This is a genomic window from Sphingomonas trueperi (genome assembly GCF_040545665.1).
GTDB lineage: Bacteria > Pseudomonadota > Alphaproteobacteria > Sphingomonadales > Sphingomonadaceae > Sphingomonas > Sphingomonas trueperi_B.
In genome coordinates, this window is the sequence record NZ_JBEPMH010000002.1 from 496,674 (window position 1) to 720,073 (window position 223,400).

Annotated in this window: 216 protein-coding genes and 2 tRNA genes (2 of these 218 cut by a window edge); 96 read left to right on the top strand and 122 right to left on the bottom strand. The window is 67.9% G+C overall.

Going from position 1 to position 223,400, the window contains the following annotated elements; all coding sequences use genetic code 11:
- The 7 genes from uvrC to ABIC65_RS09740 all read right to left on the bottom strand — a co-directional run.
- On the bottom strand, positions 1 to 784 hold the beginning of the coding sequence (gene uvrC, locus ABIC65_RS09710) for an excinuclease ABC subunit UvrC (protein WP_354308315.1). Its footprint begins 1,139 nt before the window's first position; the window shows 784 of its 1,923 coding nt (coding positions 1-784); the start codon lies at positions 782 to 784; its stop codon lies beyond the left edge, outside the window.
- Positions 785 to 1,004: 220 nt separating this feature from the next.
- The gene (locus tag ABIC65_RS09715; RefSeq protein ID WP_354308316.1) at positions 1,005 to 1,208 is read right to left on the bottom strand and encodes a hypothetical protein; all 204 of its coding nucleotides are present in this window, start codon (positions 1,206 to 1,208) and stop codon (positions 1,005 to 1,007) included.
- Positions 1,209 to 1,244: 36 nt separating this feature from the next.
- Positions 1,245 to 1,796: a F0F1 ATP synthase subunit B family protein gene (locus ABIC65_RS09720; RefSeq protein ID WP_354308318.1), complete on the bottom strand. Its 552-nt coding sequence runs from the start codon at positions 1,794 to 1,796 to the stop codon at positions 1,245 to 1,247.
- Positions 1,789 to 2,283: a F0F1 ATP synthase subunit B family protein gene (locus ABIC65_RS09725; protein WP_354308319.1), complete on the bottom strand. Its 495-nt coding sequence runs from the start codon at positions 2,281 to 2,283 to the stop codon at positions 1,789 to 1,791. The genes ABIC65_RS09720 and ABIC65_RS09725 overlap by 8 nt, the downstream gene beginning before the upstream one ends.
- A 21-nt stretch (positions 2,284 to 2,304) precedes the next feature.
- Positions 2,305 to 2,517, bottom strand: a complete 213-nt coding sequence (locus tag ABIC65_RS09730) for a F0F1 ATP synthase subunit C (protein ID WP_010544368.1) — start codon at positions 2,515 to 2,517, stop codon at positions 2,305 to 2,307.
- 69 nt (positions 2,518 to 2,586) lie between these two features.
- On the bottom strand, positions 2,587 to 3,369 hold the full coding sequence (locus ABIC65_RS09735; RefSeq protein WP_354308320.1) for a F0F1 ATP synthase subunit A: 783 nt from the start codon (positions 3,367 to 3,369) through the stop codon (positions 2,587 to 2,589).
- Complete coding sequence (locus ABIC65_RS09740; protein ID WP_409530247.1) at positions 3,366 to 3,659, bottom strand: AtpZ/AtpI family protein; 294 nt, start codon at positions 3,657 to 3,659, stop codon at positions 3,366 to 3,368. Before ABIC65_RS09740 ends, ABIC65_RS09735 begins: the two co-directional genes overlap by 4 nt.
- A gap of 287 nt (positions 3,660 to 3,946) precedes the next feature.
- On the opposite strand from ABIC65_RS09740, the gene radC reads away from it, so the two are divergent.
- Positions 3,947 to 4,630: a RadC family protein gene (radC, locus tag ABIC65_RS09745; protein ID WP_354308322.1), complete on the top strand. Its 684-nt coding sequence runs from the start codon at positions 3,947 to 3,949 to the stop codon at positions 4,628 to 4,630.
- Positions 4,631 to 4,811: 181 nt separating this feature from the next.
- On the opposite strand, the gene ABIC65_RS09750 is transcribed toward radC, so the two are convergent.
- Positions 4,812 to 5,306 (bottom strand): SspB family protein, encoded by a 495-nt coding sequence (locus ABIC65_RS09750; protein WP_121074169.1) that lies wholly within the window; start codon positions 5,304 to 5,306, stop codon positions 4,812 to 4,814.
- Positions 5,307 to 5,378: 72 nt separating this feature from the next.
- Here ABIC65_RS09750 and hisB point away from each other — a divergent pair, with 72 nt between their 5' ends.
- The 5 genes from hisB to hisF are packed head-to-tail and all read left to right on the top strand — an operon-like array spanning position 5,379 to position 8,343.
- Entirely contained in the window at positions 5,379 to 5,966 is a 588-nt protein-coding gene (hisB, locus tag ABIC65_RS09755) for an imidazoleglycerol-phosphate dehydratase HisB (RefSeq protein ID WP_354308323.1), read from the top strand.
- On the top strand, positions 5,966 to 6,250 hold the full coding sequence (locus tag ABIC65_RS09760; RefSeq protein WP_354308324.1) for a YciI family protein: 285 nt from the start codon (positions 5,966 to 5,968) through the stop codon (positions 6,248 to 6,250). Before hisB ends, ABIC65_RS09760 begins: the two co-directional genes overlap by 1 nt.
- On the top strand, positions 6,247 to 6,849 hold the full coding sequence (gene hisH / locus ABIC65_RS09765; protein WP_354308325.1) for an imidazole glycerol phosphate synthase subunit HisH: 603 nt from the start codon (positions 6,247 to 6,249) through the stop codon (positions 6,847 to 6,849). The genes ABIC65_RS09760 and hisH overlap by 4 nt, the downstream gene beginning before the upstream one ends.
- Positions 6,850 to 6,856: 7 nt before the next feature.
- Positions 6,857 to 7,585 (top strand): 1-(5-phosphoribosyl)-5-[(5-phosphoribosylamino)methylideneamino]imidazole-4-carboxamide isomerase, encoded by a 729-nt coding sequence (gene hisA / locus ABIC65_RS09770; protein ID WP_354308326.1) that lies wholly within the window; start codon positions 6,857 to 6,859, stop codon positions 7,583 to 7,585.
- Positions 7,582 to 8,343: an imidazole glycerol phosphate synthase subunit HisF gene (gene hisF, locus ABIC65_RS09775; protein WP_354308328.1), complete on the top strand. Its 762-nt coding sequence runs from the start codon at positions 7,582 to 7,584 to the stop codon at positions 8,341 to 8,343. Before hisA ends, hisF begins: the two co-directional genes overlap by 4 nt.
- Before the next feature lie 495 nt (positions 8,344 to 8,838).
- Here the strand turns inward: hisF and ABIC65_RS09780 are convergent, their stop codons facing one another.
- Positions 8,839 to 9,240, bottom strand: a complete 402-nt coding sequence (locus tag ABIC65_RS09780) for a YbaN family protein (protein WP_354308611.1) — start codon at positions 9,238 to 9,240, stop codon at positions 8,839 to 8,841.
- A 108-nt stretch (positions 9,241 to 9,348) separates the two neighbouring features.
- On the opposite strand from ABIC65_RS09780, the gene ABIC65_RS09785 reads away from it, so the two are divergent.
- From ABIC65_RS09785 to ABIC65_RS09795, 3 genes are all read left to right on the top strand, one after another.
- Entirely contained in the window at positions 9,349 to 9,666 is a 318-nt protein-coding gene (locus tag ABIC65_RS09785) for a phosphoribosyl-ATP diphosphatase (RefSeq protein WP_354308329.1), read from the top strand.
- Positions 9,667 to 9,866: 200 nt separating this feature from the next.
- On the top strand, positions 9,867 to 10,244 hold the full coding sequence (locus tag ABIC65_RS09790) for an HIT domain-containing protein (RefSeq protein WP_354308330.1): 378 nt from the start codon (positions 9,867 to 9,869) through the stop codon (positions 10,242 to 10,244).
- Positions 10,245 to 10,373: 129 nt separating this feature from the next.
- Positions 10,374 to 11,927 (top strand): amino acid permease, encoded by a 1,554-nt coding sequence (locus tag ABIC65_RS09795; RefSeq protein ID WP_354308331.1) that lies wholly within the window; start codon positions 10,374 to 10,376, stop codon positions 11,925 to 11,927.
- A gap of 80 nt (positions 11,928 to 12,007) precedes the next feature.
- Here the strand turns inward: ABIC65_RS09795 and ABIC65_RS09800 are convergent, their stop codons facing one another.
- Positions 12,008 to 13,006, bottom strand: coding sequence for an adenosine kinase (locus ABIC65_RS09800; RefSeq protein WP_354308333.1), 999 nt, complete (start codon positions 13,004 to 13,006; stop codon positions 12,008 to 12,010).
- Between the two features lie 73 nt (positions 13,007 to 13,079).
- Here ABIC65_RS09800 and ABIC65_RS09805 point away from each other — a divergent pair, with 73 nt between their 5' ends.
- Complete coding sequence (locus tag ABIC65_RS09805; protein ID WP_354308334.1) at positions 13,080 to 13,466, top strand: hypothetical protein; 387 nt, start codon at positions 13,080 to 13,082, stop codon at positions 13,464 to 13,466.
- 41 nt (positions 13,467 to 13,507) lie between these two features.
- On the opposite strand, the gene ABIC65_RS09810 is transcribed toward ABIC65_RS09805, so the two are convergent.
- The 3 genes from ABIC65_RS09810 to ABIC65_RS09820 all read right to left on the bottom strand — a co-directional run bounded on the left by ABIC65_RS09810 (position 13,508) and on the right by ABIC65_RS09820 (position 16,704).
- On the bottom strand, positions 13,508 to 14,485 hold the full coding sequence (locus tag ABIC65_RS09810) for a quinone oxidoreductase family protein (RefSeq protein ID WP_354308335.1): 978 nt from the start codon (positions 14,483 to 14,485) through the stop codon (positions 13,508 to 13,510).
- Between the two features lie 17 nt (positions 14,486 to 14,502).
- Positions 14,503 to 16,275: an SLC13 family permease gene (locus tag ABIC65_RS09815; RefSeq protein WP_354308336.1), complete on the bottom strand. Its 1,773-nt coding sequence runs from the start codon at positions 16,273 to 16,275 to the stop codon at positions 14,503 to 14,505.
- A gap of 216 nt (positions 16,276 to 16,491) precedes the next feature.
- Positions 16,492 to 16,704 (bottom strand): hypothetical protein, encoded by a 213-nt coding sequence (locus tag ABIC65_RS09820; RefSeq protein WP_125974100.1) that lies wholly within the window; start codon positions 16,702 to 16,704, stop codon positions 16,492 to 16,494.
- A gap of 75 nt (positions 16,705 to 16,779) precedes the next feature.
- Here ABIC65_RS09820 and ABIC65_RS09825 point away from each other — a divergent pair, with 75 nt between their 5' ends.
- Entirely contained in the window at positions 16,780 to 17,028 is a 249-nt protein-coding gene (locus ABIC65_RS09825) for a hypothetical protein (protein ID WP_354308337.1), read from the top strand.
- Between the two features lie 68 nt (positions 17,029 to 17,096).
- Positions 17,097 to 18,815 (top strand): DEAD/DEAH box helicase, encoded by a 1,719-nt coding sequence (locus ABIC65_RS09830; protein ID WP_354308338.1) that lies wholly within the window; start codon positions 17,097 to 17,099, stop codon positions 18,813 to 18,815.
- 189 nt (positions 18,816 to 19,004) lie between these two features.
- On the opposite strand, the gene ABIC65_RS09835 is transcribed toward ABIC65_RS09830, so the two are convergent.
- From ABIC65_RS09835 to rpiB, 4 genes are all read right to left on the bottom strand, one after another.
- Entirely contained in the window at positions 19,005 to 19,727 is a 723-nt protein-coding gene (locus ABIC65_RS09835; RefSeq protein ID WP_436286722.1) for an RNA methyltransferase, read from the bottom strand.
- The gene (gene nrdR / locus ABIC65_RS09840; protein ID WP_064311935.1) at positions 19,724 to 20,185 is read right to left on the bottom strand and encodes a transcriptional regulator NrdR; all 462 of its coding nucleotides are present in this window, start codon (positions 20,183 to 20,185) and stop codon (positions 19,724 to 19,726) included. The genes ABIC65_RS09835 and nrdR overlap by 4 nt, the downstream gene beginning before the upstream one ends.
- 128 nt (positions 20,186 to 20,313) lie before the next feature.
- On the bottom strand, positions 20,314 to 21,621 hold the full coding sequence (gene glyA / locus ABIC65_RS09845; protein ID WP_354308341.1) for a serine hydroxymethyltransferase: 1,308 nt from the start codon (positions 21,619 to 21,621) through the stop codon (positions 20,314 to 20,316).
- The gene (gene rpiB, locus ABIC65_RS09850) at positions 21,618 to 22,070 is read right to left on the bottom strand and encodes a ribose 5-phosphate isomerase B (RefSeq protein ID WP_354308342.1); all 453 of its coding nucleotides are present in this window, start codon (positions 22,068 to 22,070) and stop codon (positions 21,618 to 21,620) included. Before rpiB ends, glyA begins: the two co-directional genes overlap by 4 nt.
- A 53-nt stretch (positions 22,071 to 22,123) precedes the next feature.
- Between rpiB and ABIC65_RS09855 the strand changes: the two genes are divergently transcribed.
- Entirely contained in the window at positions 22,124 to 22,387 is a 264-nt protein-coding gene (locus ABIC65_RS09855) for a hypothetical protein (protein WP_354308343.1), read from the top strand.
- 308 nt (positions 22,388 to 22,695) lie between these two features.
- On the opposite strand, the gene ABIC65_RS09860 is transcribed toward ABIC65_RS09855, so the two are convergent.
- Both ABIC65_RS09860 and ABIC65_RS09865 read right to left on the bottom strand, forming a co-directional pair.
- The gene (locus tag ABIC65_RS09860) at positions 22,696 to 23,916 is read right to left on the bottom strand and encodes an ABC transporter permease (protein ID WP_354308344.1); all 1,221 of its coding nucleotides are present in this window, start codon (positions 23,914 to 23,916) and stop codon (positions 22,696 to 22,698) included.
- Entirely contained in the window at positions 23,913 to 24,839 is a 927-nt protein-coding gene (locus tag ABIC65_RS09865) for an ABC transporter ATP-binding protein (protein ID WP_354308345.1), read from the bottom strand. Before ABIC65_RS09865 ends, ABIC65_RS09860 begins: the two co-directional genes overlap by 4 nt.
- A 42-nt stretch (positions 24,840 to 24,881) precedes the next feature.
- On the opposite strand from ABIC65_RS09865, the gene queG reads away from it, so the two are divergent.
- From queG to rpsD, 3 genes are all read left to right on the top strand, one after another.
- Positions 24,882 to 26,060, top strand: coding sequence for a tRNA epoxyqueuosine(34) reductase QueG (gene queG / locus ABIC65_RS09870; protein WP_354308346.1), 1,179 nt, complete (start codon positions 24,882 to 24,884; stop codon positions 26,058 to 26,060).
- 79 nt (positions 26,061 to 26,139) lie between these two features.
- A complete protein-coding gene (locus ABIC65_RS09875; RefSeq protein ID WP_354308348.1) occupies positions 26,140 to 26,376 on the top strand; it encodes a hypothetical protein in 237 nt (78 codons plus the stop codon).
- A gap of 192 nt (positions 26,377 to 26,568) precedes the next feature.
- Positions 26,569 to 27,183 (top strand): 30S ribosomal protein S4, encoded by a 615-nt coding sequence (gene rpsD / locus ABIC65_RS09880; RefSeq protein WP_066720121.1) that lies wholly within the window; start codon positions 26,569 to 26,571, stop codon positions 27,181 to 27,183.
- A gap of 66 nt (positions 27,184 to 27,249) precedes the next feature.
- Here the strand turns inward: rpsD and ABIC65_RS09885 are convergent, their stop codons facing one another.
- Positions 27,250 to 29,232, bottom strand: a complete 1,983-nt coding sequence (locus ABIC65_RS09885; RefSeq protein ID WP_354308349.1) for an alpha/beta hydrolase family protein — start codon at positions 29,230 to 29,232, stop codon at positions 27,250 to 27,252.
- A gap of 124 nt (positions 29,233 to 29,356) precedes the next feature.
- On the opposite strand from ABIC65_RS09885, the gene ABIC65_RS09890 reads away from it, so the two are divergent.
- The 3 genes from ABIC65_RS09890 to ABIC65_RS09900 all read left to right on the top strand — a co-directional run bounded on the left by ABIC65_RS09890 (position 29,357) and on the right by ABIC65_RS09900 (position 32,499).
- The gene (locus ABIC65_RS09890; RefSeq protein WP_354308350.1) at positions 29,357 to 30,988 is read left to right on the top strand and encodes a M28 family metallopeptidase; all 1,632 of its coding nucleotides are present in this window, start codon (positions 29,357 to 29,359) and stop codon (positions 30,986 to 30,988) included.
- 186 nt (positions 30,989 to 31,174) lie between these two features.
- Complete coding sequence (locus ABIC65_RS09895; RefSeq protein WP_354308352.1) at positions 31,175 to 32,152, top strand: agmatine deiminase family protein; 978 nt, start codon at positions 31,175 to 31,177, stop codon at positions 32,150 to 32,152.
- Complete coding sequence (locus ABIC65_RS09900; RefSeq protein ID WP_354308354.1) at positions 32,149 to 32,499, top strand: DUF3147 family protein; 351 nt, start codon at positions 32,149 to 32,151, stop codon at positions 32,497 to 32,499. The genes ABIC65_RS09895 and ABIC65_RS09900 overlap by 4 nt, the downstream gene beginning before the upstream one ends.
- Before the next feature lie 14 nt (positions 32,500 to 32,513).
- On the opposite strand, the gene ABIC65_RS09905 is transcribed toward ABIC65_RS09900, so the two are convergent.
- Entirely contained in the window at positions 32,514 to 34,343 is a 1,830-nt protein-coding gene (locus tag ABIC65_RS09905) for a methyl-accepting chemotaxis protein (RefSeq protein WP_354308356.1), read from the bottom strand.
- Positions 34,344 to 34,553: 210 nt separating this feature from the next.
- Here ABIC65_RS09905 and aguB point away from each other — a divergent pair, with 210 nt between their 5' ends.
- Positions 34,554 to 35,402: an N-carbamoylputrescine amidase gene (gene aguB / locus ABIC65_RS09910; RefSeq protein ID WP_354308357.1), complete on the top strand. Its 849-nt coding sequence runs from the start codon at positions 34,554 to 34,556 to the stop codon at positions 35,400 to 35,402.
- Positions 35,403 to 35,420: 18 nt separating this feature from the next.
- Here the strand turns inward: aguB and ABIC65_RS09915 are convergent, their stop codons facing one another.
- Positions 35,421 to 36,671, bottom strand: a complete 1,251-nt coding sequence (locus tag ABIC65_RS09915; RefSeq protein ID WP_354308359.1) for a DUF418 domain-containing protein — start codon at positions 36,669 to 36,671, stop codon at positions 35,421 to 35,423.
- A gap of 47 nt (positions 36,672 to 36,718) precedes the next feature.
- Between ABIC65_RS09915 and ABIC65_RS09920 the strand changes: the two genes are divergently transcribed.
- The 3 genes from ABIC65_RS09920 (at position 36,719) to ABIC65_RS09930 (ending at position 40,461) form a co-directional block, all read left to right on the top strand.
- On the top strand, positions 36,719 to 38,401 hold the full coding sequence (locus tag ABIC65_RS09920) for a GGDEF domain-containing protein (protein ID WP_354308361.1): 1,683 nt from the start codon (positions 36,719 to 36,721) through the stop codon (positions 38,399 to 38,401).
- 53 nt (positions 38,402 to 38,454) lie between these two features.
- Positions 38,455 to 38,661 carry a hypothetical protein gene (locus ABIC65_RS09925; protein ID WP_121074081.1) on the top strand — a complete coding sequence of 69 codons (207 nt, stop codon included), beginning with the start codon at positions 38,455 to 38,457 and terminating at the stop codon, positions 38,659 to 38,661.
- A gap of 120 nt (positions 38,662 to 38,781) precedes the next feature.
- Complete coding sequence (locus ABIC65_RS09930) at positions 38,782 to 40,461, top strand: AMP-binding protein (RefSeq protein ID WP_354308363.1); 1,680 nt, start codon at positions 38,782 to 38,784, stop codon at positions 40,459 to 40,461.
- Between the two features lie 160 nt (positions 40,462 to 40,621).
- On the opposite strand, the gene ABIC65_RS09935 is transcribed toward ABIC65_RS09930, so the two are convergent.
- On the bottom strand, positions 40,622 to 42,001 hold the full coding sequence (locus ABIC65_RS09935) for an NAD-dependent succinate-semialdehyde dehydrogenase (RefSeq protein WP_354308364.1): 1,380 nt from the start codon (positions 41,999 to 42,001) through the stop codon (positions 40,622 to 40,624).
- 147 nt (positions 42,002 to 42,148) lie between these two features.
- On the opposite strand from ABIC65_RS09935, the gene ABIC65_RS09940 reads away from it, so the two are divergent.
- The 9 genes from ABIC65_RS09940 (at position 42,149) to ABIC65_RS09980 (ending at position 50,322) form a co-directional block, all read left to right on the top strand.
- A complete protein-coding gene (locus tag ABIC65_RS09940; protein ID WP_354308366.1) occupies positions 42,149 to 44,191 on the top strand; it encodes a S9 family peptidase in 2,043 nt (680 codons plus the stop codon).
- Positions 44,192 to 44,417: 226 nt separating this feature from the next.
- Complete coding sequence (locus ABIC65_RS09945; protein ID WP_121074070.1) at positions 44,418 to 44,663, top strand: exodeoxyribonuclease VII small subunit; 246 nt, start codon at positions 44,418 to 44,420, stop codon at positions 44,661 to 44,663.
- 3 nt (positions 44,664 to 44,666) lie between these two features.
- A complete protein-coding gene (locus ABIC65_RS09950; RefSeq protein WP_436286723.1) occupies positions 44,667 to 45,575 on the top strand; it encodes a polyprenyl synthetase family protein in 909 nt (302 codons plus the stop codon).
- Positions 45,576 to 45,594: 19 nt separating this feature from the next.
- A complete protein-coding gene (gene coaD, locus ABIC65_RS09955) occupies positions 45,595 to 46,104 on the top strand; it encodes a pantetheine-phosphate adenylyltransferase (protein WP_354308369.1) in 510 nt (169 codons plus the stop codon).
- An 85-nt stretch (positions 46,105 to 46,189) separates the two neighbouring features.
- A complete protein-coding gene (locus tag ABIC65_RS09960; protein ID WP_354308370.1) occupies positions 46,190 to 46,975 on the top strand; it encodes a peptidylprolyl isomerase in 786 nt (261 codons plus the stop codon).
- A gap of 13 nt (positions 46,976 to 46,988) precedes the next feature.
- Positions 46,989 to 48,020: a tRNA preQ1(34) S-adenosylmethionine ribosyltransferase-isomerase QueA gene (gene queA, locus ABIC65_RS09965; RefSeq protein WP_354308371.1), complete on the top strand. Its 1,032-nt coding sequence runs from the start codon at positions 46,989 to 46,991 to the stop codon at positions 48,018 to 48,020.
- 10 nt (positions 48,021 to 48,030) lie between these two features.
- Positions 48,031 to 48,525 (top strand): EF-hand domain-containing protein, encoded by a 495-nt coding sequence (locus ABIC65_RS09970; RefSeq protein ID WP_354308372.1) that lies wholly within the window; start codon positions 48,031 to 48,033, stop codon positions 48,523 to 48,525.
- Positions 48,526 to 48,698: 173 nt separating this feature from the next.
- Positions 48,699 to 49,664 carry a cation diffusion facilitator family transporter gene (locus tag ABIC65_RS09975; RefSeq protein ID WP_354308374.1) on the top strand — a complete coding sequence of 322 codons (966 nt, stop codon included), beginning with the start codon at positions 48,699 to 48,701 and terminating at the stop codon, positions 49,662 to 49,664.
- The gene (locus ABIC65_RS09980) at positions 49,639 to 50,322 is read left to right on the top strand and encodes an HAD hydrolase-like protein (protein WP_354308375.1); all 684 of its coding nucleotides are present in this window, start codon (positions 49,639 to 49,641) and stop codon (positions 50,320 to 50,322) included. The genes ABIC65_RS09975 and ABIC65_RS09980 overlap by 26 nt, the downstream gene beginning before the upstream one ends.
- 137 nt (positions 50,323 to 50,459) lie before the next feature.
- Here ABIC65_RS09980 and ABIC65_RS09985 read toward each other — a convergent pair whose 3' ends face one another.
- The 5 genes from ABIC65_RS09985 to ABIC65_RS10005 are packed head-to-tail and all read right to left on the bottom strand — an operon-like array spanning position 50,460 to position 55,586.
- Positions 50,460 to 51,401 carry a 50S ribosomal protein L11 methyltransferase gene (locus tag ABIC65_RS09985; protein ID WP_354308377.1) on the bottom strand — a complete coding sequence of 314 codons (942 nt, stop codon included), beginning with the start codon at positions 51,399 to 51,401 and terminating at the stop codon, positions 50,460 to 50,462.
- Positions 51,391 to 52,095 carry an SDR family NAD(P)-dependent oxidoreductase gene (locus tag ABIC65_RS09990; RefSeq protein ID WP_354308378.1) on the bottom strand — a complete coding sequence of 235 codons (705 nt, stop codon included), beginning with the start codon at positions 52,093 to 52,095 and terminating at the stop codon, positions 51,391 to 51,393. Before ABIC65_RS09990 ends, ABIC65_RS09985 begins: the two co-directional genes overlap by 11 nt.
- Positions 52,096 to 52,145: 50 nt before the next feature.
- Positions 52,146 to 52,835 (bottom strand): DUF2490 domain-containing protein, encoded by a 690-nt coding sequence (locus ABIC65_RS09995; protein WP_354308379.1) that lies wholly within the window; start codon positions 52,833 to 52,835, stop codon positions 52,146 to 52,148.
- A gap of 58 nt (positions 52,836 to 52,893) precedes the next feature.
- On the bottom strand, positions 52,894 to 54,249 hold the full coding sequence (locus ABIC65_RS10000; protein WP_354308381.1) for a methyl-accepting chemotaxis protein: 1,356 nt from the start codon (positions 54,247 to 54,249) through the stop codon (positions 52,894 to 52,896).
- Between the two features lie 11 nt (positions 54,250 to 54,260).
- Entirely contained in the window at positions 54,261 to 55,586 is a 1,326-nt protein-coding gene (locus tag ABIC65_RS10005) for a methyl-accepting chemotaxis protein (protein ID WP_354308613.1), read from the bottom strand.
- A 254-nt stretch (positions 55,587 to 55,840) separates the two neighbouring features.
- Between ABIC65_RS10005 and sdhC the strand changes: the two genes are divergently transcribed.
- The 3 genes from sdhC to sdhA are packed head-to-tail and all read left to right on the top strand — an operon-like array spanning position 55,841 to position 58,450.
- Positions 55,841 to 56,263 (top strand): succinate dehydrogenase, cytochrome b556 subunit, encoded by a 423-nt coding sequence (sdhC, locus tag ABIC65_RS10010; RefSeq protein WP_354308382.1) that lies wholly within the window; start codon positions 55,841 to 55,843, stop codon positions 56,261 to 56,263.
- Entirely contained in the window at positions 56,256 to 56,648 is a 393-nt protein-coding gene (sdhD, locus tag ABIC65_RS10015; RefSeq protein WP_354308384.1) for a succinate dehydrogenase, hydrophobic membrane anchor protein, read from the top strand. The genes sdhC and sdhD overlap by 8 nt, the downstream gene beginning before the upstream one ends.
- The gene (sdhA, locus tag ABIC65_RS10020) at positions 56,648 to 58,450 is read left to right on the top strand and encodes a succinate dehydrogenase flavoprotein subunit (RefSeq protein ID WP_354308386.1); all 1,803 of its coding nucleotides are present in this window, start codon (positions 56,648 to 56,650) and stop codon (positions 58,448 to 58,450) included. The genes sdhD and sdhA overlap by 1 nt, the downstream gene beginning before the upstream one ends.
- 200 nt (positions 58,451 to 58,650) lie before the next feature.
- On the opposite strand, the gene ruvC is transcribed toward sdhA, so the two are convergent.
- From ruvC to ABIC65_RS10045, 5 genes are all read right to left on the bottom strand, one after another.
- Positions 58,651 to 59,142 carry a crossover junction endodeoxyribonuclease RuvC gene (gene ruvC / locus ABIC65_RS10025; RefSeq protein WP_354308387.1) on the bottom strand — a complete coding sequence of 164 codons (492 nt, stop codon included), beginning with the start codon at positions 59,140 to 59,142 and terminating at the stop codon, positions 58,651 to 58,653.
- A gap of 139 nt (positions 59,143 to 59,281) precedes the next feature.
- Entirely contained in the window at positions 59,282 to 60,025 is a 744-nt protein-coding gene (locus tag ABIC65_RS10030) for a YebC/PmpR family DNA-binding transcriptional regulator (protein WP_010543234.1), read from the bottom strand.
- A gap of 83 nt (positions 60,026 to 60,108) precedes the next feature.
- Entirely contained in the window at positions 60,109 to 60,345 is a 237-nt protein-coding gene (locus tag ABIC65_RS10035) for a DUF2312 domain-containing protein (protein ID WP_010543233.1), read from the bottom strand.
- Between the two features lie 124 nt (positions 60,346 to 60,469).
- Complete coding sequence (locus ABIC65_RS10040) at positions 60,470 to 61,795, bottom strand: metal-dependent hydrolase family protein (protein WP_354308389.1); 1,326 nt, start codon at positions 61,793 to 61,795, stop codon at positions 60,470 to 60,472.
- A gap of 37 nt (positions 61,796 to 61,832) precedes the next feature.
- Positions 61,833 to 62,207, bottom strand: coding sequence for a DUF1244 domain-containing protein (locus ABIC65_RS10045; RefSeq protein ID WP_354308391.1), 375 nt, complete (start codon positions 62,205 to 62,207; stop codon positions 61,833 to 61,835).
- 72 nt (positions 62,208 to 62,279) lie between these two features.
- On the opposite strand from ABIC65_RS10045, the gene pyk reads away from it, so the two are divergent.
- The gene (gene pyk / locus ABIC65_RS10050) at positions 62,280 to 63,749 is read left to right on the top strand and encodes a pyruvate kinase (protein ID WP_354308393.1); all 1,470 of its coding nucleotides are present in this window, start codon (positions 62,280 to 62,282) and stop codon (positions 63,747 to 63,749) included.
- A gap of 191 nt (positions 63,750 to 63,940) precedes the next feature.
- On the opposite strand, the gene ABIC65_RS10055 is transcribed toward pyk, so the two are convergent.
- From ABIC65_RS10055 to ABIC65_RS10065, 3 genes are read right to left on the bottom strand one after another with little or no spacing between them, the layout of a single operon-like run.
- Positions 63,941 to 64,576, bottom strand: coding sequence for a heme exporter protein CcmB (locus ABIC65_RS10055; RefSeq protein ID WP_354308395.1), 636 nt, complete (start codon positions 64,574 to 64,576; stop codon positions 63,941 to 63,943).
- The gene (gene ccmA / locus ABIC65_RS10060) at positions 64,573 to 65,142 is read right to left on the bottom strand and encodes a heme ABC exporter ATP-binding protein CcmA (RefSeq protein ID WP_354308396.1); all 570 of its coding nucleotides are present in this window, start codon (positions 65,140 to 65,142) and stop codon (positions 64,573 to 64,575) included. Before ccmA ends, ABIC65_RS10055 begins: the two co-directional genes overlap by 4 nt.
- Positions 65,139 to 65,543 carry a metallopeptidase family protein gene (locus tag ABIC65_RS10065; protein WP_354308397.1) on the bottom strand — a complete coding sequence of 135 codons (405 nt, stop codon included), beginning with the start codon at positions 65,541 to 65,543 and terminating at the stop codon, positions 65,139 to 65,141. Before ABIC65_RS10065 ends, ccmA begins: the two co-directional genes overlap by 4 nt.
- A 49-nt stretch (positions 65,544 to 65,592) precedes the next feature.
- Here ABIC65_RS10065 and ABIC65_RS10070 point away from each other — a divergent pair, with 49 nt between their 5' ends.
- Positions 65,593 to 65,886 carry a 4a-hydroxytetrahydrobiopterin dehydratase gene (locus tag ABIC65_RS10070; protein WP_354308398.1) on the top strand — a complete coding sequence of 98 codons (294 nt, stop codon included), beginning with the start codon at positions 65,593 to 65,595 and terminating at the stop codon, positions 65,884 to 65,886.
- Positions 65,887 to 66,099: 213 nt separating this feature from the next.
- Here ABIC65_RS10070 and ABIC65_RS10075 read toward each other — a convergent pair whose 3' ends face one another.
- Positions 66,100 to 66,834, bottom strand: a complete 735-nt coding sequence (locus ABIC65_RS10075) for an energy transducer TonB (protein ID WP_354308400.1) — start codon at positions 66,832 to 66,834, stop codon at positions 66,100 to 66,102.
- A gap of 93 nt (positions 66,835 to 66,927) precedes the next feature.
- Here ABIC65_RS10075 and ABIC65_RS10080 point away from each other — a divergent pair, with 93 nt between their 5' ends.
- The gene (locus ABIC65_RS10080) at positions 66,928 to 67,254 is read left to right on the top strand and encodes a hypothetical protein (RefSeq protein ID WP_354308401.1); all 327 of its coding nucleotides are present in this window, start codon (positions 66,928 to 66,930) and stop codon (positions 67,252 to 67,254) included.
- A gap of 117 nt (positions 67,255 to 67,371) precedes the next feature.
- Positions 67,372 to 69,168 (top strand): aminopeptidase P family protein, encoded by a 1,797-nt coding sequence (locus ABIC65_RS10085; RefSeq protein ID WP_354308403.1) that lies wholly within the window; start codon positions 67,372 to 67,374, stop codon positions 69,166 to 69,168.
- A 144-nt stretch (positions 69,169 to 69,312) separates the two neighbouring features.
- Here the strand turns inward: ABIC65_RS10085 and ABIC65_RS10090 are convergent, their stop codons facing one another.
- On the bottom strand, positions 69,313 to 69,450 hold the full coding sequence (locus ABIC65_RS10090) for a hypothetical protein (RefSeq protein ID WP_354308404.1): 138 nt from the start codon (positions 69,448 to 69,450) through the stop codon (positions 69,313 to 69,315).
- A gap of 101 nt (positions 69,451 to 69,551) precedes the next feature.
- Between ABIC65_RS10090 and ABIC65_RS10095 the strand changes: the two genes are divergently transcribed.
- A tRNA-Thr gene (locus ABIC65_RS10095) sits at positions 69,552 to 69,626 on the top strand.
- A gap of 126 nt (positions 69,627 to 69,752) precedes the next feature.
- Here ABIC65_RS10095 and ABIC65_RS10100 read toward each other — a convergent pair.
- Positions 69,753 to 70,901 carry a hypothetical protein gene (locus ABIC65_RS10100; protein WP_354308406.1) on the bottom strand — a complete coding sequence of 383 codons (1,149 nt, stop codon included), beginning with the start codon at positions 70,899 to 70,901 and terminating at the stop codon, positions 69,753 to 69,755.
- A gap of 92 nt (positions 70,902 to 70,993) precedes the next feature.
- Here ABIC65_RS10100 and ABIC65_RS10105 point away from each other — a divergent pair, with 92 nt between their 5' ends.
- Positions 70,994 to 71,572 carry an aspartyl/asparaginyl beta-hydroxylase domain-containing protein gene (locus ABIC65_RS10105; RefSeq protein WP_354308407.1) on the top strand — a complete coding sequence of 193 codons (579 nt, stop codon included), beginning with the start codon at positions 70,994 to 70,996 and terminating at the stop codon, positions 71,570 to 71,572.
- Here the strand turns inward: ABIC65_RS10105 and ABIC65_RS10110 are convergent.
- Positions 71,555 to 72,115, bottom strand: a complete 561-nt coding sequence (locus ABIC65_RS10110; RefSeq protein ID WP_354308408.1) for a GNAT family N-acetyltransferase — start codon at positions 72,113 to 72,115, stop codon at positions 71,555 to 71,557. The genes ABIC65_RS10105 and ABIC65_RS10110 overlap by 18 nt on opposite strands.
- 119 nt (positions 72,116 to 72,234) lie before the next feature.
- Here ABIC65_RS10110 and ABIC65_RS10115 point away from each other — a divergent pair, with 119 nt between their 5' ends.
- Positions 72,235 to 72,522 (top strand): DUF6916 family protein, encoded by a 288-nt coding sequence (locus ABIC65_RS10115; RefSeq protein ID WP_354308409.1) that lies wholly within the window; start codon positions 72,235 to 72,237, stop codon positions 72,520 to 72,522.
- Positions 72,523 to 72,583: 61 nt separating this feature from the next.
- Here the strand turns inward: ABIC65_RS10115 and ABIC65_RS10120 are convergent, their stop codons facing one another.
- The 3 genes from ABIC65_RS10120 to ABIC65_RS10130 form a co-directional block, all read right to left on the bottom strand.
- On the bottom strand, positions 72,584 to 73,222 hold the full coding sequence (locus ABIC65_RS10120) for a phage tail protein (RefSeq protein ID WP_354308410.1): 639 nt from the start codon (positions 73,220 to 73,222) through the stop codon (positions 72,584 to 72,586).
- A gap of 835 nt (positions 73,223 to 74,057) precedes the next feature.
- Entirely contained in the window at positions 74,058 to 74,282 is a 225-nt protein-coding gene (locus ABIC65_RS10125; RefSeq protein WP_354308412.1) for a hypothetical protein, read from the bottom strand.
- A gap of 3 nt (positions 74,283 to 74,285) precedes the next feature.
- A complete protein-coding gene (locus ABIC65_RS10130; protein ID WP_354308414.1) occupies positions 74,286 to 74,573 on the bottom strand; it encodes a hypothetical protein in 288 nt (95 codons plus the stop codon).
- Here ABIC65_RS10130 and ABIC65_RS10135 point away from each other — a divergent pair.
- Positions 74,566 to 79,386, top strand: a complete 4,821-nt coding sequence (locus ABIC65_RS10135) for an Ig-like domain-containing protein (protein ID WP_354308417.1) — start codon at positions 74,566 to 74,568, stop codon at positions 79,384 to 79,386. The two genes, ABIC65_RS10130 and ABIC65_RS10135, sit on opposite strands and share 8 nt — an antisense overlap.
- Before the next feature lie 93 nt (positions 79,387 to 79,479).
- Here ABIC65_RS10135 and ABIC65_RS10140 read toward each other — a convergent pair whose 3' ends face one another.
- Together ABIC65_RS10140 and ABIC65_RS10145 are read right to left on the bottom strand one after the other, a co-directional pair.
- Entirely contained in the window at positions 79,480 to 81,090 is a 1,611-nt protein-coding gene (locus tag ABIC65_RS10140; protein WP_354308419.1) for an alpha-L-fucosidase, read from the bottom strand.
- A 2-nt stretch (positions 81,091 to 81,092) separates the two neighbouring features.
- The gene (locus ABIC65_RS10145; protein ID WP_354308420.1) at positions 81,093 to 83,963 is read right to left on the bottom strand and encodes a TIM-barrel domain-containing protein; all 2,871 of its coding nucleotides are present in this window, start codon (positions 83,961 to 83,963) and stop codon (positions 81,093 to 81,095) included.
- Between the two features lie 274 nt (positions 83,964 to 84,237).
- On the opposite strand from ABIC65_RS10145, the gene ABIC65_RS10150 reads away from it, so the two are divergent.
- Together ABIC65_RS10150 and ABIC65_RS10155 are read left to right on the top strand one after the other, a co-directional pair.
- The gene (locus tag ABIC65_RS10150; protein WP_354308615.1) at positions 84,238 to 85,167 is read left to right on the top strand and encodes an alpha/beta hydrolase; all 930 of its coding nucleotides are present in this window, start codon (positions 84,238 to 84,240) and stop codon (positions 85,165 to 85,167) included.
- Between the two features lie 60 nt (positions 85,168 to 85,227).
- Positions 85,228 to 85,359: a hypothetical protein gene (locus ABIC65_RS10155; RefSeq protein ID WP_354308422.1), complete on the top strand. Its 132-nt coding sequence runs from the start codon at positions 85,228 to 85,230 to the stop codon at positions 85,357 to 85,359.
- 133 nt (positions 85,360 to 85,492) lie between these two features.
- Here the strand turns inward: ABIC65_RS10155 and ABIC65_RS10160 are convergent, their stop codons facing one another.
- Positions 85,493 to 86,344 carry an IclR family transcriptional regulator gene (locus tag ABIC65_RS10160; RefSeq protein WP_354308424.1) on the bottom strand — a complete coding sequence of 284 codons (852 nt, stop codon included), beginning with the start codon at positions 86,342 to 86,344 and terminating at the stop codon, positions 85,493 to 85,495.
- A 122-nt stretch (positions 86,345 to 86,466) separates the two neighbouring features.
- Between ABIC65_RS10160 and ABIC65_RS10165 the strand changes: the two genes are divergently transcribed.
- From ABIC65_RS10165 to fucP, 4 genes are read left to right on the top strand one after another with little or no spacing between them, the layout of a single operon-like run.
- Positions 86,467 to 87,207, top strand: a complete 741-nt coding sequence (locus ABIC65_RS10165; RefSeq protein WP_354308425.1) for an SDR family oxidoreductase — start codon at positions 86,467 to 86,469, stop codon at positions 87,205 to 87,207.
- Positions 87,207 to 88,493, top strand: a complete 1,287-nt coding sequence (locus ABIC65_RS10170) for an L-fuconate dehydratase (protein ID WP_354308426.1) — start codon at positions 87,207 to 87,209, stop codon at positions 88,491 to 88,493. Before ABIC65_RS10165 ends, ABIC65_RS10170 begins: the two co-directional genes overlap by 1 nt.
- Positions 88,490 to 89,257 (top strand): SDR family oxidoreductase, encoded by a 768-nt coding sequence (locus tag ABIC65_RS10175; protein WP_354308428.1) that lies wholly within the window; start codon positions 88,490 to 88,492, stop codon positions 89,255 to 89,257. Before ABIC65_RS10170 ends, ABIC65_RS10175 begins: the two co-directional genes overlap by 4 nt.
- 34 nt (positions 89,258 to 89,291) lie before the next feature.
- Positions 89,292 to 90,572: an L-fucose:H+ symporter permease gene (gene fucP, locus ABIC65_RS10180; protein ID WP_354308429.1), complete on the top strand. Its 1,281-nt coding sequence runs from the start codon at positions 89,292 to 89,294 to the stop codon at positions 90,570 to 90,572.
- An 810-nt stretch (positions 90,573 to 91,382) separates the two neighbouring features.
- Here the strand turns inward: fucP and ABIC65_RS10185 are convergent.
- The 4 genes from ABIC65_RS10185 to ABIC65_RS10200 are packed head-to-tail and all read right to left on the bottom strand — an operon-like array spanning position 91,383 to position 94,831.
- Entirely contained in the window at positions 91,383 to 92,003 is a 621-nt protein-coding gene (locus tag ABIC65_RS10185; RefSeq protein ID WP_354308430.1) for a LutC/YkgG family protein, read from the bottom strand.
- The gene (locus tag ABIC65_RS10190; protein WP_354308431.1) at positions 92,000 to 93,391 is read right to left on the bottom strand and encodes a lactate utilization protein B; all 1,392 of its coding nucleotides are present in this window, start codon (positions 93,389 to 93,391) and stop codon (positions 92,000 to 92,002) included. The genes ABIC65_RS10185 and ABIC65_RS10190 overlap by 4 nt, the downstream gene beginning before the upstream one ends.
- Entirely contained in the window at positions 93,388 to 94,152 is a 765-nt protein-coding gene (locus tag ABIC65_RS10195) for a (Fe-S)-binding protein (protein WP_354308432.1), read from the bottom strand. Before ABIC65_RS10195 ends, ABIC65_RS10190 begins: the two co-directional genes overlap by 4 nt.
- Before the next feature lie 46 nt (positions 94,153 to 94,198).
- Complete coding sequence (locus ABIC65_RS10200; RefSeq protein WP_354308434.1) at positions 94,199 to 94,831, bottom strand: TetR/AcrR family transcriptional regulator; 633 nt, start codon at positions 94,829 to 94,831, stop codon at positions 94,199 to 94,201.
- Between the two features lie 102 nt (positions 94,832 to 94,933).
- Here ABIC65_RS10200 and ABIC65_RS10205 point away from each other — a divergent pair, with 102 nt between their 5' ends.
- From ABIC65_RS10205 to ABIC65_RS10220, 4 genes are all read left to right on the top strand, one after another.
- Entirely contained in the window at positions 94,934 to 96,136 is a 1,203-nt protein-coding gene (locus tag ABIC65_RS10205) for an efflux RND transporter periplasmic adaptor subunit (RefSeq protein WP_354308435.1), read from the top strand.
- A gap of 6 nt (positions 96,137 to 96,142) precedes the next feature.
- A complete protein-coding gene (locus tag ABIC65_RS10210; protein WP_354308436.1) occupies positions 96,143 to 99,316 on the top strand; it encodes an efflux RND transporter permease subunit in 3,174 nt (1,057 codons plus the stop codon).
- 5 nt (positions 99,317 to 99,321) lie between these two features.
- A complete protein-coding gene (locus ABIC65_RS10215; protein ID WP_354308437.1) occupies positions 99,322 to 100,752 on the top strand; it encodes an efflux transporter outer membrane subunit in 1,431 nt (476 codons plus the stop codon).
- A 61-nt stretch (positions 100,753 to 100,813) separates the two neighbouring features.
- The gene (locus ABIC65_RS10220; RefSeq protein ID WP_354278439.1) at positions 100,814 to 101,116 is read left to right on the top strand and encodes a hypothetical protein; all 303 of its coding nucleotides are present in this window, start codon (positions 100,814 to 100,816) and stop codon (positions 101,114 to 101,116) included.
- A gap of 129 nt (positions 101,117 to 101,245) precedes the next feature.
- On the opposite strand, the gene ABIC65_RS10225 is transcribed toward ABIC65_RS10220, so the two are convergent.
- Complete coding sequence (locus ABIC65_RS10225) at positions 101,246 to 102,124, bottom strand: SPFH domain-containing protein (protein ID WP_354308438.1); 879 nt, start codon at positions 102,122 to 102,124, stop codon at positions 101,246 to 101,248.
- A gap of 11 nt (positions 102,125 to 102,135) precedes the next feature.
- On the opposite strand from ABIC65_RS10225, the gene ABIC65_RS10230 reads away from it, so the two are divergent.
- Positions 102,136 to 102,387 carry a hypothetical protein gene (locus ABIC65_RS10230; protein ID WP_354308439.1) on the top strand — a complete coding sequence of 84 codons (252 nt, stop codon included), beginning with the start codon at positions 102,136 to 102,138 and terminating at the stop codon, positions 102,385 to 102,387.
- A 106-nt stretch (positions 102,388 to 102,493) separates the two neighbouring features.
- On the opposite strand, the gene ABIC65_RS10235 is transcribed toward ABIC65_RS10230, so the two are convergent.
- From ABIC65_RS10235 to ABIC65_RS10250, 4 genes are all read right to left on the bottom strand, one after another.
- A complete protein-coding gene (locus ABIC65_RS10235; protein WP_354308441.1) occupies positions 102,494 to 103,387 on the bottom strand; it encodes an FAD:protein FMN transferase in 894 nt (297 codons plus the stop codon).
- A gap of 98 nt (positions 103,388 to 103,485) precedes the next feature.
- Positions 103,486 to 104,373: a DUF4198 domain-containing protein gene (locus ABIC65_RS10240; RefSeq protein WP_354308443.1), complete on the bottom strand. Its 888-nt coding sequence runs from the start codon at positions 104,371 to 104,373 to the stop codon at positions 103,486 to 103,488.
- Between the two features lie 18 nt (positions 104,374 to 104,391).
- Positions 104,392 to 104,916, bottom strand: a complete 525-nt coding sequence (locus tag ABIC65_RS10245) for a DUF2271 domain-containing protein (protein WP_354308445.1) — start codon at positions 104,914 to 104,916, stop codon at positions 104,392 to 104,394.
- A gap of 10 nt (positions 104,917 to 104,926) precedes the next feature.
- Positions 104,927 to 105,571 (bottom strand): PepSY-associated TM helix domain-containing protein, encoded by a 645-nt coding sequence (locus ABIC65_RS10250; protein ID WP_354308446.1) that lies wholly within the window; start codon positions 105,569 to 105,571, stop codon positions 104,927 to 104,929.
- 192 nt (positions 105,572 to 105,763) lie between these two features.
- Between ABIC65_RS10250 and ABIC65_RS10255 the strand changes: the two genes are divergently transcribed.
- Positions 105,764 to 106,663: a pirin family protein gene (locus ABIC65_RS10255; RefSeq protein WP_354308447.1), complete on the top strand. Its 900-nt coding sequence runs from the start codon at positions 105,764 to 105,766 to the stop codon at positions 106,661 to 106,663.
- 101 nt (positions 106,664 to 106,764) lie between these two features.
- Entirely contained in the window at positions 106,765 to 107,664 is a 900-nt protein-coding gene (locus ABIC65_RS10260; RefSeq protein ID WP_354308448.1) for an alpha/beta fold hydrolase, read from the top strand.
- 54 nt (positions 107,665 to 107,718) lie between these two features.
- Here the strand turns inward: ABIC65_RS10260 and ABIC65_RS10265 are convergent, their stop codons facing one another.
- Together ABIC65_RS10265 and ABIC65_RS10270 are read right to left on the bottom strand one after the other, a co-directional pair.
- Positions 107,719 to 110,523: a TonB-dependent receptor gene (locus ABIC65_RS10265; protein ID WP_354308449.1), complete on the bottom strand. Its 2,805-nt coding sequence runs from the start codon at positions 110,521 to 110,523 to the stop codon at positions 107,719 to 107,721.
- A gap of 236 nt (positions 110,524 to 110,759) precedes the next feature.
- A complete protein-coding gene (locus tag ABIC65_RS10270; RefSeq protein ID WP_354308450.1) occupies positions 110,760 to 111,842 on the bottom strand; it encodes a DUF2332 domain-containing protein in 1,083 nt (360 codons plus the stop codon).
- 61 nt (positions 111,843 to 111,903) lie between these two features.
- On the opposite strand from ABIC65_RS10270, the gene hisG reads away from it, so the two are divergent.
- From hisG to thiL, 4 genes are read left to right on the top strand one after another with little or no spacing between them, the layout of a single operon-like run.
- Positions 111,904 to 112,554 (top strand): ATP phosphoribosyltransferase, encoded by a 651-nt coding sequence (hisG, locus tag ABIC65_RS10275; RefSeq protein ID WP_354308452.1) that lies wholly within the window; start codon positions 111,904 to 111,906, stop codon positions 112,552 to 112,554.
- Complete coding sequence (gene hisD / locus ABIC65_RS10280) at positions 112,551 to 113,837, top strand: histidinol dehydrogenase (protein WP_354308453.1); 1,287 nt, start codon at positions 112,551 to 112,553, stop codon at positions 113,835 to 113,837. The genes hisG and hisD overlap by 4 nt, the downstream gene beginning before the upstream one ends.
- 12 nt (positions 113,838 to 113,849) lie before the next feature.
- The gene (nusB, locus tag ABIC65_RS10285; protein WP_121073911.1) at positions 113,850 to 114,311 is read left to right on the top strand and encodes a transcription antitermination factor NusB; all 462 of its coding nucleotides are present in this window, start codon (positions 113,850 to 113,852) and stop codon (positions 114,309 to 114,311) included.
- 28 nt (positions 114,312 to 114,339) lie between these two features.
- Positions 114,340 to 115,239: a thiamine-phosphate kinase gene (gene thiL / locus ABIC65_RS10290; protein WP_354308455.1), complete on the top strand. Its 900-nt coding sequence runs from the start codon at positions 114,340 to 114,342 to the stop codon at positions 115,237 to 115,239.
- Here the strand turns inward: thiL and ruvB are convergent.
- A complete protein-coding gene (gene ruvB / locus ABIC65_RS10295; protein WP_354308457.1) occupies positions 115,236 to 116,258 on the bottom strand; it encodes a Holliday junction branch migration DNA helicase RuvB in 1,023 nt (340 codons plus the stop codon). The two genes, thiL and ruvB, sit on opposite strands and share 4 nt — an antisense overlap.
- Before the next feature lie 89 nt (positions 116,259 to 116,347).
- Between ruvB and ABIC65_RS10300 the strand changes: the two genes are divergently transcribed.
- Positions 116,348 to 117,238 (top strand): 2-hydroxyacid dehydrogenase, encoded by an 891-nt coding sequence (locus ABIC65_RS10300; RefSeq protein ID WP_354308459.1) that lies wholly within the window; start codon positions 116,348 to 116,350, stop codon positions 117,236 to 117,238.
- A gap of 158 nt (positions 117,239 to 117,396) precedes the next feature.
- Here the strand turns inward: ABIC65_RS10300 and ABIC65_RS10305 are convergent, their stop codons facing one another.
- Both ABIC65_RS10305 and ruvA read right to left on the bottom strand, forming a co-directional pair.
- Positions 117,397 to 117,954 (bottom strand): DUF4337 domain-containing protein, encoded by a 558-nt coding sequence (locus tag ABIC65_RS10305; RefSeq protein ID WP_354308460.1) that lies wholly within the window; start codon positions 117,952 to 117,954, stop codon positions 117,397 to 117,399.
- A 176-nt stretch (positions 117,955 to 118,130) separates the two neighbouring features.
- The gene (gene ruvA, locus ABIC65_RS10310) at positions 118,131 to 118,727 is read right to left on the bottom strand and encodes a Holliday junction branch migration protein RuvA (protein WP_093298129.1); all 597 of its coding nucleotides are present in this window, start codon (positions 118,725 to 118,727) and stop codon (positions 118,131 to 118,133) included.
- Positions 118,728 to 118,892: 165 nt separating this feature from the next.
- Between ruvA and ABIC65_RS10315 the strand changes: the two genes are divergently transcribed.
- Complete coding sequence (locus ABIC65_RS10315) at positions 118,893 to 119,336, top strand: hypothetical protein (protein ID WP_354308462.1); 444 nt, start codon at positions 118,893 to 118,895, stop codon at positions 119,334 to 119,336.
- A 3-nt stretch (positions 119,337 to 119,339) separates the two neighbouring features.
- On the opposite strand, the gene ABIC65_RS10320 is transcribed toward ABIC65_RS10315, so the two are convergent.
- The 13 genes from ABIC65_RS10320 to ABIC65_RS10380 form a co-directional block, all read right to left on the bottom strand.
- Positions 119,340 to 119,582: a hypothetical protein gene (locus ABIC65_RS10320; RefSeq protein WP_354308464.1), complete on the bottom strand. Its 243-nt coding sequence runs from the start codon at positions 119,580 to 119,582 to the stop codon at positions 119,340 to 119,342.
- Positions 119,579 to 119,797, bottom strand: coding sequence for a toxin-antitoxin system HicB family antitoxin (locus ABIC65_RS10325; RefSeq protein WP_185743056.1), 219 nt, complete (start codon positions 119,795 to 119,797; stop codon positions 119,579 to 119,581). The genes ABIC65_RS10320 and ABIC65_RS10325 overlap by 4 nt, the downstream gene beginning before the upstream one ends.
- A gap of 9 nt (positions 119,798 to 119,806) precedes the next feature.
- The gene (locus ABIC65_RS10330; protein ID WP_354308465.1) at positions 119,807 to 120,712 is read right to left on the bottom strand and encodes an SPFH domain-containing protein; all 906 of its coding nucleotides are present in this window, start codon (positions 120,710 to 120,712) and stop codon (positions 119,807 to 119,809) included.
- A 131-nt stretch (positions 120,713 to 120,843) separates the two neighbouring features.
- On the bottom strand, positions 120,844 to 121,356 hold the full coding sequence (gene pal / locus ABIC65_RS10335) for a peptidoglycan-associated lipoprotein Pal (protein WP_354308467.1): 513 nt from the start codon (positions 121,354 to 121,356) through the stop codon (positions 120,844 to 120,846).
- 66 nt (positions 121,357 to 121,422) lie between these two features.
- Positions 121,423 to 122,820, bottom strand: coding sequence for a Tol-Pal system beta propeller repeat protein TolB (tolB, locus tag ABIC65_RS10340; protein WP_354308469.1), 1,398 nt, complete (start codon positions 122,818 to 122,820; stop codon positions 121,423 to 121,425).
- Between the two features lie 10 nt (positions 122,821 to 122,830).
- Positions 122,831 to 123,763 (bottom strand): cell envelope biogenesis protein TolA, encoded by a 933-nt coding sequence (locus ABIC65_RS10345; protein ID WP_354308470.1) that lies wholly within the window; start codon positions 123,761 to 123,763, stop codon positions 122,831 to 122,833.
- Between the two features lie 13 nt (positions 123,764 to 123,776).
- Entirely contained in the window at positions 123,777 to 124,217 is a 441-nt protein-coding gene (gene tolR / locus ABIC65_RS10350) for a protein TolR (RefSeq protein ID WP_354308471.1), read from the bottom strand.
- 4 nt (positions 124,218 to 124,221) lie between these two features.
- On the bottom strand, positions 124,222 to 124,908 hold the full coding sequence (gene tolQ / locus ABIC65_RS10355) for a protein TolQ (RefSeq protein WP_354308472.1): 687 nt from the start codon (positions 124,906 to 124,908) through the stop codon (positions 124,222 to 124,224).
- Between the two features lie 6 nt (positions 124,909 to 124,914).
- Positions 124,915 to 125,367, bottom strand: coding sequence for a YbgC/FadM family acyl-CoA thioesterase (locus tag ABIC65_RS10360; RefSeq protein WP_354308473.1), 453 nt, complete (start codon positions 125,365 to 125,367; stop codon positions 124,915 to 124,917).
- 225 nt (positions 125,368 to 125,592) lie between these two features.
- The gene (locus ABIC65_RS10365; RefSeq protein ID WP_064310968.1) at positions 125,593 to 126,357 is read right to left on the bottom strand and encodes an exonuclease domain-containing protein; all 765 of its coding nucleotides are present in this window, start codon (positions 126,355 to 126,357) and stop codon (positions 125,593 to 125,595) included.
- A gap of 125 nt (positions 126,358 to 126,482) precedes the next feature.
- Complete coding sequence (gene topA / locus ABIC65_RS10370) at positions 126,483 to 129,080, bottom strand: type I DNA topoisomerase (RefSeq protein ID WP_354308475.1); 2,598 nt, start codon at positions 129,078 to 129,080, stop codon at positions 126,483 to 126,485.
- A gap of 92 nt (positions 129,081 to 129,172) precedes the next feature.
- Positions 129,173 to 130,072, bottom strand: a complete 900-nt coding sequence (yghU, locus tag ABIC65_RS10375; RefSeq protein ID WP_354308477.1) for a glutathione-dependent disulfide-bond oxidoreductase — start codon at positions 130,070 to 130,072, stop codon at positions 129,173 to 129,175.
- Positions 130,073 to 130,204: 132 nt separating this feature from the next.
- Complete coding sequence (locus tag ABIC65_RS10380) at positions 130,205 to 130,822, bottom strand: outer membrane protein (protein ID WP_354308478.1); 618 nt, start codon at positions 130,820 to 130,822, stop codon at positions 130,205 to 130,207.
- Positions 130,823 to 130,941: 119 nt separating this feature from the next.
- On the opposite strand from ABIC65_RS10380, the gene ABIC65_RS10385 reads away from it, so the two are divergent.
- Entirely contained in the window at positions 130,942 to 132,396 is a 1,455-nt protein-coding gene (locus tag ABIC65_RS10385; RefSeq protein WP_354308480.1) for a hypothetical protein, read from the top strand.
- A 4-nt stretch (positions 132,397 to 132,400) separates the two neighbouring features.
- On the opposite strand, the gene dprA is transcribed toward ABIC65_RS10385, so the two are convergent.
- Complete coding sequence (gene dprA, locus ABIC65_RS10390; protein WP_354308481.1) at positions 132,401 to 133,480, bottom strand: DNA-processing protein DprA; 1,080 nt, start codon at positions 133,478 to 133,480, stop codon at positions 132,401 to 132,403.
- Positions 133,473 to 134,057: a glycerol-3-phosphate 1-O-acyltransferase PlsY gene (gene plsY, locus ABIC65_RS10395; protein ID WP_121073856.1), complete on the bottom strand. Its 585-nt coding sequence runs from the start codon at positions 134,055 to 134,057 to the stop codon at positions 133,473 to 133,475. Before plsY ends, dprA begins: the two co-directional genes overlap by 8 nt.
- A 139-nt stretch (positions 134,058 to 134,196) precedes the next feature.
- Between plsY and murI the strand changes: the two genes are divergently transcribed.
- Complete coding sequence (murI, locus tag ABIC65_RS10400) at positions 134,197 to 134,994, top strand: glutamate racemase (RefSeq protein ID WP_354308483.1); 798 nt, start codon at positions 134,197 to 134,199, stop codon at positions 134,992 to 134,994.
- A 3-nt stretch (positions 134,995 to 134,997) separates the two neighbouring features.
- Here murI and ABIC65_RS10405 read toward each other — a convergent pair whose 3' ends face one another.
- Complete coding sequence (locus ABIC65_RS10405) at positions 134,998 to 135,168, bottom strand: hypothetical protein (protein ID WP_354308485.1); 171 nt, start codon at positions 135,166 to 135,168, stop codon at positions 134,998 to 135,000.
- A gap of 297 nt (positions 135,169 to 135,465) precedes the next feature.
- Between ABIC65_RS10405 and hemA the strand changes: the two genes are divergently transcribed.
- A complete protein-coding gene (gene hemA / locus ABIC65_RS10410) occupies positions 135,466 to 136,710 on the top strand; it encodes a 5-aminolevulinate synthase (protein ID WP_354308486.1) in 1,245 nt (414 codons plus the stop codon).
- A gap of 68 nt (positions 136,711 to 136,778) precedes the next feature.
- On the top strand, positions 136,779 to 137,936 hold the full coding sequence (locus ABIC65_RS10415; protein WP_354308488.1) for an endonuclease/exonuclease/phosphatase family protein: 1,158 nt from the start codon (positions 136,779 to 136,781) through the stop codon (positions 137,934 to 137,936).
- On the opposite strand, the gene ABIC65_RS10420 is transcribed toward ABIC65_RS10415, so the two are convergent.
- Complete coding sequence (locus tag ABIC65_RS10420; protein ID WP_354308489.1) at positions 137,933 to 138,595, bottom strand: class I SAM-dependent methyltransferase; 663 nt, start codon at positions 138,593 to 138,595, stop codon at positions 137,933 to 137,935. The genes ABIC65_RS10415 and ABIC65_RS10420 overlap by 4 nt on opposite strands.
- The gene (locus ABIC65_RS10425; protein WP_354308491.1) at positions 138,592 to 139,836 is read right to left on the bottom strand and encodes a DUF3419 family protein; all 1,245 of its coding nucleotides are present in this window, start codon (positions 139,834 to 139,836) and stop codon (positions 138,592 to 138,594) included. The genes ABIC65_RS10420 and ABIC65_RS10425 overlap by 4 nt, the downstream gene beginning before the upstream one ends.
- Positions 139,837 to 140,063: 227 nt before the next feature.
- On the opposite strand from ABIC65_RS10425, the gene msrB reads away from it, so the two are divergent.
- Positions 140,064 to 140,555, top strand: a complete 492-nt coding sequence (msrB, locus tag ABIC65_RS10430; protein ID WP_354308492.1) for a peptide-methionine (R)-S-oxide reductase MsrB — start codon at positions 140,064 to 140,066, stop codon at positions 140,553 to 140,555.
- Here msrB and ABIC65_RS10435 read toward each other — a convergent pair whose 3' ends face one another.
- Positions 140,556 to 141,041: a CHAP domain-containing protein gene (locus ABIC65_RS10435; protein ID WP_354308494.1), complete on the bottom strand. Its 486-nt coding sequence runs from the start codon at positions 141,039 to 141,041 to the stop codon at positions 140,556 to 140,558.
- A gap of 466 nt (positions 141,042 to 141,507) precedes the next feature.
- Between ABIC65_RS10435 and ABIC65_RS10440 the strand changes: the two genes are divergently transcribed.
- A complete protein-coding gene (locus tag ABIC65_RS10440; protein ID WP_093298095.1) occupies positions 141,508 to 142,059 on the top strand; it encodes a hypothetical protein in 552 nt (183 codons plus the stop codon).
- A gap of 4 nt (positions 142,060 to 142,063) precedes the next feature.
- Here ABIC65_RS10440 and ABIC65_RS10445 read toward each other — a convergent pair whose 3' ends face one another.
- From ABIC65_RS10445 to ABIC65_RS10490, 10 genes are all read right to left on the bottom strand, one after another.
- Positions 142,064 to 142,795 (bottom strand): extensin-like domain-containing protein, encoded by a 732-nt coding sequence (locus ABIC65_RS10445; RefSeq protein ID WP_436286724.1) that lies wholly within the window; start codon positions 142,793 to 142,795, stop codon positions 142,064 to 142,066.
- Positions 142,792 to 143,526, bottom strand: a complete 735-nt coding sequence (locus ABIC65_RS10450) for an NUDIX hydrolase (RefSeq protein ID WP_354308496.1) — start codon at positions 143,524 to 143,526, stop codon at positions 142,792 to 142,794. Before ABIC65_RS10450 ends, ABIC65_RS10445 begins: the two co-directional genes overlap by 4 nt.
- A gap of 30 nt (positions 143,527 to 143,556) precedes the next feature.
- A complete protein-coding gene (locus tag ABIC65_RS10455; RefSeq protein ID WP_354308498.1) occupies positions 143,557 to 144,609 on the bottom strand; it encodes an SMP-30/gluconolactonase/LRE family protein in 1,053 nt (350 codons plus the stop codon).
- Between the two features lie 13 nt (positions 144,610 to 144,622).
- Entirely contained in the window at positions 144,623 to 145,966 is a 1,344-nt protein-coding gene (locus ABIC65_RS10460) for a GntT/GntP/DsdX family permease (protein ID WP_354308499.1), read from the bottom strand.
- A complete protein-coding gene (locus ABIC65_RS10465) occupies positions 145,966 to 148,200 on the bottom strand; it encodes a glycoside hydrolase family 3 N-terminal domain-containing protein (RefSeq protein ID WP_354308501.1) in 2,235 nt (744 codons plus the stop codon). Before ABIC65_RS10465 ends, ABIC65_RS10460 begins: the two co-directional genes overlap by 1 nt.
- Before the next feature lie 11 nt (positions 148,201 to 148,211).
- Complete coding sequence (locus ABIC65_RS10470) at positions 148,212 to 149,306, bottom strand: Gfo/Idh/MocA family protein (RefSeq protein ID WP_354308503.1); 1,095 nt, start codon at positions 149,304 to 149,306, stop codon at positions 148,212 to 148,214.
- 109 nt (positions 149,307 to 149,415) lie between these two features.
- Entirely contained in the window at positions 149,416 to 150,750 is a 1,335-nt protein-coding gene (locus tag ABIC65_RS10475) for an ATP-binding protein (protein ID WP_354308505.1), read from the bottom strand.
- Entirely contained in the window at positions 150,747 to 151,469 is a 723-nt protein-coding gene (locus ABIC65_RS10480) for a response regulator (RefSeq protein ID WP_121073814.1), read from the bottom strand. Before ABIC65_RS10480 ends, ABIC65_RS10475 begins: the two co-directional genes overlap by 4 nt.
- Positions 151,470 to 151,537: 68 nt before the next feature.
- Positions 151,538 to 152,839: a M28 family metallopeptidase gene (locus ABIC65_RS10485; protein WP_354308506.1), complete on the bottom strand. Its 1,302-nt coding sequence runs from the start codon at positions 152,837 to 152,839 to the stop codon at positions 151,538 to 151,540.
- A gap of 40 nt (positions 152,840 to 152,879) precedes the next feature.
- Entirely contained in the window at positions 152,880 to 153,335 is a 456-nt protein-coding gene (locus ABIC65_RS10490) for a universal stress protein (protein WP_093298081.1), read from the bottom strand.
- A gap of 130 nt (positions 153,336 to 153,465) precedes the next feature.
- Between ABIC65_RS10490 and ABIC65_RS10495 the strand changes: the two genes are divergently transcribed.
- The 4 genes from ABIC65_RS10495 to lpdA all read left to right on the top strand — a co-directional run bounded on the left by ABIC65_RS10495 (position 153,466) and on the right by lpdA (position 156,899).
- Positions 153,466 to 154,770: a pyruvate dehydrogenase complex dihydrolipoamide acetyltransferase gene (locus ABIC65_RS10495; RefSeq protein ID WP_354308508.1), complete on the top strand. Its 1,305-nt coding sequence runs from the start codon at positions 153,466 to 153,468 to the stop codon at positions 154,768 to 154,770.
- 13 nt (positions 154,771 to 154,783) lie between these two features.
- Complete coding sequence (locus ABIC65_RS10500) at positions 154,784 to 155,011, top strand: hypothetical protein (RefSeq protein ID WP_354308510.1); 228 nt, start codon at positions 154,784 to 154,786, stop codon at positions 155,009 to 155,011.
- Positions 155,004 to 155,399, top strand: a complete 396-nt coding sequence (locus tag ABIC65_RS10505) for an acyl-CoA thioesterase (protein WP_354308511.1) — start codon at positions 155,004 to 155,006, stop codon at positions 155,397 to 155,399. Before ABIC65_RS10500 ends, ABIC65_RS10505 begins: the two co-directional genes overlap by 8 nt.
- 102 nt (positions 155,400 to 155,501) lie before the next feature.
- The gene (gene lpdA / locus ABIC65_RS10510) at positions 155,502 to 156,899 is read left to right on the top strand and encodes a dihydrolipoyl dehydrogenase (protein ID WP_354308512.1); all 1,398 of its coding nucleotides are present in this window, start codon (positions 155,502 to 155,504) and stop codon (positions 156,897 to 156,899) included.
- Between the two features lie 168 nt (positions 156,900 to 157,067).
- Here the strand turns inward: lpdA and ABIC65_RS10515 are convergent, their stop codons facing one another.
- Positions 157,068 to 157,889, bottom strand: a complete 822-nt coding sequence (locus ABIC65_RS10515; protein ID WP_354308514.1) for a lectin OAA family protein — start codon at positions 157,887 to 157,889, stop codon at positions 157,068 to 157,070.
- Between the two features lie 363 nt (positions 157,890 to 158,252).
- Between ABIC65_RS10515 and ABIC65_RS10520 the strand changes: the two genes are divergently transcribed.
- Positions 158,253 to 159,740 carry a hypothetical protein gene (locus ABIC65_RS10520; RefSeq protein WP_354308515.1) on the top strand — a complete coding sequence of 496 codons (1,488 nt, stop codon included), beginning with the start codon at positions 158,253 to 158,255 and terminating at the stop codon, positions 159,738 to 159,740.
- Positions 159,741 to 159,806: 66 nt separating this feature from the next.
- Complete coding sequence (locus ABIC65_RS10525) at positions 159,807 to 161,384, top strand: alpha-N-arabinofuranosidase (RefSeq protein WP_354308516.1); 1,578 nt, start codon at positions 159,807 to 159,809, stop codon at positions 161,382 to 161,384.
- A gap of 150 nt (positions 161,385 to 161,534) precedes the next feature.
- Here ABIC65_RS10525 and araD1 read toward each other — a convergent pair whose 3' ends face one another.
- Positions 161,535 to 162,530 (bottom strand): AraD1 family protein, encoded by a 996-nt coding sequence (araD1, locus tag ABIC65_RS10530; RefSeq protein WP_354308517.1) that lies wholly within the window; start codon positions 162,528 to 162,530, stop codon positions 161,535 to 161,537.
- A gap of 123 nt (positions 162,531 to 162,653) precedes the next feature.
- Here araD1 and ABIC65_RS10535 point away from each other — a divergent pair, with 123 nt between their 5' ends.
- The gene (locus tag ABIC65_RS10535; protein ID WP_354308518.1) at positions 162,654 to 163,412 is read left to right on the top strand and encodes a FadR/GntR family transcriptional regulator; all 759 of its coding nucleotides are present in this window, start codon (positions 162,654 to 162,656) and stop codon (positions 163,410 to 163,412) included.
- Between the two features lie 263 nt (positions 163,413 to 163,675).
- On the opposite strand, the gene ABIC65_RS10540 is transcribed toward ABIC65_RS10535, so the two are convergent.
- Positions 163,676 to 164,977, bottom strand: coding sequence for a sugar MFS transporter (locus ABIC65_RS10540; protein ID WP_436286725.1), 1,302 nt, complete (start codon positions 164,975 to 164,977; stop codon positions 163,676 to 163,678).
- Positions 164,978 to 165,121: 144 nt separating this feature from the next.
- Here ABIC65_RS10540 and ABIC65_RS10545 point away from each other — a divergent pair, with 144 nt between their 5' ends.
- The 5 genes from ABIC65_RS10545 to ABIC65_RS10565 all read left to right on the top strand — a co-directional run bounded on the left by ABIC65_RS10545 (position 165,122) and on the right by ABIC65_RS10565 (position 171,466).
- A complete protein-coding gene (locus ABIC65_RS10545; RefSeq protein WP_354308519.1) occupies positions 165,122 to 166,255 on the top strand; it encodes an aldose epimerase family protein in 1,134 nt (377 codons plus the stop codon).
- A gap of 26 nt (positions 166,256 to 166,281) precedes the next feature.
- Positions 166,282 to 168,075, top strand: coding sequence for an IlvD/Edd family dehydratase (locus ABIC65_RS10550; protein WP_354308520.1), 1,794 nt, complete (start codon positions 166,282 to 166,284; stop codon positions 168,073 to 168,075).
- Positions 168,076 to 168,126: 51 nt separating this feature from the next.
- On the top strand, positions 168,127 to 168,666 hold the full coding sequence (locus ABIC65_RS10555) for a GNAT family N-acetyltransferase (RefSeq protein ID WP_354308521.1): 540 nt from the start codon (positions 168,127 to 168,129) through the stop codon (positions 168,664 to 168,666).
- Between the two features lie 305 nt (positions 168,667 to 168,971).
- Positions 168,972 to 170,471, top strand: coding sequence for an OprO/OprP family phosphate-selective porin (locus tag ABIC65_RS10560; protein WP_354308522.1), 1,500 nt, complete (start codon positions 168,972 to 168,974; stop codon positions 170,469 to 170,471).
- 137 nt (positions 170,472 to 170,608) lie between these two features.
- Positions 170,609 to 171,466 carry a PhzF family phenazine biosynthesis protein gene (locus ABIC65_RS10565; protein WP_354308523.1) on the top strand — a complete coding sequence of 286 codons (858 nt, stop codon included), beginning with the start codon at positions 170,609 to 170,611 and terminating at the stop codon, positions 171,464 to 171,466.
- On the opposite strand, the gene ABIC65_RS10570 is transcribed toward ABIC65_RS10565, so the two are convergent.
- From ABIC65_RS10570 to cpdR, 5 genes are all read right to left on the bottom strand, one after another.
- Complete coding sequence (locus tag ABIC65_RS10570) at positions 171,450 to 172,670, bottom strand: dicarboxylate/amino acid:cation symporter (protein WP_354308524.1); 1,221 nt, start codon at positions 172,668 to 172,670, stop codon at positions 171,450 to 171,452. The genes ABIC65_RS10565 and ABIC65_RS10570 overlap by 17 nt on opposite strands.
- Before the next feature lie 75 nt (positions 172,671 to 172,745).
- The gene (locus ABIC65_RS10575) at positions 172,746 to 173,660 is read right to left on the bottom strand and encodes a hypothetical protein (protein WP_354308526.1); all 915 of its coding nucleotides are present in this window, start codon (positions 173,658 to 173,660) and stop codon (positions 172,746 to 172,748) included.
- Positions 173,657 to 174,814 carry a glycosyltransferase gene (locus tag ABIC65_RS10580; protein WP_354308528.1) on the bottom strand — a complete coding sequence of 386 codons (1,158 nt, stop codon included), beginning with the start codon at positions 174,812 to 174,814 and terminating at the stop codon, positions 173,657 to 173,659. Before ABIC65_RS10580 ends, ABIC65_RS10575 begins: the two co-directional genes overlap by 4 nt.
- 238 nt (positions 174,815 to 175,052) lie before the next feature.
- Positions 175,053 to 175,127: transfer RNA gene (locus ABIC65_RS10585), tRNA-Val, on the bottom strand.
- Between the two features lie 56 nt (positions 175,128 to 175,183).
- Positions 175,184 to 175,558, bottom strand: coding sequence for a cell cycle two-component system response regulator CpdR (gene cpdR, locus ABIC65_RS10590; RefSeq protein ID WP_066726103.1), 375 nt, complete (start codon positions 175,556 to 175,558; stop codon positions 175,184 to 175,186).
- A 112-nt stretch (positions 175,559 to 175,670) separates the two neighbouring features.
- Between cpdR and ABIC65_RS10595 the strand changes: the two genes are divergently transcribed.
- A complete protein-coding gene (locus ABIC65_RS10595; RefSeq protein ID WP_354308530.1) occupies positions 175,671 to 176,516 on the top strand; it encodes an N-formylglutamate amidohydrolase in 846 nt (281 codons plus the stop codon).
- A 383-nt stretch (positions 176,517 to 176,899) separates the two neighbouring features.
- On the opposite strand, the gene ABIC65_RS10600 is transcribed toward ABIC65_RS10595, so the two are convergent.
- Both ABIC65_RS10600 and ABIC65_RS10605 read right to left on the bottom strand, forming a co-directional pair.
- A complete protein-coding gene (locus ABIC65_RS10600) occupies positions 176,900 to 177,673 on the bottom strand; it encodes a SapC family protein (protein ID WP_354308531.1) in 774 nt (257 codons plus the stop codon).
- Between the two features lie 53 nt (positions 177,674 to 177,726).
- On the bottom strand, positions 177,727 to 179,175 hold the full coding sequence (locus ABIC65_RS10605) for an FAD-binding oxidoreductase (protein ID WP_354308620.1): 1,449 nt from the start codon (positions 179,173 to 179,175) through the stop codon (positions 177,727 to 177,729).
- Between the two features lie 78 nt (positions 179,176 to 179,253).
- Between ABIC65_RS10605 and ABIC65_RS10610 the strand changes: the two genes are divergently transcribed.
- Both ABIC65_RS10610 and ABIC65_RS10615 read left to right on the top strand, forming a co-directional pair.
- A complete protein-coding gene (locus ABIC65_RS10610; protein ID WP_354308532.1) occupies positions 179,254 to 179,703 on the top strand; it encodes a hypothetical protein in 450 nt (149 codons plus the stop codon).
- Positions 179,704 to 179,785: 82 nt separating this feature from the next.
- The gene (locus tag ABIC65_RS10615; protein ID WP_354308533.1) at positions 179,786 to 181,276 is read left to right on the top strand and encodes a DEAD/DEAH box helicase; all 1,491 of its coding nucleotides are present in this window, start codon (positions 179,786 to 179,788) and stop codon (positions 181,274 to 181,276) included.
- A 140-nt stretch (positions 181,277 to 181,416) separates the two neighbouring features.
- Here ABIC65_RS10615 and ABIC65_RS10620 read toward each other — a convergent pair whose 3' ends face one another.
- The 9 genes from ABIC65_RS10620 to ABIC65_RS10660 form a co-directional block, all read right to left on the bottom strand.
- Positions 181,417 to 183,972 carry a TonB-dependent receptor gene (locus ABIC65_RS10620; RefSeq protein ID WP_354308534.1) on the bottom strand — a complete coding sequence of 852 codons (2,556 nt, stop codon included), beginning with the start codon at positions 183,970 to 183,972 and terminating at the stop codon, positions 181,417 to 181,419.
- A gap of 134 nt (positions 183,973 to 184,106) precedes the next feature.
- A complete protein-coding gene (locus tag ABIC65_RS10625) occupies positions 184,107 to 185,762 on the bottom strand; it encodes a tetratricopeptide repeat-containing sulfotransferase family protein (protein ID WP_354308536.1) in 1,656 nt (551 codons plus the stop codon).
- Positions 185,763 to 185,963: 201 nt separating this feature from the next.
- On the bottom strand, positions 185,964 to 186,599 hold the full coding sequence (locus ABIC65_RS10630) for a glutathione S-transferase family protein (protein ID WP_354308537.1): 636 nt from the start codon (positions 186,597 to 186,599) through the stop codon (positions 185,964 to 185,966).
- Positions 186,600 to 186,691: 92 nt separating this feature from the next.
- Entirely contained in the window at positions 186,692 to 187,555 is an 864-nt protein-coding gene (locus tag ABIC65_RS10635; protein ID WP_354308538.1) for a dienelactone hydrolase family protein, read from the bottom strand.
- Positions 187,556 to 187,855: 300 nt separating this feature from the next.
- Complete coding sequence (locus ABIC65_RS10640) at positions 187,856 to 188,506, bottom strand: DUF1013 domain-containing protein (RefSeq protein ID WP_354308622.1); 651 nt, start codon at positions 188,504 to 188,506, stop codon at positions 187,856 to 187,858.
- Between the two features lie 119 nt (positions 188,507 to 188,625).
- A complete protein-coding gene (locus ABIC65_RS10645; protein ID WP_354308539.1) occupies positions 188,626 to 189,648 on the bottom strand; it encodes a glycosyltransferase family 4 protein in 1,023 nt (340 codons plus the stop codon).
- A gap of 23 nt (positions 189,649 to 189,671) precedes the next feature.
- Positions 189,672 to 190,550 carry a UDP-2,3-diacylglucosamine diphosphatase gene (locus tag ABIC65_RS10650; RefSeq protein WP_354308540.1) on the bottom strand — a complete coding sequence of 293 codons (879 nt, stop codon included), beginning with the start codon at positions 190,548 to 190,550 and terminating at the stop codon, positions 189,672 to 189,674.
- Between the two features lie 132 nt (positions 190,551 to 190,682).
- Positions 190,683 to 192,374, bottom strand: coding sequence for a flotillin family protein (locus ABIC65_RS10655; protein ID WP_354308542.1), 1,692 nt, complete (start codon positions 192,372 to 192,374; stop codon positions 190,683 to 190,685).
- A 5-nt stretch (positions 192,375 to 192,379) separates the two neighbouring features.
- Positions 192,380 to 193,006 (bottom strand): OB-fold-containig protein, encoded by a 627-nt coding sequence (locus ABIC65_RS10660; RefSeq protein WP_354308543.1) that lies wholly within the window; start codon positions 193,004 to 193,006, stop codon positions 192,380 to 192,382.
- A gap of 219 nt (positions 193,007 to 193,225) precedes the next feature.
- Here ABIC65_RS10660 and ABIC65_RS10665 point away from each other — a divergent pair, with 219 nt between their 5' ends.
- Positions 193,226 to 193,648, top strand: a complete 423-nt coding sequence (locus ABIC65_RS10665; protein ID WP_354308545.1) for a hypothetical protein — start codon at positions 193,226 to 193,228, stop codon at positions 193,646 to 193,648.
- On the opposite strand, the gene ABIC65_RS10670 is transcribed toward ABIC65_RS10665, so the two are convergent.
- Positions 193,649 to 194,659: an NAD(P)H-quinone oxidoreductase gene (locus tag ABIC65_RS10670; protein WP_354308547.1), complete on the bottom strand. Its 1,011-nt coding sequence runs from the start codon at positions 194,657 to 194,659 to the stop codon at positions 193,649 to 193,651. It lies immediately after the preceding gene.
- A 79-nt stretch (positions 194,660 to 194,738) separates the two neighbouring features.
- On the opposite strand from ABIC65_RS10670, the gene ABIC65_RS10675 reads away from it, so the two are divergent.
- From ABIC65_RS10675 to ABIC65_RS10685, 3 genes are all read left to right on the top strand, one after another.
- Positions 194,739 to 194,936 (top strand): DUF1192 domain-containing protein, encoded by a 198-nt coding sequence (locus ABIC65_RS10675; protein WP_315382570.1) that lies wholly within the window; start codon positions 194,739 to 194,741, stop codon positions 194,934 to 194,936.
- 138 nt (positions 194,937 to 195,074) lie between these two features.
- Complete coding sequence (gene clpA, locus ABIC65_RS10680) at positions 195,075 to 197,396, top strand: ATP-dependent Clp protease ATP-binding subunit ClpA (RefSeq protein ID WP_354308548.1); 2,322 nt, start codon at positions 195,075 to 195,077, stop codon at positions 197,394 to 197,396.
- A gap of 129 nt (positions 197,397 to 197,525) precedes the next feature.
- On the top strand, positions 197,526 to 197,804 hold the full coding sequence (locus tag ABIC65_RS10685) for a DUF4440 domain-containing protein (protein WP_354308550.1): 279 nt from the start codon (positions 197,526 to 197,528) through the stop codon (positions 197,802 to 197,804).
- Between the two features lie 259 nt (positions 197,805 to 198,063).
- Here the strand turns inward: ABIC65_RS10685 and ABIC65_RS10690 are convergent, their stop codons facing one another.
- Positions 198,064 to 198,324 carry a hypothetical protein gene (locus ABIC65_RS10690; protein ID WP_354308552.1) on the bottom strand — a complete coding sequence of 87 codons (261 nt, stop codon included), beginning with the start codon at positions 198,322 to 198,324 and terminating at the stop codon, positions 198,064 to 198,066.
- Positions 198,325 to 198,393: 69 nt separating this feature from the next.
- Positions 198,394 to 199,392: a UDP-glucose 4-epimerase GalE gene (gene galE, locus ABIC65_RS10695; RefSeq protein ID WP_354308554.1), complete on the bottom strand. Its 999-nt coding sequence runs from the start codon at positions 199,390 to 199,392 to the stop codon at positions 198,394 to 198,396.
- Between the two features lie 69 nt (positions 199,393 to 199,461).
- On the opposite strand from galE, the gene msrA reads away from it, so the two are divergent.
- Positions 199,462 to 200,007 carry a peptide-methionine (S)-S-oxide reductase MsrA gene (gene msrA / locus ABIC65_RS10700; RefSeq protein WP_354308556.1) on the top strand — a complete coding sequence of 182 codons (546 nt, stop codon included), beginning with the start codon at positions 199,462 to 199,464 and terminating at the stop codon, positions 200,005 to 200,007.
- A 499-nt stretch (positions 200,008 to 200,506) separates the two neighbouring features.
- On the opposite strand, the gene ABIC65_RS10705 is transcribed toward msrA, so the two are convergent.
- A complete protein-coding gene (locus ABIC65_RS10705) occupies positions 200,507 to 201,445 on the bottom strand; it encodes an L-threonylcarbamoyladenylate synthase (RefSeq protein ID WP_436286726.1) in 939 nt (312 codons plus the stop codon).
- 42 nt (positions 201,446 to 201,487) lie between these two features.
- On the opposite strand from ABIC65_RS10705, the gene ABIC65_RS10710 reads away from it, so the two are divergent.
- Positions 201,488 to 203,182 (top strand): acyl-CoA dehydrogenase, encoded by a 1,695-nt coding sequence (locus tag ABIC65_RS10710; RefSeq protein WP_354308560.1) that lies wholly within the window; start codon positions 201,488 to 201,490, stop codon positions 203,180 to 203,182.
- Positions 203,183 to 203,237: 55 nt separating this feature from the next.
- Here the strand turns inward: ABIC65_RS10710 and ABIC65_RS10715 are convergent, their stop codons facing one another.
- On the bottom strand, positions 203,238 to 204,044 hold the full coding sequence (locus ABIC65_RS10715) for a hypothetical protein (RefSeq protein WP_354308562.1): 807 nt from the start codon (positions 204,042 to 204,044) through the stop codon (positions 203,238 to 203,240).
- A 162-nt stretch (positions 204,045 to 204,206) separates the two neighbouring features.
- On the opposite strand from ABIC65_RS10715, the gene ABIC65_RS10720 reads away from it, so the two are divergent.
- Positions 204,207 to 204,890, top strand: coding sequence for a hypothetical protein (locus ABIC65_RS10720; RefSeq protein ID WP_354308564.1), 684 nt, complete (start codon positions 204,207 to 204,209; stop codon positions 204,888 to 204,890).
- Between the two features lie 13 nt (positions 204,891 to 204,903).
- Here ABIC65_RS10720 and ABIC65_RS10725 read toward each other — a convergent pair whose 3' ends face one another.
- Positions 204,904 to 206,127 (bottom strand): threonine synthase, encoded by a 1,224-nt coding sequence (locus tag ABIC65_RS10725; protein WP_354308565.1) that lies wholly within the window; start codon positions 206,125 to 206,127, stop codon positions 204,904 to 204,906.
- 68 nt (positions 206,128 to 206,195) lie between these two features.
- A complete protein-coding gene (locus ABIC65_RS10730; protein ID WP_354308567.1) occupies positions 206,196 to 208,718 on the bottom strand; it encodes a hypothetical protein in 2,523 nt (840 codons plus the stop codon).
- 627 nt (positions 208,719 to 209,345) lie between these two features.
- Here ABIC65_RS10730 and ABIC65_RS10735 point away from each other — a divergent pair.
- The gene (locus ABIC65_RS10735; RefSeq protein ID WP_354308569.1) at positions 209,346 to 211,010 is read left to right on the top strand and encodes a hypothetical protein; all 1,665 of its coding nucleotides are present in this window, start codon (positions 209,346 to 209,348) and stop codon (positions 211,008 to 211,010) included.
- Positions 211,011 to 211,022: 12 nt separating this feature from the next.
- Here ABIC65_RS10735 and ABIC65_RS10740 read toward each other — a convergent pair whose 3' ends face one another.
- The 4 genes from ABIC65_RS10740 to ABIC65_RS10755 are packed head-to-tail and all read right to left on the bottom strand — an operon-like array spanning position 211,023 to position 213,069.
- Entirely contained in the window at positions 211,023 to 211,244 is a 222-nt protein-coding gene (locus tag ABIC65_RS10740) for a hypothetical protein (RefSeq protein WP_354308571.1), read from the bottom strand.
- Positions 211,244 to 212,083 carry a signal peptidase I gene (gene lepB, locus ABIC65_RS10745; RefSeq protein WP_354308572.1) on the bottom strand — a complete coding sequence of 280 codons (840 nt, stop codon included), beginning with the start codon at positions 212,081 to 212,083 and terminating at the stop codon, positions 211,244 to 211,246. The genes ABIC65_RS10740 and lepB overlap by 1 nt, the downstream gene beginning before the upstream one ends.
- A 4-nt stretch (positions 212,084 to 212,087) precedes the next feature.
- Complete coding sequence (locus ABIC65_RS10750) at positions 212,088 to 212,450, bottom strand: GntR family transcriptional regulator (RefSeq protein ID WP_093298200.1); 363 nt, start codon at positions 212,448 to 212,450, stop codon at positions 212,088 to 212,090.
- A gap of 37 nt (positions 212,451 to 212,487) precedes the next feature.
- Positions 212,488 to 213,069 (bottom strand): nitroreductase family protein, encoded by a 582-nt coding sequence (locus ABIC65_RS10755; RefSeq protein ID WP_354308573.1) that lies wholly within the window; start codon positions 213,067 to 213,069, stop codon positions 212,488 to 212,490.
- 130 nt (positions 213,070 to 213,199) lie between these two features.
- On the opposite strand from ABIC65_RS10755, the gene ABIC65_RS10760 reads away from it, so the two are divergent.
- Positions 213,200 to 214,993 carry a peptide MFS transporter gene (locus ABIC65_RS10760; protein WP_354308575.1) on the top strand — a complete coding sequence of 598 codons (1,794 nt, stop codon included), beginning with the start codon at positions 213,200 to 213,202 and terminating at the stop codon, positions 214,991 to 214,993.
- 99 nt (positions 214,994 to 215,092) lie between these two features.
- Here the strand turns inward: ABIC65_RS10760 and ABIC65_RS10765 are convergent, their stop codons facing one another.
- The 3 genes from ABIC65_RS10765 to acs form a co-directional block, all read right to left on the bottom strand.
- The gene (locus ABIC65_RS10765) at positions 215,093 to 215,227 is read right to left on the bottom strand and encodes a hypothetical protein (protein WP_354308577.1); all 135 of its coding nucleotides are present in this window, start codon (positions 215,225 to 215,227) and stop codon (positions 215,093 to 215,095) included.
- A 188-nt stretch (positions 215,228 to 215,415) separates the two neighbouring features.
- Positions 215,416 to 217,446 (bottom strand): M13 family metallopeptidase, encoded by a 2,031-nt coding sequence (locus ABIC65_RS10770; RefSeq protein WP_354308578.1) that lies wholly within the window; start codon positions 217,444 to 217,446, stop codon positions 215,416 to 215,418.
- 138 nt (positions 217,447 to 217,584) lie between these two features.
- Positions 217,585 to 219,522: an acetate--CoA ligase gene (gene acs, locus ABIC65_RS10775; protein ID WP_354308580.1), complete on the bottom strand. Its 1,938-nt coding sequence runs from the start codon at positions 219,520 to 219,522 to the stop codon at positions 217,585 to 217,587.
- 135 nt (positions 219,523 to 219,657) lie between these two features.
- Between acs and ABIC65_RS10780 the strand changes: the two genes are divergently transcribed.
- The 4 genes in view from ABIC65_RS10780 to ABIC65_RS10795 are tightly spaced (at most 4 nt apart) and all read left to right on the top strand, a layout consistent with a single transcriptional unit that may run on beyond the window.
- Complete coding sequence (locus ABIC65_RS10780) at positions 219,658 to 221,139, top strand: efflux transporter outer membrane subunit (protein ID WP_354308582.1); 1,482 nt, start codon at positions 219,658 to 219,660, stop codon at positions 221,137 to 221,139.
- Positions 221,129 to 222,457, top strand: coding sequence for an efflux RND transporter periplasmic adaptor subunit (locus tag ABIC65_RS10785; RefSeq protein WP_354308583.1), 1,329 nt, complete (start codon positions 221,129 to 221,131; stop codon positions 222,455 to 222,457). Before ABIC65_RS10780 ends, ABIC65_RS10785 begins: the two co-directional genes overlap by 11 nt.
- Position 222,458: 1 nt before the next feature.
- Positions 222,459 to 223,163 carry an ABC transporter ATP-binding protein gene (locus tag ABIC65_RS10790; protein WP_354308584.1) on the top strand — a complete coding sequence of 235 codons (705 nt, stop codon included), beginning with the start codon at positions 222,459 to 222,461 and terminating at the stop codon, positions 223,161 to 223,163.
- Between the two features lie 4 nt (positions 223,164 to 223,167).
- Positions 223,168 to 223,400, top strand: partial view of an ABC transporter permease gene (locus ABIC65_RS10795; RefSeq protein WP_354308585.1) — the beginning only. 967 nt of this gene lie beyond the right edge of the window; the window shows 233 of its 1,200 coding nt (coding positions 1-233); its start codon is at positions 223,168 to 223,170; the stop codon falls past the right edge of the window.

The following is a 223,400-nucleotide window of genomic DNA, read 5'->3' on the forward strand; positions in this document are numbered from 1 at the left end:
CCTTCAGCCGGTCGCGCAGGATCGCGGCCAGCTCGAAATCGAGATTTTCGGCCGCGGCCTGCATCTGCTCGCCCAGCTTGGCCTGGACCTTGGTGGACTTGCTCTGGAGGAAGTCGCGCGCGTCGTTGACCAGCTCGGCATAGCCGTCCTGATCGATGCGGCCGACACAGGGCGCCGAGCAGCGGCGGATCTGGTAGAGCAGGCACGGCCGGTCGCGACTGGCGAAGAAACCGTCGGTGCAGCTGCGCAGCAGGAACAGCTTCTGCAGCGCGTTGAGCGTCTTGCGCACCTGCCCGGCGCCCGCGAACGGCCCGAAATAATCGCCTTTGGCGCGCCGGGCACCGCGATGGAGCTGGACGCGGGCGAAGTCGTGGTCCTGGCGCAGCAGGATGAACGGGAAGGACTTATCGTCGCGCAGCAACACATTGTAGGGCGGGCGGTAGCGCTTGATCAGCTGCGCCTCGAGCAGCAGCGCCTCGGCCTCGTTGTTGGTCGTGACGATCGTCATCGAGCGGGTCTGCGCGACCATGCGCTGGAGCCGCTTCGACAGGCGATTGACCTGGGTGTAGTTGGTCACCCGGTTCTTCAGCGCGCGCGCCTTGCCGACGTACAGCACGTCGCCGCGGGCATCCTGCATGCGATAGACGCCGGGGCGGATCGGCAGCGTCTGCAGCACGTTGCGGATCGCCGAGACGCCTGCCTCGAGGTCCGGCGTCTCGGCGCCGCGGACCGCGAAGGTGGCCTTTTCCTCGTTGAATCGCTCGGGGGAATTGGGGTCGTTCATTGCCGCCGATGTAGGGGCGCGAGCGGCGGGATGCCACTACAGAGAAAACTCCTCCCCGGTACGGGGAGGGGGACCAAGACGCGCAGCGGCTTGGTGGAGGGGCCGCGCCGTCAGGCGCGGGTCCGGCGGAGGTCGTGGGCACACCGCCGCTGACGCGGCGGCCCCTCCACCCCTCGGCTTCGCCGAGCGGTCCCCCTCCCCGTACCGGGGAGGAATGGCGCTACTTCGCCCCCGCCTCGTTCTCCAGCTGGTCGACCTGCGCCTCGATCCGCCGCATCGTCTCGTCCGCACGCGCCTTCACATCGGTCGCGCGCGTGTGGTCATCCGCCGCGTGGCGCAGCGCGACCAGGGCCACAAATGCAGCGAGCGCCAGCGCCACCACGGCACCGGCGCTCAGCCAGCGATAGGATTTTTGTTCAGCCATCGCTCGCCCTTAGCACGGGCGGCGTGGCAGGACAGCTCAGTTGAGCCGGCCCAGCCCGGCGATGGTCTTGTCGACCAGCGCCTTGTCAGCCTCGACGCCGTGCTTTTCCGCGATCACCGCGGCAGCGGCGGTCGTGGCGGCATCGGCGGCCTTGGCGCGGATCGCCTGGATCGCAGTACGCTCCGCAGCGGCGATCTTGTCTTCGGCCATGCGGGTACGGCGGGCGATCAGCTCGGCCGCATCGGCCTCGGCCTTGACCTGCATCGCAGCTGCCTCGGCCTGGGCGTTGGCGACCACCGCCTTGGCGTCCGCGTCCGCCGAAGCGGTGCGGGCCTTGGCCTCGGCGAGCATCGCCTCGGCTTCCGCGCGCAGCTTCGACGCTTCGTCGAGCTGGGTGCGGATCTTGGAAATCTGCTTGTCGAGCATGGTGCCGATCATGCTCGGCACCTTCTTGACGAGGATGATCAGGACCACCGCCAGCATCGACAGCGCGACGAAACCCGGCGCGGTGATGCCGAACACGGCCGGCTCATGATGGAGTTCCACGGTACCGACCTCGGCGTTCAGGGAATGAGCTTGTTCAGCCATGGGCAAGCGCCGCCTTCACCTTCTGTTCGACGCTGGCGCGGTCAACCGCGACGCCCGACACGCGGGCGACGATCGCCTCGACGGCCTCGACGGTCGCCGCTTCGATCTCGCCGATCGCCGCCTGCTCGCGCTCGGCGATCGTGCGGGTCGCGTCGGCCAGCCGCGCTTCATCGGCTGCATGCGCGGCCTTGAGCTTGGCTTCGGCGGCGGTCGCCGCCTGCGCCTTGGCGCCGGCGGTCACCCGCAGCGCCTCGGCACGGGCAGCGTCCAGCCCGGCCTGATAGGCCTCGTCCGCCGCCCTGGCAGCGTCGCGCGCCACTTCGGCCGCGGCGAGGTCGCCGCTGATGCGGGCGGAGCGATCTTCCATCGTCCGCTCGATCTTCGGCACCATCGCCTTGCCGATCCCGAAGTAGATCAGGGCAAATACGATCGCGAGCCAAAAGACCTGCGAGGCGTAGATCTCCGGGATCTGATCTAACTGCGGCATCGGCCGAGGCCTCCGTTCTGCTTACTTGACGACGAAGAGGATCAGGATCGCGACGACGAACGCGATCAGGCCCAGCAGTTCCGACGCGGCGAAACCGATGAACAGGCGACCCTGCTGGCCGTCTGCCGCACCCGGGTTGCGCAGCGCGCCTTCGAGGAACGAACCGAACACGTTGCCCACGCCGAGCGCGGCGAGGCCGATACCGATCGCAGCCAGGCCGGCACCGATGTACATTGCACCCAGATCAGTCATTTCTAGCTCCCTAGATAATTCGGTAAAAACGATAATTCGAAACGGAACGACTTAGTGCAGGTGCACCGCGTCGTGGAGATACAGCGAGGTCAGCAGCGCGAACACATAGGCCTGGATCGCGCAGACCAGCAGCTCGAGCGCGCTGACGCCGACGATCATCGCGAAGCTCAGCACGCCGACCACGCCGCCCAGCGGCGTGCCGCTGCTCAGGCCCTGGACGACGAAGCTGCCGAACACCTCGAGCAGGATGTGCCCTGCGGTCATCGCGACGAACAGTCGCAGGCCCAGCGAGAACGGACGCACCAGGAACGAGATCAGCTCGACGGGCACGATCACCGGCATCAGCCAGACCGGCGCGCCGTGCGGCACGAACAGCGAGAAGAACTTCACGCCATGCTTGATCAGGCCGACCGCGAGGACGATGCCGAACGAGAAGAAGGCCAGCACCGCGGTGACGGTGATGTGGCTGGTCACCGCGAAGGTGTGCAGCCCCGGCAGCACCGCCAGCGGCAGCACGCCGACCAGGTTGGCGAACAGGATGAAGAAGAACAGCGAGAAGATGTACGGCGCGAACTTCTTGCCGCCCTTGCCGATGTTCACGTTGACCATCGAGTCGATGAACCCGACCGCGCCTTCCACCATCAGCTGCCACTTGCCCGGGATCAGCTTGCGCTGCAGGCCGCCCACCATGAAGACGAACAGCAGCGCGGCGACCACGAACATGAACAGCGCCGAGTTGGTGAAGGAGATGTCATAGCCGAACAGGTCGATATGCCGGCCCAGTACGGGCTCGACCTTGAACTGCTCCATCGGATCGATTTTGCCGGCGCTCACTCTGCGCGCTCCTTCGAAATCTTGTAGATGTTGCGAAACGCCACGATCACGCTGAGCACCAGCAGGATCAAGAGCCCCCAGGGGCTCGTTCCCAGCCAGCGATCCAGCGCGAAACCGATCACCCCACCGCCCAGCGGTGCGCCGATGAGTTCGGCGAGCACCCGCGAGCCCTGCTTGTAGCCCTTTTCGGGCTTTCGCACCGGCGTCTGACCCTCGCGCACCGCCGCCTTCGCATCGGCGATGCGACGGTCTAGGTCGGAACGGATAGGGTCGTCAGACAAAGCGAGCACGGCGATCCAGATATGAAAAAGCCGCCACGCATCGGGCGGGCGACAAACAGCATCGCAAGCCGATGGCCGCGACGTGATGGCGCTTTAGGAAGACCAAACGACCGAGTCAACCGTTGCAGCATCCTGCGCTTCATTGCCGATTCATGCGCGGGCGCGGCCTTCGCATCCGCGGAAATCCGCCAATTGCATCCGTTGCGGTGCAACAGGTTGGCGTTCACGGGACGAGGGGTCACCCTATTCGTTCCGGCGGATTGCAGGGCTTCCGCCGCCCCTGCATAGTCGCGGCGATGTCCGACGAGGCTCCCGATAACAGCGGCCACCGCGCGCGCCTGCGCAAACGCCTGTTCGAAGGCGGGCCGGAGGCGCTGCTCGATCACGAACTGGTCGAATATCTGCTGGCGCTGACCATCCCGCGCAAGGACACCAAGCCGCTCGCCAAGACGCTGCTCAAAGAGTTCGGCGGCCTGCCGGGCCTGCTCGCCGCCGATGCCGAGGCGATGCTGCGGATCGAGGGCGTCAAGGACACCCAGATCGCCGCGCTCAAGGCGGTGCACGCGGCCGCGCTGCGGCTGCTCCAAGCGCGGGTGCGCGAACAGCCGGTGCTGGCCAACTGGCAGGCACTGCTCGACTATCTGCGCGCCGACATGGCCCCGCACGCGATCGAGCGGGTGCGCGTGCTCCACCTCAACACCCGCAACATGCTGATCCGCGACGAGCTGATGAACGAAGGCTCGATCGACGAGGCGCCGCTTTATGTCCGCCAGGTGATCGCCCGCGCGCTGCACCTGGGCTCGGCGGCGCTGATCCTGGTCCACAACCATCCCTCGGGCGACCCGAGCCCGAGCCGCGCCGACATCGACGTGACGCGCAAGGTGGCCGAAGCGGGCAAGCCGCTGGGCATCGTTGTGCACGACCACATCATCATCGGCAGCGAAGGCCATGTCAGCCTGAGGGCGAAGGGGCTGCTTTAGGGGAGCCGGAGGACGACCAAGGACAGAGCGTATCCTCCCCCGCCAGGGGGAGGTGGCAGGCCGAAGGCCTGACGGAGGGGGAGGAAGCACGACGGTCCGAGAGGTTCTGGCATCCTCCCCCTCCGTCGCCTGCGGCGCCACCTCCCCCTGGCGGGGGAGGATACGCTTTGGACCTCAGCCCTTACTTCTTCCGCTTGAAATCCACCGAGACGACGTTCGAGCCGTCCTCGGCGGGCTTGGCCACCGGGCCGTCGCCGTCATTCTCGGCATCGTCATGCTCGTGCGGCTCGGGGCCGTCGGGGCCTTCGGTCGCCTGGAAGCGCAGCTCGAAATTCACCGCCGGATCGTGGAAGCCGGTGATCGCCGCGAACGGGATCGTCAGGATCGACGGGATCTGGTTGAAGCTGAGCCCCACCGAGAATTTCCGGTCGTCCACCGTCAGGTCCCAGTAGCGGTGCTGGAGGACGATGGTCATCTCGTCCGGGAACCGCTCCATCAGCCGCTGCGGGATATCGACCCCGGGCGCCTGCGTCTTGAAGGTGATGTAGAAATGATGCGCGCCCGGCAGGCCGCCCGACTGCGCCACCGATCCGAGCACACGGCCCACCACGGCGCGCAGGGCTTCCTGCACGATCTCGTCATACGGAATCAAACTATCGGGCACGGTGCCGTTCATGCTCCCTTGGGTAGCGGCTGAAATGTTGGGGTCAAGATTGCATGCGTCGTCATCGGCGTTATGTGCAGCGGCATGCGTATCGCCACGATCAGTCGGAAGACCAGCGAAACCTCGATCGACGTCACCGTCAACCTCGACGGCACCGGCGTTTACAACATCAGCACGGGCATCGGATTCTTCGATCACATGCTGGAGCAGCTGAGCCGCCACGGGCTGATCGACATGGACGTGAAGACGGTGGGCGATCTTCATATCGACCAGCACCACACGGTGGAGGACACCGGGCTCGCGATCGGCGAAGCCATCGCCAAGGCGCTGGGCGACAAGAAGGGCATCCGCCGCTACGCCGATGCGCTCTCGCCGATGGACGAGACGCTGACCCGCGTCGCGATCGACATCTCGGGCCGCCCCTATCTCGTGTGGAAGACCGCGTTCAGCCAGAAGAAGCTCGGCGAGATGGATACCGAGATGTTCGAGCACTGGTTCCACAGCTTCGCCCAGACCGCCGGCGTGACGCTGCACGTCGAGACGCTGTACGGCAGCAACAACCACCATATCGCCGAAGCCGCGTTCAAGGGCCTGGCCCGCGCGCTGCGCGAGGCGGTGGAGATCGATCCGCGCAAGGCGGATGCCATCCCGTCGACCAAGGGAGTGCTGTGATGATCCTCGTGCTGCTGACCTACAAGGTGGATATCGCCCAGATCGACGAACTGCGCCCGGCGCATGTCGACTGGCTCAAGCAGGGCGTCGCCGATGGCCGCCTGCTGGTGGCGGGCCGCAAGGTGCCGGTGACCGGCGGCTTCTTCATGGCACGCGGCTCGCTCGACGAGGTCCAGGCCTGGGCGGCCACCGATCCGTTCGCCACCGCGGGCGCGGCCGAATACGCGTTCATCGAAGTCGCCCCGAGCATCCTCGCGCCGGGGCTGGAGGCGCTCGGCCAGTGACCGTCGCGCTGATCGATTACGGCGCGGGCAATCTCCACTCGGTGCACAATGCGCTGAAGGCGGCGGGCGCTGCCGACATCGCGGTGACGGCGGACCCGGCGGTGGTGCGCGGCGCCGACCGCGTGGTACTGCCGGGCGTGGGCGCGTTCGGTGCCTGCGCCTCGGGGCTGCGCGCGCTGCCCGGCATGATCGAGGCGCTGGAGACGCGGGTGCTGCGCGACGCGGTGCCGTTCCTCGGCGTGTGCGTCGGGATGCAGCTGCTCGCGACCACCGGCGAGGAACTGGGCAGCCATGCCGGGCTCGGCTGGATCGCCGGCACCGTCCGCCAGCTTCCCCCCAGCCCCGACGTGCGGGTGCCGCACATGGGCTGGAACGACGTGGTGCCGGTGGCCGACCATCCGCTGATCGAGCGCGGCGAGGCCTATTTCCTCCACAGCTTCGCCTTCGACGGCGACGCGGTGCTCGCCACCACCGAACATGGCGGCCCGGTGACCGCCGCGATCGGCCGCGACAACATCGTCGGCCTGCAGTTCCACCCCGAAAAGAGCCAGCGCTACGGCATCGCGCTGCTCGAACGATTCCTCGCCTGGAAGCCCTGAGATCCCCATGACCCTGCACATCTTCCCCGCCATCGATCTCAAGGCCGGCCAGGTCGTTCGCCTCGCCGAAGGCGACATGGCGCGGGCCACGGTGTACGGCGACGACCCCGCCGCGCAGGCCGCGCTGTTCGCGCAAGCCGGCGCCGAATGGCTGCACGTCGTCGACCTAGACGGCGCCTTCGCGGGCGAATCGGTCAACGGCCTCGCGGTCGCCAACATCCTCGCCAAGACGCCTGCCAAGGTGCAGCTCGGCGGCGGCATCCGGAACCGCGAATCGGTTTCGCGCTGGCTCGACATGGGCGTGACCCGCGTCGTGATCGGCACCGCGGCGCTGGAGAATCCGGACCTCGTCCGCGAAGCCGCCCGCGCGCATCCGGGCCAGATCGTCGTCGCCGTGGACGCCCGCGACGGCATGGTCGCCACGCATGGCTGGGCCGATGTGTCGGACGTCAGCGTGGTCGATCTCGCCCGCCGCTTCGAGGATGCCGGCGTCGCCGCTTTGCTCTTCACCGATGTCGGCCGCGACGGACTGCTCAAGGGCTGCAATGTCGAGGCGACCGTGGCGCTTGCCCGCGCCGTGTCGATCCCGGTGATCGCCAGCGGCGGCGTCACCGACATCCACGACATCCACGCCCTGCGCGGCCATGTCGAGGACGGCATCGAGGGCGTGATCTCGGGCCGCGCGCTCTATGACGGCCGGCTCGACCTCGCCGAAGCGATCGAGGCCGGGCGATGACCGTCCGCGCCCGCGTCATCCCCTGCCTCGACGTGGCCAACGGCCGCGTCGTCAAGGGCGTCAACTTCGTCGAGCTGCGCGACGCCGGCGATCCGGTCGAGCAGGCCCGCGCCTATGACGCGGCGGGCGCCGACGAGCTCTGCTTCCTCGACATCACCGCCAGCCACGAGGCGCGCGGCACGATCCTCGACGTGGTGCGCCGCACCGCCGAGGTGTGCTTCATGCCGCTCACCGTCGGCGGCGGGGTGCGCAGCGTCGAGGATGCCCGCGCGCTGCTGCTGGCGGGCGCGGACAAGGTCGCGGTGAACAGCGCGGCGGTGTCGCGTCCGCAAGTGGTCGCCGAGATCGCCGACCGCATGGGCAGCCAGTGCGTCGTCGCCTCGGTCGACGCGCGGCGGACCGGCGACGGGCGCTGGGAGGTGTTCACCCATGGCGGTCGCCGCGCAACCGGCATCGACGCGGTAGAGCACGCGCTGCGCCTCGCCGAGCTGGGCGCGGGCGAACTGCTCGTCACCTCGATGGACCGCGACGGCACCCGCGACGGCTATGACCTCGACCTGATCCGCACCATCGCCGACCAAGTGACGGTGCCGGTGGTCGCCTCGGGCGGCGTCGGCGGGCTCGACGATCTGGTGGCGGGCATCCGCGACGGCCATGCATCGGCAGTGCTGGCGGCGTCGATCTTCCACTTCGGCCAGGCAACCATCGCCGAGGCGCATGCCGCGCTGGCGGCGGCGGGGATTCCGGTTCGGGGGTGAGCGGGACTTGGGTCTGCTCTCGGACAAGTTCCGACCCTAAGTGGCTCGCTCGACAACGGAAAACGACGGCAAGCCACCACTTAATACATCCATGCAACCCCATCCCGTGACGAATTGGTAGTGAGCTACAGGGCCGAAGACTTCCTTCCACATTTCCGACTGGAAGCGGCTAAAGCGTGCGCCCTCCAGGCGGTATGCAAAGTGGTTAGGAACCAGACCTTCATTCGGGGTGTCTTCCTCCTCAGTGCTAACCGCCATCTCGTCTGACAGTCTCACGATGCACGGACGATCAAAGCTTACACGCAGTGCATGCGCGGGATCATTCGGCAACTTGAAGTCGGCCGCGATTCCATCTGTCTTCCATTCGAACGCAAGGAGGTCGCTTGCTACCGCTCGTAGCGGAACGCCCGTCTCGATTGGTATGTAAGTTGGCATAAAGCCATCCTGACTCGCTATGTCGACGTCCGCAATCCACCAGCCCCAGACATATCCCAGTTACGCCGCCGTCGGCCGGCTCAGCACATACCACGCGCACCCCAGCATCGCCGCCGCCACCCCGACCGCCAGCCACGGCCCCGGCCGCGCGCCCCAGGCGAACAGGCCGTAGCCGAGCGCCATGCCCGCGCATGCCATCGCCTTGCCCTTGCGCGGGATCGCGCCCTGTTCGCGCCACGCGACCAGCGTCGGCCCGAATCGCGGATGGTCGAGCAGCCACGCCTCCAGCCGCGGCGAGGAGCGGGCGAAGCAGCCGGCGGCGAGGATCAGGAAGATCGTCGTCGGCATCAGCGGCAGCAGCGCGCCGATGAAGCCGAGCGCGACGAACACGAAGCCCAGCACCAGCCACAAGGGTCGCGACAGCCGCCCCTGCCCTGCCCCCGATTCGCGTTCCTGCACCATCGTCATCCTGCCCTGCTGCCGCGAATCGCTCGCAATCACCATAAGGGAAGCCCCGCAATCCCGCGCCCCAGGATTGACAGCGCCGCACACCTCCCGCAGCCGGAGACCATGGCCGACCTTCTCGACACGCTCGAACAGACGATCCGCGACCGCCGCCTGGGCGATCCCGCGACCAGCTATGTCGCCAAGCTAACCGCCCGCGGCCGCGCCAAGATCGCGCAGAAGCTGGGCGAAGAAGCCACCGAAGCGGTGATCGCCGCGATCCAGGACGATCGCGAGGAGGTGGTGAAGGAATCGGCCGATCTGATTTTCCACCTGCTCGTGCTGCTGGCGGACATGGACCTCCGCCTCGACGACGTCCGTGCCGAGCTGGCGCGGCGCGAGGGCGTGTCGGGGATTGCCGAAAAGGCGGCGCGGGGGGCGTGAGGCTGCCCCCTCCAAATTCCTCCCCGGCACGGGGAGGGGGACCATTCGCGCAGCGAATGGTGGAGGGGCCGCCGCGGCACGCGGCGGGATCCTGCGCTGCGAGCCAGCACCGCGCCTGCCGGCGCGGCCCCTCCACCACGCGGCTGCGCCGCGCGGTCCCCCTCCCCGTTCCGGGGAGGATTTACGTCACGGAGCCCATAATGCCGATCGACCCTACCCAGCCCTATGACGACCAGAACATCTTCGCCAAGATCCTGCGCGGCGAGATCCCGGCGAAGACCGTCTACGACGACGACTACGCGGTCGCCTTTCACGACATCGCGCCGCAGGCGCCGCATCACATCCTGGTGATTCCCCGCGGGCGCTACGTCAGCTGGGACGATTTCTCCGCAAATGCATCCGACGAGGAGATCGCCGGCTTTGTCCGCGCGGTCGGCGCGGTGGCGCGCGCGGCCGGGGTGGTTGAGTCAGGATACCGCCTTCTCGCCAATGTGGGCCTCGACGCCGGGCAGGAAGTGCCGCACCTGCACGTCCATATCTTCGCAGGCCAGCCGCTCGGGCCGATGCTCTCGCGGTAATTGCGTGCGCACGCAACATTGTTTCACATCCGCACGCGGTAGGGGATTGCGCGGGCCGCGTTTGGGGCTAGGCTCGCGCCTTTACCAATTGGGGGCGGCGACACGCTCGCCGCATATGGGGATCAACCAATGATATTCGGGCGCGTAAAGCCTCTCGATGCCATTCTAGCCACCGCCGAAAAGAAATCGCTCCACCGCTCGCTCGGCGCCTTCCAGCTGACCATGCTCGGCATCGGCGCGGTGATCGGCACCGGCATCTTCGTCCTGACCGCCGAGGCCGCGCAAAAGGCCGGGCCGGGCATGATGATCTCGTTCGTCATCGCCGGCTTCGTCTGCGCCGTCGCGGCGCTCTGCTATGCCGAGATGGCGGCAATGGTGCCGGTCTCGGGCTCCGCCTATACCTATAGCTACGCCGTGATGGGCGAGCTGGTCGCCTGGATGGTCGGCTGGGCGCTGATCCTCGAATATGCCATCGCGGCGGGGGCCGTCTCGGTCGGCTGGTCCGGCTATATGATGGGGTTCATCCAGAATAATTTCGGGATACAGGTCCCCCTCCAGCTGATCCGCGGGCCGTTCGACGGCGGCATGATCAACCTGCCGGCGATGGCGGTCGCCGCGATCGTCACCGCGCTGCTGGTGAAGGGCACCAAGGAAAGCGCCTCGGTCAACGCGGTGCTGGTCGGCATCAAGATCCTCGCGCTGGCGATGTTCGTGGTCGTCACGCTGCCGGTGCTCAAGACCGGCCAGTTCACGCCGTTCGCGCCGCTCGGCTTCGCCGGCATCTCGGGCGCGGCTGCCTCGATCTTCTTCGCCTATGTCGGCTTCGATGCGGTGTCGACCGCCGCCGAGGAAACCAAGAACCCGCAGCGCAACATGCCGATCGGCCTGATCGGCAGCCTCGCGATCTGCACCATCTTCTACATGCTGGTCGCCTCGGGCGTGATCGGCACCGTCGGCGCGCAGCCGGTCTACGGCCCGGGCGGCGAAGTGCTCTCGCCCGGCACGCCCGCGCTGTCGCAGGCCTGCGCCGCGCTGACCGAACAGGCGGTGGTCTGCTCGAAGGAAGCGCTCGCCTGGACGCTGCGCTCGATCGGCCATCCCTTCCTCGGCTGGCTTGTGGGTGCCGCGGCGATCATCGCGCTGCCTTCGGTCATCCTGATGATGATGTTCGGCCAGACCCGCATCTTCTTCGTGATGAGCCGCGACGGCCTGCTGCCCGAGTTCTTCTCGCGCGTGCACCCGAAGTGGCACACGCCGCACGTCATCACGATCCTGACCGGCATCTTCGTGTCGCTGTTCGCAGCCTTCTTCCCGGTGGGCCTGCTGGCGGACGTGTCGAACTCGGGCACGCTGTTCGCCTTCGCGGCGGTGTCGATCGCGGTGCTGGTGCTGCGCCGGACGGACCCCACGCGCCACCGCCCGTTCCGTACCCCGGCGATCATGGTGACCGCGCCGATCGCGATCGCGGGCTGCCTCTATCTGTTCGTCAGCCTGTCGGGCCCGACAATCGCGCTGTTCTTCGGCTGGGCGGTGGTCGGCCTGGTGGTCTATTACAGCTACAGCCGCTCGCGCAGCCATGTCGGCCGCGGGCTGGTGGACGTGCCGGAAGCCTATGCCGACGCGCCGCCCCAGCCGGTGCCGCCGATCGGCAGCGCGCATACGCCGGGCTACAAGGACAGCTGATCCGCGGATCGCCGTCCACAAAAAGAAAGGGCCGGAGGAGCGATCCTCCGGCCCTTCTTCTTTGAGTAAAGCCTAACGCCTCAGCCGATCTTGGCGGCGGCGAGCGCCTTCAGGTCCTTCTCGGCGCGGGCGCCATAGTGCTGGATGATCTCCGCCGCGCAGATCGCGCCGAGCTGGAGCGATTCCTTCAGCCCCTTGCCCTGCGCCTGGCCGTGCAGGAAGCCGGCGGCGAACATGTCGCCCGCGCCGGTGGTGTCGACCAGTGCGCTGATCGGCTCGGCGGGAACTTCGACCCGCTCGTCGCCCTGCAGGGCAAAGGCACCCTTCTCGCTGCGGGTGACGACGAGTAGCGGCACCTTGCCATGGATGTGCTGCACCGCCGCTTCGAACTCCTCATGCGCGCACAGGGCGAGCAGCTCGGCCTCGTTGGCGAACAGGATGTCGATCAGCCCGTCCTCGATCAGCTTGCGGAAATCGTCGCCGTGGCGCGAGATGCAGAACACGTCGGAGAGGGTGAAGGCGACCTTGCGGCCGGCGGCACGCGCGATGTCGATCGCCTTGCGCATCGCGGCGCGCGGCTCTTCCGGATCCCACAGATAGCCTTCGAGATAGAGGATCGCGCCGTTCGCGATCATCGTCTCGTCGAGCGCGGCGGCGGGCAGATACTGCGAGGCGCCGAGGAAGGTGTTCATCGTGCGCTGGCCGTCCGGCGTCACGAAGATCAGGCAGCGCGCGGTGGTCGGCTGGCCGGGGCGGACCGCGGTGTCGAAATGCACGCCCGCGGCGCGGATGTCGTGCGCGAAGACGGCGCCGAGCTGGTCGTCCGCCACCTGGCCGATGAACGCCGCCTTGCCGCCAAGCGCCGCGATGCCCGCGACGGTGTTCGCCGCCGAGCCGCCGGAAACCTCGCGGCCCGGGCCCATCTTGGCATAGAGCGCATCGGCCTCTTCGGGCGAGAACATCAGCTGCATGGAGCCCTTGGGCACGCCGATCGATTCGATGAAGGCATCGTCGGCCTGGGCGAGGATGTCGACGATGGCATTGCCGATCGCGACCACGTCGTAGCTGGGGTTGGTCAAGGTTCAGGGCTCCAATTGTAATGGGCGTCGCCCTAGAGAGAGGCAGGTGCAAGTGCAACCAAGGGAAAACCGTTTGAACGCTGTCCGTATCGCCAAGTCCTCGGTGCCCTTTTCGGCGCTGCTGCTCGCCGCCTGTTCGGGCACGGTGCCGACGGCGCGGCCCGCGGCGCCGCTGCCGGTGCCGGGCCGCGTGCCGGAGCAGCCGGCGAACCTGGCGCCGATCCGCGGGCTCACCGCGCCGCAGCTACTGGCGCGCTTCGGCCAGCCGCGGCTCGACGTGACCGAGGGCAAGGGCCGCAAGCTGCAGTTCGTGGGTCCGATCTGCGTGCTCGACGCCTATCTCTACCCGCCCGAACATGGCGGGGGCGCCGCGGCGGTGACCTGGGTGGATGCGCGGCAACGCAACGGCAGCCCGCTCGACCAGGCGAGCTGCGTCGCGGCGCTGAGCAAGCGGAAGTAAGGATTGCTCCTCCCTTTTTCGGGGAGGAACACATCCGCGCCTTACGGCAGCAGGATCGTCGATCCCGTGGTCTGCCCACCCTCGATCGCGCGGTGCGCTTCCGCCGCATCGCGGATCGCGAGCCGCTGCCCGATCTCCGGCTTCACTGCGCCGTTCTCCAGCATCTCGAACAGCCGCGCGGCACCCGCCTGCCGCTCCTCGGCCGTGACGTAATAGTCGAACAGCTTGGGCCGGGTGACGAACAGCGAACCATGCTGGTTGAGCGTGGCGAGCTTCACCCCCTCCACCGACCCGCTGGCATTGCCATAGCTGATGATCAGCCCGCGCCTTGCGGCCGAGCCCAGCGAGGCTTCCCAGGTCGCCTTGCCGATGCCGTCGAACACCACCGGCACGCCTTCGCCGCCGGTGATTTCGCGCACCCGCGCCGCGACATCCTCCTGCCCGCGCGAGAGCAGCACATGGTCGCAGCCGACCGCCTTGGCCTTTTCCACCTTGGCCTCGTGGCCGACCGTGCCGATCACCGTCGCGCCGATGCCCTTCAGCCAGCCGACCGCGATCTGGCCTACGCCGCCCGCCGCGCTGTGCACCAGCACGGTCCAGCCCGACTGCACCCTGGCGGCGCGCTCGACCATGAACTCCACCGTGCAGCCTTTGAGCAGCACCGCCGCCGCGGTCTCGCTGCTGATCTGCTCGGGCAGTTTGAACAGCGTCTCGGCCTTCAGGTTGCGCGCCGTGGCGTAGGAGCCGAGCCCCGGCCCGAAGGTCGCCGCGCGGTCGCCGACCGCGAAGCCGGTGACGCCCTCGCCCACCGCCTCGATCACGCCTGCGCCCTCCACGCCGATGCCCGAGGGCAATTGCGCCGGATAGACGCCGGTGCGGTGGTACACATCGATGAAGTTGAGCCCCGCGGCTTGCGTCCGCAGGCGCACCTCGCCGGGGCCGGGCTCGGGGAGCTCGACCTCGACCCATTGCAGGACCTCGGGGCCGCCCGTCTGCTCGAACCGAATCATCTGTTCCATCGCCATTCCTTCAACCTTCAATGCACCGGCCACACGGCCATGATCAGTAGCGTACCGACGATCAAGACGAGCAGCGACAGGGGCGCTCCCAGCCGCGCATAATCGCCGAACCGGTAGCCGCCCGGCCCCATCACCAGCGTGTTGCACTGGTGGCCGATCGGCGTGAGGAAGTCGCAGCCGGCGCCCACCGCCGTCGCCATCAGGAATGCCTCGGGCCGATAGCCGAGCTCGCCCGCGAAGGTGGCGGCGATCGGCGCCATCACCAGCACCGTCGCGGCATTGTTGAGGAAGGGCGTCACCGCCATCGCCGCCGCCAGGATCATCGCGACCGCCCCCCAGGGCGGCAGCGTCGCCGCGATATGGCCGAGCTGGTCGCCGATCACCTTGCTGGCGCCGGTGGTGCGCAGCGAATCGCTGACCGGGATCAGTGCGCCGAGCATCACCAGGATCGGCCATTCGATATGCTCGTACGCCTCGCGCACCGGCAGCGCACCGAGCAGAATGGTGAGCCCCGCCGCCGCGAAGAACGCAACCGCAACGGGCACATAGCCGGTGGCGGTCGCCGCCATGGCGACGGCGAGGATGGCGAGCGGCAACAGTCCCTTGCGCGCGCTGCCCAGCCGCAGCTCGCGCTGCGCGAGCGGCAGGCAGCCGAGCTCGCCCAGACGCTCGAACAGCAGGTCGAGCGGGCCCTGCAGCACGATCACGTCCCCCGCGCGCAGCTCGATATCGCCGAGCCGGGCGGACAATCGCGCGCCCTGGCGCGACACCGCGATCAGGTTCACCCCGAAGCGTTCGTGCAGGCCGAGGCGGCCGGCGGTGCGGCCGATCAGGGTGGAATCGGTGCCGATCACCGCTTCAAGCACGCCGACCTCGCCGGTGTTGCCGTCGGGCTGGGCACGGTCCTGCCCTTCCAGCACCAGCGCATCGGTGGCGATGACGCGCTCGAGCTCGTCCGGCGCGCCGGTGAGGATCAGCACATCGTCGGCGCAGAGCCGGTTGTCCGGAAAGGGCATGCTGCGGATGCCGCCGCGCAGGATGGTGGTGACCGCCACGGCGTGATCGTGCCGCTCGCGAAATTCGGCGACCGTCTCGCCCACCGCGGCCGAGCCGTCGGGTATGGCAGCCTCGGTGACATAGTCCTCGATGTCCATCGCCTCGCCCAGCGTCGGCGCGGCGCGGCGGTCGCGCGGGATCAGCCGATAGGCGAAGCGCAGGAAGATCAGGCCGACCAGCGTCAGCCCTAGGCCCACCGGCGCATAGTCGAACATGCCGAACGGCTTGCCCATCATCTCCTCGCGCACGCGGCTGACGATGATGTTGGGCGAGGTGCCGATCAGCGTGATCAGCCCGCCGAGCAGCGAGGCGAACGACATCGGCATCAGGAAGGTGGCGGGCGAGGCCTTGGAGCGCTTGGCCATCTGGAAGGCGACCGGCATCATCATCGCCAGCGCGCCGATATTCTTGACCAGCGCCGACGCGAAGCCGACGCTGGCGCTGAGCAGCAGCAATTGCGAGCGCACCCGCGTGACGCGCCGCTGGAGCAGCAGCATCGCCCGCTCGATCACGCCCGAGCGCTGCACGGCGGCGGAAAGCACCAACGCAGAGGCGACGATGATCACGATGTCGTCGGAGAAGCCGGTGAACGCCTCCTTGGGCTTCACCACGCCCACCGCCAGCGCCGCGAGCAGCGCCAGTACCGCGACCATGTCGTAGCGCAGCTTTCCCCAGACGAAGAGCAGCATCATGCCCGCGAGCACGACGAGCGACAGGATTTGGGGTGTGGTCAAGCGTACCTCGCGAAGGGAGTGCGAGGACGGAACGCGGGTGGGAGGGGTTGGGTCCGGCCCTGTATCAATCCTCCCCTGAAAGGGGAGGTGGCAGGCCGAAGGCCTGACGGAGGGGTGTCCCCGCTGGCGAGGATTCCCGCCACTACCAGCCGGGACACCCCTCCACCGCCCTGCGGGCGGTCCCCCACCCCCTCCGGGGGAGGATCGGTTACGGCCTCAGTGCACCGTCCCCAGTACCTTGGGCACGGACAGCAGCACCACCAGCCGTTCGATCTGGCGCCAACGGCAGAAGTGGATGACGTTGCCGAGATCCCGGCTCGCCTCGGCACGCGCCGCGGCTTCGCCGCAGGCGGCATGGCCGAAGCGCCGAATCAGATCGGCCGCGTCGTGCACTTCGTCGCGATCGCTCAGATAGGGGTAGACGTCCATTGCAACTCCAACACTGGGGCAGCCCCCGGCCCGTACCGGCCTGATACACCGGTTTCCCTTCCGCTCCGGTGGACGATGCTGGTGAACGATCGGGAAACCATGGCTAAGGCTGGCGCTTCGCGCAGATTCGTGGCAAGGGGCACCATGCAGTCCACCCCTTCGCGCACGCCGATGGCCGGCGGCTTCCTGTTGACGGCGAGCATTCTCGTCGGCGCAGTGGCCGGGGCCCTACGCGGAGAAGCGACGGTGGGGCTGCTGGCCGGGCTTGCGCTGGGGTTCGCTCTCACGCTCGCCGTCTGGCTGATCGATCGCGCGCGAGGTTAGAGGGGCGCGCCTGCAACACTGTATCGGGCTTGCGGTGCGCCGCGCGTAGCCCCAATTTTAGGGTCTCAATGTCTATTTCGAATCTACCGACGCGCCTCGCCGAGGCGCTGGAACAGCGTGGCTATTCCACGCTGACCCCCGTCCAGTCCGCCGTCCTGGAAGACCAGGCCGCGGGCCGCGACCTCATCGTCTCCGCCCAGACGGGCTCGGGCAAGACGGTCGCCTTCGGCCTCGCCATGGCGCCCGAACTGCTCGCCGGCGAAGAGATGCTGCCGCCCGCCGGCGCACCGCTCGCCCTCATCATCGCACCGACGCGTGAGCTGGCGCTGCAGGTCAGCCGCGAGCTGATCTGGCTCTACAGCCCGGCCGGCGCGCGCATCGCCACCTGCGTCGGCGGCATGGACGCCTCGAAGGAGCGTCGCACGCTGAACCACGGCGCGCATATCGTCGTCGGCACGCCGGGCCGTCTGCGCGATCACCTGGAGCGCGGCGCGCTCGACCTCTCCAGCCTGCGCGTCGCGGTGCTAGACGAGGCCGACGAGATGCTCGACATGGGCTTCCGCGAAGAGCTGGAAGCGATCCTCGACGCGACGCCCGAAGGCCGCCGCACGCTGCTGTTCTCGGCGACGATGCCGCGCCCGATCGTCGCGCTGGCCAAGCGCTACCAGCGCAACGCCTTCCAGATCACCACCAAGAGCGACGATCGCGGCCATGGCGACATCAGCTACCAAGCGGTGACGGTCGCGCCCGCGGACATCGAGCACGTCGTGATCAACCTGCTGCGCCTGCACGAGGCGGAGACGGCGATCCTGTTCTGCGCGACCCGCGACAATGTCCGCCACCTCCATGCCAGCCTGATGGAGCGCGGCTTCGCGGCCGTGGCGCTGTCCGGCGAGCATTCGCAGTCCGAGCGCAACCATGCGCTGCAGGCGCTGCGCGATCGCCGCGCCCGCGTCTGCGTCGCCACCGATGTGGCGGCACGCGGCATCGATCTGCCGACGCTGACGCTGGTGGTGCATGTCGAGCTGCCGCGCGATGCCGAGACGCTCCAGCACCGTTCGGGCCGTACCGGCCGCGCGGGCAAGAAGGGCACCGCCGTCCTCATCGTCCCCTATCCGCGCCGCCGCCGCGTGGAGCAGATGCTGCACGGCGCGCGCATCCCGGCGGAGTGGATCGACGCACCGACGCCCGAGCAGATTCGCGCCGCGGATCGCGAGCGGCTGATTGCCGCGCTGCTCCAGCCGATCGAGACGGACGAGGAAGACATCGCCCTCGCCGAGCGCCTGCTCGCCGAGAAGACCCCGGCCGAGATCGCCGCAGCGCTGGTCCGCGCGCACCGCTCGCAGCTGCCCGAGCCGGAAGAGCTGATCGAGGCGACGCCGGAGGCACGCCGCGCCGCGCAGCAGGAGCGGCACCGCCCCGGCTTCGACGATACGGTGTGGTTCCGCATGGACATCGGGCGCCGGCAGAACGCCGATCCGCGCTGGATCCTGCCGCTGATCTGCCGCCGCGGGCACATCACCCGCAACGAAGTCGGCGCGATCCGCATCGCGGCGAACGAGACGCACTTCCAGATCCCGGCCCCACTGGCGGCGAAGTTCGCGGCAGCGGTCGACAAGTTCGCGCGCACCGCGGGCGATGACGACGACGGCATCCGCATCGAGCGCTCGACCGAAGCACCCCAGCCGGGTGCGCGCGCCGATGGCCCGGTGCGTCGCGGGCCGCCGAACCGCAGCAACGCCAATGGCAAGCCCGGCGGCTTCCGCAAGGGCCCGCCGCGCCGCTGAGGATTGGGATGCTCCCCTTCCCGCGCGGACGGGGAGCATCGTGCTTTCCACTAGGCCGTCATCCCGGCGAAAGCCGGGATCCATTCGCCACTACGCCACAGCAAAAGCCCCGCCGGCGACCCCAATGGATTCCGGCTTTCGCCGGAATGACGATGGTCAGGTTGCGGGCGGACTGCTGGCGTCAGTCCGTTACTCCGCCCGGTGGCGCTTCCGGCCATCCAGCGCCGACAGCACCCCGCGCAGCGTGCGCAGTTCCTGGCTCGACCAGCGCGGCTTGGTGAGCAGCGTGCGCAGCGTCCGCTTGGTCGACGGCACCCGGTCCGGCGGAAAATAATAGCCCGATTCGTCCAGCATCGCGTCGAGCTGGCCGATCATCCCGTCCAGTTCCTCCTGCGGCGCCGGCGGCTCCAGGTCGACCAGCGGCGGGCTCTCCAGCCCGACATGCTTCGACCATTCATAAGCGACCAGAATCACCGCCTGGGCGAGGTTCAGCGAACCAAACTCCGGGTTGATCGGCACGGTGATGATCGTGCGGGCAAGCGCCACATCGTCGGTCTCCAGCCCCGAGCGCTCCGGCCCAAACAGGATCGCGCTGCGGGTGGGGGCACCATGAATCTCGCGCGCGGCGACCTCGGGCGTCACCACCGGCTTGGTCACCCCGCGCTTGCGCACCGTGGTCGCATAGACGTGCGTGCAGTCCGCCACCGCATCGGCGACGCTCTCGAACACCTGCGCCTTTTCGAGCACGATGTCGGCGCCGCTCGCCGCCGGACCTGCCGAGGGATTCGGCCAGCCATCACGTGGGCTCACCAGCCGCATCTCGGTCAGCCCGAAGTTGAGCATGGCGCGCGCGGCCTTGCCGATATTCTCGCCCAGCTGCGGGCGGACGAGCACAATCACGGGGGAATTCAACTTTTGCCGACCTCGCTGACGTTACCGGCGAATTCCTCGAAGTCCTTCGCCTCGCGGAAGTCCTTATACACGCTGGCGAAGCGGATATAGGCCACCGAATCGAGGCCCTTGAGGGCCTCCATCACCAGCTCGCCGATGCGCTGGGAGGGGATTTCGCTCTCGCCGGTCGTTTCCAGCTGGCGCTGGATGCCCGAGACCAGCCGCTCGATCTGCGCGGGCTGGATCGGCCGCTTGCGGCAGGCGGTGGAGACCGAGCGCATCAGCTTCTCGCGCTCGAACGGCTCACGCCGGTCTCCGCTCTTCACGACCGTCAGGTCGCGCAGCTGGATACGCTCGAAAGTAGTGAAGCGCGCGCCGCACGCCTCGCATTGGCGCCGCCGCCGGATTGCCGCCCCGTCGTCGGTGGGGCGGCTATCCTTTACCTGGCTGGCTTCATTGGAACAGAAGGGACAGCGCATTCTATAGAACCTGCGAGGTGGTCACCCTCACCCTTCCCACTTGGCTGCGCCAAGCGGGCCCCTTCCCTCTCCCAATGGGAGAGGGAAGGAGCGCCGAAGGCGCGGAAGGGTGAGGGTGATCCGCCAGTTCAGCCACCGTAGATCGGGAAACGTTCGCACAGCGCGCGGACGCGGGCCTTCACATCGGCCTCGACCGCGGCGTCGCCCGCCTCGCCCTTCGAGCGCAGCCCCTCGAGCACGTCGGCGACCATGTTGCCGATCTCGCGGAACTCGGCCGGGCCGAAGCCGCGGGTGGTGCCCGCCGGCGAGCCGACGCGGATGCCGCTGGTCTTCATCGGCGGCAGCGGATCGTTGGGGATGCCGTTCTTGTTGCAGGTGATCGCGGCGCGCTCCAGCGCCTCGTCGGCGTCCTTGCCGGTCACGCCCAGCGGAGTGAGGTCGACCAGCGCCAGATGCGTGTCGGTGCCGCCCGAGACGAGGTTCGCGCCGCGCTCCTTGAGCGTCGCCGCCAGCACCTTGGCGTTCTCGACCACCGCTGCGGCATAGCTCTTGAACTCGGGACGCAGCGCCTCGCCGAACGCGACCGCCTTGGCGGCGATCACGTGCATCAGCGGACCGCCCTGCAGGCCCGGAAACACCGCCGAGTTGATCTTCTTCGCGATCGCTTCATCGTTGGTCATGATCATGCCGCCGCGGGGCCCGCGCAGCGTCTTGTGCGTGGTGGTGGTGACGACATGGGCATGGCCGAACGGCGTCGGGTGGACGCCGCCGGCGACCAGGCCGGCGAAGTGCGCCATGTCGACCATGAACATCGCGCCGACCTCGTCCGCGATCGCGCGGAAGCGGGCGAAATCGATGTGGCGCGGATAGGCCGAGCCGCCGGTGATGATCAGCTTGGGCTTGTGCTCGCGGGCGAGCGCGGCGACCTGGTCATAGTCGATCAGGTGATCGTCGGGCCGCACGCCATACTGGACCGCGTTGAACCACTTGCCGCTCATCGCCGCGCGCGCGCCGTGGGTCAAGTGGCCGCCGGCATCGAGGCTGAGGCCGAGGATGGTGTCGCCCGGCTTGGTCAGCGCGAGCATCACCGCGCCGTTGGCCTGCGCGCCCGAATGCGGCTGGACGTTGGCGAAGCCGCAGTCGAACAGTTGCTTGGCGCGGTCGATCGCCAGCTGCTCCACCTCGTCGGACGGGTGGCAGCCCTGGTAATAGCGCTTGCCCGGATAGCCCTCGGCGTACTTGTTGGTGAAGACCGAGCCCTGCGCTTCGAGCACCGCCTTGGAGACGATGTTCTCGGAGGCGATCAGCTCGATCTGATACTGCTCGCGCGCCATTTCGTGCTCGACGCCGGCGAACACCGCAGGGTCGACCTCGGCGAGCGACTTGGTGAAGAAGCCATCCGGCTGAAGGCCTGCCGTAACGGGGTTGGTGCTCATGCGGGGCTCCTTTCGGGGTTGCTCAGCTTCTCCACGCGACGGACGTGCCGATCGCCGAGGAAAGCCGTTTCGAGAAACTGGGTGACGCACGCCTTGGCCATCTCGATGCCGATCATCCGCGCGCCGAGGGCGATGACATTGGCATCGTTATGCTCGCGCGCAAGACCGGCGGAGAGCGGCTCGGAGACGAGCGCACAGCGCGCGGCGGGGTTGCGGTTGACCGCGATCGAGATGCCGATGCCCGATCCGCACAGCGCGATGCCGAAGGTCGCCTCGCCGGTCTCGATCGCCTTGCCGAGCCGGTAGCCATAGTCCGGATAGTCGACGCTCTCGGGTCCATTGGTGCCCAGATCGAGCACGTCATGACCGGCTGCGCGCAACCAATCGGCGAGTTCTGCCTTCATGGCGGTGGCGGCGTGATCCGAGGCGAGGGCGATGCGATGGTGCATGGCGCGCCCTCTACGCGCGTGTGCGCCCGCTGGCTAGACACCCAGGAGACCATATGCCGAAGACTCTGTCCGTTCTGTTTCCCGCGCTGGCACTCGGCCTCGCCGCCTGCTCGCCGAGCACCGAGGACCGCGTCGACAATTCGCTCGACCGCACCGGTGATTCGCTGTCCAACGCGGCGGACCGGCTGGGCGACCGGATCGAGAACCGGGTGGATGCGGCAGGCAAGGCGATCCGCGAAGGCGCGGACGACACCGGCGATGCGCTGGCGAACGGCGTGGACCGCACCGGCAACGCGATCGACGACGCCGCACACTGATCGTTCGATTCAATATCGCAATGAACTGCGATAGCTTGGCTCTCGGCAGCAAGTCCGCTGCCTGAACCAAGGAACCGCACATGACACTCGCAGAAGTGTGCGTTCTGCTGATGGCGCTGTTTGCCTTCGCCACCTTGATCCTCAAGGTAATCGAAGTCGCACGTCAGAAGTAAGCGTACCGGGAGGGGGAGGCGTTGCAGCGTCTCCCCTGAACGAAGAACCCCCACCGTTGCAGCGGCGGGGGTTCCGGTGAACCAGGGAAAACCCTGACACTCGCAGAGGCTATATACGGCAGACGTTGCGCAGTTTCAATTTGATCCCTGCGAGACCGCCCTCTTCCCCCGCTTCGGGCTCCCCGACTTGAGCACCCCGCGCCGGAATAGCCGCGCCGCGATGGTCAGCGTGATCGCCACCCACAGCCCCTGCCAGGCGAAGGCGAGCGCGTGCGGCCAAAGCTCCGGCGCGTTGGCTGCCCGCGCCGCCATCGCCATGGGCGAGCTGAACGGCACGATCTCCGCTGCGATCGCCACCCAGCTCTCCGGGTTGCCCGCCGCGTACGACGCCATGCCGAACATCGCGAACTGGAAGATGGTGATCGGCAGCGACAGCATCTGGATCTCGCGCTGGGTGGAGGCGAGCGAGCCGACGCCGAGGAACACCGCGCTCTGCAGCAGATAGGCCATCACGAAATAGCCGATCAGCAGCAACGGGAAGATCGGGCCCACCGCCACGCTCAGGTCCGACAACGCGCCCGACATGCCCGCGGGCGTCAGCTTGGGCAGGTTGGCGACCAGCGTACCCCAGAAGGCGACGAAAAGCAGCGCCGAGCCGAAGGCGCCCAGCAGCTTGCCGAAGAACACGCTCTCCAGCGGCACTGCGGCGGCGAGGATCTCGATCACCTTGTTCGACCGCTCCTCCGCCATCGCGCCCACCGCCTGGCCCGACAGCATCAGCGTGACGAGGAAGATCGCGAAGGTGGAGAAATAGGCCGCCTGCCCGCGCCCGCTGACGGTCGGCGCCTGCACGGCGATGGTTTCGAAGCGCGCGGTGCTGCGGACGCCGGGGGCATGCGCGGCGCGCAGCGTCTGGGTGGCGAGCGCGGCGAGATAGCGCCCCTCCGCCTCTGCCCCCGCGCGGCGCAGGATCATGGGATGATCGAGCGGGCCGTACAGCACCGCCGCCGCCTCGATCGCATCCGAGTCAAACAGCGCGCGCGCCTGTCGCGCCGCATCGCCCTGCGGCGCTTCCAGCTGCAGCCTGGGCCGCGCGGAATCGCGGCTGAACACGTTGCGCAGTTCGCGATCGGCAGCGCGCAGGCTCTCCTGCTGCCCGACAGGCACGATCGCCACGAGCACCTGCCGGGCCTCGCCGGCTGCACCCGCGGCCTGGCCGCTCAGCCCGCCGATGATGCCGAAGCCGATCATCAGGAGCGGGCTCAGCAGGAACAGCAGGAAGGTCGGCGTCATCACCGTCGCGGTGAGGTCGCGGCGGGCGATGGTGAGCGCGTGGCGGAGGAAGCGCGGCATCATGCGATCGTCTCCGGCTGGTCGGCCAATGCCTCGGCGCCGACGATGCGGACAAAGGCATCGTGCAGCCCCGGCCGCTCGATCGACAGGCCCGAAATCCCGTGCCCCGCGTCGATCAGTCGCACCAGCAGCGCCTCGATGCCGCCGTCGGGCACGGTGAAGCGCCAGCTCCCGCCTTCGCGCACCGCGTCGCCCGGCAGCATCGCGCCGATCGCGTCGGCATCATGATGCGGCGTGTATCGAGCGCGCAGCGGCAGCAATGCCCGCGCCTCGTCCACCGTGCCCTCGAACCGCACCTTGCCGCCCGCGATCACCGAGATGCGCTCGCACAGCCGCTCGGCATGCGCCATGACATGGGTGGAGAAGAGGATCGTCGCGCCGCGATCGCGCTGGCCGCGGATCAGCAGCTCCAGCCGCTCCTGGTTGACCGGATCGAGCCCCGAAAACGGCTCGTCGAGCACCAGCAGGTCGGGCTCGTGCACCACCGAGCCGAGCAGCTGGACGAGCTGCGCCATGCCCTTCGATAGCTTGCGGATCTTGTCATCGGCGGCATGGCCGAGCCCTGCGTTTTCGAGCAGCGCCTGTGCCCGCTTGCGGCCGGTCGCCCAGGGCAGCCCGCGCAGCGCGCCCATGAAGGCGATCGCCTCGCGACATTTCATGTTGGGATACAGCCCGCGTTCCTCGGGCAGGTAGCCGACCTGGTCGCTCATGTCGCGCGGGTGGCGGCTGCCTAGCAGCGTCCGTTCGCCTTCGTCGGGCTCGATGATGCCGAGCAGCATGCGCAGCGTGGTGGTCTTGCCCGCGCCGTTGGGGCCGAGCACGCCGTAGATCAGCCCCTTGGGCACGGCGATGCCGACACCGTCGACGGCGCGCCGGTCTCCGAAACGCTTGACCAGCCCGGAGGCACTGACGGCGAGTTGCTGCAACGATGCCTCCCCCTAGCAATCGCAACGTGGTAGCGGGTGCGCGTGCGGCAAGACAAGTCCATCGAGGAACGGCTGAAGGCGAAGGCGGCGGAGATCGGCTTTGCGGCGTGCGGCGTCGCGCATGCCGATGCCGCGCCGCGCACCGCCGAGCGCTTGCGCCAATGGCTGGACGACGGCGCGCATGGCGACATGCTGTGGATGGAGGAGCGCGCCGAGCAGCGCGGCAGCCCCCGGGGCCTGTGGCCCGAGGTCCGCTCGGTGATCGCGCTGGGCATGAGCTATGCCCCCGCCACCGATCCGCTGGCGCTGGCGAGCGAAGGCGAGGTCGGCCGCATCTCGGTCTATGCGCAGGGGGCCGACTATCACGACGTGGTGAAGCGGCGACTGAAGGAGCTCGCCCGCTGGCTTGTGGCCGAGGCACCGGGCGCCGACGTGAAGGTGTTCGTCGATACCGCGCCGGTGATGGAGAAGCCGCTTTCCGAGGCCGCCGGGCTCGGCTGGCAGGGCAAGCACACCAATCTGGTCAGCCGCAGCCATGGCAGCTGGCTGTTCCTCGGCGCGATCTACACCACGCTCGACCTGGCATCCGACGGCCCGAGCGGCGGCGGCTGCGGCAGCTGCGACGCCTGCCAGACGGCCTGTCCGACCGGCGCCTTCCCCGCCCCCTATCGGATCGATGCGCGCCGCTGCGTCTCCTACCTGACCATCGAGAACAAGGGCCCCATTCCCCGCGACCTCCGCGAAGGCATCGGCAACCGCATCTATGGCTGCGACGACTGCCTCGCGGTCTGCCCTTGGAACAAGTTCGCCGCCGCCGCGCAGGCGAACCTCGCCTTCCACCCCCGCGCCGAGTTGACCGTTCCTTACCTCGCCGACCTGCTGGCGCTCGACGATACAGGCTTCCGCGCGGTCTTCGCCGGCTCGCCGATCAAGCGCATCGGCCGCGACCGGATGGTGCGCAACTGCCTGATCGCCGCCGGCAACAGCGGCAGCGCGCGGCTGGTGGCACCAGTGTGCGCGCTGCTAGACGATCCTGCCCCGGTCGTGCGCGGCGCGGCTGCATGGGCGCTGGAACGGCTTGATTTGCGGCGGTGGTGCGAGGAACGGTCGAAGCGCCTCATTGCCGAGGATGATTCCAGCGTCTTGGAAGAGTGGGACCGGGTGGCAAACGAAGCGGCATCCGATCATCCCGGCGAAAACGCAAATCTCACGGCAAGCTAACGTCTTCCATCACGCTCTTAATTGCATGCACACTCCGAATCGCGTTATGTAGAGAAATATCCATCTGGGGGATTTTTCCATGCGCCTGCTCGCTCTGTTGCTGTGTGTTCAAGCCGTTGCTCCCGCCGTTGCACAACAGGCGCCGGCGACCAAGGAAGATCCCAACAAAAAGATCTGTAAGCGGCAGCAAGTCACGGGATCCTTCTTCATGACGCGCGAATGCCACACCAAGGCGGAATGGGACCTCATGGCGGAAAATGCGCGCGCCGCGGTGATGCGACAGCGCTCGGCGTTCAAGGGGCACGAGGGCAATTGATCGACTAGGCCGCTGTCCGCTTGACTCCACCGTCGCGCCCCGCTAGGCGCGCCGCTTCGCAATTGGCCCCGCACCCCCGGTGAAGCGGTGGCCCTGCGTCTTTCCCTCGGGAAGGCACAGGCGAAACCGGGATCGCGATCAGGGCGGTTCGCCGCCCGGGTCAACGTCACAGCAGTTGGTAAAGGATTTTACATGTCGAAGCGCTCCAGCGCCAAGCATAAGCTCGATCGCCGCATGGGCGAAAACATCTGGGGTCGTCCGAAGTCCCCGGTGAACAAGCGCGAATACGGCCCGGGCCAGCACGGCCAGCGCCGCAAGGGCAAGATGTCGGACTTCGGCATCCAGCTGCGCGCCAAGCAGAAGCTCAAGGGCTATTACGGCGACATCACCGAGAAGCAGTTCAAGCGCTCGTACGAAGACGCCTCGAAGATGAAGGGTGACACCGGTCAGAACCTGATCGGCCTGCTCGAGCAGCGCCTCGACATGATCGTCTACCGCGCCAAGTTCGCGCCGACGATCTTCGCGGCCCGCCAGCTGGTCAACCACGGCCATGTCCGCGTCGACGGCGAGAAGTGCAACATCGGTTCGCGCCGCATCAAGCCGGGCCAGGAAATCAGCCTGAGCGGCAAGGCGCAGGAAATGGCGCTGGTCATGGAAGCGCAGAGCCTCGCCGAGCGCGACATCCCCGACTATGTCGCGCCGGACGGCGCGGCGAAGGTCACCTTCACCCGCGTGCCGACGCTCGACGAAGTGCCGTACCCGGTGAAGATGGAACCGAACCTGGTCGTCGAGTTCTACTCGCGCTAAGCTTCGGCTTCCTTCGGGAAACGAAACAAGGGCGGTCCTTCGGGGCCGCCCTTTTTCGTGCCGCCGTCAGGGCTTGGCCGGAAGGCTCAGCGCGGTGCGCAGGAACGCGTCGCTCTTGTCGAGCATCTGGGCGCGGACGACATCGTCCTCGAGCTGGTGATCGAGCCCCTTGAACTCGACATACTCGACCTGCTTGCCGGCACCGCGCAGCCGCGACGCCATCATCCGCGATTCGCCGACGCCGACGTTCAGGTCCTGGTCGCCGTGGAACAGCAGCACCGGCGCCTTGATCCGATCGACATTCTGCGCGGGCGAGCCCTCGCGGACATGCGGACCATGGCCGATGAACGCGTCGACCAGCGCGTAATTGGTATAGCCCGATGCTTCGGTGCGCACGGCTTCCAGATCGGTCACCGGCGCGATCCCGACGATCGCCTTGAACAGATCGGGATCGAGCACCGAGGTCTGCAATGCGGCATAGCCGCCATAGGACCAGCCGACGATCGCCAGCTTGCCCGGCGCGGCGATACCCTGCTTCAGCAGCCAGCGCCCGCCGTCGTTGACGTCGCCGATCGCGGTGCGCCACGACTGGAAGCCGTTCTTCTGGTACCACGCGTCGCCATAGCCGGTCGAGCCGCGATAGTTGGGCTGCAGCACCGCAAAGCCGCGCGCCGCGAAGAACTGGGCCAGCCAGTCGAACCCCCACTCGTCGCGCGCGCCGGGGCCGCCATGCGGCATCACGATCGCCGGCAGGTTCTTGCCGTCGCTGCCCGCCGGCAGCGTCAGATAGCCGGGGATCGGCGTGCCGTCGGCGGCGGGAAAGGTGATCGGCTGTACGCTCGCCAGCTTCTCGCCCGCCAGTTGCGGCCGCGACGCCAGCACCTCGCCCAGGCGGCGGGTCTTCTTGTCGTAGACATAATAGGTGCCGGCATCGCTGTCGCCACCGGCGAACAGCAGCAGCTTGGATTCGTCCGCGCTGGAATCGAGGAAAGTGATCAGCGGCTTGCCCGGCAGCGCCTTGGCCAGCGACGCCTGCAGCTTCTTGAGTTCGGGATCGAAGAATTCGGTCACGCGCCGGTCGGTGGCGTAGCTCGCGCCGACGACGCGGCGGTACCGGCCGATCCGGACCAGGCCGTCGACATCGACCAACGGGTTGGCGAGCACGAGCTTGCGGGTCAACGTGCCGTCGAGCGTGACGCTGTACAGCGCGCTGCGGCCGCCTTCGTTATCGAAGCCGTAGACAAGGTTCGCGTCGCGATCGACCGCATAGGGATTGAAGCCCTGCTCGCCGGTGGGCGTGGTCACCAATTCGCCGAACCGCTTCCATTCGCGGCTGCCCGCCAGGCGATAGCTGTAGAGATAGTGGCCGGAATTGAGGCCGGTGCCGCCGATGCTCTCCACGCCCATCATCCGAACGGTGCCATGCCCGTCGCTGATATATTCGCGCGCGCCCGGCCGCGGGTTTTCGATCGTCTTGCGGCGGAGCGTGGTGGCGTCGACCAGCTCGACGCCCAAGCCCTCCTGGCTGCTCGCAATGTGGGTCCCGGTCGAAAATTCCGGCACGAACTGCCGTGTCATCAGCACCGAGCCGTTCGAACCGTCGGGCCCCCAATCGACGATGCTGCCGCCCGATTGCATGATGTCGAGCGCGTTTATGCTTTCGCGCGAGCTGAGCACCTTCAGGTCGGTGCCGTCGCTGTTCACCGTCACCATGCGCGTGAACGGCAGCTTCTCCGCCAGCTTCTGGATCATGAAGAGGTTGCACACGATGCGGGTGTCGCTTGCCCAGCGGCAGTTGCGCAGCCGTTCGGGATTGCCCGTCGATCCGAGGATCGTCTTGGTCGCGCCCGTCGCCATGTCCGCTACCATCAGCACGTTGCCGCGGCCCCGCACCGGCTGCAGCATGGCGACATGGGTGCCGTCCGGCGACAGGCTGATCTGCTGGATGAATTCGCGGCTGCCGAAATTCACCGCGTCCTTGCTCTGCGCCCACGCGGCGGCAGGCAGCGTCGCGGTGGCAAGCAGCACCGCGCGAACCAGTCTCGTCATTATTCCCCCCAAGTTGCTCGCTGCCGATCTTAAAAGGCGCGCGGCTTTTCGCAATCCACCGGCCACATTGCGAAGTCGCTTGGGACCTGACAGGGTTGGGCACGTCCGAATAATGGAGCCTTTGATGCGCTTTTCGTTGCTCGCTTTCGCCTTGCTTTCGACCACCGCCGCCCAGGCGCAGACCGCCGCGCCCGCCCTCTCGCTCGATACGCTGAAGTCCGTCACCGAGACGCTCGCCTCCGATGCGTTCGAGGGCCGCAAGCCGACCACGGCGGGCGAAGACAAGACGATCGCCTATCTGATCGAGCGCTTCCAGAAGGCGGGGCTCAAGCCCGGCAACAAGGGGCAATGGGTGCAGGACGTGCCGCTGGTGGAGCTCAGCGTGCAGAGCCCCAGCAAGCTCGCCTTCACCGGCGGCAAGACGCCGGTGTCGCTCGCCTATGGCAGCGAGGCGGTGTTCTCGACCTACCGTGTCACGCCCAGGATCGACCTGAAGGACAGCGAGGTCGTGTTCGTCGGCTATGGCATCAACGCGCCCGAGCGGGGCTGGAACGACTATGCCGGGCTCGACGTGAAGGGGAAGACAGTCGTCATCCTGATCAACGATCCCGACTGGCAGACCATGTCGCTGGACGGCCCGTTCGGCGGCCGCGCGATGACCTATTATGGCCGCTGGACCTACAAATATGAGGAAGCCGCACGCCAGGGTGCCGCGGGCGCGATCATCATCCATGACACCGAGCCCGCCGCCTATGGCTGGGGCGTGGTGGAGAGCAGCTGGGGCGGCCCCAAGCTCGAGCAGGACACGCCGGGCGATCACGCCGACCAGTCGCAGCTGATCGGCTGGATCCAGCAGGATGCTGCCAAGGCCCTCTTCGCCAGCGCAGGCAAGGACTATGCCGCGCTGGTCGAGGCGGCGAAGCACAAGGGCTTCAAGGCAGTGCCGCTGGGCGTGAAGGCCTCGGCCAGCTTCGGGGTGGGGATCAAACGCCAGGCGTCGAAGAACGTCGTCGGGATTCTGGCCGGCACCACGAAGCCGGACGAAGTGGTGCTGTTCTCGGCGCACTGGGACCATCTCGGCCATTGCAAGCCGGTGAACGGCGACGACATCTGCAACGGCGCGGTCGACAACGCCACCGGCACCGCTGGTCTGGTCGCGCTCGCCGAGGCCAATGCCAAGGCGGGCCCGGCCAAGCGCAGCATGGTGTTCCTGGCGGTGACCGCCGAGGAACAGGGGCTGATCGGCTCGCAATATTATGCGGAGCATCCGGTCTACCCGCTGGCCAAGACGGTGGGCGGCGTGAACATGGACGGGCTCAACATCCACGGCAAGGCGAAGGACTTCGTGCTGGTCGGCGCGGGCAAGTCCGAGCTGGAGGAGATGGTCAAGCCGCTGGTCGCCGCCGAGGGCCGGGTGATCGGCGTGGAATCGACGCCCGAAAAGGGCAGCTATTACCGCTCCGACCATTTCAGCTTCGCCAAGCTGGGCGTGCCGATGCTCTATGGCGAGAGCGGCGACGATCTGGTCGTCGGCGGCAAGGCGGCCGGCGCCAAGGCGGCGGAAGACTATACCGACCAGCGCTACCACAAGCCGCAGGACGAATATGATCCCAAGTGGAACTGGGACGGCGCGCTGTCCGACCTGCGGATCTATTACGGCCTCGGTCGCGAACTGGCCGAGGGCAGCAGCTGGCCCAACTGGTTCAAGGACGCCGAATTCCGCGCCATCCGCGACAAGGCGCGGGCCGAGCAGTAAGGCGGTCCAGCGCCGTTCCGTCGTCATCCCGGCGAAAGCCGGGATCCATTGGGGTCTCCGTCACAGCTCCTGCCGATACCGAGAGGCGAATGGATCCCGGCTTCCGCCGGGATGTCGGCTAGTGGGAAGCGCCCGGACCATCCGTCGGCCTTTCCCCTGTCACGCTACAGGGCTAAAGGCCGCGCCATGACTCGTACCCCTCCCCCCGAATGGGCACCGCACGACGCGGTCTGGATCGGCTTTCCCAGCCACGCTGACCTCTGGGTCGAAGACCTGGAGCCCGCCCGCGCAGAAGTGATCGCCTTTGCCCGCGCAGTGCACGCCGATGGCCGCGGCGAGCGCGTCATCCTCGTCGCCGCCGATGACGCCGCCGCCGAAGCCGCCCGCGCCATGGCCGGCGATGCCGCCGAAGTCGTGACCGAGCTGTTCGGCGATATCTGGCTGCGCGATACCGCCGGCATCCTCACCAGCGACAATGTCGCGCAGGATTTCGGCTTCAACGGCTGGGGCGGCAAATACGACCTCGAGGGCGACGACACGATCGGCGCCCGCCTCGCCGCGCGTCGCGGGCTCACCGCGGCCAAGCATGGCTGGATCCTCGAAGGCGGCGCGATCGATGGCGACGGCACCGGGCTGTGCGTCACCACCGAGCAGTGCCTGCTCAACCCCAATCGCAACCCGGACCTGGACCGCGCCGCGATCGAGGCCAAGCTGGCGGCGGACCTGGGCTATGATCGCGTGCTGTGGCTGGGCGACGGCCTCGCCAACGACCACACCGACGGCCATGTCGACAATCTCGCCCGCTTCGTCGGCCCCAACCGGCTGCTGATCCCCACCCCGGACGAGGACGATCCCAATGCGGCGATCTATGCCGATGCGGTCGCCCGCGCCGAGGCGTTCGGCGTGGACATCGTGCGCATGCCCTCCCCCGGCGCGGTGCTGGACGAAGACGGCGAGGTGATCCCGGCCAGCTACATGAACTTCTATATCGGCAACGCTGCGGTGGTGGTGCCGCTCTATGGCCAGCCCAACGACCAGGCCGCGATCGAGACGCTCAAGGACCTGTTCCCCGGCCGCACCATCGTCGGCCAGCGGGCGGACCATATCCTCACCGGCGGGGGCAGCTTCCACTGCATCTCGCAGCAGATCCCGACGATCGGGTGACCGCCTTCGCCGTCCGCGCGCTGCTCTCCGGGCTGATCGTCGCCACCGTGGCGATGCTTGCCCGGCGCAGTCCCGCGTTCGGCGCCCTGGTCGCGTCGCTGCCGCTGATCTCGCTGCTCGGGGTCGTGTGGCTGTGGCGCGACACCCAGGACTCCGTGCGGGTGGCGGACCATCTTCAGGCGACCTTCTGGTACGTCCTGCCCTCGCTTCCGATGTTCCTGCTGGTGCCGGCATTGCTGCGATCGGGCGCGGGGTTCGCCCCGGCCCTAGTCGGCGGGATCGCACTGACGATCCTGCTCTACTTCGTGACCGCCGCCGCGCTCGCCCGCTTCGGCGTCACGCTCTGACCAGCCCAGGCGCGTCAGAAGTTCTGCCAGTCCTCGACATCGCGGGTCATCGCACGCACGGCGGCCACCGGCAGCGGCCGCGCCTCGGCAGGCGGCGTCGCGAACTTGCCTTGGAGCGACCCGCTGCTATTCCCGCCAGCAACGCGGAACTTGCTGGCCTGATCGCTGAGCAACCGCGTCTCGTTGGACAGGTTGCGTGCCGCCGCCGAGGTTTCCTCGACCATCGCCGCATTCTGCTGGGTGGCGCCGTCCATGTTCGTAATCGCCGTCGTCACCTGCACGATCGCAGCAGCCTGCGCGTTGTTGTCGGTCGCCATGCTGCCGAGCAGCTGATGCACCTGGGCAACATCCTGCGCGATGTTCGACAGCGCACCGTCGACCTTCTGCACCGCCTCCACCGCGGTGCCGATCTCCGACTGTGTGACGGTCAGCTGGTCGCGGGCGCGCTTGGCTTCTTCCTCGGCGCGCATCGCGAGCGCGGAGACCAGATCCGCGACCACGGCAAAGCCGCGCCCGGCCTCGCCGGCACGCCCTGCCTCCACGGCGGCGTTCATCGCCAGCACGCGCGTCTGGAACGCGATCTTGTCGAGCCCCTCGATGACGCTGTCGATGCCCTTGGCGCTGTCTGCGACCCGGCTCATCGCCTGCACCGCCTCATCGGTGATTGCCCGACCGCCCTCGACCGTGTGGATCGCGCCGTTTGCGCGCTCGACCGTGTTGCCCGCCGCCGCCGCGGTGGCCTTCAGCCGTCCGTCGATCTCGCCGATCGACGCCGAAGTTTCCGCCAGCGACGCGGCGGTGCTTTCGGTGCGGCGCGCTAGATCCTCCGAGGCCTGCGCGATGTCCTTCGAGCCGGTGCTGATCCCCTGCGCACTCTGGATCACCGTGCCGATCAGGGAACGCAGATTGTCCAGCGCCTCGTTGAAGTTGCTCTTTAGCTCGGCATAAGCCGGCGGGAAATGCGCGGTGACGGGGCGGGTGAGATCACCTGCCTTGAGCGCCGCCAAGCTGTCCCGCAGCGCACGGGTGACGGTGGTCTGCTCAGCGGCGGCAGCGGCGGCGCGATCGCGCTCCTTGGCGATCGCGGCCTGCAGAAAACCGTCGACCGAGCGGGTAATGTCGCCGATTTCGTCGTGCTGCTCAAGGTGCGGCAGCGTCGCCGCCCCCGAGGAGCGGGCGAGTTCGGTGATGATCTCCGCCAACCGCCGGATCGGCGCGATCACCTTGTGGGTGATGGTCAGGAACGACACGACCAGCACCGCGCCCGCCAACAGCCCCAGCGCCGCCATCGAGAGCCGCGCGAAGCCCGCAGCAGCCTGCGCCTGGGTAGCGACCGATTCCGAAATCTTGATCTGCAGGTCGACGAGCTTGGCGATCGCGTCGGACACCGGATCGATCGCAGGATACATCTCGTTGCGCACGAACCCCTCGAGCGCCGCCGCGTCGCCCGCGCGCAGCATCTGTTGCAACCGCTCGACCTTATCGTCGGCGACCTTCATCCGGGATTCGGCCTCCGCTGCGAGCTTGGCTTCCTCCCCTTCGATCCGCGTGGCGCGGTACTCGGCCCAGGCCTTGTGCAATTCGGTGCTGCCCGCCGACACCCTCGATGCGGCTTCGGCAAAGCCGATATTGCCGTTGCGCGCCTTGTGCGCGGTATCCACGATCTCGACGGCATAGCGATCCGCTACCACCTTGAGCTGGCGCAGCGGCAGCACGCGATCGGCCAGAAGGGTGGAGAGCGCCGCCTCGCTCGACCGCGCCGACCAATAGCCGACCCCGACCAGCAGCAGCGTGGCGATGCCGAACAGGGTAAGGCAACCGAGAAGTTTCTGCTTGATCGTCATCTATGCGTCTCACGCAATTGGGCCCGAGCGAGAAAGCGGAAGCGCACCCGCAATCCTTGAGGCGCCTCCGTCCCTGTATCGTTGTTATAGAGAGACGCTCCGCCAGGCCGCCGGAGAAGCTTCATATTTGCGCGGACGAGCGGGGATTTCTGTCTCCACGATTTCGGGGCGGGGCTGGATTCCCGACCGTCATCGACTACATGGCGCCGCATGACCCAGATCACTGTCGGCGCACTGCAGCTCGCCTTCTCGAACGATATCGACGCGAACATCGCTCGCGTCTCCGAATTGGTCCGCGAGGCAGCCGGTCGGGGCGCGCAGGTGGTGCTGCCGCCCGAACTGTTCGAGGGCGAATATTTCTGCCGCGTCGAGGACGAGGGGCTGTTCGCCAACGCCAAGCCGGTGACCGAACACAAGGCGGTGCTGGCGATGCAGGCGCTCGCCGCCGAGCTGGGCATCCACATCCCCACCAGCTTCTTCGAAGCCGATGGTCCGCACCATTATAACAGCCTCGCGATGATCGGCCCCGACGGCAAGGTCTCCGGCGTCTATCGCAAAAGCCACATCCCCGATGGCCCGGGCTATGAGGAGAAGTTCTACTTCCGCCCCGGCAACACCGGGTTCAAGGTGTGGGACGGCCCCGGCGCCAAGCTGGGCGTGGGCGTGTGCTGGGACCAATGGTATCCCGAAACCGCGCGCGCGATGATGCTGATGGGGGCCGAACTGCTCTTCTACCCCACCGCGATCGGCAGCGAGCCGCATGACGACAGCCTCGACACCGCGCGGCTGTGGCGGCGTGCGATGGTGGGCCATGCGGTGTCCAACGTCGTGCCGGTGATCGCCGCCAACCGCGTCGGCACCGAGCATGGCCAGACCTTCTACGGCACCAGCTTCATCACCGACGAGCGCGGCGACATCCTCGCCGAACTGGATCGCACCGAAGAGGGCTTGATCACCGCGACGCTCGACCTCGACCGGGTGAAGCGCCACCGCGCCGCCTTCGGCTTCTTCCGCGATCGCCGCCCGGAGCTGTACGGCCGGCTCGTCCAGGACATCTGAGCGAGGCTTCCCGGCGCGTCAGCCGCGCGCCGGGGCCTTGCGGCGGAAGGGCACGTCGCGCCGCAGATAGGTCAGCGCGCGCCACACCCATTCGATCGGGCCGTACTGGAAGCGCACCAGCCACCAGTGCGCCGCGACGATCTGCACCGCGATGGCGGCCAGCGCGACCCATAGCCGTGTCGCCGCGTCCCAATCGTCGTACTTGCCCAGACCGTAATGGTAGAAGATCGGCACGAAGATCGCCGATTGCAGGATGTAATAGGTCAGCGTCAGCCGTCCCGGCGCGGCGAGCGGCTGCACCAGCCGGCGCGCGGGGCCGTCGTACAGCGCGATCACCAGCAATGCCCAGAAGGCGGTGCCCGCCAGGTCCAGCCACATATTGAGCAGCGCCCAGAAGGCGCGGTCTGCGCCCAGCCCGTAGCCCAGGCCGGAGAACCACAGGCGCAGCGGCTCGCGGGCGACGAAGAGCAGCACCGCGGCCACCAGGGCCGCCAGCAGTGCCGGCCGGCGCCAGGCGCGGCTCTTGGCGAGATCGCCGAAGAAATCGGTCCGCCCCAGCACCAGCCCGAGCAGATAGAGGCCGAGGATCTGCACCATCCGGCCATATTCGAGGAAGAACCAGTATTTGGATTGCTGCCCGGCCCACAGGTTCACCCGCAGCACCTGCCACAGGTCGCCGCCGAGATAGACCGGCATGCCCGGATCGACCGAGGATTGCGCAGGCGCATTCGCCCAACCCACCCCAAGCGCGCCGGCGACCATCTGCACGATCAGGCTGGGCCCGATTAGGCAGAACACAGCGCCGCCGAGCAGCACCGCATTGCTGCGGATCCGGTTGAAGAACAGCAGCAGGAAGCCGATCGCCGCCAGGGTCTGCATGATGTCGCCGCGATAGATCAGCGAATGGAGGAAGCCGATGCCCTCCAGCAGCAGCAACCGCCAGGCGAAGCGCGCGGTGAAGTCCTGCCCCCGCTTGGCGGCGCGATCCATCAGGATGAAGAAGCTGAATCCGAAGCACAGGGCGAGCAGCGAGAAGCTCTTGCCCATGAACAGCGCGAAGACGAAATCGGTGATCCGCCCGGGTTTTTCGCCCGCCCAGAACAGCTCGTAACTTTCGATGACATGGACGAGGAACAGCGCCATCAGCGCAAAGCCGCGCAGAACGTCGACGACGTCCAGGCGATTGGCAGGCGCGGCGGCCGGGCCGCCCGATCTTGGTTCCACGGGATGGCTGCGATGCGCTTCGGCAGTGTCAGCAGTGCCCGGCATCGGCCTCATTTACGTCTTCTTTGTCCGACAGGCGTAGCCACGCCACCATGGTTAGCGCCCTATCCCGCCGGCTGCTCTGCATCGCGCTCGTCGCGGTGCTCGCGTGCATCGTGCCCCCGGCACATGCCCAAGCGGGCGTTGCCGGTCAACCACTTGGCGTGTGCCTGCTGGCGGACAAGGGGCAGCGGGAAGACGAACTGATCCGGCACCCGGAACGGTTCGACTGTACGACGCCGCAGCATCGATTCGGTTCCGGCGATTTCTGGGCGATATCAACGACGATCGATCGGCGCTCGACCTTCGCGGCGCCGCTTGCCCTGCGCTTCGCCAGCCTGTGGCAGGCCCGGCTGGCCATCCATTTTGTCTATGCCGACGGCGCCGTGCGCAGCTGGCAGAGCGACCGCCGCGGCATCACGCCGCTGATCCAGCTGGGCGCGGTGGCGGAGCTGCCCGTGCCGGTGCGCGATCCCGCCCTGGTCCGCGTGCTGTTCCATGTCGAGGGCGCCGCCAACCTCCGGGGCGTCGCCACCGGGCTGCGCATCGCCACCCACCGCGAGGGCGAACGCGCCAATCTGGCGCTCGCCGGGCTCTACGCCGCCTTTGCCGGGGTGGCGGCGGCGCTGATCGTGTACAATCTCGCGCTATGGTGCGCGATGCGGCACCGTTTCCAGCTCCATTATTGCCTGCTGCTGGGCGCGCTGCTCGGCTATACCTTCAGCTCCTCGGGCGCACTGGCCTGGGCGGCGCCGATGCTGGCCAACAACGACCGGCTGCGGCTCAACTACCTGTTCATCGGGCTGGCGGGTGGTGCCGCGGCGCTGTTCACCCGCAGCTTCTTCGACGACCAGACATTGCCGCGCTGGCTCGACCGCGCCAGCCGGTTCGCCGCGATGGCGGTGCCGGTCTCGGCGCTGGCCGTCGCGGTGCTCGGCGCGGTGCAGCTGCGCCTCGCCGACCTGCTCTATACGCTGGCCTTTGCCGGGCTGCTGGCGATCGTGGTGCCGACGCTGTGGGGCGCGTGGCGGCAACGCTCCAACTTCCTGTGGCTGTTCGCGATTGCCTGGAGCGCGCCGATCCTGCTCGCGGCGGTGCGGATCGGAGCGGCACTGCGCATCGTGCCCTGGAACTTCTGGATCGACAATTCGACCATCCTGTCGATGGGGCTGGAGGCGCTGGTCTCCTCGCTGGCCGTTGCCTACCGGATCAAGTTCCTTCGCGACGAGCGCGACGCGGCGATCACCCGCGAGGTGGTCGCCCGCAAGCTGGCCGACATCGATCCGCTCACCGGCCTGCTCAACCGCCGCGCCTTCCTCCACCGCGCGATCGGGCGCGCCGAGGCCCAGCAGCTGCTCCTCGTCGACATCGATCATTTCAAGCGGGTCAACGAAACGCTGGGACATGACGGCGGCGACGAGGTGTTGCGCCTGTTCGCCGCCGCGCTGCGCCACGCCGCGCCCGATCCGGTGCTGATCGCGCGGATGGGTGGCGAGGAATTCGCGCTGCTCACCCCCGCGATCCAGCGGATCGAGCCCGAGGCGCTGCTCGCCAGCCTGCGCCGGGTCCGCATGCCGTTCGACCTGACGATCACCTCGAGCATCGGCAGCTGCAGCGGCGCGCTCGCCACCGATCTCGACTGGAAGGCGCTGTATCGCTGCGCCGACTCGGCGCTGTTCGAGGCCAAGGCAGCCGGCCGCGACCGCGCCCGGGCGCTGCGACTCGACGCGGCCTGAGCTTGCCTGTTCCCGCCATCGCGTGTAGGTTGGCGACAGGGAGAATGGGGAAAATGCAGCGTCACAAGCGCCTGTTGCTGGTTGCCGGAGCCGTCGCGCTGCTCGTCGCGATTACGCGCCCCTCGCCCCCGCATGCCGATTTCGAGCTGCTGATGCACCGCGTCGGCGATACCGCGCCCCAGCAGGTCCATGCCGCGGTCGACCTGGGCGTGCTCGCCGTATCGGTGCTGGTCACCTGGAGCGGCCGCCTCGCGCGCTGACGCGCGCAGCCCAACCTCGGAATGTGCCGTAGAGACGGAACGCGCAAGCTGCGCGAGACGTCTGCATGCGCGTAAAAACCGCGCTTGCATGGCAAAATCGGGTTGCTTACACTGATGTCAATGACAAAGCCCGAAATGGTCTGGAAGACCGCCTATCGGCATCCAGGAGAGTGGGATCGCAGCTACGCGTTGCGGTCCATGGTAGACCTATTCGAGGAGAGCGCCGCGGCCCATCCGCACGCCCCGCTCCTCGATTTCATGAGTCGCATCTACAGCTATGGCGAGGTGCTGGACGGCGCCAATCGCGTCGCCTGCGGGCTGCGCGCGCTGGGCTATGGCCCGGGCGACCGGATCGGGCTGTTCCTGCCCAATGTGCCGCACTATGTCGCCGCCTATTACGGCATCCTCAAGCTGGGTGCGACGGTGGTGAACTTCTCGCCGCTCTACTCGGTCGAGGAACTGGCGGCGCAGGTCGCCGACTCGGGCACCAGGCTGCTCTTCACCCTTTCGGCCACCGCCTTGCTCCCCACCGCGCTCAAGGTGCTGGAGAAGAGCGAGCTGGAGCGGCTCGTCGTCGGCTCGGTCGCCGGCGCGCTGCCAACCGCCAAGTCGCTTTTCTACCAACTGTTCCGCGGCAGCGAGGTGACCGCCCGCCCGCACGATCCGCGCATCCTCGCCTTCTCCAAGCTGATCGCCAACAAGGGCGATTGCCCCCATCCGACCATCGATCCCGCGCGCGACGTCGCGCTGATCCAATATACCGGCGGTACCACCGGCACGCCCAAGGGCGCGGTGCTCACGCACCAGAATCTCTCCGCCAATGCCCGCCAGGTGGCGGAGCTCGATCCCGATCTCGGCAAGGTCGAGGATTCGCTGCTCGGCGTACTCCCCTTCTTCCACGTCTTCGCCAATACCTGCGTGCTCAACCGCACGGTGATCACCGGCGGCAAGATCATCATGCTGCCGCGCTTCAACGCACAGCAGGTGCTGAAGGAACTGCGCCGCACCAAGCCCCGCTCGCTGCCCGGCGTGCCGACAATGTACCAGGCGCTGCTCGACGCGCCGGGGATGAAGCCCAGCGACTTCGCCTCGCTGCGCTTCTGCATCTCGGGCGGCGCGCCACTGCCCGAGCAGCTCAAGCTCAACTGGGAATCGGTGACCGGCGCGCACATCATCGAAGGCTATGGCCTGTCGGAGAGCTCGGGCGTGGTCTCGGCCAATCCCTATGTCGGGCTCAACAAGAGCGGCACGATCGGCCAGCCGATCGCCGGCACCCGCGTGCGGCTGGTCGACAAGGAGGATCCGCGCAAGCCCGCCCCCGAGGGCGAGCCGGGCGAGATCGTGGTGCAGGGCCCGCAGATCATGCAGGGCTATTGGAACCGGCCCGAGACCGATGTCGGCACCTTCGTCGACGATCACTGGCTGCGCACCGGCGATGTCGGCATCATCGACGAGGACGGCTATATCCACATCGTCGACCGGCTGAAGGACATGATCGCGGTCGGCGGGTTCAAGGTGTTCCCCAGCCAGATCGAGGCGGTGCTCTACACCCATCCGGCGGTTAAGGAGACGCTCGTGCTCGGGCTGCCCGATCCGTATCATGGCGAGCTGCCGCACGCCTATGTCGCGCTCAACGACGGCATGACGGCCGATGCGAAGGAGATGTGCGGCTGGCTCAACGCCCAGCTGGGCAAGCATGAGCGCGTGGCGGAAGTCGTGATCCGCGACGCCTTGCCGAAGACGATGATCGGCAAGCTCAGCCGGAAGGATTTGCTGGCGGAGGTGAAAGCCGGGCGGTGATTCTCGCCCGAGTCACCCTCACCCTTCCGGCGCTGCGCGCCTCCCTCCCTCTCCCGCAGGCGGGAGAGGGATAGAAGCTCAATGCCCTCTCCCGCCTGCGGGAGAGGGAGGGGACCCGCCGCCGCAGGCGGTGGGGAGGGTGAGGGTGAGTGGGGGCAGCTCAGTCCCCAGCCTTACCCCCGCCAAACATCACCGCCTTCAAGTTCATGAACTCGTGCAGCCCCCAGGGCCCGAGCTCGCGGCCATGGCCGGAAAGCTTGATGCCCCCGAACGGCGCGGCCGGCACCGAGGCGAGCAGCGAATTCACCGCCGTCATCCCCGCCTCGATTTCGCGCGCGAAACGCTCCACCTCGGCCTCGTCCTGCGTCCACACCGAAGACCCCAGCCCGTACGGCACGTCGTTCGCCAGCGCGATCGCTTCGTCGATATCCGCGACCTTGTAGACAGCCGCGACGGGACCGAAGATCTCTTCCTTCGCCACGTCGCTTTCCGGATCGAGACCCACCAGCACACCCGGCGTCATCCACGCCCCCTCCCGATCGATCATCACCCCGCCGGTCAGCAGCGTCGCGCCCGCCGCCTTGGCCTTCTCGACCTGCTCCAGCACGGTATCGCGCTGCTGGACGCTGGAAAGCGGCCCCATCACCGTTTCCTTGTCCATAGGATCGCCGATCTTCACCGCTTCCATGCCGGCGACGAACTTCGCGAGGAACGCATCGTACACATCGGCATGGACGATCATCCGCTTCGAGCAGATGCAGCTCTGCCCGGCATTCTGCACCCGCGCGGTCACCGCGGTCTTCACCGCCGCATCGAGATCGGCCGAGGGCATGACGATGAACGGATCCGAACCGCCCAGCTCCAGCACCACCTTCTTGAGCGCGCGGCCCGCGGCTTCGGCCACCTTGGCACCCGCGCCTTCCGAGCCGGTGAGCGTCACCGCCACCACCCGCTTGTCGGCGATGATCGCATCCACCTTGCCGGACTTGATCGCGAGATTCTGGAACAGCCCCTCGGGGGCGCCGGCCTTGCGCGCCATCTCCTCCATCGCCGCCGCACAGCCCTGCACCGACGACGCGTGCTTGAGCAGCGCGACATTGCCCGCGAGGATCGTCGGCGCGAGGAAGCGCACCGCCTGCCAGTAGGGGAAATTCCACGGCATCACCGCCAGCACCGGCCCCAGCGGCAGCCACCGCGCAACGGCGTGGCCGGTCGGCGTCTTGACGGTGGTCGGCGCCAGATAGGCGGGGCCATACTCGGCATAATGGCGGAAGCCGGAGATGCACTTCTCCACCTCGGCCAGCCCCGCGGTGATCGTCTTGCCCATCTCGCGCACCGCCAGTTCGGCGAGATGCTGCTTGTTGGCTTCCCAGGCGTCGGCGATCTTGGTCAGCAGCGCGGTGCGCGTCTCGATCGAGGTTTCGCGCCACTGCTTGTACCCGGCCGCAGCACGCGCCAGCGCCGCCTCGATCCCGGCATCGTCCAGCTCGGCGATGCGATCGACAATCTCGCCGTTTGCCGGGTTGATGATTTCGAACATCTGCAAGTCTCCTTCGCGCTTCCCAACGCGGACCTAGGCGCAGGGTGCCAGGGGCGGCAATCATACTGCCGTCCATTGCCCTCGTAGCGACTTGCCAAGCGCCCCGCGCCCGAACACGATGCCGCATCTGTCCTGCCGGAGACCTTCATGCGCCTCGTCCCCCTCGCTCTTCTCCTCAGCGCCGCGATCCCCGCGACCGCGCTCGCGCAGGACGGGCCCAATCGCCTGTTCACCGGCAGCGACCTGTTTTCGCTCGAACAGGCCAGCGACCCGCAGGTCAGCCCGGACGGGAGCAAGGTCGCCTATGTCCGCCAATCGGCCGACATCATGACCGATCGCGGCCGGGCCAGCATCTGGCTGGTCGACGTGAAGACCGGCAAGCAGACCCCGCTCGTCGCCGGCACCGGATCGCACAGCCAGCCGCGCTGGTCGCCCGACGGCAGCCGCCTCGCCTATGTCTCGAGCGCCGAGGGCGGCGCGCCGCAGTTGTTCGTCCGCTGGATCGCCACCGGCGCCACCGCACGCATCACCGGCCTGCCGGACAGCCCGCAGGGCATCGCCTGGTCGCCCGACGGCACGCAGATCGCCTATACGATGACGGTGCCGGGCGAAGGCATGTCGCTCGGCAGCCAGCCGCCCAAGCCCGAGGGCGCCAAATGGGCCGAGCCGCTGGAGGTGATCGACCGTGTCACCTACCGCGCCGATGGCGGCGGCTATCTCAAACCCGGCTCGGACCATCTCTTCGTCATATCGGCGGACGGCGGTGCACCGCGCCAGGTGACCTTCGGCAAGTTCGACGATGCCGGCCCGCTCGCCTGGTCGAACGACGGGCGCACGCTCTTCTTCGGCAGCAACCGCCGCAAGGATTGGGAGCGCGAGCCCAACGACAGCGAGATCTACGCGGTCGACGTCACCTCCGGCGCGCTGACCCAGATCACCAAGCGCTACGGCCCCGATGCCGCGCCGGTGCTCTCGCCGGACGGGACCCGCATCGCCTATCTCGGCTTCGACGACACGCATCGCAGCTTCCATAACACCCAGCTCTACGTGATGAACCGCGACGGCAGCGCCAGCCGGTCGCTCACCGCCGGGCTCGACAAGAGCATCGACGGCGCGGTGTGGGCCAAGGACGGCCGCAGCCTGTTTGTCTCCTATGACGATCACGGCCGCAAGCAGGTCGCGCGCATCGGCCCGGACGGCAAGGTCAGCACGGTGGCGACCGGCCTCACCGGCGGCGGGCTCGACCGGCCCTATACCGGCGGCGACTTCACCGTTTCGAGCGGCGGCACCATCGCCTATACCGGCGGCGACGCGCTGCATCCGGCCGACATCTATGTGAACGGCAAGCGCCTCACCCATCTCAACGACACCGTGCTGGCCGCCAAGACGCTCGCCCCGGTGACTCCGCTGGCGGTGACCGCGCCCGACGGCCGCAAGATCGACGCCTGGCTGGTCACCCCGCCCGGGGTGAAGCCCGGCACCCGCGTGCCGACGATCCTGGAGATCCATGGCGGCCCACACACCGCCTATGGCCCCGGCTTCTCGACCGACTACCAGCTCTATGCCGCGCATGGCTATGCGGTGCTCTACGCCAACCCGCGCGGCAGCACGTCCTACGGCGAGGAATTTGCGGACCTGATCGACAAGAAATATCCGGGCGATGATTACGGGGACCTCATGGCCGCGGTCGACGCCGCGATCGCGTCGGGCGTCGCCGATCCCGACAATCTCTTCGTCACCGGCGGATCGGGCGGCGGCGTGCTCACCGCCTGGATCGTCGGCAAGAACGATCGCTTCAAGGCCGCCGCCACGCAGAAGCCGGTGATCAACTGGATCAGCGAGGCGCTGACCATGGACGCCACCGGCTTCACCTCGCGCTACTGGTTCGCCAAGCAGCCCTGGGAAGACCCGATGAGCTACTGGAACCGCTCGCCGCTGAGCCTGGTCGGCAACGTCAAGACGCCGACGCTCGTCGTCGTCGGCAGCGAGGATTACCGCACCCCGGTGAGCGAATCGGAGCAATATTATGCCGCGCTCCAGATCCGCGGCGTGCCCACCGCGCTGGTGAAGGTGCCCGGCGCCAGCCATGGCGGCTTCACCGCGCGGCCCAGCCAGTCGGCGGCCAAGGCCGCGGCGATCCTCGCCTGGTTCGATCGCTACCGCACCGGTGCCAAGCCTGCCGATAGGTGACCCGGCTCCGGACCTAGTGAACTGCCGCCTACACCCCGAACCGTCATCCCGGCGAAAGCCGGGATCCAGACGCCTCTCGGTGCAAGTTAGAGCCGTGGCGGAGACCCCAATGGATCCCGGCTTTCGCCGGGATGACAGTTGAGTGGAAGCCTGCCGAAGAAGTCTGCGCACAAATACCCGCCGCAGCCCGGTTGCCATCGGGCCCCGGCCTGCCGCATAGCGGGGCATGGCTACCCAAGCGGATATCACGGCGCTCTCCTTCGAAGAGGCGCTGAAGGAACTGGAGAAGATCGTGAGCCGGCTGGAGAGCGGCGAAGCGGCCCTGCAGGAGGCGATCGACCTCTATGAGCGCGGCGACCAGCTGCGCCGGCAATGCGCCGCCCGGCTCGACGCGGCGCAGGCCCGGATCGAGGCGATCCGCACCGATGCCGACGGCCGCGCCGCCGGCACCACGCCCTTCGCGGCCGGCTGAGGCGTGGCGAGCGTGACGCACGCATCGCTCGCGCTCGAATCGGCGCTGCGCCAGGTCGCAGCCGAGATCGACGCCCAGTTCGACCGGCTGCTGGAAGTCCCGGACGATCCCCGCGCCGACCTGTACCGCGCGATGCGCCACGCCGCGATCGGCGGCGGCAAGCGGCTGCGGCCGCTGCTGGTGTTCGCGACCGCGCAGCTGTTCGCGGTCGACAAGACCTGCGCTGCGCGCGTCGCGACCGCGCTCGAATGCATCCATGTCTATTCGCTGATCCACGACGATCTGCCGGCAATGGACGATGACGACGTGCGCCGCGGCAAGCCCACCGTGCACAAGGCGTTCGACGAAGCCACCGCGATCCTGGCGGGCGACTGCCTGCACGCCCTCGCCTTCGAGATCCTCGGCCATGAGGCGACGCATCCGGACCCCTATGTCCGCGTCGAGCTGATCGCCGAACTCGCCCGCGCCTCGGGCCCATCGGGCATGGCCGGCGGCCAGATGATGGACCTGGAGGCGGAGAAGGCGAGCTTCGATCTCGCCACCGTCACCCGGCTCCAGGCGATGAAGACCGGCGCGCTGATCTCCTGTGCGGTCGAAAGCGCGGCGATCCTCGGCCGCGTCTCGCCCGAGGGCCGCACGGGTCTTCGCGGCTATGCCCGCGATATCGGCCTCGCCTTCCAGATCGTCGACGACATCCTCGATGCCGAGGGCGACGAGGCGCTGGTCGGCAAGAAGCTGGGCAAGGACGGCGCGGCGGGCAAGGAGACCTTCCTGTCGCTGCTCGGAATCGATCGCGCGCGCGAACAGGCGCGGATGCTGGTCGACCAGGCGATCGCCCATCTCCACGCCTTCGGCCCCGAAGCCGATCTGCTGCGCGACGTGGCGCGCTTCACGCTCGAACGCGACCGGTAAGGACCGGGGGAGACGCCGCATGCACAGCCGTATCGGGGTCTATCCCGGCACCTTCGATCCGATCACCCGCGGCCATATGGACATCATCCGGCGCGGCGCGAAGCTGGTCGACCGGCTGGTGATCGGGGTCACCACCAACCCCTCCAAGTCGCCGATGTTCACCGTCGAGGAGCGGATGGCGATGGTCCGCCGCGAGGTGGAGGGGCTGCCCGGCACGATCGAGGTGGTCAGCTTCGATTCGCTGCTGATGGACTTTGCCGAGCGCGAACGCGCCAGCGTGATCGTCCGCGGCCTGCGTGCCGTGGCGGACTTCGAGTACGAATATCAGATGGCCGGCATGAACCAGCAGATCAACGACCGGATCGAGACGGTTTTCCTGATGGCCGATGTCTCGCTCCAGCCGATCGCCAGCCGGCTGGTGAAGGAAATCGCGATCTATGGCGGCCCGATCCATCGCTTCGTGACCGAGACCGTCGAGGCCGATGTCGCCGCCCGGGTCGAGCTGCTCGGCCGCAAGGGCAGCAGCTAACATCAACGTGACGTGCGCCGGGCTTTGCGCTGCCCGGCGATTGCGGTAGAGCCGCGCATTCACCAGAAAACGAGTGGGAAGTTCGATGCGTTTCCTAGCCACGATGGCCGTCATGGCCGCCACGCTGTTCGCCGTGCCGGCGCTGGCCCAGGGCGGCGGGGGCAAGCCGAAGCCCGTCATCGAACCGTTCAAGGGCGTCAATGCCGATGTGAACACCCGCCCCGCCGTGCTGGTTCCCGCCGACCCGGAGAACACCTGGGTGCTCGATCTGTCGACCGGCGGCCGCGTGCTGATCCGCCTGCGTCCGGGCGTCGCGCCCAAGATGGTCGAGCGGATCAAGACGCTCACCCGCCGCCATTTCTATGACGGCCTGACCTTCCACCGCGTGGTCGACGATCCCTATAACATCGCCCAGGGCGGCGATCCCAAGGGCGACGGCACCGGCGATTCGGACCTGCCCAACGTGCCCGCCGAGTTCAGCTCGCTCCCGCACGTCCGCGGCACCGTCTCGGCGGCGCGCCGCGGCGCGGCCGACAACGCGACGGCCGAGCAGAAGACCGAGGCGGAGAACAGCGCGAATAGCCAGTTCTTCATCATGATGCAGCCCAAGCTTGCCTTCGACCACGACTATACCGTGTTCGGCCGCGTCACCTCGGGCATGGAGTGGGTCGACAAGATCGAGCGCGGCGAGCCGCCGCAGCACCCGACGGTGATCATCCACGCCTATATCGAATCGGACAATCCCCCGGCCTATCAGCCGCTGGCCCCCGCCACCCCGGCGGCGACCGGCCCGACGCTGATCCCGGTGGGCCCGACCGCACCCGCCAAGGCCGCACCGGCCGCGAAGAAGCCGGCACCGAAGAAGAAGTGATCGACCGCCACCCGTGAACGTCGACCTTTTCGATTTCGAACTGCCCAACGAGCGGATCGCGCTGCGCCCCGCAAGCCCGCGGGACTCCGCCCGCCTGCTGGTGCTGGACGGCGTGGAGACGCGCGACGCGATCGTCCGCGACCTGGCGGCGCAGCTCCGCCCCGGCGACTGCCTGGTGTTCAACGATACCCGGGTGATCCCCGCCCAGCTGGAGGGCACGCGCGGCGAGGCCAGGATCGGCGCGACGCTCCACAAGCGCGAGGGGCCGCGCCGCTGGCGTGCCTTCATCCGCAACGCCAAGCGGCTGCGCGACGGCGACGCGATCGATTTCGGCCCCGATGCGATCGCCATCGCTTCGGACCGCGCCGAGGACGGCAGCTTCGTGCTCGACTTCCAGGGCGACGAGCCGGTCGAGCTGCTGCTGGAGCGCTGCGGCCGCATGCCGCTGCCGCCCTATATCGCCTCCAAGCGCCCGACCGACGCACGCGACGCTGATGATTACCAGACGATGTTCGCGGCCGAGCCGGGCGCCGTCGCGGCACCTACCGCCGCGCTGCACTTCACGCCCGCGCTGATGGCCTCGCTGGAAGCGGCGGGCATCGGCCATACCACGCTGACGCTGCACGTCGGCGCGGGCACCTTCCTGCCGGTCAAGGCCGAGGACACCGCCGACCACAAGATGCACGCCGAATGGGGTCGCATCACCCCCGAGGTCGCCGATCGGCTCAATGCGGTGCGCGCCGCGGGAAACCGCATCATCGCGGTGGGCACCACCAGCCTTCGCCTGCTGGAGAGCGCGGCGGACGAGCATCGCGTGATCCAGCCCTTCGAGGGCGATACCGCGATCTTCATCACGCCCGGCTATCGCTTCAAGGGCGTCGACGGGCTGGTGACCAATTTCCACCTCCCGCGCTCGACGCTGTTCATGCTGGTCTCGGCGCTGATGGGGCTGGATCGCATGCAGGCGGCCTATGCCCATGCGATCGAAACCGGCTATCGCTTCTACAGCTATGGGGATTCGAGCCTGTTGCTCCCCGCCCGCTGAAGGGATTTCGATGCGCCTGTTCCTGCTGCTCGCCGCCTGCACCGCCGCCCTGCCCGCCGCCGCGCAGCAACGTCCCGCGCCCGAGGCGATCACGGTCAACGCACCCGGCGCGCAGCCCCAGGCGACGGTGATCGCCGAGCCGGTGGCGCTGCTGATCGCCGGGTTCGACAGCGACGGCGACGCACGCGTCACCCGCGCGGAGTTCGACGCCGGCCTCAAGCGCAGCTTCGACAGCGCCGATACGGGGCATAGCGGCAGCCTCGGCTATATCGCCTATTCGGACTGGTCGCTGCGCTGGATGGGCGATCGCAACACCCTGCCCAGCCCATTCGAGATGGACCGCGACGGCGACAACAAGGTGAGCTGGGCCGAATTCCAGGACCGCTTCGCGCTGATCTGGGCGCGCTTCGACAAGAACAAGGACGGCGTGATCGAGCGCAGCGAGCTGGTGACGATCCGCCCGCCCGCGTTCAACCCGATGGACGGCAAGCGCAAGCGCCGCTGAGCGTGCCCTAGCCCGTGCCCCTGCGAAAACAGGGGCCCAGGGTTGGATAGGACGTCGCGCGTGGCCCTGGCCCCCTGCTTTCGCAGGGGCACGGGCTGGCGTTCAGGCGGCCACACCCCTTTTGCCGCGATGGGCTAGCATCACATGGGGGACGCCCGCTAGGATCGCTCCACATGTCGGGAAATCACGCGCACGGCCATCACCACGGCCATTCACACGGGCACGGCCACGCGCATGGCCATGGCCACAGCCATGCGCCTGCCGATTTCGGCCGCGCCTTCGCGATCGGGACCGCGCTCAACATCGCCTTCGTGGTGATCGAGGGTGGCGCGGGCATCTGGACCAACTCGATGGCGCTGCTCGCCGATGCCGGGCACAATCTGTCCGACGTGCTCGGCCTGCTGATCGCCTGGGTGGGCGCCGAGCTCGGCAAGCGCCCGGCGACGCCGCGCTTCACCTATGGCCTGGGCGCGTCGTCGATTCTCGCCGCGCTCGCCAACGCGCTGCTGCTGCTGATCGCGGTCGGCGCGATCCTGCTCGAGACGATCCAGCGCTTCGCCGATCCCCCCGCCGTCGCGCCGATCCCGGTGATGCTGGTGGCAGGCGCGGGCATCGTCGTGAACCTCGGCACTGCGCTGCTCTTCGCCCGCGGGCGCGAGCACGACATCAATGTCCGCGGCGCCTATCTCCACATGGCCGCCGATGCCGCGGTGTCGGCCGCGGTGGTAGTCGCCGGCGCACTGATCTGGTGGACGGGCCTGCGCTGGATCGACCCGGCGATCAGCCTCGTGGTCGTCGTGGTGATCCTGGTCGGCACCTGGGGGCTTTTGCGCGAATCGCTCACCATGGCGCTGCAGGCGGTGCCCGATCGCATCGATCTGGAGGCGGTGGAGCAGGCGCTGCTCGCCCAGCCGGGCGTCACGCGCGTCCATGATCTCCATGTCTGGCCGATGAGCACCACCGAGACGGCGCTCACTGCGCATCTCGTCATTCCCGATGGTCATCCAGGTGACGCATTTCTAATTAATCTTCAGCATCGGCTCGCGCACGATTTCCGGATCGAGCACAGTACGGTACAGATAGAGTTGGGCAACGGGGCGGAGTGCCGGATGCATGGACCTGGTAGCGGACATGGTTGAGACGAGCGCCGTAGCGGCCCGCCCGCTGGACCTCGTCATCTTCGATTTCGACGGCACGCTGTCCGACAGCGGCGACTGGTTCGTCTCGGTCGCCAACGATCTCGCCGAGCGGTTCCGCTTCCGCAAGATCGCGCCGGACGAGGTGGAGATGCTCCGCCGCAAGAGCTCGCGCGAAGTGATCGACTTTCTCGGCATCTCGCGGTGGAAGATGCCGTGGATCGCGCGCTACGTTCGCAAGCTGGTGAGCCGCGAGGCGCACCGAATCGAGCTGTTCCCGGGCACACCCAATCTGCTCGAACGGCTGGTCGAGATGGGCGTGAAGCTGGCGCTGGTCACCTCCAACTCGGAGGAGAATGCCCGCAAGATCCTGGGCCCGCGCCATGCCGCCAAGATCCATTATTATGCCTGCGGCTCGTCGCTGTTCGGCAAGGCGCCCAAATTCCGCCGCGTGCTGCGCAAGATGGGCGTCGAGCCCCACGCCGCACTGGCGATCGGCGACGAGACCCGCGACGTCGATGCCGCGCGCGAAGTCGGCATGCGGGCGGGATCGGTACTGTGGGGCTATGCCGCGGAGGATCTGCTGACCGGCATGTCTCCCGACGCGGTGTTCCGCACGCCGGAGGATATCGTAAGTTACGTCAGCAAGCACCGAGGCTGAGGCTCGGCACCACCGGTTAAGCCGTCATCCCGGCGGAAGCCGGGATCCATTCGCTTGTGCGCCTCGGCTCATTGGAAAACGGAGCGCCAATGGATTCCGGCTTTCGCCGGAATGACGGACATGCGGGTCGGGCTAGCTCAAATATCCAGCGCCCAGCCGTCGCGGCCCTTGGGATCGGGCGGCGTGACCGGCACGTAGCGGGCAGCGCCCGCCGCAAGCCGCAGGATCGTCCAGTCGCCGCGGCGGTCGACTGCTTCGAGCGTGCAGCCGCATGCCTCGAACGCTGCCACCACCTGCGCCCGCTGCGTCTCCAGCAGCCCGGCCAGCACGATCGTCGCGTTCGGCGCGGCGATCGCGGCGAGCTCGGGCGCCATCGAGACCAGCGGCCCCGCCAGGATGTTGGCGATGACGAGGTCGTAGGGCGCCTTGGCAGTAATCGTATCGGACAGCGCGCCGTCCGCCACCACCAGGTCGACGCCTTCGATGTCGTTGGCTACGGCATTCTCGCGCGTCACGTCGACCGCGGCGGGATCGATGTCGGTCGCCATCACCTTGGCCTCGGGCCAGAGATGCGCGCCGGCGAACGCCAGCAGCCCGGTCCCCGTGCCCACGTCGATGATGTTCGCAAACGTCTTGTCCGAAAGCCCGTCGAGCATCGCCAGGCAGCCCGAGGTCGTCGCATGGTGCCCGGTGCCGAAGGCGCGGCCCGCGTCGATCAGGAACGCCCGACCGCCCTCCGCCGCCTCCACCGGATGCGCGCTGGTGTGGACGACGAAGCGCCCCTCGCGGATCGGCTCCAGTCCTTCCTGGCTGAGCGTCACCCAGTCCTGCGCCGTCAGCGCCTCGACCTCGGGCGCGATACCCGCCGCACTCGGCACCAGCGCCTTCAGCGCGGCGAGCATCGCGGCATCGGGCTCGTGCTCGCAATAGGCATCGAGCCGCCAATGCTCGACATCGTCCTCCACCGTCTCGGTGGTCATCAGCACCGCGTCGATCTCGATCGTGCCCGCGTCGATCGACTCCGCCTCGGCGCGGGTGCAGGGCAGGCTGACCTTCCAGCTGTCGATCTCAGCGGACATAGCTGGCTCCATTGGCGTCGAGCACCGCGCCGGTCATCGAGGGGGGCGCATCGAGCGCGCAGAACTTGGCGATGGCGGCGATTTCCTCCGGGCTCGCGACGCGGCCGAGCGGGATGTCCGCCAGCAGCTTGTCGCCGCCGCGGCTCGCCAGATAGTCCTCGGCCATACCGGTCATGGTGAAGCCGGGGCAGATCGCGAAGGCGAGGATGCCCTCCCCCGCATAGCCGCGCGCGATCGACTTGGTCATGCCGACCATGCCCGCCTTGGAGGCAGCATAATGCCAGTGCGCCGGGCTGTCACCACGATAGGCGGCGCGGCTGGCGACGTTGACGATGCGGCCGCCGCTCTTGCGGTCCTGCCAGTGCCGCACGGCGAGCCTGCACAGTTCGGCCGAGGCCGTGAGGTTGACGCGTATCGTGCGCTCCCAGCCATCGACCCAGTCGTCATGCGCGGCGTCGAGCGGGTTGGCCTCGAAGATGCCGGCATTGTTGATCAGTACGTCGATCCGGCCGTCGAGCACCTCAAGCGCCTGGGCCCAGAGCGCCTGCGGGGCGGCGGGATCGGTGAAGTCGGCGGGAATACCGGTGCGAGTGCCCTGGCCGACTAGCGTCACGCGGGCGTCGTCGCCCAGCAGCGCCGCCGTCGCCGCGCCGATGCCCCGGCTGCTGCCGGTGAGGAGGATATGGGTCGTCATGGGCCTGCCCTAGCGCGGGCGCGGGGGCGCGTCACCCCGGCACGCAGGCCTCAATCGTGGAGCACCGCCACGCCCAGGGCACCGAGATTGACCGTCAGCTGGACGCTCAGCGCATGGTCCATCTGCGGCCGCGCACCGCCCCGCCCGAAGCGGTACTGGTTGAGATAGCCGATATCGGCATTCAGCGCCTTGCCCAGCGGCACCGCGATGCCGAGCAGGTTGCGCATCCGCTCATAGCCGGCGCGCTGGCCCCAGCTGGTGCTGTTGGGCAGCAGGAAGCTCTCATGGCTGGCGAACAGCGCCAGTCGCGGCCGTCCGAGCGGGAGATTGTAGCGGAGCAGCGGCCGGATCCGCACGCCGATGCCGCTGCCGACGGTGCTAAATCGCTCGTCGATCCGGAAGCGGCCGGCCAGACGCCCGCGGTTGAACACGATCTGCTGGCGAATGCGGTCCTCGTCGGGCGCGAGATTGGCGCTGTGAAAGCCGACGCGCCGATAGCCGACGCCGAATTCGACGCCCTTCGCAATCTGCCAGCCGAGCAGCGCGCCATATTCGGTGGTGTAGATGCCGTCCTGCCGATCGCTCGTGCGCGCGATCTGCTCCAGCGTCACGCGCACCTGCTTGGTCATCGGCACGATGACGTTGAGCTGCTCCCAGGCCTGCCGATCTTCCTGCTGCGCGCAGGCAGGTGCGACACCGGTGAGCAACAAAAGCGCGGCACAAGGAAAAGTACGGGACATCGGACGGCGATGCCACGGCCGGGGACCACGGATCAACCCGCGGCGGTGTTGCTCGAGATCAGGCCGCTACCGAGGTCGAGAAGTCCTCCGCCGCCGCGCGCAGCTGGTTCAGCCGATCGTCCACCTCGGTCACGTCGTGCTGGAGCGTATCGATCTCGCTGGTGACGCTCTTGGTGTCCTCGCGGATCGCCCCGATCGTGGCCGACATCGAATCCGCCGCCAGCGCGGTCTCGTCCACCGCCGCGGTAATCGCGGTGACGGTCTGGGCCTGCACTTCCATCGCGGTTCGGATACGGTTGGCGCTTTCCTGCACCTCGGAGACGGTTGCGCGGATCGAGGCGTTGGTCTCCACGGTCGAGCGCGTGGCCGACTGGATCGCGGCGATCTTGGCGGCGATGTCGTCGGTCGCGCGTGCGGTCTGGCTGGCGAGGCTCTTCACTTCCTGCGCCACCACCGCGAAGCCGCGCCCGGCATCCCCTGCCCGCGCCGCCTCGATCGTCGCGTTGAGCGCGAGCAGATTGGTCTGCCCGGCAATGTCGCGGATCAGGCCGAGGATCGATTCGATCGACTTGGCGTGGTCGGAGAGCATCTCGCTCATCCCCACCGCCTCGCTGGCCTGGCCCGAGGCGCGCGTGGCGATGCCGGCTGCGGCTTCCACCTCGGTGCGGGCATCCTCGATCGCGCGGATCAGCCCCGCCGCGGTCATCGCCGCCTCGCGCATCGCCACCGCCGACTGCTCGGCCGCCGCCGCGACTTCGCTCGCCTTGCCGAGCATGCCGCGTGCCGCGCTGGAGGCGCCCTGCGCCTGTACCCGGATGCGATTGCCCAGCATCGTCGCGCCTTCGATCGATTCGGCGATGCTCGCGCGGAACTGGTCCGAGCGCGCACGGCGCTCGTCGTGGACCGACTCGGCGTCGCGCGCGCCGAGATGGCTGGTCATCAGGTCGATTTCGGCCATGCCGATGCGCTGGATCGCGTCGCACAGCCGCGCGAACCGCGCCGTGTCGTCGCCCAGCACCGCCTGCAGCGCCGCGATCGTATGGCTATGGGCATAGGCAAAATGGCCAAACAGCACCGGAAGCGGGATGCCGTGCGCATAGCTGTCCTGCGCATAGGCGCAGATGATCTCGGCCCATTGCGTGCCCAGCGGCTGGCGGTAGCGGGTACGCAGGAACGCCACGCCATCGGTGACATAGCCTTCGGTATCGATCCTGCTGCGCATCCGCTGACCGGCCTGGGTGCCGAGAACGTGCCGCTGGCAGCTGCGCGCAATCCCTTCCCAGGCATGCTCCAGCAGATCCGCGACTTCGCTGCAGGCGGCAACCAGCGTGCCGTCCCAGTCATAGTCGCGGCACCAGTCGTCGAACGCGCGGACGCCGCCGCTCCACTGGCCGGGTTTGCGGCTGACCGACATTGCAGACTCCATCACGCCGCGACCTTGGCGACGAACTCGCCGGCGCTGCCCTTCAGCGCGCCGAGCTGTTCGTCCAGCGTCGCAAATCCCTGGCCGACCCGGTCGATCTCGGAGGCGACCGCCTCGGTATCGGCGCGGATCGCGCTGATCGTCGCCGACATCGAATCGGCCGCCAGCGCGGTCTCGTCCACCGCCGCGGTAATCGCGGTGACGGTCTGGGCCTGCACTTCCATCGCGGTTCGGATACGGTTGGCGCTTTCCTGCACCTCGGAGACGGTTGCGCGGATCGAGGCGTTGGTCTCCACGGTCGAGCGCGTGGCCGACTGGATCGCGGCGATCTTGGCGGCGATGTCGTCGGTCGCGCGTGCGGTCTGGCTGGCGAGGCTCTTCACTTCCTGCGCCACCACCGCGAAGCCGCGCCCGGCATCGCCGGCTCGCGCCGCCTCGATCGTCGCGTTGAGCGCGAGCAGATTGGTCTGCCCGGCAATGTCGCGGATCAGGCCGAGGATCGATTCGATCGACTTGGCGTGGTCGGATAGCATCTCGCTCATGCCCACCGCGTCGGTCGCCTGGCCGCTCGCGCGGGTGGCGATCGCCGCCGCCGCTTCGACTTCGGTACGCGCATCCTCGATCGCACGGATTAGGCCGGCCGCGGTCATCGCCGCCTCGCGCATCGCCACCGCCGACTGCTCCGCCGCCGCCGCGACTTCGCTCGCCTTGCCCAGCATGCCGCGCGCCGAGGCGGAGGTGTGGATCGCCTGGCCGCGCAGCGCCTCGCCGCCGCGCGACGCCTGCTCGACGGTCGCGCCGATCGAACTGTGGAAATCGGTCGCCAGCCGGTCGCGCGCCACCTGCGCGCTGTGCTCGCGATACATGTTGTAGATCTCGACGGTGATGTCGGCCTCGAGCGCCGAGAGGCGCATCAGCGTGTCGACCAGCACCGGCAGCCGCGGATCGGCGCCGCCCACCCTGCGGATCAGCACTTCCAGCGCCGCGCGGTCGCTCGCGCTGATCATCGAGAGCAGCGCCATCGGCGGCACGCCCTTCTCATAGGCGGCCGCGACCGAGCGCTCGATCGATTCGATCCAGGTCTTGGTCGTCGTCTCCAGGAAGCGCGCGCGCAGGAACACCACGCCCACGTCGATCATCTTGGCGGTGTCCGAGGGCGCCCAGTCGCGCTCTTCGGGGAAGCAGCGCACCCATTGGTGCCAATAGGCGGCGGAGACGCCCTCGATCTCCGGCTCGAGCACGTCCCAGCATTCGCGACTCGATTGCTGGAGCGAGCCTTCGAAATCGAACACGTGCAGCCGCGCCGCCACGTCGATCCGCGCGCTCATCGTGCCGGCCGCCGCCAGCGCCTGGGTGGAAACCGAATCGCTCACCTACGTCACATCCCCGGTCGGCGGCCGGGCTTCGGCCGCATCGGGCCAAGCTATGTCGCTTCAGTGGTTAAGAGCCGGTTAGGAGCGGGTATGCGATGGCGGATCCGCAACATCTTGCGCCCACCGCCCGGCTGAACCTAAGGGCAATCCGTCTTGCATCCTCGTCTGGCGGGATTAAGGAAGCCCGCGTCGACCGAAAGGATTTATCGTTGGCCAACGTCCGCAACACGGCACGACCGCTGTCGCCGCATCTCGGCATCTATACCTGGGGACCGCACATGGCGGTCTCTATCCTCCACCGCGCCACCGGCTCCGGCATGGCGACCGTGGGCACCGGGCTGTTCGTCTGGTGGCTGGTCGCGCTCGCCTATGGCCCCGATGCCTATGCGACGTTCCTCGACGTGTTCACGCTGTCGAACGGCAAGCTCAACATCTTCGGCTATATCGTCGGGATCGGGATGAGCCTGTCCTTCTTCCAGCACATGGCCTCGGGCGTGCGCCACCTGTTCCTCGACGCCGGCGCGAATTTCGAGCTGCGCGCGAACAAGCGCACCGCGCTGACCACCTTCGCGGTCAGCATCCTCGCCACCGCGATCTTCTGGGTCGTGCTTCTGGAGAAGGCGAATGGGTAACGGAACCCAGCTCGGTCGCGTCCGCGGCCTCGGTTCGGCGCATGAAGGCGCGGGCGAATGGTGGAAGCACAAGGTCTCGGCGGGATCGAACCTGCTGCTGGTGCTGTGGCTGATCGTCTCGATCGCCCTCCTCCCGGCCTATGACTATGCGACGATGCAGGCCTGGATCGCCCAGCCGCTGGTCGCGGTGCCGCTGATCCTCCTGGTGCTCAGCGTCACCTTCCACTTCCGTCACGGCCTGCAGGTCGTGATCGAGGACTATCAGCACAACGAGACGCGCTTCGTGCTGATCGTCCTGCTCGAATATTTCACGATCACCGTCCGCGTGCTCGCGATCTTCGCCATCCTGAAGATCGCCTTCACCACCACCGGAGTGGCCGCCTGATGCCCGCCGCCTACAAGATCATCGACCATATCTATGACACCGTCGTCGTCGGCGCGGGCGGCTCGGGCCTCCGCGCGGTGATGGAAGTGGCGCAGTCGGGTCTCAAGACCGCCTGCATCACCAAGGTGTTCCCGACGCGCAGCCACACGGTCGCCGCGCAGGGCGGTATCGCCGCCAGCCTCGGCAACATGGGTCCGGACCACTGGACCTGGCACATGTACGATACCGTCAAGGGCTCCGACTGGCTCGGCGACCAGGACGCGATCGAGTATCTGACCCGCGAGGCCCCGGCCGCGGTGTACGAGCTCGAACATGCCGGCATGCCGTTCAGCCGCACCGAAGAGGGCAAGATCTATCAGCGCCCGTTCGGCGGCATGATGCAGAACATGGGCGAAGGCCCGCCCGCGCAGCGCACCTGCGCTGCGGCGGACCGCACCGGCCATGCGATGCTGCACACGCTGTACCAGCAGAGCCTGAAGTACGACGCGGACTTCTTCATCGAATATTTCGCGCTCGACCTGATCATGGAAAATGGCGAGTGCCGCGGCGTGATCGCGCTGTGCATGGAAGACGGCTCGATCCATCGCTTCCGCAGCCATGCGGTGGTTCTGGCGACCGGCGGTTATGGCCGCGTCTACCAGTCGGCCACCTCGGCGCACACCTGCACCGGCGACGGCAATGCGATGGTGCTGCGCGCCGGCCTGCCGCTGCAGGACATGGAGTTCGTCCAGTTCCACCCGACCGGCATCTACGGCGCGGGCGTGCTGATCACCGAGGGTGCGCGCGGCGAAGGCGGCTATCTCACCAACTCCGAGGGTGAGCGCTTCATGGAGCGCTATGCGCCCTCGGCCAAGGACCTCGCCAGCCGCGACGTCGTGTCGCGCTCGATGGCGATGGAGATCCGCGAAGGCCGCGGCGTGGGCAAGGAGAAGGACCATATCTTCCTTCACCTCAACCATATCGACCCGAAGATCCTGGCCGAGCGCCTGCCCGGCATCACCGAGACCGGCAAGGTCTTCGCCGGCGTCGACCTCACCCGCCAGCCGCTGCCGGTGGTGCCGACCGTCCACTACAATATGGGCGGTATCCCGACCAACTATCACGGCGAGGTCGTCCACCTGAAGGACGGCAACCCGGATGCGGTGGTCCCCGGCCTGTTCGCGGTCGGCGAAGCGGCCTGCGTGTCGGTGCACGGCGCCAACCGCCTGGGCTCCAACTCGCTGATCGACCTCGTCGTGTTCGGCCGCGCGACCGGCAAGCGGATCGTCGACATCCTCAAGCCGAACACCCCGCACCACCCGCTGCCGACGGATTCGGAAGCGCTGGCGCTGGGTCGCCTCGACCATTTCCGCAACGCCAACGGCGGCACCCGCACCGCGCAGCTGCGCGCCGACATGCAGAAGACGATGCAGCGCCACTGCGCCGTGTTCCGCACCGAGGAGCTGATGGCGGAGGGCGTCAGCCACATGGAGCAGGTCTACAAGGGCCTGGAGGACGTGCATGTCAGCGACCGTTCGCTGGTGTGGAACACCGATCTCGTCGAGACTCTCGAGCTGGACAATTTGCTCGGCCAGGCGATGGTGACGATCCGCAGCGCGATCAACCGCAAGGAAAGCCGCGGCGCGCACATGCACGAGGACTTCCCCGAGCGCGACGACGCCGGCTGGATGAAGCACACCATCGCGACGTTCGACGGCTGGGGCGGCAAGGGCGGCACCACCGCGATCGACTATCGCCCGGTGCACGACTATACGCTCACCGACGCGATCGAGTATATCAAGCCGAAGAAGCGGGTGTACTGATCCGCTTGGCGGATGGGTTTAGAGAAGGCCGGGGCGGCGACGCTCCGGCCTTTTTGTTTGTGGAGCGGGCGGACGCTGCGCCCAGCCGTCATCCCGGCGAAAGCCGGGATCCATTGGGGTCGCCGTAGCGGCTCTCGCTGGTAGCGAGGGGCGTCTGGATCCCGGCTTTCGCCGGCATGACGACAATTGCGAAGTGGCCGCTACCGAAGAACCCCGAACCGCGCACTCGCCAGATGATGCGCATGGCAGATGGCCACCGCAAGCGCGTCGGCCGCATCGGCGCCGACGATCTTCACCCCCGGCAGCAGCCGCGAGACCATCGCGTGGACCTGCTCCTTGTCGGCATTGCCCACCCCGACCACGGACTTCTTGACCGTGCTCGGCTTGTACTCGCCGACATCGATCCCCACCCGCGCCGCGGCGCACAGCACCACCCCACGCGCCTGGCCGAGCTTGAGCGTCGACTGCGCATTGGAATTGACGAACACTTCCTCGACGGCAGCCGCCTCGGGGGCATGATCGGCGATCAGCGCGGCGAGCATCGCATCGAGATGGGCGAGCCGGTGCGGCAGCGTGGCCTTGGTGTCGGTGACCAGCTTGCCATGCGCGACATGGCCGAGCCGATTTCCCTCGGCGCGAATGAGCCCCCAGCCGGTGGTGCCCAAGCCGGGATCGAGACCGAGGATGATCACAGATCCTCCCCGGCACGGGGAGGGGAACCAGCCGAAGGCTGGTAGAGGGGGCTCTCCACCAGCGAGTCCATCGGGGGAGCCCCCCTCCACCACCGCTTCGCGGCGGTCCCCCTCCCCGTTCCGGGGAGGAGCAAGTAGATCAACCCAGCTTCTCCATCACGTCGTCAGGGATCTCGTAATTCCCCCAAACCGTCTGGACGTCGTCGTCGTCGTCCAGCGCGTCGAGCAGCTTGAACAGCGTCGCCGCGTCGTCCGCGCCCACCGTCACCATCGTCTGCGGCCGCCAGGCGAGCTTGGCGCCCTCGGACTCGCCGAGCACCGGCTCCAGCGCCTTGGCGACTTCGTGCAGGTCGCCCTGCGCGGTCCAGATCTCGTGGCCGTCCTCGCTGCTCGTCACGTCCTCGGCACCCGCTTCCAGCGCCGCCTCGAACACCTTCTCGGCGTCGCCGGCGCTCGCCGGATAGGAGATCAGGCCCAGGCGGTCGAAGCCGTGGCTCACCGAACCGGCGGTGCCGAGGTTGCCGCCGTTCTTCGATACCGCGGTGCGCACGTTGGTCGCGGTGCGGTTGCGGTTGTCGGTCAGCGCCTCGATGATCAGCGAGACGCCCGCCGGGCCGAAGCCCTCGTAGCGGATCTCTTCGTAATTATCGCCTTCGCCCTTGCTCGCCTTGTCGATCGCGCGCTGGATGTTGTCCTTGGGCATCGACTGCGCCTTGGCGGCGTTGATCGCGGCGCGCAGGCGCGGGTTCATGTCCGGGTCCGGCAGACCCATCTTTGCCGCCACGGTGATTTCGCGGCTGAGCTTGGAGAACATCGCCGAGCGCTTCTTATCCTGCGCGCCCTTGCGGTGCATGATGTTCTTGAATTTGGAATGGCCTGCCATGGTGAACCCGAACTGCCTGCGGTTTGGAGAAGGTGGAAAGCGCTCGCCTTAGCGCGGTTGGCCGCCGAGCGCCATTGCGGGGCTCAGATGCCCAGCGCCTGCTTGTAGGTCTCGAGCAGCATCTCGGCCTCTTCGCGGTGATGCTTTTCCATCTTCCGCAGGCGGACGATGGTGCGCATCGTCTTGACGTCGAAGCCGGTCGACTTGGCTTCGGCATAGACGTCCTTGATGTCGTCGGCGATGCCCTTCTTCTCCTCTTCGAGACGCTCGACACGCTCGATCAGGAGGCGGAGCTGCTCGGCGGAAATATTGTCGGACATGGGTGTTCTAGCTCCTGAAGCATGGGATCGGACGAGACAGCCGCGCGAGACCGCGCGGGCCGGACCGTCCGAAGAGAAAGGAATCAGGCGGGCCCTGTACGCCAGCCGGCGCCTTCGCTCAACCTCAGTCCTGCGGGAAGACCTGCCGCCTGCCGCCCAGCTTGTGCACCACGCCGCCGCGCACCACCGTGTCGACACGCTCCAGCACGGTCACGTCCTGCAGCGGATCGCCCGCCACCGCGATCAGGTCCGCCGCCTTGCCGGGTTCGAGCGAGCCGAGTTGGTCCTTCCGCCCGAGCGCATCGGCGGCGTCGAGTGTCGCAGCGCGGATCGCTCCCGCCGGCGTGAGCCCCGCGCGGACCAGCAGCGCGAATTCCTTTGCATTCTCGCCGTGACGCGACACGCCGGTATCGGTGCCGAATGCGACTTTCACCCCCGCCTTGATCGCCTTGGCATGGCTGGCGGCAGCGGCGGCCGCAGCCGCTTCGGCCTTAGGAATCGTCGCTGGCGGCAGCTTGCCCGCGCGGGCATTGGCGAGCGCGGTCACCGGCGCGATCATCGTCGGCACCAGCCACGTGCCGTGCGCCTTCATCGCCGCGATCGTCGCATCGTCGAGGAAGCTGCCATGTTCGATCGAATCGGCCCCCGCCTCCACCGCACCGCGCACGCCTTCCGCCGCATGGGCGTGGACCGCAACGCGACGGCCAAAGGCATGCGCCGTATCGACGATCGCCTTCATCTCCTCGTCGGACATCTGCTTGCCGAGACCGCCCGCGACGTTGGAGAGCACACCCCCGGTCGCGGCGAACTTGATCACCTGTGCGCCGAGGCCGATCTGCTGGCGCACCGCACGGCGGCAATCATCGGCGCCGTCGCAGGTGTTGATCTGGCGGTGCGCCACGGCTTCGGCAAATTCCTCGGCAAGCCCGTTGGTGCCGTCGCCATGCCCGCCCGAGACCGAGATCATCCGCCCGGCATTGACGATTCGCGGACCCGCGATCGCGCCACGCTCCACCGCATCGCGCAGGGCCCGGATCGCGCGGGGATTGCTGCCGAGGTCGCGGACGGTGGTGAAGCCTGCTTCCAGGTCGCGCCGCGCATCCTCGATGCCGATGACGAATTCGTCGGCCTCGTCTTCAGTGAGCGCGTTCATCCGCTCCTTCACCGGGTCGCCCTCGGAGAAGAGGTGGACGTGAAGATCGAACAGCCCCGGCAGCACGAACTTGTCGCGCAGGTCGACCAGGGTCGCCCCAGCCTCGGGCGCGATGAAGCCGTCGCGGACTTCGGCAACCTTGCCGTCGCGCAGGATCAGGGTGCTATTGCCGCGCGGCGTCTGCCCGGGTTTGTCGAGCAGACGACCCGCCTGGACATAGGTGACCTTGGAGGAAGGCTGGGCAAAAGCGGGAATGGCCACGGAACAGGCCAGCGCGGCCAGCAACAACGTCTTCATTCCCGTCTCCCCCTGTCGCCCCCGTTTCAGGCCCGCCTCAGGCGTGGGGGTCGGTCATGCTGGGAGGATCACTGGCCGGGAAGCTCTCGTCAAGCGCCTCGTCGAGTTCGTCGTCGCGGCCCTCGTTCTTCTTCAGGCTCTCTTCCATGCGCGCCAGTTGCTCGGGCGTGGCCTCGCTCTGGTACTTCGCCTTCCACTCGGATTGCTCCATCCCGTAGACGATTCGGCGTGCATCGGCCTTGGCGATGCTCGGATCCGCCTCGTGGATCCAGTCGCCCAGGCAGTTCCGGCAAAAGCCCGAAAGCCCCATCAGATCAATGTTTTGAGCATCGTGCCGGTGGCGCAGATGGCGCACCAGCCGGCGGAACGCTTTGGCTGCTGTTGCGTCATCCAGGCGATCTAGTTCATCCATTTGGCACCTCCGCAGTTGATGTTAACGCATTTGGGGCTAGAGGCGGGCACGCACAAGCCGAGGAAGACAACGATGACACAGGCGATCTCCCCCCGCTCGCGCAAGGTGCGCGTCCTGGCAACATTGGGACCGGCCAGCGCGTCGCCCGAAATGATCGAGAAGCTGTTCCGCGCCGGCGCCGATGCGTTCCGCATCAACATGAGCCATGGCGACCAGGCCTCCAAGATCCCGCTGTTCGAGGCGATCCGCGGCATGGAGGCGACCACCGGCCGCCCGACCACGATCCTGGCGGACCTGCAGGGCCCGAAGCTGCGCGTCGGCAAGTTCGCCGAGGGCAAGGTGATGCTGGTCACCGGCCACCAGTTCACGCTGGACCGCGACCCCACCCCAGGCGACGCCACCCGCGTCGAGCTGCCGCACCGCGAGATCTTCGAAGCCGCGCACGCCGATGCGCGCCTGCTGCTTGACGACGGCAAGCTGGTGCTGCGCGTGACCGACGTCGCGCCCGACCGGCTGACCACGATCGTCGAGGTCGGCGGCGCGCTGTCGAACAACAAGGGCCTCAACGTCCCCGACATGGTGCTGCCGCTGGCCGCGCTCACCGAGAAGGACCGCAGCGACCTCAGCTTCGCGGTGGAGCAGGGCGCCGACTGGATCGCGCTCAGCTTCGTCCAGCGCCCCGAGGATCTGATGGAGGCCCGCCGGCTGATCGGCGGGAAGGCCGCGCTGCTCGCCAAGATCGAGAAGCCCTCGGCCATCGCGCGCCTCGAGGAGATCCTCGAGCAGTGCGACGGCGTGATGGTCGCCCGCGGCGATCTCGGCGTCGAGCTGCCGCCGCAGACCGTGCCGCCGCTGCAGAAGCGCATCGTCGAATCGGCGCGTCGCCTGGGCCGCCCGGTGATCGTCGCGACGCAGATGCTCGAGTCGATGATCGAGAGCCCCTCGCCCACCCGCGCCGAAGTCTCGGACGTGGCGACGGCGGTGTATGACGGCGCCGACGCGATCATGCTCTCGGCCGAAAGCGCCGCGGGCAAGTGGCCGATCGAATCGGTGTCGATGATGAACTCGATCGCCGATGCGGTGGAACGCGATCCGGCGCATGGCGACCGCGTCCACTTCACCGTGACCAAGCCCGACCCGACGACCGCCGATGCGCTGGCCGAAGCGGCGAAGAACATCGCCGCAACGGTGTCGGCCTCGGCGATCATCTGCTTCACCAGCTCCGGCTCGACCGCGCGCCGCATCGCCCGCGAGCGGCCGCTGGTGCCGATCCTGGTGCTGACCCCGGAACGCGAAACCGCGCGTCGCCTCGGCCTGTTGTGGGGCACCCACGCGGTGCAGACGCGCGACGTCGACTCGTTCGAGGAGATGGTCGCCAAGGCCAAGCGCATGGCGCTGCGCCACGGTCTCGCCAAGGCGGGCGACCGGGTGATCGTCTGCGCCGGCGTGCCGTTCAAGACGCCGGGCTCGACCAACGTGCTCCACGTGGTGACCCTGCTCGGCGACGAGCTGAGCAGCTATACGGGTCCGGACGGGAACTGACGCCTATGCGCCCTCTCCCCACCGGGGAGAGGGAGGAGCCCGCCGCCGGAGGCGGTGGGAGGGAGAGGGGAATGCTGCCAGGGTGCAGCCGTGCGAGGCTACGCCTCGCTCACCCTCTCCAAGCTGCGCTAGGCAGCAAGCTGCCAAGCTTCGCTATCCTCTCGCTCAAGGGAGAGGATTTTGCCGATCGTCTACCCCCGCCCCATCCGCATCGCCGCGCCGGCGACGAAGGGGCAGCCGGCCACCAGCACCAGACTGATCGCCGTGAGCAGCTTGATCGCGCCGGGCTCGCCGCTGGTGGCGCCCGCACCGAAGATCAGCAGCGGCACCGCGAAGGGCAGCATCACCAGCCCCGCCAAGGCACCCGCGCCCCGCAATCCCGCCACTAGCGCCGCCGTCGCCACACCCAGCGCCGCCAGCCCGGGCGTGCCGATCGCCAGCCCCAGCAGGATCGTGCCCAGCGCCGTGGCCGGTACGTGCAGCAGCGCCGCCGCCACGCAGGTCGCGGCCAGCAGCGCCGGGCCGAAGCCGAGCCAATGCCCGAGCATCTTGGCGGCGGCGATCCCGGCATCGGAGAAGCCGCGTACCACGAGCTGATCGAGCACCCCGCTCTCGGCATCGGGCGTCACCAATCGCTCGACCGGGAGCAGTGCGGCGAGCAGCGCCGCCGCCCAGATCACCCCGCCGCCGATCCGCGCGAGCAGCCGTCCGTCGGGACCCACCGCGAAGGGGAACAGGATCGCGACCAGCAGGAAGAAGGCGATCGGCAGCACCAGCCCGCCGCTGCTCCACGCACGCCGCAACTCGCGCCACACCAGGGCGATCACAGCGCGATCTCCCGCGCGCCCGGCAGCGCGATCGGCTGGTGCGTCGCGACCAGCACGACGCCGCCGGCGGCACGGTGCGCGGCGATCCGCGCTTCCAGCAGCGCGACCGAGGCAGTGTCGAGCCCATTGCCCGGCTCGTCGAGCAGCCAGACGGGCGCGCCGCTCGCCAGCACCCGCGCGAAGCCCGCGCGCCGCCGCTGGCCGGTCGAGAGCAGCCGCACCGGCACATCGGCGATATCCGCCAGCCCCACGGCGTCCAGCGCATCGGCAACCGCGTCCCCGCGCCCGTCGAGCCCCGCCCAGAAGCCGAGCGCCCCCGCGAGCGTCCGCTCCGCATCCAGCGCGGCGGTTTCGCTGAGCAGCGCCCGCGCGCCGTCCCCCGTCACCTGCCCGCCGAACGGGGCGAGCAGCCGGGCGGCGATGCGGATCAGGCTCGACTTGCCGACGCCGTTGGGCCCGAGCACCAGCCCGGCCTCGCCGGGCCCGAGCGCGAAGCTGAGCCCCTCGAACAGGATCCGCCCGCCGCGCAGGCAGGTCACGGCGTCAAAGGCGAGGCCTGGGTTCAATCCGCGGCGTCTTCCAGCGCGTGCATGTCGTCGTCGGACAGCCCGAAATGATGGCCGACCTCGTGGACCACGACATGATGGACCAGCCGCTCGAGCGATTCGCCGGTCTCCACCCATTCGTCGAGGATCGCGCGGCGATAGAGGTGGATGCGATCGGGCAGGCCGCCCGAATCGAACGCCGATTTCTCGCCGATCGGCCGGCCGTGATAGAGTCCGCTGAGCGCAAAGGGATCGTCGATGCCGAGCGCGTCGAGCGTCTCCTCGTCGGCGAACTCTTCCACCAGCAGTACCACGTCGGCGAGATGCGCCTGGAAGGGTTCGGGAATGCGGGCCAGCGTAGCGCGGGCGAGGCGCTCGATCAGGGCGGCATCGGGGGCGAAGGTTGGCGCTTGCTCCGGCATGGCCGAATGCATAGGCGGAGCGGCAGAGAACGAGCAAGGAGGGGATACCATGGTAGCGCGTTTGACCGACGGCCTGCGCGAGGAATCGCTCGCGGCACTGCCGGCGTGGAACTACGAGCCGGGGCGCGACGCGATCACCCGCCGCTTCCTGTTCGCCGACTTCACCGAGGCTTTTGCGTTCATGACCCGCGTGGCGCTGATCGCCGAGAAGGCGGACCATCATCCCGAATGGTCGAACGTGTGGAACCGGGTCGACATCCTGCTGACCACGCATGACGCGGGCGGGCTTTCGACCAGGGACCTGCAACTGGCGGCGGCGATCGATGCGCTGGTGAAGGGGTAAGGACGAAGAACTGGAGTCGCGGCCCTAGCGCCCCCCTCCCGCTTGCGGGAGGGGACGGGGGAGGGTGAGGGAGGGAGGCAAAGGTTGAAATCTCGAAGATGTACTGCTTGACCGCCCCCGCAGCGTCTCGCCCGCTTCCCTTACACACCCTCCCCTAACCCCTCCCGCAGGCGGGAGGGGGATTGTAAGAAGCGGGAGGAGGATCGAAATGGCTCACTCCCTCGCATCCGGGCGCTCGTACAGGTCCCAGCGATGCTCGCCGGTTACCGTATCGGCGTACACCCGCCCCGCCGCATCCTTGCTCGGCACATAGCGGAAGCGCTTCTGGATCAGCTTGCAGGTGGTGTCGTCGAGATCGCGATTGCCGCTGCTCCGCGTGACGGTGCAGCTCGAAACGCGCCCGTTCACGCCGACCACGAAGCGTAGCCCCACCGTGCCGCTGGCCCCGGCGTTCAGCGCCCCGCGCGGATAGTCGGCATCGGTGATCCGGCCGCCGATCCAGCGGAGCGGCACGCCGCCCCCGCCGCCCGGGCCATTGCCGCGCCCGCCGCTGCCGGTCCCGTCGCCCTCGCCCCCCGCGCCCGTCCCCGGTCCCGCCACGGGTGCCGCACCGGACGACGAATCGCTGGCGGTGGCCGGCTTGGGCGCGGTCACCAGCGGCGGCGGCTGGAGGATCACCGGCGGCGGCGGTGCGACGACCTCGGTCGCCTTGGAGACGCGGTTTGGCGCCGCCGACGCGCCCTCGGCCTTGGGCGCCGCGCGCCGCCTGGCCGGCTCGGGTGCGGGCGGCGGCGGGGGTGGCGGCACGTCGAAGCTCAGCAGGTTCGCATCCGGATCGGCGCGGATTATCGTCTGCGCGCGCAATCCGGCGAACAGAAGCGCTGCCAGCAGCGCCTCCACCGCGATCGCCGCCACCGCACCGCGCGCCCGGGACCCTCCGGAGATCACCGGATTCGCCCCGATCGTTGCGGGTTCATGCAACCGAAATGTGGCATGACACATTGATACGCATCGAACACGAACCGAAGATGGGGTCCGAATATGCGTAAGACAATCGCCGCGCTCGCCGCCTTTGCCCTGGTCATGCCGGTCGCGATGCCGATCAGCGCCGCCAGCGCCCAGTCGCGCTACGAAGGCAAGTCCAAGTCCAGCCGCAACTATCGCTATGTGAAGAAGTGCCGCAAGTCGAAGGGCGAGGCCGGCCTTATCGCGGGCGGCGTCGCCGGTGCGGTGGCCGGCCCGGCGATCATCGGCGGCGGCCTGCTCGGCGCGGCGGCCGGCGGCGTCGCCGGCGCGCTCGGCGGCCGCGCAATCGATCGCTCGATGACCGCGAAGAACCGCTGCACCTATGTGCGCGTTCGTCGCTGATTGAGCGGAGGGGCGGGCCCGGTCCCGCCCCTTTCCAAAACTGCCTGCATCGGCCAAAAACCGGCCATTCCCGCGACGCGCTTTCGCGCCGCCCCCGAAGATGCAGGAAGTACGCGTATGTCCAGCTATGCCGATCGTCTGAACGCGCTGCGCGCGCAACTCGCGCAGGATGCGCTCGACGGCTTCGTCGTACCGCTCACCGACGAGCACATGTCCGAATATGTCGGCGCCTATGCCCAGCGGCTGGCCTGGCTCACCGGCTTTCAGGGTTCGGCCGGCACAGCCGTGGTGCTGCCGCAGGAAGCGGCGATCTTCACCGATGGGCGCTATACCCTCCAGGTCCGCCAGCAGGTCTCGGCCGATCACTGGGAATATGTCGGCGTGCCCGCGACCAGCGTCGCCGACTGGCTGGGTGCGCATGCCCCGAACGGCGGCCGCATCGGCTATGATCCCTGGCTGCACACGCGTGCCTGGGTGGAGGAAGCGCGCAAGGCGCTGGCCGAAAAGGGCGCGACGCTCGTTCCCGTCACCCGCAACCCGATCGACGTGGTCTGGGGCGACCAGCCCAGCCCGTCCGACGCGCCGCTCGCGGTGCTGGACGAGGCGCTGGCCGGCAAGTCCTCCGCCGCCAAGCGCGCCGAGATCGCCGATTGGCTGCAGGCGCGGAACGCCGACGCGGTGGTGATCGCCGCGCTCGATTCGATCGCCTGGACCTTCAACGTCCGCGGCGACGACGTCACCCACACGCCGGTCGCGCTCGCCTATACGGTGATCCATGCCGACGGCACCGCCGACCTGTTCGTCGCGCCGGAGAAGGTGACCGATGCGGTGCGCCAGCATCTCGGCAACGCGGTGCGCATCCAGGATCGCGCCGCCTTCGCGCCGGCGCTGGGCGGCTTTTCGGGCAAGCGCGTCGTCGCCGATCCGGGCACGGCGGTGTCGGCGATCTTCGACGGGCTGGAAGCGGGCGGCGCCACCGTGGTCGCGCTGCGCGATCCGGTGATCCTCGCCAAGGCGATCAAGAACCCCGCCGAAGTCGCCGGGCACAAGGCGGCGCAGGCGCGCGACGGCGCCGCGCTCAGCCGCTTCCTCAAATGGTTCGAGGAAACCGCGCCGCAGGGCGGCGTCACCGAAATATCGGCGGCGGACAAGCTGCGCGACTTCCGCGAGGCGACGGGCCGACTCAAGGACCTGTCCTTCGACACCATCTCTGCCACCGGCCCCAACGGCGCGATCCCGCACTACAAGGTCACCGACGAATCGAGCCTGCCGATCGAACGTGGCCAGCTGTTCCTGATCGATTCGGGCGGGCAGTATGGCGATGGCACCACCGACGTGACGCGCGTGATGCCGGTCGGCGAAGCGAGCCACGAGATGAAGGACCGCTTCACCCGCGTGCTCAGGGGCCATATCGCGATCGCCACCGCGATCTTCCCCGACGGCACGACGGGCGCGCAGATCGACGGCTTCGCGCGCCGGCCGCTGTGGGAAGCGGGCCTCGATTTCGCGCACGGCACCGGCCACGGCGTCGGCGCCTATCTGTCGGTGCACGAAGGTCCGCAGCGCATTGCCCCGCCCTCCTATCCGGGCGGGCAGGCGCTGGAGCCGCTGCGCGCGGGCATGTTCCTCTCGAACGAGCCCGGCTATTACAAGGCCGGCGAGTACGGCATCCGGATCGAGAACCTCGTCCACATCGTCGAGCGGACGATCCCGGGCGGCGACAAGCCGATGCTGGCGTTCGAGACGCTCACCTTCGCGCCGATCGAGCGCAGCCTGATCCTGCCCGAGCTGCTGACGCCCGAGGAGCGCGCCTGGCTGGATGCGTACCATGCCGAGGTGCTGGCGATCGTTGGCCCGCAGCTGGAGGGCGAGGAGCGGGCCTGGCTGGAAGCCAAGTGCGCGCCGATCGGGTGAACTAAAACATCCTCCCCGGCACGGGGAGGGGGACCATGCGCAGCATGGTGGAGGGGGACCGCCGCACGGGACACCCCAAGTGGAGAACCCCCTCCACCACCGCCTACGGCGGCGGTCCCCCTCCCCGTTCCGGGGAGGATCTGGTCAATCCGCCGATTCGGGGGGCCCCTGCTCCCCCTGCCCGGCCCCTTCCGCCTTCACGCCGCGCGCCTGGGCCTTCCGCCGCCGCAGGTTCTCGCGCAGTTTTTCGGCCAGTCGGGCCTGCTTATCCACATCCTTCATGCGAAAAGCGATAAACCGGCATGATGCGGGTTGACAATCACGGGCCTCCAAGCAAATAGGCCCCTCCCGCACGGCGCTGGTCGCCGCGGTTGGAAAACAGTGCTGCCGTAGCTCAGTGGTAGAGCGCATCCTTGGTAAGGCTGAGGTCGCGAGTTCAATCCTCGCCGGCAGCACCATTTTCCCTCCCGATCATCCCTAGACATCCGCGGTGCGACCGCCACGGCCCCGGATTCTTCGAGATATCGGTTCCCTCGTCTTGATCCCCCTGGTCCTGGCCAGCGCAGCGCCGCTTCAAAAGAGCTTCACCGGCGCGCTGCGCCCCTGAGTTTGGCGTGAAGCTCGCAGACATGTCGCCGAACCGCCTCCAGTACAGCGTCACTCGCCAGCCTTTTCTTTCTCTCACGGTCATCGGTAAATAGGCATTCGGGCGCCTTCGCGTCCCTGCGGCCGGCGTCCGCCACCGCCACCGTCTCGACCTGTGTCAGCGAAAGCCCGAAATGCGGGGCTATTCTATCGACCAGCGCGTCCGGTAGGTCAGCATAGTCGATCGCCATGCCAAGCGGTTCGGCAAGCGCCCGGATCGCCGCCTCGTGATGCTTCGCGAAGATCCGGGCGCACAGCGCCTCGGGGCCGGACGGATCGTCTCCGATGCCGTATAGCCCGGGCGGTACGAGCGAAGGCACTGTCTGGTACCCGCGCATCCGCATCTGCGAGACCAGCACCTCGACCGGGTCTCGAAACAGATACACCCATGGCACGTGCGGCAGGGCAGCCTGGATCAGCGGAAATGCGAGGATGTGCCAGCTGTCCAATTTGATGAAGCATTGCCGTTCGCCGTTCCGCGCGCGTCCCAGCGCCGCCACCATCGCCCGAAGCAATGCGGCGCCACGCTCGCCCCGCAGGTCGTTCCCGGCCATGGCGAGACGCACGGCCGCATCGAACGGCCCGGGTTCGGACAAGGACAGTGTCGCAGGAAGCGCGCCCAGCATCTGCGCGACCAGCGTCGAGCCACAGCGTGACATATGGTAGACGAGCCCGCGTAGCGGTGCTGCTTCGTCCACCGGCGCGTTGTCGATAAAATCGTCGAGCCTGGTGACGTGGCGGAAAACACGATTGAACGGCCGCGACAGCGCGCGCTGGATCGAATCGTCGAAGAAGCTGTCCTGCAGCGGATCATCGCCGAAATAGGCCCAGTCGACCAGGTGCCCGACATCCGACTCGACGATCCGCACCGGCAGCCAGGCGCGTGGAGGCCAGGCCGAGCTTGGCTCGACCGATGCCGCGCGGGCGCGGGGCGCCAGCGCATCCGGCACCAGCTTCAGTCCCAACGAACCGGCTGCCGCCATCGCACGCGCGCAGAAGAGGTCGTGGCGCTCGCACGCCCCGAGCTGCCGTTGCAGCTCGGGCGCAGCCATCACTGCCGCTTGAAAGGCCTGCAATGCGTTGCGCATTCTTCTCCCCCATCGCATGATCGCACGCAGCGGCGCTTTTGCAAGCAACGCAGGCCGTGGGCGGGGGAGGCAATCGTCGCGTGGAAGCGGAAATGCGCTACGTCTATCCCGATCGCGTGCGCTTGCCGCTGACCTTCGACTCGGCGCAGCTCCGCGCCGATCTCGCCGCGCTCGAGGCCAGCATCTGGACGCCGCATTTCGTACCGCAAAATTACAGCGGAGACTGGGGCGTCATGCCGCTCCGCGCGCCCGTCGGCGCCGAGCACCCCATCCTGAAGATTGCCGCCCAGCCGGACGCACGCGACTTCGTCGATGCGCCGGAGTTGCAGCGCGCGCCCTATCTGCGCCACGTGCTCAGCCACTTCGATTGCGCCTTACGCTCCGTACGGCTGATGCGGCTGGGGCCCGGATCGTGCATCCGCGAGCATCGGGACCTCGGGCTCTGCGCGGAGGAGGGCTTGGTGCGGCTTCACATCCCCATCCTTACCAATTCCCAGGTGCGGTTCGAGGTCAATCGCCAGCCCGTGGTAATGGTACCCGGCGAGGTCTGGTATCTCCGGCTGAGCGACCCGCACCGGGTGGACAATGCCGGCACCGACGCGCGCGTCCATCTGGTGATCGACGCGGAAATGAGCCCTTGGCTCGATGCGCAACTATGCGGAAGCGGCTGAGGCCGCATCCCACCGCATGGGTTGGTGGAGGCCGTCGCCCGCGCCGGCATCATGGAATCCCAAACGCGCGTAGAGTCCGTGCGCGCGCCGGTTATCGACGGCAACCGTCAGCCCCACGCCACTTGCGCCGGCGGCGGCGGCGCTTTGCTGCACCCAGGTGATCAGCCTCGCGCCAAGTCCCCGGCCTCGCCAGGCGGCCGCGAGCAGGATGTCGACGATGCGCCATTCGGACGTGCTTCGATCGAGATACAGGCGGCCGATCGGCGCATCGTCCCGTAGCACGAGCCAGAAGTCCGCACGGGGACAATGCCGAACGAAATGATGGTGCTGGAGCCGGAATTGCTCCTCGGCAAAGGCCCGCTTCTCCGCCTGCGACCAGGGGTGGAACAACAGCTCGGGCATGCGGAGTTGGGCATACAGGCCGGACAGTTCGGGAAGGTCTTCCAGCGAAGCAGCGCGCAGCGTGATCCCAAAGGCTTGCAGCGCGCTGGTGTCGATCGCAGGGCGCCGACTGCGAGGAAAAGGTCGAAGCCCGGGTACCATCGCGTTCAATTATAGTTCTCTGATGGAGAATTCCGGCATTCGCGCGCTTCACACATTGCACACTTCACGGCAGGATACGTCGCGAACAACATTGTGCATGATGTGGAGGGGGATGACAGATGCATTTGCTTACACCCGAAGACTTCGAGCCCTGGATCGGCCGCAAGGTGCGGGTGGCCACGCTCCCCGATCCCGTGGAAATCACCCTGGAGCGTATTGATCGGCGCAGCCCGCTGCGCGGCTTCGATGTTCGCGAACCCTTTTCGCTGTTCTTCGAATCGCCGCTCCACGTCTTCCTGATCGACGGCACCTATGAGCTCGACTGCGGAAAGGGCGGCCCACACGCTATCTTGCTGACGCAGTTGCAACCCTCCGACCGTCGCTTTTACGAGGCCGTCTTTTCCTGACGGCGGAGGGCACGAAGTGCACCATGCGCATACACTGGGCACGGGCAATTGATCCACCGGATCAATTGCGTGCGGGATAGATCCCCCTCAGCGCGATATTGGTTTGCATGGCCAGAAACGGGCTCATGACGGAAAATGGGATGTTGCTCCCAGCAGGGCCGACCTGAACCGACCCTTGCGGCGTAAAGCTGCCACCCGTGATGTTGACGCCGCCCAGGTTCACCGGCGTGCCAGCGGTGCCCGCCGGAACGTAGATTTTTACCGGGGCAGGACCGGCATTCGCACAGTTCGCCAGGAAAGAGCCATCCGCAGGCGTATTGACTTGCGTGGTGGTTTGACCGGTGAACGCCTGAAGCGAACCGCTAGCCGTTGTCTGCCCCGCTGCCCCGACGAAGGTGGCGGTGTGGTTGTGCTGGGGCATGTTGGCGGTTGTCAGTGTCTGGTTTTCGGCGCCCCCGACCTCGCCCGGATCATAGGTTTGGCCGCTGGCCGTGCTGAGCCCGAGCCCCAGAAACGATCGACCTGCTGCATTGGGCAAGGCGAAGGTGCTCACGCCATTGCCGCCGAAGGTAGTGCCCAGCAGCGCGAACAAGGCGTTGTTCTGGCTAATGGCAATGATCTGACCGTTACACGAAGCCCAGCCCGCTGGCGCGAAACTGAAACCGGTGTGCATGATCTGGCCAATAAATGGATCCGACAAGGCTTCCCCCTCCTCAACCGTTCATGACGGCACCGTATCAAAAACGGGTCATGCCGACTTGGCATTTTAGATACACGATCACGGCGCTTTGCAAGCCGATTCTGGAAAAGCGATCGAACGGCGACGAAGCATCGGTTGGATAGCGTGGCAAAGGGACGCCATCGTGGCAGCTTAGAGTCCGTGTCGTTCGCTGCAGCGCGGAATATTTGACTAATACACCAAATTTTAGAAGCTTATGCACGAGCGCGATAACGTGGAATTCACATTTTCGGCGTATCCAGTTGCCGATAAAGTGAAACTTCTATAAGAGTGTGGCGCCCTAAGGGGGGCAGCTGGGGGCTTTGTACATGGTTTGGGGTTTGGGGAAGGTGCAGTCCGCCTGTGGCCGGATTGCTGCTGCTGTTTTCAGCGAAACGCACCACAAGGATGCAGTGGAATCGGCTCGTACGACTAGGCGGCCTTCCTGGCTGGCGCAGCGGAAACTTCGCGCGGCAGTCATGGGCGGCATGTTCGTCTTCGCACCGGCGCAGGCATTTGCTGCATCAGCTACCTGCAACCAGATCAACACCTTCAGCCGCACCTATACTGTCAATCAAGCTGGCGATCCCGACTACAACTTCAGCCAGCCGCCCGTAAACGGGGAAACGGTAACCTATTCCTGGTCCGGCAACACGCAGGGCGCACATGTCTTCATCGTCTATACGCGAAACGATGGCAGCACCTTTGTGTCTTCGTCTGAAGCGGTGCCAGACTCTACCGCAGCGAGCGGGAGCGGATCGTTCACCTTCACCGGGACTGGCGGCGCCAATGATACTTTATATGTGGGGCTGTCGAGCTACGACATCACTGGCAACAACACCAGTCCCGTGCCCTTCGGAAATGATAGAAGTGTCCAGATCAACGTAAGCTGTTCAGCGGGTACTTCACTCGGCGTTACGATGACCCACAGCGGCAATGCCGTGCAGGGCGGGTCGCTCGCGTACACGATCACGCCCAGCGTCTCGGGTGGCGCGACCACCAGCGCGACGCTGACCGCCGCCTTCACGCTGCCGAGCGGCATGACCTATTCGAGCGCCTCGGGCTCGGGGTGGAGCTGCAGCGGATCGGGCCAGACAGGCTCATGCACGCGCACGACCGCCTTCAGTGCGGGCTCGGGACCGACGATCACGCTGAACGCGAACTTCGCCAGCAACGCTTCGAGTCCGCTCACGCCCTCCGTGCAATTGTCGGGTGGCGGCGCATCGAATACCGCGAACGCCTCCGATAGCACCGTGGTGTTGTCCACCCCGACGGTAACCTCGATCGCGCCGACGTCGGGATCGGCGGCGGGCGGCACCAGCGTCGTGATCACCGGTACGAGCCTGAGCGGCGCCACCTCGGTCGTCTTCGGGGCGACGGCGGCGGCGGGCTACACCGTCAACAGCGCCACGCAGATCACCGCGACATCGCCCGCGGGCAGCGGCACGGTGGACGTGCGCGTCACCACCGCCGCCGGCACCAGCGCGACCAGCGCGTCCGACCAATTCACCTATGTCTCGGTGCCCGTGGCATCGGCCTACACCGCCCCGGCCGTTGCCTATGGTGCGTCCGGCGCAACATTCAGCCTCGCAGGCCAGGTGTCGAATAGCCCCACCAGTTACGCGGTCGGATCGGCGACCACCGCCAACGGCGGCAGTGTCTCGATCAACAATGCGGGCCTGGTCACCTATTCGGCACCGGCCGGATATCGGGGCAACGACAGTTTCACCTACACCGCCAGCAACGGCGGCGGCACCTCGGCGCCCGCCACGGTGACGGTGCCGGTCAGCAATCCCACGCTGTCCGCCAGCCTGACCGGCAGCGGCACGCGCGGCACGGCGCTGAGCGGCGTGCAGATCGTCACCAGCGGCGGCACCGCGCCCTATAGCTGCAGCACCACGCTCGCCTCGGGCGCGCTTCCTGCCGGCACCCAGCTCAACAGCAACTGCACGATCACCGGCACGCCGACGGCGAGCGGCACGTTCGGCTTCACCGCGAATGTGACGGACAGCTCGACGCCCTCGGGCTTCACCCAGGCGACCGGCAGCCTGTCGCTGGTCATCGCCTCGCCGACGCTGACGTTGTCGCCGGCGGCGGGCGCGCTTCCCGCCGCGACTGCCGGCACGAGCTATTCGCAAAGCTTCACCGCGGGTGGCGGCACCGCACCGTACAGCTATGCCATCACCGCGGGCACGCTTCCCACTGGACTGATCCTTTCGGGGAGCACGCTCACGGGCACGCCCGGCCAGACCGGCACCTTCAACTTCACCGTCACCGCCACCGACAGCGCCTCTGCGGGCAGCGGCGGCCCCTATACGGTGTCGAAGAGCTACTCGGTCACCGTCGGCGCGCCGACCATCGCCTTGACCCCCACGACGCTGACCGGCGCGACCGCCGGGGTCGCGTACAGCGAGGCGATCACCGCGAGCGGCGGCGTCTCGCCCTACACCTATTCGGTCACGGCGGGGGCATTGCCTGCGGGCCTCACGCTCTCCAGCAGCGGAACGCTGTCCGGCACACCGAGCGCGGGCGGCACCTTCAACTTCACCGTGACCGCCACCGACAGCTCGACCGGAGCGGGCGCGCCGTTCACCGGCAACCGTGCCTATTCCCTCACCGTCGCCGCGGCGACGATCACGATTACCCCCACCAGTCTGCCAACCGGGGCCGCAGGAACGCCGTACAGCCAGACGCTGACCGCGTCGGGCGGCAACGGCACCTACACCTTCGCCGTCACCGCCGGCGCGCTGCCGCCGGGTTGGACCCTGTCGTCCAGCGGCGCGCTGTCCGGCACGGCCACGGCGAGCAACGCCTACGCCTTCACGATCACCGCCACCGACCAGTCGACCGGCACGGGCGCGCCTTATAGCGGCAGCCGCGCCTATTCGGTGAACGTCACAATTCCCTATTTCTCGGTTACCCCACCGACCCTGTCGGGCACCGTCGATCAGGCCTATACCGGCAACTTCGTCGCCGGTGGCGGCACGGCGCCCTATACCTACGCGGTGTTCAGCGGTACGCTGCCGCCAGGACTGAGCCTCGCCACCAACGGTACCCTGTCAGGCACGCCGACATCGGCGGGTACGTTCGGCTTCAGCGTTGTTGCGCGGGATAGCACGGCGGGTGCGGGCTCGCCCTATGGCGTCGTGGAGCATTTCAACTTCACGGTCAGCCCGCCCTCGGCGCCGACGACCGGGCCGGTCAGCGCCACCGTCGCCTATAATTCGTCCGCGAATTCGATCACGCCGGCCCTGTCCGGGCCTACCGCCACCAGCGTGGCGGTGGCGACGCCGCCGGCGCATGGTACCGCCACGGTCAACGGCCTGGCGATCGAATACACGCCGACGGCCGGCTATTATGGCGCGGACAGCTTCACCTATACCGCAACCAATGCGGGGGGCACCTCGGCCCAGGCGACGGTGAGCATCACCGTCAGCACGCCCGCAGCACCCACCGCCGCGAACCGCAGCGGCGTGGCGATCCCGTACAACAGCGGCGGCACCGCGATCGACCTCTCGACGTCGATCTCCGGCGTCCACACCAGCATCACCGTGGCCACCGCGCCTGCGCACGGCACGACCAGCGTGGCGGGCGACGTGGTCACCTACACCCCGACTGCCGGCTATGACGGCGCGGACAGCTTCACCTATACGGCCACCGGCCCCGGCGGCACCTCCGCCCCCGCAACCGTGGGTCTCGTGGTCGCGACGCCCGCAGCGCCGACCGTCGCCGATCGCAGCGGCGTCGCGGTCCCGAACGGCAGCACCGGTACCGCGATCGATCTCAGCAGCTCGATCACGGGCGTGCACACCAGCATCGCCGTCGCCACCGCCCCTGCCCATGGCACGACCAGCGTGGCGGGCGACGTGGTCACCTACACGCCGGCCGCCGGCTATTCCGGCGCGGACAGCTTCACCTACACGGCCACGGGTCCGGGCGGCACGTCGGCCCCGGGAACGGTGAGCATCACCGTGAACGCGCCGGCGGTGCCGACCGTGGTCGCTCGCAGCCTGACGGTGGACTATAACAGCCCCGGCACGCCGATCGATCTCGCCGCGTCCGTGACCGGCACCTACACCAGCATTGCGGTCGCCGGCGCGCCGACCCATGGTACCGCCACCGTATCGGGCAGCGTGATCACCTATATCCCGACCAAGGACTCGTTCGGGGCGGACAGCTTTACCTATACGGCTACCGGGCCAGGCGGCACGTCCGCGCCCGCGACCGTGACCGTCACCGTCGCGACGCCGCCCCCGCCGGCCGCGGAACCGGGCAACAGCACCGTCCCCGCGGCCACCGCTGCGCAGCCCGGCGTCAATACGGAGATCGACCTGTCCGCGCTGGTCAACGGCAACTTCACGTCGATCGAGATCCAGACGCCGCCGTCGCACGGCACGCTGACGCTGCGGACCATCACCGCCTCCCCGAGCGGCGGGGTGCGTCCGCTTGCGGTGACCACGGTTACGGCGGTCTATACGCCGAACGTGAACTATTCCGGCCCCGACAGCTTCAGCTTCGTCGCGGTCGGGCCGGGCGGGCGGTCGGCACCCGCCGCCGTGACCATCCAGGTCGTCGCCGCGGTCCCGCAGGCGCTGCCCAAGACGGCAGAGACGGGCGACGGACAGCGCGTGTCGGTCGACCTGACCGCCGGCGCGCTCAACGGCCCGTTCACCGGCGCGGCGGTAGTGGGCATGACGCCGACGGACGCGGCGGTCACCCAGGTGGTCGCCAGCGGCTCGGGCGCGACCCAGGCCTATCGCCTCGACATCGTTCCCGCGGCACGCTTCGGCGGCAAGATCGTCATCCAATATACGTTGAGCAACGCCTTCGGCACGTCGGCGCCGGCGACGGTTACCGTCACGGTCGCCGCGCGCGCCGATCCAACGCTCGATCCCAATGTGCGCGCGCTCAGCGACGCACAGGCCGAAGCGGCACGTCGCTTCGGACGGACGCAAGTGGCGAACTTCATGCGCCGCACCGAGCAGCTGCATAACGGCGGCGGCTCGAGCAAGCCGCAGATGGGCGTCAGCCTGGCCTCGCGGGACCAGCATCCGATGATGCGCGACAACTCTGCCTTCGATGCGTACGCCGCGACGATCACCGAGCGGATGCGCATGTCGGGCGAGGATCCCGCGCTGGGTGCCATCGCCCGTACCAGGCCTTCGGCCATGAACGGCGGTGGCGCCCTCGACATGGCGCCCGGGAACCCGCGGCGGGCGGCTATGGCCGGTTCGACGGTCGGCACGGCCCCTGCCGCGCGTCCGACCGCCCAGGGCAGCGACGATGGCGAAGGTGGTGACGGCACGCGTCGCAAGGGGTCCGTGGCCCTGTGGACCGGCGGCGCGATCGACATCGGCACCCAGGATGCGACCAGCGATCGTTCGAAGATCACCGCGACCACGTCGGGCCTCAGCACGGGCGCCGACATCAAGTTGGCTGAAGGCGTGCTCGTCGGCATCGGCGGCGGCTACAGCAACGATGTCAGCCGCATCGGCGGCGACAAGGCACGGGTCCGCAGCCAAAGCCGACTGGTCGCTGCCTATGCCAGCCTGATGCCCGTGGAGGGCGCCTTCATCGACGGCATGGTGGGCGTCGGCGATCTGAGCTTCATCACGCGCCGGCTGGAGAAGACGACGAACGCCACCGCGCTCGGCAGTCGCGACGGCAACTTCACCCTCGGCGCGCTGGCGCTCGGGATCGATCGCGACGGCGGGCCGCTGCGCTGGTCGCTCTACGCGCGCGGCGAATTCCTCCGGGCCAATCTCGACGGCTATGTGGAGAGCGGCGCCGGGCGCATGGATCTGCGGTTCGACCATCGCGACGTCCATTCGCTGACGGGCACGCTCGGCGCGCGGCTCGAAACGGAGCGCCGCTACGGCGAGGTCACGATGACGCCGCGGCTGCGCTTCGAGTGGAACCACGAGCTGCAGGAAGCGGCCGCGCAGCGGCTCGATTATGCCGACATTCCCGGCCAGTCGCTCTACAGCATCAGCACCTTCGGCTGGTCGCGCAACCAGTACCAGCTCACCCTTGGCACGCGGTTGGGACTGCCGCGCAACTGGACGGTCGACCTCGAAGGCGGGTATCGCGGCGGTGGGCAGGAAACCGCGGGAACGCTGCGCGTCGTGGTCGGTAAGGAGTTCTGACGCGGCGTACCGGTCGCCGCACGACGCGTTGGTCGGTCGTCTCGGGAAAAACGGCTGATGGGCCGGGGCGGTCACCACGACCGCCCCGGTTCCTTATCCGCGGCGAAGCCCGTCGATCCGCAGTACTGGCACCGTGCCCAGCCCCTTGGGCAGCGTCACGGTAAGCCCCGACGGCGACTGGCGGAACGGCACGTCCCCGCCCCCCAGCAGCCGCGCCCGCGCCACCCGGCCCGCCTTCAGCCCCAGCGCCTGCACCGTCACCGGCGCGCTCGGCGCCTTGAGGAAGAACAGGTACAGCGTATCGCCCTTGGTGGTGAAACGCACATCCCGCTCGGTGAAGCCCTTGAAGCCGTCTTCGTTCTGCATGCCCGCGGCGAGCTGGGTCGGCCCCTCGCCATAGACACGCCACGGCCGGGTGCCGAACACCGCCTCGCCGTTGACCGCCATCCAAGCGCCGAGATCGTCGAGGATGCGCTCCTCCTCCGAATCGATCGTGCCGTCGCCGCGCTGCGGCACCGAGAGCAGCAGATTGCCGTTCTTCGAGATCACGTCCGCCAGCCGCTGGAGCACGTCGCCCGCGGACTTGTAGCGCTTCTCGGTATAGAGGCTGCGCTTGTAGAACCAGTCGCCGAGGCAGGTGTCGGTCTGCCAGGGCTCGTCCCACAGCCTGTCGGCAAAGCCGCGCTCGACATCCTGCACCAACCCGAAGCGAGCATAGGGCTTGAGCTGCTTGGCGTTGAGCACCACGTCGATCTTGCCGCTCTTTGCGATCGAGCGATTGTAATAGTCGGCCGCCGCAGCCAGCCCGATCGGGCCGAACGGCAGCTCGTAATCGTCGAAATAGCAGAGATCTGGCTGATACTTGGTCACCAGATCGACCTGGCGCTGCAGCCAGCGGGTCGCATAGGCGGCGTCGCCGGCGGGGCCGTGCTCGACCCATTGGCCGTCATTTTGCTCGTGCCACTTGCCCATCGCCTGCATCGTGGCGATGCCGTCGGGGGCGACGATGTGCTTGCCGGTGTAGAGCAGCTGCGGATCGAGCCCCTCCCACCATGTGCCCGCGCCGTCCGCCTTGGTCAGGCGGAAGGCATCGTAGCGCTCGCCCTTGCGCGCGCCTTCTGGATCATAGCCATAGGCGGTCTGGAACCAGTGCCAGGCGTGCGCCGCGTGGTTGGAGACACCGAAACGCAGCCCGTGCGCGCGCGCCACCTTCTCCCAGGTGCCCACCACGTCGCGCTTCGGCCCAACCCGGAGGCTGTTCCAGCCGTGATGCGCACTGTCATAGCAATCGAGATTGTCGTGATGGCAGGCGAGCGACACGAAGTATTTCGCGCCCGCCTTCACATAGCGCCGCATCAGCGCCTCGGGATCCCAACGCTCGGCGGTCCAGCGGTTCTGGACCTCCAGGAAACCGACATCGGCGGGGTGGCCATAGGCCTTGCGATGGAAATCCGAGGCCGGATGGCCCTGGATGTACATGTGCCGCCCGTACCAGTCGCCCTGTTCGGGCACCGATTGCGGCCCCCAGTGCGACCAGATCCCGAACTTCGCATCGCGAAACCAGTCCGGGTAGCGGTAGTTCGCCACCAGCGAGGGCCAGCTTGCCTGCACCGGCCCTTGTGCCGTCCTCTGCGCCCGCGCCACCGCGGGCAGGGCGGCGAGCCCGGCCAATACTCCGCGACGCCGCCACCCTGATCCGATCATTGCTACCTCCGCTGAACCACGACAGTACCACCTTGATACCGCACTTCAGCGTCAAAGCTATTGTCATCGGTCACCGGCTTGCCGGCGCTGACCCATTTTACCCGGAAGCTGCGCGTGGCGGGCATGCCGGCCCAGCCCTTGCCTTCGCGTGCGCCGATGGTGAGCGTGCCGGCCTTGTCGTCCCAGGTCAGCGGAATGCGGCTGAACGCGCCCGCTTTGTACTGCGCACTGCGACCGTCATCCTCGTAGAGCGAGAAGGCCCCGTTGGCGCCGGTATAGACGGTAATCGTCAGCGGCGCGTCCGGCTGCTGGTCGACATATTGCGTCACCGGCCCCATCGGCACGATCGCGCCCGCGCGGACGAACAGCGGCATCCGCTCGGCGGGCGCGGCGATCCCGGCGATGGTGCCGCCGCGATAGGTCTTGGCCGTGGCGAAGTCGTACCAGGTGCCGGTGCCGGGGAAGTAGACGGTGCGGCTGCGCGCCTTATATTCGGTCACCGGCGCGACGAGGAAGGCGTCGCCGAACAGATACTGGTCGTCGATCCGCCGCGCCTTGGCATCGGCCGGATAGTCCATCACCAGCCCGCGCATGATGCTGCCGTCCTTCCAATAGGCATCGGCACCCAGCGTGTAGATGTACGGCATCAGCCGGTAGCGGAGCTGGTCGTACCACAGCATCGACGCGCGCATCGGCGAGCCTTCGGGCGATATCTGGTAGATCTCGCGGAACGGCTCCTCGCCATGGCTGCGGAACAGCGGGCTGAACGCGCCGAACTGAAACCAGCGCAGGTTGAGCTCGCGCCATTCGGCCAGATCCTCGGGGGTCGGGTTCTTCGCCTCGTAGCGCGGCTCGACCGCGAAGCCGCCGATGTCGTGCGTCCAGTTGGGCAGGCCCGACATCGCGGTGTTCACCCCCGCTGAAATCTGCGCGCGCAGATCGTACCAGCGGGTCGCGACATCGCCCGACCACACCGCCGCGCCGTAGCGCTGCAGTCCGCCGAAGCCCGAGCGGGTGAGCAGGAAGGGTCGCACATCGGGCTTGAAGCTCTGCCAGCCCTCGAAAAAGGCGCGTGCGTTCATCAGCGGATAGCTGTTGAAATATTGCGCGGCGGGGCCGAGCGCGGTCGGGCCCATGGTGTCGATCCGCTCCTCGATCGAGAGATTCGAGTGCATGTCGGGCTCGCTGGCATCGGCCCACCACGCATCGGTGCCGAGCACGCCCAGCTTTGCCTGCACCTGTTTCCAGAAGATCCGCCGCCCTTCGGCCGAATAGGGATCGTAGAAGGTGTTGGCATAGCCGGGGCCGACCCAGTCCTTGTTCCCCTGGCGCAGATTGCCCTGATAGGCCGCGCCCGCCGCGTTCAGTTCCTTGTAGTTCTCGGTCGTCGGATAGAATTTCGGCCAGACCGAGATCATGAACTGCGCGTGCTGCGCATGCACCTTGTCGAGCATCGCCTTGGGGTCGGGGAAGCGCGTCGGATCGAAGGCGTGGCTACCCCAATCGTCGTCGCGCCAGTAGCGCCAGTCGAGCACGATATTGTCGAGCGGGATGTTCAGCTGGCGATAGCGGTCGACCACGCCGGTCACCTCGTCGGCGGTGTTGTAGCGCTGGCGCGACTGCCAGAAGCCATAGACCCATTTGGGCATCATCTCGGCCTTGCCGGTCAGTTGGCGATAGCCGGCGATCGCGCCGTCCATCGTGTCGCCGGGGACGAACCAATAGTTCTTGGCCTGGCCCACCTCGCTGGTGAACCACACCGAATGGCGGTCCTGCGCGGGCAGCGGGTCATTGTGGAGCAGCGCCATATAGCCGGCGTTGGGCTCCCACTCGATGCGGATCCTGACCGGCTTGCCCTGCACCATCGGCAGGTCCAAATTGGCGTACCAGGGGTTCCAGTTCTGCCGCCAGCGATCCAGCACCAGCTTGCCGTCGGCATAGAGCTTGAAATAGCTCGAGCCGTAGAGCTGGAACTTGTGGGTGCCGGTCACCGCCGGCTGCAGGTCGCCGGTCCACACCACGGTCTGCTTCTGCACCGCATTGCCCGCGGTGTTCTGCCCGCCGGTCGCCGCGACGGTGCGCGCCTTGGCCGCCTCGGGCCAGTTCTTCTGGTCCTTGATATACTGGTAGGCGATCGTCGCTTCCTGGCGCGAGACCGCGAGCTTGCCGTCGAGGAAATAGTCCGCCTTCCAGCCGGGCTTGCCGTCGCTGGTAACCTTCATCCCCTCGCCGACCGGCGTATAGGGCCTGGGGTTGCCGAAGCGGGTGATGCTCGCATTGTCCCAGAGCAGCCCGTAGCTGCGCGTCGAGACGAGGAACGGCACGCCGATATCCATATTGTGCTGGGCGAGTTCGACGTCCTCGCCGTTATAGTCCATCTGCGCATTCTGGTGCTGGCCCAGGCCGTACAGCCCCTCATCGCTGCCGCGGTTGAACTGCTGGCTGACCGAGACGAAGCGCTTCCCCTCCACCGTCACCGGCCGGAACGCCGCCTGGCCGGATTCGGCGAGCAGTTCGCGGCCCTTGGCGTCGGTAAAGCGGACGCGGCCGGTGGCGATCTCGATGTCCGCCGTGGCGCGCTTCGCCTTGAGCAGGACATGGCCGTTGGCGCTGCCGACCTCGAAGCCGCCGGGCGCGGGCGGATTGGGTGCCATCAGACTGGGGGCGAGCGTGCCGGTATCGACGCCCTTCGGCAGGGCCACGACATGGAAGATGCCGTCGCCGTGCACCGTCACTTCGACCTTGGCCGCGCTGCCGCCGGTGGGGGTGACGACCACGCCGCCATCGGTACGGGTGTAGCCATTTTCCTGCGCCGCCTGCGCCACGCCGATCGCGCTGCCAGCCAGCAGCGCCGCCATCCACACCCGCTTCATGCCCGTCTCTCCCTCATTTTCTTTGGCGCCCGGCGCCCGCGCCGGGAGTGCCATCGCCCCCCGGCAGCGTCCACCCAGGCGTGGTCGTAGAGCGCGACGCCTCCCCTTTTCGGCTCGGTTGCGCGGCACCAATGATTCTGCAACCACAGGGTAGCGTTACCAGAATCAGAAGCAAATCATCGCGGGGGCCAGGCTTTCAGCGGAGAATTGCTGGGTCGCAAAGGAGAGGAAGTCCGTGTTCGAAGACCTGACGCGCCGAACGATGTTCACCGGCATGGCCGCCACCGCGACGCTGACCGCGCTGCCCGCCGGTGCCGCGGATGCGCACGAGGTGCTGCCGCTCTGGCCCGGCTCGCCCCCCGGCGCTCCCTCCCCGCTGCCGAAGCCGAGCTACGAGGAGCGTTCGAAGGACCCCGCGGCGCCTGATCGCTGGCAGCGCGGCATCGACCGCCCTTCGCTCACCGTGCGCCGCCCCGTCAGGCCCAACGGCACCGCGGTGATGCTGATGCCGGGTGGCGGGTATGGCTTCCTCGCCATCGACAATGAGGGCGAGGAGCAGGCGCGCTGGCTCAACGCACTGGGCATCACCGCCTTCATCCTGCGCTACCGCATCCCCACCGAGGGCTGGGCCAACCGTTCGATCGTGCCGCTCGCCGACGCGCAGCGCGGGCTGCGGCTGATCCGCGCATCGGCGAAGCGCTACGGCGTCGATCCCGCCCGAATCGCGACGATCGGCTTTTCCGCCGGCGGCCATCTCGCCGGCAGCCTGGCGACACGCCATGCCGAGCGCGTCTACACCCCCGTCGACGCCGCCGACCAGCTCTCCGCGCGTCCCGACCTCGCGGGGCTGATCTACCCGGTGGTGAGCATGGCCGCGCCCTTCACCCATCTCGGCTCGCGCGACCAGCTGTTCGGCACCGGCGCCGATCCCAAGGCGCTCGCCGCCGCGTCGGTGGAAACCCGCGTCACTGCCGATACCCCGCCGGTCTTCCTCACCCATGCGAGCGACGACGGGCTGGTGCCGATCGAGAACAGCATCGCGCTCTACCAGGCGCTGCTCGCGGCCAAGCGCCCGGGGGAGTTGCACGCCTTCGACCAAGGCGGGCACGGCTTCGGCGTGCGCCTGCCCAAGACGGTGCCGGCCTCGATCTGGCCGACGCTGTTCGCCGCCTATGCGCGGCGGCTGGGGGTCTTGGCCGGCTGAGCGCAACGATCCCATCGGCGAAGCGTCTGTAGGAGGAGAAACCATAACAAGGCGCGCACCATGGATCCGAGACACGAACCCGTCGAGAAACGCGCGCGCAAGGGGCTGGGGGTGGTCGCACTGATCGTGCTGGTTACCCTCGCCATATTGTTCGTCGGCTACAACATCTACTACATCGTCACGCCGGGCTGACCGGCATTGCATCGCCGCTCCGTCATTCCGGCGAAAGCCGGAATCCATTGGGGCCTCCGTCGCGGCTCGAGCCGGAGCGTCCCGGCAAATGGATACCGGCTTCCGCCGGGATGACGGCGGAGAAGGGCGGGCTCTATGCTTCCCCGATCCGGGCGCGGCGGCGGCGGACCGGGCTGGCGATCGACAGGCTGGGCACCACCGGCGACTCCACCCGATCGAACCAGCCGAGCGCCGAGGAGATCGCCGTCGCCGTGCTCCGCAGCAGCGCCAGTGCCTCTTCCTGCGAGACGTGCGGCGCGTCGTCGATCGCGGCGAGGAACGGGATGGTCAGCGCCGCGACGACATGGCCGTCGAAGCCGAAGACCGGGCAGCTCATGTCCGACACGCCTGCCATCCGCGCGCTGGGGATCGATTCATAACCCTTGGCACGCACCGCCGCGAGCTGCTCGGCCAATCCCCTGGGCAGCCCCTTGGGATACAGCGCCGCGCGCCGCTCCTCGTCCATCGCCGCCAGCAGCACATGGCCAGAGCAGCTGGTCAGCAGGTCGATCTCGGTGCCGAGCCGCACCGCGAAGCCGGTCTGGCCCGGGCTTTCCTGCCGGGCGACGATGAGGCCGCGCGTGCCGTTGACTACCACGAGGTGGCAGGACTGCACCGTCGCCGCTGCCAGGCTGTGCATCAGCGGCGTCGCGACATGGGTGAGCTCCTGCGCCGGAGTCGCGCGGTGGGCGATCTCCAGCACGCGGTAGGTCACCCGGTAGCGATCGCTGGCGCCGTCCTTGTGCAGCCAGCCGCGCCGGTCGAGCACGACGATAATGCGGAACAGCTCGCTGATCGATCGCCCCAGCCGCTGGGCGATCTCGCTGATCGTCAGCCCCTGCGGCTCGCTCCCGAGCAGCTCGATCACGTCGATCGCCTTCTCAAGCGCGGGGGCTGCATAAGCGGGCGACTTGTCGGCCGAAGCGGCGGATGCATTCTCGGTCATGACAGACAGGCTAGCCAATGCGACGAGCGGTGTCATGCCGCTTGCGAACAATCGCGGCTTGGGCCTAAGAATGTGAAAGTCATTTTGACCTATGAAAACGTTTTAGAGGAGTTGGGGAGGCGATGCGTTTCGGCAACAAGACCGCGCTGGTAACCGCGGCGGGGCACGGCATCGGCCGCGCGACCGCGCAGCGGCTGCGCGACGAGGGCGCCAAGGTGTTCGCGCTCGACCGCGACGGCGCCGCGCTCGCGACGCTCGACGGCGTCGAGCCGGTGGTGCTCGACCTGCTCGATGCCGACGCCATCGCCGCGCTGCCCGAGACGATCGGCCAGGTCGACGTGCTCGCCAACATCGCCGGTTTCGTGGCGGCGGGCTCGATCCTCGACGGGACCGACGCGGACTGGATGCTGTCCTTCGACCTCAACGTCCACGCGATGCACCGCATGATCCGCGCCTTCCTGCCGGGCATGCTGGCCAAGGGCGGCGGCGCGATCGTAAACATGTCCTCGATCGCCTCCAGCGTGAAGGGCATCCCCAACCGCCATGCCTATGGCGCCTCCAAGGCCGCGGTGATCGGCCTGACCAAATCGGTCGCCGCCGATTTCGTCGCCAAGGGCATCCGCTGCAACGCGGTCTGCCCCGGCACGGTCGACACGCCCAGCCTCCGCCAGCGCGTCGCCGAGCAGGCGGCGCAGCAGGGCATCAGCGTCGAGGAAGCGCATGCCGCCTTCGTCGCGCGCCAGCCGATGGGCCGGCTTGGCCAGGAAGACGAGATCGCCGCGCTGATCTGCTACCTCGCCAGCGACGAGGCGAGCTTCACCACGGGCGCGGTGCATGTGATCGACGGCGGGTGGGTGAACTGATGTCGATGAACGCCCGCATCACCGGCCTGCGCACGGTCGACCTGCGCTTTCCGACCAGCGCCTCGCTCGACGGCTCCGACGCGATGAACCCGGACCCCGATTATTCGGCGGCCTATGTCATCCTCGAAACCGACGTGCCGGGTCTCGAAGGCCATGGCCTCACTTTCACCATCGGCCGCGGCAACGACATCTGCGTCGCCGCGATCGAGGCGATGCGCCACCTCGTCATCGGCCTCGACCTCGCCTGGATCGCCGAGGAGCCCGCGCGCATGTGGCGGCACCTGACCGGCGACAGCCAGCTGCGCTGGATCGGCCCCGACAAGGGCGCGATGCACCTCGCCACCGGCGCGGTGGTCAACGCGATCTGGGATCTCTGGGCCAAGGCCGAGGGCAAGCCGGTGTGGAAGCTCGTCGCCGACATGACGCCCGAGCAGCTCGTCCGCGCGATCGACTTCCGCTACCTCACCGATGCGATCACGCCCGAACAGGCGCTCGCCCTGCTCACCGAACGCGCGGCGGGCAAGGCCGAGCGCGTCGCCACGCTCGAGGCAAACGGCTATCCCTGCTACACCACCTCGGCGGGCTGGCTCGGCTATCCCGACGAGAAGCTGCGCCGCCTCGCGCAGGAAGCGGTCGATGCCGGCTTCCACCATATCAAGCTCAAGGTCGGCCGCGATCTGGAGGACGATATCCGCCGCGTCCGCATCGCCCGCGAGGTGCTGGGGCCCGATCGCAAGCTGATGATCGACGCCAACCAGGTGTGGGAAGTCGGCCAGGCGATCGAGTGGGTCAACGCCCTCGCCTTCGCCAAGCCCTGGTTCATCGAGGAGCCGACCAGCCCGGACGACGTGCTCGGCCACAAGGCAATCCGCGACGGCATCGGCCAGGTACAGGTCGCGACCGGCGAGATGTGCCAGAACCGCATCCTGTTCAAGCAGTTCATGAGCGTCGGCGCAGTCGATGTGATCCAGCTCGACGCCTGCCGCATCGGCGGGGTGAACGAGGCGCTGGCGGTGCTGCTGCTCGCGGCCCGCTACAACCTGCCGGTGTGCCCGCATGCCGGGGGCGTGGGGCTGTGCGAATACGTCCAGCACTTGTCGATGATCGACTATCTGTGCTTTGCCGGCACGATGGACGGCAGGGTCATCGAATATGTGGATCATCTCCATGAACATTTCCTGGAGCCCTGCGTGATCCGCCACGCGGCATACATGCCGCCGCAGCGTCCCGGCTATTCGATCGAGATGAAGCCCGAGACGCTCGTCCAATATCGGTTCGGCGCATGAACCTGGGGCTCGCCGGCAAGGTCGTGATCGTCACCGGCGGCTCGTCGGGGATCGGCGCGGCGATCGCAGGGGGCCTCGCGCGCGAAGGCGCGTTCCCCGCCATCGTCTCGCGCGAGCCGCCCCGGCCCGAGCTGGTCGCGCAGCTGGGCGAGGACTGGCTGTTCCACCCCTGCGAACTGGCCGAGGACGACGCCGTGGTCGCCGCGGTCGACGCAGTGGCGGCGCGCTTCGGGCGGATCGACGGGTTGGTCAACAATGCCGGGCTCAACGACAATCTCGGCTTCGAGGCCACCCCGGCGCAGTTCCGCGCCTCGCTCGACATCAACCTCGTCCATTATTTCGGCATGGCGCGGGCAGCACTCCCGCACCTCAAGGCGGCGCAGGGCGCGATCGTCAATATCGGCTCCAAGACCTCGATCACCGGCCAGGGGCACACCAGCGCCTATGCCGCCGCCAAGGGCGCGGTGCTGGCGCTGACCCGCGAATGGGCGGTCGCGCTGCGCGGCGACGGCATCCGCGTCAACGCGATCGTACCGGCCGAGGTCGAGACCCCGGCCTATGCCGAATGGCTGAAGAGCTTCGACGACCCCGCCGCCCGGCGCGAGGAGATCGAGCGCCGCGTGCCCTTGGGCCACCGCTTCACCACCCCGGAAGAAATCGCCGACACCGCGCTGTTCCTGCTTTCCGGGCGGGCCAGCCACACCACCGGCCAGTGGCTGTTCGTCGACGGCGGCTACACGCATCTGGACCGCGCCATCGAATGACCCCAACAGGGGCGTCGCACCAAGGAGAGGACACATGGCCAGCAAGGCCGGACGCTACACCCCCGCCATCATCCTGACGGTCTCGCTGTTCTTCCTGTGGGGAATGGCGAACAACCTCAACGACATCCTGATCGCGCATTTCCGCCGCGCCTTCACGCTGAGCGATTTCGAGACCAGCTTCGTCCAGCAGGCCTTCTACCTGGGCTATTTCCTGCTCGCGACGCCGGCGGCGATGCTGGCGCGGCGGCGCGGGTACAAGGCGGCTATCGTGACGGGCCTCACCCTTTACGCGATCGGCGCGCTGCTCTTCTATCCGGCGACGCATTTCGGCGAGTATCGCTGGTTCCTGGCGGCCTTGTTCGTGATCGCCTGCGGCCTCGCCTTCCTCGAGACCTCGGCCAGCCCGCTGATCGCCGAACTGGGCAGCCCCGAAGGCGCCGCGCGCCGGCTCAACTTCGCCCAGGCGGCCAATCCGCTCGGCACGATCTTCGGCGTGCTGGTGGGCAAATATTTCATCCTCTCCAGCTTTGCGCAGGACGACAAGGCGCTGGCGGCAATGTCCGCCGCCGAGCGGACCGCGACGCTGCGCGGCGAGCTCGCCTCGGTGCAGACGCCCTATCTCGTGATCGGGCTGGTGGTGCTCGCCTTCGCGCTCGCCGCCGCGCTGATCGCCTTCCCGGACAACCGCCGCGACGGCGACGCGCCCGCCGTGCCGACCGGCAAGGCGCTCGGCACCGTGCTGCGTGACCGGACGCTGCTGTTCGCGGTGGTGGCGCAGTTCTTCTATGTTGGCGCGCAGGTGGGGCTGTGGAGCTACACGATCCGCTACGCCCAGGTGAACCTGCCCGGCCTCACCGAACAGGGCGCGGCCGACTATCTGTTCGCCAGCCTGGTGCTGTTCGGCGTGGGCCGCTTCGTCGGCGCGGCGATGCTCGGCAAGGTCTCGGCGCCGCAGCTGCTGGTGGTGTTCGCCGGGCTGTCGGCGGCGCTGACCGTGGCGGCGGTGTTCGTCGGCGGCACGACCGGGCTCTATGCGCTGGTGGCGGCGAGCTTCTTCATGTCGATCCAGTTCCCGACGATCTTCGCGATCGGCATCGGCGGCCTGGGCGCGCTGAAGCAAATCGGCGCCTCGCTGATCGTGATGGCGATCATCGGCGGCGCGGTGCTGACCGCGGCGATGGGGCACCTGTCCGACCTCGCGGGGATCAACCTCGCGCTGCTGGTGCCGGCGGTGGCGTTCCTGGTCGTGCTCGCGTTCGGGGTACGCGCGACGGGGACGGCGGGGGATGTGGCGTTAGTGACGGCGGGGCATTGAAAGCCTTAAAAGATCCTCCCCTGAAAGGGGAGGGGGACCGCCGCCGAAGGCGGTGGTGGAGGGGTGTCCCAACCTGTGGCGGAGGCCCGCGCCCCCAGCGTCGACACCCCTCCGTCAGCCCTGCGGGCTGCCACCTCTCCTTACAGGGGAGGATATGAAGTCAGCACTCGCATGCACGACGGCCGAATGAATGATTGCAACATCACGCATCCTCCAGCACAACGCTGTCCAATGTTGGTCAGACTGCTCTTGCCGCTCCCGGTCCTGCTGGCGTTGTCGAGTTGCTCTTATATCTTCATCAAAGCGGTTATAGTGAACGGAAAACTGGCGTTTATAGTCGATCCCCATTCTTCCAATCAGCCCAGATGTATCCGAAGCGTCCATGTTGACACAGTGCGCAACTGGTCGCCAACGGCGTTTATTGGTGGAAAGACTATTCGGTCGATGCTTGCCCCAACCGCCTTCCCATTTTCTATGGCCAGAAACTTGAAGGCAAGCCTGCCGTATATGATGGGCAACCCAGTTCGAGCGTCGATGCCAAACCTCTGAAGTTGGGCGTTACATACAACGTTTTCATGCAAGGTGACGGTGCGAACGGCACCGGTCGTTTTCGCATTCGCGCCGACCGGACGGTAGAGAATTTGCCTCCGGAAACGATCAATAACGCCTTGGAAAATACAAACTGACGGCTAGGAGGCTCAAAGCCCCTCCTCTTCAGGGGAGGGGTTGGGGTGGGGCCGTGTCTCACCGAGACCAACCGCTGTTCTGGAATCCCTCCACCCCCAAACCCCTCCTCCAAGGAGGAGGGGCTTAAGAGTCGACCAGCACCACGTGCAAAAACCGCGGGCCATGCGCGCCGCGGACATAGGTGCCTTCGATGTCGGTCGTGCCGCTGACGCCCGTTACCCAATAATGCGCGCGCGGCACCGCCCCGCCCGGCGCGGCGTCCTCCAGCCAGCGGACCAGCGCGGCGGCCTCCAGCACGACGATGTGCCGCAGCGCGAGGAAATTGGGCAGCATCGGCGCTTCCGACGAGGTCTCGAACACCAGCGAGCCCGTCTCCGCCACCCCGGCGCGGGCGAAGGCGAGGACTGCGCCGTCGTCGATCGGGCACGCCTCCAGCCGCGTGAGCCCGGCCCAGTCGAGCCCGTCCACCCGCGCATCGGGCGGCAGCCATAGCGCCGGTTCCGCGCCCTCGGCCGCGAGATACCCAGCCACCGCCCCCGGCAATTCTGCCAGCGAGCCGATCCGCGCATGCGTCGCCGCCACGCTCGGCTGGCCAAGCTGCGCCAGGAAGCGCGCCACCAGATCCTCGCCCCCCGCCGGCCGCTCGCGTTCCTCGCCCGCCAGCAGGCACGCCGCCTCCGCCGCCAGTACCGCAGGATCGGCCACCGGCCCCAGCCGCGCCAGGATCGCGGCGCGCGCGCTCATCGTTCGCCCTTTCGGTAGCGGTCCATGAAGCTCTCCGCCGCCGGGGCGGGAAAGTCACGCCCGCCGGTCCAGCCGCCGGCCAGCGGCAGCTTCGCGATCCAGCCGCGCCCGGCCAGCCGCATCGCCCGGATCGCCCAGCGCACGCCCGCGCGGTAGAGCCAAGGCCGCCGCGCCGCCCAGGCCCAGAGCCCGAGCCCCGAGCGCAAGGTCACCGGCTCCAGCCCCTCGCGCCAGCTCTTCTCGCGCCAGCCGCGCAGCAAGGTCGGCAGGGGGATCGCGACCGGGCACACCTCCTGGCACTTGCCGTTCATGGTACACGCGTTGGGCAGGTCGCGGCTCGCCGCTAGCCCGTCGAGCGCGGGGGTGAGCACCGACCCCATCGGCCCCGGATAGGTGCCGCCATAGGCATGGCCGCCGATCTGGCGGAACACCACGCAGTGGTTCATGCACGCGCCGCAGCGGATGCAGCGGAGCATCTCCGCCAGCCCTTCGTCGCGCATCGCGCTGCGGCCGTTGTCGACCAGCACGATGTGCATCTCTTCCGGACCGTCGCGGTCCCCTGCCCGCTTCGGCCCGGCATAGAAGGTGGTGTACTGGGTCAGCGCCGCGCCGGTCGCCGAGCGGGCGAGCAGCCGCAGCAGGTGCACGGCGTGGTCCATCGACGGGACCAGCTTCTCGATCCCCGCGGTGACGATATGGACACGCGGCGGCACCAGCGAGAGTTCGGCATTGCCTTCGTTGGTGACGGTGCAGATCTGCCCGCTATCGGCAATCAGGAAATTGGCGCCCGAGATGCCGACATCGGCGCCCAGCATCTCGCCGCGCAGCTGCCGCCTTGCGCTCGCCGCCATCGCGACGATGCTTTCCTCGGCATGCGGCTCGCGGTGGCGGGCGTGGAAGAGTTCGGAGATCTGCTCGCGCGTCTTGTGCATCGCCGGCCAGATGATGTGCGAGGGCCGCTCGCCGGCGAGCTGGATGATGTGCTCGGCCAGATCGGTCTCGACCCGGCCGATGCCTGCCGCTTCCAGCGCGTGCGGCAGGCCGATCTCCTCGCCAAGCATCGACTTGGAGCGCGCGACGCTCTTCGCCCCCGCCTTGCGGCAGATCTCCACGACGATCGCGCAGGCCTCGTCGGCGGTTGCGGCCCAGTGGACGGTCGCGCCCGAAGCGGTCGCCGCCGCCTCGAACTGGACGAGGTAGGCGCCGAGATTGGCGATCACATGGTCCTTGATCGCCGCCGCCCGCTCGCGCGCCGCCGCGAAGCTGGGCCAGGCGCCGATCGCCGCGCCACGCTTGGCCTCGGCGGTGCCGGCGGTGCGCTCGACCGCGATCTTGAGCTGGCGGTCGGCGAGCGCGGCGTCGACCCGCGCGTCGAAGGCGCGGCTCACTGCGCTTCCCCGATCGCAGGGCCGTCGGCCATGCCGGCCAGCACCTCGATCGTGTGGAAGGCGCGCACGTCCGCCCCGCGCCGGTGGAGCTTGCCCGCCATGTTCATCAGGCAGCCGAGATCGCCCGCGAGCAGCAACCCCGCGCCGCTCGCCTCGACCGCCGCCGCCTTCTCGTCGGCGATGGCGTTGGAGATGGCGGGATATTTCACGCAGAAGGTGCCGCCGAAGCCGCAGCAGGTCTCCTCACCCGCCAGCGGCATCAAGTCCAGCCCGTCGACCGCGCCGAGCAGCCGCCGCGGCTGCGCCTTGATACCGAGTTCGCGCAGACCCGAGCAACTGTCATGATAGGTTGCGGTCGCCGGCAGCGTCACGCCCTCGGGGCGCCAGCCGCACGCATCGAGCCAGGCGAGGATCTCCCACGTCTTTGCCGCCACCGCCTCGGCCCGCGCGGCCCATTGGGGATCGTCGGCGAGCAGCTCCGGATAGTGGCAGCGAATCGTCCCCGCGCAGCTGCCGGAGGGAACGACGATGGCGTCATAGCCCTCCAGCATCGCGACGTTGCGCCGGGCGAAGTCGGTCGCCGTCGCGCGGTCGCCCGAGTTGAGCGCCGGCTGCCCGCAACAGGTCTGCGCCTCGGGCACCACGACCTCGCACCCGGCATCGGCCAGCGCCCGCAGCGCCGCGAAGCCCACCCGCGGCCGCATCGCATCGACCAGGCAAGTGACGAACAGCGCGACGCGGGAAGAGGGAGCGATGGTCATGCCGCGCCTTCGCATATCGGCGCGCGCACTGTCACCAGCCCGCGCATCAGCCGGCCGCTGCCTCGGCCTGCATTTCGGCCACTTCGCGCCGGATCATCTTCAGCACCAGTGCCGCCCCCCGATCGGTATCCTCGGCGGGGCTGAGGAAGCGGTGCTGCATCAGCCCCAGCGCGGTCGCGGTGATCACGTCGGTCAGCGCACAGCGCCGCTCGGCAAAGGCCTCGCCCGGAATCAGCGACGATAGCGCCGCGAGCATCGTCCCACGCACGTCCTCACGCGTTTCCTCGAAGATCGCGGCGATGCGCTGGTTGCGCGCCGACTCGGCGACGATCTCGGCAAAGAGCGGATCGGTTTCGCCGGCTTCGGGGCGGAGGAAGTCGGCGAGCCAGGTCCAGACAAACTCCGGATCGCCGCTCCGGATTCCCGCGCACAGCGACTCGGGCGATAGGAAATCCATGCAGTCCGCCTGCACGATCTGCGCGACGATCGCCTCCTTCGAAGAAAAATCTCGATAAATTTGACCCACCGCAATGCCTGATTCCTTGGCGATCTGGGCCACGCCGGTAGCGTGAAAACCGTTCGCAATGAACAACCTGCGTGCTGCGGACACGATTTTCTCGCGCCGCAACAGGGCTTTATCGCGGGGTGGAACCCCGCCTTCTTCCGTGGCTTCTGCCATCCGTGTTACCCTCGAAACCGTCTTGACCGACTACCTCACTTCGCAGTAGCGGCGAATGTGAGCGATCGTTCACTCACATATATCACAACGGCAGGCATCCGCATGACTTTTTTCCGTCACACCGCGCCGGCTCTCGCGCTTGTCCTCGCCGCCTGTGGCGGTCAGTCCCAGCAGCAGGGTGGCGGCGCCCCCGGCGGCGCGGGCGGACAGCAGGCCGCTCCGCCCCCCGTCTCCTATGTCGTCGTCCAGCAGCAGGCGGTGCCGCTCACCAGCGAGCTGCCCGGCCGGCTGAGCCCCTATGAGAGCTCGGACGTGCGCCCGCAGGTCAACGGCCTGATCCTCGAACGGCTGTTCACCGAAGGCGACATGGTCCGCCAGGGCCAGCCGCTCTACCGGATCGACCCCGCCCCCTATCGCGCCGCCGTCGCCAGCGCCCGCGCCGCGCTGACCCGCGCCCAGGCGACCATCGCCACCAGCGAAGCACTTGCCCGCCGCTATGGCGAACTGGTCAAGATCAACGCGATCTCGAAGCAGGAAGCCGAGAACGCCGTCGCCAGCGCCGCCCAGGCGCGCGCCGACGTCGCCGCCCAGCGCGCCGCGCTGACGACCGCTGAGATCGACCTCGCCCGCACCACCATCCGCGCGCCGATCAGCGGCAAGATCGGCCGTTCGGTGTTCACCACCGGCGCGCTGGTCTCCGCCTCGCAGGCCAATGCGCTGACGACGATCCAGCGGCTCGACCCGATCTATGTCGACATCCAGCAGTCGAGCACCGACATCCTCAAGCTGCGCCAGTCGATCATGGCCGGCCAGGTCGCGCGCGACGGCAAGGCCAAGGTGGCGGTGACGCTCGAGGACGGCAGCGCATATGGGCCGCAGGGCACGCTGCGCTTCGCTGACGTGACCGTCGACGAGACCACCGGCAGCCAGGTGATCCGCGCGCTGTTCCCCAACCCCAACGGTCTGCTGCTGCCGGGCATGTTCGTCCGCGCCCGCCTCGTCGAGGGCACCCAGCAGAACGCGATGCTGGTGCCGCAGCGCGCCGTCAGCCGCGACGAGCGCGGCAACCCGACGGTGCTGATCGTCGGCGCCGAGAACAAGATCGAGCCGCGCCCGATCCAGACCAGCCGCACCGCCGGCGACAGCTGGATCGTCACCAGCGGCCTCAAGCCGGGCGACAAGGTGATCGTCGAGGGCGCGATGATGCTGCGCCCCGGCATGCCGGTCACCCCGCAGCCGTGGAACCCGAACGCCAAGCCCGCCCAGGGCCAGCCGGGCGCCGCCGCTCCCGCCCAGGGGAAGTAACCGCCCATGTCGCGCTATTTCATCGATCGGCCCATCTTCGCCTGGGTCATCGCGATCATCATCATGCTGGCGGGCATCCTCGCGATCCGCAGCCTGCCGATCGCGCAGTTCCCGGCGATCGCGCCGCCCGCCGTCTCGATCACCGCGACCTATCCGGGCGCCGACGCCCGGACGCTGGAGAACACGACGACGCAGATCATCGAGCAGCAGCTGAAGGGGATCGATCACCTTCGCTATTTCTCGTCCTCGTCCTCGTCGGCGGGCACCGTCACGATCACGCTGACCTTCGAGCAGGGCACCGACCCGGACATCGCCCAGGTGCAGGTGCAGAACAAGCTGCAGGCGGCCACCCCGCTCCTGCCGCAGGAAGTGCAGCAGCAGGGCATCCAGGTCGCCAAGGCCACCCAGAACTTCCTGGTGGTGATCGGCCTCTATTCGGAGAACGGCAGCCATAGCGGCACCGATCTCGCCGACTATGCCGTCTCCAAGCTGCAGGATCCGCTGTCGCGCGTGAACGGCGTCGGCGACACCCAGGTGTTCGGCTCGCAATATGCGATGCGCATCTGGGTCGATCCGGTGAAGCTCAACAAATACGCGCTTACCATGGACGACGTGACCACCGCGATCCGCGCGCAGAACGCGCAGGTCTCGGCCGGTCAGCTGGGCGCCCGCCCCGCGCCGAAGGAGCAGATGCTCAACGCCACGGTGTCGGTCCAGTCGCGGCTCACCACCCCCGACGAGTTCGCGCAGATCCGCCTGAAGAGCGGCACCGATGCCTCGGTGGTGCGCCTGGGCGACGTCGCGCGTGTCGAGATCGGCGCGGAAAGCTACGGCTTCGATTCGAAGTGGAACGGCAAGCCCGGCGCCGGCATCGGCATCAAGCTCGCCCCCGGCGCCAACGCGCTGACCACGGTCGACCTAGTCAAGGCGCGCGTCAACGAGATCGCCAAGACCTTCCCGGCCGACATCAAGGTCATCTACCCGTACGACACCACGCCGTTCGTCCGCCTGTCGGTCGAGCAGGTGGTGCACACGCTGATCGAAGCGGTGGTGCTCGTCTTCCTGGTGATGTTCCTGTTCCTGCAGAACTTCCGCGCCACCCTCATCCCCACGATCGCGGTGCCGGTGGTGCTGCTCGGCACCTTCGCGGTGATGGCGATCGCCGGCTATTCGATCAACACGCTGACCCTGTTCGGCATGGTGCTGGCGATCGGCCTGCTCGTCGACGACGCGATCGTCGTGGTCGAGAATGTCGAGCGCCTGATCACCACCGAGCATCTCAGCCCGATCGACGCCGCGCGCAAGTCGATGGAAGAGATCACGAGCGCGCTGGTCGGCATCGCCCTCGTGCTCTCGGCGGTGTTCCTGCCGATGGCGTTCTTCGGCGGCTCCACCGGCGTGATCTATCGGCAGTTCTCGATCACCATCGTCTCGGCGATGGTGCTTTCGGTGTTCATCGCGCTGGTGCTCACCCCCGCGCTCTGCGCCACCATCCTCAAGCCGCACAATCCGGACAAGGCGGAAGGCAACGGTCCGCTCGCGCGCTTCTTCCGCTGGTTCAACCGCAATTTCGATCGCGGCCAGGCCAAGTATGAGAAGGGCGTGCGCCGCACTGCGCGCAGTTGGAAGCGCTCGGGCCTGATCTACCTGCTGATTATCGGCGGCATGAGCTTCCTGTTCCTGCGCCTGCCCGGCGGCTTTCTCCCCGAGGAGGACCAGGGCATCGTCATCGCGCTGGTCCAGGGGCCTGCGGGCGCCACCTCGGCGCGTACCGACAAGGGGCTCGACCTGATCCGCGACCACTTCCTCAAGGAGGAAGCGGGCAATGTGAAGGGCGTGTTCACGATCAACGGCTTCAGCTTCGCCGGCGCCGGCCAGAACAGCGGCCTTGCCTTCATGCCGCTGAACGACTGGTCCGATCGTCCCGGCCGCGAGAATGCCGCAGGCTCGATCGTCGGCCGCGCTATGGGCGTTTTCTCGCAATATCGCGACGGCCTGATCTTCGCGATCACCCCGCCGGCGGTGCAGGAGCTCGGCAACGCGACCGGCTTCGACCTCCAGCTCGTCGATACCGGCGGCATCGGCCATGAACGCCTGCTCCAGGCGCGCAACATGATGCTGGGCATGGCGATGCAGGACAAGCGCCTGGTCGGCGTGCGCCCCAACGCGCTCGACGACGCGCCGCAGCTCAAGGTCGACATCGACCAGGACAAGGCCAAGGCGCTCGGGCTCGACCTCGCCTCGGTCAACAGCACCATCGCCACCGCCTGGGGCGGTTCGTACGTCAACGACTTCATCGATCGCGGCCGCGTCAAGCGCGTCTATGTCCAGGCCGATGCCCCCTATCGCCTGACGCCGGAGGACATCGCCAACCTGTACGTCCGCGGGCCGACCGGCACGATGACGCCGTTCACCGCCTTCTCGACGCTCAGCTGGGCGCAGGCGCCGGTGCAGCTCACCCGCTATAACGGCCTGCCCTCGATGGAAATCCTCGGCTCGCCCGCCCCCGGCACCTCGACCGGCGACGCGATGGCGGCGATGGAGGCGATCCACGCCAAGCTGCCGCCGGGCACCCAACTCGAATGGACCGGCCTGTCCTACGAAGAGAAGCTCTCGGGCGGCCAGGCCCCGGCACTCTATGCGCTGTCGCTGCTGATCGTGTTCCTCTGCCTCGCCGCGCTGTACGAGAGCTGGTCGGTGCCGATCTCGGTGATCTTGGTGGTGCCGCTCGGCGTGCTCGGCGCGCTGCTCGCGGCATGGCTCACCGGGCTCAACAACGACATCTACCTGCAGGTCGGCCTGATCACCACGATCGGCGTCTCGGCGAAGAACGCGATCCTGATCGTGGAGTTCGCCGAGGAGCGGATGCGCGAGGGCATGAGTGCCTTCGACTCCGCGATCGAAGCCGCCAAGCTCCGTCTGCGCCCGATCCTGATGACCAGCCTCGCCTTCATCTTCGGCGTGCTGCCGCTGGCGATCTCCACCGGCGCGGGCGCCGGCGGCCAGAACGCGATCGGCCGCGCGGTGGTGGGCGGCATGCTCTCCGCGACGGTGCTGGCGATCTTCTTCGTGCCGATGTTCTTCGTGGTGGTGCGCAATCTGTTCGATCGCCGCCGCAACAAGAATGCGGGCCCGGATACCAACCATGACGGCGGCGCAACCGCGCCGCAGGGAGCCTGACGGCCGTGACCAACCGCTTCCCCCTGCTCCTCGCGCTGGCCGCGAGTACCGCGCTCTCGGCCTGCAACCTGGCGCCCAAGTACAGCCGGCCCGAGCCGGCGGTGCCGGCGGCGCTGCCCCAGGGCGGCGTCTACCCGGCCGCCGCCACCGACGCGCCGGACATCAGCAAGATCGGCTGGCGCGATTTCTTCGTCGACGATCGCCTGCGCAAGGTGATCCAGCTGGGCCTGGACAACAACCAGGACCTGCGCCTCGCCGCCGCCAATGTGCTGCAGGCGCGGGCGCAGTACCGCGCGCAGCGGGCAGACCTGTTCCCCGCGATCGGCGTCAGCGGCACAGGCACCTACACCAACACCGCGCAGTTCGCGGCGAGCGCGGGCGGCGCGCTGGGTGGCGGCGGCGTGCAGGACGTCCAGAACTTCAGCGTCTCCGGCGGCATCACCTCCTATGAGATCGATCTGTTCGGCCGCGTGCGGAATCTCAGCCGCGCGGCGCAGGAGCAGTATTTCGCCAGCAACGAGGCGCAGCGCGCCACCCGCGTCTCGCTGATCGGCGAGATCGCCAGCGCCTGGCTCACCCTCGCCTCGGATCGCGAGCAGCTCGCCATCGCGCAGAACACGCTCAAGGCGTTCCAGCAGTCGCTCGACCTGACCCGCGCGCAGTTCCGCATCGGCACCGCCTCGGAGCTGGAGTCGCGCCAGGCCGAGACGACGTACGAATCCGCCCGCAACGACGTCGCCACCGCGCAGACGCGGATCGCGCAGGACATCAACGCGCTTCAGCTGCTCACCGGCGCCACCGTGGCGGCAGATCTGCTGCCGGAGTCGCTGGGCGACGCCAAGGCGACGATCGACGCGCTGCCCGGCAACGTGCCCTCCGAAGTGCTGCTGCGCCGCCCGGACGTGCTCCAGGCCGAGCACCAGCTGATCGCGCAGAACGCCAATATCGGTGCGGCGCGCGCGGCCTTCTTCCCGAGCATCTCGCTGACCTCCACGGTGGGTTCGATCGCCTCGACGATCGGCAAGCTGTTCGGGTCGAACACCGATACCTATACGGTCTCGCCCACCGCCTCGCTCAACCTCTTCAACTTCGGCAAGAACCAGGCGAACCTCGACTATTCCAAGGCCTCGCGCGACGCCGCGGTGGCGACCTACCAGAAGACGATCCAGACCGCCTTCCGCGAAGTCGCCGATGCGCTCGCCCAGCGCGGCACGATCGACGAGCAGCTGCGGGCGCAGAGCGCGCGGGCCAATGCGGCGGAGGTCGCGGCGCACCTGTCCGACGCGCGCTACCGGGCCGGAGTCGATTCGTTCCTCACCGTGCTCGATTCGCAGCGCAGCGCCTATGCCGCCGAGCAGAGCTTGGTGACGACGCGCCTAACCCGCGCGAGCAACCTGGTGACCCTGTACAGGACATTGGGCGGCGGCCTCGACTAAGGCGCTTGCCACCTGCGAAAATCGGCATACTCTCTGGCTCCTAGAGAGAAGGAGAGGTGTCGTGTCGCTGAACGAAGTGCACCCGAACCAGGACGAGGCTCTGCCGCAGCTGCCGGTGCAGGCCGCCGATGAAAGCATGATCATCCTCGAGGGCTTGTTGTGCGTGATGCGGGAGAAGAACCTGCTGTCGCGCCAGGACCTCGAGCTGCTCTGCCAGAAGGTCGAGCGCCGCGCCGCCGGTGTCAGCAAGAACCCCCTGCCCTGCTGCCCGGACAAGGCGGCGAATGCACGCAACTATATCCAGCGCCTCGCCGACTATCTGGGCCAGCGCTATGGCGGCAAGCACCTCCGCCGGGTGAGCTGAGCCGCTCACCGATTGCACCCCGGCGGGCGCCGCATCGGCGCGTCCGGCGTGCGCGAGGCACCCCAGCGACCGGCGCCCCTGCCGCCGGCTGGTGGCGGAGCGCCGACATCGCGGCCGGAGCGCTTCGGCTTACTTGACCCCCAGGAAGGGCATCGGCCCGGTACCGCCCATATAGGTGGGCAACTGGCCGTTCCATTTCTCCACCGCGCGAAGGTTGACGATCTCCGGGTTGGTGCGGATCGCCTCGGCTTCGACCTGGATCGCCTTGGCGTCACCCGCGGCCTTGGCGATGCGCGCCTCGGCATCGGCCTTGGCGGTCTCGACATTCGCCTTTGCCGCCAGCGCCTGCTGTTCGTTGGCGATCTTGGCGTTGATCTGGTTGAGCACCGCTTCGGGCACGACGATGTTGTTGGCCCAGTAGATCTGCTCGACCTGCAGCCCCACCGGCGCGAAAAAGGCCTGCACGCGTCTGGTAGCCGTCGCGATCAGCTCGGCCTTGTGGGTGCCGTAGATCTCCTCGACCCCCAACTGCGCCGCGCGTTCGACGATGGCGTTGCGGATCGCGTTGCGCAGCGGGCCCGCGATGATGTCGTCCATGTCCGTCCGATAGCGCTGGAACAGGATCGACGCACGCGCCGGATCGACATGGTAGGACACGCCGACGTCGGCGCGCAGCGACAGGCCGTTCTTGTCCTGGAAGCTGAAGGCCTCGTCGATCGGGCTCTGCTCGGTGTGCGACGCCGTCCAGGTATAGGTGCGGGTGAACACCGGATACTGGTAGATGTGCGTGCCCGGCAGCGCGATGTACCAGCCGACCGGCAGCGACTCGGGCCGGACGCCGCCGGCGATGTTGTTGACGCGGATGCCCACCTGCCCCGGCTCGACCCGCGCGAAGCTGCTCAGGCCGAAGATGGCAGCCGCCACCGCAATCGTGATCCACACCCAGCCGCGCCCCAGCAGCCGGAACAGACGTAAGCCACCACCGAAATTCCCCGGTTGATATGCCATGTTTGCCGTCCATGAAGATGGAGGAGAAGCGTCCTCCCGCGCCACGTTCGGGCGGGGGCGACCCCAATGTCGCCCACGCGTGGATGCGCGCGGCCGAACTGATCGGACCGTTGGTCGATGGTCAGGTGGAGGTCGGGCGGGATGCGCGGCCGAAAGGCTTCCGTTGCGCAGGCAGGACGACACAGCAACAGCCAAATCGCGGAACAGATGCCGGCAAGACCGGCAATCCCACAATCCTACAGCTCAAGCCAAAACGTCGTTGATCCCTGCTCCTTGTGCAGCACCGAATGTGGGCGCGAATCTACGCCTTTTGTTGCGGCGCGCAAGCGAATGCGGAAAGCGCATTTGCGATTTGCGGGGGGCGTGGAATTAGCCCAGCATCACCTGCAGCTTGGCGGAGATCCGCTCCGAAAATGCGTCGCCCTCGCGCGTCACCATATGCGCCGCCAGCCCCTGCTGCTCGGCCAGCGCCATGCCTGCGGGCCCCAGCACGGTCAGCGCGGTCGCCCAGGCATCCGCCAGCATCGCCTCGCGGTGCAGCACCGAGACCGAGACGACCTGGTTGTCGGTCGGCCAGCCGGTGCGCGGATCGATGCTGTGCGCATAGCGGCGCCCGTCGCGCTCGAAAAAGCGGCGATAGTCCCCCGAGGTCGCGACCGACAGGCCGTGCAGCGCCACGCGGAGCGGTGCGAGCGTGCTGTCCGGCACCGGTTCCAGCTCGACCCACCAAGGCTGGCCGTCGGGCTTGATTCCCTCGCCGCGCAGCTCGCCGCCGATCTCGATCAGGAAGTCCTCGATACCGAGCGACACCAGCCGCTCCGCCACCGCGTCCACCGCATAGCCCTTGGCGATGCCCGACAGGTCGATCTGCACCGCCTCGCGCCTGCGGATGCGACGTTGCTCGCGGTCGAACTCCAGGTGCCGCGCGCCGGACATGACCTTCGCTTCGCCGATCGCATAGGCGCTGGGCACGTCGGCGCGCGGGCCGGCGGGGCCGAAGCCCCACAGGTCGGCGAGCACGCCCGCGGCGGGATCGAACGCGCCGCCGCTCGCCGCGTGCACCGACAGCGCCGCCTCCAGCACGCGCGCCGCCTCGGGCGACAACGGCTGCCAATAGCCGAGCATGCCGCGGTTGAACCGGCTGACGCGCGAGCCCGGCTCCCAATGGCTGAACTCGGCGATCATCCGCATCAACACCGCCTGAACGGTGTCGCGAATGTCCTCGGGCGGGTCGACGACGACCAGCCGCCAGGTGGTGCCCATCGTCGCACCGCCAAAGGTGGCGACAGGCGCAGCCGATCGCCGCCGGTGGAACGCCGCCGGCGACAGGCTTTCGGGAACAGCAATACGCGCGTCGACGATCAGGGTGCCAGTACCTCCAGCGTGGTCGTGTAGCTGACGCGGCGGCCGGAGGGAACGCCCCGCATGCCCTGCGGCGCGCCCTCGGGACGCGGCGCCCGCGCCTGCGCCTGGGGACGCGGCCCCTCGCCTTCACCCTCAGGCCGCGGCGCGTTGGGCGTCACGTTGATCCAGTACATGCCGGCTTCGGGCCACTTGATCGTGACCTTGCCCGCAGCATCGGTGCGCTGCTCCATCTGCTTGGGCGCCGCACGATAGCGGCCGCCGCCCAGGATGGTGGTGACGTACAGGCCCGAGGCGGGCTTGCCGTCGAGCAGGAACTGGAAGGTCGCGGGCTCATTGGCGACGAGGTCGTTGGGGTGCGTCACCGGCACCAGTTCGATGCCCTCGCCGCTCGGCTTGAACACGGTGTTGGTCGGCGCGCCCTGGGTCACGAAAATCTCGTTGCGGGCCACCATCTCGCTAGTCTGCACGTCGGTGGCGCCCGCCGGGATCGCGGTGGCGAGCTGCGCCTTGGTGGTGCCGCGCGGGAGCATCTTGGTCTCGCCGTTGAGCGTGTAGCGGCCGAACACGCCCTGGTTGACCACCGCGATACGATAGGTGCCCTGCTGGGTCAGGTGCACGTCGAAGGTCGCGCGGAACTGGCCGACATTGTGGTGCTCGGCCTTGCCCTCGGTGCCGTCGGGCTGGGTGATGGTCGGGATCGCGCCGAGCGGGCGGTGATCGAAATAGAACAGGTCGTTCGACACCGCGGCGTCGACGGTCACCCAATTGTCATTACCCGAGACGACGGTCGACGAGGGCAACAGCCACATGCGGTGCGCGATCGCCGTCGGCGCGGCGAGTGCGGTAACGGCGGCGAGGGCGAAAAGCGGCTTGCGGAACTTCATGGTGCGGATCCCCCCGGTTTAGCGCTTGAGCGTGAACGAAACGGCGCCGAGCTCGCTGGCGCCCTTGGCAGTGGCGGTCGCGCTGCTGCCGTTCCAGGCGAAAGGCAGGCGCACGACCTCACGGCCGCCGACTTCGCGCGCGGCCTCCACCACCAGCGTGTACTGGCCCGGCGTGAGCGCGGGCATGCCGCCCTTGCCGGCGACGAGGCGCTGCTTCTGCACGCCCGGCGCGCGGGTGGCGCCGCTGACGCCGTCGGCGGGGAAGCTCATCGTGCGGCCCGAGGCGCGCCACCATTGGCGCACGTCGTGCAGCCATTTGGTGCCCTCGCCGCCGCGCTTGTCGACATCATACCAGACGGAGAGGGTGCGGGCCGGCTGCCCCTCCTTCTCCAGCCACACGGCGACATAGGGCTTGTGATATTCGGCCACGCGGATGCGTGGCAGCTCGATGGATAGATCCATCGTCTGCGCCGCCGCCGTGTTCGGCAGCAGTGCGCCGGCGCCGAGCGCGGCCGTGGTGAGTCCGGTCAGGCGAAACTGCATGAAACCCCCTTTAGTGAATCAGGAACAGCGCGATCAGCGCAGGAATGGCGAGGCCGGCGGCGACCAGCGGCCAGGTGCTCTTGCGATGCTTCGAATGCATCCACAGCAGCACCAGCCCGGTCAGCGTGAACACCAGGCAGGCAAAGGCGAAGACGTCGATGAACCATTTCCACGCGGTACCGGCGTTGCGGCCCTTATGGAGATCGTTGAGATAGGCGATCCAGCCGCGCGAGCTGATCTCGCTGGTGACCTTGCCGGTGTCGCGCTCGATCGCGATCCAGCCGTCGCCGCCCGGGCGCGGCTGGGCGAGGTAGATCTCGTCCGCCGACCATTCGGCGACGCCTTCCGCCGGCATCTTCAGCTTGGTGCGCAACCAGCTTGCCACCGGCGCGGGCAGCGGCTGCTTGGCATCGGGCTTGTCGTCGGGCTTGACCAGCGGCAGCAGCGCCGCCGGCAGCTGCGCGGCGCGATCCACCGTCTTGGGCGCGCCTTCGATGTCCGCCGCATGGTTGAGCGTGAAGCCGGTGACCGCGAACAGCAGCAGCCCGATCAGGCTGATCGCCGAGCTCATCCAGTGCCAGGTATGGAGCTGCTTGAGCCAGAAGCTCTTGCGGCTGCGCTTGCGGGGCGCGACGGAAGGAGACGGGGCGTGCATCGGGCGATCGGGAATCTCGGCTAGGGTCGGACCGACGCGATAACGCGAACGATTCGCATTTACAACGATCGAGTTGTAACAAGCTGTACCCGCCGCATCGGAAACGCTGTGTTCCCGATCCTATCCGCTGGTTGGGCTGGGCCTCGCCGCCGCGAGCGGCTATCCCGGCACCAGCAAACACGGAGACGAACGATGCGCGACGACCTGGTGATCCAGACGATCGAGCCGACCACGCACGACCTGGGCGGCTTCAAGGTGCATCGCACCCTCCCCTCGCGGCCCCGCACCATGGTGGGGCCGTTCATCTTCTTCGACCAGATGGGCCCGGCGATCCTCGATGCCGGCACCGGCATCGACGTGCGTCCGCACCCGCATATCAATCTCGCCACCGTCACCTATCTGTTCGCCGGTGCGCTCGACCACCGCGATTCGCTCGGCACCTATGCCACGATCGAGCCGGGCGCGGTGAATCTGATGACCGCCGGCCACGGCATCGTCCATTCGGAGCGCTCGCCCTCGGCCGAGCGCGAGAAGGGCCCCGAGCTCTCCGGCATCCAGACCTGGCTCGCGCTGCCCGAGGCGGTGGAGGAAATGGACCCCGCCTTCGAGCATGTCGCCGCGGCGGAGCTGCCGATCATCGAGGCGCACGGCGCCCGCGCGCGGGTGATCATGGGCGAGTTGTGGGGCGCGGCGGCGCCGACCACCACCTATGCCCAGACCATCTATGGCGACATCGTCCTCGATGGCGGCGCGAGCATTCCGATCGACGCGGTGGCGGACGAGCGCGCGCTCTATGTCGCGACCGGCGATGCCAGCCTGGACGGCATGCCGCTGCTGCCGATGACGCTGTACCTGCTCCGCCCCGGCATCCGCGCGACGCTGCGCTCCGAACGCGGCGCACGGGTGATGTTTTGCGGCGGCGAGGCGTTCAAGACGCCGCGGCACGTCTGGTGGAATTTCGTCAGTTCGAACCGCGATCGGATCAATCAGGCCAAGGAAGACTGGAAGGCCGGCGCCTTCCCCAAGGTGCCCAATGACGACAAGGAATTCATCCCCATCCCGGAAGTTCCTAAGACGGTAAGTTACCCCTAGTTTTCCTTTACTTGCGGCTTTCGCCCAACCGGCGCATCTAGGGTGCCGGGCAGAGACTGGACGGCACGGAGGCGGTGCCGCCCAGGAACAGGGAGAGCCGTGTGACCGCAATTCGACAGACCAGCCTGCCGCTGGCGACGGGCGTTACGCTCAACGTCGCGCTGGCGGGGGACCCCGCCAATCCGCCCGTGATTCTGCTGCATGGCTTCCCCGAATCGCACCGCACCTGGCGGCACCAGATCCCCGCGCTCGCCGAACGCTATTTCGTGATCGCGCCGGACCAGCGCGGTTATGCCGGATCGTCCAAACCCGAGGGCGTCGAAGCCTATGCAGCGGACAGGATCGCCGCCGACGTGTTCGCGCTCGCCGACGCACTGGGCGTCGATCGATTCACGCTGGTCGGACACGACTGGGGCGGCGCGATCGCCTGGATGGCGGCGCTGCGCGAGCCCAAGCGCGTCGCCCGGCTGGTGATCATCAACGCGCCGCACCCGCAGGTCTTCCAGCGCAAGCTGTTCGACGATCCCGGCCAGCGCCGCGCCAGCCAATATATCCGCTTCTTCCGCGAGACCGAGCTCGATCGCGCGCCGGACAAGACCGGGCTCGAGCAGTTCCTGCTGTCGCTGTTCGGCGAGCATCTCCAGGTGACGGTGCCGCCCGAGGAACAGGCGATCTATCTCGAGCAATGGAGCCAGCCGGGCGCGCTCACCGCGATGCTCAACTGGTATCGCGCGACCCAGATCCTGGTGCCGGCGATGGGCGAGGATCCGCCGCGGCCGAACTGGATCGACGGCCCCTTTCCGCTCCAGCCGCAGCCCACGCTGGTGATCTGGGGCATGCGCGACCGCGGACTGCTGCCCTGCCTGCTCGACGGCCTGGAGACGCTGATCCCCGACTATCGCATCGTGCAGATCCGCGACGCCGGCCATTTCGCGCCCTGGGAAAAGCCCGAGGAGGTGACCAGCGCCCTGCTCGAATGGCTCGCCGCCCGACCGCTTTAAAAAAAACGCCCGGCTAAAGCCGGGCGCAGGGGGAAGGAACCGGAAGACCGGGTCTCAGAAGCGGAAGCGCACACCGGCGCTGTAGTAGCGACCCTCGTAGCGCGTATCGATCGGGTAGTACTGTGTCTCGTTGAAGTAGCGATAGTTGCTGAACGGCTGCGCTAGGATGTTGTTCACCTCGGCGGTCAGCGTGATATTCTCGATCGGCGTATAGGAGGCTGACAAATCCAGCCGCGAGATCGGCCGCACCTTCTGCCCTGTATACGCCGAGTCGTTCGAGTTCCGGCTGTAGAAATCGACATATGAACTGCGGTAATTGTACGACAGGCGCAGCGATATCTTGTCCCGCTCGTAAAAGCCGCTGAGGTTATATGCCCATTTCGACAAATCCTCCAGCGGCACCATTGCGCGGCTCTGGCCCAGCGTCGCCGGCAGCTGGTTCTTGGCATCGACATAGGTGAGGTTGGCCTGCGCGCCGAACCCGCTGAGCCAGCCGGGCAGGAAGTCGAAGAAGCTCTGCGCCGAAAGCTCGAAGCCCTTGATCTTGCCCGTGCCGGCATTCTCCGGACGGCTGACCTGGATCAGGCCATAGACCGGATCGTTCACATCCCGCGTATAGTTGCTGATGAAGCCCTTGAGATCGCGATAGAACACCGCGCCGCTCACCGCTCCGTTGCGGCCGAAATAATATTCGATCGTGGCGTCGTAATTCTTCGAGGTCAGCGGCTTCAGGTCCGGATTGCCGCCCGAGCCGAAAAAGGCATAGCGCGCATTGTTGCCGCCCGAGCTGGTGTCGGTGTTGCGGTTGAGGCTGAATGCGGGGTTGAGCTGGCCGAAACCGGGGCGGGTGCGGGTAATGGTGAAGCCAAGCCGCGCCTGCAGCCCCTGCGTCAGCTTGGCGCGCAGCCCGAAGCTGGGCAGCACGTCGACATAGTTCTGGCGGTTGGTGTCGGTCACGGCCAAGACGGTGCCGTCCACCGCCGTCACCTTCGAGGTACCGACATAACGGCCATCGGTGTTGACGATGCGCACGCCGACCGTGCCGTCGATCGGGATGCCGACATCGAAGGCATAGCCGGCCGAGGAATAGGCGGCGTAGCTCGATTCCTTGGCGTAGAAGCCGCCATAGGGATCCATCTGGATCGCCTGGGTGCTGAACTGCTGCAGCGCGTCCTTGTAGCCCTGGTCGTTCGGGTTGGCGGCGACGATCTTCTGCAGCGACGCATAGGAAAGCTGGCGCAGCGCCTCGGCATTGCCCTGGATCGCGTCATAGGACGGCATCAGCCAGTTTTGGAACGGCGGGCCGTCGCCGCGGAAGCCGTCCTGCACCTGTTCCAGCGCGCCGGTCGGCAGGCTGGCGAGCGGGATGTTCAGCGTCGGCGTATAGGCGTAGCGGCTGCCCTGGCGGCGCTTGGCATCGCGATCGGTCGCGCGCAGGCCGAACTTGATCTTGGGCAGCCAGCCGATCTCGGTGTCCAGCGCAACGTCGCCGCGCCACTGGAGACCGGCGCCGCTGACATAATATTCTTTCTGGTAGAAGCCGCGCCACACATAGTTGGCGGGGTTGGTCATGTCGTAGTTGCCGAGATCGAACCAGGAGGACTTGTCCTTCTCGAAGATCACGTTGACCGGCGGCGCAGCGGCGGTCTGCCCGTCCAGGCTCGCTTCGTTGTTGCCATATTCCGAGAAGGTATAGGCGAAGTCGCTCGAGATCACCGCGCGGCCGGTGGTCCAGATGAAGCCCGCGGCGGCCTGGTAGGTGTTGGTGTAGTCGCGCGTGGTCGAGCGGAAGGTCTCCGCCGGATAGCCACCGGTCTTGCTGACGCTGACCAGCTTGTTGGGCTCGCCGGGCACGCGGACGATGTTGAACAGGTTCGGCGGCACCTCGGCGCCCGCGGCGTTCTTTGGCGCGGCGCGGAGCAGCGACACGTCGAAGCTCTCGGTCGAGCCCTGGTTGCGGAACGCCTGCCACAGGCCGTCCGCATAGATTTCGAGATTGTGCGCCGGCTTCCACTGGAGCGAGCCGTTGACCGAGGGCCGCTCGCGCAGCCCGCGCGGATAGTAGAGGCCGACGCTGTAGGGCAGGCGGAAATCGGCCGCCTCGCCCGCGGGCAGTGTCGCCTTGCTGTTCGCCACCGGATCGACGCCGCCATTGGTGTAGCGGATGGCATTGTTGAAATAGAAGCGGTTGTACGCGACGTTGATCAGCGCGCCCATCTCGCCGATCGGCGTGTTCCAGCGATCGCTGATCAGCAGGTTGCCGTTGGGGTTGGTCTTCTTCGACTGGTCATTGTACGAGGCGCGGATCGCCCCGGCGATCTCCAGCCCCTTGAAGTCGAACGGGCGGCGCGAGCGGACATTGACCAGCCCGGCCAGGCCCGGCTCGATCAGATCGGCGGTCGCCGACTTGTAGACTTCCAGCGCCGCCAGCGCGCCCGCGGGGAAATCATGCACCTGCACCGTGCGGTTCTCGGCGGTGAAGATCTCGCGCCCGTTGAATGAGGTGCCGACGTCCGGCAGGCCGCGGATCAGGATGCCCGAGGCTTCGTCGGCATAGCGGCTCACCTGGACGCCCGGCAGCCGCGCAAGGCTCTCGGAAGCGTTATTGTCCGGCAACTTACCGATATCCTCGGCGACGATCGCGTCGAGGATCGAGTCCGAATTGCGCTTGAATTCGCGTGCCGAGGCAAGGCTGGCGCGGATGCCGGTGACGAGGATCTCCTCCTCGGTCGCGTTGCTCTGCGCGCTCGGCGTTTGCGGCGTTTCACCGGGCGTTGTGGTCGATTGTGCCCAAGCCGGTGCGGCGCCGGCGAGCGCCGCCAGGGCCACGCCCATCAACAGAATCGGTTTGCGAGTCATGTCGTCCTCCCCTTTTCACGTCCGCCGGCTCGGGCTTTCCCGATCGCTGCAGCGGACGCAAAGCACCGCGACCAGCACGGCTCCGACCTTTTAAGTCTGACAAAAAGGAAAAGCTGTCAATGATGCGTGGATGAAATTTCGGCGCCAGGAGTGAAAGCCGTGCAGCCGCAAGCAGTTGCGGCCGCACCAACGGCGCAGTCAGGATGCGTCGATAGGGAGGGCCGAGAGCGCGGCCCTCAGGCCACGCGCATCACATAGGGCGTGGAGTCGTACGGCGGGGCGAGCCCCTCCACCCAGGCGCCATGCGCATGGGTCCGCGCGACCAGCTCCATCGGCGTGTCGCCGGGCCAGCCGCGCACCCGCACCTCCTGCGCCGCGAGATCGCGATTGGGCTCCATCATCACCCAGCCGAGCGGGCGCTCGGGCGTCGCGGCGGCGCCGGTCGCCTCCATCCTCGCGGCAATGCGCGCCTGCGCCTCGGGCCGCAGATATTGCCAGACGACCGAGTGCATCAGCACCCGGGTGACACCCGCAGGCTGCGGCTCGGCGAGCCGCGCTTCGAGCCAGTCGGCGGCGTCGCCGCGCTCCAGTTGCACCGGGTCGGTACGGAGCATGGCAATGGCGGTGTCCAGCCGCGCCTGCCGCTCCACCGCATCGACCCAGACATAGGCCTGCAGCCGGTCGGCATCGCGATCGTCGGTCAGGTCGAGCGGGGCGATGTCGACCCCGCGGACGGAGACGATCTCCACCGGCGCCGCTGGCGGCGGGCTGCCCCGCCATTCGGGCTGCAGCACAAGCGGCGACTCGGCCGGGCCGATAGCAACGCCGCCCAGATCGAAGCGGTAGCGCCCCAGCATCAGGTTCAGCCCGGCGCTCGATCCGATCTCGAGCAGCTCGAAGCGCGGGCCGTAGCGCTGGGCGAGCTGCAGCAGCCCGGTCACCAGCCCGTTGGAGCGCGCCGCCTCGTTGGTCTGGGGCGGGCCGTACAGCCAGGGCATCAGCGGCAGGTCATAGGCCGAGAGCACCGCATCGAGCGCGGCGCCGATCCGGCCGAGATCGGTTTCCTCGCCGGTGAAGATGCGCCGCAGTTCGGGCACGCCGCGCCGGTGGAGCGCGTGCAGCCCGCCGACCAGCCGCAGCACCAGCGCATCGGCGACCGGCTCGCCCGGCCAGTCGAGCACCCGCCGCCCGGTCTCGCTGCCCCGCGTGATCCCCTGCCCCAGCGCGGTACAGATGCGCGCGGTGATCGGCGCGTCCATCGCCGCGCAATAGCCCGCCTGGACGGCAAAACTCTTGCGGTTCTCGGCTTCGCTTGCCATGCGCATCTCCCTTTGGCGCCTGTTGCGCCACCGGCGCCCCCCAAGTAAAGCCCCCGCACCCATGACCGAGCCGTTGATCCTTGCCGTGCCGAAAGGCCGGATTCTCGAAGAGGCGCTGCCGTTGCTGGCGGCGGTCGGCATCGTGCCCGAAGCGGCCTTTTCCGATAAAAACTCGCGCGCGCTGCGTTTCACGACCAACAATCCCGCGATCGACCTGATCCGGGTGCGCGCCTTCGACGTCGCGACCTTCGTCGCGCATGGCGCCGCGCATCTGGGCATCGTCGGTTCGGACGTTCTCGCCGAATTCGACTATTCGGAGCTCTACGCGCCGGTGGACCTGGGCATCGGCCATTGCCGCATCTCGGTCGCCGAGCCCGTGGCGCTCGCCGAACAGGACGATCCGCGCGGCTGGAGCCATGTCCGCGTCGCGACCAAGTACCCCCACATCACCCGCGCCCATTTCGAGGCGCGCGGCGTGCAGGCGGAGTGCGTCAAGCTCAACGGCGCGATGGAGCTGGCGCCGGTGCTGGGCCTGGCCCCGCGTATCGTCGACCTCGTTTCCTCGGGCCGTACGCTGCAGGAAAACGGCCTCGTCGAGGTCGAGGTGATCGCGCAAGTGACCAGCCGCCTGATCGTCAACCGCGCCGCGTTCAAGACGCGCGCCAGCGAAGTCGTGCCGCTGGTCGACGGCTTCCGAAAGGCCGTGGCATGATCCGCCTCGACTCCACCGACGCCGGTTTCACGCAAGCCTTCACCGCGCTGGTCAATGCCCGTCGCGAGGCCGACGACGATGTCGCGCGCAACGTCACCCACATCATCAAGCGGGTGCGCGACGAAGGCGATGTCGCGCTGCGCGACCTCACCCGGCTGTTCGACAAGCATGATCTCGACCGCTCCGGCTGGACGATCGACCGCGCCGACTGCCTCGCCGCCTATGAGGGGCTCACCGCGGAGCTGCGCGACGCCCTCGAACTCGCCGCCGAGCGGATCGCGGTCTACCATTCCAAGCAGCGCCCCGAAGATCGCGACGAGACCGACGCGCAGGGCATCCGCCTCGGCGCGCGCTGGACGCCGGTCGATGCGGCGGGCGTCTATGTCCCCGGTGGGCGCGCCGCCTATCCCAGCTCGGTGCTGATGAACGCCATTCCCGCCAAGGCGGCGGGCGTGCGTCGCCTCGTGATGGTCACCCCGACGCCCAACGGCGAAGTGAACCCGCTGGTCCTCGCAGCCGCGCATGTCGCCGGCGTCGACGAACTCTACCGCGTCGGCGGCGCGCAGGCGGTGGCCGCGCTCGCCTATGGCACCGAGACGATCGCGCCGGTCGACGTCGTCACCGGCCCGGGCAATGCCTGGGTGGCCGAGGCCAAGCGCCAGCTCTACGGCGTGGTCGGCATCGACATGGTCGCGGGCCCGTCGGAGATCGTGGTGGTGGCGGACGGCAGGAACGATCCCGAATGGATCGCCGCCGACCTGCTCAGCCAGGCCGAGCACGACCCCACCAGCCAGTCGATCCTGTTCACCGACGACGCCGATTTCGCCGACAAGGTCGCGGCGGCCGTCGACGCGCAGATCGCCACGCTCGCGACCGGCGCCACTGCGCGCACCAGTTGGGACGCCAACGGCGCGATCATCCTGGTGCCCGACCTGCCCACCGCGATGCCGCTGGTCGACCGCCTCGCGCCCGAGCATCTCGAACTCGCCTGCGACGATGCCGAGCCGCTGTTCGACATGGTCCGCCACGCGGGCTCGGTGTTCCTCGGCCGCTATACGCCGGAAGCCGTCGGCGATTATGTCGCCGGCCCCAACCATGTGCTGCCCACCGGGCGGCGCGCGCGCTTCGCGTCGGGCCTTTCGGTGCTCGATTTCATGAAGCGTACCTCGTTCCTGAGCCTGGATCCGTCCGGGCTCGCCGCGATCGGCCCCGCTGCCGTGGCGCTCGCAGAAGCCGAAGGCCTGCCCGCGCACGCAAAGTCGGTCGCGATCCGTCTAAAGTGATAGAGTAAGAATATGGCCAGTCCGCAAGCACGCTCCCGTTCCAAGGCTCGCGCCGCCGCGCGCCTCGGTGCCGTCCAGGCGCTGTACCAGCGCGAGATGGAGGGCACTTCCATCCCCGCGCTGCTCCACGAGTTCCACCAGCACCGGCTGGGCGCGATCATCGAAGACGTCGAATATGCCGACGCCGACATCGCCTTTTTCGACGACATCGTCAGCGGCGCCGACGCCCGCCGCGAGGAGATCGACGGCATCATCGCCGCCAAGCTGAGCACCGGCTGGACGCTGGAGCGGCTCGACAAGCCGATGCGCCAGATCCTGCGCGCCGGCACCTATGAGCTGCTCGCCCGTGCCGACGTGCCGACCGCGGCGGTTATCAGCGAGTATCTCGACGTCACCGACGCCTTCTACGATCGTCGTGAAAAGGGGTTCGTGAACGGCATCCTCGACGCGATCGCCAAGGACGCACGCGGTTGACGCGCGCGCCTGCCCCGTGCCGGGCGGGATGAACGAAGCGGCGTTCCTCGCCTATCTGCGCCACCTGCCGCTCCATGCCGGAGCGCGCGGGCTGCGCGACGATGCGGCCGTTCTCGGCGATCTCGTCCTAACCCATGACGTGCTGGTGGAGGGCGTCCATTATCTGTCGGACGATCCGGCGGAGGACGTCGCCTGGAAGCTGGTGGCGGTGAACCTGTCCGATCTCGCCGCCAAGGGCGCGGTGCCGGAAGGCGTGCTGCTCGGCTATCCGCTCGCGGGCGACGACGCCTGGGATTCGTCGTTCCTGGCGGGGCTGGACGCGGCGTTGGCGGCCTTCGCCTGCCCGCTGATCGGCGGGGACACGGTGAAGGCGCCTGCGGGCGCGCCGCGAACGCTGTCGCTGACCGCGCTCGGGCGCTCGGCCTATGCGCCGGCGCGAAGCGGTGCGCAGGCCGGCGACCTGCTCTACGTGACCGGCACGATCGGCGACGGCGGCGCGGGGCTGGCGGTGGCGCTGGCAGGCGAGGGTCCGGCAACGCTGCTCGCGCGCTATCGTCGCCCGACGCCGCGGCTGGAAGAGGGGCAGGCGCTCGCCTCGGGCGTGCATGCGATGATGGACGTGTCCGACGGGCTGCTGATCGACGCGGCCCGCATGGCCGAGGCCAGCGGGCTCGCGGTGACGATCGACCTCGCCGCCGTGCCGCTTTCGGCGGACTATCAGGCGGTGCGCGGCGGGGATCGCGCGGCGCGGCTGGCGGCGGCGACCGCGGGGGACGATTACGAGCTGCTGTTCGCCGCGCCGCCAGGACCGCTGCCGGTGGCGGCGACGTGCCTGGGGTCGTTCAGCGAGGGCGCTGGGCTGACGCTCCACGATGCCGGCACCCCGCTCACGCTTCCCGAGCGCCTGGGCTTCGAGCACGGCGCCTAGTCGAACAGCCCGTCCTGCGAGCCTGCGGGCGGGTTGAGCCCGAGATGCTTCCACCCCGGTCCGTTGAGGCAGCGCCCGCGCGCCGTCCGCGCGATCAGGCCGAGCTGGATCAGATAGGGCTCGATCACTTCCTCGACGGTGTCGCGCGGCTCGCTGAGCCCGGCGGCGAGCGTCTCGACCCCCACCGGGCCGCCACGATAGACGTCGGCAATCATCATCAGGTAGCGCCGGTCCATCGCGTCGAGCCCGAGCCCGTCGACTTCCAGCCGGTTGAGCGCGGCATCGGCCACCTTGGCATGTACCACCGCCTCGCCGAACACATTGGCGAAGTCGCGCACCCGGCGCAGCAGCCGCCCGGCGATGCGCGGCGTGCCGCGCGAACGGCGTGCGACTTCGCGTGCGCCATCGGCGGCGATGTCCAGGCCCAGCAGCCCGGCAGCGCGGGTCACCACGCGCTCCAGCTCGTCCACCGTGTAGAATTGCAGCCGCACCGGAATGCCGAAGCGATCGCGCAGCGGCGTCGTCAACAGCCCCTGCCGCGTGGTTGCACCGACCAGCGTGAAGCGCGGCAGATCGATCCGCACGCTGCGCGCCGAGGGCCCCTCGCCGATCATCAGGTCGAGCGCGCGGTCCTCCATCGCCGGGTACAGCACCTCTTCCACCGCCGGATTCAAGCGGTGGATTTCGTCGATGAACAGCACGTCGCCGTCCTCGAGATTGGTGAGCAGTGCCGCCAGGTCCCCCGACTTGACGATCACCGGCCCCGAGGTCGAGCGGAACCCCACCCCCATTTCGCGCGCGATGATCTGGGCGAGCGTGGTCTTGCCGAGGCCCGGCGGCCCGAAGAACAGCACATGGTCCAGCGCATCGCCGCGCGCCCTGGCGGCATCGATGAACACACGGAGATTCTCGCGCGCCGCCTTCTGCCCGACGAACTCGTCGAGCGACTTGGGGCGCAGCGCGGCGTCGACGTCTTCGGGGCGGCGGCCGGCGGTGAGGAGGCGATCGGGTTCGGTCATGGCAAGAAAATCACATTGTAGCCGCCGCACGCGCGCCGGTCGATTGGCTGGACTGGCAAAGCCGCGACGAAACGCGCATCTAGGCGCATATGATCGATCTGTACGTAGCAACCGCGATTTCCGACGCGCTCCGTGCCGAACTCGCGCGGCGCTTCTCGCTGCACGAGGGTACGCCGCCCGCGACCACCCGCGCGATCGTCGGCGGGGGACAGCTGCAGCTGGATGCCGTGATGCTCGATCGGCTCCCCGCGCTGGAGATCGTCGCGATCAACGGGGTCGGCTATGACGGGCTGGATCTCGACGCGCTGCGCGCCCGCGGCGTGCGAGTGTCGACCACCCCCGACGTGCTGACCGACGATGTCGCCGATCTCGCCATCGGGCTGATGCTGGCGGTGCAGCGCCGGATCGCCGCCAACGACGCGCTGGTGCGCCGCGGCGGCTGGAAGGCGCCGCTCGGCCGGCATGCGAGCGGCCGCCGGATCGGCATTTTCGGGATGGGCAAGATCGGCGCGGCGATCGGCGCCCGCGCCGCACCCTTCGCGCGCGAAGTGCTCTACACCGCCCGCAGCGCGAAATCGGTACCCTGGCGCTATATGCCCGACGCCGCCAGCCTGGCGGAGGAAAGCGACGTGCTGATCCTGGCGGCACCCAGCACCGCCGCGACGGCGCACGTCGTGGACGCCGCCGTGCTGGACAAGCTCGGCCCCGCGGGCGTGCTGGTCAATGTCGCGCGCGGCAGCCTGGTCGACGAGGATGCGCTGGTCACTGCGCTCTGGGCGGGTACGATCGCCGGCGCCGGGCTCGACGTGTTCGCCGACGAGCCGCACGTGCCCGAGGCGCTGCGATCGATGGAGCAGGTGGTGCTCGCCCCCCATCAGGGCAGCGCCACGGCGGAGACGCGCGCGGCAATGGCGGCGCTGGTGCTCGCCAATCTCGACGCCCATTTCGCCGGCGAACCGATGCCGACGCCGTTGGTCTAACAGATCCTCCCCGGCACGGGGAGGGGGACCAAGACGCGCAGCGGCTTGGTGGGGGGGGCGCACGGCAAGCGACTCCGGTGTGGAGCCCCCCCTCCACCACCGCCTTCGGCGGCGGTCCCCCTCCCCGTTCCGGGGAGGATCGAGAAGGATCGCGTCCCTCATCCCAGCAAGGTGCTCAGCACGTCGGGATGGAAGCCCCAGCCGGCGAAGCCGCACACCCCCATGAACAGCCCGAACGCGCCGAACACCCAGGCGACGATCAGCAGCCAGCTGCTCTCCGCCAGCGCAGATACCGCCGCGACCGATATCGCGGTGGCGATCGCCGCGTCGCTGGCATCGAACTGGTCGTCATGCACGTTGAGCGCATCATATTGCGCCGCCTGCGCCTTGGCCTGCTCGGCGAGCTTGGGCGCCTCGACCTTGTACTTGGCGATGTCGGAATCCAGCCCCTTCAGGATCGGCGCGACCTTGGCCGGATCGCTCGCCACCGCGGCGATCTGCGCACGGCTGGTTTCGGCGAGGTGCTGCTTGGTCTTGGTGGCCTGATACTCGTTCCACAGGTCGACCGAGCTAGACTGCGCCTGCTCCATCGCCTGGACGATATTGCCGTCCTTGATGTTGCACACGCCGGTGAAGACCGACAGCACCACGACGGTGATCGCGACGCGGCGGTTGAGGCGCTTGTCCTTGGCTTCGGCGGAGACTTCGATTTCCATGGCTATTCGACTTCCAACGCAGATCCTCCCCGGTACGGGGAGGGGGACCAAGGCGCGTCAGCGCCTTGGTGGAGGGGGCTATCCACAAGCGAGTCCGATGGAGCAATCCCCCTCCACCACGCGGCTGCGCCGCGCGGTCCCCCTCCCCGTTCCGGGGAGGATCGAAAGAAAGCACCTCACTTCGCCGCCTTGCGCAGCGCGAGGCGGACCAGCGCGTCGAGCGTTGCCGCCGGCCCCAGCTCGTCGCTGGCGGCGTTGACCGCAGCGCTGGCTTCGGCAGGCTTGAAGCCGAGGTTGAGCATCGCCGACACTGCATCGGCTGCAGCCCCGCCGCTGGGCGCCGCCGCAGCCCCTACTCCGCCGAGCGCGAGGCCGCCGGCCTTGTCCTTCAGCTCGTTGACGATGCGCTGGGCGAGCTTCGGCCCCACCCCGTTCGCCCGGGCGATCGTCGCGGAATCAGCGCGGGCGACCGCGGTGCGCAGTTCCTCGGGCGCGAGGATCGAGAGGATGGCCAGCGCCACCTTCGCCCCGACCCCCTGCACGCTGGTGAGCAGCTTGAACCAATCCCGCTCGTCGGCGGTGGCGAAGCCCATCAGCCGGATCGAATCCTCGCTGACCAGCATCTCGGTATGGATGGTGACCTGCTCGCCGACCGCGCCGAGCTTGTCGAGCGTCTTGGCCGATGCGCCGACCAGATAGCCGACACCGTTCACGTCGATCACCGCATGATCGGCCCCGCTGGACGCCAGTGCGCCACGAAGATGCGCGATCATCGATGAGGCTCCGAACCAGCGGAGCGCGGCGGCATGGAAGCGGGGAAGCGCAGCATGGCGGGTACATAAGCGGAACAGCGAAGCGGAGGAAGCGATTTTCGGCGCGACCGGCTGGCAATCCCGCCGCCGATCCCCAACTCACCGCAAACGAGGGGGGACTTCACGATGACCCAGGTGACGCTGCTGCTGTTCTGGTTTGCCCTGCTGGTGGCGGACGGTACCCCCATCGGGCGGACGCTGCGACGGGTGCTGGTCGAGGCCCCTGCCCGCTGGTGCAACCGCTGGTCGCGCGGCGAGGTGGTGCTCGTCCTCGGCTTCGTGGCCGCCGCCGTGGCGATCGTGTGGGTGATGGAAACCGAAGGGGCGGTGGTTTTCGGGATGATGGCCCCCGAAGCGATTGCCTGGGCGAGCATGTTCGAGACCGGCACGCTGGTCGATATCGCGATCACGACGGTGACCGTGTTCACGGCGCTGCGGGTGCAGGGGCTGCGCCATTGGATGGCGGCGCGCTTCAGTCGTCGCCTGCCCCGCGCGCGGCGGACCCGTCGGCCCGCGCGGCCGGCTGCAAACGACGATGGCGACGGGCCAGCCTTCGCCCTGGCGGCGTAGCGCTCAGGCGCGCCAGCGCCACGCGCCGTCGGTCTTCGCCCGGCTGATCCAGACCAGCCCCAGCGTCAGCGGGGCCAGCAGCACCAGGAACAGCGGGTGCCGCGGCATCGCGAGACGCAGGATCAGCCCTGTCAGCAGCACGAACAGCGCCACCACCAGCCAACCCTGCCACGTCACCGGCGTGGCGCCATAGCCGAACGCCTTGGGCTTGAACCAGAAGCCCGGGCGTACACGATCCTCGGTCATTCCTCGTCTCCTTCCACCTGCTTGGGCGGGCGGCCCCGCTTGGGCCGCACCGGATCGGCCAGCTTCACCCCACGCCTGGCCAGCGCCTCGCGGAGCAGGCACTCCACCTGCGCGTTGACGCTGCGCAGGTCGGTCGCCGCGCTCCGCTCGATCGCGGCGTAGAGCGCCGGATCGAGGCGGAGCGGGAAGGCCTTTTTCTGCGGGGGGACGCTCACGCCACGGCCTTACTGGTAGAGCGAACCGGCATTCACCACCGGCTGGGTGTCGCGCTCGCCGCACAGCACCACCATCAGGTTCGAGACCATCGCGGCACGGCGCTCGTCGTCTAGCTCGACGACATTCTTGGCCGAAAGCTGGTCGAGCGCCATCTCGACCATGCCCACCGCGCCCTCGACCAGCGCCTTGCGCGCCGCGACCACTGCCTGGGCCTGCTGGCGCCGCAGCATCGCGCCGGCGATCTCCTGCGCATAGGCGAGATGGGTGAAGCCGCACTCGTCGACGGTGATGCCCGCGACCAGCAGTCGCTCGATCAGCTCGGCGCGGAGTTCGCCACCGACCTGATCATGGTTGCCGCGCAGGGTGACTTCCTGATGCTCGAAATCGTCATAGGGGTAGCGCGAGCCGATGGTGCGCACCGCCGCCTCGATCTGGACGTTCACGAACGCCTTGTAGTCGTCGACGTCGAACAGCGCCTGCGCGGTGTCGGTCACCCGCCAGACCACCTGCGCCGCCATTTCGATGGGGTTGCCGCGCAGGTCGTTCACCTTGATCTTGTCCGAGATCATGTTGTTGGCGCGGACCGAGACCTTGGTCTTGATCAGCCACGGCCAAGACCAGCGCAGGCCGGTGGTGCGATCGGTGCCGCGATAGTCGCCGAACAGCAGGATCGCCGCCGCCTGGTTGGGCTGGAGCAGGTAGAAGCCGCACAGCACGAAGAGAAAGACGAGCGACGCGAGCACGATCCAGGCGACCACCATCCAGTCCGGCAGCCGGTCGATCTGCGTGAAGGCCAGCCCGCCCAAGGCCAGCGCCGCCACTGCGACCAACAACATGCCGTAGCCGCTCGCCGTCTGCGCGACCGTTTCGCGGCTTTGCCGCAATGCGGGTGCGGTGCTCCGTACGTCCGTCATTTTTCCCTCCTGAATTATGATATCATATTTATATCGATTCAGGGGGCTCCACAAGCGGATTCGGCTGGCACGAAAAAGGCCGCCGGGGCATGTCCCCCGGCGGCCTCGATCTTTTGCCGTCAGGCCCGAACTCAGTTCAGGACGAGCGTCACCGCGCGACGGTTCTGCGCCCAGGCGGCTTCGTCCGAACCCAGCGCGATCGGGCGCTCCTTGCCGTAGCTGATCGTGGTGATGCGATCGGCCGAGACGCCCTGCGCGGCGAGATAGTTCTTCGCGGCGTTGGCGCGGCGGTCGCCCAGTGCGAGGTTGTATTCGCGAGTGCCGCGCTCGTCGCAATGCCCTTCCAGGGTGATGCGGACGTTCGGGTGCGCGACCAGCCACTTCGCCTGGCTGTCGAGGATCGTGCGCGACTGCTGGTCGACGTCATACTGGTCGAGGCCGAAGTGGATCGTGTCGCTCGTCACCTCGCGGCGGAACTGCTCGGAGAGCGGCGTCGCCTGCGTCGTCTCGCCATTGCCATAGGGCTGGCTCGGCGCCGGGGTCTCGGTCGGCGCGGGCGGCAGCTCCTTCGGCGGCTTCTTCGAGCAGGCCGCGGTGGCGACGAGCGCAACGCCGAGCAGCAGGCTGGGGACGAGCTTGGTCATGAAATCCTCCTTGTCAGTGGTTTCGCGCATGCCGCGCAATCGTTACGCTAGAGTTTCTACTTGGTGTCAGGGACGCACGGCGCCCCAATTTGGATCCGAACCATCGAGCGGCGTCGGCACTTTTCGCGTCGCGCGGCCGGTGAGATCGACCGTCCACAGGTCGGGGCGCCCCGATCCCTGCGCCGAGCGGAAGAAGATGATCACGCGGCCATTGGGTGCCCAGCTCGGGCCTTCGTCGCCCCAGCTGTTAGTGAGCAGCTGCTCGCCGCCGCCCGAGGGGTTCATCACGCCGATGCGGAACGCGCCGCCGCCCATGCGGGTGAAGGCGATCTGATCGCCGCGCGGGCTCCACGCCGGGGCCGCATAGCGCCCGCCGCCGAAGCTGATGCGGTGCTGGTTGGAGCCGTCCGCATTCATCACATAGAGCTGCTGGGTGCCGCCGCGATCGCTTTCGAACACGATCTTGGAGCCGTCGGGCGAATAGCTGCCGCCGGTATCGATGCCGGGCGAGGTGGTCAGCCGCTGCGGAGTGCCGCCGCTGGCCGGCACGCGGTAGATGTCGGTATTGCCACCGACCGCCATCGAGAACACCACCCAGCGCGCATCGGGCGACCAGTGCGGCGCGAAGTTGAGCGCGACGTTGGCTACCAGCGTGCGGTCCTGGCGCGAGCCCAGGTCGTAGATGTGGATCGACGGGCGATCGCGCTCGAAGCTCATGTACAGGATCGCGTTGAGCTTGGGGCTCAGGCGCGGGGTCAGCACGATCGACTGGCCGTTGGTGAGGAAGCGGTGGTTCGCGCCGTCCTGGTCCATGATCGCGAGCTGCTTGCGGCGGCGGTTCTTCGGCCCGCTCTCGGCGATGTAGACCACCTGGGTGTCGAAATAAGGCCCTTCGCCGGTGAGCCGCGCATAGATCGCGTCGGCGCACTTATGCCCCGCACGACGCCACTCGCCGGGCGAGACGACGAAGCCCTGGCGGATCAGCTCCACCTTGGACGACACGTCATAGAGATAGCAGCCGACGGTCAGCGTGCCGTTGGAGTTGGCGCGGACATAGCCCTGCACCAGCGACTGCGCGCCGGTGCCGCCCCAATAGTCATAGGCGGGCGCGGTCACTTCGGGGAAGGCGACGGTGCGCAGCTGCGCCGGTGGTACCGGCGTGAACAGGCCCGAGCCGCGCAGATCGTTGGTGATGATGTCGGCGAGCTTCTGGCCCAGCACGTCGGTCGAGCCCGCGGGCGTGTCGACCACCGCAGACGTCGGCATCGTCGGGATCGCGATCGGCATCGGCGCGGAGATGCCGCCGACGATGTCGATCACCGGCTGGCCGCCGCCCTGCTGCGCCGGCTGCGCGGCCTGGGCCTGCGCCTCGGGGCTGTTGGCGATCGGCGGCGGCGGAGTCGTCTGGGCATGGGCCGCGGTCGCGAAGCACACCGTCGCAAGGGCCACAAACTTGAATTTCATCGCTTCATCCTCATCCAGGCAGCTTGTAGCTGAACGCCAGGCTCTTCCAGCCACTCGGCACGGCGTAGAGATTGGCGGGCAGCCCACGGATCGGCGTGCAGCCCTTGAAGGTGGCGATCGCCAGATCCTTCACCCGCTCTACATACCGACCATTGGTCGCATCGTTCCCCTGTACGCCGGTAATGTCCGGATCGCCCGCCAGCGAGCCGTCCGGATTGAAGTTGATCCGCAGCAGCACGCGGATGCGCTCGGCGCCCGGCCCGGGGGTGACCTGGCGGTTGGCGCAGGGCTGGATCTGCCGCGCGATCACGCCGCGGAAGCTCGCCACGTCCTCGGCCGAGGCCTTGCTGCCGGGGTTCTGCAGCGACGTGCTGGCGGTATTGTTGTTCGAGCGGCCGAGATCGAGCCCGGCAAGGTTGCCGGTCGGCTTCACCGGGCGGCGCGCGCTGCCGGTGGCGGCGCTCTGCGACGGCGCGTTGCTCGGCTTGGCGGGCGCGGCCTTGGAGGGCGGTGCCGGCTTGGCGGGCTGGGCGGGCTTGGCCGGCTGGGGCTTCTCGGCGGGCGCCGGCTTGGGCTGCGGCTTCTCGGCCGGTGCCGGCTTCGGCTTCGGCTGCGGCGGCTGCGGCTTGGGCTGCGGCGCCGGCTGCGGCTGTGGCGGCGCAGGTTGCGGCTTGGGTTGCGGCTGCGGTTCCGGCGAGGGCGGCGGCGCCGCCTCCGGCTCCACCGGCGCCTCGACCGGCGACTTCTTGGCGGCCAGTTCCTCCTGGCTCGGCACCGGCGCGCTGCTTTCCAGCCCCACCTTGTCGGCGAGCGAGATGTCGATCGGGATCGCCTTGGGCGGCTCCTGCGGCGGCGTCTTCGCGAAGCTGAGCACGAGCGCGGCGAACACCGCGGCATGCGCCGCGATGGAAACGCCGAGCCCGATCCGCTCGCTACGGTCCATGGTCTCGCTCACCTCAGCGCTGGTCGCTCGGTTCGGTGAGCAGCGACACCTTGTTGAGGCCGGCCTGGTTGAGCTCGCCCATCACCCGCATCACCTTGCCATAGCCCAGCGCGGTATCGCCGCGCAGATAGATGGCGGCGGGCTTGCCGTCGGGGCCCTTCTTGGCGGCGATCGCTTCCAGCTTCGCGGGCAGCTCGGCATCGCTCACGGCGTCATTGTCGAGGAACACCTGGCCCTTGTCGTCGATCGAGATCTGGACGGGCTTCTGCTCCTGGTCGAGCGCCTTGGCGCGACTCTCGGGCAGGTTCACCTGCACGCCGGCGGTGAGCAGCGGCGCGGTGACCATGAAGATGATCAGCAGCACCAGCATCACGTCGACCAGCGGGGTGACGTTGATCTCGGCCATCGGCGTGCGGCGGCCGCGGCCCTTGCTGGAGGGGAGGTGCATGCCCATCGGCTTAGCTCTCCATCTCCAGGCGACGGCTCAGCGTCGCGTGGAAGCCGTCGGCGAAGCGGTGGAGACGCGCCTCGACGCGGTTCACGGCATGGCTGTAGCGGTTATACGCGATCACCGCTGGAATGGCGGCGAACAGGCCGATCGCGGTGGCGAACAGCGCTTCCGCAATGCCCGGCGCGACGACCGCGAGCGACGAGCTCTGTGCCGCGGCGATGCCGGTAAAGCTGCGCATGATGCCCCAGACGGTGCCGAACAGGCCGACAAAGGGTGCTACCGACCCCACCGTCGCGAGGAAGTTCAGCCGATCCGAAAGCCGGTCGATCTCCATCGCGACCGTCGCGCCCATCGCGGTGGCGAGGCGTTCGCGCGTGCCTTCGCGGTCGATCGTCTTGCCGGCGGTCGAGCGGCGCCATTCGCTCACACCGGCGGCGAACACGCGCGCGATCGGCTGGTCGCGGCCGGCGGCGCGGCGGTGGAATTCGTCGAAGTCATCGGCCTCGCGATATTCGGTCTCGAAGCGCTGCATCTCCTTGCGGATCGCGCTCACCTTCAGCGCGAAGCCGACGATGATCGTCCAGGTCCACAGGCTGGCGAGGAGCAGGCCGATCATGACCAGCTTCACGACGATGTCGGCCTGGAGGAACAGGTGGATCGGCGACAGGACGGCACCGGTTGTGACGGACGGCATGGACGCTTAACTCTCCTTCCACACGAGCGGTTCGAACGCGGCAAGCCACTCGGCCGGCTGGCGGCGCGGGCGACCGCCCGGGCCGACAAAGGCGACCTCGACGGTCCCCTCGGTGACTATGGTTTCGCCCCGCATGACTCGTTGCTGAATATCCACGACGGCGGCGCGCAATCGGGTCAGTCTGCTGACAACCACCAGCGTGTCCCCGAGTTTCGCCGGCGAACGATAGCGAATGTCGATCCCCGCGACCGCATAGGCGCCACCGCCCGCCTCGAACACGGCGCGCTGGTCGATCCCCATGCAGTCGAGCAGGTCGGATCGGGCGCGCTCCATGTAGCGCAGATAGTTGGCGTGATAGACGACGCCGGTGAAATCGGTGTCCTCGAAATAGACGCGGAGCGCGAACTGGTGCGTGCCGTCGACGATACGACCGGCCGGGGCTTCGGGGGTGGTGGTCATGAATTGGCCTCCTAGCGGAGGCATCTCCGGAGAGGAACCCCAAAGGGGGCTATCCTTTCGTAGGAGGGGGGCGGCAGTTCGGAGCGAAGAGGTTTGGCCATTCTAAGCCCCTCCCCTTCACGGGAGGGGTTGGGGTGGGGCCGTGTCTCACAGAGACCGACAAGCGTTCTGGAATCCCTCCACCCCCCACCCCTCCTCCAAGAAGGAGGAGGGGCTTAAGCGGCGTCAGAACAGCAGCCGCTGCGTGGAACCGCCGCGCCCGACAGGCGCGCCGCCCCGTCGCCGGGACAGCTCGGTCTCCGCGGTGAAGCGCACATCCTCGTCCCGGTCGGTGAGGAAGCCTTCGAGCGAGTCCTCGGAAATCTCGCTCCAGTCCTTGCCGCGATCGGGGCCGTAGCGCACGCGCGGCAAGAGGCCGGGCTGGCTCGACCATTCGATCAGCTGCGCGACGCTCGCCTGGTTGAGCATGTCGCGCAGGTGGAACGCCGTCACATAGGCGTCGGGAAAGGCGCGGTGCGCGGGCAGCCCGCGCTCATGTTCCATCCCCTCCGGCCGGCGCCAGTAGCGCAGCATCTGATTGGAGAAGCCAGGGCTGTCCGGCCACAGCCGCAGCGCGCATTTCCAGGTGCAGATCCAGTCGGCACCGCGGGTGAGCGCGGGCGTGCAGAACTGCTCCTCGAAGCTCGCCCGGTGCGCAGCGAGCGCGACGCGGCGCGGCCAGGGATCGAGGATGGGACGTGCGACGTCGTGCCAATAGGGCGCATCCGCCACATCCTCGTCGCGGATATGGTGGATCGCCATGGTCAGCGGCGGAATGCCGCGCCCCGGATTGACGAGGCGGTTGCCGCCCTCGCCCTGCAGTTCCCAGCGGCCGTCGGCGCCGAGCGCGACGTCCTGCCAGCCGATCTCGCATACGGCGTGAACGGGCGGCTTGTCGCCGGTGGTTTCTAGGTCGATGACGCGGATGATCGAAGGAGGTGGCGGAGCCATGGCCGCGATGTGGGGGCTTTTCGGGCGAAATGCCAGCCGAAAGCGTGGGTGGAAAGGACGAAGACGAAGACACCCACGAACCGTCATCCCGACGAAAGTCGGGATGACGACGAACAGGCCGGCCCTTACTCCGCCGCCTTCTTCTTCGCGGGTGCCTTCTTCGCGGCAGGCTTCTTGGCCGCGCTGGCCTTCTCGCCCGCCGCCGCCTTGGCCGCAGGCTTCTTCGCCGCGGCCTTCTTGGCCGGCGCCTTCTTCTTCGCCTTCCCCTTGGCCGGCCCCTGCGCCGCCTTGGCGTCGATCAGCTGGGCGGCTTCCTCCAGCGTCAGCGCATCCTTGTCGATCGTCTTGGGCAGCGTCGCGTTGGTCTCGCCGTCGGTGAGGTAGGCGCCGTAGCGGCCCTCCATCAGCTTAATCTCGGCCTCCGTGCGCGGATGCTTGCCGAACACCTTAAGCGGCTCGCGCGCCGCCCCGCGCGCCGGGCGACCGCCGCCCGCCGCCGCTTCGGCCAGCTTGACTACCGCCGCGTTCATGCCGGTCTCGAACACCTCGGCGGTGGACTGGAGCCGCGCATATTTGCCGTCATGCGCCAGATACGGCCCGTAGCGCCCGATCGAGGCGGTAATCGGGTTGCCCGTTTCCGGATGGTTGCCGATGGTGCGCGGCAGCTTGAGCAGCTTGAGCGCCCATTCCAGATCGAGATCGACGTCCTTCGGGATCGAGGCGCGCGCCGCATCCTTGCCCTCGCCGAGCTGGATATACGGCCCGAACCGGCCCGACTTGCGCTCGACATTGAGCCCCGTCTCGGGATCCTGGCCCAGCACTTCCGGACCGGTGTCCTCAGACCCCTCGCCGCCCGGCTGGCCGAAGCGGCGCGTGTACTTGCACTGGGGATAGTTGGAGCAGGCCACGAAGGCGCCGAACCGTCCGCCACGCAGCGCCAGCTTGCCGACGCCGCAATTCGGGCAGAGCCGCGGATCGCTGCCGTCCGCCTTGGCGGGGAAGAGATACGGCTCCAGGAACTGGTCGAGCGCCGCAGTGATGTCGGAGGGCTTCTGCTCCATCACCTCGGTGGTGCGCGGCTTGAAGTCGCGCCAGAAGGCTTCCAGCACCGCCTGCCACGCCGCGCGGCCGCCGGACACGTCGTCCAGCTCTTCCTCCAGCTCGGCGGTGAAGTCGAACGAGACGTATTTCTCGAAGAAGCGCTCGAGGAACGCGGTCAGCAGGCGGCCGCTCTCCTCGGCGAAGAAGCGGTTCTTCTCCACCCGCACATAGGCGCGATCCTTGAGCACCTGGATGATCGAGGCATAGGTCGACGGCCGGCCGATGCCGAGCTCTTCCAGCCGCTTGACCAGCGAGGCTTCGGAGAAGCGCGGCGGCGGCTGGGTGAAGTGCTGCTCGGCGTTGACCGCCTTCTTGGCGGGCGAGGCGCCTTCGCTCATGCGCGGCAGGCGGCGGCTGTCCTCGTCGCCCTCGTCATCCTTGCCCTCTTCGTAGAGCGCGAGATAGCCGGGGAAGAGCACCACCTGCCCGGTGGCGCGCAGGCCGTGCTGGCCGGTGCCGTCCGCCAGATCGACGGTGGTGCGCTCCATCCGCGCCGAGGCCATCTGGCTGGCGAGCGCGCGCTTCCAGATCAGGTCGTAGAGCTTGGCATGGTCGCCCGAGCCGGCGCGGTCCTTGCCGAAATCGGTCGGGCGGATCGCCTCGTGCGCTTCCTGGGCGTTCTTCGCCTTGGTCTGGTACTGGCGCGGCTTGTCCGGCACGTAGCTGCCGTCATAGCGATCGGCCACCGCCTTGCGCGCCGCCTGGATCGCCGAGGGGTCCATCTGGACGCCGTCGGTACGCATATAGGTGATCGCGCCGTCCTCGTAGAGCGCCTGCGCGATCCGCATCGTGTGGCTGGCCGAGAAGCCGAGCTTGCGCGCCGCTTCCTGCTGCAGCGTCGAAGTGGTGAAGGGCGGCGGCGGGTTGCGCATCGCCGGCTTGGTCTCGACCGAGACTACCGTGAAGCGGCCTTCCTCGACCGCCTTCTTGGCGGCCTCGGCGCTGCCTTGGTCGCCGATCGACAGCCGGTCGAGCTTCTCGCCCTTCCACTTGACGAGCCGCGCCTGGAACGGCGTACCGTCCGATTCCATCTCGGCGATGACCGACCAATATTCCTGCGCGACGAAGCTCTCGATCTCGCGCTCGCGCCCGACGATCAGCCGCAGCGCCACCGACTGGACGCGGCCCGCCGACTTGGCACCCGGCAGCTTGCGCCACAGCACCGGCGAGAGCGTGAAGCCGACGAGATAGTCCAGCGCACGGCGGGCGCGATAGGCGTCGATCAGGTCGGTATCCAGCGCGCGCGGGTGCTGCATCGCGTGGAGGATCGCCGGCTTGGTGATCGCGTTGAAGGTGACGCGCTCGACCTCCTTGGGGAGCGCCTTCTTGTTGCGCAGCACTTCCTGCACGTGCCAGCTGATCGCCTCGCCCTCGCGATCAGGGTCGGTCGCGAGGATCAGGCGGTCGGCCTTCTTGGCCTCGTCGGTGATCGCCTTGAGCTGCTTCGACTTGTCGGCATAGGTCTCCCACTCCATCGCGAACGATTCGTCGGGGTTCACCGACCCGTCGCGCGCCGGCAGGTCGCGGACATGGCCATAGCTGGCGAGGACCCGATAGTCCTTGCCCAGATACTTCTCGATGGTTTTCGCCTTGGCGGGCGACTCGACGATGACAAGCTGCATGAAGTGTTCGATCGTTTCCTACGTGTACGCGTACGAGGATGGGGAAGCCCGCCGCATCGCGTCAAGCGATTGCGGCAGGCTTCGTGTTCGGGTCAGGCGATCGCCCGGATCCGCTCCAGCACCACGTCTATATCGTGCGCCGAATGGCGTTCGGGAACCCGCTGGTCTTCGGGACCGGTGCCGCGATTGACCAGCCGCCCGCGCCGCACCGGCTCACGATCGGCGATTTCGGCGGCCCAGCGCAGCACGTTCGGATATTCCTGGGCATTAAGGAACACGTCGGCGCCCGCATAGGTCTCGCCGCGCACCACCGCGCCGTACCAGGGGAAGATCGCCATGTCGGCGATCGTGTATTCGTCGCCGACCATGTAGCGGTTGTTCGCCAGATGCGTGTCGAGCACGTGGAGCTGGCGCTTGGCCTCCATCGCGTAGCGATCGATCGCGTACTGGATCTTGACCGGCGCATAGGCGAAGAAATGGCCGAAGCCGCCGCCGAGGAATGGGGCCGACCCCATCTGCCACATCAGCCAGCTCAGCGTCTGCGCGCGCTTCGCGGTATCGGTCGGCAGGTAGGCGCCGAACTTCTCGGCGAGATGAATCATCATCGCGCCGCTCTCGAAGATCGGCAGCGCGGGGGTGCTCGAACGGTCGACCATCGCGGGGATCTTCGAGTTCGGGTTGATCGCGACGAAGCCGCTGCCGAACTGGTCGCCCTCGCCGATGTTGATCTTCCAGGCGTCATATTCGGCGCCGGCATGGCCGGCGGCGAGCAGTTCCTCGAGCAGGATCGTCACCTTCTGCCCGTTGGGCGTGCCGAGCGAATAGAGCTGGATCGGGTGCTTGCCGACCGGCACTTCCTTGTCGTGCGTCGCGCCCGAGACCGGCCGGTTGATGTTGGCGAACTGGCCGCCATTGCCCGGCGCCCATTCCCACACCTGGGGCGGGACATAGCCGGCGGGAAGATTGTTCGCGGGATCGGGGGCGTCGGCCATGCTGGTGTCTCCTCGGAGGAACTTGCCGGCGGCATGTAAGGCGCGGGCGGCGACTTGCCAGACCCACGCACGACAAAGGGCCGGGCGCAGCTCATCGCCGCGCCCGGCCCCTTGCAGCAGTGCATGCGCCGATTAGCGGAAGCGGATGCCGACGCCGGCCATCACGCGCTGGCGCGCGGTGTGGTCGTTATACTGCGAGCGGACATACTGGACGTTCGCATAGACCGGCATGCGGGTCTCTTCACCGGTGAACGAATATTCGACGCCGCCGCCGACCTGATAGCCGTCGGTGCGGAAATGGTCGTAGAACGAGGTCTGACCAGCAGGCGCATCGAAGCGCTTGCGCTGCTCGTTGCTGACATAGCCACCCTTGGCGAAGATCAGCAGCTGCGGGGTAGCGAGCACGCCGGCGCGGACTGCGGCGCCATATTCGTCGAACGACTTGTGGCACACCGAACCGCCCTGCGTGCCTGCGGTGCAATTTTCGGTCCAGTCGCTGGCGCGCCAGTAGCTGCCCTCGGCGCCGATCACGATACGATCGCCGATCTGGCCGTCGAAGCCGATGGTGCCGCCATAGCCGAACTTGTCGTTATGGACGCCCTGCGACTGGAAGCGGTCGCCACCGGCATTGGCTTCGATGCGGATGCCGCGGAAGCTGGTGCCGTTGCTGCTGGTGGTGGTATCCTGGGCCTGGGCGGCCGTGGCGGTGAAACCGAGTGCCGCGATGGCGACGATGAACGCTGAACGCATACGAATACTTCCCTTGGATTGGAGGGTTTTTGCCATCGCCGAAACCCTCCACCGGCCAAAGGTTTCCGCGACGCAGCGGAAAAGGAATGCGACCGTGGCAAAGATGCAACAGGCTGAAGATGCGTCGGCGCGGTAGCGTCGCGCCGCGCGTGCTTGCCGCCAGCGGCCCGACGCGGCAAAGCCGCGGGATGCCCGCCGGCCCGTTTGCCCTTCGCTACCTCGTTCGCCCGCTGCTGCTCGCCGGAGGGGCGGTGCTGGCCTGCTATCTGCTGGCGCTGGTGCCGCGCGAGGTGCATCCGCTTGAGCTCACCTTCAACTCGATGCTCGATCATTTGCTTCGCGGGCGGTTCGATGTCGACCCGAGGGTCGTCGGCCGCGAGGGGTTCACGATAGGCGGCCAGGTCATGGCCTATTGGGGAATCTTTCCGGCGCTGCTGCGGCTGCCGATGACGCTGTTTCCCGGCTGGCGGTACCTCGACTTCACGATCGGCTCCTGCCTGATCGCACTCGCGGGGATGGTGACCACCAAGCTGTGGACGCTGCGGCTGATCCGGCGCGAACTGCCCACCCTCCCCGCCTGGCTGGACCGGGCGATGGTGGTGGTGCTGGTCCTGTCCGGCGCGCAGACCTGCTTCCTGCGCTTCAGCCTCTACCAGGAAGTGTGCCTGTGGGCGGCGCTGTGGGGCGCGCTGTTCGTCGCCGCTGCGATCCATGCCCAGCTGCGCGGGTTGGGCCGCGGGGCGCTGCTGGTGATGGCGCTGACTGCGGGATTCGCGATGCTGACCCGCGTGTCGCTCGGCATCGGGCTGGTCGCCGCGTTTGGCGGCGTGCTGCTGATCGAAGCGGTGCGCAGCCGCGCGGATCTGCGCGGCTGGCTTGCCGCTGCCGGCCTGCCGGTGCTGCTGCTGGCGCTGTTCGGGCTGATCACCGCCGGGGTGAATATCGGGCGCTGGGGCAATCCCTTCACCTTCGCCGACTATCACCACTACAACTACAACGAATGGTATCCGGACCGGATGGTGCGGATGGCCGAACAGGGCCTGTTCAATCTCCGCCGCGTCCCGTTCGGACTGATCTATTATTTCGCCCCGGTGTGGGTGCTGCACGGTGCCGACGGGCAGCTGCTGCTGGAGGCCACCCGCACCAAATGGATCGATGCGGCCGAGCTGCCGCCGAGCAGCTTCCTGCTCACCGATCCGCTGCTGCTGGTGCTGGGCGCGCTCGCGATCCTCGGCTGGATGCGCCATGCGACCGCCGATCGGGCCCGCGGCATCGCGGTTGCGCTCGGCCTCGCCATCCCGGGCGGACTGATGCTGTGCGCGGTGAGCATGAACTTCCGCTACCGGCTCGATTTCTACCCGCTGTTCGAGTTTCTCGCCTTTTCGGGGCTGATCCTTGCCGGCCGTGGCGGCGCGGCACCTGGCCCGCGCTGGACGGGAGCGCTGGCAACCGTCTCGGTGCTCGCCTCACTGCTGGTCGGCGCCGCCTATCTGGTCGGGCGGCTGGGGCCCGGCCAGCTGCTGATCGGCGACGGCATCGGTACCTATTATCTCCAGGCGTTCGGGCTGCGCTGAGCGGCTAGCGCAGCGATACCCGCGCGCCGGCGTGCCGCTCCAGCCGGCCGGCCAGTTCGAGCTCGAGCAGCACCGTATGCACCACCGCGGGCGCGCAGCCCGACTGGCGGATCAGCTCGTCCACCCCCACCGGCACGGGACCGAGCAGCCCCGCCACCCGCCGGCGATCGGCATCGCTGGCATCCTCCGGGGGCGCCGCGCCGAAGCGGTCGCCCGGCGCCCGCACCCCCCGCGAATCGATCGGCCGCACCTGTTCCCAGATGTCGTCGGCCGATTGGACCAGGATCGCACCCTCGCGAATCAGCAGATTGCATCCCTGCGCGCGCGGATCGAGCGGCGAGCCCGGCACCGCCATCACCTCGCGCCCGGCCTCGGCGGCGATCCGCGCGGTTATCAGGCTGCCCGAACGCGGCGCGGCTTCCACCACCACGGTGCCGAGCGACAGCCCGGCGATGATGCGATTGCGTGCCGGGAAGAAGCGCGCCAGCGGCTCGGTGCCCGGCGGCTGTTCGGTGACGAGCAGGCCCTGCTGCGCGACCCGCTCCTGCAATTCGGCATTTTCGGGCGGGAAGACGATGTCGATGCCGCTGGCGATCACGCCCACCGTGCCGCCGGCGAGCGCCCCCTGGTGCGCGGCGGTGTCGATCCCGCGCGCCAGGCCGGAGACCACGGTGGCACCCTGCTCGACCAGCCCGATCGCGAGCTGGCGGGCGAAGCGGCACGCCGCCGCCGAGGCGTTGCGCGCGCCGACCATCGCGACGCAAGGCCGCTCCAGCAGTGCGGTGTTGCCGCGCAGGATCAGCGCGGGCGGCGCATTGTCCAGCTCGGCGAGCAGCGGCGGATAGGCGGGATCGTCGAGTAACAGATAGCGTGCGCCGAGCCGCTCGACCGCGGCGATCTCGCGCCGCACTGCGCCGGCATCGGCGATCTGCGGCGCCCGCCCGCCGCCACGCGCGGCGAGCATCGGCAGCGCCTCCAGCGCCGCCTCGGCGGTGCCGAAGCGGGCGATCAACTGGGCATAGGTGACGGGACCGACATTGGCGGAGCGCAGCAGCCTCAGCCGCGGCTCCCGCCCGTCAGCCACGCTTGCTGCCGACCCTGGGTTCGGCGCCGCTGAGCAGCCGGTCGATATTCTCTCGATGCTTCCACAGCACGATCAGCGCGAGCGCGAGCAGCATCAGCACCAGGTCGAGCCGGCCGAAAAAGGCCGCGCTCACCGGCGCGCTGACCGCCGCCGCCATGCCGGAAACGGAGGAGATCCTCACCGTCGCCAGCAGGCCGAGCCACACCGCCGCGTAGACCAGCCCCGAGGGCCAGTAGAGCGCGAGCACAACGCCCATCAGCGTCGCCACGCCCTTGCCGCCGCGGAACTTGAGCCACACCGGATAGCAATGGCCGATAAAGGCCGCCGTCGCCGCCAGCGCGGCGGTGCCGGGCAGGAAGGCCGCGGCGAGCAGCACCGCCACCGCGCCCTTGGCCATGTCGAGCAGCAGCGTCGCCGCCGCGAGGCCCTTGCGGCCGGTACGCAGCACGTTGGTCGCGCCGATATTGCCCGATCCGATCTGGCGCAGGTCCCCCGCCCCCGCGGCGCGCGTCAGCAGCACACCGAATGGGATCGAACCGAGCAGATAACCGAGCAACAAGGCCCCGGCCGGGGCCATCCATGGAACTTCCGTGGGCAATGCGGCCCCCTTTCGTTCCTCCGTTTAGCCGCATCCCTTACCCGAACGCAATGATCTGCATCAGCGTGCAGACGGGCGCCATGTTGACGCTGGCGCGCTGCCTCGGCCATGGCGGGGAATGGCCGATCGTCGTCCCGTGCTGTTCTTCGATTCCGGTGTCGGCGGCTTGTCGGTGCTCGGGCCCACCACCGCGCTGCTGCCCCAGGCGCCGCTGGTCTATGTCGCCGATTCGGCGGGCTTCCCCTATGGCACCAAGAGCGAGGCGGAGATCGCCGCGCGGGTGCCGGCGCTGCTCGGGCGACTGGCGGAGCGCTACGATCCGCGGCTGATCGTGATCGCCTGCAATACCGCCTCCACGATCGCGCTCCAGCATGTCCGCGCCGCGCTCGACCTGCCGATCGTCGGCACCGTGCCCGCGATCAAGCCGGCGGCGGAGACCAGCCGCACGCGGACGATCGGCGTGCTGGGCACCGCGGCGACGGTGCGTCAGCCCTATGTCGACGACCTCGCCGCGCGCTTCGCCGGGGACTGCACGGTGCTGCGCCACGGTTCGGCCGCGCTGGTCGAACTGGCCGAGGCCAAGCTGGCGGGCGAGACGATCGCGCCGGAGGTGATCGCCAACGAACTCGACGGGCTGTTCCACCAGCCGGGCGGCGACCGCATCGACGTGATCGTCAATGCCTGCACGCATTTCCCGTTGCTGGAACCCGAGATGCGCGCGGTAGCCCCGGAGGGCGTGCAGTTCGTCGATGGCGGCCCCGGCATCGCGCGCCGAGTCGCCTATCTCACCCGCGATCAGAGCTGGCCCGCCGACCTGCCCCCCGGCCGCGCCGTGTTCACCGCGCGCGACCATCGTGCGGACGCGCTCATCCCGACTCTGGCCCGCTACGGGCTCAGTCGAATCGAGACGCTATAGGGCTCAGGCGAAGTCGCCGAGCACTGCCTGCGGATCGCGCACCGCGATCTTGGCGGTGTAGCGTTCGGCCATTTCCTGGTGGACGCGCCGCGCGCTGCTGTCGTCGCACTTGCCCGCGCGCTCGCGCTCCTGCCGCGCGCGTCGTTCGAAATATTCGATGTCGTTCTTCGCCATGGGCCGCTCTCCGATGCCAAACGGGAGATCGATCGTCTCTCAGCCGCGGACATGCTGGCGCCCCGAGTCGTCCGCGATACGCTTTCTTTACCACAAGCGCGGGCTTGCATCGCTGATCTTGCGCAAGATTGGATCACCGACGACGAGAATCTTCATCGAAGATGATGCTGCAGAGACGGCAACCGCTCCCCATCTCCGACACGCAGGCCCTGCGGCCATGCCCCGGGAGCAATCCAGATCCTATACGGTGGTTCACGTGCTAGAATTGCGGAAAATTAAGGCGTAGAGATCACGTCCATGCAGCGCCAAGACGCCCCAGCGCCCGCGATTGACTATACGCGGGTCTTCACCCAGGCCATCGACCGCCTCCATGCCGAGGGGCGCTACCGGGTCTTCATCGACATCCTGCGCAACAAGGGGATGTTCCCCAATGCGCGCTGCTTCGCCGGGCATAACGGGCCGAAGCCGATCACCGTGTGGTGCTCGAACGACTATCTCGCGATGGGGCAGCACCCCAAGGTGATCGCGGCGATGGAAGAGGCGCTGCACGATGTCGGCGCCGGTTCGGGCGGCACGCGCAACATCGGCGGCAACACGCACTACCATATCGATCTCGAGCGCGAACTGGCCGATCTGCACGGCAAGGAAAACGCGCTGCTGTTCACCTCCGGCTATGTCTCGAACGAGGCGACGCTGGCGACGCTGGCCAAGGTGATGCCGGGCTGCATCATCTATTCGGACGAGCTCAACCACGCCTCTATGATCGCGGGCATCCGCAATTCGGGCTGCGAGAAGCGCGTGTGGCGGCACAATGATGTCGCCCATCTCGAAGAGCTGCTCGCCGCCGACGATCCCTCCGTGCCGAAGCTGATCGCGTTCGAGAGCGTCTATTCGATGGACGCGGACATCGCGCCGATCGCGGAGATCTGCGACCTGGCCGACAAGTACAATGCCCTCACCTATCTCGACGAGGTTCATGCGGTCGGCATGTACGGCCCGCGCGGCGGCGGCATTTCGGATCGCGAGGGCCTCGCGGACCGGCTGACGATCATCGAGGGCACGTTGGGCAAGGCGTTCGGCGTGATGGGCGGCTATATCGCGGCGGACCAGGTGATCATCGACGTGATCCGCAGCTATGCGCCGGGCTTCATCTTCACCACCTCGCTGTCGCCGGTGCTGGTCGCCGGGGCGCTGGCGAGCGTGCGGCACCTCAAGGCTTCGTCGGAGGAGCGCGAAGGCCAGCAGGCGGCAGCCGCGACGCTCAAGCAACTGATGGCCGATGCCGGGCTGCCGGTGCTGCCGTCGACCACGCATATCGTGCCGCTGATGGTCGGCGATCCGGTGAAGGCCAAGAAGATCAGCGATATCCTGCTCGCCGAATACGGCGTGTACGTGCAGCCGATCAACTATCCGACGGTGCCGCGCGGTACCGAGCGGCTGCGCTTCACCCCGGGCCCCTCGCATACCGAGGCGATGATGCGCGAGCTGGTCGACGCGCTTGGCGAGATCTGGGGCCGTCTGGAACTGCGCAAGGCCGCGTAAGACGGCCTTTGCTCTCGGGTCGCATCCCGGTGCCGCGCTCCGCGGCGCCGCATGGGGGATATGTGACGATGAGCAAGATCCATTGGCTGCGCTGGAAATTCTCCGACCCGATTCATCGCAAGTTCGTTGCCGAACGTCTGATCGCGCTGAAGACGGCGCTCGACGCGCAGATTCGCCGCGGTACCAGCGAAAGCAGCCTACGTCTCGCCACCTGGAATCTCATGCATTTCGGCGACGGCGGCGGCTATGACCGTACACTCGAATCGATGCTGTATATCGCCGAGATCATCGATCATTTTGATCTGGTCGCAGTGCAGGAGGTCAATCGCGACCTCACCAAGCTCGAGGCGTTGATCGACGACCATCTCGGGCCCGAATGGGATTATCTCGTCACCGACACCACCGGCGGGCGCCCCTCCGAAGCCGGCCCCGGCAACAATGAGCGGCTGGCTTTCCTCTATCGCAAGGCAAAGGTGCAATTCTGCAAGGAAGCCGGGGAGATCGTGCTGCCCGGCGGACAGCAGATCGCCGCGCCCGGCGAGGCAGGTACGACCGAGAAGGTGCAATTCGCCCGCACCCCGTTCGCCGTGGCGTTCCGTGCCGGCTGGCTGAAGTTCAAGCTGTGTACCGTCCATATCTTCTACGGCAACGGAGAAGAGGGCATGACCCAGCGCCGTGCGGAGATCGAGCGCATCGCCCAATTCCTGGCGGATCGCCAGGCGGACGAAGCCGAGGCGATGGTGAAGCGCGCCACCCAGCGTGGCTGGAACGACGCCAGCGAGGCGGGCTGGGACTCCAACTTCATCCTGCTGGGCGACTTCAACATCATCTCTCCCGAGCACGAGACCATGCAGGCGCTGCTCAAGGCCGGATTTCACGTGCCGACCCAACTCGAGAAGACCAACCTGGGCAGCACCCACCATTATGACCAGATTGCGATCAAGGCGGGCCACCCGCACCTCAAGGTGCTGAGTTCGGGCGTGTTCGACATGCTGACGCACGTCTATCGCGACGAGGACGCCGATCAGTATGTCGACGTGGCGAAGCCCCCGATCCTTGCCAAGGACAGCAAGGGAAATCCGCGCCCGCGCGGCAAGCAGGTCGAGTATTTTCGCCAATACTACCGCAAGCACCAGATGTCCGACCACAAGCTGCTGTGGTGCGAGCTCTGTGTGGATTACGCCGAACCCTATCTGAAGAGTATCGCCGAGGCTAACGCGCCTTAGCGCCGCCGCAGCACCGCGCTCCAGGTATAGCCACGCAGCGACGACCGGAACTCGGCCGTCATCCCCTGCTCGGCAGCAAGCGCCTCCACCACCGCGCGCAGATCGGCGCGGGGGTAGACGTGGAAGGCGTTCAGCTCCTTGAAGTGGAAGCGCTTGGCGAAGCCCGGCAGGCGTTCGTACTGGCCGAAATCGACGATGTGCAGGCTGCCGCCCGGCGCCAGCGCCTTCGCCCCCAGCGCGATCGCCTCTTTCCACGGCGGGATCATCGACAGCGTATAGCTCATGAAAACGCGGTCGACCTGGGAGAGGCCGAACAGCGTGCCCACGTCGAACGCCCCGGCATCGCCCTGCGCGAGCGTGATCTTGTCCGAGAGGCCGTTTTTGGCCACCGACTTGCGCGCGGTGTCCAGCATCGCCTCGCTGATGTCGAAGCCGTGGAAGCGTGCGTTCGGCCAGCGCTTGGCGGCGACGATCAGGTTGCGCGCGGTGCCGCAGCCGACCTCCAGCACCGTGCCGCCGGGCGGCGGCGCGAGTTCGCGGATCAGCCGGTCGCGGCCGAGCAGGTAGAATTTGCGCGTGAGATCGTAAAAGTGGCGATGGAGCGCATAGGTCGCGTCCATCAGCCCCTTCTGGTCGCCCGCCCCGGCCCTGGCGCTCATGCGTGCGGCTTCAGCGTCCAGACGTGCGTCGCGCCATAGACCGACGAACGGTCGCGGCGCGTCCAGTCGTCGAGCTTGGCCTGGTCCTCATACTGCCACTGGTTCATCAGCTCGTCGGGGATATGGCCGCGCACCACGTCGGGCACCGCTGCCGTACGATAGAGCACGCGCGCGCCCGGCTTGGCGGTACGGGTGATCTCGGTCCAGATGCGGGTCAGCTGCTCGTCGGTCATCCAGTCCTGCGCGTCGAGCAGGATGTAGCGATCGAGCGACTGGGCCGGCATCGACTCGAGATAATCGGCATAGTTGGTGTGGCGGATCTCGACGCGGTCGGCGCGGCTGCGCACCGCCTCGTAATTCTTGCGCTCGAGATAGGGCGGCAGCGGCGCGCCCTCATGCTCGCCGTAGCCGCGGCCGAACGCCTGCCAGGCGTAGAAATTGTCCTTGAGATCGAAGTCGCAGGCGAGCTTGCGCAGGCGGCTGCGCAGCGCGCCGGTGATGCCTTCCTGGTCGTCCACCTTGAGCAGGTCGTACTGCGCCGGCGGGATGCCGAAGCCGAACAGCGCGGCTGGCTGGTCCACCATCCAGCGCAGCAGCTTCTTGTCGAAGAACGGCGCGAAGCGCGTCTCGAAGATGTGGCGCTGCTCCTCGATCGTCTTCGCCTGGAGGATCTCCTTCGGATCGATGCCGTAGCGATGCCCCAGCCAGTGGACGAAGCCGATCAGCCGGCCCAGCAGGCCCTGGCGATAGAAGCCGGTCTTGAAGCCATTGATCCGGCGCACGCCGTTGGGCGCACGGCCATCCCAATAGGCGCGCGCGCTCTCGTCGAGGCTCCCGCGCAGATAGGTCTTGTACGCGTCGATATTCTCGGGGCGGTTGGCCAGGCCGAAGAAGCGGTGGAACGACTCATAGTCCGGCAGCCGCAGCGCCGCCTGCTGCTTGAGCTTGTTGAGCGCGATATGCGCCGGGTTGAGGTCCACCGCGGTGATCTTCGCCGGGTTCGCCGTCAGATAGGAGAAGACGTTGCAGCCGCCCGAGGCAATCGTGACGATATGGCTATCGGGAGTGATCTGCAGCGCTTCCATGTCGATCACCGGGTCTTCCCAAATCTGGGCATAGACCAGGCCGCGGAAGGCGAAGGTGAAGGCGCGCTCGAGGATGCCTTCCTTGGAAAGATGTTCGTGGCGGTGCACCGCACCCCGAACCGCATCGTTCTTCGGCGACTTGGCGATAGATGGCATTCGAAACGACTCCCGGCGAACCAGCCCGCCCGGCGCCCCGCCGAACAAGCTCCCCACACCCCCTGTGACAAAAGCTTTGCAGCCTTGTGACAGCAGCCCCGGGAAATCAATCCTTCACCATGCAACCCGCCGCAGCCGGGCGGTGGAAAGAAAGTGCGGAAGGCGCTGCAACCTTTCGGCCGCGCGGACCGAACCTATATCGACACCATCATCCGAAGAGGTTCGCCATGCCGATCGATCGCCGCCAGTTGCTCGCCGCCGCCGGGGCAGGCGCCATTGCCCTGCCACTGTTCGCCTGCAGCAGCGCCCCCGCCGCGCCGCTGCCGAACTTCCCGTTCAAGCTGAGCGATGCCGAATGGAAGAAGAAGCTGGGGCCTGCCGCCTATAACGTGCTGCGGAACGGCGGCACCGAATATCCCTTCACCAGCCCGCTCAACAAAGAGCATCGAAAGGGCGTGTTCGGCTGTGCTGGCTGCGCGCTGCCCTTGTTCGATTCCGCGACCAAGTTCGACAGCGGCACCGGCTGGCCGAGCTTCTACCAGCCCTTGGCCAATGCGGTGGTGACGCGGAGCGATCGCAGCCTGGGAATGGAGCGCACCGAGGTGCTGTGCCGCCGCTGCGGCGGCCATCTCGGCCATGTCTTCGACGATGGGCCGAAGCCGACCGGCAAGCGCTATTGCATGAACGGAGTGGCGCTGCGCTTCACGCCGCGCGGATGATCAGTTGATCGAAGCGATCTGGGTCAGGGTCGGCAGGCTGAGCGCGGCGACCTGGACGTTGGCCCAGTCGCTGGCCGGCGCCACGTCCGGATAGATGAAGCCGTTCACCGGATAGGCCGAGAGGCCGAGGCTGCCAGTGCGGCCGTACCACACGCGCACTTCGCTCCAGTCGCCGGCGGCCGAGACGTCCACCGCGCGGACGTCATGCTCGACGGCGCCCGGGGTCGACCAGTTGGCGTGGGTCAGCAGCACTTCGCGCGGGCTCACGATCTGCGACACCATAGCGACATGGCCCATCGGCATGCGCGCGGTGCGCTGGAACGACATCACCGCGCCCACCTTGGGAGTCTCGCCGCGCTGGTAGTGGCCGGCGGCCTGGTCCCACCAGGTCCACGCATTGCCGCGGAGCTCGACGCCCGAGGCCTGGCGAGCGTACGTGACGCACTGCCAGAAGGTGCCCTTCGCCTGAGCGGGAACGACAGTCATCAGGGCGCACGCCGCCATCAGCGCAAAACGCGCTGCGAAACGAGTGAACATCTTTGGACCCCCCGGTCAGGAAAGGAAGTGGTTGAGGGTTGGTACCCAAACTATAGGACGGCCGTACACCCCTGCGGTTCGCCGATCCGACGAACCGTTGGAATGCGCCGACGAGGTGCGCTGAACAGTTTCTGAACAGCGGGAACCAACGCCAAAACCCATCTTGCCGCGCGGTGCACAACCGATTGCCCAATATGGGATACGGGCAAGGCCATAAGGAAAATTACGGCACGAATTCATGGACCTAAGGAAGTTCCCTTAGCGTCATCACTTCGTCGCAAACCGATGTTGCGTCGCAGCACGTTTTAGGGTCCAATGCTCGTGGGGATACGGAGGGGGTCATTAAGCTCTGCGTTAACCAGTGCGGAGCATGATCCATCCCACGGGCCAAAAGGAACCGAGCGGGAGACGTACAATGGCTGCACGAGCAAAACCGGCCGAAGGCGCGATGACGCTGGCAGAGATGAAGGAATTCGCGGGCTTCGCCGCCGGCACCCAGCGCTATGTGCGCCGGTCGCTCGACGTGGGCCTGGAGCGCGACGACGCCCTTTCGCGCTGGTCGCGCGACGTGGTCGAAGCCGCCAGCATCCGTGCCCAGGCGCGCGTGTATGAGCGCCTCAAGGACATTCGCACGCTGCTGCCCAACGAGAGCGACCTCGGCGCGATCGAGCCGTTCATGGCGCCGCTGGTGACGCTCTCGGCGTTCGACCTCGGCCAAGGCCGGCTGACCAGCTTCTCGTCCTATCGCTTCCTCTACGAGCGGCTGCTCGGCGCGGAAGTGCGCCCGTGGCTGCCGGCGGCCTTCTGCTCGGCCTCGGCGCTGCCGCACCTCCACCCGGATCTGCGCCGCAAGCTGCTACAGTCGATCAGCGAAGCCGCGGCGACCGCCTCGGGCTGGTCGAACCGCCAGCCGAGCTTCTTCCCGCAATGGGTCGAGAAGATCGACACCAACGCGCTGCCGAACTGATCGGCTAGCGACACGCCCGCCACCCCATCTCGCCGCGTGCAGCCTGGTCGAGATGGAGGTGGTCGCGGTGGGCGGCGTTGTAGTCGGGCGACAGCACCGTCGCGAACAGCCGACAGGCGCCATCGCGCACCGCACGCAGGAAGGCCGGCTTGTCCCCTTCCCCCTTCCAGTCATTCAACACGCTCACCCGCCGTCCATCGGCAAGGACGAAGGCCGCGATGTCGACGGCATTGGCCCGCGCATGCTCGCTCCAGTCGCCGGTGCTGCGGCCATACATGCGCCGGCACGAATAGCTGCCGAGATGCTCGATCCGCACGACACGGGTGCCGAAATGCTTCTGCGCCTCGGGCTGGACGATATTCCACTCCCACAGCGCCAGCCCTGCCGCGACCGGACAGGCGGTACCGAGCGACGCCGGACTGAACGCGATCGTGCGTGACCCGCCGCTCGTAAAGCGCATGCCGTTGGCATAGCCGCATTCGCCCTCCCGCTGGACCGGCGCCAATTTCTCGTAGCGCACGCCTGCCTGGGTGAGCAGCGCGCGGCACTGGCCATCGTCGCTCCCCAGCCCCGCCAGCTTGCGCCCGGTAAACGCTCCGATCGGCTGCGAGAGATCGAGCGGGGTCCAGGGCACATCCTGCGGCCGGCTGCGCGTCCACATCAGCAAGAGCAGCGCCCCGCCGGCGATCAGCGCGAAGACCAGCAGCACCCAGACGGTCTGCTTCAGCGCCTTCACGCCCGCACCGCGCGGTCCATGCGCTCGGCGGTGACGGGATAGCCGAGCCCTTCCGGGATGCACAGCCAGTCGACGCCGCCGCGCGACTCGACGAACGGCGTGATGGGCTCAACGGCGAAGCTCCGGGCATGGGCCATTGCCGACTCGAAACCGTCGAACAGCGCCAGCCGTTCCAGGTTGCGGCGGGTAGGGTAGATCACCATTGCCTCGCCGCGATCCGCCAGGTCCAGCGCGTCCTGGGCGGTGATCCAGCACAGCCGGACATTCTCGCTGCCGTCGACCTGCGGCGCGGCGCCTTCGGGCGCGCGGGCAAGGTAGAAGCGCGTGTCGAACACCCGGTGCGGCAGGCCATGGGGCAGCCAGCGCGCGAACGGCACCAGCGCATCGAGGTCGAGCACGAGCCCCGCCTCCGCCAGCAACCGCGCAAAGGGTTCACCCGCATGCAGCGCGGCACGCAGCGAGGCTAGCGTGTCCCAATCGCAGGAGAGCCCCAGCGCGAGCCCCGCTTCCTCGATCGTCTCGCGGATCGCCGCGATTCGGGCGGCGGCATCGTCATGGCTGTCGACCAGCAGATGGTCGCCCGGGTCGATACGCCCGCCCGGAAACACCAGCGCCCCGCCCGCGAACGCCATCGCCCGCGATCGCTCGACCATCAGCAGCTCGGGCGGCCCGCTGCCCGTGTCGCGCATCACGATCACGGTGGCGGCGGGGATGGCTTCGGGGGTCGGCATCGCCCCGGCTCTACGCCGGGCGGCCGGCGCTTACCAGCCGGAGGCGCGCAGGCGGAGGCGGAGCACCTCGTCGCTGGAGGTGATGAACAGCGTCTTGCCGTCCTCGCCGAAGCAGCAATTCGCCGCCTTCTTGCCGGTGGAGATCAGCCCCAGCCGCCGCCCGTCCGGCGCCACGACATGGATGCCGCCGGGCCCGCTGGCATAGAGATGCCCGCTCGCCGCGACCTTCATCCCATCGGCATGGCCCTGGAGTCCCGCCGCCGTGCCCGCGCGGTGATCGAGGAAGATCTTGCCGCCCGTCGCCAGCCCGTCGTCGCCCAGGCTGTACGCCCAGGTGTACGGCGCCGCATCGTCCGAGACCGAGACGTAGAGCGTTCGCTGGTCGGGCGAGAGGCCGATGCCGTTGGGCCGGGTCAGCTTCGACTCGATCAGGTGCACGGTGCCGTTGGGGTCGAGCCGGTAGACGCCGTTGAAAGACAGCTCCTTGAGCGGCGACTGGTCGCCCTCGGTGAAGCCATAGGGCGGATCGGTGAAGTAGATCGCGCCGTTCTTCGCCTGCACCAGATCGTTGCAGCTGTTGAAACGCTTGCCCTCGTACCGGCCGGCAAGGATCGTCTTTTCCTTGGTCTCCAGGTCCACCGCCGCGATCGCACGGGTGCCGCTGTCGGCGATCAGCAGCTCGCCCTTGCGGCCCTGGATCATGCCGTTCGATCCCGCCTCGCGCACGCCCTTGGGGATCGGCCCGGCAAGGCCGGAGGGAACCAGGAAAGGCTTGGTTGCCTTGCCGTCCCAGCGATAGGCGATGTTCGCCGGCACGTCGGAGAACAGTAGATAGCTGCGATCGAACGCGCTGGCCCCGCCCGACGCGCCGCCGGTCACCGCCCCGTCGCGGATCCATACCGGCCCCTCGGCCCATTGGATGCCGCTCGAAATCACCTCGAGCGGCGACTCGATGTCGAGCAGCGTATCGAGTTCGGGATCGAGCCGGGTGATCGTCCCCGCCCCCGCCGCGCGGGCGACGCCCGGCAGCAGCGTCAGCGCGGCAAGGCCGCCCAGCAAGGTGCGGCGGGTGGTGGCAAGCATGGTCAGGATCCCCTCAGACGAACGGCCATAGCAGCAGCGCCATGGCGAAACTGGTCAGTCCCGCGATGGTGGCACCGATGGTCCAGCTGCGAAAGGTCTGCGCTTCGGTGAGGCCGAGATATTGCTTCACCAGCCAGAAGCCGGTGTCGTTGACATGGGATACGATGGTCGCCCCCGCGCCGATCGCGACGGTCACCAGCGCGATCCGGTCGGGCCCCAGCCCGGCCGCGGTGATCAGCGGCGCGGCCAGCCCCGCCGCCGTGACCATCGACACCGTCGCCGATCCCTGCGCCACCCGCACAAAGGCCGCGAGCAGGAAGGCGAAGACGGGGATCGAAACCTGCGCCGCCTCCACCGCCATGGTGATCTGCTTGCCCGCCCCCGACTCGATCAGCACTTCCTTATAGGCCGCGCCCGCGCCGATGATCAGCACCATCAGGCCCGCCGGCTCCAGCGCGCGGGTGCTGATTCTGGACAGCGTCTCGAACCCCGCGCCCGCCACGAAGCGCAGCCACGCCATCGCGCCCAGCACCGCGAGGATCAGCGCGGTAAAGGGATGGCCGAGGAACAAGAGGATCGAACGCACCAGCCCCGGCGCCATCGCCTCGCTCGCCACCGTGCCGATCAGGATCAGCGCCAGCGGCAGCAGCATCGCGGCGAGCGCCGGGCCGAAGCCGACCGCACCCGTCTGCGGCGCGCCTTCGTCGAGCATCGGCGGCGCACCGATCGCGCCATAGCCCGGCGCGCCATGCGCCAGCTTGGCGAATACCGGGCCCGCCAGGATCGCCGAGGGAATGCCGCAGATCAGGCCATAGAGCGCCATCCGGCCATAATCGGTGTGGAGCAGCTCGGCGACCGCGACCGGCCCCGGATGCGGCGGCAGCAGCGCATGCATCGTCATCAGACCCGCCAGCAGCGGCAGCGCAAAATAGGTGACGCGCCGCTCGGCCCGCACCGCCAGCGTGGTGAGCAGGGGCGCCAGGATGATGAACGCGACGTCGAAGAACAGCGGCACGCCGACGACGATGCCGATCGCGGTGAGCGCCCAGGGGACCCGCTTCTCCCCGAACAGATCGAGCAGCCGCCGCGCGATCGCCTGCACGCCGCCCGATGCCTCCAGCATCCCGCCGAGCACCGCGCCGAGCCCGATCACCACGGCGACCGAGCCGAGCGCCTCGCCGGTGCCCTTCTTGATCGCCGCGATCACCGCCTGCGGATCATTGCCGAAGACCAGGCCGGTCGCCAGCGCCACCAGCAGCAGCGCGACGAACGGCTGTAGCTTGAGGCGCAGCACCAGCAGGATGACGGTCGCGATGCTGCCCGCGACGATGAGCAGCGTATGCCAGGGCTCGCCCATCACGCGATCTCCACCTTGGTGGCGATCGCGGCGGCGGGCACCTGCCCTTCGCCGCCTGCGGTGTTGCGGAACTTGGCTTCGCTCTTCAGGTCGGCGGCGGAAGCGCCGACCATCAGCCGGATATCGCCCGGCTCGACGATCCACTTGCCGTCGCGCCAGAAGGCGAACTGCTCGGGGGTTAGGGTGAAGCGCACGATGCGGCTCTGCCCCGGTTTGAGCGGCACGCGAGCGAAACCGCGCAGCTCCGCTACCGGCCGCGAAACCGCGGCGACCGGATCGTTGGCGTAGAGCTGCACCACTTCCTCGACCGCCATCGTACCGCGATTGGTGACCTGCACCGAGGCGGTGATGCGGCCGCCGGGGGCGACGGTCTCGCCGCTCAGCGTCAGCGGGCCATAGGCGATCTCGCCATAGGTGAGGCCATGGCCGAAGGCGAAAAGCGGGCCGATATCGGTATCGTGATAGCGCGCGCTGTCCACCGCGAGATCCGGATTGGCCGGGCGGCCGGTGGGCAGATGGGCGTAGCTTTGCGGCGACTGACCCGTCCGGCGCGGCATGCCGATCGGCAGGCGGCCGCCGGGGGCGGCCTTGCCGGTGAGGATCTCGGCGATCGCCGGGCCGCTCTCGATGCCGAGCAGCCAGGTCTGCAGCACGGCGGGCACGCCGGTCAGTTCGCGTTCGAGCGCCAGCGGACGGCCGCCCATCAGGATCGCGACGATGGGCTTGCCGGTGGCTTTCAGCGCCTCCAACAGCGCCGCCTGGCCCTCGGGCAGGCCGATCTCCGCATAGCTGCGCGCCTCGCCGGTGCGGTTGAAATCCTCGCCGAGCGCGACGAGCACCACGTCCGCGCGCTTGGCCGCTTCGACCGCCGCCGGAACATCGGTGCCCGGCTGATAGTCCGCACCTGCCAGCGCCGCCTTGAGCGTCACCGCATCGGTCACCTGCCCCCGCGCGCGCCACGAACCAATGGCGGAGGAGGCATCGTCCGCCAGCGCGCCGATCAGCGCGAGCTTGGCGCCGGGCTTGAGCGGCAGCACCGCGCCGTCGTTGCGCAGCAGCACCACCGAGCGCTTGGCGAGATCGCGCGCCTCGGTCCGCCGCAGCGGGGCCTTGTCGCGCGCCGGATCGCCGAAGCCATAGGAATCATCGAACAGCCCCAGCCGCGCCTTGGCGGCGAGGATGCGGCCCACCGCCTCGTCGATCAGCGGCACCAACGACGGATCGGCCGTCGCGGCTTCGGCGAGGTAGGTGGCGTAGCTGCCGCTCGCCATGTCCATGTCGACGCCGGCCTTGAGCGCCAGCACCGCGGCCTCGCGCGCATCGGCGGCGATGCCGTGGTTGACCAGCTCGCGGATCGCGTTCCAGTCGCTCACCACCAGCCCCTGATAGTGCCACTGGGCGCGCAGGAAGCCGCGGACCAGATCGGCATTGGCGGTCATCGGCACGCCGTCGAGCGCGTTGAACGCGGTCATGAAGCTGCCCGCCCCTGCCCGCGCGGCGGCATGGAAGGGCGGCAGATAGACTTCGTTGAGCGTGCGCGGGCCCACTTCCGCGCTGTCGTAATCGCGACCGCCCTCGGCCGCGCCATAGCCGACGAAATGCTTGGCGCAGGCCATCATCCGCATGCCCTTGCCGAGATCCGCGCCCTGGAAGCCGGCGACCTGCGCCTCGGCGATGCGGGAGCCGAGATAGGCATCCTCGCCCGCGCCCTCGACCACCCGGCCCCAGCGCGGGTCGCGCGCGACATCGACCATGGGCGTGAAGGTCCAGTGCAACCCGGCCGCCCAGGCCTCTTCCGCCGCGATCCGCGCGGCCTGTTCGGCCACCTTCGGGTCCCAGCTCGCCGCCAGCGCCAGCGGCACCGGCAGGATCGTGCGATAGCCGTGGATCACGTCCATCGCGAACAGCAGCGGGATCTTGAGCCGCGATTCCTCCACCGCGACGCGCTGCAGGTCGCGCAGCGGCTCGGCGCCGGCGACGTGGAGGAACGAGCCCATCTCGCCCTTGCGCACCCGATCGAGCATCGCCGCGTCAAGCTTCGAGTTGAGCGACTTCTGCCGCCCGCCCGCGATCTGGTTCATCTGCCCGACCTTCTCGGCGAGCGTCATCTGGCCGAGCAGCGCCTGGATGCGCGCGCGGTGGGCGGCACCCAGCGGCCGGGCGGCGCGGGCGAGCGGGGTCCAGGCGGAAGCGGCGAGCATCGCGCCCGCCGCCAGTACGTTCCGACGATTCATGCGTCCGTTCTTCATGCCAGCGTGATCGCCCGATGCTCGCGCGCCGCGCGGTAGATCGCCTCGATCAGCCGCATGTCGCGCAACCCTTCCTCGCCCGAGACGATCGGCTCACGCCCGGACATCACGCATTCGGGCAGGTGATCGAGCTGGCGGACGAACTGGTTCTTGGCCGGCTTGGGTAGCACCACCTGCTCGCGCTTGCCGTCCAGCCGGGTCCACATCTCCTGCCCTTCGTAATTGGTGGCGGGCTCCAGCTCGACCCAGCCCTTCCGGCCGGTGACTCGATAATGATTGTGGTTCGAGCTGTAGCTAGAGACGCAATCGGCGATCAGCCCGCTGGGGAAGCGGAACTGCCAGTCGATCCGGTCCTCCACCGTCTTGAAGCGCGGGTCGCTGCGATCGGTATATTCCATCGCGCTGACTTCGACCGGCTCCTCGCCGGAGAGGTAGCGGGCGGCATTGAGGCTGTAGATGCCGATGTCCATCATCGATCCGCCGCCGGACAGCGCCTTGTCGAGCCGCCACTGGTTGGGGCCCGCGTAGAAGCCATGCTCGGCGAAGATCAGCGTCGGCTTGCCGAGCGCGCCGGACTTCACTGTCTCGATCGCCTTGAGGTTGTAGGGCTCGAAATGGCAGCGATAGCCGATCATCAGCTTCTTGCCGGCCTTCTTCGCCGCCGCGATCATCGCCTGGCATTCGGCGACCGAGACCGCCATCGGCTTTTCGCACATCACATGCTTGCCGGCCTGGTGCGCGCGGATCGTGTATTCGGCGTGCATCGTGTTGGGCAGCACGACATAGACGATGTCGATGTCCGGATTGTCGCGGATCCGGTCATAGGTTTCGTAGCTGTACTGATGGGTCTTGGGGATGCCGTACTCGGCACCGTATTTCTCCAGCTTGGCAGGGGTGCCGCTGACCAGCGCCTTGAGTTCGGCGAACTCGCAATCCTTGAGGTTGGGCATGATCTGCTTGGTGGCGTAATAGCCCAGACCGACTATGGCATAGCCGAGCTTGCGCTTGGGCGCTGCTGCCGCCGATCCGCCGAGCGCACTGGCCAAGACCCCGGCGCCGATCCCGCCAAGCACGTCGCGTCGCGTTCCCATGATCCTCCTCCTCGTCCCCGGCGGCGTTGCGCGCCGCACGGCCGACAGCGGTATCAACAATGGGAGGGGCGGGCCAGCGTCTCGGGGTCGTAGATGGAAGCGGCTGAAATCAAAGCGGAAGCGTGACGGTGGCGCACAGCCCGCCGCCGCTGCGCCGGTGCAGCGTGATATCGCCGCCATGCGCGCGCGCCGTCGCCCGGGCGCTGGCGAGCCCCAGCCCCATGCCGCCGGTATCGCGGTTGCGCGAGCGCTCGCCGCGGAAGAACGGATCGAACACGCGCTCCATGTCTTCGTCCGGGATGCCAGGCCCGCGATCGCGCACCGCGATCACCGCTTCATGGTCGCGCGCCGACAGCACCAGCTCGGCGCCGCCGGCATATTTGACCGCATTGCCGACGAGATTGGCGAGCATCGCCTTGAGCGCCACCGGGTCTGCCTCGATCACCACCGGATCGCCCAGTTCCAGGCTGACGTCGGCGCCGCGATCCGCCGCATCGTCGACCACCGTCTCGGCCAGCGAGCGCAGGTCGAGCGGGCGGCGCACGCCGATGCGGCTGCTGTCGCGGACATAGGCCATCACGGCGGAGATCATCGCCTGCATCTCACGGATATCGCCCTCGCACGCGGCGCGGATGCCCGGATCGGCATCCTCGACGCGCAGCCCCAGCCGCATCAACGGGGTGCGCAGATCGTGCGCCACCGCCGCGATCATCGTCGCGCGATCGTCGACATAGCGGTTGAGCCGCGCCTGCATGTCGTTGAACGCGCGGGCGGCCTCGGCGATCTCCGCGGGGCCGTCGAGCTCGATGGGAGGCGCGCGCGGATCGCGGCCCAGCCGTTCGGCCGCGCGGGCGAAGGCACCGATCGGCCGGGCGAAGCGCTGCGCCATCGCCCAGGCGAACACCGCCGCGGCAAGCGCCGACAGGACCAGCCAAGCGATGACGAACAGCCGCCAGGGCTCCAGCCCCTCGCCCGGCGTCACCGTCCGCCAGCTGCCATCGGGCAGCTTGAGCGAGGCTTCGAACCGGCCGGTGACGATAACGTCCTGCGCGGCGGCGGCGCTGGCGGGTGCCGGCGCGGGCGGCACGCCAGCGCGATTGTAGACCTGCGGGCGTTGCAGGAAGCCGACAGGGAAGCGCAGCATCACGGCATCGCGGGGCACGCCCAGCGCAGTGGCCAGCGCCACTTCGGTCCGCTCGGCACGCGGGTTCCAGGGCTGGGGCTCCACCGAGTCCGCGCGCAGCACCTCGAACCCATCCGGCGCCGCTACGGGATTGCGCATCGCCTGGGCGATCTGGCCGACCGTGTGCAGCTTCGGATTGGGCGTCTGGATCGCGAACAGCAACCCGAAATTGAGCAGTTGCACCACCGCAACGCACGCCAGCATCCGCACGAAGATGCGCAGGAACAGCGGCGAACGGGATGCCGCCGCCGTCTTGCTCATGCGCGCGTCACGCGGGGGACGAACAGATAGCCTTCGTTGCGCACGGTGCGGATGATCTCGTCCGCACCCGAGCGCAGCTTGCGCCGCAACCGGCTGACCTGCACGTCGATCGCGCGATCATAGGCGTCCGAGTCCGGACCACGCGCCGCGGCGAGCAGCGCCTCGCGGGTCAGCACCCGGCGCGGCCGCTCGATGAACACGCGCAGCACCGCGAACTCGCCGTCGGTGAGGCCGACCAGCACGCCGTCCGGGTCGAACAGCTCGTGGCTGCCGAGGTCGATGCGCCAGCCCTCGAAGGTGTAGACGTCGCCCGCCGGCGGCGCCGCGGTGGTGCCGCGCTTGCGCAGCGCCGCGCGCACCGTCGCCAGGATCTCGCGCGGGCTGCACGGCTTGGGGAGATAATGGCCGGCGCCGACCTCGAGCCCGAGAATGCGGTCCTGCTCCTCGCCCAGCGCGCTGAGCAGGATCACGTCGGGGCCGTCGGCGGTGGCGATGCGGCGGCAGGCGGAAAGTCCGTCCTCGCCCGGCATCATCACGTCGAGGATCACCACGTCGACCGGCATCTTCTCGAGGATCACGTCCATGTCGCGCGCGCTCGACGCGGTCTCGACCCGGTAGCCGCGCGCGCCGAGGCTGTTGGCGAGGAGGAGGCGGATGTCGCGGTCGTCGTCGACGACGAGCAGCGTGGCGGGATCGTCGGAAGCGGGATGGGTTGCCATACTCAAACTCGACTCTTCAACAAATTGGCCCCCGGTGGCGGCCCCTATGAACCCTTGCGACCGAAGGTTCAACGTTCGCGCACCGGCCGCGCGCCGAAGCTGACCAGGCTCTCCGCCCCGTCCGCCGCCAGCGCCGCGACGCCGACGAAGGTGTCGTCGACGATGATGCCCTTGAGGACGGTTTCGGTCTTGTCGGCGGCGACGTCGACATGGTTGGTCCAGGCATCGCTGTCGGCGGAGCGCCAATAGACGCGGTACTTGGCCGCCCCGGCGACCGCCGGCCATTTGACCGTCGTGTCGGTGGCGAGCGCACCGCTGAGGATCACCGGCTCGGGCGCGGCGGGGGCGCTGGCGAGGCGGCGCAGCGTCGCGACGTTGAGCGCGGTCACCTTTGCGAGATAGGGGAAATCCATCCGGTCGACGGTGTCGCCATAGACCTTGCCGCCTTCCGAGCGCAGATCCTGGTGCTGCGCGTCGTAATTCTCCACGCCGACCGAGAAGCGGACCGCCGGATAGCCGAGCGTCAGGAAGGGCGAATGGTCGCCGCCGCGCCCGAAGCGATCCGGGCGGCGCACCATCAGCACCTTGAGGCCCGTCCGGTCCTCCGCCGCGACCCCGCGGATCGCCTTGGCGAGCGCGCGGCTGGGGCCGTCATCCTCGCCGCCATCGGCGCGGCGCGCCTTGCCCTCGGCCACGCTTTCGGAGTCGCGCGCGCCTTCGGAGAAGACGCGCACCCGGTCCGCCACCCGGCGCCCGTCCTGGCCGATCGTGTTGCCGACGATGTCGTTGTTGAGCACCGCCGAGACGATCCAGCCGCGTTCCTTGGCCGTCTCCGCCAGCAACTGCCCGCCATAAAGGCCCTGCTCCTCGCCCGAGAGCGCGGCATAGACGATGGTCGCCTTGAACTTGTGCTTCGAGAGCAGCCGCGCCGACTCCAGCACCAGCGCGACGCCCGAGGCGTCGTCATTGGCGCCGGGGGCATCGGCGGTGGCGTTCATCACGTCGGTGACGCGGCTGTCGATATGCCCCATCACGATCACCACGCGGTTCGGCTCGCTGCCGCGCTGGATGCCGAGCACGTCGACGATCCGCACCCCGTTCGGCGCGCGCGGCCCCTTGAATTCGCGCGCGACCTCGCTCGTCTCGATGCAGCCACCACAGGCCGCGCCGATCTTGGCGAGCTCGCCGCCGAACCAGCGCCGCGCCGCGCCGATGCCGCGGGTGGGGTTGTACGGGTCGGACAGCGTGTGGCGCGTGCCGAAGCTGACCAGCTTCTCGACGCTGGCCTTCAGCCGCTGCGGATCGGGGCGATCCTGCGCGGCGGCAGGGGTAGCGAGCAGGGCGAGCGGCAAAAGAGCGAGGATGCGCATGGGCTTATGCTGACGTGCCCGGCCGCGCCGGTCAATCGACTCAGCTCAGCCGATCGATCGCATCCATGTCGAGCGATCCCGGGATGATCATCACCGGCACGGTGAGCTTGCCCGAATCCGCCCCGGTGAAGTGCGCCACTAGCTTGCCCGGAGGCCCACTCGGCGCGGCCCCCAGCACCAACGCGGCGATGTCGCCATTGGCCGCCAGCATCTCGCGAACCACCTTCGGCCCGTCGCCTTCGCGGACCGTAATCGACGGGGTAAGCCCGGATTCGCTGAATAGCGTGCCCGCCGCGCGCATGACCAGCGCCTCGGCGCGCTCGCGCGCTTCTTCCTCGATCGTCGCCATCACCCCGCCCCACTGGACGAACTCGGCGGGCGGGATCAGCGCCAGGATTTCGACGTTCCCGCCGGTCTTGCTGGCGCGCCGTGCGGCAAAGCGCAGCGCGATTTCGGCCTCGGGCGAATCGTCGATCACCACCAGATAGGTGCGCATGCGGGCCTTCCTTGCAGTCACGCGTTACGTGGACCGGCACGGGCCGCAGCGCAAGAGCGGGGCTTGACCCTAGGGACTGCGGCGGCAAAGGAGGGGCCAGCCACCCCCAGGACCAACGACGGGAACCTTCATGGGAATCGAAATCAAGATGCCGGCACTTTCTCCCACCATGGAGGAGGGCACGCTTGCCAAGTGGCTCGTCAAGGAAGGCGACACGGTGAAATCCGGCGACCTGCTTGCCGAGATCGAAACCGACAAGGCGACGATGGAATTCGAAGCGGTCGACGAAGGCGTGATCGGGAAGATCCTGGTCGCCGAAGGGACCGATAACGTAAAGGTCGGTACCGTGATCGCGGTGATCGCCGGCGAAGGCGAGGACGTCTCGTCCGCCACCGCGCCGAGCCCGACTCCTGCGCCTGCTCCGGCACCTGCCGCGAGCGCGCCCGCACCCACGCCGACTCCGGCCCCCGCCCCGGCAGCCCAGCCCGCCGCGGCTTCGGGTTCGCGCGTCAAGGCGAGCCCGCTCGCCCGCCGCATCGCCGCCGACAAGGGCGTCGACCTCGCCGCCGTGACCGGCTCGGGCCCCAACGGCCGCATCGTCAAGGCCGACATCGAAGGCGCCAAGCCGGGTGCCGCTCCGGCCGCCCAGCCGGCCGCTGCCGCTGCCGCTGCCTCGACGCCGACCGCCGCGCCCTCGGCCGCCCCTGCCGCTGCCGAGACCAAGGCCGTCTGGTTCGACGACTCGATCCCGCACGAGGAAGAGAAGCTCTCGAACATCCGCAAGACGATCGCGCGTCGCCTCACCGAGTCGAAGCAGACCGTCCCGCACATCTACCTCACGGTCGACATCCGCCTCGATGCGCTGCTCAAGCTCCGGGCTGAGCTCAACAAGGCGCTCGAAACGCGCGGCGTGAAGCTGTCGGTCAACGATCTGCTGATCAAGGCACTGGGTGTCGCGCTGGCGCGTACGCCCAAGTGCAACGTCACCTTCACCGGCGACAAGCTGATCAAGTACAGCCGCGCCGACGTGTCGGTCGCGGTGTCGACCCCGACCGGCCTGATCACCCCGATCGTCAAGGACGCAGCGAACAAGAGCGTCTCGGCGATCGCGACCGAGATGAAGGACCTCGCCGCCCGCGCCCGCGAGGGCAAGCTGCAGCCGCACGAATATCAGGGCGGCACCGCCAGCCTGTCCAACATGGGCATGTACGGCATCAAGCAGTTCGAGGCGGTGATCAACCCGCCGCAGGGCATGATCATGGCGATCGGCGCGGGCGAGAAGCGCCCGTACATCATCGACGACGCGCTCGGCGTGGCGACGGTGATGAGCGCCACGGGCAGCTTCGACCACCGCGCCATCGACGGTGCCGACGGGGCCGAGATGATGAAGATCTTCAAGGAACTCGTCGAAGCCCCGATGGGCATGATCGCCTGATCGGAGCCGGGCGGTGCGCGTGCTTGTAGAAGTCATCCATATCGTGATCGGGCTGATCGCGGCATGGATCATCGCGTCGCTCGCCGCCTGGTCCTACCGCCGCGCCACCCACGACATCTGGCTGGTCGCCTATGTCGCGATGGTGGCGGTGGTGGCGATGGGCATCGGCCCGCTGCGGCGGGCCCATGCCGAGGATCGTGCCAGGCTGAACGGAAGCAAGGAGGCTGCTCGCGATGATTGACCAACAGGGCGGCCCGCCCGACCGCCAGCCGGCGATCCGGGTGACCACGATGCCGGCGGATACCAATCCGTATGGCGACATCTTCGGCGGCTGGCTGATGAGCCAGATGGACATGGCGGCGGGCCTCTTCGCTTCGCGCTATTCGCGCGGCCGCGCGGTCACGGTGGCGGTGGAGGGGATGAAGTTCCACTCCCCCGTCGCGGTGGGCGACGAGGTCTCGGTCTATGCCGAGCTGGTCAAGGTCGGCCGCACCTCGATGACCATCGAGGTCCAGGCCTGGCGCCGCGGCCGGCATGTCGAGGAAAGCTGCCTCGTCACCCAGGCACATTTCGTGTTCGTCGCGATCGACGCCGACAAGCGCCCGCGACCGGTGGAACAGATCGCGTAACCCACGCGCGGAGGCCGGGCGGCCCATGCAATTCGCCGGCTCCGCATTATCTACTCGCCAGCCCTCCCCTGCCGATGGGAAGGGAGCAGAAGGAAGCAAGTCTTGGCTGAATCCTACGACCTCATCGTTCTCGGCTCGGGCCCCGGCGGCTATGTCGCGGCGATCCGGGCGGCCCAGCTGGGCCTGAAGACCGCCATTGTCGAGCGCGAGCTGCTCGGCGGCATCTGCCTCAACTGGGGCTGCATCCCCACCAAGGCGCTGCTGCGCTCGGCGGAAATCTTCCACTATATGCAGCATGCCAAGGATTACGGCCTGATCGCCAACCAGATCAGCGCCGATCTGGACGCGGTGGTGAAGCGCTCGCGCGGCGTCGCCAAGCAGCTCAATCAGGGCGTCACGCACCTGATGAAGAAGAACAAGATCGCCGTGCACATGGGCACCGGCGTGCTCACCGCGAAGGGCAAGCTGACCGTCACCGCCGCCGACGGCAAGAAGACCGATCTCGAAGCGAAGAACATCATCGTCGCGACCGGCGCGCGCGCCCGCGACCTGCCCTTCGCCAAGGCCGACGGCAAGCGCATCTGGACGTATCGCACCGCGATGACGCCGACCGAGATGCCGACCAAGCTGCTGGTCATCGGCTCGGGCGCGATCGGCGTGGAGTTCGCCAGCTTCTACAACGACATGGGCGCGAACGTGACCATCGTCGAGATGCTCGACCGAATCGTGCCGGTGGAAGACAAGGACATCTCCGCGCATCTGGAGAAGGCGTTCAAGAAGCAGGGGATGACCATCCTCACCCAGACCGGCGTCGACAAGCTCGACGTGACCGCGAACGGCGTCAAGGCGTCGATCAAGGGCAAGGACGGCAAGGTCACCGTCGAGGAGTTCAGCCACGTCATCGTCGCGATCGGCATCGTGCCGAACACCGAGAATATCGGGCTGGAGACGCTGGGCGTGAAGACTGAGCGCGGCCATATCGTCACCGACGCGGCCTGCCGCACCAATGTCGACGGGCTGTGGGCGATCGGCGACGTCACCGCGCCGCCCTGGCTCGCCCACAAGGCCAGCCATGAGGGCGTGATCGCGGTGGAAGCGATCAACGGCGGCCATCCGCATGCGATGGACGTCCGCAACATCCCGGGCTGCACCTATTGCCACCCGCAGATCGCCAGCGTCGGCCTCACCGAGGCCAAGGCCAAGGAAGCCGGCTACGAAGTCAAGGTCGGCAACTTCCCCTTCATCGGCAACGGCAAGGCGATCGCGCTGGGCGAGGCCGACGGCTTTGTGAAGACGGTGTTCGACGCCAAGACCGGCGAACTGCTCGGCGCTCACATGATCGGCGCGGAAGTGACCGAGATGATCCAGGGCTACACGATCGGCAAGACCGGCGAGCTGACCGAGGCCGAGCTGATGGAAACGGTGTTCCCGCACCCGACGATCAGCGAAGCGATGCACGAATCGGTGCTCGGCGCCTACGGCCGCGCGCTGCACATCTGACCCCGGCGGCGGCGCACCCTGAGCGCCGCCCACCGTGCAAAAAACAAGCTCCGGCCCGGGCACTCACCGGGCCGGAGCCGTTTCAGGCCGCGCCGTCGCGCCGCCCTGCTGGCCTCGATGCGGGGGAACACATCGAGACAAGCCCGACATCGAAGCCGGGCTGGCCCCTCAGGCCTCGGCGAGCGCCTGCTGGGACGCGCGCTCGAGTTCCAGCCTGATCGGGCCTTCGCCTTGATAGGTCATCGTGCCGTCGAGCTCGACGCCGTTGCCCTTGGCGTTGATCGCCACCACCCCCTGGTTGGTGCGGCAGCCCAGCACCCAGGTGCCGCCCGGATGCCAGGTCTGGTCGCTGCCGCCCCATTGGTTCACCACGCTGTACGTGTTGGCCATGATCAGCGTGCCGCGGAAGCCGATCGGCCCCTCGCCCTTGTAGGTGATCAAGCCCGCCAGCGTCTTGCCGGCGTCGCCGCTCGACAGGTCGATCGCGACGACCGGCTGGTCCGGCCGGCAGCCCAGCACCCATAGACCGCCGGGATGCAACGGCGCCTTGTCGCCGCCCCACTGGTTCTGCGCGTCGTAGGCGACACCGTCGGACACGGCCGCCTTGACGCCGATATCGCCCACGCCCTGGTAGCGCATCGTGCCGGTGAGCGTCTGCCCCTCGTCATTGGAATGGAGATCGAACGCTACCGCATTCTGGCCGTTGCGCGCGCCGAGCAGGAACAGGCCGGCGTCGTGCCAGGGCGCATTCGGGCCGCCCCACTGGTTCTCGACGCGATAGCTGTTGGTCGTCACCAGCGTCGCGCGGACGCCGATGGGGCCCTCATTCTGATAGGTCATCGTGCCGGTGAAGCTGTGGCCGCCGTCGCCCGACTGGATCTTCAGCGCGATCGGGCGCTGGTCGGCGCGGTTGCCGATGCTGAAGATTCCGCCTTCGTGCCAGGGCGCGCTGCTGCCACCCCATTGATTCTGGATCGCATAGACCGTCATCGTTCCTCTCCCGCCATATTGTACATTATGACATTATTTTCGATGCCTTTTGCGCAAACGAATGCAAACAGACTTGGCATCTATGGCCAACCCGCGCCCGCAGTTTTTATACCGTTGCTATGCCACCCCGCGGTCTTGACGACTCGCTCCCAAGTATCGATTTTACTCTACTTGCAGAATGCCGCAATAAGCACATTGCGTACTTCACAACGCACGAGCACATCTGTCAGCATATTCTGCACAATTTGCAACCTCGCCGCCCGACGAACCGCCCTTCTCGCACGAGGGGGTGCGCTGGCGTCGCTCGACGTTCGCTTCTAGAGTCGCGCGCACTCCGCCCTCGTCCGCCAGGAAAGCCGTTCGATGACCAAGTACCGCTCGCGCTCCCAGGCCTTCGGCGGATCGCCGCGTGGTCGGGGCGGGCGGGCGTTGCAGCGCAAGCCGATCGGCACGCGGCGCAAGGCAATGTCGGCGCTGATCGTCGCGATGCTGCTCGCCGCCATCACCCTCGCCTTCTTCTGGCCTGGCGTCGCCAGCTACGACAGCGTCGTCCAGTATCAGCAGGTGCTGCGCGGCCAGTATGACGACTGGCACCCGCCGGCGATGGCGCGGCTCTGGGCGCTGTTCCACGGCCTGGGCTGGCGCGGGCAGGCGCCGATGTTTGCGCTGCAGGTGCTGCTCTACTGGAGCGGCCTGGCGTTCTTCGCCGGCGCGCTCGCCCGACGCGGACAGGCGATCGCGGCGCTGATCGTGCTCCTGCTCGGCATCTGGCCGCCGCTGCTCGGCTGGCAGATTGCCGTGCTCAAGGACGCGCAGATGACCGGTGCGCTCGCCGCGGCGGTGGGGCTGGCGAGCTGGTGGCGGCTCGACGACCGGCGGCTGCCGCTCTGGGCGACGGCGCTGGTGCTGGTGCTGCTCGGCTATGCCACGCTGGTGCGGTTCAACGCCGCCTTCGCGACCGTCCCGCTCGCCTTCGGGCTGCTCGGCGGCTGGCGCTGGGACCGGCCGCGCTTCCAGCTGGTGCTGGTGTTGGCCGCAACCGCGGCGGTGATCGGCGTGCTCACGCCGATCAACCAGCGGCTCCTCCACGCCGCACCGAGCGGCGTCGAGCGTTCGCTGCCGCTGTTCGATCTCGCCGGCCTCGCCCATCGCGCCGGCCCGCAGGCGGTGCCGCAGGTACCCGCGCGGCTGTGGCGCCGCGCCGAGGCCAGGGGCTGCCTCACCCCGATCCTTTGGGACCCGATCGGCGACGACAAGGCGTGCGGCTATATCGTCGACACCCTCCAGCGCTCCGCACCCGGCAACAAGCTGCGCAGCGCCTGGGTCGAGGCCATCGCCACCCATCCGCTCGCCTATGCCGAGCACCGGATCGCGCACTGGAATAGCGAGATGCGGCTGTGGATGCCCGCAACGATGCCGGGCACCGGACCGCTGGCCCGCTCCGAGCCCAATAGGCTCGGTCTCGCCTCGCCCGACAAGCGGATCACCGGCTTCCAGAAGCTCGGCTACACGCTGGCGAGCAGCGCGGCGGGGGCGCCGATCCTGTGGTTCGCGGTGGCGCTCGGCGTGCTGTTCTGCAGCTGGCCCGCGCGCGACGGCGCGGGCGGCGTGGCAGTCACATTGGCGCTCTCGGCGATCCTGACCGAGCTGGCGTTCGGCGTCGTCGGGGTCGCCTCGGACTATCGCTATCATGTCTGGGGCATGCTCGCCGCCGGCCTGGCACTGCTCGCCGCGAGCGGCACCCGGCCGCCGCCGCACCGCGTGCTGGTGGCGGTGCTCGGCATCGTCGCGGTCGCCGCCGTGGTGATCGTCGCCCGCTGGGTCCTGCCGCCGGCGCTGCCGCCGCTCTGAAACTCGCCCTTTAGTCGGAGTAGATTCCGTGGCATGACGGCCCTGAGAAAAGATCAGGGAGGATTCATGCTTCGAAAGACATTGCTGGGCGGCGCGGCACTGCTGCTCGCGCCCGCCCCCGTGCTGGCGCAGGACGTGACGGTCACCGTCGACGCCGCCGCCAAACCCGGGCCGGTGATCGACCGCCACATCTTCGGCCAGTTCGCCGAACATCTCGGCAGCGGCATCTATGGCGGCATCTGGGTCGGCAAGGACTCAGCCATTCCCAACACCCGCGGCATTCGCAAGGACGTGGTCGCGGCCCTTCGCGCCATCAAGGTGCCGGTGGTGCGCTGGCCCGGCGGCTGCTTCGCCGATGAATATCACTGGCGCGACGGCATCGGCCCGGCGGCGCAGCGCCGCAGCAGCGTCAACACCAATTGGGGCGGATCGGGCGAGCCCAACAGCTTCGGCACCGACGAGTTCATGGACTTTGCCGACCAGGTGGGCGCCGAGGCCTATGTCTCGGTCAATGTCGGCTCGGGGACGATCCAGGAGGCGGCCGACTGGCTCGCCTATATGACCGCCGATCCCTCCACCACCGCCGGCAAGGAGCGCGCAACAAACGGCCATGTCGCGCCCTACAAGGTGAAGTGGCTGGGCCTCGGCAACGAAAGCTGGGGCTGCGGCGGGTCGATGCGGCCCGACGCCTATATCGACCTGATGAAGCGCTTCGCCCGCTTCACCCACAATCTCGATCCGGTGCAGGGCGAGAAGGGCAAGGAGCCGATGCAGCGCATCGCCGTCGGCCCCAACGACAATGACACGACGTACACCGAAGCGGTGATGGCGGCGTGGAAGGGCCATGACTGGGCGTGGAACATCGAGGGCCTGTCGATGCACGCCTATACCACCGGCGGGTGGCCGCCCTCCTACCCGAGCGTCGGCTTCGACGAGACCGGCTATGCCAAGCTGGTCAAGGCGGCGCTGGCGATGGACGGGATGATCGCCAAGCATGCGGCGATCATGGACAAGTACGATCCCGACAAGAAGGTGCCGCTGGTCGTCGACGAATGGGGCGTGTGGCTGGCGCCGCTGCCGGGCAGCAACCCGGGCTTCCTCTACCAGCAAAACTCGCTGCGCGACGCGATCATCGCGGCGCTGCACTTCAACATTTTCGCGCGCCATGCCGACCGGGTGCGGATGACCAACATCGCCCAGATGATCAACGTGCTCCAGGCGATGATCCTGACCGACAAGGACAAGATGGTCCTCACGCCGACCTATCACGTGTTCCGCATGTACGTACCGTTCCAGGATGCGCAGGCGGTGCCGGTGGCGTTCGACGCGGGCACCTACACCCAGGGCGGCGTGACGATGCCACGCGTCGACGCGATCGCGGCGCGGGGCAAGGACGGCAAGCTGTGGCTGGCGGTGACCAATCTCGATGCGGGCAAGCCGGCGCGGGTCGCAGTGAAGTTTGCCGGGGTGACGGCGAAGCGCGCTGCGGGCGAGGTGCTGACCGCAGCCAAGGTCGATGCGGTCAACAGCTTCGAGGCGCCGAATACGGTGGCGCCGAAGCCTATCCGCGGCAGCGTGGCCAAGGACGCGGTGACGCTGGAGCTGCCGGCCAAGTCGGTCGCGGTGGTGCAGATCGAGGGCTGACCTCCCGGCTCTTTCGCCCCCTCCCGCTTGCGGGAGGGGACGGGGGAGGGTGTGTGAGGGAAGCGGGCGACGCCGGTTCAGCAAGAACCTCCACGTCACACCCTCCCCTAACCCCTCCCGCAGGCGGGAGGGGGATTTATAGGGACGACCTTACAGCGCCTTCACCGCCGCGATCCCCGCATCCTCGACCTGCGCCAGCGGGTTCCGCAGCGGCAGGGTGAAGGGCGCCGCCTCGATCTCGAAGCTATCGCCCACTTCCGTCTTCACGCCGTCGCTGAACGACAGCGTCGCGGTGCCGAAGAAGTGGACATGCACATCGCCCGGCTGGCGGAACAGCCCGTACTTGAAATGATGGTGCTCGAGATTGGCGAGGCTGTGCGACATGTTCGTCTCGCCCGAGAGGAACGGCTTTTCCCACAGCGTGGCGCCGTCGCGCACGATCCGGCTGGTGCCGCGCACGTCCTCAGGCGCCGCGCCGACCAGCAGCTCGGGCCCGAGCGCGGCCTGGCGCAGCTTGGAATGCGCGAGCCAGAGATAATTGTGCCGCTCGGTCACATGGTCGCTGAACTCGTTGGCGAGGCACAGGCCGAGACGGAACGGCGTGCCGTCCGGGCCGATCAGGTAGATGCCGGCCAGCTCGGGCTCCTCGCCGCCATCCTGCGCGAAGCCGGGCATCGCCAGCGTCTCGCCGGGGCCGACGAGATGATGGCCGTTGCCCTTGTAGAACCACTCGGGCTGCTGCCCGATCGCGCCCGCACCCGGCTTGCCGCCCTCGACGCCCTCGAGGAACATCCGCATGGAATCGGTCTTGTGCTCGGCCGCCGCAGCGTCGCGGTGCATCTTGTCGCGGCCCTCGGCCGAGCCGAGATGGGTGAGGCCGGTGCCGGTCAGCACCAGATGCGCGGCATCGGGATGGTCGATCGGCGCGAGCAGTTGGCCCGCCGCCAGCGCCGCTGCCGGATCGGCTTCCCCGTCGCTGCCCGCCGCCGCCACCGCCTCGGCGAGCGACTGGCCCGCTTCGATCGCCTGCAGCGCCAGGCTGCGGACATCGGCGACGCCGCGGACGAAGCGCGCGCCGCTCTCGTCGGCGGCGATCACCCGCCGCTGCCCGTCCGCCCCTCGATACTGCATCAGCCGCAACGCCATCGAACCACTCCTTGTCTCGGTTTAGTCCGACTTATTAGCGTCTGTCCCGCTTGGCAATCGCGCATCGTTTGCGGGACGGCACGGCTTCGCGCTACACGGGACGATATGCAGGAGAGCGAGCGGATGGCAGTGGACGATCAGGCGGACGGCGTGGACGAGGCAGGCGTACAGCCGATCACCCGGACGCCCAAGGGCTCGGGCCGCCGCCTGCGGGGCGCGATCGCGCATTATCTCGGCACCCAGATCGTCTCCGGCGCGATCGCACCCGGCGAGAAGCTGACCGGCGAAGTCGCCAATGCCGAGGCGCTCGACGTGTCGCGCAGCGCCTATCGCGAGGCGGTGCAGGTGCTGACCGCCAAGGGGCTGGTGGAGAGCCGCCCCAAGGCCGGTACCCGCGTGCTGCCGCGCAGCCGCTGGAACATGCTCGATCCGCAGGTACTCGCCTGGGCCTTTTCGGGCGAACCCGACACCGATTTCGTCCGCGACCTGTTCGAGCTGCGCGCGGTGGTCGAGCCCGCCGCCGCCCGCCTCGCCGCCGAGCGGCGCGACCGCGACGACGTCAAGGCGATGCGCGACGCGCTCACCAAGATGCGGCGGCACACGCTGGCGACCGACGCGGGCCGTGCGGCGGACCGCGACTTCCACGACGCGCTGCTCGAGGCCACGCACAACAACGCGCTGGTCGCGCTCAGCGCCAGCATCGGCGCGGCGGTGAGCTGGACGACCAAGTACAAGCAGCGCGCCCGTGCGCTGCCGCGCGATCCGGTGCCCGACCATATCAAGGTGTTCGATGCGATCGCGGCAGGCGATCCGGATGCGGCAGCGGCGGCGATGCGCACGCTGGTGGACCTGGCGCTGGAGGATACGCGCCTTTCGATGTGAGGGTACCCCCCTCCACCACCGCCTATGGCGGCGGTCCCCCTCCCCCGCTTCGCGGGAGAGGAGATGCTCTACCCGATCCTAAAAGCGTTTCCTCCTTCGGAGCGTAGCTCCGAGGGAGGGGGACCGCGCCGCGCCAGCGGCGTGGTGTAGGGGGCACTCCCGCCCATACGAAAAGGGCGCCGCCCGCGGCGACGCCCCCTCCACCACCGCCTGCGGCGGCGGTCCCCTCCCCCGGCTGCGCCGAGGGAGGCAATGCTTCCCGATCAATCCTCGATCGCGTTGGTCGGCTTGGAGCCCCACAGCGCGTAGAACAGGATGTACAGCTCGCAGACAGCGGTCAGCAGGAACGAGTGCTGCAGCCCGTACGCATCGGCAATCCATCCCTGCACAACGACCAGTGCGCCGCCGGCGATCGCCATGATCAGCAGCCCCGAGCCTTCCTCGGTCAGCGGCCCGAGGCCCTTGATGCCGAGCGAGAAGATGGTCGGGAACATGATCGAGTGGCACAGGCCGACCAGAATCAGCGACCACATCGCCGCGGGGCCGGTCAGAAACGTTGCCCCCAACATCACGACGAATGCGCCGATCGAGAAGCCGGCAAGCACCGTCCCGGCGGGCACCTTCTGCATAAGGAACGATCCGGCGAAGCGCCCGACCATCATACCGCCCCAGAGGAGCGCCAGGTAGCGGGACGCCTCGTTCTGGGTGATGTTGGCGATCCCGGGCTGCGACACGAAGTTGATGAACAGGTTGGCGACGCCGATCTCGGCAATCAGGTAAATGAAGATCGCCGGCACGCCGAAGACAAGGTTGCGGTGCTTCCAGAGCGAGTGGTTCTTGCGATCTTCCTTGGCAACGCGGCTGGTGGCCGACCCCATCGCGGGCAGCGGGAAGCGCGCAATAACGATTGCGAGCACGACCAGCACAACGGCGACAAGCGCGTAGGGCAGGATTACCGACTGCGCGTCGGCCAGACGTTCGGCTTGGGTGAGCGCCGTTGCGCCAGCTTCCGCCGTGCCGCCCTTCGAACGGCCGAGGATCAGATAGCCCGCGAACAGCGGCGCCAGCGTGGTGCCGAGCGAATTGAATGCTTGGACGAGGTTGAGACGGGACGACCCCGTCTCAGACGGGCCGATCACCGTGACATAGGGATTGGCCGCCACCTGCAGCAGGGTGATGCCGCTGGCGATGACGAATAGCATCACCAATGTGACACCGTAGGACGGCAGGCTTGCCGCCAGTGTCATGCCCGCCGCGCCCGCCGCCATGACCAGCAGGCCGACGACCAGCGACTTTTGATAGCCGATCCGCTCGATCAGCTTTGCCGAAGGAATCGAAGCGACGAAATAGGCAATGAACCACACGCTCTCGATCAGCGTGGTCTGCGTGTAGTTCAGGTTGAACACGCTGCGCAGGTGCGGCAGCAGCGTGTTGTTGATCACGGTGATGAAGCCCCACATGAAGAACAGCGTGGCCAGCAGGGCCAATGCGCGTCCATATTGCGTTGGGGGAGAGGCTTGCCCGGCCCCCGCCGGAGCAGCCTTAGACGTCGGCATGACCGCCATGCTGGTATGATCCTCTCGTTTTTTGCCACGAAGCACGCGGCGGGGTTGCTCTTCGCTTTCTAGTCGGAGTATTCAACCCGATGTCCAGCGTCAACGGCCGCGTCGCCGCTTGCAGCAGCGATAACCGATAGGGAGAGGCATTGCATGAATTATCTTATCAAGGGCGCGCTGCTCGCCACCGCGATGATTCCGCTGACCGCGCAGGCAGGCGAAGCGACCCGCGCCGCCTTTGGCACCACCGCCGACGGCCAGAAGGTAGAGGCGATCACGCTCACCAACGGCCATGGCATGCGCGCGACCATCCTCAGCTACGGCGCGATCCTCCAGTCACTGTCCGCGCCCGATCGCAAGGGCAAGTCCGAGGATGTCACGCTCGGCTATACCGACATGCAGGGCTATCTAATCGCGCCCAACTATTTCGGCGCCACCGTCGGCCGCTATGCCAACCGCATCAAGGGCGGCACGTTCAGCATCGACGGCCAGACCTATACGCTCGCCAAGAACAACGGCCCGAATGCGCTGCACGGCGGCCTGAAGGGCTTCGACAAGCGGCTGTGGACGGTCGAGAAGGTGACGAGCGGCGAGAATGCCAGCGTCACGCTGCGCTACGTCGCTGCGGATGGCGAGGAAGGCTATCCGGGCCAGCTCACCGTCACCGCCACCTATGCGCTGAACGAGAAGAACGAGCTGTCGGTCGAGTACACCGCGACCACGACCAAGCCGACGATCGTCAACATCACCAACCACAGCTTTTTCAACCTCGCCGGCGAAGCCTCGCAGCGCTCGATCTACGACCATGTCCTGACGATCCCGGCCGAGACCACGACGCCGGTCGACAAGACGCTGATCCCCAGCGGCCAGCTCCGCCCGGTCGAAGGCACGCCGTTCGACTTCCGCAAGCCCACCGTGATCGGCACCCGCATCCGCGACGGCCGCGACCCGCAGATCGTGTTCGGCCAGGGCTATGACGAGAATTTCGTGATCGCCAAGGCGCCGTCGGCCCAGCCGGTGCTCCACGCCCGCGTCGAGGATCCGTCGACCGGCCGGGTGATGGAGATCCTTTCCAACCAGCCGGGCGTGCAATTCTATACCGGCAATTTCCTCGACGGCACCGCGATCGGCAAGTCCAACCACGCCTATCGCCAGGGCGACGCCCTCGCCCTCGAACCCCAGGTCTTCCCGGACACGCCCAACCAGCCGGCGCTCGGCTCGGCGCGGCTCAATCCGGGGCAGACCTACCGCAACGTGATCGTCTATCGTTTCTCGACGACCAACTGACCTACCCCTCCCGCAAGGCTTTTCCGATGACCGACTCTGCCCCCAAGCTGCGCAGCCGCGCCTGGTTCGATAACCCTGACAACGTTGATATGACCGCGCTCTATCTCGAGCGGTACCTCAACTACGGGCTGAGCCTGGAGGAACTGCGCTCGGGCAAGCCGATCATCGGGATCGCCCAGACGGGGTCGGACCTGAGCCCGTGCAACCGCCACCACCTCGTGCTTGCCGAGCGCATCCGTGAGGGCATTCGCGAGGCGGGCGGCATCGCGATCGAGTTCCCGGTCCATCCGATCCAGGAAACCGGCAAGCGCCCGACCGCCGGCCTGGATCGCAACCTCGCCTATCTCGGGCTGGTCGAGCTGCTCTACGGCTATCCGATCGACGGCGTGGTGCTCACCACCGGCTGCGACAAGACCACGCCCGCCTGCCTGATGGCGGCGGCGACGGTGAACATCCCCGCGATCGCGCTGTCGGTCGGCCCGATGCTCAACGGCTGGCATCGCGGCGAGCGCACCGGATCGGGCACCATCGTGTGGAAGGCGCGCGAGCTGCTCGCCGCCGGCGAGATCGACGATGAAGGCTTCATCCGCCTGGTCAGCTCCTCGGCGCCGTCGACCGGCTATTGCAACACGATGGGCACGGCGACGACGATGAACAGCCTCGCCGAAGCGCTGGGCATGATGCTGCCGGGTTCGGCAGCAATCCCCGCGCCGTACCGCGACCGCCAGGAAGTCGCCTATCGCACCGGCAAGCGCATCGTCGACATGGTGGCGGAGGACCTCAAGCCCTCCGACATCCTGACGCGCGAGGCGTTTCTCAACGCGATCGTCGTCAACTCGGCGATCGGCGGCTCGACCAACGCGCCGATCCACCTCGCCGCGATCGCCCGCCATGTCGGCGCGGAGCTCGCGCTCGACGACTGGCAGACGCACGGCCACAAGGTGCCGCTGCTGGTCAACCTGCAGCCCGCCGGCGAATATCTCGGCGAGGATTATTACCGCGCGGGCGGCGTGCCCGCCGTGGTCGCCCAGCTGATGCAGCAGGGCCTGATCCATGAGAACGCGATCACCGCCAACGGCAAGACCATCGGCGAGAATTGCCGCAATGCCGTGATCGAGGACGAGAAGGTCATTCGCCGCTTCGAGGAGCCGCTGGTGAACGAAGCGGGATTCATCGTGCTGCGCGGCAATCTGTTCGACGCGGCGATCATGAAGACCAGCGTGATCGGCCCCGAATTCCGCGACCGCTACCTCTCCAACCCGAGCGATCCCGAGGCGTTCGAAGGCCCGGTCGTGGTGTTCGACGGTCCCGAGGATTATCACCACCGCATCGACGATCCCGCCGTCGGCATCACCACCGACACGCTGCTGGTGATGCGCGGCGCCGGCCCGATCGGCTATCCGGGTGCCGCCGAAGTCGTGAACATGCGCGCGCCGGCCTATCTGATCCGCGAGGGCGTGCATGCGCTGCCGTGCATCGGCGACGGCCGCCAGTCGGGCACCTCGGCCTCGCCGTCGATCCTCAACGCCTCGCCCGAGGCGGCCGCGATGGGCGGCCTGGCGCTGCTGAAGACCGGCGACCGGGTGCGGATCGACCTCAACCGCGGCACCGCCGACGTGCTGATCCCCGCCGACGAACTCGCCGAGCGCCGCCGCGTGCTGGCCGAGGCGGGCGGCTTTGCCTATCCCGCGTCGCAGACGCCGTGGCAGGCGATCCAGCGCGCCGTGGTCGGCCAGATGAACACCGGCGCGATCCTGGAAGGCGCCGAGCAGTTCCAGCGCATCGCCCAGACCCACGGCATCCCGCGGGACAACCACTAAGCACCGTTCAGATCCTCCCCCGGCCGGGGGAGGATCTGCCCAGGAGCCCCAATGCCCACCTTCACCCACCGCTTCGCCCAGCCGCACGATCTGGAGGCGCTGCGCGCAGTGATGGCCCGCGCGATCGCGCAGTTGCAGCACAGCTTCCTCTCCCCCGAACAGGTTGCTGCCAGCCATCAAGTGATGGGCCTCGACACCCAGTTGATCGCCGACCAGACCTATTTCCTCGTCGAGGACGAGGCCGGCACGATCGCCGGCTGCGGCGGCTGGTCGTACCGCGCGACGCTGTACGGTGGGGACGCGAGCATCGTCGCGCGCGAACCCCAGCGGCTCGACCCCGCACACGACGCCGCCAAGATCCGGGCGATGTACACCGATCCGGCCTTCATCCGCCGCGGCGTCGGCCGCCGCGTGCTCGGCCTTTGTGAGGATGCCGCCCGCAACGCCGGTTTCACCCGCGCCGAGATGATGGCGACGATGGCCGGCGTGCCGCTCTACCAGGCCTGCGGCTATCGACCGGTCGAGCCGATCCTATCCGCGCCGATCAACGGCGTTCGCGTACCGCTGGTCCGCATGGAGAAGACGCTCTGACACCCGAGGCGGGTCCTCGGAAAACCCCCTAGGCGCCCCGCAACGTTATAGTAATCAAACCGGATACATGTGCCATCCGAGTTCTTAGCTAGACCTCTCAAGCCTATGCACTTTAACGTCAAAAACATCCATTAAAGACTATACCCAGAACTTCTACTCACCGCACGGCAATATATAACGCCGCTATCGCATTTATACGTAACGCTGCATCTTTAGTTTCGGTACCAGATCATCCCGATAACCACGTTCTATATTGGTACTCGGTTGCCCTTGGCGACACAGGATCAACAAACGGGGTTGTCACGATGAAGATGAAGTTCCTGGCGGGTGCGGCGCTTTCGGCGCTGCTGTTCGCCACGCCGGCGCTTGCCCAGAGCACGCCGGGCGATCAGGCCGAGCTGGTGAAGCTGCTCAAGGCGCAGGCCGAGGAGATCGCCGCGCTGCGCGCCCGTCTCGACAAGATCGAAGGCAATCAGGCCGCCGCTCCTGTGGCCCATGCCGCTGCGCCGGTTTCGGTGCCGCAGGCCGGGCAGGCCAAGCGCACCAACGTCGCCAATGACGAGACCGTGGCCGACTCCTTCGCGCCGCAGCTCGCCCCCGTCGGCCTCGCCGACCAGAGCGTCGCTCAGGCCCGCGCCGCCGCCAACGTCTCGAACGTCACCACCGAATGGCGCGGCGGCCTGCCGATCTTCCGTTCGGCCGACGGCAAGTATCTGTTCAAGATGCGCGGTCGTATCATCAACCATGTCAGCTCGACCTTCGGTTCGAACTACGACGCCCGCAACATCACGACGACCGGTGCCCGCGCGCTGCGTATCGGCATCGAGGGTGCGGTCGGCCCGCACTTCTTCTACCAGTTCGAAAACGACTTCGCCGACAACACCTCGGACGTCGGCACGATGTTCGTCGGCTGGCGGAACGACGTGGGCAAGGTTTCGTACGACGTCCGCTTCGGCAACATGTTCAACGACCGCAGCTTCGAGGGATCGAGCGGGTCGGACGCGCCGCCGTTCCTGGAACGCAACGTCGTCGCCACCTCGATCATCCCGCAGCGCGGCTTCTACGGCATCGCCCTCATGCCCCGCCTGTTCTGGAAGACCGGCCACGCATCGGTGACGATCAGCGGCGACGCGGTCGATGCCAGCCAGGCGATCAACGACAGCCGCACGCTGATGGCGCGCGCCCACTGGAACCCGTTCAAGACCGATCGCTCGATCGTGCACGTCGGCCTGTGGGGCTTCGACGAGGCGCTGTCGTCGCGCGGCCCCGGCACGCTGACCCGCAACACCGTGATCGGCGGCCGCTTCAACGGCAATCTGCGGGTGCAGACCGGCGCGCTCACCGGCGGCACCGGCACCACCGGCTATGGCGCGGAACTGGGCGGCTATGTCGGTCCGTTCTGGGTGATGGGCGAAGCAGGCAAGCGCGTCGCGCACCTCAACGGCGGTCGTCCGGACTTCGAGAGCAAGGCCTATAGCCTCTCGACCGGCTTCTTCGTCACCGGCGACCTGCCGCCGTACAACCCGCGCCTCGGCACCTTCGCCCAGCCGCGCGTGCTGCGGCCGGTATTCGAGGGCGGTCCGGGTGCGATCGAAGTGCTCGCCCGCTACGAGAACATCGACTATTCGGGCATCCCGAACGCGACCAAGGGCGAAGCCGCGACGATCGGCACCAACTGGTATCTGGACAGCATCATCCGCCTCCAGCTCAACCTGATCCACTGGAAGACCAACAACCGCGCCGGTTCGTTCACCGGCAAGGACAAGGGCGACACGATCAGCGCCGGGTTCGGCGTCACCTTCTGATCCCCTCGAATCAGGCTGCGCGGCCGTCGCTTCCATTGGGAGCGGCGGCCGCAAGGCCGTTCGGCATCCGCTTGCCACGCGGCGAAGGATCGGCGATCCCCGCTCCGCGCCGCACGCGCGGCGGGGAGATGCAGCAGATGACGACGCCCTTTTCGCTGGTCGACGTATTCCATGACGGCCCGTTCACCGGCAATCCGCTCGCGGTGGTGCGGGGCGGCGGCGATCTCGACACGGAAACCATGCAGGCGATCACCCGCTGGTTCAACCTGAGCGAGACGGTGTTCCTGCTGCCGCCGAGCGTAGCGGGCGCCGACTATCACGCACGCATCTTCACGCTGGATCGCGAACTCCCCTTTGCCGGCCATCCGACGCTCGGCGCCTGCCATGCGTGGCTGGCGGCGGGAGGCGTGCCGGGGGCGGCCGACGGCATCGTCCAGCAATGCGGCGCTGGACTGATCCCGATCCGTCGCGATGGCGATCGGCTTGCCTTCGGCGCTCCGCCGCTGCTGCGCAGTGGTCCGGTGGATGCGGAGACGCGCACCAAGCTCGCCACCGCGCTGCGGATCGATCCGCATGCGATCCTAGACGCGGCCTGGGCGGACAATGGCCCCGGCTGGATCGCGGTGCTGCTGGAATCGGCGGAGGCGGTCCTCGCAGTGGAACCCGTCCGGCACTCGGACGAACGCATTGAGATCGGCCTGATCGGCGCACATCCGGCAGGCGGACCGGTCGACTGGGAGATCCGCACGATCTTCAGCGGCGCGTTCGGCGCGGTCATCGAGGATCCGGTGACGGGCAGCTTCAACGCCTCGGCGGCACAGTGGCTGTACGACAGCGGCCGCGTGACCGGCGGCTATGTCGCGGCACAAGGCACAAGGCTCGATCGGCGTGGCCGCATCTTCGTCGATTATGATGCGGGCGGCCAGGCCTGGATCGGCGGCCGCAGCATGACGATCGCAGAGGGCACCCTGCCCGGCCTCAGCGCCCTCGCCTGACGAGCCGCGCGACCAGGGTGGTCGCCGTCACCTGACCGGTGACGCTGGCGGTGGTGATGAACATGTCCGGGATCGCCGAAACCGCGATGTAGAGCGGGATCATCGCCAGCGGCGCGCCGAGGATCTGCATGCCCGGCGCGTCACAGGCATAGAGGATCGCCGCGCCCGGAAGCCCCGGCGTGGCGATGCCCGCGATCACCGCCGAGAGGCCGGCCAGCACCCATTGCACCGGCGAGGCCTGCACGCCCGCCGCATGCGCCGCCAGGAACACCTCGATCACCGTGACGCCGGTCGTCGCCAGCCGGAAGGTGGAAATGGCGAGCGGCAGCGTGGTGCCCGCGACTTCCTGGGGCAGCCCAAGGCCGTTGAGCGCGACGTCCATCGAGACCGGCGCGGTCGCCATCGACGAGCAGGTCCCCGCCGCGGTTGCCTGCGCGGGCACGATGCCGCGCGCGAACCGCCCTAGCGGCATCGCCCGCAGACCGAAGACAAGCAGGTAGCACATCCCGATCGCGAGCAGACAGAACAGGATCTCCGCCGCCACGTCGCGCGCCAGCACGCCGGCAACGCTCGCCCCCGCCGCCTTGCCCGCCCCCATCGCGAGCACGAAGATGCCGATCGGCGCGGCGAGCAGGATCCAGTCGACGATCCGCGTCATCGCCTTGGCCAGCTCCTCGATCACCCCCGCCAGGCCGTTGCCATCGGTACGGGCGATCGCCACGCCCAGCAGCACCGCGAACGCCACCAGCGGCAGCATCGCGCCGCTGGCTGCCGCCGCGATCGGGTTTTCGGGCAGGATTGCCAGGATCTGTTCGGAGGCACTCGGCACGTGCGGCACGGCAGGCGGGCCTGCGGTGAGGAGACCGGCAAGCGGGTCCGGTCCCAGCGGGAACAGCCACAGCACGATCTCCAGCGCGCCCCAGGCAAGCAGCGCGGCAAGCACCAGCATCGGCAGGAACACCGCAAAGCTGGTCGCGAGCAGCCGCCCACCCTGGCCGTGACGCACGGCGTTGACCACGCCGCTCACCACCAGCGCGAACACCAGCGGCACCAGGGTCATGGTCAGCGCGCGGATCCAGAAGGCGCCGATCGGGGCGACCAAGTCGATCCACGGCACCAGGAACGCACCCGCCGGCCAGCGCGCGGCAAAGCCGAGCAGCACCCCCGCCAGCAGCGCGCCGATCACCAGCGCCGTCTTCGCCATACCCTGTCCTTCACTCCTGTTGCGGCGCGGCTGATGGCGGCTGCCGCGCGCCGGCGCCAGCGTGTTTTTGCGCGGTCAGGCCAGGCGTGGCTTGCTGCGCGCGACGAAGTCGGCGAGCGAGGAAACACCCCCGACCACCACATGCGCCGCCAGCATCAGCGTGGCGACGAACAGCACGGCGCCTGCCAGCCCGGCCGAATCGCCGAGCAGCGCGACGATCAGCGGCGCGAGGAGCGCCTCGCGCGCGGGAATGAAGGGAAGCCGCGACATCATCATCCGAAGCGTCCCCACCAGGAACAGCGCCGCAATCGAGATCGACGGCAGCAGCAGCTTCCACAGCAGCGCGGTGAGCACCAGGCTGAGCAGGATGCGGAGGGTATGAATGACGATCGTCTCCGCCAGCTGCCGCGGCGGCAGCGCAAAGACGATGCGGCGGAAGAAGAAGATCGCGAGCGACGACAGCACGATCGTCGCGGTCGAGATCAGCAGCGTGTTGAACAGCGTGCCCTTGGCCAGCCCCTGGACGATCGGCGCGTTGAGCACCAGCATCGTCAGGGTGACGAGGTTGCCCGCCAGCGCCGAGGTGACCGCCACGTCGCGCAGCGTCTCGAACGGCCGGCCTTCGGGACCCAGCGTCCGCCGCGCCCAGACATAGAGCTGCGCGTCGCCCGAATAGCCGAGCACCACTTCGTTGGCGGCCTGCTTGCGCAGCAGCGCCGGAAAGGCGCCCAGCCCCACCCCCCAGATGCGACGCAGGATGATCCAGTCCATCACCGGCCCCAGCACATAGGTGGCAACGAAGACCAGCCAGAACAGCGGGTCGCGCGGCGTTCGGGTCAGGACGGTGAAATCGAGGCCGTCGAGCTGCCAGAACACCGCGATCAGGATCGTCGCCGAAAAGGCGAGACCGATGATTGCGAGCAGCCGTTCGCGCGTGCTCTCCGAAAGCGAGGCATAGGCGGTACGCACCGCCTGCAAGGGGGACGTCATGCAGGAACCTCTTGGGTCGGCAGCACGCCACGGCCGCCCGCCTGCGCCGCCGCGGCCTCGACGAAGAGATCGAGATAGGCCTGCGCCGAACGCTCGATGGTGAAGCGGTCGAGCGAGGCAAGCAGCGCCGGCCGGTCCGGAGCAGTGGTGGGCGCGGTGCGGATCGCTTCCGCGAGCAGCGCCTCGTTCTGCGGCACGATCGTACCGAAGCGACCCTGGCCGAGCAGGCTGCGCAGCCCGGCGCCGCAATCGGTGGAAACCACCGCGAGCCCTGCGGCCAGCGCCTCGATCACCACCGCCGGCACGCCTTCGTAGCGCGACGACATCAGCAGCACGTCAAAGGCCGGGAGTTGCGCCGGCGCGTCGGAGACATGCCCGGCGAAGTGCACGCGCTCTGCGATGCCCAGCGACGTCGCCAGCGCCTCCAGCGCGACGCGCTCCGGGCCGTCGCCGAACAGCGTCAACGTCTCCCCCGGCTGCGCGGCACGGGCGAAGGCACGCAGCATCAGTGCGAAATGCTTCTGCGCAACCAGGCGTCCGATGGCGACGAAGCGCCGCGGCCCTGCCGCACGCTCGACACGCGGCGGCAGCACCTGCGATGCGGCGATCGCCGGATCGTGGACGACATGGCTGCGCTGCGCCATCACCGGCGGCAGCTCGGGCAGCATCGCTTCGTCCATCACCACCCAGCTGCGCGCGCACCGCGCCTGGATCCGCAACCAGGCGCGCCAGAAAAAGCGACCCATCGGGTTGAGATCGCGCCGCGCGAGATCGTTGCTTACCTTCACCACGATCGGCGGGCAGCGCCGCCCGAGCAGCAGCCGCATCATGACGGCAACGATGGTGTAGGTGGAGCCGGCGACGAACAGCACGTCCGGGCGCACCCGCCGGATTTCGGCCGGCAGCGTCAGGATCATCCACAGGGTTTCCCAGCCACCCTGGTGGATGCGCGGCTGTCGCGGCAGCGCATACGCGATATCGGCGAACTCATCGCGCATCGCGCCGTCCTCGCGGCCGAGGAACAGCGGCGCCTCCACCCCGGCCGCGCGCCAATGTCGCACCAGCCGCAGCGCTACTCGCTCCACCCCGCCGGGCGCAAAGCTGTGCAGGAAGGTAAGCACGCGTACGCGCCCGGTATCAGACGGTGCCGACAATCGCGGATTCCTTGTCATCGTTGCGATATCGCGCAGCCAACCCGTCAGCCTTCCTTCGATGCGAGCGCCAGGAATACCCCGAATGCCTCGAAAATAAGGCATTAGCAGACGTGCGATGGCTCCACCATGCCGTCCCGCCCTGCGCTTACGTCACGCCGGCAGGGTTCGGCCGCTGTCGCAGGTACAACCTTCACAAAGCAAAAACCCCGCCAAGCCGGTGGCTTAGCGGGGTCTTTGATGGTGGGCGCGGCAAGGATTGAACTTGCGACCCCTGCGATGTCAACACAGTGCTCTACCACTGAGCTACGCGCCCGAAACTCGGGAAGCGCGCCTCTAGCGAGGGTCAGCCCCCCGCGCAAGCGCTAATTTTCAATTCAGCCCCACATTTTCCGATTCGAACATCCGATCGACCTCGAGCACCAGGTCGCGCAGGTGGAACGGCTTGGAAAGCACGCGCGCCTGCGGCACCTGCTTGCCGGCGCGCAGCGTCACCGCGGCAAAGCCGGTGATGAACATCACCCGCATCTCCGGCGCGATCTCGGCGGCGCGCTGGGCGAGCTCGATCCCGTCCATCTCGGGCATCACGATGTCGGTGAGCAGCAGGTCGAATCGCTCGGTCTCGAGCAGCGGCACCGCCGCCGTCCCGCGATCGACAGCGCTGACCGCATAGCCCGAACGCTCGAGTGCCCGGGTGAGGTATTCGCGCATCACGCGGTCGTCCTCGGCCAGCAGAATCCGGATCATCTTCACCCCATCGGTACCAACCGCCCGGTCCTTATGCGGCAAGACCTTAAGATTTTCCAGCCGCCGCACCGTATGATTTGCCCGCACGCGCGCCCGGGCCTAGGCTGGCCGCGTGACTAGCGCCGCCAGCTTCGATCGCTACGGGCCGGTACTGCCGGAGAGCCCCGTGGTGCTCTCCGCCCCCCATGGCGGGCGCGACTATCCGGAGTCGCTGCTCGCAGCGCTACGCGTCGCCCCCAGCGTGCTGCGCGCCCTGGAGGACCGGCACGTCGATTCGCTCGCGCTGGGCGCGCGGCGCGACGAGACCTTGTTCGTCGCCACCCGTGCCCGTGCCTGGATCGACCTCAACCGCGCCGAGCACGAACGCGATCCCCAGATCGACGAAGGCGCGCATCTGCTCGGCCGGCCACTCTCGGCCAAGGTACGCAGCGGGCTGGGGCTGGTGCCGCGCCGCGTGGGCACGCTCGGCCAGCTCTGGCGCGGGCGCTTCGCCGCCGAGGACGTGGCCGCGCGCATCCAGGCCGATCACCGCCCCTATCACCTCGCGCTCGGCGAGGCGCTGGCGGCGGCGCGGGCGCGCTTCGGCATCGCGCTGCTGCTCGACATCCATTCGATGCCGCCGCTGGGATCGCCCGAATGCGCACCGCGGCTGGTGGTCGGCGATCGCTTCGGCCGATCCGCCGCCGCGCGCTTCGGGGCGCGGGTTGAGGTGGTAGCGCGCCAGCACGGCATCGCGGTCGCCGCCAACACCCCCTATGCCGGGGGCCACATCCTCGAACGGCACGGCGACCCACGCCGCGGCGTCCATGCACTGCAGCTCGAAATCGATCGGTCGCTCTATCTGGATGCGGCGCTGGACGCACTCGGCCCCGGTGCCGAGGCGGTGACGACGCTGCTGCGCGCGATCATCGACGCGCTCGCCGACGAAACCCTGCCCGGCGCGCTCGCCGCCGAGTGAGGCCCCATAAAAAAACCACCCCGTGGTTACCCACGAGGTGGCCAAGGTTCAGGGAGGAGACACGCCCGAAGGCGCGTCGCACGGCATCGCGAAAGGGGGGACACGAGCCGTACCTACAAGATATAGAGAGCAGGCGACCGAGTTCAAGGCAACTCATCGCAGAAGTTCTTCGATTGAACGGCGGGGTGGTTTTTGGGGGCCCGCGGAGGCCGGAGATGCCGGGTCGTGGCGACATCTAAGCCCCTCCTCCTTGGAGGAGGGGTTTGGGGTGAAGGGATTCCAGAACGCCTGTTGGTCTCTGTGAGACACTGCCCCACCCCAACCCCTCCCCTGAAGGGGAGGGGCTTGAAGGCGCACCGGGGGCCAAACGCCCCCGGCAAAAATCAGCCGACCAGCTGGACCTCGGGCTGCCAGCCCGAGCGCATCTGGCGGGCGAACAGCTCACGCATCTGCGCCAGCGAGAAGAGATGGGCATAGATCAGCGGCAGCATGCCGTTCTGGACGATCTTGCGCAGCTGGTCGCCGCGCATCTCGTTCAGCTTGTTCTCGTCGACCATCATGAAGCCGCGATAGATGAAGGGCTGCGCGGCGCCGTCGGGCTGGATCGAGACTTCACCGTCGATCAGCAGGTTCATGTCCTTCAGCTCGCGCATGAACTGGCTGGTGCGGGCACCGGCCGTCTCGAACTGCTCGTTGAACTGCAGGATGTTCTTGGTGATCTCGCTCGGCTCGCCATTCTCGAACAGGGCCTCGCCCTCCTCGAACTTGCCGACCACATCCGAGGTCGGATCGAAGCACAGCGACAGCTCGTCGCTCTCCGGGCGCAGGCGCGCGAGCAGGAACGGATAGCGGCGGATATAGGCCGGCACGTAGAAGTTCGGGTCGACCAGCTTGCCTTCGGCGTCGAAGAAGGTGTTCACGCCTTCGTTCAGGCCCATCAGCGCCAGCGGCACGGGATCGTCGCCCACCGAGAAGACGATCGGCATGAAGCGCTGCACCAGCGGGAATTCCTCGACGGTCACCGGCACCGCGTGCTGGTTGGCGAGGAAGGGCGCGCGGTCGGTCGAACGCGAGCGGAAATCGGCATGGACCTGGCTCGAAAGCGGTTCGAGCTGATTGTAGAACAAGGGAAGCGACTGCTGCGGCGCGCTGGCCATGAGGATCTCCTGAGAACTTTTTTCGTCGAAAGGCGTTTCAACCGGGCCGGGGTCTATTTGTTGGCGATGGTCGGCGCAAGCGCGACCAGCTTTCCCGGATTGAGAATCAGCTTGGGATCGAGCGCCGCCTTGATCGCCCGCAACGCCGCCATCCGCGCCGGCGGCGACAGGCGCGCGAGTTCGTCGCGCTTCATCTGGCCGATGCCATGCTCTGCGGAGATCGACCCGCCTGCCGCCACGACCATGTCATGCACCAGCCGGGTAATGTGCGGCGCGTCCTCGGCATACCAGCGGTCGCGGTCCACCCCCTTGGGTGCGCGGACGTGGAAATGGACGTTGCCGTCGCCGAGATGGCCATAGGCGATCGCATGCGTGCCGGGGAAGCGCGCTTCGGCCTCGGCACCGCCTTCGACCATGAAGCGCGGCATGTCCTCGACCGGCACCGAAATATCGTGCTGCACCGCCGGGCCCGCCGAACGCTCGGCTTCGGAGATCGCGTGGCGGATGCGCCAGAAGCTTTCGGCCTGCGCTTCACTCGCGGCGATCACGGCGTCGTCGGCCAGTGCGGCCTCGAAGGCCTGGGCCAGCATCCGTTCGAGCACCACCGCGGGCGCCTCGGCGGCGGGATCGCTGGTCACCGCCTCGATCAGCACGTGCCAGCGATGCGTGCCCGCCAGCGGCAGCCGCGTGCCGGGCACATGCTCCAGCACCAGCGCCACGGTGTCGTCGGGCATGATCTCGAAGCTTTCGACCATATCGGTCGCGGCCTGCAGCCGGCGCAGCAGGCTAAGCGCCTGGGCCGGGCTCTCCAGCCCCACCCAGGCGACCGCGCGCGCCGCCGCCGCCGGCACCAGCCGCAGCGTCGCGGCGGTGACGATCCCCAGCGTGCCCTCGGCCCCAACCAGCAGCTGGTTGAGATCGTAGCCGCGATTGTCCTTCTTCAGTGCCGACAGCCCGTCATGCACCGAGCCGTCGGGCAGCACCGCCTCGACGCCGGCGACCAGCGCGCGCATCGTCCCGAAGCGCAGCACCTGCACGCCGCCGGCATTGGTGGAGACGAGACCGCCGATCGTGGCACTCCCCCGCGCGCCGAGATCGAGCGGAAAGCGCCGCCCAGCCGCCTCCGCCGCGTCACGGAAGGTACCGAGGATCACCCCGGCCTCGGCCACGGCGAGGTTCGCATCGGCGTCCATGCGGCGGATCCGGTTCATCCGGCGCGTCGAGAGCAGCAGCGCCGATCCGTCCCCCGGCGGGATCGCGCCGCCGACCATGCCGGTGTTTCCCCCCTGCGGCACCAGCGCGACGCCGAGATCGTTGGCCAGCGCCACCAGCGCGCTGACCTCCTCGGTCGAGCCGGGCGAGAGGATCGCAGGCGCCGCGCCGTGATAGCGCCGGCGCCAGTCGGTGAGCCAGGGTTCGATGTCCTGCGGATCGGTGGTGACCGCCTTGGGGCCGAAGCGTTCGGCGGCGAAGGCAGTGATGCGCTGCTGCTCGGGAGTCATCATGATGGTTGCGCACTAGCATGGCGTGCGGCAGTTCATCCACCGTTCAAGCCGATGCATCTACCGTCCCGTCCCACCATGTTGAAACTGCCGATCGCCGCTGCCGGCCTTGCGCTGCTGCTCGCCGCCCCCGCGGCGCGGCCGGCCATGGCCGTCGATGCCGCCATCGCGCCGACCTTCCAGCAGCATGTTTCGATCCACGTGCCGCGCATGACGGTGACGACCACCACGATCGTCGTCCGCGAGTCCCCGGCGGTGATCGAGCGGCGCGCCAAGAGCTGCGTCGAGGTCGGCCGCATCCAGGGCTTCACCGTCAACGCCGCCGACAGCGTCGACCTCATCCTCGAGGACGGATCGCTGCTCCGCGCCAAGCTCGGCGCCGAATGCCCGGCGCTGGGCTTCTACTCGGGCGCCTATCTGAAGCCGACCAAGGACGCCAAGTTCTGCGCGGGGCGCGACGCGCTGCGTTCCAGATCGGGTAGAACCTGCCCCGTTCAGGCGTTCAAGAACCTCGTTCGCGCACGCTGAGCTTGACTTTTGCGGCTGAATCCGCAAGCGCCATGCCTTCTGTAAAGGTGCATAGCAACGCGCCCTATTTCCGGACATTTGCATGAGCTTTGCCGACCTCGGCCTTTCTGACGACCTTCTCCGCGCGGTGACCGACGCCGGCTATACCGAGCCGACTCCGATCCAGCGCCAGGCGATCCCGTCGGTGCTGATGGGCAAGGACCTGATCGGTATCGCCCAGACGGGTACCGGCAAGACCGCCGCCTTCGTGCTCCCGATGATCGACGTGCTCGGCGAAGGGCGCACCCGCGCGCTGATGCCGCGCTCGCTGATCCTCGAGCCGACGCGCGAACTGGCGGCGCAGGTCGCCGAGAATTTCGAGAAGTACGGCGTCAACCACAAGCTCTCGATGGCGCTGCTGATCGGCGGCGTGCAGATGGGCGACCAGGTCAAGGCGCTGGAAAAGGGCGTCGACGTCCTCATCGCCACCCCAGGCCGGCTGATGGACCTCTATGGCCGCGGCAAGATCCTGCTCACCGGCTGCAGCCTGCTGGTAATCGACGAGGCGGACCGGATGCTCGACATGGGGTTCATCCCCGATATCGAGGAAATCTGCACCAAGCTTCCCAAGGTGCGCCAGACGCTGCTCTTCTCGGCGACGATGCCGCCGCCGATCAAGAAGCTGGCCGACCGCTTCCTCACCGATCCCAAGACGATCGAAGTGGCGCGCCCCGCCACCGCGAACATCAACATCGCCCAGCGCATCGTCCAGGTGCCCGCCACCGCGCATGTTAAGCGCGACGTGCTGCGCCGCTTGCTGCAGCAGGACGAGGTGTCCAACGCGATCATCTTCTGCAACCGCAAGACGACGGTGCGCGACCTGAACAAGAGCCTGAAGAAGCACGGCTTCCGCTCGGCCGAGATCCACGGCGACATGGACCAATCGGCCCGCATCGCTGAGCTCGACCGGTTCAAGAACGGCGAGGTCAACATCCTCGTCGCCTCGGACGTCGCGGCGCGCGGCATCGACGTGAAGGGCGTGAGCCACGTCTTCAACTTCGACGCGCCCTGGCATCCGGACGATTATGTTCACCGCATCGGCCGCACCGGCCGCGGCGGTGCGACCGGCATCGCCTATACGCTGGTGACGCCCGAGGATGCCGAGAACATCGTCGAGATCGAGAAGCTGACCGGCCACAAGATCGAGCGCGTGCCGAGCCCGGTAGCGGTCGACGGTGCCGAGGATGCGCCCGCGCCGAAGCGCACCCGCGGTGGCAAGCGCGACACCAAGAAGGCCGAGCCGCGCCGCGAGGAAGCCGCCGAGGCGCCCGCCGCCAAGCCCAAGTCGCGCCGCGCCGCATCGGCCCGTGAGGAAGCCCCCGCGACGCCCGCACCGCGCGAGGAAAGCCGCGCCCGTCCGCAGAGCGACGAGCGTCCCGCCCGTGAAGAGCGCCCCGTCCGTGACGAGCGCCCGGCCCGCGACGAGCGTCCGGCCCGCGACGACCGCCGTCGCCGCCGCGACCAGGACGACGGCCCGGACGACGGCTGGAACGGCCCGATCCCGGACTTCCTCAACTATACGATCGACGCCTGACCGCGCGCGCGGCCGGTGCCTCAGCGCCGGCCGCGCCGCAGGGTGATCAGCCACCAGTCGAGCGGCGCACCCAGCCGTAGCGCGCACAGACCGAGCCGCACCAGCGCTGCCCAAACTGCCCGCCTGCGCCGCACGCTATCCTAGAACTTCGCCCCTGCCCGCAGGCCGATCGTGCGCGGCGCGATCGGCACGATATAGGTCCGCTGCCCGCACGAGCCGCATTGCTGGAAGCGCGACAGCTGGCCGCGCTCGTCGGCGACGTTGCTGACGAACAGCTCGATGTTGAACCGCTCGAAGTTCAGCCCGGCGGCAAGACCCACGGTGGTGAACGCCGCGAGCCGACCGAGCTGCTCGGCCGGGCTGACGATCGCCCCCGTCCCGGTCTGGAGGATCGCCGTGCGGATGTCGGACGCGGCCGAGCTCTGGTGCGACACCGTCGCCTGGCCATAGCCCTTGGCGGTCCCCACCGGCACCGTGTAGCGCGCGGTGCCGCTCAGCTTGACCTGCGGGGTGATCGGCAGCCGCGTCCCCTTGGGCGCGGAGACGAGATTGTCGGGGCCCGCGCAGGTGAAGCTGGGGTCGTCGAACAGGCACAGATTCTTCGTCGTCTTGGCGTCGGTATAGCTGCCCGCCGCGGTCAGCGAGAGGCCGCCGCGGGTGAACGCCGCATCCGCCTCGACGCCGCGGATCCGCGCATTGGGGCCGTTGTGGATCTCGGTGAAGCTGTTCGCGCCGAGGAAGGAGAATTGGAATTTGTTCCAGTCCTGCTGATAGACCGCTGCGTTCAGCCGCAGCGCGCCGTCGAGCCAGGTCGTCTTCGCGCCGAGCTCGTAATTGGTGAGGAAATCGGCCTGATAGGGCGCCACGTCGACACGGCGGTTGATGCCGCCGGGACGGAAGCCGCGCGAGACCGTGCCGTAGACCAGGATGCCCTGCACCGGCTTCCAGCTTAGGTTGAAGCGATAGGTCGCCCCCTGCCCCTGCGCGCGCACCGGCACCAGGCCCGCACCGCGCGCATAGACCGCGAGGTTGGTGCACGGCCCGCCCGCCACCGCCGCCGGCAACAGCGTCGTGCTCGCCCCGGCATCGACGGCGTCGCGCAGCCGTATCCCGTCGCTGGTGAAGCACTGCGCCACGCCGGTGCGCGAGCTGCCCGCGCCGTTATAGGGCGTCGCGCTAAACCCATCGGCCGGATTGCGGCCGAAGCCGAAGAAACCGATCAGCGTATTGTCATAGATGAAGGCGCGGCCGCCAGCCGTTGCCGTCAGTGTGTCGGTCAGGTCGTAGCTGACTTCGCCGAACGCCGCATAGTCGCGGTCGACGCGGTGCTGCTGGGTGAGCCACAGCGTGCCCGGATGGCCGTTGACCGACAGGTCGTCGGCGAGGCCGGTCACCTGATAATCCTGGTGGATGTCGTTCGACTGGCGCTGGTAAAACAGCCCCGCCACCAGCCGCAGCCGATCGCTCGACGGCGAGGCGACCCGCAGTTCCTGGCTCAGCTTCTTGAAATGATCGGTGGCGACGATCCGCTGACGCGGGTCGATCGGGTTGCCGGCATTGTCCGAGAAGTAGAAATAGCCCGCCAGCCCGCCGACCGAGGAATAGAGCGAGTCATAGGCCTCGGCATAATCGGTATAGTCGCTCGACTGGGTGGCGCGCCGATCGAGATAGGCGCTGGCATAGGTGAGGTCCCAATTGCCCAGCTTGCCCTCGATCGTCAGCGCCGCCTGGATGAAGCGGTCGCGGCGATATTCGGGGAAGAAATGCTGCACCTGCAGGTCGCCGACCTTGGGGTCATAGCCATAGGCGCCGTGGCTGCGCGTCTCCTGGTAGATCGCGGCGGGGGTGACCGTCCAGTTCTCGTCCAGGTCCACCTTCAGCGCGGCGCGGCCGCCCCAGATATCGGTATCGTTATAGTCCTTCTTCACGAAGGCCTTGTTGTCGACGACGATCCCGCCCTTGGTGGCGGTGCAGGCGGTGCCGGTCGGCTCGGGCAGGAAGCTGCGGCAACCGGCGACATTGTCGATATAGCCCGCGTCATGCTGGTAGAAGCCGACCAGCCGCAGCGCCGCCATGTCGTTGATCGGCAGGTTGAGCATGCCTTCCAGCTTGCCGCCGACGCCGCCCTTGTTGACCGTGCTCACCTCGCCGTCGACGCGGCCATAGGTGCCCTTGTGGTCGGGCTGGTTGGTGATGATGCGGATCGTGCCCGCTTCCGACGAGGCGCCGTAGAGCGTACCCTGCGGCCCCGACAGGCTCTCGATCCGCGCGATGTCGTAGACATGCACGTCGAGATTGCCGCCGATCGTGGTGACCGGCTGCTCGTCGAGATAGACGCCCACCGAAGGCAGCGAGCCCGAATGGTTGCCGTCGCCGCCCGAGGCGACGCCGCGCATGTAGACGACGTTGGTGCCCGGCGTGCCGCCCAGCGCCTGGAACGAGACCGAGGGCAGTTGCTGGACATAATCGGTGAAGTTGCTGACGTTCAGCTCGTCGAGCTTCTGCGTGCTCAGCGCCTGGATGCTGAGGGGGACGTTCTGCAGGCTCTCGCTGCGCTTCTGTGCGGTGACGACGATGTCGTTCGAGTCGATGACCGGCGGGGGCGCATCGGCCTGTTGCTGGGCCAGCGCCGGCGCGGCAGCCAGCATGGTGGAAGCGAGCAGCAGCGAACGGACGACGCACCGATTGAGCGGCATGAAGAACCCCCAGATTGTTGCGTCGCAGCGTCCTGCGCAACGATCTGTCGGTCAAGCGCACGAATGTTAGCGCGCTATTCTGCGCAAGGATTGTTCATCACGTGTGACAATTCCGCAACTAAGCGGAAGCGCCATTACCTGGCTGCAAAGGATGGCACCTCGGGATACGCCGTCAGCACATCGCCCAGCGCCGCCTTTAGCGGATCGAGCCAGGGCTCGAACGGCTTCCAGGCTTCGACGCCGTCGCGGAAGATCGGGCGGCGGACCTGCTCGGAGCTGGCCGTGCGCACCGCGCGCTCGGTCTCGTAGAAGGCGAGGCAGGCCGGCTCGAAGTCCAGCCCGCAGGCGGCGAGCAGCCCGCGGACCTGCGCCTCGGTATCCTCGACCATCGCCTCGTAGAAGACCCGGTGCACCCGGCCGGGCGCGACGGTATCGACATGCGCCATCAGCTGCACATAATCGGCATAATAGCGCCCCATGTCCTCCAGCGCATAGCTGAAGCCCTGGCCGCGGGCGAAATGCTGCTTGAAGTTGGAGAAGCAGCAGCCAAGCGGATGGCGCCGCGCGTCGATGATCCGCGCATTGGGCAGCGCCAGCAGGATCAGCGGCACATGCGCCCAGTTGTTGGGCAGCTTGTCGATGAAGAAGGGACGATCGGTGCGGCGCTGGATGCGCGTGCGGCGGAGATAGGCCTCGCCGATCGCGTGAAGCTGCTCGCTGGAGAGGTCCGCCAGCCCGGCGGGATAGCCGGCAATGTCGCGCGCCAGCACCGGCAGGTCGGCGAGCTCGGCGGTGCCTTCGACCAGGCTGTGGCTCGACAGGATCTGCTCGACCAGCGTCGATCCGGCGCGCGGCATGCCGAGGATGAAGATCGGATCGGGTGCGGCGCAACCCTGGCCTTCGCGCGCCGCCAGCAGCGCCGGGGTACAGTGCGCGATGTGCGCGTCGACGAGCCGGGTGGTGTCCTCCGCCGCATAGCGGAGCGAGTGGCGTCGCAGCGCATTGCCGGCGGCGTAATGCGCGAAGGCGGGCGCCGCCTGCCCGCGCTCCTCCAGCGCCTTGCCCAGCGCGAAATCGAGGTGGAAGCGATCTTCCTCGGCGAGATCGCCGCCCGCCAGCGCGATTTCCATCGCGGCGAGATCGGCATCGTCGAAGCGGACGGTCTTGAGATTGGCGAGGCTCCACCACGCTTCGCCCAGCGCCGGCAGCAGCGCGATGGCCCGGCGATAGGCGGCGACCGCATCGGCCTGACGCCCCACCGTCTTGAGCATATGGCCGTAGCTCATCCACACCCGCGGTTGGTTCGGCGCCTGCTCGAGCACGCGCTCGTAGAGGCCGATCGCGGCGTCGAAGTCGCCCAGGCGCGCGTTGGCCGCCGCCTGGAGATTGGTGTGGGTCGGGTTGTCCGGCTCGTCGGCAAGCACGCGGTCGAGTTCGGCCAGCGCCTCGGCCGGACGGTTGAGCCGGTACAGCACCAGCGCGAGGTTCGCGCGTGCAGGAGTGAAGCCGGGCGCCAGCTCCACCGCGCGGCGCAGCAGCGACTCGGCGTCGCGATAGCGGCCGATCCGCCCGGCAAGCTCGGCGAACATCCGGATCGCGGCGACGTCGAACGGATCGTCCTTCAGATGCGCGCGCAGCAGCGGCTCGGCGCGGTGCAGCTGGTTGTCGTGCAGCGCCAGCGCCGCCTCGATCAGCCGCGGCGGATAGCGGCCCGCCGTCGCGATCCAGCTTTGCGGCGGCGCCGATGCACGTCGCTCGATTGCGCCTTGTTCTGCGGCGGCGCGGGTCATGCCCAATGGCTCCCACACCGCCTGACCGTCATCCCCGCGGAGGCGGGGATCCATTGGCGCTGCCGGTGCGGTTCTTCCCCCAAGCGCACTGGCCAATGGATTCCCACCTTCGCGGGAAGGACGATGGAAGTGAAAATCACGTTGGCCCTTGTCATCCCGTCCCCGCGCATCGCGCAAGCATCGGCGCGCGGGGCGTGGGGATCAAGCGGGTTCGGCGGTCTTTTGCAGCTCGGCCGCGGCTGCGTCGTCGAGCGCCCAGGCGCGCTGGTACGCCTCGCGGCTCTGCACGCGCTCGATATAGGCGAGGAACGAGTCACGCTTGGGCAGCATGCCGAACATCACCGTCCAGCCGATCTGCGAGCCGAGATAGACGTCCGCCGCGGTGAAGCGGTCGCCCGTGGCATAGGGGCGCGACGAGAGCAGCCCGTCGAGCACGTCGACCACCAGGTCGTAATTGCCATAGCCGAACATGCGCGACTGCTCGCCCGAATCGAACTTGGCGAAATTGTTGGTCGTCGCCTGCTCGACGGGGCCCGCCGCGTAGAACAGCCAGCGATAATAGTCGGCGCGCTCCTCCGGCAGCGGCGCCAGCCCCGCCTCGGGGAAGGTTTCCGCCAGATAGGCGCAGATCGCCGCGCATTCGGTGACGACCTTGCCGCCATGGACGATCGCCGGCACCTTCCCCATCGGGTTGATCGCCAGATAGGTCTCGCCCTTCATCGTCGAGGCATAGTCGAGCACCTCGACCCGGTAGGTCGCGCCGACTTCCTCGAGCATCCAGCGCGCGATGCGGCCCCGCGATTGCGGGTTGGTGTAGAGAATCAGTTGGTCCGTCATGGCCCCGTACCCCTGTTGCTCCCGACTCGAATGGCCGGGAACAAGAGGGGAACATGAATCGGCCGATCGGTCAACCGATCAGAGGCAGGAGATCACAGGCTGGCGAACGTTGCGAGCAGGCGGTCCCAGGCGCGGTCGGCCTGCACGGCATTGTAGACGCGGCTGTCCGGCGGGCACCAGCCGTGCATCGTGCCGACATAGACCTCGATCTCCGCCGGAACCTTGGCCGCAGAGAAAGCCGTGCGCAGCGCGTCCTTGTCGCCGGACGCGCGGGCGTCGTCATTCTCGGCGATGGCGAACAGATAGCGGCCCTGCAGCTGCGGCGCGAGCTTGTGCGGGCTGTCGGCCGCCTCGGTCACCAGCGGTGCGCCGTGGAAGCTGCCCCCGGCTTTCACCCGGCCCGGCAGCGCGGCGGCGGTGCGCACGACGAACGGCCCGCCCATGCAATAGCCGGTGCTACCCATGCCCCGCTTGGCATCCACCTCCGGCTGCGCGTCGAGGAAGGCGGCGAAGCTCCTGGCGTCGGCGGTGATCGCGGCGGGCGTCAGCGGTTCGCGCCACGGCATGATCATCGCGCGCACCTCGGGCTGGTCGAACGACTGGCCGGGCTTGAGGAACGGCGCCTTGGTCGAGCGGTAGAACTGGTTCACGGTCAGCACCGCATAGCCCGATTGCGCGAGCCGGTCCGCCATCTGCCGGAAGGCGGGGCGCAGGCCCATGATGTCGGGCCAGACCAGCACGGCGGGATGCTTGCCGCTGGTGGGCGCGACGAAATAGGCGTCGGCGGTACCGTCGGCGGTCTTGATCGAGACGTCGCGGCCCTTCACCGCCGCGGCATTGGCTGGGCTGGGCAGGATCGCCATCAGGCCGGTCGCGGCGGCGGCGGCGGTGAAGCCGCGGCGGGTCAGGCCGCCCAGGGCGCGGTCGTTGTCGGCTGCAGTATGTTCGTCACACATGGCGATCCTCCTCCGTTCGGGCGGGTTCCGCTTGCCTTCGTCACCCTCACCCTCCCCACCGCCTTCGGCGGCGGGGCCCCTCCCTCTCCCGCAGGCGGGAGAGGGCCATCGAATCCCTCTCCCGCCTGCGGGAGAGGGAGGGAGGCGCGGGGCGCCGGAAGGGTGAGGGTGATACAGGTGCACCACCCAAGCGCTTGATACCGCACCCGATCGCCCCCGCAAAGCTGCCCCAAGAAGCACAACGGGCCCCGGCGCTAAATGCGCCGAGGCCCGCTCATTTTCACGCCCGGGAAGGCGACATCAGTGCTTGAACAGGCTTTCCGCGGTGTGCTCGATCGGACCCTGCTCGTCCTCCTGGACGTGGCTGGCGGCATAGCGCTCGGCGCGGAGCTGCTCGATCAGCGCCTCGCGGTCGCCTTCCAGGCGGGTGTCGGTCGGCGCTTCGATGCCGGCCGCCTTGGCGGCCTTGGCCACCAGCGCGTCCAGCTCGCGCTGCGAGCACAGGCCCAGCGTCACCGGGTCCTTCGGCACGATGTTGCCGATGTTCCAGTGGGTACGGTCGCGGATCGCGGCGATGGTGGTGCGGGTGGTGCCGATCAGCTTGCCGATCGCGCCGTCCGACACTTCCGGATGGTTGCGCAGGATCCAGGCGATGCCGTCCGGCTTGTCCTGGCGCTTCGAGACCGGCGTGTAGCGCGGGCCCTTGGTGCGGCGGACCTGCTCGGGGCCCTTCTGCATCTTGAGCACGTAATTGGGGTTCGCCTGCCCCTTCTCGATCTCGTCCATCGTCAGTTCGTGCGCGCGCACCGGATCGCGACCGGTGAGCTTGGTCGCGGCGGTATCGTCGGCGATCGCCTGCACTTCGAGGATGTGGAGACCGCAGAACTCGGCGATCTGCTCGAACGACAGCGACGTGTTGTCGACCAGCCAGGAAGCGGTCGCGTGCGGCATCAGCGGCTGGGCCACGGTGGATCTCCGGAACTTGAAACAATAAGGGCCGCCCATCACGGGCGGCCACACATGGTCTTGATGTAGGGGAGCTTGCCCGCTTGAGCAAGCGTTTCCGCGATTCAGGCGGCGGCCTTGTCGCAGCCGATCGGCACCAGCGCGGTGAGGAACTGCCGCGCGCTCGCCTCCCAGGTGAAGCTGCTACCATAGGCGGCGCAGGCGGCGCGGTCGAGCGTGAGCGCCTTGTCGATCGCCATGCCCAGGTCCTCGTCCATCGCGCCGGTCTCCGGCGTCAGTACATCGACGGGCCCGGTGACCGGATAGGCGGCGACCGGGGTACCGCAGGCCAGCGCCTCGATCATCACCAGCCCGAAGGTATCGGTGCGGCTGGGGAAGACGAACACGTCGGCGCTGGCATAGGCGCTCGCCAGATCGGTGCCGAACTGCGCGCCGAGGAACACGGCGTCGGGATATTTGGCCTCCAGCATCGCCCGTGCCGGTCCGTCGCCCACCACCACTTTGGTGCCGGGCCGGTCGACGCGGAGGAACGCCTCGAGATTCTTCTCCACCGCCACCCGGCCGACATAGAGCATCACCGGCTTCGGCAGGTCCGCCATGTGCGGATGCGGTGCGATGCCGGGATGGAAATGGGCGAGATCGACCCCCCGCCCCCAATGGCGCACCTGGGGCAGGCCGTGATCGACCAGCGACTGGCGGATCGACGCGGTGGAGGCGAGGATGGTCGCACTCGGCGTGTGGAACCAGCGGATGTAGCGCCAGATCCACTCGGCCGGCACGCCCGAGCGCGCCGAGACATAGTCGGGGAACTGGGTGTGATAGGCGGTGGTGAACGGCCGCTTCTGGCGCAGGCACCAGCGCCGCGCGGCGACGCAGAGCGGCCCTTCGGTGGCGAGGTGGATCGCGTTGGGGGCGAACTCCTCGAGCATCGCGCCCACTGCCGCCACGCTGGTGATCGCCAGCCGGATCTCCGGATAGGTGGGGCACGGCAGCGAGTAGAATTTGTCGGGAGAGACCACCAGCACCTGGTGTCCCTGGCTCTCCAGCACCCGCCGCACCGACTGGAGCGTGCGGACGACCCCGTTCACCTGGGGCTCCCAGGCGTCGGTCACGATTGCGATACGCACGGCCTCGTCCCCCGCCGCTGCCGTCACGCCGCCGCCAGTCTGGCCTCGGACTCCGGCAGCGACTCGCGCGCTGCCATCTCGTCGGCCCAGTGGAGAATTTCCATGGAACCGTCGTACTGCTCCACCAGCGCCGTGCAACCCTCTACCCAATCGCCGTCGTTATAATATTCGATGCCGTCGATGCCACGGATCTCGGCCTTGTGGATGTGCCCGGCGATGACGCCGTCGACACCGCGCGCACCGGCTTCGCGCGCGACGATTTCCTCGAACTTGGAGATGAACGACACCGCGTTCTTCACCTTCTGCTTGGCGTATTTGGACAGCGACCAATAGGGCAGCCCCATCCGACGCCGCACCGCGTTCAGCCAGCGATTGAGCGTCATCATAATCTCGTAGGCGGCGTCGCCCAGATGGGCGAGCCAGCGGTGCGACATGGTGATCGCGTCGAACTCGTCGCCGTGCAGCACCAGCAGGCGCCGGCCGTCGGCGGTGGTGTGGATCGCCTGGCGCTTGATCTTCACGCCGCCGAAATCGAGCCCGGTGAACTGGCGGAACATCTCGTCATGGTTGCCCGGAATATAGACGATCTCGGTACCGCGCTTCGCCCGCTTGAGCACGCGCCAGACGATGTCGTTGTGCGTCGCTGGCCAGTACAAGCGCTTCTTCATCGCCCATCCGTCGATGATATCGCCGACCAGATACATGACGTCGCTGTCGACATGGTCGAGAAAGTCGATCAGCATTTCGGCATTGCAGCCGCGCGTGCCGAGATGGACGTCGGAGATCCAGATCGCGCGATACTTGCGCCGCTCGCCGATCGGTCGTTCCGGAATCGTGGGAGTCGTCGCGTGGAAGTCCGCGAGACCCGCGACGTCAAACGAAAGCCTGGTGATCGTGGCCATGCCCAAGTTCCCGTGCAGCTGCCTGTACCGGGACTCGCCTATGGCGCGGCATTGTTACAAATCGAATCCTTCCAATTTCACGGGACTGTCATACTGGACCGACGACGGCAGCCGCCGCCGGCCCGTTCAACTTCACTCCGCCGCTTCAGGCCGCGCCGGCTGCTCGGTCGCGCCCGCTGCGGCGCCTGATACCAGAGCGTCGAGCGTCCCGCCCTCGAAGCCGAGCTCACGCATCAGCCCGTCGATCACCGGCGCCTGCGCACGGTAGCGTAGTGCGGCCGAAACGGCCGCGTTGGCCAGGTTGCGGTCCCCGCCGCCATCGTTGGCGACGCCAGCCGCGCCCCCGGCTCCACCGCCCGAAAGCCCATCGACCTGGACGATCCGGATCGAATCGATCGCTTCCATCGGCTTCGCCGCCTCGCGTACGAGTTCCGGCAGCACCTTGAGCAGGGCGAGCTTGGTCTGGAGTGAAACCTGGTCAGACGAGAGCAGGTTCGCCGCTTCGTTGACCGCGCGCTGCCCGGCCGCCTCTACCTCGAACCGCACCCGATCGGCGTCGGCGCGCAGCTTGGCAGCTTCCGCCTCGCCTTCGGCCGCGAGCCGCGCTGCTTCCGCACGATCGGCCGCGGCCGCCTTTTCCGCCTCGGCCTGAGTCTTGATCGCGATGGCGGCGCGTTCCGCCTCCCGCGCCGCGTCGATCAGCTCGATCCGCTTCTGGCGCTCGGCGATTTCGGCATCGCGTGCGGTGCGCACCGCTTCCTCTGCCACGACGGCCTGGGCACGCGCCTGATCGGCGACCGCCTTGGCCTGGCTTTCCTCGCGGCTCTTGTTCTGCACCGCAATCTGCTGCTCCTGCCGGGCGAGCTCGAGCGCCTGGGCCTGGGCGATCTTGGCTTCCTGGATCGCGCGATCGGCCTCGATCTGCTGGGCATCGATCTGGCGCTTGGCTTCGATCCGCGCCTGCTCGGCCTCCCGCTGCCGCGCCGCCTGCTCGCGCGCGACCTCGGAGGCCTGCTCGGCGCGGCGCACTTCCAGCTCGCGCTCCTGCTCCAGCCGGGCGAATTCGGTGTCGCGCCCGATCAGGAAGGACTGGCGCTGCGCCTCGAGATTCTTGGTCTCGATCTGCACCCGCGTATCCTGCTCGATGTCGTTGCGCGCCTTCTTGCGCAGCTCGATCTGCTCGGTGAGCTTGGTAAGACCCTCGGCGTCGAAGGCGTTGTTGGCGTTGAAATGCTCGATCGAGGTCTGGTCGAGGCCGGTCAGCGAGACGCTTTCCAGCTCGAGGCCGTTCATTGCGAGATCGGCGGAGCTGACCTGCTGCACCTTCTGCACGAAATCGCTGCGCTGCTCGTGCAACTGCGCCATCGTCATGCCCGCGGCGACCGAGCGGAGCGCGTCGACGAACTTGCCTTCGACCAGCTCCTTCAGCGCCTCCGGGTTCATCGTCCGCAGGCCCAGCGTCTGCGCAGCGATCGCGATCGACTGCGCATCTGGCTTCACGCGGACGTAGAATTCGGCCTTCACGTCGATCCGCAGGCGATCCAGCGTGATCAGCGCATCCGAATTCTTGCGCTCGACGGCGAGGCGGACGGTGTTGAGATTGACCGGCATGGTCTCGTGGAAAACCGGCAGCACCAGCGCGCCGCCGTTGATCACCACCTTCTCGCCGCCCGCGCCGGTGCGCACGAAGCCGACTTCCTTGGACGCGCGCTTGTACAATTTGGCGAAGGTGATGCCGATCACCAGCAACGCGACCAGCATGATGCCGGCATAGACGAGATAGGGCAGCACCGAGGCGGCGCCCTGAGGAACGATGGCTTGCATGGGTTTCATCCCTCCAGACGGGGCAGACGATGGTCGCCCCAGGAAATGGCGCGAAAGCCGTCGCCCTCGCGCCGGATCAGGAGGACGCGCTCGCCCTCCTCGAATTGCTGGCCGGACCCGTCGGGCTCGACCATCACATAATGGATCTGGCCATGGGCATCCTGCGTGCGGGCGCGTGCGGGCGACCCGGCCACCGCCCGGCCGATCACGATCTGCGCCGTGGCGCCCACCAGGCTCTCGATCGGCACCGCCGTGCTGTGATCGCGCGGCAGGATCCGCGCCACGCCGCGCGCCGCCAAGGCGGAAAGCGGCAGTGCCGCCAGCGCCGCGGCGGGGACGGCAATCCAGCCGCTCAGCACCGCGCCGCTCCAGTCATGCGCAAGTTGCTGGCCGAGCAGGCCCAGAAGCCCGAAGCTGGCGAGATAGAGGATCAGCGAGATCAGCAGCGGCACGCGCCCGACGCCCAGCCAGTCGAGCGCGTCAAATGACGCGTCGGCATCGACCTCCAGCTCCGGCGACAGCTCGGCCCATTCTCCGCCCAGACCCAAAAGCTGGACGATGCCGATCAGCAGCATCAGCACGATCGCCGTGACGAAGGCAACGCTGCCCGGCGCAGTAATGACCTCGAGCACTTCCCCCTCCCGATCCCCTGCAAAAGGCTAGCCGCGCCGGACGGCGGAATGAAGCGAAATCGGAAACAACGCGCCGTAATTCGCTGTTCGCAATGGGAGGGGGCGAGCAGGACTGCGTAGCGATGGCGGCGCCGATGGAATGGGCGACCTCTCCGCACTCGCCAGACTCATTTCGTCGCTAAAACGACCAACCGTCTGAAACGCCGCTAGAATGGCGTCATGCCATTCCAATCGCTGTTCGCCGCCACCCAGGATCTCACCGACGCCGCCAAGGCGCTTTCCCAGCTAGACCCCCGACCGACCGCCGCCGCGCTCAACGCCGCCCGCGAGCGCCTGTTCGATGCGATGCGCGTCCACACCCTCACCAAGGACCGCCTGCTCCTCGCCACGCTGCGCGAAAGTGAGGATTGCGCGCACCAGGCGATGGCGCGCCGCACCACCGAGCAGGATCTGGAGTGGCGGCAGCGCACGCTCGACCATTGCGCCGCCTGGACGCTGCGCAAGATCCTTGCCGACCCCCATGGCCACCGTGCCGCCGCGCAGCGCCTGCTGCGGCTGTGCGAGCGCCGCGCCGCGCACCAGGAGCAGCTGCTGCTGCCGATGGCCGAGGAGGCGCTGGAGCAGCGCCCCCTCGCCGCCTGATCAGGCGGGCTGGTCGCCGATCGTCAGCACGATCTTGCCGACATGCTCGCCCGCTTCCATCCGCCGGTGCGCCGCCGGCGCCTCGGCCAGCGGGAAGCTGCGATCGATGATCGGCTTGAGCTTGCCCTCGGCGACGAGCGGCCAGACATGGCGACGCAGTTCGTCCGCGAGCAGCGACTTGAACTCGACCGAGCGCGGCCGCAGCGTCGATCCGGTGAGCGTCAGCCGGCGGCGCATCACGTCCCAGACGGGGATCGTCGCCGTTGCCCCGCCCTGCACCGCGATCGAGACGTGGCGGCCGTCCTCGGCGAGGCACTGGAGGTTGCGCGCGACATAGTCGCCGCCGACCATGTCGATCACGATCTGCACGCCCTTGCCGCCGGTGAAGCTCTTCACTTCCTCGACGAAATCCTGGGTCTTGTAGTTGATTGCGAGGTCGGCACCGAGGCCGCGGGCCGCCGCGCACTTTTCGTCCGATCCGGCGGTGACCAGGATTGTCAGGCCGAACAGCTTGGCGAGCGCGATCGCCATCGTGCCGATGCCGCTGGTGCCGCCATGGACCAGCACGCTCTCCCCCGGCTGCGCCCAGCCGCGATCGAACAGGTTCGACCAGACGGTGAACAGCGTCTCGGGCAGCGCCGCCGCCTCGACGAGGCTCAGCCCCTCGGGCACCTCCAAACACTGGCCGGCGGGCGCCACCGCATATTCGGCATAGGCCCCGCCCGAGATTAGCGCGCAGACCTTTTTCCCGAGCAGCGACTCGTCGACGCCCTCGCCCAGCGCGACCACCGTGCCGGCGATCTCCATGCCGAGGATCGAAGGCGCGCCCGGCGGCGGCGGATATTTGCCCTGCCGCTGCAGCACTTCCGGCCGGTTCACGCCTGCCGCCGCGACTCGCACCAGCACCTCCCCGGCGCCAGCCTTGGGGATCGGTCGTGCCACGGGGACAAGGACTTCGGGGCCGCCCGGCGCATCGGGGTCGATGGCCAGCATCATTTCGGCTGCGATCATTCGGTTCGTCGCTTTTTGGCCTAAGGGGAACTTCGGGGCCTTATTGACATCGCTCCCCTCAGGGTCAACGTTTCGTCGCATGGACGCCGACGAAAATCTTCCGCGTCGATCCGACGATCTCGCGGTGCAGCTGGCAAAGCAGGACCTCGACCCCTTTTCGGTGGCCGAACTAGAGGCCCGAATCCAGGTGCTCGAAACCGAGATCGTCCGATGTCGAGAAAAGATTCAACGCGCCGTTCACCATCGTGCAAGCGCTGACGCTCTATTTAAGAGATGAGCGTCAAGGCACCGGAACTCGGGCGATACGCCACGAACTGCCGGTGCGGGGCCGCAGCGCTTGATGCGGGGCCTGCCACTCCCGACATAGGGGAAGACGGGCTCAGCACCCTTTCGGCCCGACTGGAGTTGTATCCGAATGCCTAGTTTCGCCTCCGCTCTCGAAGCCACTCTCCACAAGGCGCTCGAGGCTGCGTCCTCGCGCCGGCACGAATATGCGACGCTCGAGCATCTTCTGCTCGCGCTGATCGACGACGAACATGCCTCGAAGGTAATGGGCGCGTGCGGGGTGGACCTGGGCGAACTGAAGACCACCGTGGCGCACTATCTCGATACCGAGCTGGAAGCGCTGAAGGTGGACAACGCTACCGATCCCTCCCCCACCAGCGGGTTCCAGCGCGTCGTGCAGCGCGCGATCCTGCACGTCCAGTCCTCGGGCCGCGACGAAGTGACCGGCGCCAACGTGCTGGTCGCGCTGTTCAGCGAGCGCGAGAGCTATGCGGTCTATTTCCTGCAGCAGCAGGACATGAGCCGGCTCGATGCCGTCAGCTTCATCAGCCACGGCGTCGGCAAGGGCGGCACCACGCCCACCGAGGCGAGCACCCCCAAGGGCGCTGCCGAGGAAGACAAGTCGAACAAGCAGGAGGCGAAGACGGGCAAGGGTGAGAGCGCGCTCAAGCAATTCACCGTCGACCTCAACGAGAAGGCCAAGATCGGCAAGGTCGATCCGCTGATCGGCCGCGCGGCCGAGGTCGATCGCACCGTGCAGATCCTGTGCCGGCGTAGCAAGAACAACCCGCTTTACGTGGGCGATCCGGGCGTCGGCAAGACCGCCATCGCCGAGGGTCTCGCCCGCAAGATCGTCGAGGGCGAAGTGCCCGACGTGCTCAAGGAAGCGGTGATCTACTCGCTCGACATGGGCGCGCTGCTCGCCGGCACCCGCTATCGCGGCGACTTCGAGGAGCGCCTGAAGCAGGTCGTCTCGGAGCTCGAAAAGCTGCCGCACGCGGTGCTGTTCATCGACGAGATCCACACCGTGATCGGCGCGGGTGCCACCAGCGGCGGCGCGATGGATGCGTCGAACCTGCTGAAACCCGCGCTCTCCGGCGGCTCGATCCGCTGCATCGGCTCGACCACCTACAAGGAATTCCGCAACCATTTCGAGAAGGACCGCGCGCTGCTGCGCCGCTTCCAGAAGATCGACGTCAACGAGCCATCGGTCGAGGATACGGTGAAGATCCTCGCCGGCCTGCGCTCGGCGTTCGAACAGCACCATTCGGTGAAGTACACGCCCGACGCGATCAAGTCTGCGGTGGAGCTGTCGGCGCGCTACATCAACGACCGCAAGCTGCCGGACAAGGCGATCGACGTGATCGACGAAGTCGGCGCGATGCAGATGCTGGTGGCGCCGTCCAAGCGCAAGAAGGTCATCACGCCCAAGGAGATCGAGCAGGTCATCGCGACCATGGCGCGGATCCCGGCCAAGACCGTCTCGTCGGACGACACCCGCGTGCTCGCCAATATCGAGCAGGACCTGAAGCGCGTCGTGTTCGGCCAGGACAAGGCGATCGAAGTCCTGTCCTCGGCGATCAAGCTCAGCCGTGCGGGCCTGCGCGATCCGGACAAGCCGATCGGCAACTATCTGTTCTCGGGCCCCACGGGCGTCGGCAAGACCGAGGTTGCGAAGCAGCTGGCGACGCTGCTCGGCATCCCGCTGCAGCGCTTCGACATGTCCGAGTACATGGAACGCCACTCGGTCAGCCGGCTGATCGGTGCGCCTCCGGGCTATGTCGGCTATGACCAGGGCGGCCTGCTGACCGATGCGGTCGACCAGAACCCGCATTCGGTGCTGCTGCTCGACGAGATCGAGAAGGCGCATCCGGACTTGTTCAACATCCTGCTGCAGGTGATGGACAACGGCAAGCTGACCGACCACCACGGCAAGACCGTCGACTTCCGCAATACCATCCTCATCCTGACCACCAATGCCGGTGCGTCGGACATGGCGAAGGAAAGCGTGGGCTTCGGCGAGCTGAGCCGCGAGGACGTGCAGGAAGAGGCAGTGAAGAACCTCTTCACCCCCGAATTCCGCAACCGCCTCGATGCGATCGTGCCGTTCGGCTATCTGCCGACCGAAGTGGTCGCCCGCGTGGTCGACAAGTTCATCCTCCAGCTCGAGCTGCAGCTCACCGATCGCGGCGTGCACATCCAGCTCGACGAGGAAGCCAAGGCCTGGATGACCAAGCGCGGCTATGACAAGCTGTACGGCGCCCGCCCCATGGGCCGCCTGATCCAGGAGAAGATCAAGCAGCCGCTCGCCGAGGAGCTGCTGTTCGGCAAGCTCGTCCATGGCGGCGAGGTGAACGTGAAGCTGAAGGACAATGCGCTGGCGTTCGAGATCACGCCGGCCGCGCCGAAGAAGCCCAAGAAGGGCAAGAAGGAAGCGCCGGCGGACGTCTGAGCCTTCCAGCTTCGGGAAACAGCATCGGCCCGGGGGAGCGATCCCCCGGGCCGATTGCGTTGTTGGTGTGCGGAACGACAGCGGCTAGGCTCCCGGTACGCGCGCGTGGGGCGTGCATCGGGGGAACGCATGACCGCCATCGCACTGATCGCCGCGCTGCTCGCGGCAACGGACCCGTCCGCTGCCGACCCGCTGACAGCGGAGATCAGCGCGCTCGATACCAAGGTGTTCGACGCCTATAACCGCTGCGATCTGCCGGCCTTTTCCGGCTATTTCGATTCCAAGGTCGCCTTCTACCACGACAATGGCGGCGCCACCTTCGACCGCGACGCGATGGTCGACGGCGTGCGCAAGTACATCTGCGGGAAGGTTCGTCGCGAACGGATCACGGCCTCGTTCCGCGTCTAACCGATCAAGGACTATGGCGCGATCGAGGAAGGCGAGCATCGCTTCTGCGAGATCGCCACCGGGCGTTGCGAAGGCATCGCCAAGTTCGTGATGATCTGGGCGAAGCAGGAGGGCCGGTGGCGGATCACCACCGTGCTCAGCTACGGCCACCGCGCAGCGACGCCTGCGGAGCAGCGGGACGCCCCTGGCAGATAGTCTCCGGGCCGTCCCGGCGGAGCGTCGCCGAAGGGATTAGCCCGTCGCCGGCGCCCCCTCGCGATCAGCGCTGCCGTTGGCCGACGCGCTTCGCGACGATCTCTGGACGATCGCAGCGCACGTCGCGCACCACCGGGCGATAGGCATTGGCCAGCGGCTCCTCCGCCAGCGACCGCAGGCCGGGCGAAGCCTCGCCGGGTAAGCGCACCGATTGGGTGCGGGCATTCTCGCAGCGCGCGGCGGGTGGTTGCGTCGCCGCCTCGGCCGCCGCAGCAGCAGGAACATCGTCTCCGGTGATCGACAGCAGCAACAGGACCAGCAACATGGCAACCTCCCGACCCCTCGCCTCCCCCGGCGAGCGAAGGGCCAGCATAACAGCCGAGAGGCCGCCTGCCTATCGCCCGCGTTCGGCGAGCTTGCGCTCCCAGGCGAGCGCGTCGCGGACGATCTCGCCGAGATCGGCATGCTTGGGCCGCCAGGGCAGCGCTGCCAGGATCGCGCTATTGTCCGCCACCAGTGCATCGGGATCGCCGGCGCGACGGCCTTCCAGCTTACGCTCGATATGACGATTGGTCACCCGGTCTACCGCGTCGAGCACCTCCAGCACCGAGAAGCCGCGGCCATAGCCGCAGTTCATCGTGTGGCTATCCTCCGGCCGCGCGATCAGCAGGTCGAGCGCATCGACATGCGCCGCGGCGAGATCGCTGACATGGATATAGTCGCGCACCCCGGTGCCGTCCGCCGTGGCGAAGTCGGTGCCGAACACCGAGACATGCTCGCGCTTGCCCGTCGCGGCCTCCACCGCGACCTTGATCAGGTGCGTGGCACCCGCGGTCGACTGGCCGGTCCGCCCTTGGGGATCGGCGCCGGCCACGTTGAAATAGCGCAACGCGCAATAGTTGAGCGGATGCGCGGCGGCGACGTCCTTGAGCATGATCTCGGTCATCAGCTTGGACATGCCATAGGGGTTGATCGGCTGCTTGGGCGCATCCTCGCGGACCGGCACCTGCTCGGGGATGCCATAAGTGGCAGCGGTCGAGGAGAAGATGAAATGGCGCACGCCCTCGGCCACCACGCTCTCGAGCAGCGCGCGGCTGGCGACGGTGTTGTTGCGATAATATTTGAGCGGATCGGTCACCGATTCCGGCACCACCACCGATCCGGCGAAGTGCATCACCGCGATCACGCCGTGCTGGCGGATCGCGCCGCGCACCGCCTCGGCGTCGTCGATGTTCGCCACCACCAGCCTCGCGCGCGGATCCACCGCCCAGTCGAACCCGGTCACCAGATTGTCGACCACCACCACGCGCCAGCCCGCGTCGAGCAAGGCCAGCACCGCATGGCTGCCGATATAGCCTGCCCCGCCCGTCACCAGCACCGCACCGTCGCGCATCACACCGTCCTCATTGTTCCGCCCCGGCTCCACCCTATCTTGGGGCCACAAGCAAGGAGTTCCTGAGACATGACCATCGAAACGGCAACGCTCGCCGGCGGTTGCTTCTGGTGCACGGAAGCCGTGTTCAACGACGTGATCGGCGTGCAGGGCGTCGAGAGCGGCTATATCGGCGGCACCAAGGAAAACCCGACCTACAAGGAAGTCTGCACCGGCGACACCGGTCATGCCGAGGCGATCCGGGTGAGCTTCGACACCGATGTGGTGAGCTATGGCGAGATCCTCGACATCTTCCTCGCCACGCACGACCCGACCCAGCTCAACCGCCAGGGCAACGACATCGGCACCCAGTATCGCTCGGCGATCTTCCCGCATTCGGCGGAGCAGGAGCGCGAGGCACTCGACGCGATCGAGCGTGCCCGCCCCGATTGGCCGCAACCGATCGTCACGTCGATCGAGCCGCTGGGCGAGTGGTGGCCCGCCGAGGAATATCACCAGGAATATTGGCAGGGCGAAGGTCAGCGGAACCCCTATTGCCTGGCGGTGATTCCGCCCAAGCTTCGCAAGCTGCGCAAGAGCTTCGCCAACCGCACGAAAGAGGGCGCAGCCGCATAAGGCCGCGCCCTCCCACGGGGGTGTTCGAGACCGCGGCCGGCTTGCGAAGGCTGGCCGCGGAACGAAGGCGCGGTGCTGCGGGGGCAGTTCTACGCCATTCGGGTTCCGCTCTCGTCCGCTGGCCCGGCCGTCGTGCGCGCGACCCGAATGTCGGGCAACGGCGGCGCAGACGATCGCCCAGCAGTTGCCGCGTCGCTCGTCTTTGTTGCGCAAGCTATACGACGTGCCGGAACCTAGACGCTTCCAAGCGCGTGTAAAGGCAAGATCGTATACAGATTACCCAAAATGAGAATCTCGATCTGAATCATCCAGTTTGGATCGACTTTGCGGAAGACAAACGATTGGTTGATTTGCCTTGCTGATCAGGTCAGTCCAGTCTCGGTTAACTTCGTCTTCGCCACCGTTGAGCCGTGCTAGCGGATGGGATGATCGTATACCCTGTTGGCCTGCATTCGGATCTTATCGTTGTCTAGTCGGACAAAATAAGCCGCCGCCATCTTCAGGAGCGCGGGTGCGCTGCCCGGCCCAATCGATCGCGAATGGCCAGACCAAGCCCGTGCGGCGGCACCGGGGCAACGGCGATCCGCGGTCGATCGGACGCGTCGGCGCGGTGGAGCGCATCGAACAGCCGCGCGGCCGCCTCGCGCAGGTCGCCCGTGGCGGACAGCGTGTCGTCGCCTCCGATCGCGCCGAATCCGATCAGCCACTCCCCCTCTTGGGCGCGCTCGGCGCCCAGCCGCACCGGCTTGGACGGCGCGTAATGGCTGGCGAGCTGCCCCGGCGCGGTGATCGCCCCCGGCGTCGCGCCGCTGCCATAGCCGGGGAGCTGCTCGGCGGTGATGGGCCCGGGCCGCAGGATGCGCCGCGTGGCCGGCTCGACGATGGTGGATTCGATGCCGTCCGTGGTCGCGCCGTCGTCGATCACCAGCGGGATGCGGCCGGCGAGGCTCGCGGCGACATGGGCGGCGCGGGTTGGGCTGATGCCGCCGCTGGTATTGGCCGAGGGCGCGGCGAGCGGGCGGCCGCTCGCGCGGATCAGCCCCTGCATCGCGCGGTGATCGGGCATGCGTAGCGCAACGGTTGCCAGCCCGGCGGTGACGAGGCTGGCGACCGGCGAGCCCGCCGCCAGCGGCAGCACCATGGTCAGCGGTCCCGGCCAGAAGCGCGCCGCCAGCGCCCGGGCCTCGTCGTCGAACCTCGCGATCGTCTCGGCCATCGCCAAATCGGCAACGTGCACGATCAGCGGGTTGAACGAGGGGCGCCCCTTGGCCGCGTAAATCCCCGCCACCGCGTCCGAATCGGTGGCGTCGGCGGCGAGCCCGTAGACGGTTTCGGTGGGCACCGCGACGCAGGCGCCGCCGCGAATCAGTGCCGCCGCTTCGCCGAGCGCGGCCTCGCCGTAGGGTAAGATGCGCGGATTTGCTGGGGTCACGCGCAAGGCGCTATAGTGCCGGCAACAAGATCACAAGAGAGAGGCCTGATGTTCACCCCCGCCACCGCCGAGCAGCGTTTCGTGCTCGACCATATCGTCCGTCTGTCCGAGATCAGCGCGGAAGCCACGCCCGACCTGCTCGATGCCGTGCTCGACGGTGCCGGCCAGTTCGCCGCGGGCGAATGGGCGCCGCTCGAACGGCTGGGCGATACCGAAGGCGCGCGCTGGACCGAGCAGGGGGTGACGATGCCCGAAGGCTTCGCGGCGGCCTATCGCGCCTATGTGGAAGGCGGCTGGGGCACGATCGGCTCGCCCGCCGAGCATGGCGGCCAGGGCCTGCCGGTGAGCCTGTCGATCGCCGTGCTGGAGACGCTGGGCACCGCGAACATGGGCTTCTGCCTTTGCCCGGTGCTCACCGTCGGCGCGGTCGAGGCGCTGCACCACCACGGCTCGCCCGAGCAGCAGGCAACCTATCTGCCGAAGCTCGCGACCGGCGAATGGACCGGCACGATGAACCTCACCGAGCCGCAGGCCGGCTCGGATGTCGGCGCGGTGAAGACCAAGGCAGAGCCGGCGGGCGACGGCAAATGGAAGATCAAGGGCACCAAGATCTACATCTCGTTCGGCGACCACGACATGGCGGACAATATCGTCCATCTGGTGCTGGCCCGCACCCCCGGCGCGCCGGCGGGCACCAAGGGCCTGTCGCTGTTCCTGGTGCCGAAGTTCCGGCTCAGGGACGACGGCACGCCGGGCGATTTCAACGATATCAAGGTCGTCTCGATCGAGCACAAGATGGGCCTGCATGCCTCGCCCACCTGCGTGCTGAGCTTCGGCGACAACGACGATTGCATCGGCGAGTTGATCGGCCCCGAGCTGGGTGGCATCCGCGCGATGTTCACGATGATGAACAATGCACGCTTGAACGTCGGCCTGCAGGGCGTGCAGGTCGCCGAGCGCGCCACCCAGCGCGCGGTCGCCTATGCCCGCGAGCGGGTGCAGGGGTACCGGGGCGGCGCCCCGACCGCGATCATCGAGCATCCCGATGTCCGCCGCATGCTGCTGCGGATGAAGGCGCAGACCCAGGCGGCCCGTGCGCTGGTCTATTACGCCTTCGGCCAGCTCGATCGCGGCCGCGCCGGGGACGCGGAGGCGGACAAGCGCGTCGAGCTGCTGACCCCGCTCGCCAAGGCGCATGCGACCGATCTCGGCAGCGAAGTGGCGAGCCTCGGCGTACAGGTCCATGGCGGCATGGGCTATATCGAGGAGACCGGCGCCGCCCAGCATTTCCGCGACGCCCGCATCACCCCGATCTACGAAGGCACCAACGGCATCCAGGCCGCCGACCTGGTCGGCCGCAAGCTGAGCATGGACAATGGCGCGACCTTGCTCGGCCTGCTGGCGGACATGCGGGCCGACGCCGAGGATGCCGGGCTGCGCGCGCTGATCGACGCCTGCGAGGACGTCGGCCGCAACCTGCTGGGCAGCGACGCCGACGACCGGCTGGCGGCGAGCTATCCGTTCCTGACGATGCTGTCGGTCGCGGTCTGCGGCTGGCTGATGGAGAAGAGCGGGCGGCTGGCGGCGCAGAGTGACGGCGAGCCCGGCTTCCTGAAGATGAAGCAGGCGGCGGCGCGCTTCTATGTCGAGCAGATCGTGCCCGAAGCGCTCGGCCTGCGCGCTGCAGCGATGGCAAAGGCGGCGGTGCTGTACGCGGTGGAGGCGGAAGCGTTCGCGGCCTAATTGGCGTGGGGGAGCCGGCCCCGCCACGGTGGCGACCGGCCCCTCGCGCAAAATGTCAGAATTTCCGCTGCTGGTGCCCGATCGTATCGCACGATCCTCGGAAGCCGTAGTCGGACAGACCCTGTACCGTGATCCGTCCAGACCGGCGGTCGATCGTCACCTTGGGCTTGTTCAAGCCGTTCAGCCGATAGGTCGCACGGATGGCATCCGGGCTCACGAAAAGATCGTAGAGATCCCACCAGCCATCCTGGCCGCCCGAATGGATCGGCGGGACGAGCGAGCGCGGCAAGCGGATGCGGCCGCCCCCGTTCCACGTCTGGATCATCAGCGACGCATCGAAGACTTCGGTCTTGGAGGTCGTGTAGGTGCCATATTCGTAGCGCTTGCGGTCCCGGTTCCACGTCCAGGTCGTACCGCTGGCGATCCCGTCCTTCGATCCGTCGCCGAAGCAGACCAGGCCGAGCTCGACGTTGCGGCCGTCCACGATCGGGCCGTCCTCATAGCCGGGCCGATCCTGCCCCCCGCCATAGGATGGCCGTCCGTAGCCTGGATCGACGGGATAGCCCGAGCCAGGGCGGACCGGCGGGCGCTGCGCGTACTCCGGGTTCGGCCGCAGATTGCCCGGCTTGCGGCAATCCGGCGGCAACGTCGGCTGGATCGATGAATATCGGCCGTCCATGGTTGCGATCGTCACGCACTGGCGCCGATCGTCATTCCACCAATAGCTATAGGCGCGGTCGTCGCCTTTCTCGCCCCGGATGTTGACATAGCCGCGTCGCTGCAGCTCCATCTCCGCCTGCCCCGCGCGCGCACCGACCATGTCCTCCAGCCCGGTTGTCTGCGCCTGGGCATGCACCGACACGAGCGATGTGAAAACGATGGCAGCCGAAAGCCCCGTTGCCCGAACACCCACCATGACAGCCTCCCTGTTAGGCCGATTTTCATCGGTTCTTAAAGTCTTACCCGGCCCGAAAGTGACTGTCCACGACCACCCGCGCCATTGCGCGACTGGCACCGATCGCCCATGCTTGCACCCATGGACTTCATGAAGTGGCTCAACTCGCTCGATGAACTTCTCTACGAAGTGATGAGCTGGCTGCTCTTCTTCCCGCTGACCCTGCTCCGTTCGGTGTTCCGCCCGATCGGCATCATGGCCGAGATCGATGCGGAAGCAGCACTCCCCGACGACCAGCGGTACAAGGCGGTACTGAGTCCGCCGCTGTTCCTTGCACTCGCGCTGCTGCTCGCCCACGCCGTCGCTACGGCACTGGGACAGGTCGACACGATCATCCTCAGCCATCACGGGCTCGCCGGTCTCGTCAACGACAATGCGAGTGCGCTGATCCTTCGCGTGATCGTGTTCGCGGCCTTCCCTCTGTTCCTCGCTGCGCGGCTGGTGCGACGCAGCGGCAAGAAGCTCGATCGGGATTCGTTGCAGCAGCCCTTCTACGAGCAATGCTATCCCGCCGCGGTGTTCGCACTCGGGCTGGGCGTCGGCACCAGCCTTTCGCTCGACCATCACAGCATCGCGAACACCGTTGGCCGCTGCTTCGTCCTAGCAAGCATCGCTTATTACTGGCTTGTGGAGACACGCTGGTTCGCGCGGGTTCTCGGCATCGGCCATTTGCGGGCGGCAGGCAATGTCTTCCTTGGCCTGCTCGAAGGCACGACCTTCCTTATCGTCGTGGCGATCCTATTCTCCGGATGATGGCCAGCTGCGCTCAGAGGCTGTCCAGGTCGATCTCCGCATCCTTTTCCAGCCACGTCCCCGCCTCGGGCATCGGATACTTCAACCCCGTGGCGCAGTTGAACAGCACCGTGCGCTCCTCCGGATCGACCAGCCCGTCCCGCATCGCCTGCCGATAGGCCGCCAGCGTCGCGCCGCCCTCGGGGCAGAGCAGCAGCCCGTCCTTGCGCGCGCAGTCGTCCACCGCCTGGAGGATCGCGGGATCGCCCACCGCCAGCGCCCGCCCGCCGGACTCGCGCACCGCGCGCAGGATCAGGAAGTCGCCCACCGCGCGCGGCACGCGGATGCCCGCCGCGACCGTTGCGGCATTTTCCCAGCGCTCGGCATGCTCCTCGCCCGCCTCGAAGGCGCGGACGATCGGCGCGCAGCCCGATGCCTGCACCGCATACATCCGCGGCCGCTTCGATCCGATCCAGCCGAGCCGCTCCAGCTCGTCGAACGCTTTCCACATGCCGATCAGCCCGGTGCCGCCGCCGGTGGGATAGAAGATCGCGTCGGGCAGCTCCCAGCCGCACTGGGCGGCGAGTTCCAGCCCCATCGTCTTCTTGCCCTCGATCCGGTACGGCTCCTTGAGCGTCGAGAAATCGAACCAGCGCCCCTCGGCGGCGCCGCGCCCGACGATCGCGCCGCACTCGTCGATCTGGCCGTTGACCCGGTAGACGCGGGCGCCCTGCGCGGCGATCTCGCGGACATTCACTTCCGGCGTCTCTTCCGGGCAAAGGATCACCGTCTCGATGCCGCAGCGCGCGGCATAGGCGGCGAGTGCCGCGCCGGCATTGCCGTTGGTCGGCATGGCGATGCGGGTGACGCCCAGCTCGCGCGCCATGCTCACCGCCATCACCAGCCCGCGCGCCTTGAACGAGCCCGTCGGAAGCCGGCCTTCGTCCTTGACGATCGCCCCCGGGCCGCCGGATTTCGGAATGTCGATCAGCGGCGTTTCGATCTCGCCCAGCGATACGATGTTCTCCGCCCGCCGCACCGGCAGCAGCTCGCGCCACCGCCACAGGTCGGTCGGCCGCGCCGCCAGCACCTCGCGGGTGAGTGCCGCGCCCACCCCCGCCAGATCATAGCGCACCAGCAGCGGCCGACCGACGCGCGAGAGCCCATGCAGCTGGTCTGCCGCATAGGTCTCGCCCGTCATCGAGCATTCGAGATGGGTGACGAAGCTCGGCCGCTCGGCCCGGATATTGTCCTGCATGGGCGGCAGCTTAGGAAGCGCCGCCGCCCCTGTCGATGCCGCGCGGCATTCCGCCTGCCGGCTTTGCGCTAGAGCAACGCGCCGATGCGTTCGCCGGGCAGCCGGCGGCGCCAGTAAATCCGGCTCGGCAGCGTCTTCGTCATCGCCGGCATGGGCACATAACCCAGCGCATAGGGCGCGGCACGATCGGGAAAGCCGAGCACATAGCCCGATCCGCGACCATTGACGATGTTCGCGGCCGGCATCGGCGCACTGCTGTTGTTGGCACGCTCGGTCCAGCAATTGTCGAGCAGGAAGCCGGTGGCATCGGGCCAGACGCTGGTCTGCGTCACCGAATGGAACAGCGAGTCGATGAGCCGCAGGTCCCACATCCCGCACCCGCCGGTGCCGCTCACGCGGATCCACAGGGTCTGTTCGTTGATCGTCCAGCCGGGAATGGTGCTGTCGATGATCGCCGCATCCACCAGGCCCGAGGTCAGCTGGGCGAGATGATAGGATTCGCCCGACTTGTTGTAGATGCAATTGACCACATAGAGCCCGACGATCGCCTTGAGGCATTGGACCGCGCCGCCGATCCGCGTCGTTGGAAAGGGCTGGTGGACCGTCACCTGCCCGGTTGCGGCATTGATTGCGGTCACGCAGCGCAGCACCGGCCCAGGCGTGCCGTCGCCCGGCGTATAGCCGATCCAGTCGTAGATCTTGAGCCAGGGCGGGATCACGCCGCCGTCGAACTGGACGAGAGTGGAACCGCCGGTGACGGTGATGGCTGCCCCGGCAATGTCGACCAGTTGGCCATTGCCCCGACCGCCCGTCTCGCCCACCGTGCCGCCTTGCGGCAGCAGCGGCTGCCAGGTGTGCCCTTCGAATACGCAATCGACGAAGGTGTAGTTCTCCCGCGTCTTGTTTACCGTCGGCCTGGCGTTCTGGACGAACTGGCCGGCATCGCCATGCGCAACCGTGTAGGCGAACACCTTGTCGCCTGGCGCCAGCGGAATCTGCCCCGCGATGCGCACCCGTTTGGCAGCCGAATCCCAGCCCCAGCCGGGCGGGAAATTGTCGATATTATTCGGTTTGAGGCAGTGCCCCAGATACGGGAAGTCGCGCGTGCCGTCGCAATTGACAAGGAACGGCCTCTGGGTGGTGACGGCCGCGGCGTCGGCCGCCTGCAGCACGCGGAGGAAGGTGTTGCCGTCCTCCACCGTCGTCTCGCTCGCCGTCGCCCATACGGGTCCGTCGACGAAGGTGAGTTCTGTATAGCCGCCATAGCCGGCAAAGGACTGTACCGAGGCGACGACCAGATAATCGCCCGAGTGCAGCGATGCCTCCAGGTTGCCGAACTGCCGCGCACGATTGCCCTGATGCGCCCAGTCACCCGAATCGCCGACCGTGACGACGTCGTACGATATGGTGAGCGTACAGTTCAGCCGCTGCTGGATGGTGCCGCACTCGCCGAGCACGGCGTCGCAGTTGGACATCATCCAGCGTGGATAGTTGAGCGCACTGTCCGGCGAGTCGCGAAAACGGAGCAAACCGCCCGGGCTGAAACCCTGGGGAAATCGGCCGCTGAGGGTATCGTCGCCTTTCGGATAGCCCAGCACGCGAGGACGGTTTCGCCCCCAATCGTCGGTGAGCGCGCAATCGTCGAACCAAGCGCCGAGCCCGCGCTTCTGCAGCATCTCCTTAAGATCCAGCGTCAGCGACTGGATTTTCGGCGCCCGACCCGTGCCTCCCGTGATCGTCCAGTCATAATTGTAGGAAATGGGATCGACCGTCAGCACGGTCGCACTACGGCCTTGGCCGCGCACGACCCATTGATAGGCAAACCCGCGCCCGATGCCGGGGGTAGGCTGCCCCACATCGTTGCCGTTCATTTTGGCCCAGAGGTGCTGGTCGCGCGCTCCGGGGCCGATATCGAATACCCAAATCGCGTTCTTCGTGTTGAGCGGGCCGGAAAGCGGCGCGGAATCGACCGCCGCCTTCAAGCTGCGCTTGGCGGTCGCGGGCGTTAGGCCGTCATTGCCGTCGCTGCCCTCCAGCCGGATGTAGCGGACGACCGTCGGCACGAAGCCGGCGCCGCTCGCCTCGGTATTCAGAAGCAGCGGTATCGCGATCGTCTCCGCCATGCCGCCATAGGCCGGGGTCAGCACCGCCGATACCGTAGCCCAGCCATTCTGGCCTGCGCGCGCAGCGATGCGCACCAGATGGCCATAGCTGCCGTCGACCGGATTGCGTCCGAACGGCGCCATCACCGTGTTGCCTTCGCACGAGACGGGGATGGTGGCCGGGGTCCCGATCGCCTGGATGGTGAGGATCGTGATCTGGCCGATGGTCGCGCCGGGATAGATGTTCAGCCAGTAGCCGCGGGTGCGGCGGCAGGCCGGAACCGGATAGGTCTGCGCGTCATAGACCATGTCCGATCGTACTGGCGCGGCGCCGGCCACGCCCTGCCCGTTCACGATCACCCAGCCTGTCCCGGGGGTGAGCAGGGGAATATCGGCGTCGGCGAGAATAGCCGCGCCGCCGCCGCCGGGAGCCGACGGGTAGGAACCGGCTGCTATGGCTTCCGGCTTTGCATTTCTGATGTTGCGCATCGAACCTCTCCTGATCGTTGGGCCCAAGATGCGATGGCATCGATATCCAGCATGGATATGTGCATGCCTTCGCATATAAAGGCGTCAGGAGTCATTCCGTCCGGAAGAACAACAGCGATCGCGCCGGCCCGCGCCACCGAATAAATCCGATGGCGACGCCGATCCCATACGTCTTAACATAGTGACGATGCGCGATATTCAGGTGGAAACCACCGTGTATTTCAATTAATCGAGACTCGCATCATAAATTATGTCGAAAGAACATACATGGAACAATAGATAAGAGTCAATAGATTTTGTTGATTTATGCAGATATTGCTCAAGATGCAGACCTAAGCGACTGCCATATTTAGTATTTAAAGTCATCTTTATATGTAATACTAGCTTGTTTCCTGAAGTTTCTCCAATCCCACTGCCCCCCCGACTTCCGCAAGATCAAAGAGCTCCGCCGACCGTCCATGCAACTGGAGCAGGCCATTTGGCAGGCGCGGAGGTATCGCTACGCCGGCGCCGGCAGGGCATTTTGCACGTGCACACCGCCAGCCGCGGCAGCCGCCTATAGTAAGCTATAGTAAACGGGGACCATGCCCGCGCTCGCAACCGGCCGGGAATGAAGGAGTAACAGCGTTGACCATCGAATGCGCAGCGGCGATCGTCCGCCATCTCGGACCTTGCCGGATCGCGGTGGAGGCACGAACGGCGCCTAAGCTAGCCGGCGAACTGGCGCTGCTCGGCTGCGATGCCAAGCCTGGATCCGCCGACGTCGTGGTGGCGGAATCGAACGCGCTGTCCGCCGCCATGCTGGCCCGATATCCGGCGGCACGCGCACTGGCGATTCTGCCCCGGCAGGTGCGGGCAACGGTTCTTGACGAGGCGCTGTTCGAGGCAGGTTGGCGTCGGCTGCCCGGTGCGATCAGCGTGCCGGTGCTCGAGCAACTGAGCCGCGACGAAGCGCCGGAGCCCAGCTTCTACGAACGCGCGCCGAACGGCTATCAGGGCCTGCTGAACGCGAGCGGGCCCGACGCCCTCGCCGCGCTCGGCCGCTGGAACCTGGCCGCTGAGCGCGTGCGCCCCGGTGACCGCGTGCTGCTGTGCGGGCCGGGCGCGGCCGATGGACAGGCACTGCTGGAAGCGCGTGCGCGGGCCGGCAGCGTAGAGGTCGACGTGCAGGGCAGATCGCACGCACCGCGCAGCTTCGACCTTGTCGTCGCGATGGATGTGCCCGGCGACTGGGCAGACAATCTCGGCCGCTATGCACAGTTGCTCCGGCTCGATGGTCGGCTGGTCGCCGGCTGGTCGGAAGACAACCCGTACCGACCCGCTGATTGGGCAAGCCTGCACCAGCGGCTCAGCAACCACTATCTGGTCGAAAGCCAGTTTCTGCAGGCCCCGGGAATCATTGTGCCGCAAAGCATTCCCCAGGGCGAGGTAACGGGCCTCAGCTGGCGGATCGCGGTCGCGGCGAACGGACCGCTGGGCGGCGAGGACTCACGCGCGAGCTTCGTGCACCCCGCCTTCGGCGCGTCGCAGGCACCGCTAGCCGCCTTTGCCGAGGGCTATGACAATCCCTGGCTCTACCGCACCATGGTGCAGATGGGCGAGCGGCTTGCCGATGAGGACCTGCTGGTCAACCTCGCCGAACATGTCGCCACGAATGCGCGTCCGGGCTCGGCCGATCAAGGTGCGGCGCTCGCGGTACTCGGCTACCGGGTACTGGAGGCACGCGCAGCCGACGTCGTGCCGGTGCTGCTGGGCGCGTTCCACGACTATTGGCAGCAGGGCGGCGCCCCCCCCCACATCGTGCGCTGGCGCGTGTCGCTCGCCTTCCTCGCCGGGCGCCTCGCAGAGCTGGTCGGCGAACGCGCAATCGCCAAGCATTGGTATGCCCGCGCGGCCGGCGACGACTGGCAGCATTTCTCCACCATCCTCGCGACCAAGGCGATCGGCGCGGCCTTCTTCGCGGCCCGCATCGCGCTCGCCGAACAGGAAGCGGACCTCGCCTGGAGCTGGTTCGAACGCGGCGTCGAGATCGCCCTGCAGGCGGCGGCGCGCGATCATCGCCAGGAGCTTGGCGAAGGCGACGGGCTGCTGCCCTTCTACCTGCCCGAGCTGGCCGAGGTGATCGACATGGGCTCGCAATGCGCCAATGCGCTCGCCAACCGCCACCTCTGGGCGCGCGATCCGGGCCTGTTCTGGCGCCAGGTCGACGTCAAGCGGTTCGGTATCGCCTCCTGGACGCTCGACGTGACGAAGGAGAATGAGCGACTGCGCAAGCAACTTGGGCTGGCCTGACGCGAGGCCGGCTCAGGCGCCGTCCTGGCCGGCTTCCGCACGCTGATCGCGGCGCTTTTCGATCGTCTCCATGGCCTCTGCCTTGGCGGGATCGAACAGGTGCCCGAACGCCATGCCCAGCATCAGCGCGGCGCCACCCATTCGGCCTTTGGCCTGGCGACGACCGAGCCGCACCAGCAGCGGGATTGCCGCGATCAGCACGAGAATGACGCCGAGGGTGACGAGCAGGTGCATCAGTCGCGCTTGGGACGGAGGCTGGTGAAGCTGCGGTCCCAACGGATGGCGCTGAGATAGGCGAGCGGGTTCAGCCAGGATCCCTCGCCGTCGAAGCTGTGCGTCACCAGTTCGGCGCGGCCGGCGATCGTCTCCAGCGGCACCGGACCGCCCAGCCCCAGCTCGTCCGAGCCGAAGCGGCTGTCGGCGGACTGGTCGCGATTGTCGCCCATCAGGAAGACATGGCCCGCGGGGACGGTGATCGGCCCATAATTGTCGCCTGGGCTGAGGTAGCCGTTGGGCAGCACGGTATCGCCCAGGTCGAGCACGTCGTAGCTGGCGCCGTTCGGCAGCGTCTCGCGATAGAGCGGCGGTTCGCAATATAGCTTGCCGTCCGCCTCCTGCGTGCGGAACGCGGCAATCGGGCCCTCGTCGCACGGCACCGCCGCGTCGACCGGAATCCTGGCGCGCCCCTCGGCGACGCGCGGCACGGGCTTGCCGTTGAGGATTACCACGCCGTGGCGCACCGCCACCGTGTCGCCGGGCAACCCGATCACCCGCTTGATCAGATCCTCGCCGTCGCCGCGCCGGACCACGATGACGATGTCGCCGCGCGCCGGGATGCCGCCGAACAGGCGCACGGGCGAAATGTCCTTGCCATGGACCATCAGCGAGGCCTGCGAGAAGCCATAGGGGAATTTGGTGGCGACCAGCCGGTCGCCGGTGCGCAGCGCGGGCATCATCGACCCGGAGGGGATGTAATAGGGCCGCGCCACCGCGCTCTGGAACAGGAAGAAGATACCGAACATCGCCGCCCAGCCGGCCAGCGTGCGCTTCCAGCCCGGCTTGCGCTCGGCCATGGCCTCAGGCGATCTCGTGACTGCCATCGAGCAGTTCGCGCGCATCGAGGCCGAGCAAGGCGATATGATCCTTCACCCGCGGCCAGAAGCCGGTGAGGAAGCGTTCGCGCTCCGCCGTCCGCAACCGCTCGACCGCGCCCGGCACGACGAACATGCCGACGCCGCGACGGACCTCGACATAGCCGTCGTCCTGGAAGCTCTGATAGGCCTTGGCCACCGTGAGCGGGTTCGCGCCATGCTCGGCTGCAAGCGCGCGGACCGAGGGAAGCTGGTCCCCGGCGCGGTACTGGCCGCGCAGGATCGCCGCGGCGATGATCGCGCGCAGCTTGAGGTAGACCGGGCTGTCTTCGTGCTCCAGGGCTGTCATGCTGCCATAATACAGCACGTGGCTTCCGAGTCCATACTCAGGGATTCCACCGATGGACGATCTCGCTCAGTTCGCCGCGCGGGCGCTCCTCCAGCGGACGCGACGGCGTGCCGAGGAAGACGAAGCCGGCGATGCGCTGGCCTTCGCTGCCGAACAGGTCGCGCACCGCGTCCGAATAGGCCGGCCAGCCGGTCAGCCAGCCGCCGGCGAAGCCCATCGCGTGCGCGGCATGGAGCAGGTTCATGCAGGCGGCCCCTGCCGACAGCTCCTGCTCCCACAGCGGCACCTTGTGCGGCTGGACGGGCGCGGAAAGCACCACTACCAGCGCCGGGGCCTGGGTGGCGAACTGCGCGGCAGCCTCTTCGTCCCGCGCGGTCGCATCGGGCTTTTCGGCGCGGAGGATCTCGACCAGCTTCAGCGCGAGCGCGGGCCGCGCTTCGTCCGGCACGATCACGAAGCGCCAGGGCGCCAGCTTGCCATGATCGGGCGTGCGCGCGGCGATCGCCACCATCTGGTCGAGCTGCTCGGAGCTCGGCCCCGGCGCCACCAGGTCGCGCGGCTTGCCCGATCGGCGGGTCTGGAGAAGGCTGAGCGGCGTGGTGCGATCGTTGAAGGTCATGCGCGCCATCTAGGGTGCTGTCCCGCCCCCGCCAAGCCGGGCGACTTTACAGCGGCGATGCAGGCTCTAGTCTGCGCGCCCATGCACCGGGCCCATGCGCCCGGATCCCAACTTTAGGACGCAAACCTGCATGGTCGACACACCCACTGCCGATTCCCCGGCAGAACCGGATATCTCCCACGTAAACCCCGCCGACGAAAAAACCTGGTTCGGTCATCCCCGCCAGCTGGCGCGCCTCTTCTCCACGGAGATGTGGGAGCGCTTCGGCTTCTACGGCATGCGGGCGCTGCTCACGCTGTACCTCACCCAGCATTTCCTGTTCGGCGATCGCGAGGCGACCGGCCTGTACGGCGGCTATACCGCGCTGGTCTATCTCACCCCGCTGGTCGGCGGCTATCTGGCCGACCAGTTCCTCGGATCCAAGCGCGCGGTGAAGTTCGGCGCGATTCTGATGTCGATCGGCTATTTCGTGCTGTGCTTCGGCGGGCAGACCGCCACGCCCTATGCCAAGATCGACGGCCAGCGCTATGAAGTGGCGATCGAGAAGAGCGCGGCCGGCGAGCAGCGCTATGTGATCGATGCCGGCCACAAGCAGCTGATCAAGGGCAATGACGACGGCTCGATCACCCTCAGCGAGAACGGCCAGACGGTCCGCACCATCGCCAAGGGCGGCTTCGTATCCGAGGCGGATCGCAGCCCCTTCTACGTGATGGTGATGCTAATCGCGCTGTCGATGGTCTCGGTCGGCAACGGCTTCTTCAAGCCGAACATCTCGACGATGGTGGGCGAGCTCTACCCCAAGGGCGACACCCGGCGCGACGCGGGCTTCACCATCTTCTACATGGGCATCAACATCGGCTCGATGCTGTCGCAGGCGCTTTGCCCATGGCTGGCCGTTGCGGTCGGCTGGTGGGCGGGCTTCGGCCTGGCGGCGATCGGGATGCTCTGTTCCTGGGCGCTGATCCAGCTGGACGGGGGCAAGCTCAACGGCATCGGCGAGCCGCCGGCCAAGGCCGCGACCGGCCGCCAGCAGATCCTGATCTATATCGGCGCGCTCTGCGTGATCCCGCTCTTCTACCTGCTCTACATCAACCTCATGGCAGCAGAGCCTGCGCCGGCCGGTTCGGGTCTGCTGGGCTATGTCGCGTCGCTGTCGCTGATGGGCAAGCTGCTGTTCGGCACCTTCCTGATCGGCGTGCCGGCGATCCTCGTCTGGTCCTTCTTCGCGGGCGATCGCCGCGAATTCCAGATGATGATGGCCGCGATGGTGCTGATCGTGTTCAACGTCGTGTTCTGGACGCTGTTCGAGCAGGCGGGCTCGTCGCTCACGCTGTTCGCCGATCGCAATACCAACCTGTCGATCTTCGGCTGGTTCAGCATGACCGCCGGACAGACGCAGAGCTTCAACGCGCTGTTCATCGTGCTGCTGGCGCCGCTGATGTCGGTGATGTGGGGGGCGCTGGGCAGGCGCGGGCTGGAGCCGAGCATTCCGGTGAAGTTCGGCATCGCGCTGGTCGCGGTCGGCTGCGGCTTCCTATTCCTGGTCTGGGGCGCCAACTGGGCCGACAGCAGCTTCAAGGTCTCGGTCTGGTGGATCGCCGGGCTCTACTTCATCCACAGCTTCGCCGAGCTGTGCATCTCGCCGGTGGGCCTCAGCATGATCACCAAGCTGTCGATCGCGCGGATCGTCGGCATGATGATGGGCGTGTGGTTCCTGTCGATCTCGGTCGCGCAATATGTGGCGGGCGTGATCGCGCAGTTCGCCAGCGTCGAGACCGTGGGCGGCCAGGTGACCAACCTCAAGGTCAGCCTGGAGACCTATCTCAGCGTGTTCACGCTGATCTCGGAATGGGCGATCGGGCTCGGCGTGCTCCTGCTGCTGCTCAGCTGGCCGCTCAAGCGCTGGATGCACGGCGTCAAATAAGCGCCGTCACCGAAAGAGGGACGGGGCGCCGCGGAAATGGGGGGACTGCGGCGCCCCTGTCGTTCGCCCGAGGGGGGAGTGGGCGAACGAGTCTCGGAATCAGGCCGCGAGCGGCAGGACCGCCAGCGCTTCCTGCTCATTGGCTGCCGCGAGCGCACGAACGTTCGCGGTGCTCGCCTGGCCGGTAGCGGCCATACGGCGATGGGCGAAATAGAGCGCGATCAGTGAAAACATGGCAACCTCGATACAGCTTTGCTGCAATGCAGCGCGGGCGCCGCATCTGGTTAGCTTGGCCTGAGTCCGCAACTGCAAAGCCGCTCCGCCGCAGTTGCAGTTGCTGCAAGTGCGAACGTTTTCCCTCCCAGAATGCAAAAAGGCCCGGCATCGCTGCCGGGCCTTTTCCGTATAAATACGAGTGGCGCTTACCAGATATGCACGCGCTGGTCCGGCGGCAGGTACAGCTTGTCGCCCGGCTTGACGTCGAACGCCTTGTACCAGGCATCGACGTTGCGGACGATGCCGTTGACGCGCGCGGTCGCCGGCGAATGCGGATCGGTGAGCAGCTGCTGGCGCAGCGCATCCTCGCGCACCTTCGCCCGCCAGGCCTGGGCATAGGCCAGGAAGAAGCGCTGGTCGCCGGTCAGTCCGCCCACCGTCTTCGCCGCGCCGTGCTTGGCCTGGTACTTCTGGTACGCGCCGTACGCCGCCTCGACCCCGCCGAGATCGCCGATATTCTCGCCCAGCGTCAGCCGGCCGTTGATCTTGGTGCCGGGCACCGGCTCATAGGTGTCGTACTGGCCCGCCAGCGCCTTGGTCCGCGCGGCGAAGTCTTCCTTGGCCTTGGGCGTCCACCAATTCTCGAACTTGCCGGTGGGGCCGAACATGCTGCCCTGGTCGTCGAAGCCATGGCCCATCTCATGGCCGATCACCGCGCCGATCGCGCCGTAATTGACCGCCGGATCGGCATTGGGATCGAAGAAGGGCGGCTGCAGGATCGCGGCCGGGAAGGTGATCTGGTTGAGCGACGGATCGTAATAGGCGTTCACGGTCTGCGGCGTCATCGCCCACAGGCTGCGATCGACCGGTTTGGGGAAACGCGACAGTTCCAGCCGATGCTCGAACTCGCCCGAGCGCATGACGTTGCCGAGCAGGTCGCCCCGCTCCACCGCGAGCGACGAATAGTCGATATATTTCTCCGGATGGCCGATGCGCGGCTCGAACGCGGCCAGCTTGGCGAGCGCCCCCTTGCGGGTCTCCGCATCCATCCAGGTCGAAGCCTCGATCCGCTCGCGATAGGAATCGCGGAGATTCTCGATCAGCTCGGCCATCTGCTTTTCGGATTCGGGCGGGTAGTATTTGGCGACATACGCCTTGCCCACCGCCTCGCCGAGCGCACCGTTGACCATCTGCACGCCGCGCTTCCAGCGCTCGCGCTGGACCTGCACGCCGGAGAGCGTCTTCGAGTAGAAGTCGAACCGCGCCTGGTCGAACGCCTTGGGCAGATAGGTCGCGTGATCGCTGACGAAGCGATAGGCGAGATAATCCTTCCACGTCTGCAAGGGCGTCGCGGCGAAGATCTTGCCCAGCGCGATCAGCGCGGTGTTCTGGGTCATCAGGATCTGCGGCGAGCTGTCGACGCCATAGGTCTTGAGCATCAGCGCCCAGTCGAACTCGGGCGCCTTGGCCGTCAGCCCCGCGATCGACTGCGGATCGTTGAGCTTGACGAGATCGCGGCTCTGCTCGGGCGACCATTGCACCTTGGCCATCGCGATCTCGAGCGCAACGATGGCGTCGGCCTTGGCGCTCGCATCGGGGATGCCGGCCAGTTCCTGGATCTGCTGCACATAGGCGCGATAGGCCTTGCGCGCCGCATCGAACTTCGGCCCCTGGTTCAGATAATAGTCGCGCGGCATGCCGAGCCTGCCCTGGCCGACGGCCGCGGTATATTTGGTCGGATCGGCGAAGCCCGGGGTCACGCCGACCTCGACCGGCGAGGCATAGCCGGTGGTGGCGAACAGCGCCTGCAGCGCGGTCTTGTCCTGCACGCCGGCGATGCGATCGAGATAGGGCTTGAGCGGCGCGGCGCCGCGCGCTTCGATACCCGCTTCGTCCATCCAGCTCGCGTAGAAGTCGCCGACCTGCTTGCCGGTGGCGCCATATGCGCCGGGGTTCTTCGCCATGTCGTCGAGCAGTGCGCGGACATTGGCCTCGGCCGCGATGACCAGGTCCACGGCGACACCGGCCGAACCACGATCGGCGGGAATCTGGGTGCGCGCGTCCCAGCCGCCATTGGCGAAGGTCCAGAAATCGTCGCCCGGCTTCACGCCCGCCTGCTCGGCGGTGAGGTCGACGCCGAAGCTGCCATATTTGGGCTTGCCGCTCTGGGCGAGTGCCGGCGCCGCGACGAGCAGCGCAACGGCACTGGTCAGCAACAAGGAACGACGTAGTTTCATGATGTTAGGCTTCCCCACCTCGGTGTGTGTTAGCCGAGTGTAACGGGGGGTGCGGAACGCCGCAATGGTATTTTGTTACAACCGATACTGTCCGCACGGGCATCCCTCCTCCCGCCGCGCGCAGGAGGAGGGACAGGGTCACCCCACCCGGTTTGCGACCAGATCGTCGACCACCGCCGGATCGGCCAGCGTCGAGGTGTCGCCCAGGCTGCTGACATCGCCCTCGGCGATCTTGCGCAGGATGCGGCGCATGATCTTGCCCGAGCGGGTCTTGGGCAGGCCCGGCGCGAACTGGATCGCGTCGGGCGTGGCGATCGGGCCGATCTCGCCGCGCACCCAGTCACGCAGCTCCTTGCGCAGCGCCTCGGTCGCCGCCTCGCCGACGTTCAGGGTCACATAGGCATAGATGCCCTGCCCCTTGATGTCGTGCGGCATGCCGACGACCGCGGCCTCGGCCACCTTGTCGTGGAGCACCAGCGCGCTTTCCACCTCGGCGGTACCCATGCGGTGACCCGAGACGTTGATCACGTCGTCCACCCGGCCGGTGATCCAGTAATAGCCATCGCCGTCGCGGCGGCAGCCGTCGCCGGTAAAGTACTTGCCGCGATAGGTGGTGAAATAGGTCTGGAAGAAGCGCTCGTGATCGCCCCACACGGTGCGCATCTGCCCCGGCCAGCTGCGCGCGATGACGAGATTCCCCTCGGTCGCGCCCTCCAGCAATTTGCCATCGCCGTCGACCAGCTGCGGCTCGATCCCGAAGAACGGCATCGAGGCCGACCCCGGCTTGAGCGCGGTGGCGCCCGGCAGCGGGGTGATCATGTGGCCGCCGGTCTCGGTCTGCCACCAGGTGTCGACGATCGGGCAACGCCCCTCGCCCACCACGTCATGATACCAGCGCCAGGCCTCCGGATTGATCGGCTCGCCGACCGAGCCGAGCAGCTTGAGCGACGCGCGGCTGGTGGACGTGACGTAGCTGTCGCCTTCCTTCATCAGCGCACGCAGCGCCGTGGGGGCGGTGTAGAGGATCTCGACCTGGTGGCGATCGACCACCTGCCACATCCGGCCGGCATCGGGCCAGGTCGGCACGCCCTCGAACATCAGCGTGACGCCGCCGTTCGCCAGCGGACCATAGACGATATAGCTGTGCCCGGTGACCCAGCCGATATCGGCCGCGCACCAATAGACCTGCCCCGGCCGGTAATCGAACACCACTTCATGGGTATAGGCCGCCCAGAGCAGATAGCCGCCGCTCGAATGGAGCACGCCCTTGGGCTTGCCGGTCGATCCCGAGGTGTAGAGGATGAACAGCGGGTCCTCGGCGTCCATCGGCTCGGCCGGGCAATCGGCGGCGACCTTGGCGGCGGCCTCGTGATACCAGAGGTCGCGGACCGGCTGCATCGCCACGTCGCCGCCGGTCGCCTGCACGACGATGACCTTTTCCAGCACCGGGGCATGCTTCTGCGCCGCGTCGACATTGGCCTTGAGGGGCACGCGCTTGCCGCCGCGCCGGCCTTCGTCGGCAGTGATGACGATGCGGCTGTCGCAATCGACGATGCGGCCGGCCAATGCTTCCGGGGAAAAGCCGCCGAACACCACCGAATGGATCGCGCCGATCCGCGCGCAGGCGAGCAGCGCCACCGCCGCCTCGGGGATCATCGGCATGTAGACGGTGACCCGGTCGCCCTTCCGCACGCCTTCCGCCTTCAGCACATTGGCGAAGCGGCAGACCTGTTCGTGGAGCTCGCGGTAGGTGATCCGGCGCGGTGCCTCGCTGGGATCGTCCGGCTCCCACAGGATCGCAGTCTGCTCGCCGCGGCTCGCGAGGTGACGGTCGAGGCAATTGGCCGCGACGTTGAGCTTGCCGTTGGCGAACCAGCGGATGCGGAAATCGGCCTCGTCGAACGACCAGTCGCCGGCGGTCTGCGGCGGTACAATCCAGTCGAGCCGCTGGGCCTGTTCGAGCCAGAAGCCGTCCGGATCGGACAGCGACTGGGCGTGGAGACGTTCATACGCTGCGGCATCGACGCGGGCGTGCTTCGCCCAGGCTTCCGGCACCGGATACAGATTATCGCTCATCGAGACCCCTCCTGGTCGGCGGGCATCTAGGAGCGCAAGGGGTGGATAGGCAAGGCACCGGTGGTTGCAACATCGTTACATTCGGCAAACAAATTTCGGTAGCACCGCGAAACCGTATCAGCCATATAAGACGCTATGGCACGACCTGCGCTTGCTCTGTTGCTCTGTGCGGCGCTGCCGCTTGCAGCCTGCTCCACCGGTTCCGCCCACCCGCAACAGGCCGCCGCCCCGATCGATCTGCCCGATAGCTTCTCGGTCGACCCGGCGCAGCAGGCGCGCGAGGATCTGGTGCGCTGGTGGGATCGGTTCGACGATCCGATGCTCGGCCAGTTGATCGGCCAGGCGCAGACCGCCAATCTCGACATCGCCCAGGCGGTGATCCGGCTGCGCCAGGCGCGCGAGTCGCTGGTCCAGTCCCGCTCGGCGTTGCTGCCGACGGTGAGCGGCTCGGCCGGCTATTCGCGCAACGAGCCGCTGCGCGGCGGCACCACCACCACGCAGCTGCCCGACGGTACCATCGCCTCCTTCTCGCAGGGCGGCAGCAGCAATTTCTCGCTGGGGCTCGATGCGAGCTATCAGGCCGATCTGTTCGGCGGGGTGCGCAGCGGCGTCCGCAGCGCCCGCGCGAACGTTGAAGCGGCCGGGTTCAACCGCGCCGCGGTGCTGCTCTCGGTCGAATCCGAAACCGCGCGCAACTATGTGCAGGCGCGGCTGTCGCAGGCGCAGCTTGCCAATGCCCGCGAGAGCCTCGCCATTCAGGACGAGAACCTGCAGATCGCGCAGTGGCGGGTGCAGGCCGGCTTGGTCTCCTCGCTCGATGCCGAGCAGGCGCGCGCGCAGCGATCGCAGACTGCCGCGTCCATCCCGCAGCTCGAAAGCAGCTATGCCGCCACTGTCGCCCGGCTCGGCGTGCTGACCGGCCAGGTGCCCGGTGCGCTGCGCGCCGCGATGGAGGCGCCCAGGCCGATCCCGCGCGGCCCCGCCGGCGTCGCCGCGGGCATCCCCGCCGATGCGCTGCGCCAGCGCCCCGACGTGCGCGCGGCCGAGCGCAACCTCGCCGCCGCGACCGCGCAGATCGGCGTGTCGCGCGCGCAGCTCTACCCGAGCCTCAGCCTCGGCGGCAGCATCAGCTCGGGCAGCGGATCGGTGCGGTCGCTCCTCGACCTCATCACCGGCCGCGCCTTCGCCAATGTCGCGCAGACGATCTTCGATTCCGGCCGGTTGCGCAGCCAGCTCCGCTCCGCCCGCGCCGGGGCGGACGGCGCCTTCTACAGCTACAAGGCCAGCGTGCTGCAGGCGATGGAGGAGATCGAGAACGCGATCATCGCGCTCCAGGCCGCACGCGAGCGCGAGGCAGCGTTCCGCACCGCGCTGGAGGCCGCAACCAACCAGGCGCTGCTGGCGCGCTTCCAGTATCGCTCGGGCCTCACCGATTTCACGACGCTCAACCAGTCCGAAAGCGCGCTGCTTTCGGCCAAGAACGGCTTGTCCCAGGCCGAGTCCGAACAGGCGACCGCGCTGATACAGCTCTATGTCGCGCTTGGCGGCGGCTGGGACGAAGCCGCGCCGATCCCGCCCCTCCCTCCAAGAACAGGCAGCGCCACCGATGGCCAGTGAACCGCAGGACCTCGACACCTTTCTGGGCACCAAGCGGCGGCCCTGGTGGCGGCGCAACCTGCGCTGGATCCTCATCGCGCTGGTCGTGGTGGTGCTGGGGCTGCTCGTCTCGCGCTGCTTCACGCCCAAGCCGCCGCCCAACTACATCACCGTCCCCGCCGAGAAGGGCGCGCTGTCGGTGACCGTCTCCGCCACCGGCCGGCTCGCGCCGATCCGGCAGGTGACGGTGGGCTCGGAAATCTCGGGCCTGGTCCTCAAGGTGCTGGTCGACGTCAACGACCGGGTGACCGAAGGGCAAACGATCGCGATCATCGACCCCGCCCGGCTCGACGACGCGATCACCCAGAGCCGCGCGACGCTGTCCGCCAATCAGGCCGCGGTCGCCCAGGCCCAGGCGACGCTCGACGAGGCGACCGCGCAGCTCCGCCGCATGGAGGAAGTGAACCGCTTGTCTGGCGGCAAGGTACCCGCCAAGACCGAGCTCGATACCGCCCGTGCCGCGGTGGCCCGCGCCCGCGCCAACCTGCGCTCCGCCCAGGCCAATGTCATTTCGGCCCAGGCCTCGCTGTCGTCGAACCAGACCCAGCGGACCCGCTCGATCATCCGCTCGCCGGTGAACGGCGTGGTGCTTGCCCGCCAGGTCGATGCCGGCCAGACCGTCGCGGCGCAGTTCAGCACGCCGAACATGTTCGTGATCGCGCAGGACCTGACCCACATGAAGCTGGAGGTCGCGATCGACGAGGCCGATGTCGGCTCGGTCAAGGTCGGGCTGCCGGCCAGCTTCACCGTGGATGCCTTCCCCGGCCGCACCTTCCCGGCGCAGATCACCCGCGTCGACCTCGGCTCCAACCTCACCGCCTCGACGGCGACGACCAGTGCGACGACGAGCAGCACCACGACGGCCAACCAGGTCGTTTCCTATGCGGCGATCCTCTCGGTCGCCAATCCGGACCTGACGCTGCGCCCCGGCATGACCGCAACCGCGACGATCGGCGTCGAAAAGCTGGAGAACACGCTGATCATCCCCAACGGCGCGCTGCGCTTCACCCCACAGGATACCGGTGCCAAGAGCGGCGGCGGCGGAATCCAGTTCGGCCCGCGCCGGGAGGAGCAGCAAAAGGCGATCGGCCGCGGCAGCAAGCAGACCGTCTATGTCGTCGGCAGCGACGGCAAGCCGCAGAAGGTGGAGGTCGTCACCGGCCCCAGCGACGGCAGCCGCACCGCCGTCACCAGCACCCAGCTCAAGCCCGGCATGAAGGTGATCGTGGGGGTCCAGGCGAACGGCGCGGCCAAGCCCGCCAAGGCCGACCAGGACTGACATGGCCGAGCCGCTGATCCAGCTCCAGGGCATCACCAAGACGTTCGGCGAAGGGCCGACCGCGTTCCAGGCGCTCAAGGGCGTCGATCTCAGGATCGATGCCGGCGCGTTCCTGGCGGTGATGGGCGCATCGGGATCGGGGAAGTCGACGACGATGAACATCCTCGGCTGCCTCGATGTGCCGACCGGCGGCAGCTATCGGTTCCGGGGCGTCCATGTGGAAAAGCTCGATCGCGACCAGCGCGCCTATCTGCGCCGCCGCTATCTCGGCTTCGTCTTCCAGGGGTTCAACCTGCTCGCCCGCACCACCGCGCTGGAGAATGTCGAGCTGCCGCTGCTCTATCGCGGCGAGCATCGCAAGGCGCGGCGCGAGGCGGCGATGGCGGCGCTGGAGCAGGTTGGGCTCGATCGCTGGGCGGACCACACGCCCTCGGAACTCTCCGGCGGCCAGCAGCAGCGCGTCGCCATCGCCCGCGCGATCGTGACGCAACCCGACGTGCTGCTCGCCGACGAGCCGACCGGCAATCTCGACAGCGAACGCTCGGTGGAGATCATGAAGCTGCTTCAGCGGCTCAACGTCGACCTCGGCATCACCGTGCTGATGGTCACCCACGAACCCGAGATGGCGAGCTTCGCGCGCACGATCGTGCATTTCAAGGACGGGCTGGTCGAGCGGACCGAGACCCCCGCCGGCATGGGGGTCTGAGGCGATGCTGTTCACCACCCTGCTCCTCTCGCTGCGCGAAATCCGCCGCCACATCCTGCGGTCGTTCCTCACGACGCTCGGCATCATCATCGGCGTCGCTGCCGTCATAACCATGGTAACGCTGGGCAACGGCGTTTCGGCCTCGGTGCAGGCGTCGATCAGCTCGCTCGGCAACAACACGCTGACCGTCTTTCCCAGCGGCGGCCGGCGCGGTGGCGGCAATGCGCCGCCGCAGTT

Excerpts from the sequence above, each read along its gene's own strand:
- ABIC65_RS10635 (WP_354308538.1), bottom strand. The coding sequence starts at position 187,555 with ATGTGTGACGAACATACTGCAGCCGACAACGACCGCGCCCTGGGCGGC.
- ABIC65_RS10790 (WP_354308584.1), top strand. The coding sequence starts at position 222,459 with ATGGCCGAGCCGCTGATCCAGCTCCAGGGCATCACCAAGACGTTCGGC.
- ABIC65_RS10710 (WP_354308560.1), top strand. The coding sequence starts at position 201,488 with ATGTTCACCCCCGCCACCGCCGAGCAGCGTTTCGTGCTCGACCATATC.
- ABIC65_RS10105 (WP_354308407.1), top strand. The coding sequence starts at position 70,994 with ATGCGCTACGTCTATCCCGATCGCGTGCGCTTGCCGCTGACCTTCGAC.
- ABIC65_RS10785 (WP_354308583.1), top strand. The coding sequence starts at position 221,129 with ATGGCCAGTGAACCGCAGGACCTCGACACCTTTCTGGGCACCAAGCGG.
- thiL (WP_354308455.1), top strand. The coding sequence starts at position 114,340 with ATGAACGAAGCGGCGTTCCTCGCCTATCTGCGCCACCTGCCGCTCCAT.
- ABIC65_RS09920 (WP_354308361.1), top strand. The coding sequence starts at position 36,719 with ATGGTTAGCGCCCTATCCCGCCGGCTGCTCTGCATCGCGCTCGTCGCG.
- ABIC65_RS09940 (WP_354308366.1), top strand. The coding sequence starts at position 42,149 with ATGCGCCTCGTCCCCCTCGCTCTTCTCCTCAGCGCCGCGATCCCCGCG.
- ABIC65_RS10145 (WP_354308420.1), bottom strand. The coding sequence starts at position 83,963 with ATGAAGCGGGTGTGGATGGCGGCGCTGCTGGCTGGCAGCGCGATCGGC.
- ABIC65_RS10750 (WP_093298200.1), bottom strand. The coding sequence starts at position 212,450 with ATGACAGCCCTGGAGCACGAAGACAGCCCGGTCTACCTCAAGCTGCGC.
- ABIC65_RS09915 (WP_354308359.1), bottom strand. The coding sequence starts at position 36,671 with ATGCCGGGCACTGCTGACACTGCCGAAGCGCATCGCAGCCATCCCGTG.
- ABIC65_RS10385 (WP_354308480.1), top strand. The coding sequence starts at position 130,942 with ATGCGTCGGCGCGGTAGCGTCGCGCCGCGCGTGCTTGCCGCCAGCGGC.
- ABIC65_RS10330 (WP_354308465.1), bottom strand. The coding sequence starts at position 120,712 with ATGACGGACGTACGGAGCACCGCACCCGCATTGCGGCAAAGCCGCGAA.
- ABIC65_RS09885 (WP_354308349.1), bottom strand. The coding sequence starts at position 29,232 with ATGACGAGACTGGTTCGCGCGGTGCTGCTTGCCACCGCGACGCTGCCT.
- ABIC65_RS10250 (WP_354308446.1), bottom strand. The coding sequence starts at position 105,571 with ATGCACGCCCCGTCTCCTTCCGTCGCGCCCCGCAAGCGCAGCCGCAAG.
- ABIC65_RS10225 (WP_354308438.1), bottom strand. The coding sequence starts at position 102,124 with ATGGCATATCAACCGGGGAATTTCGGTGGTGGCTTACGTCTGTTCCGG.
- ABIC65_RS10610 (WP_354308532.1), top strand. The coding sequence starts at position 179,254 with ATGTTGAAACTGCCGATCGCCGCTGCCGGCCTTGCGCTGCTGCTCGCC.
- ABIC65_RS09975 (WP_354308374.1), top strand. The coding sequence starts at position 48,699 with ATGTCGGGAAATCACGCGCACGGCCATCACCACGGCCATTCACACGGG.
- ABIC65_RS10185 (WP_354308430.1), bottom strand. The coding sequence starts at position 92,003 with ATGAGCGCGCGCGCCGCGATCCTGGCGCGGCTGGGGCCGGTGGCCGAT.
- msrA (WP_354308556.1), top strand. The coding sequence starts at position 199,462 with ATGACCATCGAAACGGCAACGCTCGCCGGCGGTTGCTTCTGGTGCACG.
- sdhD (WP_354308384.1), top strand. The coding sequence starts at position 56,256 with ATGGGTAACGGAACCCAGCTCGGTCGCGTCCGCGGCCTCGGTTCGGCG.
- ABIC65_RS10450 (WP_354308496.1), bottom strand. The coding sequence starts at position 143,526 with ATGCCGACCCCCGAAGCCATCCCCGCCGCCACCGTGATCGTGATGCGC.
- ABIC65_RS10115 (WP_354308409.1), top strand. The coding sequence starts at position 72,235 with ATGCATTTGCTTACACCCGAAGACTTCGAGCCCTGGATCGGCCGCAAG.
- hemA (WP_354308486.1), top strand. The coding sequence starts at position 135,466 with ATGCAGCGCCAAGACGCCCCAGCGCCCGCGATTGACTATACGCGGGTC.
- ABIC65_RS10415 (WP_354308488.1), top strand. The coding sequence starts at position 136,779 with ATGAGCAAGATCCATTGGCTGCGCTGGAAATTCTCCGACCCGATTCAT.
- ABIC65_RS10575 (WP_354308526.1), bottom strand. The coding sequence starts at position 173,660 with ATGACGTCCCCCTTGCAGGCGGTGCGTACCGCCTATGCCTCGCTTTCG.
- ABIC65_RS10630 (WP_354308537.1), bottom strand. The coding sequence starts at position 186,599 with ATGACGGACCAACTGATTCTCTACACCAACCCGCAATCGCGGGGCCGC.
- ABIC65_RS10625 (WP_354308536.1), bottom strand. The coding sequence starts at position 185,762 with ATGACCCGCGCCGCCGCAGAACAAGGCGCAATCGAGCGACGTGCATCG.
- hisB (WP_354308323.1), top strand. The coding sequence starts at position 5,379 with ATGCGTATCGCCACGATCAGTCGGAAGACCAGCGAAACCTCGATCGAC.
- ABIC65_RS09725 (WP_354308319.1), bottom strand. The coding sequence starts at position 2,283 with ATGCCGCAGTTAGATCAGATCCCGGAGATCTACGCCTCGCAGGTCTTT.
- hisA (WP_354308326.1), top strand. The coding sequence starts at position 6,857 with ATGACCCTGCACATCTTCCCCGCCATCGATCTCAAGGCCGGCCAGGTC.
- ABIC65_RS09860 (WP_354308344.1), bottom strand. The coding sequence starts at position 23,916 with ATGATGCCGCGCTTCCTCCGCCACGCGCTCACCATCGCCCGCCGCGAC.
- msrB (WP_354308492.1), top strand. The coding sequence starts at position 140,064 with ATGCCGATCGATCGCCGCCAGTTGCTCGCCGCCGCCGGGGCAGGCGCC.
- ABIC65_RS10435 (WP_354308494.1), bottom strand. The coding sequence starts at position 141,041 with ATGACTGTCGTTCCCGCTCAGGCGAAGGGCACCTTCTGGCAGTGCGTC.
- hisF (WP_354308328.1), top strand. The coding sequence starts at position 7,582 with ATGACCGTCCGCGCCCGCGTCATCCCCTGCCTCGACGTGGCCAACGGC.
- ABIC65_RS10470 (WP_354308503.1), bottom strand. The coding sequence starts at position 149,306 with ATGGGAACGCGACGCGACGTGCTTGGCGGGATCGGCGCCGGGGTCTTG.
- ABIC65_RS10540 (WP_436286725.1), bottom strand. The coding sequence starts at position 164,977 with ATGGCGGTCATGCCGACGTCTAAGGCTGCTCCGGCGGGGGCCGGGCAA.
- ABIC65_RS10080 (WP_354308401.1), top strand. The coding sequence starts at position 66,928 with ATGCGTAAGACAATCGCCGCGCTCGCCGCCTTTGCCCTGGTCATGCCG.
- ABIC65_RS09820 (WP_125974100.1), bottom strand. The coding sequence starts at position 16,704 with ATGGACGTCTACCCCTATCTGAGCGATCGCGACGAAGTGCACGACGCG.
- ABIC65_RS10265 (WP_354308449.1), bottom strand. The coding sequence starts at position 110,523 with ATGACTCGCAAACCGATTCTGTTGATGGGCGTGGCCCTGGCGGCGCTC.
- ABIC65_RS10175 (WP_354308428.1), top strand. The coding sequence starts at position 88,490 with ATGAACCTGGGGCTCGCCGGCAAGGTCGTGATCGTCACCGGCGGCTCG.
- ABIC65_RS10150 (WP_354308615.1), top strand. The coding sequence starts at position 84,238 with ATGGCCGCCACCGCGACGCTGACCGCGCTGCCCGCCGGTGCCGCGGAT.
- ABIC65_RS10305 (WP_354308460.1), bottom strand. The coding sequence starts at position 117,954 with ATGGAAATCGAAGTCTCCGCCGAAGCCAAGGACAAGCGCCTCAACCGC.
- tolR (WP_354308471.1), bottom strand. The coding sequence starts at position 124,217 with ATGGGCATGCACCTCCCCTCCAGCAAGGGCCGCGGCCGCCGCACGCCG.
- ABIC65_RS10070 (WP_354308398.1), top strand. The coding sequence starts at position 65,593 with ATGGTAGCGCGTTTGACCGACGGCCTGCGCGAGGAATCGCTCGCGGCA.
- ABIC65_RS09970 (WP_354308372.1), top strand. The coding sequence starts at position 48,031 with ATGCGCCTGTTCCTGCTGCTCGCCGCCTGCACCGCCGCCCTGCCCGCC.
- glyA (WP_354308341.1), bottom strand. The coding sequence starts at position 21,621 with ATGAGCACCAACCCCGTTACGGCAGGCCTTCAGCCGGATGGCTTCTTC.
- ABIC65_RS10685 (WP_354308550.1), top strand. The coding sequence starts at position 197,526 with ATGACCGCCATCGCACTGATCGCCGCGCTGCTCGCGGCAACGGACCCG.
- ABIC65_RS10755 (WP_354308573.1), bottom strand. The coding sequence starts at position 213,069 with ATGACCTTCAACGATCGCACCACGCCGCTCAGCCTTCTCCAGACCCGC.
- murI (WP_354308483.1), top strand. The coding sequence starts at position 134,197 with ATGGCCGATCGTCGTCCCGTGCTGTTCTTCGATTCCGGTGTCGGCGGC.
- ABIC65_RS10405 (WP_354308485.1), bottom strand. The coding sequence starts at position 135,168 with ATGGCGAAGAACGACATCGAATATTTCGAACGACGCGCGCGGCAGGAG.
- ABIC65_RS09945 (WP_121074070.1), top strand. The coding sequence starts at position 44,418 with ATGGCTACCCAAGCGGATATCACGGCGCTCTCCTTCGAAGAGGCGCTG.
- ABIC65_RS10195 (WP_354308432.1), bottom strand. The coding sequence starts at position 94,152 with ATGACCATCGCTCCCTCTTCCCGCGTCGCGCTGTTCGTCACTTGCCTG.
- ABIC65_RS10200 (WP_354308434.1), bottom strand. The coding sequence starts at position 94,831 with ATGGCAGAAGCCACGGAAGAAGGCGGGGTTCCACCCCGCGATAAAGCC.
- ABIC65_RS10515 (WP_354308514.1), bottom strand. The coding sequence starts at position 157,889 with ATGACGGTCTATGCGATCCAGAATCAATGGGGTGGCAGCAGCGCGCCC.
- nrdR (WP_064311935.1), bottom strand. The coding sequence starts at position 20,185 with ATGCGCTGTCCCTTCTGTTCCAATGAAGCCAGCCAGGTAAAGGATAGC.
- ABIC65_RS10490 (WP_093298081.1), bottom strand. The coding sequence starts at position 153,335 with ATGCGCACCTATCTGGTGGTGATCGACGATTCGCCCGAGGCCGAAATC.
- ABIC65_RS10100 (WP_354308406.1), bottom strand. The coding sequence starts at position 70,901 with ATGCGCAACGCATTGCAGGCCTTTCAAGCGGCAGTGATGGCTGCGCCC.
- ABIC65_RS10535 (WP_354308518.1), top strand. The coding sequence starts at position 162,654 with ATGGCAGTGGACGATCAGGCGGACGGCGTGGACGAGGCAGGCGTACAG.
- ABIC65_RS10765 (WP_354308577.1), bottom strand. The coding sequence starts at position 215,227 with ATGTTTTCACTGATCGCGCTCTATTTCGCCCATCGCCGTATGGCCGCT.
- ABIC65_RS10345 (WP_354308470.1), bottom strand. The coding sequence starts at position 123,763 with ATGGACCGTAGCGAGCGGATCGGGCTCGGCGTTTCCATCGCGGCGCAT.
- ABIC65_RS09715 (WP_354308316.1), bottom strand. The coding sequence starts at position 1,208 with ATGGCTGAACAAAAATCCTATCGCTGGCTGAGCGCCGGTGCCGTGGTG.
- ABIC65_RS10455 (WP_354308498.1), bottom strand. The coding sequence starts at position 144,609 with ATGCTTGCCACCACCCGCCGCACCTTGCTGGGCGGCCTTGCCGCGCTG.
- ABIC65_RS10650 (WP_354308540.1), bottom strand. The coding sequence starts at position 190,550 with ATGGCCACGATCACCAGGCTTTCGTTTGACGTCGCGGGTCTCGCGGAC.
- ABIC65_RS09720 (WP_354308318.1), bottom strand. The coding sequence starts at position 1,796 with ATGGCTGAACAAGCTCATTCCCTGAACGCCGAGGTCGGTACCGTGGAA.
- ABIC65_RS09925 (WP_121074081.1), top strand. The coding sequence starts at position 38,455 with ATGCAGCGTCACAAGCGCCTGTTGCTGGTTGCCGGAGCCGTCGCGCTG.
- topA (WP_354308475.1), bottom strand. The coding sequence starts at position 129,080 with ATGCAGCTTGTCATCGTCGAGTCGCCCGCCAAGGCGAAAACCATCGAG.
- ABIC65_RS09750 (WP_121074169.1), bottom strand. The coding sequence starts at position 5,306 with ATGAACGGCACCGTGCCCGATAGTTTGATTCCGTATGACGAGATCGTG.
- ABIC65_RS10240 (WP_354308443.1), bottom strand. The coding sequence starts at position 104,373 with ATGAAGTTCCGCAAGCCGCTTTTCGCCCTCGCCGCCGTTACCGCACTC.
- ABIC65_RS10230 (WP_354308439.1), top strand. The coding sequence starts at position 102,136 with ATGAAGATGGAGGAGAAGCGTCCTCCCGCGCCACGTTCGGGCGGGGGC.
- ABIC65_RS10665 (WP_354308545.1), top strand. The coding sequence starts at position 193,226 with ATGCCATTCCAATCGCTGTTCGCCGCCACCCAGGATCTCACCGACGCC.
- rpsD (WP_066720121.1), top strand. The coding sequence starts at position 26,569 with ATGTCGAAGCGCTCCAGCGCCAAGCATAAGCTCGATCGCCGCATGGGC.
- ABIC65_RS10730 (WP_354308567.1), bottom strand. The coding sequence starts at position 208,718 with ATGCGCAACATCAGAAATGCAAAGCCGGAAGCCATAGCAGCCGGTTCC.
- ABIC65_RS10550 (WP_354308520.1), top strand. The coding sequence starts at position 166,282 with ATGACCGACTCTGCCCCCAAGCTGCGCAGCCGCGCCTGGTTCGATAAC.
- tolB (WP_354308469.1), bottom strand. The coding sequence starts at position 122,820 with ATGAAATTCAAGTTTGTGGCCCTTGCGACGGTGTGCTTCGCGACCGCG.
- ABIC65_RS10270 (WP_354308450.1), bottom strand. The coding sequence starts at position 111,842 with ATGGCAAGCGAAGCCGAGAACCGCAAGAGTTTTGCCGTCCAGGCGGGC.
- ruvB (WP_354308457.1), bottom strand. The coding sequence starts at position 116,258 with ATGACCGAACCCGATCGCCTCCTCACCGCCGGCCGCCGCCCCGAAGAC.
- ABIC65_RS10235 (WP_354308441.1), bottom strand. The coding sequence starts at position 103,387 with ATGGGCACCACCTGGCGGCTGGTCGTCGTCGACCCGCCCGAGGACATT.
- ABIC65_RS10030 (WP_010543234.1), bottom strand. The coding sequence starts at position 60,025 with ATGGCAGGCCATTCCAAATTCAAGAACATCATGCACCGCAAGGGCGCG.
- ABIC65_RS10140 (WP_354308419.1), bottom strand. The coding sequence starts at position 81,090 with ATGATCGGATCAGGGTGGCGGCGTCGCGGAGTATTGGCCGGGCTCGCC.
- lepB (WP_354308572.1), bottom strand. The coding sequence starts at position 212,083 with ATGGCCGAGCGCAAGCCGGGCTGGAAGCGCACGCTGGCCGGCTGGGCG.
- ABIC65_RS10725 (WP_354308565.1), bottom strand. The coding sequence starts at position 206,127 with ATGCAGGACAATATCCGGGCCGAGCGGCCGAGCTTCGTCACCCATCTC.
- ABIC65_RS10125 (WP_354308412.1), bottom strand. The coding sequence starts at position 74,282 with ATGCCGCTCGGCAGCGTGAAGGCGGCGGTCAGCGTCGCGCTGGTGGTC.
- ABIC65_RS10380 (WP_354308478.1), bottom strand. The coding sequence starts at position 130,822 with ATGCGTTCAGCGTTCATCGTCGCCATCGCGGCACTCGGTTTCACCGCC.
- ABIC65_RS10560 (WP_354308522.1), top strand. The coding sequence starts at position 168,972 with ATGAAGATGAAGTTCCTGGCGGGTGCGGCGCTTTCGGCGCTGCTGTTC.
- ABIC65_RS10315 (WP_354308462.1), top strand. The coding sequence starts at position 118,893 with ATGACCCAGGTGACGCTGCTGCTGTTCTGGTTTGCCCTGCTGGTGGCG.
- ABIC65_RS10570 (WP_354308524.1), bottom strand. The coding sequence starts at position 172,670 with ATGGCGAAGACGGCGCTGGTGATCGGCGCGCTGCTGGCGGGGGTGCTG.
- ABIC65_RS10425 (WP_354308491.1), bottom strand. The coding sequence starts at position 139,836 with ATGCCATCTATCGCCAAGTCGCCGAAGAACGATGCGGTTCGGGGTGCG.
- ABIC65_RS09730 (WP_010544368.1), bottom strand. The coding sequence starts at position 2,517 with ATGTACATCGGTGCCGGCCTGGCTGCGATCGGTATCGGCCTCGCCGCG.
- ABIC65_RS10720 (WP_354308564.1), top strand. The coding sequence starts at position 204,207 with ATGCTTGCACCCATGGACTTCATGAAGTGGCTCAACTCGCTCGATGAA.
- coaD (WP_354308369.1), top strand. The coding sequence starts at position 45,595 with ATGCACAGCCGTATCGGGGTCTATCCCGGCACCTTCGATCCGATCACC.
- ABIC65_RS10155 (WP_354308422.1), top strand. The coding sequence starts at position 85,228 with ATGGATCCGAGACACGAACCCGTCGAGAAACGCGCGCGCAAGGGGCTG.
- ABIC65_RS09875 (WP_354308348.1), top strand. The coding sequence starts at position 26,140 with ATGCGCCTGCTCGCTCTGTTGCTGTGTGTTCAAGCCGTTGCTCCCGCC.
- ABIC65_RS09960 (WP_354308370.1), top strand. The coding sequence starts at position 46,190 with ATGCGTTTCCTAGCCACGATGGCCGTCATGGCCGCCACGCTGTTCGCC.
- ABIC65_RS09830 (WP_354308338.1), top strand. The coding sequence starts at position 17,097 with ATGTCTATTTCGAATCTACCGACGCGCCTCGCCGAGGCGCTGGAACAG.
- ABIC65_RS10420 (WP_354308489.1), bottom strand. The coding sequence starts at position 138,595 with ATGAGCGCCAGGGCCGGGGCGGGCGACCAGAAGGGGCTGATGGACGCG.
- ABIC65_RS10520 (WP_354308515.1), top strand. The coding sequence starts at position 158,253 with ATGACCAAGTACCGCTCGCGCTCCCAGGCCTTCGGCGGATCGCCGCGT.
- ABIC65_RS10670 (WP_354308547.1), bottom strand. The coding sequence starts at position 194,659 with ATGATCGCAGCCGAAATGATGCTGGCCATCGACCCCGATGCGCCGGGC.
- ABIC65_RS10090 (WP_354308404.1), bottom strand. The coding sequence starts at position 69,450 with ATGAAGGATGTGGATAAGCAGGCCCGACTGGCCGAAAAACTGCGCGAG.
- ABIC65_RS10525 (WP_354308516.1), top strand. The coding sequence starts at position 159,807 with ATGCTTCGAAAGACATTGCTGGGCGGCGCGGCACTGCTGCTCGCGCCC.
- ruvA (WP_093298129.1), bottom strand. The coding sequence starts at position 118,727 with ATGATCGCGCATCTTCGTGGCGCACTGGCGTCCAGCGGGGCCGATCAT.
- ABIC65_RS10255 (WP_354308447.1), top strand. The coding sequence starts at position 105,764 with ATGCGCGACGACCTGGTGATCCAGACGATCGAGCCGACCACGCACGAC.
- ABIC65_RS10780 (WP_354308582.1), top strand. The coding sequence starts at position 219,658 with ATGGCACGACCTGCGCTTGCTCTGTTGCTCTGTGCGGCGCTGCCGCTT.
- hisG (WP_354308452.1), top strand. The coding sequence starts at position 111,904 with ATGACCGAGCCGTTGATCCTTGCCGTGCCGAAAGGCCGGATTCTCGAA.
- yghU (WP_354308477.1), bottom strand. The coding sequence starts at position 130,072 with ATGGCCGACGCCCCCGATCCCGCGAACAATCTTCCCGCCGGCTATGTC.
- fucP (WP_354308429.1), top strand. The coding sequence starts at position 89,292 with ATGGCCAGCAAGGCCGGACGCTACACCCCCGCCATCATCCTGACGGTC.
- ABIC65_RS10555 (WP_354308521.1), top strand. The coding sequence starts at position 168,127 with ATGCCCACCTTCACCCACCGCTTCGCCCAGCCGCACGATCTGGAGGCG.
- ABIC65_RS10005 (WP_354308613.1), bottom strand. The coding sequence starts at position 55,586 with ATGAGCGCGCGGATCGACGTGGCGGCGCGGCTGCACGTGTTCGATTTC.
- ABIC65_RS09780 (WP_354308611.1), bottom strand. The coding sequence starts at position 9,240 with ATGGTGCAGGAACGCGAATCGGGGGCAGGGCAGGGGCGGCTGTCGCGA.
- ABIC65_RS10035 (WP_010543233.1), bottom strand. The coding sequence starts at position 60,345 with ATGTCCGACAATATTTCCGCCGAGCAGCTCCGCCTCCTGATCGAGCGT.
- ABIC65_RS10040 (WP_354308389.1), bottom strand. The coding sequence starts at position 61,795 with ATGAAGACGTTGTTGCTGGCCGCGCTGGCCTGTTCCGTGGCCATTCCC.
- ABIC65_RS09855 (WP_354308343.1), top strand. The coding sequence starts at position 22,124 with ATGCCGAAGACTCTGTCCGTTCTGTTTCCCGCGCTGGCACTCGGCCTC.
- ABIC65_RS09785 (WP_354308329.1), top strand. The coding sequence starts at position 9,349 with ATGGCCGACCTTCTCGACACGCTCGAACAGACGATCCGCGACCGCCGC.
- ABIC65_RS10615 (WP_354308533.1), top strand. The coding sequence starts at position 179,786 with ATGAGCTTTGCCGACCTCGGCCTTTCTGACGACCTTCTCCGCGCGGTG.
- plsY (WP_121073856.1), bottom strand. The coding sequence starts at position 134,057 with ATGGCCCCGGCCGGGGCCTTGTTGCTCGGTTATCTGCTCGGTTCGATC.
- cpdR (WP_066726103.1), bottom strand. The coding sequence starts at position 175,558 with ATGATCCGGATTCTGCTGGCCGAGGACGACCGCGTGATGCGCGAATAC.
- pyk (WP_354308393.1), top strand. The coding sequence starts at position 62,280 with ATGACACAGGCGATCTCCCCCCGCTCGCGCAAGGTGCGCGTCCTGGCA.
- clpA (WP_354308548.1), top strand. The coding sequence starts at position 195,075 with ATGCCTAGTTTCGCCTCCGCTCTCGAAGCCACTCTCCACAAGGCGCTC.
- ABIC65_RS10165 (WP_354308425.1), top strand. The coding sequence starts at position 86,467 with ATGCGTTTCGGCAACAAGACCGCGCTGGTAACCGCGGCGGGGCACGGC.
- ABIC65_RS10205 (WP_354308435.1), top strand. The coding sequence starts at position 94,934 with ATGACTTTTTTCCGTCACACCGCGCCGGCTCTCGCGCTTGTCCTCGCC.
- ABIC65_RS10460 (WP_354308499.1), bottom strand. The coding sequence starts at position 145,966 with ATGGGCGAGCCCTGGCATACGCTGCTCATCGTCGCGGGCAGCATCGCG.
- ABIC65_RS10085 (WP_354308403.1), top strand. The coding sequence starts at position 67,372 with ATGTCCAGCTATGCCGATCGTCTGAACGCGCTGCGCGCGCAACTCGCG.
- nusB (WP_121073911.1), top strand. The coding sequence starts at position 113,850 with ATGGCCAGTCCGCAAGCACGCTCCCGTTCCAAGGCTCGCGCCGCCGCG.
- ABIC65_RS10495 (WP_354308508.1), top strand. The coding sequence starts at position 153,466 with ATGGGAATCGAAATCAAGATGCCGGCACTTTCTCCCACCATGGAGGAG.
- ABIC65_RS10110 (WP_354308408.1), bottom strand. The coding sequence starts at position 72,115 with ATGGTACCCGGGCTTCGACCTTTTCCTCGCAGTCGGCGCCCTGCGATC.
- ABIC65_RS10485 (WP_354308506.1), bottom strand. The coding sequence starts at position 152,839 with ATGCGCATCCTCGCTCTTTTGCCGCTCGCCCTGCTCGCTACCCCTGCC.
- ABIC65_RS10640 (WP_354308622.1), bottom strand. The coding sequence starts at position 188,506 with ATGCCGCACGCGACCGCTTCCTGGCTGGTCGACAACACGTCGCTGTCG.
- araD1 (WP_354308517.1), bottom strand. The coding sequence starts at position 162,530 with ATGGCGTTGCGGCTGATGCAGTATCGAGGGGCGGACGGGCAGCGGCGG.
- acs (WP_354308580.1), bottom strand. The coding sequence starts at position 219,522 with ATGAGCGATAATCTGTATCCGGTGCCGGAAGCCTGGGCGAAGCACGCC.
- hisD (WP_354308453.1), top strand. The coding sequence starts at position 112,551 with ATGATCCGCCTCGACTCCACCGACGCCGGTTTCACGCAAGCCTTCACC.
- ABIC65_RS09760 (WP_354308324.1), top strand. The coding sequence starts at position 5,966 with ATGATCCTCGTGCTGCTGACCTACAAGGTGGATATCGCCCAGATCGAC.
- ABIC65_RS10655 (WP_354308542.1), bottom strand. The coding sequence starts at position 192,374 with ATGCAAGCCATCGTTCCTCAGGGCGCCGCCTCGGTGCTGCCCTATCTC.
- ABIC65_RS10360 (WP_354308473.1), bottom strand. The coding sequence starts at position 125,367 with ATGACCACCACCCCCGAAGCCCCGGCCGGTCGTATCGTCGACGGCACG.
- ABIC65_RS09890 (WP_354308350.1), top strand. The coding sequence starts at position 29,357 with ATGCGCTTTTCGTTGCTCGCTTTCGCCTTGCTTTCGACCACCGCCGCC.
- radC (WP_354308322.1), top strand. The coding sequence starts at position 3,947 with ATGTCCGACGAGGCTCCCGATAACAGCGGCCACCGCGCGCGCCTGCGC.
- ABIC65_RS10620 (WP_354308534.1), bottom strand. The coding sequence starts at position 183,972 with ATGCCGCTCAATCGGTGCGTCGTCCGTTCGCTGCTGCTCGCTTCCACC.
- ABIC65_RS09990 (WP_354308378.1), bottom strand. The coding sequence starts at position 52,095 with ATGACGACCCATATCCTCCTCACCGGCAGCAGCCGGGGCATCGGCGCG.
- ABIC65_RS10770 (WP_354308578.1), bottom strand. The coding sequence starts at position 217,446 with ATGAAACTACGTCGTTCCTTGTTGCTGACCAGTGCCGTTGCGCTGCTC.
- ABIC65_RS10000 (WP_354308381.1), bottom strand. The coding sequence starts at position 54,249 with ATGTCGGTCAGCCGCAAACCCGGCCAGTGGAGCGGCGGCGTCCGCGCG.
- sdhA (WP_354308386.1), top strand. The coding sequence starts at position 56,648 with ATGCCCGCCGCCTACAAGATCATCGACCATATCTATGACACCGTCGTC.
- ABIC65_RS10170 (WP_354308426.1), top strand. The coding sequence starts at position 87,207 with ATGTCGATGAACGCCCGCATCACCGGCCTGCGCACGGTCGACCTGCGC.
- ABIC65_RS10245 (WP_354308445.1), bottom strand. The coding sequence starts at position 104,916 with ATGCAGTTTCGCCTGACCGGACTCACCACGGCCGCGCTCGGCGCCGGC.
- ABIC65_RS10675 (WP_315382570.1), top strand. The coding sequence starts at position 194,739 with ATGGACGCCGACGAAAATCTTCCGCGTCGATCCGACGATCTCGCGGTG.
- ABIC65_RS09790 (WP_354308330.1), top strand. The coding sequence starts at position 9,867 with ATGCCGATCGACCCTACCCAGCCCTATGACGACCAGAACATCTTCGCC.
- ABIC65_RS10160 (WP_354308424.1), bottom strand. The coding sequence starts at position 86,344 with ATGACCGAGAATGCATCCGCCGCTTCGGCCGACAAGTCGCCCGCTTAT.
- ABIC65_RS10480 (WP_121073814.1), bottom strand. The coding sequence starts at position 151,469 with ATGGCAACCCATCCCGCTTCCGACGATCCCGCCACGCTGCTCGTCGTC.
- ABIC65_RS10565 (WP_354308523.1), top strand. The coding sequence starts at position 170,609 with ATGACGACGCCCTTTTCGCTGGTCGACGTATTCCATGACGGCCCGTTC.
- ABIC65_RS09810 (WP_354308335.1), bottom strand. The coding sequence starts at position 14,485 with ATGGAACAGATGATTCGGTTCGAGCAGACGGGCGGCCCCGAGGTCCTG.
- ABIC65_RS10300 (WP_354308459.1), top strand. The coding sequence starts at position 116,348 with ATGATCGATCTGTACGTAGCAACCGCGATTTCCGACGCGCTCCGTGCC.
- ABIC65_RS10545 (WP_354308519.1), top strand. The coding sequence starts at position 165,122 with ATGAATTATCTTATCAAGGGCGCGCTGCTCGCCACCGCGATGATTCCG.
- ABIC65_RS09995 (WP_354308379.1), bottom strand. The coding sequence starts at position 52,835 with ATGTCCCGTACTTTTCCTTGTGCCGCGCTTTTGTTGCTCACCGGTGTC.
- ABIC65_RS10605 (WP_354308620.1), bottom strand. The coding sequence starts at position 179,175 with ATGACTCCCGAGCAGCAGCGCATCACTGCCTTCGCCGCCGAACGCTTC.
- ABIC65_RS10465 (WP_354308501.1), bottom strand. The coding sequence starts at position 148,200 with ATGAATCGTCGGAACGTACTGGCGGCGGGCGCGATGCTCGCCGCTTCC.
- ABIC65_RS09905 (WP_354308356.1), bottom strand. The coding sequence starts at position 34,343 with ATGACGATCAAGCAGAAACTTCTCGGTTGCCTTACCCTGTTCGGCATC.
- ABIC65_RS09795 (WP_354308331.1), top strand. The coding sequence starts at position 10,374 with ATGATATTCGGGCGCGTAAAGCCTCTCGATGCCATTCTAGCCACCGCC.
- ABIC65_RS09930 (WP_354308363.1), top strand. The coding sequence starts at position 38,782 with ATGACAAAGCCCGAAATGGTCTGGAAGACCGCCTATCGGCATCCAGGA.
- ABIC65_RS09935 (WP_354308364.1), bottom strand. The coding sequence starts at position 42,001 with ATGTTCGAAATCATCAACCCGGCAAACGGCGAGATTGTCGATCGCATC.
- ABIC65_RS10365 (WP_064310968.1), bottom strand. The coding sequence starts at position 126,357 with ATGGCTCCGCCACCTCCTTCGATCATCCGCGTCATCGACCTAGAAACC.
- galE (WP_354308554.1), bottom strand. The coding sequence starts at position 199,392 with ATGCGCGACGGTGCGGTGCTGGTGACGGGCGGGGCAGGCTATATCGGC.
- ABIC65_RS10065 (WP_354308397.1), bottom strand. The coding sequence starts at position 65,543 with ATGCCGGAGCAAGCGCCAACCTTCGCCCCCGATGCCGCCCTGATCGAG.
- ABIC65_RS10740 (WP_354308571.1), bottom strand. The coding sequence starts at position 211,244 with ATGCACCTGCTCGTCACCCTCGGCGTCATTCTCGTGCTGATCGCGGCA.
- ABIC65_RS10440 (WP_093298095.1), top strand. The coding sequence starts at position 141,508 with ATGGCTGCACGAGCAAAACCGGCCGAAGGCGCGATGACGCTGGCAGAG.
- ABIC65_RS09985 (WP_354308377.1), bottom strand. The coding sequence starts at position 51,401 with ATGTCCGCTGAGATCGACAGCTGGAAGGTCAGCCTGCCCTGCACCCGC.
- tolQ (WP_354308472.1), bottom strand. The coding sequence starts at position 124,908 with ATGCCGTCCGTCACAACCGGTGCCGTCCTGTCGCCGATCCACCTGTTC.
- ABIC65_RS10475 (WP_354308505.1), bottom strand. The coding sequence starts at position 150,750 with ATGAGCAAGACGGCGGCGGCATCCCGTTCGCCGCTGTTCCTGCGCATC.
- aguB (WP_354308357.1), top strand. The coding sequence starts at position 34,554 with ATGACCCAGATCACTGTCGGCGCACTGCAGCTCGCCTTCTCGAACGAT.
- ABIC65_RS09980 (WP_354308375.1), top strand. The coding sequence starts at position 49,639 with ATGGACCTGGTAGCGGACATGGTTGAGACGAGCGCCGTAGCGGCCCGC.
- ABIC65_RS09825 (WP_354308337.1), top strand. The coding sequence starts at position 16,780 with ATGCTGGTGAACGATCGGGAAACCATGGCTAAGGCTGGCGCTTCGCGC.
- ABIC65_RS10505 (WP_354308511.1), top strand. The coding sequence starts at position 155,004 with ATGATTGACCAACAGGGCGGCCCGCCCGACCGCCAGCCGGCGATCCGG.
- ABIC65_RS10320 (WP_354308464.1), bottom strand. The coding sequence starts at position 119,582 with ATGACCGAGGATCGTGTACGCCCGGGCTTCTGGTTCAAGCCCAAGGCG.
- pal (WP_354308467.1), bottom strand. The coding sequence starts at position 121,356 with ATGACCAAGCTCGTCCCCAGCCTGCTGCTCGGCGTTGCGCTCGTCGCC.
- ABIC65_RS10600 (WP_354308531.1), bottom strand. The coding sequence starts at position 177,673 with ATGGCCAGCGCGCCGCAGCAGTCGCTTCCCTTGTTCTACAATCAGCTC.
- ABIC65_RS10210 (WP_354308436.1), top strand. The coding sequence starts at position 96,143 with ATGTCGCGCTATTTCATCGATCGGCCCATCTTCGCCTGGGTCATCGCG.
- ABIC65_RS10760 (WP_354308575.1), top strand. The coding sequence starts at position 213,200 with ATGGTCGACACACCCACTGCCGATTCCCCGGCAGAACCGGATATCTCC.
- ABIC65_RS09895 (WP_354308352.1), top strand. The coding sequence starts at position 31,175 with ATGACTCGTACCCCTCCCCCCGAATGGGCACCGCACGACGCGGTCTGG.
- ABIC65_RS10045 (WP_354308391.1), bottom strand. The coding sequence starts at position 62,207 with ATGGATGAACTAGATCGCCTGGATGACGCAACAGCAGCCAAAGCGTTC.
- ABIC65_RS10690 (WP_354308552.1), bottom strand. The coding sequence starts at position 198,324 with ATGTTGCTGGTCCTGTTGCTGCTGTCGATCACCGGAGACGATGTTCCT.
- rpiB (WP_354308342.1), bottom strand. The coding sequence starts at position 22,070 with ATGCACCATCGCATCGCCCTCGCCTCGGATCACGCCGCCACCGCCATG.